Origin of the sequence: Corynebacterium gerontici, from assembly GCF_003813985.1 — a bacterium.
GTDB classification, from domain to species: Bacteria; Actinomycetota; Actinomycetes; order Mycobacteriales; family Mycobacteriaceae; genus Corynebacterium; species Corynebacterium gerontici.
In genome coordinates this window covers 1,667,793-1,897,285 of the sequence record NZ_CP033897.1, presented here as the reverse complement: position 1 = coordinate 1,897,285, position 229,493 = coordinate 1,667,793, and the positions used below count along the sequence as shown (strand labels likewise).

218 protein-coding genes, 6 tRNA genes and 1 CRISPR repeat array (2 of these 225 cut by a window edge) are annotated in these 229,493 nt (G+C 59.1%); of the genes, 156 read left to right on the top strand and 68 right to left on the bottom strand.

Annotated elements, in window-relative coordinates; all coding sequences use genetic code 11:
- The 11 genes from rplF to CGERO_RS08820 all read left to right on the top strand — a co-directional run.
- Positions 1–324: the 3' portion of a 50S ribosomal protein L6 gene (rplF, locus tag CGERO_RS08865; RefSeq protein WP_123935176.1), read on the top strand. Its footprint begins 213 nt before the window's first position; the window shows 324 of its 537 coding nt (coding positions 214–537); its start codon lies beyond the left edge, outside the window; it ends in the stop codon at positions 322–324.
- 3 nt (positions 325–327) lie between these two features.
- Positions 328–735 (top strand): 50S ribosomal protein L18, encoded by a 408-nt coding sequence (rplR, locus tag CGERO_RS08860; protein WP_123935174.1) that lies wholly within the window; start codon positions 328–330, stop codon positions 733–735.
- Positions 736–775: 40 nt separating this feature from the next.
- On the top strand, positions 776–1,405 hold the full coding sequence (rpsE, locus tag CGERO_RS08855) for a 30S ribosomal protein S5 (protein ID WP_123935172.1): 630 nt from the start codon (positions 776–778) through the stop codon (positions 1,403–1,405).
- 3 nt (positions 1,406–1,408) lie between these two features.
- Positions 1,409–1,594 carry a 50S ribosomal protein L30 gene (rpmD, locus tag CGERO_RS08850; RefSeq protein WP_123935170.1) on the top strand — a complete coding sequence of 62 codons (186 nt, stop codon included), beginning with the start codon at positions 1,409–1,411 and terminating at the stop codon, positions 1,592–1,594.
- 3 nt (positions 1,595–1,597) lie between these two features.
- Positions 1,598–2,047, top strand: a complete 450-nt coding sequence (gene rplO, locus CGERO_RS08845; RefSeq protein WP_123935168.1) for a 50S ribosomal protein L15 — start codon at positions 1,598–1,600, stop codon at positions 2,045–2,047.
- A gap of 143 nt (positions 2,048–2,190) precedes the next feature.
- Positions 2,191–2,826 (top strand): inositol monophosphatase family protein, encoded by a 636-nt coding sequence (locus CGERO_RS08840; RefSeq protein WP_281271039.1) that lies wholly within the window; start codon positions 2,191–2,193, stop codon positions 2,824–2,826.
- The gene (locus CGERO_RS10820) at positions 2,726–2,995 is read left to right on the top strand and encodes an inositol monophosphatase family protein (protein WP_281271021.1); all 270 of its coding nucleotides are present in this window, start codon (positions 2,726–2,728) and stop codon (positions 2,993–2,995) included. Before CGERO_RS08840 ends, CGERO_RS10820 begins: the two co-directional genes overlap by 101 nt.
- 136 nt (positions 2,996–3,131) lie before the next feature.
- Positions 3,132–4,448, top strand: coding sequence for an ABC transporter substrate-binding protein (locus CGERO_RS08835; RefSeq protein WP_123935166.1), 1,317 nt, complete (start codon positions 3,132–3,134; stop codon positions 4,446–4,448).
- A 107-nt stretch (positions 4,449–4,555) separates the two neighbouring features.
- Positions 4,556–5,401, top strand: coding sequence for a carbohydrate ABC transporter permease (locus CGERO_RS08830; protein WP_123935164.1), 846 nt, complete (start codon positions 4,556–4,558; stop codon positions 5,399–5,401).
- A 3-nt stretch (positions 5,402–5,404) separates the two neighbouring features.
- Positions 5,405–6,325 carry a carbohydrate ABC transporter permease gene (locus CGERO_RS08825; RefSeq protein WP_123935162.1) on the top strand — a complete coding sequence of 307 codons (921 nt, stop codon included), beginning with the start codon at positions 5,405–5,407 and terminating at the stop codon, positions 6,323–6,325.
- A gap of 85 nt (positions 6,326–6,410) precedes the next feature.
- Complete coding sequence (locus tag CGERO_RS08820; protein ID WP_164470294.1) at positions 6,411–7,043, top strand: MusI family membrane protein; 633 nt, start codon at positions 6,411–6,413, stop codon at positions 7,041–7,043.
- Between the two features lie 310 nt (positions 7,044–7,353).
- Here CGERO_RS08820 and CGERO_RS08815 read toward each other — a convergent pair whose 3' ends face one another.
- The 6 genes from CGERO_RS08815 to CGERO_RS08790 all read right to left on the bottom strand — a co-directional run bounded on the left by CGERO_RS08815 (position 7,354) and on the right by CGERO_RS08790 (position 14,182).
- Entirely contained in the window at positions 7,354–8,193 is an 840-nt protein-coding gene (locus CGERO_RS08815) for an SDR family oxidoreductase (protein ID WP_123935159.1), read from the bottom strand.
- Between the two features lie 72 nt (positions 8,194–8,265).
- Entirely contained in the window at positions 8,266–9,093 is an 828-nt protein-coding gene (fdhD, locus tag CGERO_RS08810; protein WP_377017595.1) for a formate dehydrogenase accessory sulfurtransferase FdhD, read from the bottom strand.
- Complete coding sequence (locus CGERO_RS08805) at positions 9,090–11,414, bottom strand: FdhF/YdeP family oxidoreductase (RefSeq protein WP_123935155.1); 2,325 nt, start codon at positions 11,412–11,414, stop codon at positions 9,090–9,092. Before CGERO_RS08805 ends, fdhD begins: the two co-directional genes overlap by 4 nt.
- 42 nt (positions 11,415–11,456) lie before the next feature.
- Entirely contained in the window at positions 11,457–11,723 is a 267-nt protein-coding gene (locus tag CGERO_RS08800) for a DUF6457 domain-containing protein (protein WP_206423894.1), read from the bottom strand.
- A 23-nt stretch (positions 11,724–11,746) separates the two neighbouring features.
- Positions 11,747–13,006: a DUF4032 domain-containing protein gene (locus tag CGERO_RS08795; protein ID WP_245998819.1), complete on the bottom strand. Its 1,260-nt coding sequence runs from the start codon at positions 13,004–13,006 to the stop codon at positions 11,747–11,749.
- A gap of 39 nt (positions 13,007–13,045) precedes the next feature.
- Positions 13,046–14,182 (bottom strand): ABC transporter ATP-binding protein, encoded by a 1,137-nt coding sequence (locus CGERO_RS08790; protein WP_123935153.1) that lies wholly within the window; start codon positions 14,180–14,182, stop codon positions 13,046–13,048.
- Positions 14,183–14,539: 357 nt separating this feature from the next.
- On the opposite strand from CGERO_RS08790, the gene secY reads away from it, so the two are divergent.
- The 14 genes from secY (at position 14,540) to CGERO_RS08720 (ending at position 25,463) form a co-directional block, all read left to right on the top strand.
- The gene (gene secY, locus CGERO_RS08785; protein ID WP_123935151.1) at positions 14,540–15,865 is read left to right on the top strand and encodes a preprotein translocase subunit SecY; all 1,326 of its coding nucleotides are present in this window, start codon (positions 14,540–14,542) and stop codon (positions 15,863–15,865) included.
- Positions 15,865–16,410: an adenylate kinase gene (locus CGERO_RS08780; RefSeq protein WP_123935149.1), complete on the top strand. Its 546-nt coding sequence runs from the start codon at positions 15,865–15,867 to the stop codon at positions 16,408–16,410. The genes secY and CGERO_RS08780 overlap by 1 nt, the downstream gene beginning before the upstream one ends.
- Before the next feature lie 82 nt (positions 16,411–16,492).
- Complete coding sequence (gene map / locus CGERO_RS08775; RefSeq protein WP_123935147.1) at positions 16,493–17,290, top strand: type I methionyl aminopeptidase; 798 nt, start codon at positions 16,493–16,495, stop codon at positions 17,288–17,290.
- 105 nt (positions 17,291–17,395) lie between these two features.
- Positions 17,396–18,175, top strand: coding sequence for a L,D-transpeptidase (locus CGERO_RS08770; RefSeq protein ID WP_123935145.1), 780 nt, complete (start codon positions 17,396–17,398; stop codon positions 18,173–18,175).
- Between the two features lie 188 nt (positions 18,176–18,363).
- Positions 18,364–18,582, top strand: coding sequence for a translation initiation factor IF-1 (infA, locus tag CGERO_RS08765; protein WP_013241245.1), 219 nt, complete (start codon positions 18,364–18,366; stop codon positions 18,580–18,582).
- A 187-nt stretch (positions 18,583–18,769) separates the two neighbouring features.
- Positions 18,770–19,138 carry a 30S ribosomal protein S13 gene (gene rpsM, locus CGERO_RS08760; RefSeq protein WP_123935143.1) on the top strand — a complete coding sequence of 123 codons (369 nt, stop codon included), beginning with the start codon at positions 18,770–18,772 and terminating at the stop codon, positions 19,136–19,138.
- Between the two features lie 3 nt (positions 19,139–19,141).
- Positions 19,142–19,546, top strand: a complete 405-nt coding sequence (gene rpsK, locus CGERO_RS08755; RefSeq protein ID WP_123935140.1) for a 30S ribosomal protein S11 — start codon at positions 19,142–19,144, stop codon at positions 19,544–19,546.
- A 20-nt stretch (positions 19,547–19,566) separates the two neighbouring features.
- Entirely contained in the window at positions 19,567–20,172 is a 606-nt protein-coding gene (gene rpsD, locus CGERO_RS08750) for a 30S ribosomal protein S4 (RefSeq protein WP_123935138.1), read from the top strand.
- Between the two features lie 104 nt (positions 20,173–20,276).
- The gene (locus CGERO_RS08745; protein WP_123935136.1) at positions 20,277–21,293 is read left to right on the top strand and encodes a DNA-directed RNA polymerase subunit alpha; all 1,017 of its coding nucleotides are present in this window, start codon (positions 20,277–20,279) and stop codon (positions 21,291–21,293) included.
- Between the two features lie 63 nt (positions 21,294–21,356).
- The gene (rplQ, locus tag CGERO_RS08740) at positions 21,357–21,872 is read left to right on the top strand and encodes a 50S ribosomal protein L17 (protein WP_123935134.1); all 516 of its coding nucleotides are present in this window, start codon (positions 21,357–21,359) and stop codon (positions 21,870–21,872) included.
- Between the two features lie 96 nt (positions 21,873–21,968).
- Positions 21,969–22,670 (top strand): DUF998 domain-containing protein, encoded by a 702-nt coding sequence (locus CGERO_RS08735; RefSeq protein WP_123935132.1) that lies wholly within the window; start codon positions 21,969–21,971, stop codon positions 22,668–22,670.
- Positions 22,670–23,503: a tRNA pseudouridine(38-40) synthase TruA gene (gene truA, locus CGERO_RS08730; protein ID WP_245998914.1), complete on the top strand. Its 834-nt coding sequence runs from the start codon at positions 22,670–22,672 to the stop codon at positions 23,501–23,503. Before CGERO_RS08735 ends, truA begins: the two co-directional genes overlap by 1 nt.
- A 72-nt stretch (positions 23,504–23,575) precedes the next feature.
- On the top strand, positions 23,576–24,886 hold the full coding sequence (gene eccB / locus CGERO_RS08725; protein WP_123935128.1) for a type VII secretion protein EccB: 1,311 nt from the start codon (positions 23,576–23,578) through the stop codon (positions 24,884–24,886).
- A 157-nt stretch (positions 24,887–25,043) separates the two neighbouring features.
- On the top strand, positions 25,044–25,463 hold the full coding sequence (locus tag CGERO_RS08720) for a TIGR02611 family protein (protein ID WP_123935126.1): 420 nt from the start codon (positions 25,044–25,046) through the stop codon (positions 25,461–25,463).
- On the opposite strand, the gene CGERO_RS08715 is transcribed toward CGERO_RS08720, so the two are convergent.
- Both CGERO_RS08715 and eccD read right to left on the bottom strand, forming a co-directional pair.
- Positions 25,460–26,572, bottom strand: a complete 1,113-nt coding sequence (locus CGERO_RS08715) for a S8 family serine peptidase (protein ID WP_164470293.1) — start codon at positions 26,570–26,572, stop codon at positions 25,460–25,462. The genes CGERO_RS08720 and CGERO_RS08715 overlap by 4 nt on opposite strands.
- Positions 26,569–27,999, bottom strand: a complete 1,431-nt coding sequence (gene eccD / locus CGERO_RS08710) for a type VII secretion integral membrane protein EccD (RefSeq protein WP_123935122.1) — start codon at positions 27,997–27,999, stop codon at positions 26,569–26,571. The genes CGERO_RS08715 and eccD overlap by 4 nt, the downstream gene beginning before the upstream one ends.
- Before the next feature lie 200 nt (positions 28,000–28,199).
- Between eccD and eccCb the strand changes: the two genes are divergently transcribed.
- The 4 genes from eccCb to CGERO_RS08690 all read left to right on the top strand — a co-directional run bounded on the left by eccCb (position 28,200) and on the right by CGERO_RS08690 (position 33,498).
- Entirely contained in the window at positions 28,200–31,835 is a 3,636-nt protein-coding gene (gene eccCb, locus CGERO_RS08705) for a type VII secretion protein EccCb (RefSeq protein WP_123935120.1), read from the top strand.
- Complete coding sequence (locus CGERO_RS08700; RefSeq protein WP_123935118.1) at positions 31,832–32,758, top strand: type VII secretion-associated protein; 927 nt, start codon at positions 31,832–31,834, stop codon at positions 32,756–32,758. The genes eccCb and CGERO_RS08700 overlap by 4 nt, the downstream gene beginning before the upstream one ends.
- A gap of 119 nt (positions 32,759–32,877) precedes the next feature.
- Entirely contained in the window at positions 32,878–33,195 is a 318-nt protein-coding gene (locus tag CGERO_RS08695) for a WXG100 family type VII secretion target (RefSeq protein WP_123935116.1), read from the top strand.
- 15 nt (positions 33,196–33,210) lie between these two features.
- Complete coding sequence (locus tag CGERO_RS08690) at positions 33,211–33,498, top strand: WXG100 family type VII secretion target (protein ID WP_123935114.1); 288 nt, start codon at positions 33,211–33,213, stop codon at positions 33,496–33,498.
- Positions 33,499–33,654: 156 nt separating this feature from the next.
- Here CGERO_RS08690 and CGERO_RS08685 read toward each other — a convergent pair whose 3' ends face one another.
- Entirely contained in the window at positions 33,655–34,947 is a 1,293-nt protein-coding gene (locus CGERO_RS08685) for a hypothetical protein (RefSeq protein WP_123935112.1), read from the bottom strand.
- A gap of 352 nt (positions 34,948–35,299) precedes the next feature.
- Between CGERO_RS08685 and rplM the strand changes: the two genes are divergently transcribed.
- The 7 genes from rplM to CGERO_RS08650 all read left to right on the top strand — a co-directional run bounded on the left by rplM (position 35,300) and on the right by CGERO_RS08650 (position 42,025).
- Positions 35,300–35,743: a 50S ribosomal protein L13 gene (rplM, locus tag CGERO_RS08680; RefSeq protein ID WP_123935110.1), complete on the top strand. Its 444-nt coding sequence runs from the start codon at positions 35,300–35,302 to the stop codon at positions 35,741–35,743.
- Positions 35,740–36,276, top strand: coding sequence for a 30S ribosomal protein S9 (gene rpsI, locus CGERO_RS08675; protein WP_123935108.1), 537 nt, complete (start codon positions 35,740–35,742; stop codon positions 36,274–36,276). The genes rplM and rpsI overlap by 4 nt, the downstream gene beginning before the upstream one ends.
- Positions 36,277–36,667: 391 nt before the next feature.
- Complete coding sequence (locus tag CGERO_RS08670) at positions 36,668–38,545, top strand: acyltransferase family protein (protein WP_123935106.1); 1,878 nt, start codon at positions 36,668–36,670, stop codon at positions 38,543–38,545.
- Between the two features lie 136 nt (positions 38,546–38,681).
- Positions 38,682–40,025: a phosphoglucosamine mutase gene (gene glmM / locus CGERO_RS08665; protein WP_123935104.1), complete on the top strand. Its 1,344-nt coding sequence runs from the start codon at positions 38,682–38,684 to the stop codon at positions 40,023–40,025.
- Positions 40,026–40,119: 94 nt separating this feature from the next.
- Positions 40,120–40,410: a hypothetical protein gene (locus CGERO_RS08660; RefSeq protein WP_123935102.1), complete on the top strand. Its 291-nt coding sequence runs from the start codon at positions 40,120–40,122 to the stop codon at positions 40,408–40,410.
- Positions 40,407–41,837: a hypothetical protein gene (locus tag CGERO_RS08655; RefSeq protein ID WP_123935100.1), complete on the top strand. Its 1,431-nt coding sequence runs from the start codon at positions 40,407–40,409 to the stop codon at positions 41,835–41,837. Before CGERO_RS08660 ends, CGERO_RS08655 begins: the two co-directional genes overlap by 4 nt.
- Positions 41,834–42,025, top strand: a complete 192-nt coding sequence (locus tag CGERO_RS08650; RefSeq protein WP_123935098.1) for a hypothetical protein — start codon at positions 41,834–41,836, stop codon at positions 42,023–42,025. Before CGERO_RS08655 ends, CGERO_RS08650 begins: the two co-directional genes overlap by 4 nt.
- Here the strand turns inward: CGERO_RS08650 and CGERO_RS08645 are convergent.
- Complete coding sequence (locus CGERO_RS08645) at positions 42,022–42,858, bottom strand: dienelactone hydrolase family protein (protein ID WP_123935096.1); 837 nt, start codon at positions 42,856–42,858, stop codon at positions 42,022–42,024. The genes CGERO_RS08650 and CGERO_RS08645 overlap by 4 nt on opposite strands.
- Before the next feature lie 92 nt (positions 42,859–42,950).
- Here CGERO_RS08645 and alr point away from each other — a divergent pair, with 92 nt between their 5' ends.
- From alr to groL, 9 genes are all read left to right on the top strand, one after another.
- Positions 42,951–44,048, top strand: a complete 1,098-nt coding sequence (alr, locus tag CGERO_RS08640) for an alanine racemase (RefSeq protein WP_123935094.1) — start codon at positions 42,951–42,953, stop codon at positions 44,046–44,048.
- The gene (tsaE, locus tag CGERO_RS08635; RefSeq protein WP_123935092.1) at positions 44,045–44,542 is read left to right on the top strand and encodes a tRNA (adenosine(37)-N6)-threonylcarbamoyltransferase complex ATPase subunit type 1 TsaE; all 498 of its coding nucleotides are present in this window, start codon (positions 44,045–44,047) and stop codon (positions 44,540–44,542) included. Before alr ends, tsaE begins: the two co-directional genes overlap by 4 nt.
- Before the next feature lie 353 nt (positions 44,543–44,895).
- Positions 44,896–46,500, top strand: a complete 1,605-nt coding sequence (locus tag CGERO_RS08630; RefSeq protein WP_123936090.1) for an aspartate:alanine exchanger family transporter — start codon at positions 44,896–44,898, stop codon at positions 46,498–46,500.
- A 93-nt stretch (positions 46,501–46,593) separates the two neighbouring features.
- Entirely contained in the window at positions 46,594–47,070 is a 477-nt protein-coding gene (locus tag CGERO_RS08625) for a hypothetical protein (RefSeq protein WP_123935090.1), read from the top strand.
- 4 nt (positions 47,071–47,074) lie between these two features.
- On the top strand, positions 47,075–47,722 hold the full coding sequence (gene tsaB, locus CGERO_RS08620) for a tRNA (adenosine(37)-N6)-threonylcarbamoyltransferase complex dimerization subunit type 1 TsaB (protein WP_123935088.1): 648 nt from the start codon (positions 47,075–47,077) through the stop codon (positions 47,720–47,722).
- Positions 47,719–48,207, top strand: coding sequence for a ribosomal protein S18-alanine N-acetyltransferase (gene rimI / locus CGERO_RS08615; RefSeq protein WP_123935086.1), 489 nt, complete (start codon positions 47,719–47,721; stop codon positions 48,205–48,207). Before tsaB ends, rimI begins: the two co-directional genes overlap by 4 nt.
- The gene (tsaD, locus tag CGERO_RS08610; RefSeq protein ID WP_123935084.1) at positions 48,204–49,250 is read left to right on the top strand and encodes a tRNA (adenosine(37)-N6)-threonylcarbamoyltransferase complex transferase subunit TsaD; all 1,047 of its coding nucleotides are present in this window, start codon (positions 48,204–48,206) and stop codon (positions 49,248–49,250) included. The genes rimI and tsaD overlap by 4 nt, the downstream gene beginning before the upstream one ends.
- 152 nt (positions 49,251–49,402) lie before the next feature.
- Positions 49,403–49,699 carry a co-chaperone GroES gene (gene groES, locus CGERO_RS08605; RefSeq protein ID WP_123935082.1) on the top strand — a complete coding sequence of 99 codons (297 nt, stop codon included), beginning with the start codon at positions 49,403–49,405 and terminating at the stop codon, positions 49,697–49,699.
- Between the two features lie 9 nt (positions 49,700–49,708).
- Entirely contained in the window at positions 49,709–51,325 is a 1,617-nt protein-coding gene (gene groL, locus CGERO_RS08600) for a chaperonin GroEL (RefSeq protein WP_123935080.1), read from the top strand.
- A 57-nt stretch (positions 51,326–51,382) separates the two neighbouring features.
- Here groL and CGERO_RS08595 read toward each other — a convergent pair whose 3' ends face one another.
- Positions 51,383–51,664 (bottom strand): WhiB family transcriptional regulator, encoded by a 282-nt coding sequence (locus CGERO_RS08595; RefSeq protein ID WP_123935078.1) that lies wholly within the window; start codon positions 51,662–51,664, stop codon positions 51,383–51,385.
- 318 nt (positions 51,665–51,982) lie between these two features.
- Between CGERO_RS08595 and CGERO_RS08590 the strand changes: the two genes are divergently transcribed.
- Both CGERO_RS08590 and CGERO_RS08585 read left to right on the top strand, forming a co-directional pair.
- The gene (locus tag CGERO_RS08590) at positions 51,983–52,549 is read left to right on the top strand and encodes a sigma-70 family RNA polymerase sigma factor (RefSeq protein WP_123935076.1); all 567 of its coding nucleotides are present in this window, start codon (positions 51,983–51,985) and stop codon (positions 52,547–52,549) included.
- Positions 52,542–53,537: a hypothetical protein gene (locus CGERO_RS08585; protein WP_123935074.1), complete on the top strand. Its 996-nt coding sequence runs from the start codon at positions 52,542–52,544 to the stop codon at positions 53,535–53,537. Before CGERO_RS08590 ends, CGERO_RS08585 begins: the two co-directional genes overlap by 8 nt.
- Before the next feature lie 79 nt (positions 53,538–53,616).
- Here CGERO_RS08585 and CGERO_RS08580 read toward each other — a convergent pair whose 3' ends face one another.
- Positions 53,617–53,991 (bottom strand): DUF5319 family protein, encoded by a 375-nt coding sequence (locus tag CGERO_RS08580; RefSeq protein WP_123935072.1) that lies wholly within the window; start codon positions 53,989–53,991, stop codon positions 53,617–53,619.
- Positions 53,992–54,162: 171 nt separating this feature from the next.
- On the opposite strand from CGERO_RS08580, the gene guaB reads away from it, so the two are divergent.
- Together guaB and CGERO_RS08570 are read left to right on the top strand one after the other, a co-directional pair.
- The gene (gene guaB, locus CGERO_RS08575; protein ID WP_123935070.1) at positions 54,163–55,683 is read left to right on the top strand and encodes an IMP dehydrogenase; all 1,521 of its coding nucleotides are present in this window, start codon (positions 54,163–54,165) and stop codon (positions 55,681–55,683) included.
- 18 nt (positions 55,684–55,701) lie between these two features.
- The gene (locus tag CGERO_RS08570) at positions 55,702–56,829 is read left to right on the top strand and encodes a GuaB3 family IMP dehydrogenase-related protein (RefSeq protein WP_123935068.1); all 1,128 of its coding nucleotides are present in this window, start codon (positions 55,702–55,704) and stop codon (positions 56,827–56,829) included.
- A 35-nt stretch (positions 56,830–56,864) separates the two neighbouring features.
- Here CGERO_RS08570 and CGERO_RS08565 read toward each other — a convergent pair whose 3' ends face one another.
- Entirely contained in the window at positions 56,865–58,784 is a 1,920-nt protein-coding gene (locus CGERO_RS08565; protein ID WP_123935066.1) for a PTS fructose transporter subunit IIABC family protein, read from the bottom strand.
- A gap of 174 nt (positions 58,785–58,958) precedes the next feature.
- Between CGERO_RS08565 and guaA the strand changes: the two genes are divergently transcribed.
- Together guaA and CGERO_RS08555 are read left to right on the top strand one after the other, a co-directional pair.
- Positions 58,959–60,536 (top strand): glutamine-hydrolyzing GMP synthase, encoded by a 1,578-nt coding sequence (gene guaA / locus CGERO_RS08560; RefSeq protein WP_123935064.1) that lies wholly within the window; start codon positions 58,959–58,961, stop codon positions 60,534–60,536.
- A gap of 104 nt (positions 60,537–60,640) precedes the next feature.
- Positions 60,641–61,270, top strand: a complete 630-nt coding sequence (locus tag CGERO_RS08555) for a hypothetical protein (RefSeq protein WP_123935062.1) — start codon at positions 60,641–60,643, stop codon at positions 61,268–61,270.
- Between the two features lie 29 nt (positions 61,271–61,299).
- On the opposite strand, the gene CGERO_RS08550 is transcribed toward CGERO_RS08555, so the two are convergent.
- Positions 61,300–62,562, bottom strand: a complete 1,263-nt coding sequence (locus tag CGERO_RS08550; RefSeq protein WP_123935060.1) for a YkvI family membrane protein — start codon at positions 62,560–62,562, stop codon at positions 61,300–61,302.
- 179 nt (positions 62,563–62,741) lie between these two features.
- Here CGERO_RS08550 and CGERO_RS08545 point away from each other — a divergent pair, with 179 nt between their 5' ends.
- On the top strand, positions 62,742–64,163 hold the full coding sequence (locus CGERO_RS08545; RefSeq protein WP_123935057.1) for a family 1 glycosylhydrolase: 1,422 nt from the start codon (positions 62,742–62,744) through the stop codon (positions 64,161–64,163).
- A gap of 6 nt (positions 64,164–64,169) precedes the next feature.
- Positions 64,170–65,045 carry an esterase/lipase family protein gene (locus CGERO_RS08540; RefSeq protein ID WP_123935055.1) on the top strand — a complete coding sequence of 292 codons (876 nt, stop codon included), beginning with the start codon at positions 64,170–64,172 and terminating at the stop codon, positions 65,043–65,045.
- Between the two features lie 53 nt (positions 65,046–65,098).
- Here CGERO_RS08540 and CGERO_RS08535 read toward each other — a convergent pair whose 3' ends face one another.
- From CGERO_RS08535 to CGERO_RS08525, 4 genes are all read right to left on the bottom strand, one after another.
- A complete protein-coding gene (locus tag CGERO_RS08535) occupies positions 65,099–66,802 on the bottom strand; it encodes an AMP-binding protein (RefSeq protein WP_123935053.1) in 1,704 nt (567 codons plus the stop codon).
- Positions 66,803–67,238: 436 nt separating this feature from the next.
- Positions 67,239–67,388 carry a hypothetical protein gene (locus CGERO_RS10695; protein ID WP_164470292.1) on the bottom strand — a complete coding sequence of 50 codons (150 nt, stop codon included), beginning with the start codon at positions 67,386–67,388 and terminating at the stop codon, positions 67,239–67,241.
- Positions 67,389–67,406: 18 nt separating this feature from the next.
- The gene (locus CGERO_RS08530) at positions 67,407–68,474 is read right to left on the bottom strand and encodes a GDSL-type esterase/lipase family protein (protein ID WP_164470291.1); all 1,068 of its coding nucleotides are present in this window, start codon (positions 68,472–68,474) and stop codon (positions 67,407–67,409) included.
- A 4-nt stretch (positions 68,475–68,478) separates the two neighbouring features.
- Entirely contained in the window at positions 68,479–70,197 is a 1,719-nt protein-coding gene (locus tag CGERO_RS08525; RefSeq protein ID WP_123935049.1) for an AMP-binding protein, read from the bottom strand.
- A gap of 453 nt (positions 70,198–70,650) precedes the next feature.
- Between CGERO_RS08525 and CGERO_RS08520 the strand changes: the two genes are divergently transcribed.
- The 3 genes from CGERO_RS08520 to CGERO_RS08510 all read left to right on the top strand — a co-directional run bounded on the left by CGERO_RS08520 (position 70,651) and on the right by CGERO_RS08510 (position 73,805).
- The gene (locus CGERO_RS08520; RefSeq protein WP_123935047.1) at positions 70,651–72,432 is read left to right on the top strand and encodes an oleate hydratase; all 1,782 of its coding nucleotides are present in this window, start codon (positions 70,651–70,653) and stop codon (positions 72,430–72,432) included.
- Positions 72,433–72,583: 151 nt separating this feature from the next.
- Positions 72,584–73,015, top strand: a complete 432-nt coding sequence (locus CGERO_RS08515) for a pyridoxamine 5'-phosphate oxidase family protein (RefSeq protein ID WP_123935045.1) — start codon at positions 72,584–72,586, stop codon at positions 73,013–73,015.
- A 28-nt stretch (positions 73,016–73,043) separates the two neighbouring features.
- On the top strand, positions 73,044–73,805 hold the full coding sequence (locus tag CGERO_RS08510) for a fructosamine kinase family protein (protein WP_123935043.1): 762 nt from the start codon (positions 73,044–73,046) through the stop codon (positions 73,803–73,805).
- On the opposite strand, the gene nadE is transcribed toward CGERO_RS08510, so the two are convergent.
- On the bottom strand, positions 73,786–74,655 hold the full coding sequence (gene nadE / locus CGERO_RS08505; protein WP_123935041.1) for an NAD(+) synthase: 870 nt from the start codon (positions 74,653–74,655) through the stop codon (positions 73,786–73,788). The two genes, CGERO_RS08510 and nadE, sit on opposite strands and share 20 nt — an antisense overlap.
- A gap of 239 nt (positions 74,656–74,894) precedes the next feature.
- On the opposite strand from nadE, the gene ykgO reads away from it, so the two are divergent.
- The 4 genes from ykgO (at position 74,895) to nrdE (ending at position 78,472) form a co-directional block, all read left to right on the top strand.
- Positions 74,895–75,017 carry a type B 50S ribosomal protein L36 gene (ykgO, locus tag CGERO_RS08500; RefSeq protein WP_003852698.1) on the top strand — a complete coding sequence of 41 codons (123 nt, stop codon included), beginning with the start codon at positions 74,895–74,897 and terminating at the stop codon, positions 75,015–75,017.
- Between the two features lie 470 nt (positions 75,018–75,487).
- Entirely contained in the window at positions 75,488–75,721 is a 234-nt protein-coding gene (gene nrdH, locus CGERO_RS08495) for a glutaredoxin-like protein NrdH (RefSeq protein ID WP_123935039.1), read from the top strand.
- A gap of 89 nt (positions 75,722–75,810) precedes the next feature.
- Positions 75,811–76,251: a class Ib ribonucleoside-diphosphate reductase assembly flavoprotein NrdI gene (gene nrdI / locus CGERO_RS08490; protein WP_123935036.1), complete on the top strand. Its 441-nt coding sequence runs from the start codon at positions 75,811–75,813 to the stop codon at positions 76,249–76,251.
- A gap of 64 nt (positions 76,252–76,315) precedes the next feature.
- Positions 76,316–78,472, top strand: a complete 2,157-nt coding sequence (gene nrdE, locus CGERO_RS08485; protein ID WP_123935034.1) for a class 1b ribonucleoside-diphosphate reductase subunit alpha — start codon at positions 76,316–76,318, stop codon at positions 78,470–78,472.
- Positions 78,473–78,544: 72 nt separating this feature from the next.
- Here nrdE and CGERO_RS08480 read toward each other — a convergent pair whose 3' ends face one another.
- The gene (locus tag CGERO_RS08480; protein ID WP_123935032.1) at positions 78,545–79,030 is read right to left on the bottom strand and encodes a ferritin; all 486 of its coding nucleotides are present in this window, start codon (positions 79,028–79,030) and stop codon (positions 78,545–78,547) included.
- Between the two features lie 206 nt (positions 79,031–79,236).
- On the opposite strand from CGERO_RS08480, the gene nrdF reads away from it, so the two are divergent.
- The 4 genes from nrdF (at position 79,237) to CGERO_RS08460 (ending at position 84,528) form a co-directional block, all read left to right on the top strand.
- The gene (gene nrdF / locus CGERO_RS08475; RefSeq protein ID WP_123935030.1) at positions 79,237–80,223 is read left to right on the top strand and encodes a class 1b ribonucleoside-diphosphate reductase subunit beta; all 987 of its coding nucleotides are present in this window, start codon (positions 79,237–79,239) and stop codon (positions 80,221–80,223) included.
- Between the two features lie 428 nt (positions 80,224–80,651).
- Positions 80,652–82,394, top strand: a complete 1,743-nt coding sequence (gene ctaD, locus CGERO_RS08470) for an aa3-type cytochrome oxidase subunit I (RefSeq protein WP_123935028.1) — start codon at positions 80,652–80,654, stop codon at positions 82,392–82,394.
- 126 nt (positions 82,395–82,520) lie between these two features.
- Complete coding sequence (gene serB, locus CGERO_RS08465) at positions 82,521–83,789, top strand: phosphoserine phosphatase SerB (protein ID WP_123935026.1); 1,269 nt, start codon at positions 82,521–82,523, stop codon at positions 83,787–83,789.
- Entirely contained in the window at positions 83,782–84,528 is a 747-nt protein-coding gene (locus tag CGERO_RS08460; protein WP_123935024.1) for an aminoacyl-tRNA hydrolase, read from the top strand. The genes serB and CGERO_RS08460 overlap by 8 nt, the downstream gene beginning before the upstream one ends.
- A gap of 4 nt (positions 84,529–84,532) precedes the next feature.
- Here CGERO_RS08460 and CGERO_RS08455 read toward each other — a convergent pair whose 3' ends face one another.
- Both CGERO_RS08455 and CGERO_RS08450 read right to left on the bottom strand, forming a co-directional pair.
- A complete protein-coding gene (locus CGERO_RS08455) occupies positions 84,533–86,479 on the bottom strand; it encodes an ATP-dependent DNA helicase (protein ID WP_342768093.1) in 1,947 nt (648 codons plus the stop codon).
- A 9-nt stretch (positions 86,480–86,488) separates the two neighbouring features.
- A complete protein-coding gene (locus CGERO_RS08450) occupies positions 86,489–87,820 on the bottom strand; it encodes a nicotinate phosphoribosyltransferase (RefSeq protein ID WP_123935020.1) in 1,332 nt (443 codons plus the stop codon).
- A gap of 30 nt (positions 87,821–87,850) precedes the next feature.
- Here CGERO_RS08450 and clpS point away from each other — a divergent pair, with 30 nt between their 5' ends.
- The 9 genes from clpS (at position 87,851) to CGERO_RS08405 (ending at position 93,777) form a co-directional block, all read left to right on the top strand.
- A complete protein-coding gene (gene clpS, locus CGERO_RS08445; protein ID WP_377016760.1) occupies positions 87,851–88,207 on the top strand; it encodes an ATP-dependent Clp protease adapter ClpS in 357 nt (118 codons plus the stop codon).
- A gap of 3 nt (positions 88,208–88,210) precedes the next feature.
- A complete protein-coding gene (locus tag CGERO_RS08440) occupies positions 88,211–88,759 on the top strand; it encodes a DUF2017 domain-containing protein (protein ID WP_123935018.1) in 549 nt (182 codons plus the stop codon).
- On the top strand, positions 88,759–89,709 hold the full coding sequence (locus tag CGERO_RS08435) for a P1 family peptidase (RefSeq protein WP_281271020.1): 951 nt from the start codon (positions 88,759–88,761) through the stop codon (positions 89,707–89,709). The genes CGERO_RS08440 and CGERO_RS08435 overlap by 1 nt, the downstream gene beginning before the upstream one ends.
- Positions 89,710–89,807: 98 nt before the next feature.
- Entirely contained in the window at positions 89,808–90,443 is a 636-nt protein-coding gene (locus tag CGERO_RS08430) for a rhomboid family intramembrane serine protease (protein WP_245998912.1), read from the top strand.
- A 66-nt stretch (positions 90,444–90,509) separates the two neighbouring features.
- Positions 90,510–91,313, top strand: coding sequence for a glutamate racemase (murI, locus tag CGERO_RS08425; RefSeq protein ID WP_123935014.1), 804 nt, complete (start codon positions 90,510–90,512; stop codon positions 91,311–91,313).
- Positions 91,314–91,377: 64 nt separating this feature from the next.
- On the top strand, positions 91,378–92,145 hold the full coding sequence (locus CGERO_RS08420; protein WP_123935012.1) for an MBL fold metallo-hydrolase: 768 nt from the start codon (positions 91,378–91,380) through the stop codon (positions 92,143–92,145).
- Between the two features lie 30 nt (positions 92,146–92,175).
- Positions 92,176–92,916: a ribonuclease PH gene (gene rph, locus CGERO_RS08415; RefSeq protein ID WP_123935010.1), complete on the top strand. Its 741-nt coding sequence runs from the start codon at positions 92,176–92,178 to the stop codon at positions 92,914–92,916.
- Complete coding sequence (gene rdgB / locus CGERO_RS08410) at positions 92,917–93,534, top strand: RdgB/HAM1 family non-canonical purine NTP pyrophosphatase (RefSeq protein ID WP_123935008.1); 618 nt, start codon at positions 92,917–92,919, stop codon at positions 93,532–93,534.
- 9 nt (positions 93,535–93,543) lie between these two features.
- Positions 93,544–93,777: a hypothetical protein gene (locus tag CGERO_RS08405; protein WP_123935006.1), complete on the top strand. Its 234-nt coding sequence runs from the start codon at positions 93,544–93,546 to the stop codon at positions 93,775–93,777.
- A 213-nt stretch (positions 93,778–93,990) separates the two neighbouring features.
- Here the strand turns inward: CGERO_RS08405 and CGERO_RS08400 are convergent, their stop codons facing one another.
- Together CGERO_RS08400 and CGERO_RS08395 are read right to left on the bottom strand one after the other, a co-directional pair.
- A complete protein-coding gene (locus CGERO_RS08400; protein ID WP_123935004.1) occupies positions 93,991–94,344 on the bottom strand; it encodes a DUF3817 domain-containing protein in 354 nt (117 codons plus the stop codon).
- 23 nt (positions 94,345–94,367) lie between these two features.
- Complete coding sequence (locus CGERO_RS08395; protein WP_123935002.1) at positions 94,368–94,787, bottom strand: hypothetical protein; 420 nt, start codon at positions 94,785–94,787, stop codon at positions 94,368–94,370.
- Positions 94,788–94,892: 105 nt separating this feature from the next.
- On the opposite strand from CGERO_RS08395, the gene CGERO_RS08390 reads away from it, so the two are divergent.
- The 5 genes from CGERO_RS08390 (at position 94,893) to acpS (ending at position 105,886) form a co-directional block, all read left to right on the top strand.
- A tRNA-Leu gene (locus CGERO_RS08390) sits at positions 94,893–94,977 on the top strand.
- A 59-nt stretch (positions 94,978–95,036) separates the two neighbouring features.
- Entirely contained in the window at positions 95,037–95,921 is an 885-nt protein-coding gene (locus tag CGERO_RS08385; RefSeq protein WP_123935000.1) for a hypothetical protein, read from the top strand.
- A 51-nt stretch (positions 95,922–95,972) separates the two neighbouring features.
- On the top strand, positions 95,973–96,233 hold the full coding sequence (locus tag CGERO_RS08380; RefSeq protein ID WP_123934998.1) for a hypothetical protein: 261 nt from the start codon (positions 95,973–95,975) through the stop codon (positions 96,231–96,233).
- A 123-nt stretch (positions 96,234–96,356) separates the two neighbouring features.
- Positions 96,357–105,395, top strand: a complete 9,039-nt coding sequence (locus tag CGERO_RS08375) for a type I polyketide synthase (protein WP_123934996.1) — start codon at positions 96,357–96,359, stop codon at positions 105,393–105,395.
- A gap of 98 nt (positions 105,396–105,493) precedes the next feature.
- A complete protein-coding gene (gene acpS / locus CGERO_RS08370) occupies positions 105,494–105,886 on the top strand; it encodes a holo-ACP synthase AcpS (protein WP_123934994.1) in 393 nt (130 codons plus the stop codon).
- Here the strand turns inward: acpS and CGERO_RS08365 are convergent.
- Both CGERO_RS08365 and bcp read right to left on the bottom strand, forming a co-directional pair.
- Positions 105,883–106,542 carry a TetR/AcrR family transcriptional regulator gene (locus CGERO_RS08365; protein ID WP_123934992.1) on the bottom strand — a complete coding sequence of 220 codons (660 nt, stop codon included), beginning with the start codon at positions 106,540–106,542 and terminating at the stop codon, positions 105,883–105,885. The genes acpS and CGERO_RS08365 overlap by 4 nt on opposite strands.
- Before the next feature lie 17 nt (positions 106,543–106,559).
- Complete coding sequence (gene bcp, locus CGERO_RS08360) at positions 106,560–107,036, bottom strand: thioredoxin-dependent thiol peroxidase (RefSeq protein ID WP_123934990.1); 477 nt, start codon at positions 107,034–107,036, stop codon at positions 106,560–106,562.
- A gap of 94 nt (positions 107,037–107,130) precedes the next feature.
- Between bcp and CGERO_RS08355 the strand changes: the two genes are divergently transcribed.
- The gene (locus tag CGERO_RS08355; RefSeq protein WP_123934988.1) at positions 107,131–107,406 is read left to right on the top strand and encodes a DUF3618 domain-containing protein; all 276 of its coding nucleotides are present in this window, start codon (positions 107,131–107,133) and stop codon (positions 107,404–107,406) included.
- A 96-nt stretch (positions 107,407–107,502) separates the two neighbouring features.
- Here the strand turns inward: CGERO_RS08355 and CGERO_RS08350 are convergent, their stop codons facing one another.
- From CGERO_RS08350 to CGERO_RS08330, 3 genes are all read right to left on the bottom strand, one after another.
- Entirely contained in the window at positions 107,503–108,066 is a 564-nt protein-coding gene (locus CGERO_RS08350) for a nicotinamidase (RefSeq protein ID WP_123934986.1), read from the bottom strand.
- Positions 108,067–108,233: 167 nt separating this feature from the next.
- Positions 108,234–108,455, bottom strand: a complete 222-nt coding sequence (locus tag CGERO_RS10885) for a tyrosine-type recombinase/integrase (RefSeq protein WP_164470290.1) — start codon at positions 108,453–108,455, stop codon at positions 108,234–108,236.
- Between the two features lie 1,129 nt (positions 108,456–109,584).
- Positions 109,585–109,657, bottom strand: a tRNA-Lys gene (locus CGERO_RS08330).
- Positions 109,658–110,161: 504 nt separating this feature from the next.
- On the opposite strand from CGERO_RS08330, the gene CGERO_RS08325 reads away from it, so the two are divergent.
- Positions 110,162–111,274 carry a L,D-transpeptidase gene (locus CGERO_RS08325; RefSeq protein WP_123934984.1) on the top strand — a complete coding sequence of 371 codons (1,113 nt, stop codon included), beginning with the start codon at positions 110,162–110,164 and terminating at the stop codon, positions 111,272–111,274.
- A 475-nt stretch (positions 111,275–111,749) separates the two neighbouring features.
- Here the strand turns inward: CGERO_RS08325 and CGERO_RS08320 are convergent.
- The 6 genes from CGERO_RS08320 to CGERO_RS08295 all read right to left on the bottom strand — a co-directional run bounded on the left by CGERO_RS08320 (position 111,750) and on the right by CGERO_RS08295 (position 115,974).
- Positions 111,750–111,825, bottom strand: a tRNA-His gene (locus tag CGERO_RS08320).
- Between the two features lie 50 nt (positions 111,826–111,875).
- Positions 111,876–112,505 (bottom strand): oligoribonuclease, encoded by a 630-nt coding sequence (gene orn, locus CGERO_RS08315; RefSeq protein WP_123934982.1) that lies wholly within the window; start codon positions 112,503–112,505, stop codon positions 111,876–111,878.
- Positions 112,506–112,531: 26 nt separating this feature from the next.
- Complete coding sequence (gene cmrA / locus CGERO_RS08310; RefSeq protein WP_123934980.1) at positions 112,532–113,332, bottom strand: mycolate reductase; 801 nt, start codon at positions 113,330–113,332, stop codon at positions 112,532–112,534.
- A 61-nt stretch (positions 113,333–113,393) separates the two neighbouring features.
- Complete coding sequence (locus CGERO_RS08305) at positions 113,394–113,648, bottom strand: helix-turn-helix domain-containing protein (RefSeq protein WP_123934978.1); 255 nt, start codon at positions 113,646–113,648, stop codon at positions 113,394–113,396.
- Positions 113,648–115,594 carry a ferrous iron transport protein B gene (gene feoB, locus CGERO_RS08300; RefSeq protein WP_123934976.1) on the bottom strand — a complete coding sequence of 649 codons (1,947 nt, stop codon included), beginning with the start codon at positions 115,592–115,594 and terminating at the stop codon, positions 113,648–113,650. Before feoB ends, CGERO_RS08305 begins: the two co-directional genes overlap by 1 nt.
- A gap of 38 nt (positions 115,595–115,632) precedes the next feature.
- Positions 115,633–115,974, bottom strand: a complete 342-nt coding sequence (locus CGERO_RS08295) for a FeoA family protein (RefSeq protein ID WP_245998818.1) — start codon at positions 115,972–115,974, stop codon at positions 115,633–115,635.
- A 141-nt stretch (positions 115,975–116,115) separates the two neighbouring features.
- On the opposite strand from CGERO_RS08295, the gene CGERO_RS08290 reads away from it, so the two are divergent.
- Positions 116,116–116,189 (top strand) — tRNA-Arg (locus tag CGERO_RS08290).
- Positions 116,190–116,252: 63 nt separating this feature from the next.
- Here CGERO_RS08290 and CGERO_RS10765 read toward each other — a convergent pair.
- Positions 116,253–116,573: a hypothetical protein gene (locus CGERO_RS10765; RefSeq protein ID WP_123934974.1), complete on the bottom strand. Its 321-nt coding sequence runs from the start codon at positions 116,571–116,573 to the stop codon at positions 116,253–116,255.
- 195 nt (positions 116,574–116,768) lie between these two features.
- On the opposite strand from CGERO_RS10765, the gene CGERO_RS08280 reads away from it, so the two are divergent.
- The 6 genes from CGERO_RS08280 to ald all read left to right on the top strand — a co-directional run bounded on the left by CGERO_RS08280 (position 116,769) and on the right by ald (position 123,595).
- Positions 116,769–118,820 (top strand): bifunctional copper resistance protein CopD/cytochrome c oxidase assembly protein, encoded by a 2,052-nt coding sequence (locus tag CGERO_RS08280; RefSeq protein WP_123934972.1) that lies wholly within the window; start codon positions 116,769–116,771, stop codon positions 118,818–118,820.
- 175 nt (positions 118,821–118,995) lie between these two features.
- Positions 118,996–119,466, top strand: a complete 471-nt coding sequence (locus CGERO_RS08275; protein ID WP_123934970.1) for a single-stranded DNA-binding protein — start codon at positions 118,996–118,998, stop codon at positions 119,464–119,466.
- 134 nt (positions 119,467–119,600) lie between these two features.
- Positions 119,601–121,271 (top strand): energy-dependent translational throttle protein EttA, encoded by a 1,671-nt coding sequence (ettA, locus tag CGERO_RS08270; protein WP_123934968.1) that lies wholly within the window; start codon positions 119,601–119,603, stop codon positions 121,269–121,271.
- 167 nt (positions 121,272–121,438) lie between these two features.
- Entirely contained in the window at positions 121,439–121,861 is a 423-nt protein-coding gene (locus CGERO_RS08265) for an acyl-CoA thioesterase (RefSeq protein ID WP_245998817.1), read from the top strand.
- 20 nt (positions 121,862–121,881) lie between these two features.
- Positions 121,882–122,436 carry a DUF8185 domain-containing protein gene (locus CGERO_RS08260; protein ID WP_123934965.1) on the top strand — a complete coding sequence of 185 codons (555 nt, stop codon included), beginning with the start codon at positions 121,882–121,884 and terminating at the stop codon, positions 122,434–122,436.
- A gap of 85 nt (positions 122,437–122,521) precedes the next feature.
- A complete protein-coding gene (gene ald / locus CGERO_RS08255) occupies positions 122,522–123,595 on the top strand; it encodes an alanine dehydrogenase (RefSeq protein WP_123934963.1) in 1,074 nt (357 codons plus the stop codon).
- On the opposite strand, the gene CGERO_RS08250 is transcribed toward ald, so the two are convergent.
- The gene (locus tag CGERO_RS08250; protein ID WP_123934961.1) at positions 123,592–124,476 is read right to left on the bottom strand and encodes a DMT family transporter; all 885 of its coding nucleotides are present in this window, start codon (positions 124,474–124,476) and stop codon (positions 123,592–123,594) included. The two genes, ald and CGERO_RS08250, sit on opposite strands and share 4 nt — an antisense overlap.
- 1 nt (position 124,477) lies before the next feature.
- Positions 124,478–124,867 (bottom strand): globin, encoded by a 390-nt coding sequence (locus CGERO_RS08245; RefSeq protein ID WP_123934959.1) that lies wholly within the window; start codon positions 124,865–124,867, stop codon positions 124,478–124,480.
- A 107-nt stretch (positions 124,868–124,974) separates the two neighbouring features.
- On the opposite strand from CGERO_RS08245, the gene CGERO_RS08240 reads away from it, so the two are divergent.
- Positions 124,975–126,126, top strand: coding sequence for a cystathionine gamma-synthase (locus CGERO_RS08240; RefSeq protein WP_123934957.1), 1,152 nt, complete (start codon positions 124,975–124,977; stop codon positions 126,124–126,126).
- On the opposite strand, the gene pepN is transcribed toward CGERO_RS08240, so the two are convergent.
- Entirely contained in the window at positions 126,123–128,735 is a 2,613-nt protein-coding gene (gene pepN / locus CGERO_RS08235) for an aminopeptidase N (protein WP_123936078.1), read from the bottom strand. The genes CGERO_RS08240 and pepN overlap by 4 nt on opposite strands.
- A 71-nt stretch (positions 128,736–128,806) precedes the next feature.
- On the opposite strand from pepN, the gene CGERO_RS08230 reads away from it, so the two are divergent.
- Together CGERO_RS08230 and CGERO_RS08225 are read left to right on the top strand one after the other, a co-directional pair.
- Complete coding sequence (locus CGERO_RS08230; RefSeq protein ID WP_123934955.1) at positions 128,807–129,430, top strand: DsbA family protein; 624 nt, start codon at positions 128,807–128,809, stop codon at positions 129,428–129,430.
- 10 nt (positions 129,431–129,440) lie between these two features.
- Positions 129,441–129,905 (top strand): ribose-5-phosphate isomerase, encoded by a 465-nt coding sequence (locus CGERO_RS08225; protein ID WP_123934953.1) that lies wholly within the window; start codon positions 129,441–129,443, stop codon positions 129,903–129,905.
- Positions 129,906–130,020: 115 nt separating this feature from the next.
- Here the strand turns inward: CGERO_RS08225 and CGERO_RS08220 are convergent, their stop codons facing one another.
- Both CGERO_RS08220 and CGERO_RS08215 read right to left on the bottom strand, forming a co-directional pair.
- The gene (locus CGERO_RS08220) at positions 130,021–130,230 is read right to left on the bottom strand and encodes a helix-turn-helix transcriptional regulator (RefSeq protein WP_123934951.1); all 210 of its coding nucleotides are present in this window, start codon (positions 130,228–130,230) and stop codon (positions 130,021–130,023) included.
- A gap of 155 nt (positions 130,231–130,385) precedes the next feature.
- A tRNA-Gly gene (locus CGERO_RS08215) sits at positions 130,386–130,460 on the bottom strand.
- Between the two features lie 167 nt (positions 130,461–130,627).
- Here CGERO_RS08215 and CGERO_RS08210 point away from each other — a divergent pair.
- From CGERO_RS08210 to clpX, 6 genes are all read left to right on the top strand, one after another.
- Positions 130,628–130,701 (top strand) — tRNA-Pro (locus CGERO_RS08210).
- Between the two features lie 70 nt (positions 130,702–130,771).
- Entirely contained in the window at positions 130,772–132,115 is a 1,344-nt protein-coding gene (gene tig, locus CGERO_RS08205; protein ID WP_123934949.1) for a trigger factor, read from the top strand.
- A gap of 161 nt (positions 132,116–132,276) precedes the next feature.
- Positions 132,277–133,536, top strand: coding sequence for an HNH endonuclease (locus CGERO_RS08200; RefSeq protein WP_123934947.1), 1,260 nt, complete (start codon positions 132,277–132,279; stop codon positions 133,534–133,536).
- A 117-nt stretch (positions 133,537–133,653) separates the two neighbouring features.
- Positions 133,654–134,253, top strand: a complete 600-nt coding sequence (locus CGERO_RS08195) for an ATP-dependent Clp protease proteolytic subunit (protein ID WP_123934945.1) — start codon at positions 133,654–133,656, stop codon at positions 134,251–134,253.
- Positions 134,254–134,267: 14 nt separating this feature from the next.
- Positions 134,268–134,897 carry an ATP-dependent Clp protease proteolytic subunit gene (locus CGERO_RS08190; RefSeq protein WP_123934943.1) on the top strand — a complete coding sequence of 210 codons (630 nt, stop codon included), beginning with the start codon at positions 134,268–134,270 and terminating at the stop codon, positions 134,895–134,897.
- Positions 134,898–135,025: 128 nt separating this feature from the next.
- On the top strand, positions 135,026–136,300 hold the full coding sequence (gene clpX, locus CGERO_RS08185) for an ATP-dependent Clp protease ATP-binding subunit ClpX (RefSeq protein WP_123934941.1): 1,275 nt from the start codon (positions 135,026–135,028) through the stop codon (positions 136,298–136,300).
- Positions 136,301–136,367: 67 nt separating this feature from the next.
- Here the strand turns inward: clpX and CGERO_RS08180 are convergent, their stop codons facing one another.
- Complete coding sequence (locus CGERO_RS08180; RefSeq protein ID WP_245998816.1) at positions 136,368–137,093, bottom strand: TetR/AcrR family transcriptional regulator; 726 nt, start codon at positions 137,091–137,093, stop codon at positions 136,368–136,370.
- A 334-nt stretch (positions 137,094–137,427) separates the two neighbouring features.
- Here CGERO_RS08180 and CGERO_RS08175 point away from each other — a divergent pair, with 334 nt between their 5' ends.
- From CGERO_RS08175 to CGERO_RS08155, 5 genes are all read left to right on the top strand, one after another.
- Complete coding sequence (locus CGERO_RS08175; RefSeq protein WP_123934939.1) at positions 137,428–138,402, top strand: malate dehydrogenase; 975 nt, start codon at positions 137,428–137,430, stop codon at positions 138,400–138,402.
- 83 nt (positions 138,403–138,485) lie between these two features.
- Positions 138,486–141,185 (top strand): valine--tRNA ligase, encoded by a 2,700-nt coding sequence (locus CGERO_RS08170; RefSeq protein ID WP_123934937.1) that lies wholly within the window; start codon positions 138,486–138,488, stop codon positions 141,183–141,185.
- Positions 141,182–142,657, top strand: coding sequence for a bifunctional tetrahydrofolate synthase/dihydrofolate synthase (gene folC, locus CGERO_RS08165; protein WP_123934935.1), 1,476 nt, complete (start codon positions 141,182–141,184; stop codon positions 142,655–142,657). Before CGERO_RS08170 ends, folC begins: the two co-directional genes overlap by 4 nt.
- Positions 142,654–143,082 (top strand): DUF4233 domain-containing protein, encoded by a 429-nt coding sequence (locus CGERO_RS08160; protein ID WP_123934933.1) that lies wholly within the window; start codon positions 142,654–142,656, stop codon positions 143,080–143,082. The genes folC and CGERO_RS08160 overlap by 4 nt, the downstream gene beginning before the upstream one ends.
- A 274-nt stretch (positions 143,083–143,356) precedes the next feature.
- Positions 143,357–144,775, top strand: coding sequence for a cation:dicarboxylate symporter family transporter (locus CGERO_RS08155; protein WP_123934931.1), 1,419 nt, complete (start codon positions 143,357–143,359; stop codon positions 144,773–144,775).
- 61 nt (positions 144,776–144,836) lie between these two features.
- Here the strand turns inward: CGERO_RS08155 and CGERO_RS08150 are convergent, their stop codons facing one another.
- Both CGERO_RS08150 and CGERO_RS08145 read right to left on the bottom strand, forming a co-directional pair.
- A complete protein-coding gene (locus tag CGERO_RS08150; RefSeq protein ID WP_245998815.1) occupies positions 144,837–145,739 on the bottom strand; it encodes an ornithine cyclodeaminase family protein in 903 nt (300 codons plus the stop codon).
- Positions 145,740–145,742: 3 nt separating this feature from the next.
- Positions 145,743–146,663 (bottom strand): pirin family protein, encoded by a 921-nt coding sequence (locus CGERO_RS08145; protein WP_123934927.1) that lies wholly within the window; start codon positions 146,661–146,663, stop codon positions 145,743–145,745.
- A gap of 81 nt (positions 146,664–146,744) precedes the next feature.
- Between CGERO_RS08145 and ndk the strand changes: the two genes are divergently transcribed.
- From ndk to obgE, 5 genes are all read left to right on the top strand, one after another.
- A complete protein-coding gene (ndk, locus tag CGERO_RS08140; RefSeq protein WP_123934925.1) occupies positions 146,745–147,155 on the top strand; it encodes a nucleoside-diphosphate kinase in 411 nt (136 codons plus the stop codon).
- A gap of 311 nt (positions 147,156–147,466) precedes the next feature.
- Positions 147,467–150,085, top strand: a complete 2,619-nt coding sequence (locus CGERO_RS08135) for a translation initiation factor IF-2 N-terminal domain-containing protein (RefSeq protein WP_245998911.1) — start codon at positions 147,467–147,469, stop codon at positions 150,083–150,085.
- 167 nt (positions 150,086–150,252) lie between these two features.
- A complete protein-coding gene (gene rplU / locus CGERO_RS08130; protein ID WP_123934923.1) occupies positions 150,253–150,558 on the top strand; it encodes a 50S ribosomal protein L21 in 306 nt (101 codons plus the stop codon).
- A 42-nt stretch (positions 150,559–150,600) separates the two neighbouring features.
- A complete protein-coding gene (gene rpmA, locus CGERO_RS08125) occupies positions 150,601–150,861 on the top strand; it encodes a 50S ribosomal protein L27 (protein ID WP_123934921.1) in 261 nt (86 codons plus the stop codon).
- An 88-nt stretch (positions 150,862–150,949) separates the two neighbouring features.
- A complete protein-coding gene (gene obgE, locus CGERO_RS08120; protein WP_123934919.1) occupies positions 150,950–152,464 on the top strand; it encodes a GTPase ObgE in 1,515 nt (504 codons plus the stop codon).
- A gap of 21 nt (positions 152,465–152,485) precedes the next feature.
- Here the strand turns inward: obgE and CGERO_RS08115 are convergent, their stop codons facing one another.
- Positions 152,486–153,607: an alpha/beta hydrolase gene (locus tag CGERO_RS08115; RefSeq protein ID WP_123934917.1), complete on the bottom strand. Its 1,122-nt coding sequence runs from the start codon at positions 153,605–153,607 to the stop codon at positions 152,486–152,488.
- A gap of 95 nt (positions 153,608–153,702) precedes the next feature.
- Positions 153,703–155,643 carry a YhgE/Pip domain-containing protein gene (locus CGERO_RS08110; RefSeq protein ID WP_123934915.1) on the bottom strand — a complete coding sequence of 647 codons (1,941 nt, stop codon included), beginning with the start codon at positions 155,641–155,643 and terminating at the stop codon, positions 153,703–153,705.
- A 231-nt stretch (positions 155,644–155,874) separates the two neighbouring features.
- Between CGERO_RS08110 and proB the strand changes: the two genes are divergently transcribed.
- The 18 genes from proB (at position 155,875) to cas2e (ending at position 170,945) form a co-directional block, all read left to right on the top strand.
- Positions 155,875–156,972, top strand: a complete 1,098-nt coding sequence (proB, locus tag CGERO_RS08105) for a glutamate 5-kinase (protein WP_123936072.1) — start codon at positions 155,875–155,877, stop codon at positions 156,970–156,972.
- 39 nt (positions 156,973–157,011) lie between these two features.
- Positions 157,012–157,920 carry a D-isomer specific 2-hydroxyacid dehydrogenase family protein gene (locus tag CGERO_RS08100; protein WP_123934913.1) on the top strand — a complete coding sequence of 303 codons (909 nt, stop codon included), beginning with the start codon at positions 157,012–157,014 and terminating at the stop codon, positions 157,918–157,920.
- Between the two features lie 18 nt (positions 157,921–157,938).
- Entirely contained in the window at positions 157,939–159,198 is a 1,260-nt protein-coding gene (locus CGERO_RS08095; RefSeq protein ID WP_123934911.1) for a glutamate-5-semialdehyde dehydrogenase, read from the top strand.
- The gene (gene nadD, locus CGERO_RS08090; RefSeq protein WP_164470289.1) at positions 159,162–159,824 is read left to right on the top strand and encodes a nicotinate-nucleotide adenylyltransferase; all 663 of its coding nucleotides are present in this window, start codon (positions 159,162–159,164) and stop codon (positions 159,822–159,824) included. The genes CGERO_RS08095 and nadD overlap by 37 nt, the downstream gene beginning before the upstream one ends.
- An 87-nt stretch (positions 159,825–159,911) precedes the next feature.
- Positions 159,912–160,367: a ribosome silencing factor gene (rsfS, locus tag CGERO_RS08085; RefSeq protein WP_123934907.1), complete on the top strand. Its 456-nt coding sequence runs from the start codon at positions 159,912–159,914 to the stop codon at positions 160,365–160,367.
- Positions 160,368–160,372: 5 nt separating this feature from the next.
- Positions 160,373–161,026 (top strand): histidine phosphatase family protein, encoded by a 654-nt coding sequence (locus CGERO_RS08080; protein WP_123934905.1) that lies wholly within the window; start codon positions 160,373–160,375, stop codon positions 161,024–161,026.
- Positions 161,027–161,063: 37 nt separating this feature from the next.
- A complete protein-coding gene (locus CGERO_RS08075) occupies positions 161,064–161,849 on the top strand; it encodes a DegV family protein (RefSeq protein ID WP_123934903.1) in 786 nt (261 codons plus the stop codon).
- A 121-nt stretch (positions 161,850–161,970) separates the two neighbouring features.
- Positions 161,971–162,609, top strand: coding sequence for a ComEA family DNA-binding protein (locus tag CGERO_RS08070; protein ID WP_342768087.1), 639 nt, complete (start codon positions 161,971–161,973; stop codon positions 162,607–162,609).
- Positions 162,606–164,003, top strand: a complete 1,398-nt coding sequence (locus CGERO_RS08065; protein WP_123934898.1) for a ComEC/Rec2 family competence protein — start codon at positions 162,606–162,608, stop codon at positions 164,001–164,003. Before CGERO_RS08070 ends, CGERO_RS08065 begins: the two co-directional genes overlap by 4 nt.
- A gap of 37 nt (positions 164,004–164,040) precedes the next feature.
- Complete coding sequence (gene holA, locus CGERO_RS08060; RefSeq protein ID WP_123936070.1) at positions 164,041–164,976, top strand: DNA polymerase III subunit delta; 936 nt, start codon at positions 164,041–164,043, stop codon at positions 164,974–164,976.
- A gap of 10 nt (positions 164,977–164,986) precedes the next feature.
- Entirely contained in the window at positions 164,987–165,388 is a 402-nt protein-coding gene (locus CGERO_RS08055) for an ankyrin repeat domain-containing protein (protein WP_123934896.1), read from the top strand.
- Positions 165,378–166,016: a LysE family translocator gene (locus CGERO_RS08050; RefSeq protein WP_123934894.1), complete on the top strand. Its 639-nt coding sequence runs from the start codon at positions 165,378–165,380 to the stop codon at positions 166,014–166,016. The genes CGERO_RS08055 and CGERO_RS08050 overlap by 11 nt, the downstream gene beginning before the upstream one ends.
- A 26-nt stretch (positions 166,017–166,042) precedes the next feature.
- Positions 166,043–166,690 (top strand): MOSC domain-containing protein, encoded by a 648-nt coding sequence (locus CGERO_RS08045; RefSeq protein ID WP_123934892.1) that lies wholly within the window; start codon positions 166,043–166,045, stop codon positions 166,688–166,690.
- Positions 166,687–168,375 carry a CRISPR-associated endonuclease Cas3'' gene (locus CGERO_RS08040; RefSeq protein ID WP_245998813.1) on the top strand — a complete coding sequence of 563 codons (1,689 nt, stop codon included), beginning with the start codon at positions 166,687–166,689 and terminating at the stop codon, positions 168,373–168,375. Before CGERO_RS08045 ends, CGERO_RS08040 begins: the two co-directional genes overlap by 4 nt.
- Positions 168,290–168,985 carry a type I-E CRISPR-associated protein Cas5/CasD gene (gene cas5e / locus CGERO_RS08035; protein WP_123934890.1) on the top strand — a complete coding sequence of 232 codons (696 nt, stop codon included), beginning with the start codon at positions 168,290–168,292 and terminating at the stop codon, positions 168,983–168,985. Before CGERO_RS08040 ends, cas5e begins: the two co-directional genes overlap by 86 nt.
- Positions 168,982–169,650 carry a type I-E CRISPR-associated protein Cas6/Cse3/CasE gene (cas6e, locus tag CGERO_RS08030; RefSeq protein WP_123934888.1) on the top strand — a complete coding sequence of 223 codons (669 nt, stop codon included), beginning with the start codon at positions 168,982–168,984 and terminating at the stop codon, positions 169,648–169,650. Before cas5e ends, cas6e begins: the two co-directional genes overlap by 4 nt.
- 3 nt (positions 169,651–169,653) lie before the next feature.
- A complete protein-coding gene (gene cas1e, locus CGERO_RS08025; protein WP_123934886.1) occupies positions 169,654–170,598 on the top strand; it encodes a type I-E CRISPR-associated endonuclease Cas1e in 945 nt (314 codons plus the stop codon).
- The gene (gene cas2e, locus CGERO_RS08020; RefSeq protein ID WP_123934884.1) at positions 170,595–170,945 is read left to right on the top strand and encodes a type I-E CRISPR-associated endoribonuclease Cas2e; all 351 of its coding nucleotides are present in this window, start codon (positions 170,595–170,597) and stop codon (positions 170,943–170,945) included. The genes cas1e and cas2e overlap by 4 nt, the downstream gene beginning before the upstream one ends.
- A gap of 180 nt (positions 170,946–171,125) precedes the next feature.
- Positions 171,126–172,986: direct repeats of the CRISPR family, unit length 29 nt; unit sequence GTGTTCCCCGCGAAGGCGGGGATGAGCCC.
- A 280-nt stretch (positions 172,987–173,266) separates the two neighbouring features.
- On the opposite strand, the gene rpsT is transcribed toward cas2e, so the two are convergent.
- Positions 173,267–173,530 carry a 30S ribosomal protein S20 gene (gene rpsT / locus CGERO_RS08015; RefSeq protein WP_123934883.1) on the bottom strand — a complete coding sequence of 88 codons (264 nt, stop codon included), beginning with the start codon at positions 173,528–173,530 and terminating at the stop codon, positions 173,267–173,269.
- A gap of 325 nt (positions 173,531–173,855) precedes the next feature.
- Complete coding sequence (locus tag CGERO_RS08010; RefSeq protein ID WP_123934881.1) at positions 173,856–174,398, bottom strand: type II toxin-antitoxin system PemK/MazF family toxin; 543 nt, start codon at positions 174,396–174,398, stop codon at positions 173,856–173,858.
- Between the two features lie 172 nt (positions 174,399–174,570).
- Here CGERO_RS08010 and lepA point away from each other — a divergent pair, with 172 nt between their 5' ends.
- A complete protein-coding gene (gene lepA, locus CGERO_RS08005; protein ID WP_123934879.1) occupies positions 174,571–176,418 on the top strand; it encodes a translation elongation factor 4 in 1,848 nt (615 codons plus the stop codon).
- Positions 176,419–176,499: 81 nt separating this feature from the next.
- Here the strand turns inward: lepA and CGERO_RS08000 are convergent, their stop codons facing one another.
- From CGERO_RS08000 to CGERO_RS07985, 4 genes are all read right to left on the bottom strand, one after another.
- Positions 176,500–177,510 (bottom strand): NAD(P)H-dependent flavin oxidoreductase, encoded by a 1,011-nt coding sequence (locus CGERO_RS08000; protein ID WP_123934877.1) that lies wholly within the window; start codon positions 177,508–177,510, stop codon positions 176,500–176,502.
- A 164-nt stretch (positions 177,511–177,674) separates the two neighbouring features.
- Complete coding sequence (locus tag CGERO_RS07995) at positions 177,675–178,136, bottom strand: hypothetical protein (RefSeq protein WP_123934875.1); 462 nt, start codon at positions 178,134–178,136, stop codon at positions 177,675–177,677.
- A complete protein-coding gene (locus tag CGERO_RS07990) occupies positions 178,133–178,354 on the bottom strand; it encodes a helix-turn-helix transcriptional regulator (RefSeq protein ID WP_206423892.1) in 222 nt (73 codons plus the stop codon). Before CGERO_RS07990 ends, CGERO_RS07995 begins: the two co-directional genes overlap by 4 nt.
- 42 nt (positions 178,355–178,396) lie before the next feature.
- Complete coding sequence (locus tag CGERO_RS07985; RefSeq protein ID WP_123934871.1) at positions 178,397–179,071, bottom strand: YggS family pyridoxal phosphate-dependent enzyme; 675 nt, start codon at positions 179,069–179,071, stop codon at positions 178,397–178,399.
- 51 nt (positions 179,072–179,122) lie between these two features.
- On the opposite strand from CGERO_RS07985, the gene CGERO_RS07980 reads away from it, so the two are divergent.
- From CGERO_RS07980 to CGERO_RS07965, 4 genes are all read left to right on the top strand, one after another.
- Positions 179,123–180,406 carry an alpha/beta fold hydrolase gene (locus tag CGERO_RS07980; protein ID WP_123934869.1) on the top strand — a complete coding sequence of 428 codons (1,284 nt, stop codon included), beginning with the start codon at positions 179,123–179,125 and terminating at the stop codon, positions 180,404–180,406.
- A 104-nt stretch (positions 180,407–180,510) separates the two neighbouring features.
- Positions 180,511–181,971, top strand: a complete 1,461-nt coding sequence (locus tag CGERO_RS07975; RefSeq protein WP_123934867.1) for a tryptophan-rich sensory protein — start codon at positions 180,511–180,513, stop codon at positions 181,969–181,971.
- Positions 181,972–181,974: 3 nt separating this feature from the next.
- Positions 181,975–182,589: a CPBP family intramembrane glutamic endopeptidase gene (locus tag CGERO_RS07970; RefSeq protein ID WP_123934865.1), complete on the top strand. Its 615-nt coding sequence runs from the start codon at positions 181,975–181,977 to the stop codon at positions 182,587–182,589.
- Between the two features lie 88 nt (positions 182,590–182,677).
- On the top strand, positions 182,678–183,781 hold the full coding sequence (locus CGERO_RS07965; protein ID WP_123934863.1) for an HNH endonuclease signature motif containing protein: 1,104 nt from the start codon (positions 182,678–182,680) through the stop codon (positions 183,779–183,781).
- Here CGERO_RS07965 and CGERO_RS07960 read toward each other — a convergent pair.
- From CGERO_RS07960 to CGERO_RS07945, 4 genes are read right to left on the bottom strand one after another with little or no spacing between them, the layout of a single operon-like run.
- Positions 183,778–185,223, bottom strand: a complete 1,446-nt coding sequence (locus CGERO_RS07960) for an ATP-binding cassette domain-containing protein (protein ID WP_123934861.1) — start codon at positions 185,221–185,223, stop codon at positions 183,778–183,780. The genes CGERO_RS07965 and CGERO_RS07960 overlap by 4 nt on opposite strands.
- The gene (locus tag CGERO_RS07955; protein ID WP_123934859.1) at positions 185,220–186,044 is read right to left on the bottom strand and encodes an ABC transporter permease; all 825 of its coding nucleotides are present in this window, start codon (positions 186,042–186,044) and stop codon (positions 185,220–185,222) included. The genes CGERO_RS07960 and CGERO_RS07955 overlap by 4 nt, the downstream gene beginning before the upstream one ends.
- Positions 186,041–187,003, bottom strand: coding sequence for an ABC transporter permease (locus tag CGERO_RS07950; protein WP_123934857.1), 963 nt, complete (start codon positions 187,001–187,003; stop codon positions 186,041–186,043). Before CGERO_RS07950 ends, CGERO_RS07955 begins: the two co-directional genes overlap by 4 nt.
- Positions 187,003–188,517: an ABC transporter substrate-binding protein gene (locus tag CGERO_RS07945; RefSeq protein WP_123934855.1), complete on the bottom strand. Its 1,515-nt coding sequence runs from the start codon at positions 188,515–188,517 to the stop codon at positions 187,003–187,005. The genes CGERO_RS07950 and CGERO_RS07945 overlap by 1 nt, the downstream gene beginning before the upstream one ends.
- A gap of 131 nt (positions 188,518–188,648) precedes the next feature.
- Here CGERO_RS07945 and CGERO_RS07940 point away from each other — a divergent pair, with 131 nt between their 5' ends.
- Complete coding sequence (locus CGERO_RS07940; RefSeq protein WP_123934853.1) at positions 188,649–190,469, top strand: BCCT family transporter; 1,821 nt, start codon at positions 188,649–188,651, stop codon at positions 190,467–190,469.
- 18 nt (positions 190,470–190,487) lie between these two features.
- On the opposite strand, the gene CGERO_RS07935 is transcribed toward CGERO_RS07940, so the two are convergent.
- The 4 genes from CGERO_RS07935 to CGERO_RS07920 form a co-directional block, all read right to left on the bottom strand.
- Entirely contained in the window at positions 190,488–191,411 is a 924-nt protein-coding gene (locus CGERO_RS07935) for an LLM class flavin-dependent oxidoreductase (protein ID WP_123934851.1), read from the bottom strand.
- Positions 191,401–192,738 (bottom strand): branched-chain amino acid transport system II carrier protein, encoded by a 1,338-nt coding sequence (brnQ, locus tag CGERO_RS07930; protein WP_245998812.1) that lies wholly within the window; start codon positions 192,736–192,738, stop codon positions 191,401–191,403. The genes CGERO_RS07935 and brnQ overlap by 11 nt, the downstream gene beginning before the upstream one ends.
- 81 nt (positions 192,739–192,819) lie before the next feature.
- Positions 192,820–193,950 carry a MalY/PatB family protein gene (locus tag CGERO_RS07925; protein ID WP_123934849.1) on the bottom strand — a complete coding sequence of 377 codons (1,131 nt, stop codon included), beginning with the start codon at positions 193,948–193,950 and terminating at the stop codon, positions 192,820–192,822.
- A gap of 75 nt (positions 193,951–194,025) precedes the next feature.
- The gene (locus CGERO_RS07920) at positions 194,026–195,882 is read right to left on the bottom strand and encodes an ABC transporter ATP-binding protein (RefSeq protein WP_123934847.1); all 1,857 of its coding nucleotides are present in this window, start codon (positions 195,880–195,882) and stop codon (positions 194,026–194,028) included.
- 245 nt (positions 195,883–196,127) lie between these two features.
- On the opposite strand from CGERO_RS07920, the gene CGERO_RS07915 reads away from it, so the two are divergent.
- From CGERO_RS07915 to idi, 4 genes are all read left to right on the top strand, one after another.
- Entirely contained in the window at positions 196,128–196,634 is a 507-nt protein-coding gene (locus tag CGERO_RS07915; RefSeq protein ID WP_123934845.1) for a hypothetical protein, read from the top strand.
- A gap of 456 nt (positions 196,635–197,090) precedes the next feature.
- On the top strand, positions 197,091–197,816 hold the full coding sequence (locus CGERO_RS07910) for a hypothetical protein (protein ID WP_123934843.1): 726 nt from the start codon (positions 197,091–197,093) through the stop codon (positions 197,814–197,816).
- A gap of 67 nt (positions 197,817–197,883) precedes the next feature.
- Complete coding sequence (locus CGERO_RS07905; RefSeq protein WP_123934841.1) at positions 197,884–199,509, top strand: hypothetical protein; 1,626 nt, start codon at positions 197,884–197,886, stop codon at positions 199,507–199,509.
- Positions 199,510–199,538: 29 nt separating this feature from the next.
- Positions 199,539–200,084, top strand: coding sequence for an isopentenyl-diphosphate Delta-isomerase (gene idi, locus CGERO_RS07900; protein ID WP_123934839.1), 546 nt, complete (start codon positions 199,539–199,541; stop codon positions 200,082–200,084).
- On the opposite strand, the gene CGERO_RS07895 is transcribed toward idi, so the two are convergent.
- Positions 200,081–201,106: a phosphotransferase gene (locus CGERO_RS07895; RefSeq protein WP_164470288.1), complete on the bottom strand. Its 1,026-nt coding sequence runs from the start codon at positions 201,104–201,106 to the stop codon at positions 200,081–200,083. The two genes, idi and CGERO_RS07895, sit on opposite strands and share 4 nt — an antisense overlap.
- Positions 201,103–202,407, bottom strand: coding sequence for a carboxylesterase family protein (locus CGERO_RS07890; protein ID WP_123934835.1), 1,305 nt, complete (start codon positions 202,405–202,407; stop codon positions 201,103–201,105). The genes CGERO_RS07895 and CGERO_RS07890 overlap by 4 nt, the downstream gene beginning before the upstream one ends.
- Positions 202,408–202,532: 125 nt before the next feature.
- Here CGERO_RS07890 and CGERO_RS07885 point away from each other — a divergent pair, with 125 nt between their 5' ends.
- Positions 202,533–202,808, top strand: a complete 276-nt coding sequence (locus CGERO_RS07885) for a hypothetical protein (protein WP_123934833.1) — start codon at positions 202,533–202,535, stop codon at positions 202,806–202,808.
- A complete protein-coding gene (locus tag CGERO_RS10690) occupies positions 202,795–202,935 on the top strand; it encodes a hypothetical protein (protein ID WP_164470286.1) in 141 nt (46 codons plus the stop codon). The genes CGERO_RS07885 and CGERO_RS10690 overlap by 14 nt, the downstream gene beginning before the upstream one ends.
- 4 nt (positions 202,936–202,939) lie before the next feature.
- Here CGERO_RS10690 and malQ read toward each other — a convergent pair whose 3' ends face one another.
- Positions 202,940–205,114, bottom strand: coding sequence for a 4-alpha-glucanotransferase (malQ, locus tag CGERO_RS07880; RefSeq protein WP_164470319.1), 2,175 nt, complete (start codon positions 205,112–205,114; stop codon positions 202,940–202,942).
- Positions 205,115–205,303: 189 nt separating this feature from the next.
- Between malQ and CGERO_RS07875 the strand changes: the two genes are divergently transcribed.
- The 14 genes from CGERO_RS07875 (at position 205,304) to CGERO_RS07810 (ending at position 219,781) form a co-directional block, all read left to right on the top strand.
- Positions 205,304–207,133, top strand: coding sequence for an AMP-dependent synthetase/ligase (locus tag CGERO_RS07875; protein ID WP_123934831.1), 1,830 nt, complete (start codon positions 205,304–205,306; stop codon positions 207,131–207,133).
- A 171-nt stretch (positions 207,134–207,304) separates the two neighbouring features.
- Positions 207,305–207,985, top strand: coding sequence for a hypothetical protein (locus CGERO_RS07870; protein ID WP_123934829.1), 681 nt, complete (start codon positions 207,305–207,307; stop codon positions 207,983–207,985).
- Complete coding sequence (gene hemW, locus CGERO_RS07865) at positions 207,978–209,102, top strand: radical SAM family heme chaperone HemW (protein WP_245998811.1); 1,125 nt, start codon at positions 207,978–207,980, stop codon at positions 209,100–209,102. Before CGERO_RS07870 ends, hemW begins: the two co-directional genes overlap by 8 nt.
- A gap of 13 nt (positions 209,103–209,115) precedes the next feature.
- Positions 209,116–210,153, top strand: coding sequence for a heat-inducible transcriptional repressor HrcA (hrcA, locus tag CGERO_RS07860; protein ID WP_123936062.1), 1,038 nt, complete (start codon positions 209,116–209,118; stop codon positions 210,151–210,153).
- 148 nt (positions 210,154–210,301) lie between these two features.
- Entirely contained in the window at positions 210,302–211,438 is a 1,137-nt protein-coding gene (gene dnaJ / locus CGERO_RS07855; RefSeq protein WP_123934825.1) for a molecular chaperone DnaJ, read from the top strand.
- A complete protein-coding gene (locus tag CGERO_RS07850) occupies positions 211,438–212,166 on the top strand; it encodes a 16S rRNA (uracil(1498)-N(3))-methyltransferase (RefSeq protein ID WP_123934823.1) in 729 nt (242 codons plus the stop codon). The genes dnaJ and CGERO_RS07850 overlap by 1 nt, the downstream gene beginning before the upstream one ends.
- 129 nt (positions 212,167–212,295) lie before the next feature.
- The gene (locus CGERO_RS07845; RefSeq protein WP_245998910.1) at positions 212,296–213,198 is read left to right on the top strand and encodes a PhoH family protein; all 903 of its coding nucleotides are present in this window, start codon (positions 212,296–212,298) and stop codon (positions 213,196–213,198) included.
- Positions 213,195–213,776, top strand: a complete 582-nt coding sequence (ybeY, locus tag CGERO_RS07840) for an rRNA maturation RNase YbeY (protein ID WP_123934819.1) — start codon at positions 213,195–213,197, stop codon at positions 213,774–213,776. The genes CGERO_RS07845 and ybeY overlap by 4 nt, the downstream gene beginning before the upstream one ends.
- Positions 213,773–215,095 carry a hemolysin family protein gene (locus CGERO_RS07835; RefSeq protein ID WP_123934817.1) on the top strand — a complete coding sequence of 441 codons (1,323 nt, stop codon included), beginning with the start codon at positions 213,773–213,775 and terminating at the stop codon, positions 215,093–215,095. Before ybeY ends, CGERO_RS07835 begins: the two co-directional genes overlap by 4 nt.
- 329 nt (positions 215,096–215,424) lie before the next feature.
- Positions 215,425–216,276, top strand: coding sequence for a pyridoxal kinase PdxY (gene pdxY, locus CGERO_RS07830; RefSeq protein ID WP_123934815.1), 852 nt, complete (start codon positions 215,425–215,427; stop codon positions 216,274–216,276).
- A gap of 35 nt (positions 216,277–216,311) precedes the next feature.
- Complete coding sequence (gene era, locus CGERO_RS07825; RefSeq protein WP_123934813.1) at positions 216,312–217,232, top strand: GTPase Era; 921 nt, start codon at positions 216,312–216,314, stop codon at positions 217,230–217,232.
- Positions 217,225–217,950, top strand: coding sequence for a DNA repair protein RecO (gene recO / locus CGERO_RS07820; protein ID WP_123934811.1), 726 nt, complete (start codon positions 217,225–217,227; stop codon positions 217,948–217,950). Before era ends, recO begins: the two co-directional genes overlap by 8 nt.
- Positions 217,951–217,982: 32 nt before the next feature.
- Positions 217,983–218,708: an isoprenyl transferase gene (locus tag CGERO_RS07815; RefSeq protein ID WP_377017585.1), complete on the top strand. Its 726-nt coding sequence runs from the start codon at positions 217,983–217,985 to the stop codon at positions 218,706–218,708.
- Positions 218,705–219,781, top strand: coding sequence for a VIT1/CCC1 transporter family protein (locus tag CGERO_RS07810; RefSeq protein ID WP_245998810.1), 1,077 nt, complete (start codon positions 218,705–218,707; stop codon positions 219,779–219,781). The genes CGERO_RS07815 and CGERO_RS07810 overlap by 4 nt, the downstream gene beginning before the upstream one ends.
- On the opposite strand, the gene CGERO_RS07805 is transcribed toward CGERO_RS07810, so the two are convergent.
- Together CGERO_RS07805 and CGERO_RS07800 are read right to left on the bottom strand one after the other, a co-directional pair.
- Positions 219,778–220,203, bottom strand: a complete 426-nt coding sequence (locus tag CGERO_RS07805; RefSeq protein WP_123934807.1) for a Fur family transcriptional regulator — start codon at positions 220,201–220,203, stop codon at positions 219,778–219,780. The two genes, CGERO_RS07810 and CGERO_RS07805, sit on opposite strands and share 4 nt — an antisense overlap.
- Positions 220,204–220,333: 130 nt before the next feature.
- Positions 220,334–220,741 (bottom strand): ArsR/SmtB family transcription factor, encoded by a 408-nt coding sequence (locus CGERO_RS07800; RefSeq protein WP_245998809.1) that lies wholly within the window; start codon positions 220,739–220,741, stop codon positions 220,334–220,336.
- 230 nt (positions 220,742–220,971) lie between these two features.
- Here CGERO_RS07800 and CGERO_RS07795 point away from each other — a divergent pair, with 230 nt between their 5' ends.
- Genes CGERO_RS07795 through CGERO_RS07785 form a run of 3 tightly spaced genes read left to right on the top strand, consistent with a single transcriptional unit; the run spans position 220,972 to position 223,332 of the window.
- Positions 220,972–222,372 carry a glycine--tRNA ligase gene (locus tag CGERO_RS07795; protein ID WP_123934805.1) on the top strand — a complete coding sequence of 467 codons (1,401 nt, stop codon included), beginning with the start codon at positions 220,972–220,974 and terminating at the stop codon, positions 222,370–222,372.
- Between the two features lie 3 nt (positions 222,373–222,375).
- On the top strand, positions 222,376–222,900 hold the full coding sequence (locus tag CGERO_RS07790) for a hypothetical protein (protein ID WP_123934803.1): 525 nt from the start codon (positions 222,376–222,378) through the stop codon (positions 222,898–222,900).
- On the top strand, positions 222,901–223,332 hold the full coding sequence (locus tag CGERO_RS07785) for a hypothetical protein (protein WP_123934801.1): 432 nt from the start codon (positions 222,901–222,903) through the stop codon (positions 223,330–223,332).
- A gap of 15 nt (positions 223,333–223,347) precedes the next feature.
- Here CGERO_RS07785 and CGERO_RS07780 read toward each other — a convergent pair whose 3' ends face one another.
- Positions 223,348–224,016, bottom strand: coding sequence for an NAD(P)H-binding protein (locus tag CGERO_RS07780; RefSeq protein WP_123934799.1), 669 nt, complete (start codon positions 224,014–224,016; stop codon positions 223,348–223,350).
- A 39-nt stretch (positions 224,017–224,055) separates the two neighbouring features.
- Complete coding sequence (locus CGERO_RS10815) at positions 224,056–226,101, bottom strand: TPM domain-containing protein (protein ID WP_164470318.1); 2,046 nt, start codon at positions 226,099–226,101, stop codon at positions 224,056–224,058.
- Between the two features lie 147 nt (positions 226,102–226,248).
- On the opposite strand from CGERO_RS10815, the gene CGERO_RS07765 reads away from it, so the two are divergent.
- Positions 226,249–226,938 (top strand): YdcF family protein, encoded by a 690-nt coding sequence (locus CGERO_RS07765; RefSeq protein ID WP_123934797.1) that lies wholly within the window; start codon positions 226,249–226,251, stop codon positions 226,936–226,938.
- A gap of 110 nt (positions 226,939–227,048) precedes the next feature.
- Positions 227,049–228,317 (top strand): deoxyguanosinetriphosphate triphosphohydrolase, encoded by a 1,269-nt coding sequence (locus CGERO_RS07760; protein WP_123936057.1) that lies wholly within the window; start codon positions 227,049–227,051, stop codon positions 228,315–228,317.
- Here CGERO_RS07760 and CGERO_RS07755 read toward each other — a convergent pair.
- Positions 228,314–228,775 carry a guanyl-specific ribonuclease gene (locus CGERO_RS07755; RefSeq protein ID WP_123934795.1) on the bottom strand — a complete coding sequence of 154 codons (462 nt, stop codon included), beginning with the start codon at positions 228,773–228,775 and terminating at the stop codon, positions 228,314–228,316. The two genes, CGERO_RS07760 and CGERO_RS07755, sit on opposite strands and share 4 nt — an antisense overlap.
- 167 nt (positions 228,776–228,942) lie before the next feature.
- Between CGERO_RS07755 and glmS the strand changes: the two genes are divergently transcribed.
- Positions 228,943–229,493, top strand: the 5' portion of a protein-coding gene (gene glmS / locus CGERO_RS07750; protein ID WP_123934793.1) for a glutamine--fructose-6-phosphate transaminase (isomerizing). It continues 1,321 nt past the right edge of the window; 551 of the gene's 1,872 nt are visible here — the first part of the coding sequence; it begins with the start codon at positions 228,943–228,945; its stop codon lies off the right edge, out of view.

The window sequence follows — 229,493 nt, the reverse complement described above, 5'->3', positions numbered from 1 at the left end:
GTGAACAACATCGTTGTGGGCGTGACTGACGGCTACACCATCAAGATGGAAATCTTCGGTGTTGGTTACCGTGTCCAGCAAAAGGGCCAGGACCTCGAGTTCTCCTTGGGCTACTCCCACCCGGTTCTGATCAAGGCACCGGAAGGCATCACCTTCGCGGTGGACGGCAACACTAAGTTGTCCGTTTCCGGTATCGACAAGCAAAAGGTTGGACAGATCGCCGCCAACATCCGTCGTCTGCGTAAGGATGATCCTTACAAGGGCAAGGGTATTCGCTACGAAGGCGAGCAGATCCGTCGCAAGGTCGGAAAGACGGGTAAGTAAAAGATGAGCAACAACGAGAACAACAACGGCAAGCGCCTGCCGATCGGCAAGGACATTTCCACCCGCCGTCGCCAGGCTCGCGTACGCCGTCACGAACGCATCCGCAAGACCCTGCGTGGCACCGCCGAGGCTCCTCGCCTCGTCGTGCACCGCTCCTCGCGCCACATGCATGTCCAGGTCATCGACGACACCAAGGGTCACACCCTTGCTGCCGCCTCCACCATGGAAGCAGATGTTCGCGCTCTCGAGGGCGACAAGAAGGCCAAGGGTGCCAAGGTTGGCCAACTCATCGCTGAGCGCGCCAAGGCCGCTGGCATCGAGCGGGTCGTCTTCGACCGCGCTGGCTACAAGTACCACGGCCGCGTCGCTGCGCTGGCCGATGCTGCTCGCGAAGGTGGTCTGAAGTTCTAATGACCGCTTTCACCATGAACATCAACGGAAGGATCGCGTAATGCCGGGACGTGAACGGCGTGACGGCGGACGCTCCGCCGACAACAACAACGAAAACCGCAACGAGCGCCGCGGCGGCCGCCGCGACGATCGTCGTAACCAGCAGCAGGACGAGCGCTCCCAGTACATCGAGCGCGTCGTGACCATCAACCGTGTGTCCAAGGTTGTGAAGGGTGGTCGTCGCTTCAGCTTCACCGCCCTCGTGATCGTTGGCGACGGCAAGGGCATGGTCGGCGTTGGCTACGGCAAGGCAAAGGAAGTTCCCGCCGCAATCCAAAAGGGTGCAGAAGAAGCTCGCAAGAACTTCTTCCGCGTGCCCATGATTGCCGGCACTATCACCCACCCCGTGCAGGGCGAAGCCGCTGCCGGTGTCGTGATGATGCGCCCAGCAGCACCGGGTACCGGTGTGATCGCTGGTGGCGCTGCCCGCCCCGTGCTTGAGTGCGCAGGCGTTCAGGACATCCTCTGTAAGTCGCTGGGCTCCGACAACGCCATCAACGTGGTGCACGCCACCGTTGCTGGCCTGAAGCAGCTCGCTCGCCCCGAAGAGGTTGCCGCTCGCCGCGGTAAGACCTTGGAGGAAGTGGCACCGGCTCGTATGCTGCGCCAGCGCGCAGGACAGGAGGCGTAAACCATGGCCCTGAAGATCACCCAGAAGAAGGGACTGGTTGGCGCGAACCCGAAGCAGCGTAAGAACATGGTTGCTCTCGGCCTGAAGCGCATCAACCACTCCGTAGTCCGCGAAGATTCCGCAGCCGTGCGTGGCATGATTCACATCGTGCGCCACATGGTTGAGGTCGAAGAAGTGGCAGGGGAGTAAAACATGAGCGAACCAATCAAGCTCCACGACCTGCGTCCAGCACCGGGCGCACACAAGGACAAGACCCGCGTTGGTCGCGGTGAGGCCTCCAAGGGTAAGACCGCAGGCCGCGGTACCAAGGGCACCAAAGCTCGTAAGCAAGTTTCGGCTGCTTTCGAGGGTGGCCAAATGCCGCTGCACATGCGTCTGCCCAAGCTGAAGGGCTTCAAGTCCCGCAACAAGGTCTACTACCAGGTAGTCAACGTTGCAGACCTGCAGAAGCACTTCGAAAATGGTGGCGACGTCACCGTTGCGGACCTCGTTGCTAAGGGTCTCGTGCGCAAGAACCAGCCCGTCAAGGTGCTGGGTAACGGCGAAATCTCCGCCAAGGTCAACGTGACCGTGGAGAAGTTCTCCAAGTCCGCACAGGAAAAGATCGAAGCCGCTGGTGGCTCGATCACCGCTTCCAAGTAACACTTGCAAGCACGCTAGAACCCCGCTTACCTTCTGGTGAGCGGGGTTTTGCTATGAGCTTTTCAGCGGGCCTGCCAAAACTTGTGGCTTCGCTAGGCTTGGCCTCAACCAAATGGCTCAGAAAGGATCCACTAGTGCACCCCATGAAACACCCGGACGTCCCCAAAGCGTTGGGCGCCGCGCTCAAGGCGGCCCAGTTGATCAAGCAGCGCCGCGTAGAGCTCAACCGAGATTCCCTTCGGGTGGAACTGAAGTCTTCGAACGTGGATCCTGTGACAGTGGTGGATAAGGAGTCGGAAAGGCTCATCGCGGATCTTCTGCGTGCCGGTGAGGCCGAGGTCGCCATCTTGGGTGAGGAGGGGCAGGCGGGAGGTGCGTGTCAGGGTGGGCGCCGCTGGGTGGTCGATCCCATCGACGGCACCGTGAACTTCCTCTACGATTCGCATGCCTATGCTGTTTCCATTGCGCTAGAGGTGGAGGGGCGCGTGGAGCTTGGTGTGGTGGTCGATGTTCCAGCAGGCACCGTATTCGTGGCAGCGCTCGGTGAGGGCGCGTGGCGCATGCGGGAAGGGCAGTGGGAGCGGCTGAAATGCTCGCAGCCGGCCAGCCTCCCAGAATCCCTGGTGGCAACGGGATTTTCCTACAGCGCTGAGCGTAGAAAAGGCGCAGGGACAACTGGTGGCAGGCCTTCTCGAGCAGGTACGCGACATCCGGCGATTTGGCTCCGCAGCTTTGGATTTGTGCCGCGTAGCGGAGGGAAGTGTGGATGCCTTTTATGAGCATGGGCTTCAACCTTGGGACTTTGTCGCCGGCGCTTTGATTGCCGCCGAAGCTGGGGCTGAGGTGAACGCGCCTAGCCTCGAAGTATCAGAGCAAGCGCACCTCCTGTGCGCGGCGGCTCCCTCGGTGTTCGGCGATTTTGCTGGGCTTTTGCCGCAAAAACTATGAAGCATCTCACTCGGCTGGGGTTTTTTGAGATGTGACACTACGCTTTGAGCTAATGAAAAGCCTTCGGCAAGCGCCACGCTTGCTAAGGCCCACGCCAACTTCACCAGCCTATGGTGGATCGTAGAAAGAAGCGCGTATGAACACCCGCAAATTCGTGAGAATCGCGGCGGCATTGATGTTTTCCACCTCTTCGTTGGTGGCATGCTCTACAACCGACGAGACCCCATCGGTGTACTTCCTCAACTTCAAGCCTGAACAGGACGCGGCGTATAAAAAGATCGCCGAAGAATACACCGATGAAACTGGTGTGCCCGTCAAGGTGGTTACCGCAGCCTCCGGCACCTATGAACAAACGTTGAAAGCTGAGGTGGGAAAGAGCGAGAAGCCCACCTTGTTCCAGGTCAACGGCCCGACTGGCATGCACACTTGGGAAGCCTTCATGTCGGACATGTCACAGACAAAGATGGCGAAGAACCTCAACGATGACGTTGAGCCACTCAAGAACGAGGAGGGCAAAACCCTTGGTGTGCCTTTCGCCGTTGAAGGATTCGGCATCCTCTATAACGAGGACATCTTCAATAAATACGCCTCCCTGCCCGGTGCGAAAATTCAAAACCCCAAGGAGATTGATTCCTTTGACAAACTCAAGGCAGTAGCTAAAGACATGCAGGCGAAGAAGGACAAGCTGGGCATAGATGGTGCCTTCGCCTCCACCTCGCTTGCCAGTGGTGAGGACTGGCGCTGGCAAACCCACTTGGCCAATGGCCCGATGCACTTCGAATTCGAAGATGCCGGGACCAAGGACCTGGTAGAAGCCGAGTTCAAGTACAGCGAGCAGTTCAAGAACCTTTTTGATCTCTACCTGGACAATTCCGTGGTAGAGCGCAACCTTGCCCCCGCCAAGAACGTCTCCGATTCCATGGCAGAATTCGCCCAGGGTAAAGCGGCCATGGTGCAAAACGGTAACTGGGCATGGAGTCAGATTTCCGATGTCTCCGGCAACGTGGTGAAGCGCGACAAGATCAAATTCATGCCAATGTACATGGGGCTGCCTGATGAAGCGAAGTACGGGCTCAACATTGGCACAGAGAATTACCTCACCATCAACGCGAAGGCCTCCGAGATTGACCAGAAAGCTACAAAGGACTTTGTAGACTGGCTCTTCTTCTCCGACGCGGGCAAAAAGCATGTAGTTGAAGACCTCGGCTTTATTGCCCCCTTCAAGAACTACAGCGAAGCGGATACGCCCGACGATCCTTTGGCGCAACAGATTGCCCAAGGCATTGCGGACAACAACCGCAAGAGCATTCCCTGGGACTTCCAATACTTCCCTTCACAGCAGTTCAAGAATGACTTCGGACAGGATCTCGCCGCCTATGCATCCGGGACGTTGAGCTGGGAAGACGTCGTAGAAAACTTCAAACAAAGCTGGGAAATTGAAAAGGCCATGTAAGCCTAATCCCCACATTCACCCCGCCAGCTCTAGAGGCGGCGGGGCCATACTTCCACGGTGGTGCGTCGAAAAGCTAGGTGTGCCACCACCTAAAGACAGGAACCTTCATGCAATCTTCATTGAAGAAATACTTCCCGGTCTTCGTGCTCCCCACCCTGATCGCCTTCGCCATCGCCTTCCTGGTGCCGTTCGTGATCGGATTCCTACTGTCCTTCGCAGACTTCACCACCATCAATGATGCAACATTTGTAGGGTTGGCAAACTACGAGGCGGCATTCAGCGCGCGCGAGAAGTTCGTTGGCTCGTTCATCTTCACCGTCATGGTGGTAGTGGTGGCCATGATTACCGTCAATCTCTTCGCCTTCGCCATCGCCTGGGCGCTCACGCGCAAGCTCAAAGGCACGAACTTCTTCCGCACCGTGTTCTTCATGCCCAATCTCATTGGCGGCATCGTGCTGGGCTACACCTGGCAGTCCATGATCAATGCGGTGCTGGTCAAATACGGCACCACCATCGTCACCGACTGGAAATTCGGCTATATCGGCCTGATCTTGCTGATCAACTGGCAGATGGTGGGCTACATGATGATCATTTACATCGCCGGGCTGCAAAACGTGCCACCGGAGCTCATCGAGGCCGCCGAGCTCGACGGCGCGAATAAGTGGGAAGTGCTTCGGCACGTGACCATCCCGATGGTGATGCCTTCGATCACCATCTGCATGTTCCTCACCTTGTCCAATACCTTCAAACTCTTCGATCAAAACCTCGCCCTCACCAACGGCGCACCGCGAAGCCAAACCGAAATGGTGGCGCTCAACATCGTGAACACCATGTTTAATCGAGTTGGCGTTGAGGGCGTAGGTCAAGCAAAAGCAGTGATTTTTGTGGTGGTTGTGGTGGTTATCGCCATGTTCCAACTGCGCGCCACCCGAGGCAAGGAAGTTGAGGCTTAAACCATGAGCACCCCATCAAATACCGCGCAACCGCTCCTTGAAGGCGCTAACCCCATCAACGAAGCCGCAGCCCCCGATGCGCGCCACGGCCATTCCACGGCTTCCAAGGTGCTCATTTACGCCGTGCTGGTGTTCTTGACCCTGGTATTCATCGGCCCACTGCTGTTCATCTTGATGAACTCTTTCAAGGACAAGTTCTCCATTGCAGGCAAAGCCTTCCAACTGCCGCTGGGGGACATGTGGGTTGGATTTGAAAACTACGCGGTTGGTCTGATGCAAGAAGGTTTCGGCTGGGCAATCCTGTGGTCATTCGTGATCACCATCTTGTCCGTTATCGCCATCGTCTTCTTCTCCGCCATGACCGCTTACTACATCACCCGCGTGAAAACCTGGTGGACCTCAGCGCTTTACTATGCCTTCGTGTTCTCCATGGTCATTCCCTTCCAGATGGTGATGTTCCCTACGGTCAAAATTGCGGACATGCTGCACCTGAACAACCCCATCGGCATTGTGTTGCTCTACATGGGCTTTGGTGCTGGGCTTTCGGTGTTCATGTTCGCGGGCTTTATCAAGTCGATCCCCCTAGAGATCGAAGAAGCCGCAATGATCGACGGTTGCGGTCCGCTGCAGAACTACTTCAAGGTGGTGCTGCCCATGCTCAAACCCACCGCCGTGACCGTAGCCATCCTCAATGCCATGTGGGTATGGAACGACTACCTCTTGCCGTACCTGGTTATTGGCTTGTCCACCAAGTACAAGACCATCCCCGTTGTGGTGCAGTCCTTCGTGGGCTCCAACGGTAACCGTGACCTCGGCGCCATGATGGCCATGCTGGTGCTGGCGATCATCCCGATCGTGGTCTTCTACATCTCCGCGCAGAAGTACATCATCGAAGGTGTAGCTGCCGGCGCAGTGAAGGGCTAAGCAACAAAGGCTTTTGTTCATAGCGCATAGACTAAGGGCGCGTCCCCAAGCGGATGCGCCCTTTCGCTGTATAGAGGAGTCACCGTTGGCTAAGAGCAAGTTTTTTGATCCGGAATCGCGTTTTCAAGCGGCATTGGCGCTGTTCGCGGAGCTGGTGATCATCAATATTCTTGCCTTGCTCTGCTCATTGCCCTTGGTCACGATTGGAGCAGCCGCGAAAGCCACCGCCACGATGACGGCCCAGTTAGTGCGCGAGGAAGGCTCCAAAACCATCGGCCCCTTCTTCCAAGCTTTTCGACGCCACGCTGCACCCTCCCTGGCGTGGGGGCTCATCGTGCTCGCGGCCATGCTGTTGGCGCTGTATGAGCTTGCTGTGCTCAACAATGCGGGCATAGAGGGTACTGTCGGCATGCTGCTTCGAGCCGGGCTCTTGTCCGGGCTGCTGGTAATCGCGGCGATCTGTGTTTGGTTCTTCCCCCTTCAAGAAAACGGCCGCCTAGGTTTTGCGCAAGGCGTGTCCCGCGCCACGCAGATGGCAGTGTTGTATCTGCCGCGCACCCTCGGCTCGCTGCTGCTGCCGATAGTTGCCCTGATGGTGTGGATGTTCATGCCAGAGCAACGCGGAATGCTCTTAGGATTTCATCTGATCTGCCTGCCAGCGCTGTGTGCGTACATCGCGAATTTGCTGGTTCAGCCGGTATTGCGCCTGAACGCCTAGATGAAAGTTATAGTGCTTCAATTTGTTGGGGTCACGGTAGCAGCGTAGTTTCCTCCATGCTCGCGAGCTGTTGCTCGCCTATTTCTTATCAAACTTGGAGATCCCATGCTGAAATGTCGAAAATGGATGGCATTGCTCCCCGGCATTTTGTTCATCATCGCCAACCCTGTGCTTAACCTCGCATTCCTGGGTTAGTTTTTCGCCTTCATCGTGCTGGTGGATGGCGTCGTGTCCGTCATCGACTACTTCCAGCGCCCAAAGGCGGCGCGCAAACTGGGTGAGGCTATGCCTTGCCCAGTTTTTTTGATGCTCAATCGTCGATACTGAGTCCGAGCGCAGAATGTTCTTTGGCCTCGTGCAGAACCTCGCCAAGCTTCGTTTCCAACCCTCGCAAAGCACTGCGTCCGCAATATAGGCGTGCCGGGGCATCGTCCATGGAGGCGACGTCGATAATCACCTTGGCCAAAAGCTGTGGATTGCCCGACTGGTTGTGGTTGAGATCGTCCAGCGAATCCATGGTCTGCTGCACCACACGGTAGGCGTTGATGGAGCGCTCGGGGGTGCGCATGGAGCGGTTATCCAAGAAATCGGTACGGACCCCACCGGGGCAGATAGCGGTGACCTGAATGCCGAAGGGGCGAACCTCCTCACGCAGTGCCTCGCTGAGCATAATCACCGAGGCCTTCGTAGCGGAGTAAATGCCCTGGGCAGGGCCTGTGAGGGTGCCGGAAATCGAAGCGAGGTTGATGATGTGCCCGCCGCGTGCCTCGCGCATGATTGGCAGCACAGCCTGGGTGACAGACAAGAGTCCGAAGACGTTGACTTCAAAGTTGGCACGCACTTCTTCGGCGCTGAATTCCTCCACAGCACCCAGCACCGCATAGCCCGCGTTATTGATCAGCACATCGATGCGGCCGAAGCGATCCTTCACCTCAGCTACGGCACGCGCAATGCTCGCCTCATCAAATTCCATAGCCACAGCCGTGAAATGCTCAGCCAATTCCGGCACTGCATTTTCAACGGCTTGGCACAGTGTATCGGAATTTCGCGAAGTGCCCACCACTTGATAACCCGCCCTCAAAGCTGCGAGGACAGTTGCCAAACCAATGCCCTTGCTCGCTCCGGTGACCATGAGTACTTGCTTGCTCATGCGGATGTCCCTTTTGCTTTTCGACGCCACGTACACCCATTCAACGCACTGAGGACGCGGGATGTTCCTGTCTCAGCCAAGCTCCCCGGCATAAAGATTCAAGCGGTCCTCGCGCACAAAGCCAGCCAACAGCATCCCCGATTCGCGGGCGAGATCTACAGCTAGGGACGTTGCTGCAGAAACCGCGACCAGGGCAGGAATACCCGCCAGCGCCGCCTTTTGCACCAGTTCGAAAGAGGCTCGTGAACTCATCACCAGCACCTTGTCATGAGCGGGTAGAGCGTCTTGCATCAGCAACGCACCGATCACTTTGTCAGCGGCATTGTGCCTGCCCACATCCTCGCGCAGCAGCTCGAGTTCACCGTGTGCGTTGAAAATCGCAGCGGCATGGACCCCGCCGGTGCGTCGAAAAAGCTTCTGCTCCTTGCGCATGCGTTGCGGCATTGCCACCACCTGCTCTGCCAGCAGTGGGGGAGGGCTCAACCGGGCGGGCACGCGCCGCAGCACGGCATCCATGGAACTCGAGCCGCACACCCCGCACGCAGAGGTGCCGGGAGTAATGCGAATGTGTTCTAGGCCTGGGGCTCGCACGCCGGGACGTAGATCTACCTCTAGCACGTTGTAGGTGTTCACACCCTCAACGGTGGCACCGGCGCAGTATCGTGCCTCGATAATGTCGGAGGCGGATCGGATGAGGCCTTCGGCAAAGAGAAAGCCGTGCAACCATTCAATATCGTGGCCCGGTGTGCGCATGGTGCTGGCTACAACCTCGCCGCCGACGCGCACCTCCAGGGGTTCCTCCACGGCGATGGCGTCGGCGCGGCGCTCGGAGTGGGAAGCGGGGGCGTCGACAAGCGAAACCCTGGTCACGGCAGTATTGCGGGAGAGGCGGCCCACTATTTCTCCTGGTCCTCCATCACTAGGCCACGCTCGGCGGCCTCCTCGGCGTTCATGCCCACCGGCTCCAGGTTCACGATCACCGACTTCGAAATCGGGGTATTGGACTTCTCCGCAGACTCGGACAGCGGAATCACCGCGTTGGCCTCGGGGAAGTACGCTGTGACGCAATCCTTGGCGCACTGGTATTCCACCACGCGGAAATTCGGTGCGACGCGCCGCACGCCATCGTAATCGGAAACGATATTGACCAAATCACCGTCCACGAGGTTGCGCTCGCGGCAATCCTCGGGGCTCACAAACACCACGCGGCGACCATTGGAAATGCCACGGTAACGATCATTCAAACCGTAGATCGTGGAATTGTACTGATCATGCGAACGCACTGTGGATAGCAGGAATGCGCCACGGGGCAACTCAATCACATTGGTCTCATTCACCGTGAGTTGTGCCTTGCCATTGGAGGTGTTGAAGATGCGCTCGCGCGGACCGTTGGGCAGGAAGAAGCCACCGGGAATATCGATGCGGCGGTTGTAATCCTCAAAGCCCTCGATGGTGGCCTCGATGTGATCGCGGATCACCGAGTAATCGTCGATCATCGGCTGCCAGAATGCATCGCCGAAGGCAGCGATACCCGTCTTGGCAATAATCTCTACTTCGGACTGCAAATCAAGATCATTGTTTGCCGTGCGCTTGCCAATCGAAGCGTGCACCGAGCAGAAAGAATCCTCCACCGTGACGCGCTGCGGGCCTGAAGCCTGCACATCAGTATCCGTGCGGGCCTTCACCGGAAGGATCAGCGAACGCCGGCCCGGGTAGGCGTGGGAACCGTTGGGCTTGGTGGAAAGATGCACCGTGAGCTCCTGGGAACTCATCGCCTGCTCCACCACCGTGGTATCAGGGGAGACTCGCACAAAGTTGCCGCCCAAGGACATGAAGAACTTCGTCTTGCCGTCGCGCATGGCGCGCATCGAATCCACGGAATCATAACCATGCTCGCGTGGCACGTCGAAGCCGAAGCGATCCTCCAACGCCTGCAGGAACTTCTCCGGCATTTTCTCCCAAATGCCCACGGTGCGGTTGCCCTGCACGTTGGAGTGGCCACGCAGGGGAGCAGCGCCCGCGCCGGGCTTGCCAATATTGCCGGTGAGCAGCAAGAAATTCACCATCTCGCGCAGGGTGTACACGGCGTTTTTGTGTTGCGTCACACCCAAGGTCCAGCTCAACACCACCGTCTCTGCGGCCTCCACCATGTCCGCCACGCGCATGACTTGGCGCTTGAGCACACCAGAACCGCGCTCCAGCTCAGTATCGTCCAGGCTGCGTAGGTGCTCGATCGTCTCGTCTACACCGGAGCAGAAGGAGTCTAGGAACTCGTGGTCGATGGCGTCGCGGCGGATCAGCTCCTTGTTCAAGGCTTGGAAGAAGGCCCTGTCGCCATCCAGTCGTACTTGGACGTACTCGTCCGCTAGTTGCTCGGCGATGCCCAAAGCTCCCTTCACGGACTGCGGCTCCATGAAGCTCATCAGGCCAGCCTCCGGCAGCGGGTTCACTGAGATGATCTTTCCGCCATTGTCCTTGCACTTCTTCAGTGCCGTGAGTGAGCGCGGATGGTTCGTGCCGGGGTTTTGACCCACGGAAATAATCAGGTCAGTGTTGTAGAAATCCGACATCACCACCGACCCTTTGCCAAGCCCCAAAGTTTGTGATAGCGCAGAGCCCGTGGATTCGTGGCACAAATTGCCGCAGTCCGGCAGGTTATTGGTTCCCAGCCGGCGAGCAAGAAGCCCGAAAAGGTACGCGGCCTCATTCGATGCGCGCCCCGAGGTGTAGAAGATCGCCTCATTCGGCTCAATCGCCTTCAGTTCCTCAGCGATTACTTCATAAGCGCGCTCCCAGCTCACCGGGCGGTAGTGATCGTCGCCGGAGTCGCGGTCGTAGAGCATGGGGGTGGTCAAACGGCCTTGCTTACCTAGCCAGTGGTCCGTCTTTTCGCGCAATTCACTCACCGAATACTGAGCAAAGAACTCCGGGGTGGCCCGGTGAGGCGTGGTTTCCTCTGCCACGGCTTTCGCTCCGTTTTCGCAGAATTCCACCACATTGAGGTCGCTTTGTGCCGGTTCGGGCCAAGCGCAGCCGGGGCAGTCGATGCCGCCGTCCTTGTTCATTGTCAGCAACGGCAGCAACGCGCGGTTGGGGATGGCGTGTTGCATTGCGTGCAGCACACCGGGTACACCGGCGGCCTTCGTCTTTCGTTTAGCCACCTTGGGGGCATCAAAAAGATTCTGCTCGGAATTGACAGGTGTGGGGGTGTGCTGGCTCATAACTCGCAATTCTAGCGCGCGTTGCCAACGTCACTTTCGCGCTCAGGCTTCAAGGAGTGCCCGTACCTGGGCGATGAGCCGCCGAAGGTGTGCCGCCTGCTCGCTTGCCGACGCCCCCGTGTCCGATTCAAACGCCAACCCCACTAAAAACGCAGTGAGGGGAGCCGCTGGCCGAGCTTGATTGTGCGCCACCTCGCGAGTCAGTTCCAGCAGTTCCGGCACCATCTCGCGTGCCAGATCTTTATCGATGGACAAGGCGGCCGCTGCCTTCTCAACCCACTCGTAGGTGCTGCTTAAATCCTGAGCCATGCCAATAGTTTAAGGCCCCTGGATCAGCGTCGGTCTCGGTTGTCTTCGGAGAGTTCATCATTTGGGTCAGAGTCCAGCCAGACGGCCTCGTCGCGGTGGTGGGGCAGTACATCGCGGATATACGCCTGCACTGCTTCTTCAAGGGGCACCTCGGCTTGACGGGACTCCGCGAGATACCACTGGTGTTCGAGCACTTCATGGAACACTTGGGCTGGTTCCAGCTTCGCAGCAAATGCTGGGGGAATTGCCGCGACCGTCGGTTCAAAGACCTCGGCAAGCCAGGTGTGCGCTACCTGCTCGATTGGGAGGCGCTCCTTGTGATTGAGCACCTGGTATGTGGTGATGGCGTTGAGGATTCGACGAGCCTGGCCTTCTTGCACGTCCATACCCGTGAGCCTCATGAGTGCACGGTGGTGATGGCCCGCATCCACCACCCTAGGCCTGATGCGTAGCTCATCGCCCGAAGAGTCCCGCGTAATTTTGAGCTCGCCTACATCGAACCCCAAATCATTGAGCCGCTCAATTCGCTGCTCAATCTTCCATGGCTCTGAAGTGCTGAGGCGCTGCTCTTCGGTGAGCTCCTGCCAGAGGCGCTCGTATTGCGCGGCGATGGCGTTGCCGATTTCGATGGCGTCGACGTCGGCAGGCAGCAACTGCCCAGCCTGCAAATCCATGAGTTCGCCGATGATATTGACTCGGGCAATTTCCAGGTCATATAGGCGGCGGTGATCACTGAGTTTCGGTTGGAACTCTCCGGTTTCGGCATCCACTAAGTAGCCACTGAATGAATCAGCATCGCGCCTAAAGAGGGTGTTGGAGAGGCTCACGTCTCCCCAGAAGAAGTTCAAAAGATGCAGCCGTACGAGCAGCACCGCGATGGAGTCAATCAGCCGTGTCGCCGTTTCCTCCCGCATCGCTTGGGAAAACACCGCGCGATAGGGCAGAGAGAACTCCAAATGTTCAGTCACCAGCGCCGCGGTGAGCTCCTCTCCTTGAGCATCTTTTCGCCCGGTAATCACCGCCAAAGGCCGCACGGCTTGGGCACCCAGGCGCCCCAGATCGCGCAGCATTTTGTACTCGTGGTAGGCAGAGCGATGCCCAATTTCCTTAATGGCTATTACTCGCCCCGGGAGATTGACAAAGCGCACTTCGTGGCGCGAAATGCCGCGGGGCAGAGCCGCCAACAAATCCTCGGGCCATGCTGCAAGAGGCAAATCCCAAGGCAGAGTGAGCAGCGCGGGTGCTAAAGCCCCGGAGGTGATCTGCATCGATGGCTGTTCCATAAAGCTTCGCAATCCTTCCGGGGCTAAACGCGGTAGCACCTATTCGGGCAAACGCTCGCCCGTTGCCTTCGAGAAGAAGTGGCTGCCACCCTCGCGCACGCGGACATACACGGTGGAGCCGACCTTCGGGGCCGTGTGAGGAGCAGTGCGAACGATAATCTGGTTGCTCGGTGCATCGTCGGGGTTGGCGTCGGTACCAGAGCCAAGCGACCCGCCGCCTTCCAGCGTGCCGTACATGTAGGCATCGGAGCCAAGTTCTTCCACCAAGGTCAATTGAATCGGCAGATGGCCGGCACCGGGGGCGTCGACAAGCTCCAAAGCCTCGGGACGGAAACCAATCACGATCTGGCCCTGATCCTCGGGGCGCACAGCCTTCAAGGTGGCGGTGGACAGCGGGATGCGCGCGTTGCCCAACACGGCCTCGTGTCCTTCAATATTGAAGGTGCCCAAGTTCATGGCGGGGGAGCCGATGAAACCGGCGACGAATTCATTGGCGGGGCGGTCGTAGAGCTCGCGCGGGGTGCCGACCTGCTGCAGCACACCGAACTTCAGCACAGCGATGCGGTCGCCCATGGTGAGCGCCTCAGTTTGATCGTGGGTGACGTACACGGTGGTCACGCCAAGCTCTCGCTGCAGCGAAGCGATCTGTGTGCGGGTTTGCACACGCAGTTTCGCATCGAGGTTGGAAAGCGGCTCGTCCATGAGGAAGACCTGGGGTTTACGCACAATCGCGCGGCCCATCGCCACACGCTGGCGCTGACCGCCCGAAAGGGCCTTTGGCTTGCGGTCGAGGAAATCGGTGAGGTCAAGCGTGCGCGCTGCTTCTTCCACGCGCTGGTCGATCTCCTCCTTGGAGCGACCGTCGATTTTAAGAGCGAAGCCCATGTTCTCACGCACGGTCATGTGCGGGTAGAGCGCATAGTTCTGGAAGACCATGGCGATGTCGCGGTCCTTTGGTGCGACGTTGGTGACGTCGCGATCGCCGATCAGGATTCGCCCCTCATTAACGTCCTCGAGGCCCGCGAGCATGCGCAGGGTGGTGGACTTGCCGCAACCGGAAGGGCCGACGAGAACGAGGAACTCGCCGTCTGTAATTTCTAGGTCGAACTTATCCACCGATGGCTTCGAGGCGCCGGGGTAGATACGGGTGGCTTTTTCAAACGTGACTGACGCCATGAGGCGCTCCTAACTTCATTGGCAGGTACGTGCCAAACGATCCGAGTGAAGAAAATGTGATATGTGCCGAGCTCTAGCTTTTCGACGACTTCCGTCACATTACTCCTTCACGGAGGGAAATGAGAACGTGAAGCCTCAACCTCAGAAAATCTGCCACCTTCATCCCAGCTTCACTCAAGCAGCGACGTTCACTTCTTAGGATTGCTTTGGATGAGGTGGTAGAGTGACTTCGTCTAACCACTGTGAAACCGCCATATCCCAAGCGCATACACCCGTAAGCGTGGAAGATAAGGCCCATAAAACAATGTGAACTCGTCCTCTGTGTTTTCTGCACAGAATGCGAGCCCAGGAGGCTAAGTGTCCGCCATTTTTCAGGCATTCCGGGACGCGGATCTGCGGAAGAAGATTCTGGTCAGCATCGCGTTGATCGTGCTGTATCGCATCGGCGCGCAAATCCCATCGCCCGGCGTGGACTACGCAACGATCAGCGGCCGTTTGCGCGACCTCACCGCTGACTCATCCAGCGTCTACTCGTTGATCAACCTGTTCTCCGGCGGCGCTCTGCTGCAGCTATCGATCTTCGCCATCGGCGTCATGCCATACATTACTGCATCGATCATCGTGCAGTTGCTGACCGTGGTGATCCCTAAGTTCGAGGAACTGAAAAAAGAGGGGCAGTCTGGTCAAGCGAAGATGGACCAGTACACCCGGTACCTCACGCTCGCTCTGGCGCTTCTGCAGTCCGCTGGCATCGTTGCGCTGGCCGACCGGCAGCAGCTTCTTGGATCTGGTATTGATGTGCTGGTGTCGGATCGTAACGTGTGGACGCTCGTGGTGTTGGTGACCACCATGACCGCCGGCGCCATGCTTGTGATGTGGCTCGGTGAGATCATCACCGAACGCGGCGTGGGCAACGGTATGTCCCTGCTCATTTTCGCTGGTATCGCTACCCGCTTGCCTTCGGACGGCGCCAACATTTTGAAGAGCTCCGGCGGCGTTGTTTTCGGCGTTGTGCTCGCAGCAGTGATCCTGCTGGTGATCGGTGTGGTCTTCGTTGAGCAGGGGCAGCGCCGTATCCCAGTGCAGTACGCAAAGCGCATGGTTGGACGCCGCCAGTACGGTGGCTCTTCTACCTATCTGCCCTTGAAGGTGAACCAGGCCGGTGTGATCCCGGTGATCTTCGCCTCATCCTTGATCTACATGCCGGTGCTGATCACCCAGATCATCAACTCTGGCAAGACCGAGCCTTCCGACGGTTGGTGGCAGCGTAACGTGATCGCGCATCTCCAGCAGCCCAGCTCCTGGCAGTACATTCTGTTGTACTTCGTGCTCATCATCTTCTTCTCCTACTTCTACGTTTCGGTGCAGTATGACCCGAACGAGCAAGCAGAAAATATGAAGAAATACGGTGGCTTCATCCCCGGAATCCGCCCGGGGCGCCCCACAGCCGAGTACCTTGGATATGTGATGAACCGTTTGCTGTTCGTTGGTGCGCTTTACCTCGGCTTCATCGCGGTCCTTCCTAATATCGCGTTGGATCTCGGTGTGAGTGGTGGTGGCGCCACCGGCGCAACGCCGTTCGGTGGTACGGCAATCCTAATTATGGTTTCCGTTGCCCTGACCACCGTGAAGCAGATCGAATCACAACTTTTGCAAAGCAACTACGAAGGATTGTTGAAATAATGCGTCTCGTTCTCCTCGGCCCTCCCGGTGCTGGCAAAGGCACCCAAGCAGTGATCTTGAGCGAAAAGCTTGGCATTCCTCACATCTCTACCGGCGACCTTTTCCGCGCCAACATCGGCGAAGGTACCGACCTCGGTAAAGAGGCTCAGGAATACATTGACGCCGGCAAGCTGGTGCCCACTGAGCTCACTGCTCGCATGGTGAAGGCACGTCTGCAAGAAGATGACGCCAAGGACGGCTTCCTCCTTGACGGTTTCCCACGCACCGTGGAACAGGCCGACATTCTCAACGGTTTCTTGGAGGAATTCGGCACCAAGCTCGACGGTGTGATCAACTACCAGGTTTCCGAAGACGTAGTGGTTGAGCGCATGCTCGGCCGCGGTCGCGCAGACGACAATGAAGACACCATCCGCACCCGCCTGGAGGTATATCGCTCCGAGACGGCTCCGCTGATCGACTACTACGGTGATCAGATCATTAACATCACCGCAGAAGGCACGGTTGAAGACATCAACGCTCGCACGCTTGAGGCATTGCAACACTAAGACGTGCCATCGTTGACACCGAGGTAAGGCTCCATGCTGACCTCGGTGTTTTGCGTATTGCACCAACATTAGAAGGACCGAAATGGCATTTAGGAAAAAACACAAAGCTATTGCTGCGAAAACACTGGCCGAACTCGAAGCGATGGAAGCCGCCGGCAGAGTAGTGGGGGAGGCACTGCTTGCGGTGCGAAAGGCCGCCGAGCCAGGTATGAGCACCCTGGACCTTGATCGGATCGCCGAGGAAGTGATCCGATCTCATGGAGCAACCCCGACATTCTTGGGGTATCAGGGTTTCCCAGCGTCGGTGTGCGCTTCTGTAAATGAAGAAATCGTGCATGGTATTCCCAATAGCCGGAAAATTTTGCGCCCCGGTGATCTTGTGTCGATCGATTGCGGTGCCACTCTGGACGGATGGGTGGGTGACTCCGCCATCAGCTTTGGCATTGGCGAGCTCGAAGCAGATGTGGAGGCACTGAACAAAGCAACGGAATTTGTGCTCTATGAAGGCATGAAAGCCATGATTCCGGGCAATCGCCTCACCGACGTTTCGCACGCGCTTGAACAGGCTACTCGTACCGCCGAGCAACGATTCGGCGTAAGCCTAGGGATCGTGGACGGTTACGGTGGCCATGGAATTGGACGCACCATGCACGAGGATCCTTATTTGGAAAATGAAGGCAAGCCAGGCAAGGGGCCTCGGATCCAGGAAGGGTCGGTGCTCGCGATCGAACCGATGCTCACGCTCGGTTCCGTTGATTCCTACGTGTTGGAGGACGACTGGACGGTGGTGAGCGACGATGATTCTTGCGCTGCGCACTGGGAACACACCGTTGCTGCCACCGCTGATGGCCCGCGGATCTTGACGCCGCGAGCTGAATAGCGAGCGAAGTATTCACCATCCGTGCTACGTTTGGTGACCAAAAAGACAGCTCACCCCGGGCGTGAAATGCGGGGATCGGAAATGAAAGGGTCTATAGTAGCTGCCATGTCTTATAAGCCACGCCATGCAAAGCCTTCGAAGACGCGTCGCCGCGCCGCCGCCGTTCTTGGCACTGCGGCTACCAGCGCCGCGTTGATCGCGTCCCAGCAGCCCACCGCTTCCGCATTGGAACTTGCTCTGCCGAAGGTTCCCGGCCTGGATCAGGTAATCCAGTTGCCGGCAGGCGTTTCCCAGTCTTCCGCTGATCTGAACCAACAGATCAATGATCAGCTTGCCCAGTTCGGCAACGTCTCCCGTGATGCTGCTTGGCAGCTCCGCGATGCGTTGCGCACCCAGGCACAGGCTCTTCCTCCGCAGCTTCGCGAGCAGGCATTGATTGCCATTGATTCTACGGTTGAAGCCTTCTTCCCGGGTCTCATTGCCCAGCGCACGCAGCCGGCTCCGCAGCCGCGCGTTGTTGAGCCGGTTACGCCGAATAATCCTTGCCCTGCTTATGCCGACGCTTGCATTGATCTGGGCAAACAAGAGTCTTGGTTGCAAAAGGACGGCAAGATTACCTACGGTCCTGTGCCGATTTCTTCCGGCCGCGCAGGTTATGAGACGCCAAAGGGCAAGCATGTCGTGAACCGTAAGGTGAAAGACGAAGTCTCTCGCGAGTTCAACAACGCCCCTATGCCCAACGCGGTGTACTTCACCGATAACGGCATTGCGTTCCACGAGGGTGACCCGAATATCGCTTCTCACGGCTGCATCCACCTGCGTCATGACGATTCGGTGAAGTACTTCGATACACTCCAAAACGGCGACATCGTTTACGTCTTCTAAGCTTTTCGACGCCTCCCGCGCCCCATCCCTCCGAATGTGAGGGAGGGGGCGTTTGGCATTTTCGCAGCTTAAGTGTACTGTTGATCGTTGGTGTGCGTGCAGATGCGCGTGCGCTAGGTAAACAAACTAAACTTTGAACCCCTTGAGCTGGGCTTTTGTCCGGTTCCGGGTTCGCGAAAGTGGAGGCTATGGCTAAGGAAGGCGCAATCGAGGTTGAGGGTCGAATTATCGAACCCTTGCCCAACGCAATGTTCCGCGTCGAGCTCGATAATGGGCACAAGGTGCTTGCTCACATCAGTGGCAAAATGCGCCAGCACTACATCCGCATCCTTCCTGAGGATCGCGTGGTAGTAGAGCTTTCGCCCTACGACCTCAACCGTGGCCGAATCGTTTACCGCTACAAGTAAGCAAACTTTTCAGCCTTCATGCTCTCAAGCCCGCGATTTTCGTGGGTGATGGATACCTCCAGCGACGGTGGCTGGAGCCTCGCATACACCACATGCCCATCGTCCGGCACCGACCGGGCAAAGCGTATGTCCCGTGCGAGGGTGAGCATGGAGAAAACCATCGTAACAACCGGAAAGGTACTGCCACATGGCACGTCTAGCTGGAGTCGACCTCCCGCGCAATAAGCGCATGGAAGTCGCACTCACCTACATCTACGGCATCGGCCCCGCCCGTGCCGCCACTCTGCTCGAAGAGACCGGCATCTCCCCGGATCTGCGCACCGACAACTTGAGCGACGAGCAGCTTTCTGCTCTTCGTGACGTTATCGAAGCAAGCTGGAAGGTCGAAGGTGACCTCCGCCGCCAGGTGCAGGCTGATATTCGTCGCAAGATTGAGATTGGCTCCTACCAGGGCCTGCGCCACCGTCGTGGCCTGCCCGTTCGTGGTCAGCGCACCAAGACCAACGCTCGTACGCGTAAGGGTCCGAAGAAGACGATCGCCGGAAAGAAGAAGTAATTCATGCCTCCAAAAGCACGTAGTGGCGCACGCCGTACCGGCCGTCGCGTCGTAAAGAAGAATGTGGCCCAGGGCCACGCATACATCAAGTCCACCTTCAACAACACCATCGTGTCCATCACGGACCCCTCCGGTGCTGTGATCGCTTGGGCGTCCTCCGGCCACGTTGGCTTCAAGGGCTCCCGTAAGTCCACCCCGTTCGCTGCGCAGCTCGCTGCAGAAAACGCTGCCCGCAAGGCAATGGACCACGGCATGAAGAAGGTTGACGTGTTCGTCAAGGGCCCCGGTTCGGGCCGCGAAACCGCAATTCGTTCTCTGCAGGCTGCCGGCCTTGAGGTTTCGTCGATCACCGACGTCACCCCTCAGCCCTTCAATGGCTGCCGTCCACCGAAGCGTCGTCGCGTTTAAGAAAGGAAAGGTAACTTACTATGGCTCGTTATACCGGCCCTGTAACCCGTAAGTCCCGCCGCCTCCGCGTCGACCTCGTCGGCGGAGACATGGCGTTCGAGCGTCGTCCCTACCCTCCGGGGCAGGCTGGGCGCGCCCGCATCAAAGAGTCTGAGTACCTCCTGCAGCTCCAGGAGAAGCAGAAGGCTCGTTTTACCTACGGCGTGCTGGAAAAGCAGTTCCGTCGTTACTACGCAGAAGCTAACCGCCTGCCCGGCAAGACCGGTGACAACCTGGTTATCCTGCTCGAGTCCCGCCTGGACAACGTCGTGTACCGCGCAGGTCTCGCGCGCACCCGCCGTCAGGCTCGCCAGCTCGTGTCCCACGGGCACTTCCTGGTGAACGGTAAGAAGGTCAACGTTCCTTCCTTCCGTGTCTCCCAGTACGACATCATCGATGTGCGCGAAAAGTCGCAGAAGATGGTGTGGTTCGAAGAGGCTCAGGAGAACCTGGTCGACGCAGTCGTTCCTGCATGGCTGCAGGTTGTGCCTGCTACCCTGCGCATCCTCGTGCACCAGCTGCCCGAGCGCGCTCAGATCGACGTGCCGCTGCAAGAGCAGCTCATCGTCGAGCTTTACTCGAAGTAATAGCGCCGTGTGGCGTGCAAGCGCCACAGCTTTACTTCAACTCGAAATTCCTTTCCGTCCACAGACGTCAAATAGCGGTCGTCACCTCAAGGAGAGTCCTCTTCATGCTCATTTCTCAACGCCCTACTCTCACCGAAGAGTATGTGGATTCCGCTCGTTCGCGCTTCATCATTGAGCCGCTCGAGCCGGGCTTCGGCTACACCCTCGGCAACTCGCTGCGTCGCACCCTGCTGTCCTCCATTCCTGGTGCTGCTGTCACCAGCGTGAAGATCGACGGCGTGCTGCACGAGTTCACCACCATTAACGGTGTCAAGGAAGATGTCTCTGACATCATCCTGAACATCAAGGGTCTGGTGCTGTCTTCCGACTCCGATGAGCCGGTCGTCATGTACCTGCGCGCCGAAGGCCCGGGCGAGGTAACCGCTGGCACCATTGAGCCGCCCGCCGGTGTTGAGATCCACAATCCTGATCTTCACATCGCTTCCCTCAATGAGCAGGGCAGCCTTGAAATCGAGATGATTGTTGAGCGTGGCCGCGGCTACGTCCCCGCGACCCTGTACTCAGGTTCCGCTGAAATCGGCCGTATCCCGGTGGATCAGATTTACTCGCCAGTGCTGAAGGTGAGCTACAAAGTGGAAGCTACTCGTGTTGAGCAGCGCACCGACTTTGACAAGCTCATCATCGACGTAGAGACCAAGAACTCCATGGCTCCCCGCGACGCCCTGGCGTCGGCAGGCAAGACTCTGGTTGAGCTCTTTGGCCTTGCTCGCGAGCTCAACACCGCCGCGGAGGGTATCGAGATCGGCCCCTCCCCACAGGAGACCGAGTACATTGCCGCCTACAGCACCCCGATCGAGGACCTGAACTTCTCCGTTCGGTCCTACAACTGCCTGAAGCGCCAGGACATCCACACCGTCGGTGAACTCGCAGAGTGCACCGAGTCGGATTTGCTGGACATCCGCAACTTCGGCCAGAAGTCGATCAACGAGGTCAAGATCAAGCTTTCCGGTTTGGGACTGACCTTGAAGGACGCTCCTGAGGACTTCGATCCCACGCAGCTCGAGGGCTACGACGCCGCCACCGGCGACTACGTGGACACGGATCCGGAAGATTCCGAGTAAAAGCCCCCGGCCGATCAACGTCGGCCACTAGCGCTCACATCACCCGTAAACGAGGAGAACACTATGCCTACCCCTAAGAAGGGCGCCCGCCTCGGCGGTTCCGCGAGCCACCAGAAGCACATTCTGTCCAACCTCGCGGCACAGCTGTTTGAGCACGGTGCCATCAAGACCACCGATGCCAAGGCAAAAATGCTGCGTCCCTACGCAGAGAAGCTGATCACCAAGGCTAAGTCCGGCACCATCGCCGACCGCCGCAACGTGCTGAAGTTCGTCAACAACAAGGACGTTGTCAAGCACCTCTTTGACAACCTCGCACCTCAATTCGAGGGCCGCGAAGGCGGTTATACCCGCATCGTGAAGCTCGAGAACCGCAAGGGCGACAACGCTCCCATGAGCCAGATCTCCCTGGTGCTTGAAGAAACCGTCTCCAACGAGGCCACCCGTGCAGCACGCGCAGCGGCCTCCAAGGAAGCCGAAGCTAAGGAAGAAGCTCCCGCAGAGGAGACTAAGGCCGAGGAAAACACCGAGGTTACTGAAGCAGAAGCAACCGAAGCTCAGGCTGAGGAAGCAGAAGAGTAGTAATTCCTTCGCATAAAAGCAGGGTCGGGGTCAGCGATGACTCCGACCCCTTTTTGTATTCTTGAGCTACACATAAGTGCAACAAGGGATAATCTCATGAAAAAGCTTCGCAGCGCATCGATGATGCTCTTTGCCGCAACCATCTTGCTGTGGCTAGGCCAGATCATCACCATGTTCATGTGGGACGGCGTATACCAGGCCAGCACCATGTACATATCAGACTTGGGCGCACGAGAATGCCAGGTGCTTTCCGAAGCAACCATGCCTCGCGTAGTCTGCAGCCCAGGTCACGTCTTTTACATCATCGGTATGGTCTCGGCGGGATTCCTGCTGCTTGGTGCCGCAACCCTGCTGCGCAGCGTAGGGGTGGATAGACGAGGTGCGGCATCGAAGCGCGCCCCAATCAAAGGAGTAATCACCAACGCTTTCGCCTTGGCTCTTATGGGCATAGCGTTTGTTCTCAACGGCATGGTGGATGTGAATGATGGCGAAGTACTGCACCAGGTGCTCTTCGCCGGCGGGTGCATTGCACTGTGGGTGCTCATGGCACGCAACGCGTGGGCTGGAATAAAGTATCAGCCTTTGCTCAATGAGCCTTCGGTACCGTTGTTGAACAAGGCACAGAGCATCATTACGCTGCTATTTTTGCTTGCGTCCATCGCGGGCTACCTACTATTTATCTTGAGTCCGCCGCCGTCAAGCTACGGGCTGTTCCAGCACATCGCGATCGATAGCGGTGCGCTATGGATGCTCATGTTCGCGACGGTACTGCGCACGAAGGCGAAGGCGGAGCTGTGATTCGACTCCGACTTGACCTCGCATACGACGGCAGTAATTTCCACGGATGGGCGAGGCAAGGCAACCAGGATATCCGCACGGTGCAAAAAGTCGTGGAAGATAACCTTTCGCTCATCTTGCGTCATCCCATCGAGTTGAGTGTCGCAGGGCGTACAGACGCGGGAGTCCATGCCACGGGGCAGGTGGCGCACTTCGATATTCCTGAAGAGGCACTTCAAACCCGAAGCATCAACGGTGATCCTCGTCGGCTGGTGCGTCGACTAGCAAGACTCATGCCAGAAGACGTGCGCATTCATGCATGTGAGCGCGCACCCGAAGGATTCGACGCCCGCTTCTCCGCACTCGCGAGGCATTATCGCTACCGGATCACCACTCACCCGCGCGGAGCGCTACCTACCCGCACCACTGACACCGCAACGTGGGCGAAGCCCGTAGATGCGCAACGAATGAACGATGCGGCTCAGGCGCTGATCGGCCTGCATGACTTCGCTGCCTTCTGCAAACACCGCGAGGGCGCCACCACCATTCGTGAACTGCAGGTGTTCACTTGGCACGACATTTCCACCCCGGAGGAGCCGCAGCTCTACGAGGCGAGGGTGCAAGCCGATGCCTTCTGCTGGTCCATGGTGCGCTCGCTGGTCGGCGCGTGCCTCGTGGTGGGGGAGGGGCGCCGTAGCGATGACTTCACGGCCAAGCTCTTAGATGAATCGCGGCGTTCTAACAACGTCCCCGTCGCTCCAGCAAAGGGGCTCAGCCTCGTGCAGGTGGACTATCCCGCGGACGAAGAACTTGCCGCACGCGCAGCGCAAACGAGGGCGATCCGAGAGATATAGGAAATTCGGGAACCTCCGCAACGGTTTTTGCGTCCAATTCCTAAAGAGAGGACTCAAAAACGAGGAGGAACCATGCGCCAACTCCCGGTGCGCCCCACTACCAAGGCTCAGGTATCAGGATTCAAATTTCTGCAACGGCGATTGGAGTTGGGCTTAGCGCTTGGCGACGAACGCATGCTCCACGATCCACTAGGCAGAAGGCGCAAAGCGTTTCAGGTTGGAGTGGCGATCAGTGTATTGATGTGCGTTGGGGCGAGCGCCCTCGCGTGGCTCAAGCCAGAACCCGATCCCGGTGACGCGCCGATCATCAAAGCGGCGAGTGGACAGTTATTGGTGCGCCGCGGGGAAGTGTTGCATCCGGTGAGCAATCTGGCCTCTGCCCGCTTGATCGTAGGAGAAGCAGCGCAGCCCGTGAGGGCAGGCGAACAGGCGCTTTCTGAGGCGAAGTTTGGTGCTCAGGTTGGCATCAGCGACGCGCCAGGTTTGCTCAACGAGACTCAAGTTGAAGAAGCGCCTTGGAGCGTGTGCACCCATCAGAGCGAGGACATTCCGGATAGCAGCGCTCCGCGTGTACCCGGCAGCGTAGACGAAGTAGTGCTTGGGCATCAAGCCTTGCCGGCGCTTGGCAAAGAGCAGGGAGTACTGGCTGAAGCTGGCCAAAGTGAGTGGATCATCCGCAGCGATGAGCGTTTCCAATTACCACCGGCGGACACTCCAGAGGGGCGCGCTCTGCGCAGGCATATGAACATCGACTTTTCCACGCCGCGGTGGCGTGTACCGGCAGACGTGTTAAGTGCCATTCCCGAGGTAGCTCCGTTGGGACGTTGGGAAGGCGAAGTGCTGCGCACCGAGCAGTCAGCGTGGTTGAGCCTGCCGCAGGGCATTGTGCCGATCAGCGAGACACAGCGCGATATCCTGTTGGATTTGGGTAATCCTGAGGTTCAGCTTGGCCGCACTGAATTGACTCAACGTGCCGATGCCGGTGTTCGCCTCGACATCCCCAAGCGCGCCTTGGAATGGATCGATCCTGCTCAACACCCAATCTGCGTGATTGCTCGCAAAGAGAGCGGGGATTTCCATGTGTACGTCGCCGCAGCGCCTCAGCAAGCAAAGATTACGCAGGGCGCGATGGCGTTATCGGGAGTATCGATCGCAACTCATGCGGTCAGTCAGGCTCGAGCACTAGGTGTTCATACTGCGAATGGTACTCACGTGATTGGCGAGTCGGGGCGGCGACACCGGATCAGTGAAGATCACTACCCTTTCCTCGGATTGCCCAATCCAGTGGATATTCCCTGGGTTATGTTGCGCCTGCTGCCAGAAGGAAGCGAGCTTTCGCCTGAACATGCCGCGAATCCTTTAGTGGCAGAAGATAAGAGTTAGCTGGGAGCTTTCCTCAGGGGAGTGTGGTTGAGTCGCCCGAACGCTAGACTGGGCGGAGTTAGAAGTGAACGTCCCTGGTTGGAAAATCAGGTTGAAGAAGCTATAGCACCGAAAATCAGTTGCGGTGATTGGTGGCTCAAGGAGGCGATGCTCAAGCATGGGATCGATGCGTGACGCAGTAGCCGAAAAAGTAGAGCGACTCGAACGCAACCACGAAATGCTCAAGCAGCGTCGCTATGGATTTCTGGTTCGGCCGTTAGTACTCGGTCTCGGCGGACTGGTGGTCATCCTCGGGCTGATCACCATTCCTTTCCCTGGGCCGGGTTGGCTCACTGTTTTCATCGGTGTGGGCATTTTGTCATTAGAGGTGCACTGGGCGCAGCGGCTGTTGGGGTGGGGAGTGAACTCCTACGATCGCTTCAGCACGTGGTATCAACCGCAACCGAAGAAAGTGCGCTATTCACTCATCTCGGGCACCATTGTGGCCGCGTGGATTACGGTGCTGGGGCTGACCTGGGTTGGTTGGAAGCTCGGAATGATTCCAGCTCTCGATGAGGTCATGGCAACGTTTGGCTAGCCACGGCGCGGGCCAAAAATCACACAAGACAACAAAATCGCTCCGGATCCCAGCAGTACCCACAACAGGTGCCCTCTGGCAGGCGATCCGTGAGGCCGGTCAGCTTGAATATGCGCTTCGCGGTGCGTCGCCGCCGTGTGTTGGAAGCTAATCGCGGTGTCGGGATGAATTGTCCCGGTGTTTGGATCAACGCTGTTCCACAGCAACTCCCGGATCTCGCCAGGGGTTGCCTCTGGGTATCGTTGACGCAGGAGCGCAACGGTCCCGCTGACCACCGGCGCAGCAAAGCTCGTACCCTCAAATGCTTCTACGTTGTGGTGTTGGTCGAGACCACCAACAAGACCCGGGCCACGGGGATTCAGAGCAGCAGCAACGTGTCCGGGCGCACTCAACTTCTCACCGAGGGCAGGCATGGAATAGTCGGCGAGCTGGCGCGGGTTTACTAATGCACCAACGCCCAACACTGTGGGCATGGCAGCGGGCAATACTTTCGCTTGTGCGTCACAGGTGCCGCCGGCGTTGCCTGCTGCAGCCACCACAACAACACCTTCCGCTTCGGCGCGTGCAAGCACCTGCTCTAGGGGCGTTAAATCGAGTTCTGCATCGGCGGGCACGCACGCGGCCAAGGAAATGTTTATGACGTCAACTTTGTGGTCGATCGCCCGTTGAATGGCGTCAACCAGTGTGGATAAACTGCCGGTGGTGTCGTCTTGCTGATCTTGACCTTCGTTGTGTTGACGAATCCCTAGTATGCGAGCACCCGGTGCCACGCCAACAACACCATCGCCTTGGTCGCGTGCGCCGATGATTCCGGCGACGATGGTGCCGTGCGCCTGGCAATCCCCAGCCTCGTTATCCTCGTGGAGTAACAGGCGAGGATGAGGCTCAACCCCGGTATCGATGACAGCAACGGTAACCCCGGCACCATCGGCAAAACGATGGGCTGGGCGGTAAGTATCTGCCTGCATCGCTTGGGCACGAATCGCTGCATCACTCGCCCCCAAGGTGGCGGGGCACTGCTGTGCCACGGCCGAGGGAGCCAATATTTGGGTTCCGCCCGCAAACATCAGCGTCAGGGCCGTCAGTGCGGAGAGCCTGAGGTGCTTCATCCTGCGTACCCGCGCAGCATGCCAAACAGTCCGAGAACCTGCAGCGTCAATGGCACCGCGAGGCATACGCTCGCTGTCTCGAACCTTTCGAGCCACACCACCGTCGTGGGCGATAGAGCCCGCAGCCGATTGCTCCAAGCAGGAGCCAGTGCTGCTGCGCCGCACATTATCCCAGCAAGCACGAGTACCGCCCAGTGCCCGCTGTTGGCACCGGCGATGGCGAGGGAAAGCAAAGCTGCCATACCAACCAGCCATGTGCACCACACCGTGGTGGGGGACTGGTGGCGATGTGCATGCAAGATCATCGCCAAACTCACCGCCGCGCCTAAACATGCGGTACTGATCGGGTGTGCGTTGAAGGCAATCGCCGGAGAGGAACTCAGCGCCAACCATGCGAAGGCCGGTACACAAAAACTGAGTATGCCCAAGTGAATGCCGTCGAAGAACACTCTCGCTGCTTGTGCCTGAGCCTGCAGCACGTCGGGGGCTGTGTCCTGGTCTTCGGTGGCGAGGTCTTCGCCAGCGGTGGGGACGTGTGGCACGCTCAATCCGCCAAGTTTCGCGGCCAACAATGGTGCGGTAATGCCCAACACGACGGCAGCTAGTGTTCCCAGCGCGCTTGCTCCAACCCACCAGCCGTGCGGGGCGCTTTCGTAGCGTTGATACATCCAACCTGCCGGAGTTCCTGCCATGAACAGCAGCAGCACTGTTGCGCACGCGGTGATGCTCCTGCGCATGACAGGCGTTACGTGCCATCCTTGTTTGGCTTCCAAGGTGGTGGCGGGGGAACGTCGACAAGCAATAAACCAGCACAACAGCACTGCAATGAACCCAGAGCACACCCCCGCCAGAACACCGAGGACCGCGTCATGAGCGCGTCCTCCAGTAACCACAATCGCGGAGGAGAAAGCAACGAAGGCCACGATCATTGGCAATAGCAGCGCATTCGGGGCAAAAACGTATGCAGCCAGCAACATTAGCCCGGCAATACCTAGCGAAGCAGCTAGAGGCAAAGGCGTGGGGCTGAGCAGCAACAATGCGCAGCAGCCGATGGCTCCGCTGAAACTCGCCGCCAACGCAGTCCACCGAACCGCCGTCAGGTGACCACCAAGCGCCGAGACTGCCTCAGCAGAATCACGCAGCACCGGCACGGGCGTTGGGCGTCTGGGGCGAAGCATCACAATCGAGCCGTGCTCCAGATCGGTTTGTGCGATGGCAATGTTGGTGTCGAGCTCCACGCCCGCGGCGGTGGTCATCTGCCACGGCACGCTGATCGAAGGTGCATGAGCCAGTTCCAACACCTCAGCGAGCACCTCATGAAGGCTCGCCGAATTAGGAATTGACATGTCGATGGCGCGGGCGGAATCCTCGCTGCGTCCGGAATGGATGCGAAAATGTAGCCGAATATCTTGGTCGACAACATTCATAGACAATCGTCCCCCTCTAACAAAGCTGATTGTTGCGTGAGCTTGCCGCGATCCCCAATCGCGCCTTTGGGCCTAGCCCTTTTGCTCCCCACAATCTTCACCTATGCTGAGGTTCGTGTCCACCGCTAAGCGGTTCGGCGCAAAAAGTTGGCGCGTACGGGGGTGCGCGCCGAAGGGGAATTGTTTTTGAGGGGGATCCAATGGGGAACACAAAACTGCTGGCAAAAAAGCTTTTCGACGCCCCACCGCCAGCACAGCACTCAACGCAAACCAACTGGGACGTTGATGAGCACCACCACTCACAGCCACCCGAACTCCCTACCGGTGAGCTCAAAGCCCAACCGGTGCCAAAGGCGCCAAAACCAGAACCTGTTCCACTGACCAGGCTGCTCATGCCGGTGATCATGGTGCTAGTGATGGGCGCGATGGTGGCGTTCATGGTGTTATCGGGGAGCAAACTCAACCCGATGACCATGATGTTTCCGCTGTTCATGATGGTGTCCATGGTCGCAATGTTTCAGCCAAAAGCGGCCGATGAGGTCAATGAGACGCGCCGGGGATACCTCCGGCACTTGATGCTGCTGCGCGATCAGGCCATCGGTAATGCGCAGCGCCAACGCGAATACGAAACTTCGCTGCATCCAGCCGGTGATTCCCTCACGCCGCTGCTTGAGCATGGTGAACTGTGGCAGCGAGGATCAGATGAACCACTGTTTTCTGCAGTCCGCATCGGGCTGGGACGCACGCCGCTGTGCACTCCTATAAAGGTGGAAGATCCAGGTGCTTCAGAGGAATTGGATCCAGTGTGCGCGATTGCACTTCGCCGCGTGGTGCGCTCGGTGGGGACAGTGGCATCCATGCCCGTGGTGCTGCAATTGCAGGCGTTTCGCGCGGTGACCATAGTGGGCGAGGATGCCGCCGCGATGCTGCGTTCCATCGTGTGTCAACTGGCATTTCACCACCGTCCGGGCGTGATCCACGTTGAGGTTGAGGCTTCGCTGCGCCAGGACGAACAGTGGCAGTGGACCAAGTGGCTTCCGCATACCACCTCTGAAGGCGCTTTCAATGTTGTGCTTGTCGACGCCACCCGTTGCCCAGTCGAAATTGCACGCAACACCGCCGATGAACGCACAGTGATATTGGCATATTTTGAGGGCGACCTGGCCGGAGCCGAGCACAACGAGATGGTGGCGATGGCAGAAGATGAGGGAGTGGTGCTGCGAAGCCAGGAGCAGCGCGTTGCGGTATTCAGCGAGGTGGGTGAAGAAGACCTCGGTGAGGCGGATCTGCTGAGTGTCCAAGGTGCTGCTCATTTTGCACGCCAATTAGCGGCTTTTGGGCAGGAGCAGGAGATCCGACAGGATGAACGCCGCCCACTGCAGGGGATGTCCCCGGTTGTGGAAGAGATTGAACGTCGGTGGGTGGCGCGCGGAAAACGACGGCTCGCGGTGCCGATTGGTAAACGAGCCGACGGTGCAGCGTTGGTGCTGGACTTAAAAGAGTCTGCACACGGAGGCATGGGGCCGCATGGATTGTGCGTGGGCGCTACCGGCAGCGGCAAGTCGGAGCTGCTGCGAACGCTGGTGGTTTCACTGGCGGCGGAGCATGACCCTGACACATTAAATTTCGTGTTGGTGGACTTCAAGGGTGGCGCAACCTTCTTGGGTTTAGAGCGCCTGCCCCACACTTCAGCGGTGATCACTAACCTCGCGGAAGAGGCGGTGCTGGTGGAGCGTATGCACGATGCTATTGCCGGAGAAATGCATCGCAGGCAGGAATTGCTGCGTTCAGCCGGCAATTTTGCCAATGTTGGTGAATACCTCAAGGCTCGGGAAACTCGCCCTGACCTAGAGCCCATGCCCGCGTTGGTGATTGTGCTTGACGAGTTCTCTGAATTGCTTGGCCAGCACCCGGACTTCGCTGATCTCTTCGTTGCTGTGGGACGTTTGGGCAGGTCGCTCCATATGCACCTGTTGCTTGCGTCGCAGCGTCTCGAGGAAGGCAAGTTGAGAGGCCTAGATTCCCACCTGAGCTACCGAATTGGGTTAAAAACTTTTTCTTCCGCTGAATCGAGGCAGGTACTCGGCGTGCCAGATGCCTACGAGCTGCCGAACAACCCAGGCGCGGGTTTGTTAAAAACTGCCGACGGTGAGCTGGTGCGCTTTCACACCGACTACGTTTCCGGTTCGCTCATGGTCGCCTCAACACAGTCGCAAGAGGGGCGTCGGGCGCGGGCATGGTTCGGGTGGGACGAACAAGCGCTTACGCTCCAAAAAGATCCGCAGGGCCGCACCTTCCTGGGCGCCACGGTTGATGCCGCCATCGAGGTCGCTGAACTTCGCGGACAGCGCGCACGCAGCATTTGGCTGCCACCGCTTCCGGATGCGGTGCCATTGGCCGAACTTGAGCACAGTGGTGCTGCCTTGCACGCGAGTATTGGCTTGATTGATCGCCCCTTTGAGCAGCGCCAGGATCCACTGGTGTTGAACTTCGAGGGACAGCGAGGACACCTCGCAATCTGTGGTGGACCGCAGTCTGGTAAGACCACTGCGTTGAAGAGCACTGTATTGGCACTAGCGCACACCCACAGCCCGGATGCCGCGCGTTTTTACGTGCTTGACCTGGCGGGAAGGGATCTAGCCTCACTGGTGCGCTTGCCGCATGTATCAGCCGTGGTCCACCGCGACGAAGCTGAAAAAGTTGCGCGAGTGGTGGACGAAGTCACCGGCTTGATCGATACACCTGAGCAGCGCCACACCTTCTTGATCGTGGATGGTTGGCACGTGTTGAGGGCGGAGTTTGAAGAGCATTTGGAGGCCCTGAACCGTATCGCTGCTGATGGTCTAGCGGCGCGCGTGCACCTTATTGTGAGTACTCCCCGGTGGACGGCACTACGCCCGGCAGTGCGTGATCTGATCGCTCAGCGCCTTGAACTCAAACTCGGTGAGTCGCTGGATTCGCTGATTGATCGCAAGGCACAAGAACGTCTGCCAGATTCGCCAGGCATTGGTCTCAGTGGCGAGAAGGAACTCATGCGTATCGCGTGTAGCAGCCAGCAAGACATTGGCCATATCTTGCAGCAACACAGCAACACCACGCCAGTTCCAGCGCTCAAGCTGTTGCCAGAAAGCATCACGGTGACGGAACTTCAGGGCGAAGCACCGCTCAAGATCGGCATCGGCGGGGCTCGGTTGCAGACGGTGGCGTGGGATGCCGATACCCAACCGCACTTGCTGTGCCTTGGCGGGCAGGCTTCCGGTAAGAGCACCCTGCTGGCGTGTTTGCTTCAGCAGATTGCAGCACTCGGACCGGAACAGGCCCGAATCGTTTTGCTGGATCACCGTCGAAGCCACCTCGGCACCGTGCCAGAAGACATGTTGGCGGGCTATGCCGGATCCAAACAAGCATCCCAACAATTGCTGCGCGACGCACTCATCACGCTCCAACAACGCCTACCGGGACCCGACATTAGCCCTCAAGCTCTGCGCGCGCGCAGTTGGTGGGACGGACCCGAAATCTTCCTGGTCATTGACGATCTTGATCTCATTGACGCAGCAGTACTCCAGCCCTTGCTCGAAGTAATGGCGCATGCCCGGGATATTGGACTCCATCTGGTGGTCGCACGAAAAATTGGTGGCGCGATGCGGGCACTGTTCCAGCCCTTCCTTTCAGAGCTCAAGGATCAACACCCCGTGGTGGTGATGCTGTCTGGCGAGCGCGATGACGGCCCGCTGTTTGGTGTACGGCCAGAGCCGCGAATCCCCGGGCGAGGTGTGCTGATTGAGCGGGGCGCGCAGCAAGGCATGGTGCAGATTGCCCAGGCGGGGCAGTCATGACCCAACTGGAAATCAGCGTGCTGGATACCTGCACCATATTCGAAGGGCCAGACACTCTCTTCCGCTACGACCTACCGGGAACGGGCATAGTTGAAGGATGGGCCACGGAGGCGGTGGTACAGCAAGCGGAGGAGCTTCTGGGGACGTGGGAAGCCGGTGAAGTGGCGCTCAGCGGGGAATCCCAAGCCGTGGAGATACTCACAGCTGCACTTGAAAGCGCTGGTGCACAGATGACACCCGAACCCAAGGTGCCTGATCCAATGCCCAAGGCGCGAAAACCGCTAGCTTTAAACCGGAGGACGGAGCCCAAAACGGCACCAGCGAAGAAACTGGTGTGGGCAAGCATTGCAGCCATTGCGATGCTCACCGGGGTCGTCTCTTGGCGCTGGCTCAGTGGTTCACCTACGGCGCAGGTAGAGACGCCGGAGATGGTAGCGGAGGGGTCGAAAAGCGAAGAAAGGACCACCCCGCCACTTAAACCTCTGCCACCGCCGCCGGTGGAGCCAAGCGTGCGCACCATGGAACTTGGCGGACTGCGCGTGGCGCTTCCGGTGGACTTCGGATTAGAGCAACGCGGTGAGGACGTGATGGCGAGGGGGAAAGATCCGCGACTTCGGGTGCTGCTTTCTTCGAGCAAGAGCGGGCACAGCATCGCGGGAACGCTGGCTTCAATTCAGGAGGATCCGTCCTTGGAGTTGCTGCAAGATGATGGCCAAGACGGGTCGCATCAAGTGGTGTACTTGGAGCGAGCCGAAGATGGTTCCCAAACGCGCTGGACGCAATGGGAACAAGGAGACAGCAACTTTTTTGTTGGTTGCCAAACCAAGGTGAAAGCCACACATGAGCAATTGGCGGTATGTGACCAGGCGGTGCAGAGCTTGGAGAAGTCGGGCGAAATTTTTTCCGGAACCCAGGGAACCTGACGCACCAAAACTGCGTCTAACAATAGTGAGTGGGAACAACACTCCGCCGATTTCAAGCAGGGGGCTTGGAAGGCGCAGCACACTGCGACAGCAGAAACAACAATAAGGGGGATATAGAGGTGACGAACGCGTTTCGCACTGAATCCGACGTCATGGTGAGCACCGCCGGACGTGTAGATGACACCAATAATGAGGTGCAGGGGGAACTCACCAGGCTGCGTGGCGTGGTTGATGCCGTGCGCGGATCCTGGGCGGGTAGTGCTCAGCACAGCTTCGATGGGCTGATGGAGCGCTGGAACACATCGGCACGCGACCTGCAGCAGGCGCTGCAGTCCATCGCCGACAACATCCGCTCCAATGCAGGATCCTTCGACCACACCGAAGCCGACAACGTCGCCGCCTTCAACGCCGTTGGCGGCCAGGGCCTGGCACTCTAAACCAAAGGGGGAAATATGGACATGATCAAGTACGGGTTCGGTGAAATCGAAGCCGCAGCGGGGGACATCCAATCCACGTCCGGGCGTATCAACGCGCTGCTGGAATCTCTGCGCGCACAAATCCAACCGATGGTGAGCACCTGGGAAGGCGAATCCGCCACCGCCTACCAGCAGGCCCAGGCGCAGTGGGATCGAGCAGCCGCTGAGCTCAACACGATCCTTTCCACCATCGCCAACACTGTCCGCCAGGGCAACGAGCGCATGAGCGAGGTGAACCGTTTGGCAGCAGCTTCTTGGGGCTAGAAAGCTTTTCGACGCCCCGCGCTCATCAACCACCAGGCCCCGTTGAATGGCAACGAATGCGAGGCCTGCTGCGTTGATTGGCGCCACACAACCCTCCATAACGAACGCGCAACCTGGGCGGGTTGCGCGTTTCGTGTCTCGATAGTCTTGGCTGCTCTAAGGGCTCAAAAGTTTCCTGAGGGCAGCCTTGTTAGTGGGTTTATCTGTGGCTCGGTTCTTAAGTACATCACTGATTTTTAGATATAAGGTTTGGTGATCACGGTAGAAGCATCTTTCTTTTGCAGATTCGCTCGACTTGATAGTGTTGTCCAGCCACTTGACGCCATTATCGCCGAAGAGCGAACCTCGGAATACAACGATGGCGTTTCTCTCCTCAGCCGTTTCCATGAAGGTGCGCACGTACTCCAAAATGGGCCGTTGAGAAGGCAAGAAACACCCGAAATCTGCATTTTGGTCTGAGACGTTGAGCTCGAAATCTTCGGAATGCAGCAACTTTTTTAGGTTCGCACCAGTTTTAGACGCGTAGGGATGCAATTCGACTTGTGCTACCAAGTCTGAGGTTGATGTCTCCCTCTCTTCATCTGGAAAGAGAGATCGCAGATATGTTTCGTCTCGGGGCGCGCCAAAGTAGGTGGTGTGCCAGTTGTATTCTCCCGAGGTCCACTCTTCGGGATCCTGTGGAAATAGTTCTCCCCCGCCCCAAAAGCTGGCACCATCGCCATGGCAATTTAATGGAGGGCAGAAGGCAAAGTCCGGGCTCCTGCCGTCCATAGACCAAGGGACTAAGACTTCTTCGCCTCTGATGTGTCGCAGCAGCTTTTCTTGTTCTTGTTTCCATTGCTCTCGTGCTAGTTTGCGAACACGTTGCGCCTTCTCATCAGTGCTATCGCTTGGATCAAAGCCTAACCGTTTTCCGAGTTGATTCCGCAGCCTGCCAGGTGTCGAACCCAGCAAATCAGAGAAGGGGCGACCCATGACCCAGTCGGAGTACTCATGAAAACCAGGGTTCATGCTCACTACTAACAAGCGAGGGGCAGAGAGATCCCCCATGAAGGGTTGCGGAACCGCCGGGTAGAGCGGAAGCCCCGTTGCATCATCGGCTTGGAACTCTTTGATCTTCTTTCCTTCATAACCGTTCACCCAGGAACGAAGCCTTGCTAGGCACTTGTCCTTAGGATCAGTTTCGTTCTTTAAGAATGCAACATCTTGGGGGTGTATAAAGGTGTCCGGCGTCAATTCAGTTTGTTTGAACTTGTCACTCTCGTCTAGGAAGAAACCTAGGTTCTCTCCTTTCAGAAAACCCTTTTCGTGGTTCTGTGCATCCTTTTCGTTATCCACCGAGCCTTCGCGATTCTCTTGGTCATCCTCGGAACCCGTGCGCCAAAACTTCGTTACCCTATTTGCTGCCGTGCCTACGGGATCGGTGTTGTCCTTCTCATTGATAGTCATACCTATTAATCAACCCCCAAATTCGGTCCCAAGACAACCGCCCAAACGGGTTTGGACTGAACCTGACACCCATAGCCGGATCCTGAGACGCCCCCAACGCGCACCTGGATCCGGGCAGATCGCCTTTCCCGTCATGATCGCCACCAACGCTGCCACGCAGCCGTCGAAAAGCTAAAAGCCCCTAAGCAATTTTGGCTGTTCAGCCCTCATGGGGTAGGGTAGAGCGCCTGTGTGGAGTGCGCCTTTTTGGGGCGCGCAGCAGGTCACCTCGGGTCTCCACCGGCCGCCGTGTGTGATCTTCCATTCGATACTTTTGGCTGGCAGTTCTAGACAGACTTAAAGGAGTCATTCAGTGTCTACTTACCACCCGAAGAGCGGTGACATCACCCGCAAGTGGTACGTCGTTGACGCGACTGACGTTGTGCTTGGTCGTCTTGCAACCCACGTAGCTGATCTGCTGCGCGGTAAGGGCAAGCCCCAGTTCGCACCTAACGTTGATTGCGGCGACCACGTGATCGTCATTAACGCTGACAAGGTTCACGTTTCCTCCAACAAGCGCGAGCGTGAGATGCGCTACCGCCACTCCGGTTACCCGGGTGGTTTGAAGAGCATGACCCTTGGTCGTTCGCTCGACCTGCATCCCGAGCGCGTTATCGAGGAATCCGTGCGTGGCATGATGCCGCACAACCGTCTTTCCCGTGCTGCTGTGAAGAAGCTGCATGTGTTCGCCGGTTCCGAGCATCCCTACGCAGGCCAGAAGCCCGAAACCTACGAGATCAAGCAGGTGTCCCAGTGAGCGAACAGAACGTAACCGAAAACTTCGAAGCCGACGCAGCCGACATCGCCGCTGCTACCGCTGCTTCTGAGGAGTTCACCAACACCATTGGTGACGTCGTTGCACCCGAGGCAGAGGCCGAGCAGACCGAAGCTGCTCCGCTGCACGAAGGCCCCATCCAGACCGTTGGTCGTCGTAAGCGCGCCATCGTGCGTGTTCGCATGGTTGAAGGCTCCGGCCAGTTCACCTGCAACGGCCGCACTCTGGAGGAGTACTTCCCCAACAAGCTGCACCAGCAGTTGATCAAGGCGCCTTTGGCCCTGATCGACCGCGAGGGTCAGTTCGACATCGTGGCAAACCTCACCGGTGGCGGCCCTACCGGCCAGGCTGGCGCATTCCGCCTCGCCATTGCCCGTGCACTGAACCTGTACAACCCGGCTGATCGTGCCGCCCTGAAGAAGGCCGGCTTCCTCACCCGTGACGCTCGTGCCGTCGAGCGTAAGAAGGCTGGTCTGCACAAGGCACGTCGTGCCCCGCAGTACTCCAAGCGTTAAGCTTGCGCCTCAAGGTTTACAGCGCCACTTTCATCCTGGTACACCAGGTTGGGGGTGGCGCTTCGCTTATCTCGTCTGCTTTGCGCTTTTCGACGACCCCGCCCCCCAACTTAGACGTGAGCAACACCGCCACAAGCAGGCAATCAAAAGCGCCAAGTCCACGGCAGGAGCCTGTTAGGATAACCTGGTTCCCTTCATTGCCTTTCACCACGTATCGCAGTTGTGGTCGGCCGATTCCCCCGGGATTGGCAACGCCGAATCCTTCTCCTGCGCGCACCGGTGGAGGAGCTGAAAACTACCAATGCGAGCGCGAGCAATGGCCACACTTTCACATAACGGACAGGTCCCCGGTACCCGGCGGTTCGGACGATTCCGCCGTCCCCGCCTCCCCATGACGGTGGAACCCCAGGACCTCGGCGGCCGACCCATTGGCAAGAAGATCCGCCGCGTGCCGGGCATCGATGGTCTGCGTGGCATCGCGGTGCTATCGGTAGTGATCTACCACTTTGCCAAGCCGATCTTGCCGGGCGGTTACCTAGGCGTGGACGTGTTCTTCGTGCTCTCCGGCTTTCTCATCACCTCCTTGCTTTTGCGCGAGTACGCGGCAACGCTACGCATCAGTTTGAAAGACTTCTGGATTCGCCGCCTGCGCCGAATCCTGCCCGCAGCCACGATGGTGTTGCTCATAGTGGTGCCCATTGCCCGCTGGTTTGGGGGCAACTTGGCCGTGGGCATTGACAAACAATTCTGGGGGTCGCTCTTCTTTGTCAATAACTGGGTGCAAATCGCCAACGGCAACACCTACTTTGGCCAAGACCAAGTACAGATCTTTGCCCACTATTGGTCGCTGGCAGTAGAGGAGCAGTTCTACATCATCTTCCCGCCACTGGTGGTTGGCCTACTGTGGCTCATCCGCTACAGAGGATTGAAAATCCGACCAGTGTTCGGCGCGGTCTTTGTCATGCTCGCGCTGCTGAGCGCCTGGCGAATGGTGGCGCTCTTTGTCCCGGGTGAAGATCCAACCCGGGTCTACTACGGCACTGATACCCACGCGTTCGGGTTGCTCATCGGGGCGACCTTGGCAACGCTTCTGACCTCAACGAACGCTCGAGCGCACGATTCCTGGCCAATGCCGACGCGAAATTCGAGAAGATCCATCGGTTTTTTCGGCCTGCTGGCTTTCATCGCTCTAATGTGGCTCATGGTGACGATGGGCGATGACCTCGCTGTCACCTACCGTGGCGGATTGTTGGGGGCAAGCCTGCTCACGGCAGTAGTGCTGGGCACTGTAGTCTTCGAGGCCGGGCCAATTTCCACGCTTATGCGTACTCTGCCACTGCGCTGGCTTGGAGAACGCTCCTTTTCGCTCTACCTGTGGCACTGGCCGGTCATCCAGCTCTTGCACCACTGGTTTCCGGAAAAGTCGTGGCAGCTTTTGGCGCTCTTTGCCCTGAGCCTCTCGCTACCGGTATCCGCGTGGTCCTATCGTCACATCGAAACGCCGATTCGTCGCGGCGGATATGTTAAGGCGGCGCGTCGACAAGCCAAAACTTTGGTTTCACCTGATCTCAACCCCGTGCGGGCTTGGATCAGCACCATCGCCGCCGTGCTGGTGATCCCCGTAGCTGCCACCGCTGCGTTGGCCACGGCCCCTGATAAAACGGACATTGAGCAATTCCTCAATTCCGCGGCCGCGAAAAAGGATGCACCCGCGCAAGCTGCAGACACAGCACCGCCCAAGCCGGTGCGCGAAATGCCGAAGGGGGAGCAGATCTCGGCGATAGGTGATTCCGTCATGCTCGCCAGCTCGGACGGTTTGAGGGCAAAATTCCCGGGTATCTATGTCGACGGTGAAGTCTCCCGAGCACTCGTCACAGGCAAAGGCATCCTGCAATACATGATCGATAACGGAACCCTGGACCGTTTTGTTGTCCTGGGCTTTGGCACCAACTCCCAGGTTGATGATGAACTCATGGACGAAGTAATGGACGTCCTTGGGCCGGATCGTGTTGTGGTGATTACCGACCCTTATGGCGACCGCCCCTGGATTCCATATTCGAGGGAAGCCATCCTTGCCGCGGCCAAACGCTACGACAATCTCTATGTGGCTCCCTGGTGTCAGGCGGCAGCCACTGATCCCCTGGTGCTACGCGACGACGGGATCCACCCCACTGTCGAGGGCGCAAGCGTATATGCCGACACCATCTATGACGCTTTCCTGCAGTGGAAAAAAGACGATAAGAAGATCCCCGCCCAGTGCGGTGCCTAACGTTGGTTGCTGCTTTGGCCGCACCGCTTCGACGGGGGCTGCGAGGGCCTGAAGTGGGAAAATGTAAAGGTGCTGCTGAGCTGCAGAAACCTTAGGCAATCGGAGGATTCGGGGGTGTGCGGGCATAATAAAAGCCATGACTCGACTTTTCGGAACTGATGGTGTTCGCGGCCTTGCCAACAAAGTACTCACCGCCCAACTCGCCCTGCGCTTAGGTGCTGCTGCGGCCGAAGTGCTCACGCGCGATAACCGCAGTGGCAGCAGAAGGCCGGTGGCAGTCATTGGCCGCGATCCCCGAGTTTCCGGCGAGATGCTCGCCGCGGCCCTGGCCGCTGGCATGTCGAGCCGCGGCGTTGATGTCCTGCGCGTTGGCGTGCTGCCCACGCCAGCGGTTGCCTACCTCACCGATTTCTACGGCGCGGACATGGGCGTAATGATTTCCGCGAGCCACAACCCAATGCCGGACAATGGCATCAAGTTCTTCTCCAAAGGCGGCCACAAACTTCCAGACCATGTGGAGGACGAAATTGAGCAAGTGATGGAAGATCTTGCAGATTCCGGCCCCACCGGCCACGGTGTTGGCCGCGTCATTGAGGAAGCCACCGACGCCCGCGAGCACTACCTCAAGCACCTGAAGTCAGCCATGCCGCAGGACCTCGACGGGATCACCGTGGTGGTGGACTGTGCCAACGGAGCTGCCAGCGAAGTTGCTCCGATGGCCTATGAGGCCGCTGGTGCCAAAGTAGTCGCCATCCACAACAAGCCCAACGCCTACAACATCAACGACAATTGCGGTTCTACCCACATTGACCAGGTACGTCAGGCAGTGCTGGAACACGGGGCGGATCTTGGCCTCGCTCACGACGGCGACGCCGATCGCTGCCTCGCAGTCGACGCTGAGGGAACGATCGTCGATGGTGATCAGATTATGGCGATTTTAGCCCTGGCTATGCAGGACAATGGAGAGCTGCGAAAGAACACGCTCGTTGCCACCGTCATGAGCAACCTCGGTTTGCACATCGCTATGCGCGAGGCTGGCATTAAGCTGCTCACCACCAAAGTGGGGGATCGTTACGTGCTTGAACAGATCAACGAGGGCGGGTTCAGCCTCGGCGGCGAGCAGTCTGGCCACATTGTCATGCCCGATTTTGGCACCACCGGCGACGGCACGCTCACTGGCCTTGCCATTATGTCGCGCATGGCGCACACCGGCGTGTCCCTTAAGTCTCTGGCCGGCGCGATGAAGGTGCTGCCGCAGGTGCTCATCAACGTCCCGGTTTCTGATAAGTCGCGTATCCAGTCGCACCCTGAAGTGGTGGCGGCGATGGAGTTCGCAAACGATGAGCTCGGCGATACTGGCCGCGTCCTGCTTCGCCCCTCCGGCACCGAAGAATTGTTCCGCGTCATGGTGGAGGCCGAGGCAGAAGAAAAGGCGCGGCGCATCGCAGGTGCGTTGGCGGCGGTAGTTTCCAAAGTTTAGGGAACCGCTCAGTGGTTTTTTACGTCCAATAGTTGTAGAGCCGGTGTTTTCATCCAACCGGTCACAACAATTGTTGGGGGGAACAATGAACCACATGGCACTCGATGTTGCCGAAGCTTTAAACAAACTTCGCGCGCTGGAGTCCGAGGCTGCTCAGCAGCTCCAGCATCACCACGAGGGTGAGCCGACCCTAGCGCCGAGCGCATTTGGCCGCGATTTCCAAGCCAAAGGCCATGCATTAATCAAGCTCTTTGCCCGCTTGCACCGAGCCAATCTTGAGCGTTATCAGCACCTTGAGCGAGCCACGGGGCTCGCGCACGCTGAAGTCGATAACGCTCAGCAGGCCGAAGAACAGAATGCCGAAGTACTCAGGGGTGTGCGGTGAACATAGAGCTTTTCGACGCCGCCGTTGCACAACTGAAAGCCGCATCAAATGGCTTGTACCCGGGGCCAAAAACCTCGAGTGCAACTCTCAGTAATGCCTTTAACTCCACCGCAGGTCTGGATACCAGCATGATCGAGCAGGCCGCGAGCCAAGTGGGAGGGCGAAGTCACCCAGGCAAACTGCGTCCGATGGGGCCGCTGCTCGAAACCGTTCTGCGTGAATTTGCAGAGGCCGCCATCGGCGTTGGTTTGGAAAAGCTCCTGCGAGGCGTTGTACGTGGTCACGAGCGCAACGTTTGCGTTGGCCAAGCAACCGCCCGCGCAGGCAGCGTCATCAGCACGATCGATCAGGAGTCTGCGCTCACCTGTGACGCTGCCCTCGCCACGCTCAGTACCGCAATGCAGCCGCTGCTTGCAGCGATCATGGCAGCGAACCCGGTGCTCAACCCGATTGTCGGAACGACCGTTTTCCCAAGTTTGATCAAGACCGCCGGTGGTTTGATTGACGCCGCAGCCTCGCTCATCATGGGCACGTGCAGCGCCCGAGATCAGGCCATCAATGATTGCTTTGACACCCTCATCGGCGAGTGTGAGCAGGCGGCAACCGAACCGGAGGCATGCGTCAATCCCAGTGAAAGCCCACAAGCGCCCGAAGCACAGGCGCCGCCTCAGTCGTGCCCAACACAACCCCAGGCTGCTCCAGCATCTCAGGCAACACCGGTGCCCAAAGCCGATCCGGCACCGCCGACAACCCCAACTTCAGCGTCATCAGAGCCCAGGGCGATGGGATCACCGCCAGTGCAACCTGCAAGCCTGGGCTCAGCACTGCCCACGCCGCCACTTGGAGCGGAAGGCGTCAATGCCGCGCTTGGGGCAGTCGGGGAGTTCATTCAGAGCGCGGGCAAGGGGGTGGTGTCCGCAGCGCAAAGCGGGCTTGCACCCGCGATGACTCCACCTGCCATGAGCACACCAACCATGGCCGCGCCGCCGAATGGTCCAGGCATGTTCGGTGAGATCATTTCAGGGGGACTCACGCCCGATGTGGAGACGCAACAAAGTAGCAGCGGCTTTGGCATCAACATTGATATCAAGGCCGATATCGACATTGAGGCCTGCGGACAAGCCGCAGAGCAGTGCGCGCAGCAATCCAGCGCTGAGACTCCAGCGCCGCCGAAAGAAACTAAACCCGAACACATTGAACCTGAAGCGGCAGTGCCGCCCGAGGCACCAGCCGAACCAGCCCCGGCTCCTGAATCGCCGCCAACAATCGCTGCTGAGCCTGAGGCTCCGACGCCACCGGAAGCAGCAGCGCCCGAACCAGCAGCGCCTGAACCAGCAGCGCCACCCGCACCTGAGGTGGTGTGCGAGCCACAGCCTGAGGCGGCGCCACCCGCCGAACACGCCAAGAAAGCCGGAGGATGGTCATGAGTTACGAGGCCTACTTAGAGGAGTTCCGTAGGCAGACCGCTCAGCGGGTTGCCGAATTTGAAAGGGCGGTAAAGGCCGCCGAGGCTAGTGTGCAGCAAACGAAGAAACACCAGGTGAAGCACAACAAAAACGCTCCCCGGCGCCGTGGGCGCGTTCGGGGAGTGCTCAGAACTGCCTCGCAGTATTAAGGCTTGAAAGTTCCCATGTCTGCCTTGGCCTCAAGTGCTTCACCCGAGTAAACGTCGCTGTGCTTCAGTTCCGCTTCTGGATCTGAGAACACCGAGTACTTCTTTTCGTCAGCTAGTTGGTGCAGAAGGAAGCCGGTGGTCAAGCCGCGAACCTGCTCGCGCACCCGGGTTTTGATACCGCCGGTGCCGGTTGCGAGCTTGAACAAAATGTCCTCGCTGAGGACGTGGGCGCCACCCTTGATCATTTCGCGGTACACCACGTCGCCACCCCAGTTGTGGGCGATTTTGGCGGCGTTGCCGAAGTCAAAGATGGGCTCTTCGTTTGTGGAGATTACGAGGCCTGCAGCGCTCACTCGGGAGGCGACGTCCTCGGGCTTGGGGTGACTTTTCGCTGGGTACAGCGCTGCAACGGCGCGAAGGTTATCGCGCTGGGCTGCCGCAAGCACCGCCGCCGAGGCGCCCATTCCGTGGCCAACCAAGCCCAGGCGGCCGGGGGAGACGGTGATGTTGCCGGTTCCGAGTTTCACTCCGGTGAGGATTTGCAGTCCGCTTTCCAGGTCTGCTGCGAACCCGCGCGCGTCGGGGATCCACCCCGTCTCTGTGTTGGGGGCTACGACGGCGAAACCCCAACTAGCGAGGTGGCGCAATGTGCCGTGGTACTTTTCTATGTCTTTCTTCCAGTCGTGGGCGAACACCACTCCGGGAATGCCATTGCCTTCTGCGGGGGTGTAGACACGCCCGGGAAGGCCAGCGTATGCAAGGTCGCCAACGAGGACGCGGTGCGGGCCGCGCTTGGATACTTTGGAAAGTTGCTTGGACAGTTTTGTAGCCACGAAACCCAAGGATAGTGCATGTAACTTCAGAGTTGTGGCAGGGCTTCGTTGTGCCAAGACTTTCGTGGAAGATGGTGGCACAATGGTTCGCTATGAACTTGCTGGAATCGCGGATCAATTTGGACGCTATCGCCCACAACACGGCAACCTTGAAACGCCTTGTGGCTCCAGCGAAACTCATGTGCGTACTCAAGGCCGATGCTTACAATCACGGCGCTGTAGCCGTGGCCCCCGTCATGGAAGCTGCAGGAGCTGATGCCTTCGGTGTTGCCACCATGGAGGAGGCTCACGCATTGCTCGATGCGGGCGTGCAGGTGCCGATCACGTGTTGGTTATGGAGCCCAACCCAGGATCCCGCGGCTGTGTTGGATGCGGGGATAACGCTGGCGGTGGCGTCGAAAAGCCAAGCGGAGCGTGTCATTGCCCATGGGCGCGGCCGTGTAGTGATCAAAGTTGATACAGGAATGCACCGTTCGGGTCTCATCGAGGATGATTGGCACGAAGTGATGACGGATCTCCACAACAGCAATGTGGACGTGCAGGGATTAATGAGCCATTTTGCGCTTGCCGACGATCCCGCGCAACCGCTGACCGGCGCGCAAGTTCGCAAGTTTGAGCAGGCCATTGCGCTGGGCAGAAGCATTGGGCTTGAGCTTGCCTGCAACCATATTGCTAATTCACCGGCGGCGCTCAATATTCCCGAGGCCCGCTTTGACATGGTTCGCGCGGGACTATCATTGTTTGGCGAGGAACCGGTGGTGGGCGAAGATCATGGCCTGCAACCCGCCCTGCGATGGGTAGGAACGGTCACGATGACCAAGCCCGTGAGTAAGGGGGCCGGGGTGAGTTACGGACACACCTGGCACGCGCCGGAAGAAGGCGTGATAGCCGTGGTATCGGCGGGCTACGCCGATGGGCTACCAAGAAGCGCCCAGGGCCACCTGGAAGTGGCGATCAACGGGCAGCGCTACCCGCAGGTTGGTCGGGTCTGCATGGATCAGTTCCTGATTTACCTGGGAGATAATCCCAAAGACGTGCGTGCGGGGGAAGAAGTCGAAATCCTCGGCGGCCAAGCCACGGCCGTCAGCGAGCTTGCGGCGTCAATGGGCACGATCAATTACGAAGTGATGTGCATGCTGGGTGGGCGCACCCGCCGGGTGTATAGCGGCGGAGTAAAAGGAGAAAAATGATGATCGACGAGCAACACCGCAGTATTCGGTGCGAAACTGCCGCAGAAACCCAAGCGTGCGCGCAGCAATTGGCAAAGGAACTCGGTGCTGGTGACGTGGTGATCTTGGAAGGCCCACTAGGCGCCGGCAAAACAACCTTCACCCAAGGGCTCGCCCGGGGGCTTGACGTGCAAGGCCGTGTAACCTCGCCAACGTTTCAAATCGCCAGAGAACATCACCCCAACGGGGCTGGCCCAACGCTGATTCACGTCGATGCTTATCGCCTGCTAGAGGCAGGGGAGGATCCCCTCGACGCGCTTGAGTCCCTGGACCTCATCACCGAGATGGATCGAGCCGTCGTTGTTGCGGAATGGGGCGGCGGCATGATGGAACAGCTTGCAGAGAGCTACATTCACGTCATCATCGACCGCACCACGGCTGTTGATGAAACCCCCGAATCCGAGGCGCGGATCATCTCCTGGCGCCGGGTCGATGCAGCACGCTCAAGGGGCTAAGGGCGCAAGATGCCTTGAGGAAGGTCCGGCCCTTCGGCGTCGCAGTTAGGGTTTTTCTCACAAACGCAAAGGATTTCAGACACACTTTGCATCTGTAGCTTGAAGCCGGTGGCGAAAGGGCGCAACAATTGAAAGAAACATTCCCTAAGTACATACGAGCTGTGCGCGCAGTGCTCGAGCGATGCGAAGCTGCACCTGGTAGGGGGCCATCCACGCCAGGGGCGTTTCGGCGCAGCGTTTGATGACCTCGCGATGATTCCGTGGCGGCGTGGATTTCTTTACGACGCTGTCGAATCAGCATCGGCGGCAGTGTTGAACAGTTCCTGGGTACTGGAAATAATGAGGTATTGGTCGTGCTCGACTACTTGGCAACACAGCCGCTTTTGACACTGGTCTTGATCCTCGCGCTGGGTTTAGCGCTTGGGAAGATTAGGATCCTTGGCATTTCTCTTGGTGCCGCAGCCGTGCTCTTCGTGGCACTGGGATTGTCCACGCTGAATCCTGATCTGCAGCTTCCACCGCTGTTGTACCAGCTTGGGCTCGCACTATTTGTGTATGCCATTGGCTTGGAGGCCGGTGGGGATTTCTTTGCGCAATTCAAATCGCGAGGCTGGAAACTCAATGTCTTTCTTGCGTTGCTGTTAGTTTTCCTTAGCGGGGTTGCCATAGTAGTTGTGCGCGCGCTTGGTCTAGATCATGAGATCGGCGCCGGCATGTTTGCGGGCTCCCTAACATCGACTCCGGGTATGGCTGCGATGGTGAACATGCTGAATAGCAGCGATCCTGCCCAATCTTCGCAACCAGTGGTTGGTTACTCGCTGGCGTATCCCGGTGCGGTGATCGGTTCCATTGTGGTGGCCGCAGTAGGTGCCAAGCTGCTGAAGGTAAACCATCATCGGGATGCGAAATCTGAGGGCATGATTTTGGATCCGCTGATGTGGGAAGCGGTGCGTTTGCGTCCTGGTATCGACGGAACTGTTGGCGATCTTCGAGACATCACAGGCCAACAGATTATCGCCTCTCGTGTCATTCATGGCGATACTGATCATCAATTGGCGCTCAGCGAGCACCCGCTGGAAGAGGGCATGATCTTGGTGCTCAATGGTACTGCAGAAGCACTTGAGGCCGCCATTGATATATTGGGCGAAAAAGTGCATGTAACCCTCGACAGTAACTTCCTTAGGTATACCCGCGTTACTGTATCCAATAAGGCTGTCGTGGGGCGTACCATTGAAGAGCTGAACACCGCGTCGAAAGGCTTTCTCATTGTGCGCGCCAGGCGTGGCGACCGCGACGAGGTTCCTTTGCCAACAGATGTAGTGCACTACTCTGACAGGTTGCGTGTCGTTACCACGCATGATCGTCTACCTGAGGTTCGTAAGTTTTTGGGAGATTCGGAGCGTTCGCTTGCGGATGTAGACCTGCTGCCATTTTTTATCGGTCTTTTCTTAGGCTTGTTCATCGGCATTATCCCGATCCCGCTGCCCGGCGGTAATGTTCTGACGTTGGGTTTCGGCGGTGGTCCGATCGTAGCTGGCTTGGTGCTGGGCGCTTTGGAACGCACCAGCTCAGTACGTTGGCAAATCCCTTATCACGCCAATCGAACCATCAGCACTCTCGGTTTGAGCCTTTTCTTGGCCGGAGTGGGCACCAAAGCGGGAGTGGGGTTCCGCGACGCGTTGACAGACCCGTCCTCGTTCAAGGTGATAGGAGCAGGGCTCATCATCTCTCTGCTCAACGCGGTAATAAGCGCAGCCATTTGTATGCCTCTGCTTAAACTGAAATGGGATGAAGCGATGGGCGTTGCCGCAGGTATGACCACTAATCCTGCTGTAATCTCCTATATCAATGGTCAGAGTGGCACGGAGTTGGCTACTCGCGGCTACGCGACGGTATACCCGACGGCCATGATCGGCAAGATTATTGCCTGCCAGGTTGTGCTCATATTGCTGCTTTAGGTACACGCGTTACATGCCATCGCTCTATCCGTAGTAGCGTTTCTTACAGAGCATCACTGTGCTGCGCTGCCGCAGAATGAAAGGAATCCCACTATGAGCCTTCCCAAACCACTTAAGGCCTTGGCTGCCATTTTGATCGTCCTCTTCCTGCTGTTGGTCGCTGGCATGATTGTCGCGGCGAACCGCAACGCGGACACCCCGGTAGAGGGCAAGCGCCTGGAGTCAACGTTGTCGGACATGGAAAGCAAGAATATCTCCGCCGTGGGCCTTGCGATGGCAGATCTCTACGGCACCGAGTGGACCCAGGGCATCAGCATTTGCGCAGGCATGACTTTCGAGCAGATTGAAAAGGTCGGAGCCGATACCAACCTTTTCGTGCTGAAGGAGCGCAAGATCCCGGAAGACACGAACTACATTGTGCTGGCTGATCGCGAAGGCCAGTTTAAGGCCATTAAGTTGGATACCGCCAAGGTGGATCTATGCAGGTTCCCGGGTCGTCCCACCCGCGTTGATCCGATGAGCTTGGCCCCGTTCTTCCTCCAGGATCACACCTGGTACCTCGCAGGTTAAGCCATTGCTAGTTCTTGCTATTGATAGTGCGACCCCAACCTTGGTGTTGGGGTTAGTTCGTAATCAAGAGCTTCTCGCTCAGAAGCTTTTCGACGAACCACGTCGCCACAACGAGGTGCTCGTGCCCGCTGTTCAGGTGCTGTTGGAAGATCAAGGCCTCAGCTTCGCAGACCTCGATGGTGTGGTCGTGGGGTGTGGTCCTGGGCCTTTCACGGGGTTGCGCGTCGGCATGGTGAGCGCTATGGCGTTTGCCGATGCGCTGAACCTACCCATCGATGGCGTGAGCACCCACCAAGCTATGGCGCACGGCGTGGAAGGCGAAGTACTTGTGCTCAGCGACGCTCGGCGCAAAGAAGTGTATTTCACCTTGATCCGCAATGGCGAAGTGATTGATGGCCCCGGCGTGTGCAAGCCTGCAGAATTGCCATTTGATTCCGCATCGAAACTCATCGTGCCCGAGCATCTGATTGAACAACTGCCAGGTTCCTTACGCGGTGCACAGCATATGCCCTCTGCTCTGGGAGCCCGATCGTTGGTGGCGGTTGCTGATTTCAGCGCCCCCCAGCCGCCGGAGCCGCTGTATCTGCGCAGACCCGATGCCAAGGAGCCTGTGGTTCGTATTTCACCCGCGCTGGTGCACCCAGCGTCATGATTCGGGGACTCACAGGCGACGACGCTCCACGCCTCGCTGAGCTGGAGCTATTACTGTTTTCGGGGGACAACCCCTGGAGCGCCGCGGATTTTCGCGCCGAAATTTCGCAGCCTTATTGCATCTATCTGGGCATCGAGCACGAAGGTGCGCTGGTGGCGTACGCGGGACTGGCCAAGATGGGGCCTGCTACTGATCCAGAGTTTGAGATCCACACCATTGGCGTTGATCCGAAGATGCAGCGCCGAGGCTTCGCCCGTGTGCTCATGGAGCACCTGTGCGCTGAAGCTGACCGCTTTGCCGGGCCGATATTCCTGGAAGTTCGCACGGATAACGTGCCGGCGATCAATTTGTACGAGCGCTTTGGTTTTCAGACGATCGGTGTGAGAAAGCGCTACTATCAGCCCTCCGGTGCCGATGCTTTCACCATGGTGCGCCCCGCGCGCTTGCTGGAGCAGGCTCAACAACACGAAGGTGATGAACTGTGATCATTCTCGGAATTGAATCTTCCTGCGATGAAACTGGTGTGGGCGTGGTTCGTCTCCACCATGACGGCACCCTGGAGGTGCTCGCGAATGCTGTGGCCAGTTCGATGGAGGAGCACGCCCGTTTCGGTGGGGTGGTGCCCGAGATCGCCTCGCGCGCGCATTTGGAGCAAATGGTTCCGGTCATGCGCGCAGCGCTGGAAGAAGCGGGAGTAGAACGCCCCGATGCTGTTGCAGCTACTGTAGGGCCTGGCTTGGCGGGTGCGCTTCTCGTGGGGGCATCTGCAGCTAAGGCCTATGCAGCTGCCTGGAACGTGCCTTTTTATGGGGTGAACCACCTGGGCGGCCACGTTGCAGTTGCTCATTTGGATGGCGAGGAGCTTGGGCACAGTGTGGCGCTGCTCGTTTCGGGCGGACACACACAGTTGCTTGAAATTGATGCCGTGGGCAAGCCCATGCGCGAGCTTGGTGCCACGCTTGACGACGCCGCGGGCGAGGCCTACGACAAAGTCGCTCGCCTGCTTGGGCTCGGGTATCCGGGCGGGCCGGTGATTGATCGTATGGCGGCAAAAGGCAACCGTAAAGCCATTCATTTCCCCCGGGGGCTGATGCGTGCTGACGAAATGCGCGGCGAGCATCGCTTCGATTTCTCTTTCTCTGGGCTCAAAACCTCCGTGGCTCGCTACGTCGAAAACGCCGAGAGGGAAGGTTGCAGCGTTAATGTTGCTGACGTGTGCGCCAGCTTCCAAGAAGCGGTGTGCGACGTGCTGTCTGCGAAGGCAATTGCCGCGTGCAAGGAAACCGGTGCCAAGGTGTTGTTATTAGGCGGTGGGGTGGCAGCCAACGCCCGACTACGGAGTCTGCTGGCGGCGCGTTGCGCTTCCGCTGGCGTGCAGCTCAAGGTTCCCGAACTGCGATATTGCACGGATAATGGGGTGATGATTGCGGCCTTGGCTGCGGAACTGATTCACGCTGGTGCATCGCCTTCCTCGCTGACTGCGGGCACCAATACGGGCCTCGATGTGAGCCTCCCAATCGTGAGTTAGCTCAGAGCAATCACGCTTGAAGGGTTAGCACTTTAGCGGGTAGAGTGCCAAGAGGTTGTCTCAAACACACAGTTGTTCACCCGCGACGACGGCTGTGCTGGCACATGCAACCGGCGCACATCCGAAAATGCTTCATCAATGGAGGAAACATCGTGGCAAACGTCAATATCAAACCGCTGGAAGATCGTGTTCTTGTCAAGATCAGCGAAGCTGAGACCACCACTGCTTCTGGTCTGGTGATCCCGGATTCCGCCAAGGAGAAGCCACAGGAAGGCACCGTCGTTGCTGCTGGCCCCGGCCGTTTCGCCGACGATAAGCGCGTTCCTATGGACGTGCAAGAGGGCGACACCGTGGTGTTCTCCAAGTACGGTGGCACCGAACTGAAGTACAACGGCGAAGAATACTTGCTGCTCAACGCGCGCGACATCCTCGCGATCATCGAAAAGTAAAGGCCAACCATGGCAAAGCTGATTGCATTTGATCAAGAAGCTCGCGAAGGGCTGCTCAAAGGCGTCGATACCTTGGCAAATGCCGTCAAAGTGACGCTCGGGCCACGCGGACGCAATGTTGTGCTGGACAAGAGCTTCGGTAGCCCCACCGTCACCAACGATGGAGTGACCATCGCCCGTGAAATCGATGTGGAAGATCCCTTCGAGAATCTCGGCGCTCAACTGGTGAAGTCTGTGGCGGTCAAGACTAATGACATTGCTGGCGACGGCACCACCACCGCCACCCTTTTGGCGCAGGCGCTCATCACCGAAGGTCTGCGCAACGTGGCAGCGGGGGCGAACCCCATCGAGCTCAACCGCGGCATTCAGGCTGGTGCTGAAAAGGTCATCGACGAGCTTCTCGCGCGTGCGCAGGAAGTATCTTCGGCCGCCGATATCGCCAACGTTGCAACCGTGTCTTCCCGCGACACCGAGGTTGGCGATATGGTCGCGGCCGCAATGGAAAAGGTGGGCAAAGACGGCGTAGTGACTGTCGAGGAGTCCCAATCCATCGATTCCTACCTGGATGTCACCGAAGGCGTGTCCTTTGACAAAGGCTTCCTTTCGCCGTACTTCATCACGGATACGGATTCCCAGCAGGCAGTCCTGGACAATCCTGCGGTGTTGTTGGTGCGCAACAAGATTTCCTCCCTGCCGGATTTCCTTCCGCTGCTGGAGAAAGTTGTGGAATCCAACAAGCCACTGCTCATCGTCGCTGAGGACGTTGAAGGCGAGCCGCTGCAGACCCTCGTGGTGAACTCGATCCGTAAAACCATCAAGGCCGTGGCCGTCAAGGCACCGTACTTCGGTGAGCGCCGTAAGGCGTTCATGGATGACCTAGCTGTGGTGACTGCTGCAACTGTGGTGGATCCGGAAGTTGGCGTGACGCTCAACGAGGCCACCCCCGAGATTCTCGGTTCCGCTCGTCGCGTGACGGTGAGCAAGGACGAAACCATCATCGTCGATGGTGCCGGAACGGCAGAGGCTGTGGAACGCCGTCGCGAGCAGATTCGTCGTGAAATCGCCAACACCGATTCTTCTTGGGATCGCGAGAAGGCTGAAGAGCGCTTGGCCAAGCTTTCCGGTGGCGTGGCCGTCATCAAGGTTGGCGCTGCTACGGAAACTGAAGTGTCGGAGCGAAAGCTGCGCGTCGAAGATGCCATCAATGCCGCTCGCGCCGCTGCGCAAGAGGGCGTTATTGCTGGTGGCGGTTCCGTGCTGGTGCAGATTGCCGCAGAGCTTTCAAACTTTGCTGAAGATTTCGAAGGCGATGCCAAGGTTGGTGTGCTTGCGCTAGGCCGTGCCCTGGTTAAGCCCGCCTATTGGATTGCGGACAACGCCGGCAAGGACGGTGCCGTTATCGTTTCCCGCATCTCCGAGCTGCCGAATGGTGAAGGCTTCAATGCCGCCACCATGGAATACGGCAACCTCATCGAACAAGGCATCATCGATCCTGTAAAGGTTACGCACTCTGCGGTGGTCAACGCGACCTCCGTCGCTCGCATGGTGCTCACAACCGAAGCATCGGTCGTGGAAAAGCCTGCTGCCCCCGCGCCGCAGGCGGGTGGCCATCACCACCATCACTAGCGCGTTGCGTATTTGAAGGCCCGAGGATGGAGAATCCCCGGGCCTTCCTTCGTGTATCTACATGCGGACAGTTCTGAGGTAGCGCTGGCGTTCACCTTCAGTCATGCCACCCCAAATGCCGTAGATCTCACCCGCGTTCAGCGCGTGGTTGCGGCATTCAACAAGCACGGGACATTGCGCACATATTTCTTTGGCCTGGCGTTCCCGATTGGCGCGTGCCCGTCCACGTTCCCCTTCGGGGTGATAGAAAGTATCGGAAGGTACGTCTCGGCAGGCTCCTTCGAGCCGCCAATCCCATTGCACCGTGTATGGTCCAGGAAGAATGGTGGTGCTTGCCATTGCGTTACTGACTCCTCGTTTTCCTTCAACATGGCGTGGAGGTTTCCAACTGCAACCTCGCGCACCAGCATGCGTTCCCAAGGTGAACATCATGTGATGAATAGGTGGCGTTTAGGCGATGTTTCGAAGGACTTGCGATGAAGTTCAGGGTATGCCGGCCCATGCATTGGAGCATGAGCAGGGATGATTCCAATGCGCAGAGTTTGATTTACCCCCATGTATGAACCCAACACCTGGGCGTTGGGGAAAACCCTGCCAGAGGGATTAGAATTTTCAGAACAAACAATTGCGTCTGAATGCTGTTAAAGGAGCAAACGCGTGAGTGACCAGGACGAGCTCCAGCGATTAGTGCCGCTGGCTCAAGCTGGGAATCGCCACGCGCTTGAGAATGTAATTCAGATTTGTTATCCCGTTATCCTTCGCTATTGTCGTGCCCGGATGTCGGGTGGACGCCATCCTACTGCTGAGGACGTGGCGCAAGAAACCTGCCTCGCGTTGGCAAATTCCATTGAGCGTTACGTTGATCGTGGGCGACCCTTTATGGCGTTCGTGTACGGTATCGCCTCGAATAAAGTGGCGGATGCGATGCGCTACTACAAGCGGGATCTGTCCAATCCAACGGAGGACGTTCCCGACACTGAAATTGAGCACGAGTCGCCAGAGTATTTGACTATGGTGCAAGCTGGAAGTAACAGGATCTGTGATCTTCTCGATGTACTCAGTGACAAAGCTCGAGAAGTTGTAATTCTCAGAGTGTTTAATGGTTTCAGTGCAGACGAAACTGCTGCCATCCTCGGAAGTACCCCTGGTGCTGTCCGTGTTGCGCAGCATCGAGCCCTAGCAACGTTGAGAAAGGCTCTGGATCAGGAGCGTGGGAATGAATAAGCGGCAGCCGGATCAGGGAAACGTCACTCGCCGGCATCTTGAAATGCTGCGCGCAGATGACGAATTTCTGTCTGCGCTCGCACGGGGTGAGGATCCGAGCAACGGTGGAGATGAACTCGCACACCTGCTATTGCTCGCACGCCAAGACGTAATGAGTGATCTTCCTCCAGCCCCCACCCTGAGAGAACTTGGCTTCGCGGGTTTTTCTGAAGCGGTAACTGGTGAACTGCCAGTGGTGGATGCGGTGGAAGCGCGCTCCAGCCGGGGTGGCTATTTCGCATCGCGAGAAACCGAATATGCGGCGGCCGGAGAGCATCCCGTAGCCGAAGCGGAAAAGTCAAACGTTGTGGAGCTGCGCCCCCGTCGTAGCCGAGCCTTCCTGCATGGCTTGGTTGGCGCTGCCGCAGCGACCCTGGTGATCGCCGGCAGTGGGGTCGTCATTCACAACGCCGAACCGGGTTCCCCGCTGTACTCGCTGAACCAGCAGATCTTCGGTGGCCACGATGTGGAGGTGGTGCAGCTTGCATCCACGCTCCAAGAGGCGAATGAGCTCAAAGCTCGTGGAGACATTGAGGGCGCCAAGCAAAAATTGGCTGAGGCGCAGGCTCTGGTGAATCGCATGAAGCCACAGGGGCGTGAAAAGGGGCAGTCGTTGGTGAATAAAGCCTCAGCCAACATTGTCACCCCGGAGCCCGAGCAGAAGCCGTTGCCTGTTCCGACCACAACAGTGGCACCTCCACGAGACTTGCCAACCACTACGGAGACCCCGGCTGAGTCTTCGTCCAAGACGCCAAGCACCACTCAGGAGGTGCCCGTCGCGGAATCTCCAGAGCCTTCGCCGGAGGCTCCCGCTGAGGAAACTGCCCCGAGAACTCCTTCGCCAGTAGAGGAGACTTCCCAGGAGAAACCGGCCGAGGACAAAGGACCTAGCATTCCCCAGGCGATCAATGACGTGGTGCAGGGCATCTCCCCGGAGGCTGCCGGTTAATCTTCCGGCTGAAGCCACCCACGGTAGCTACAAAAAGAACGCCCGGATACGTGGTCCGGGCGTTTTCTTGTGGCCAAAATTATCGTCTGTTCATACCGTCGATGTAACCGAGGCAGTAGTCCCACGGCACGTAGGCGTTGGGATCCGGGTTCATGCTCGGTTCATGCGCTGGGCTGAGTTCTCCAGCGAGGGTGGCTTTCATGTTGTTAATCATGATGTCCCAGTCGTAGTAGTGCTCTTCCTGGCATTCTTCGCAGATTGCCAGAACACCGAGCACGCCGCGGGGCAATAGTGCGTCGCGGAATTGATAGACGAATCGCAGTTCTTGTTTGATCTGCTCGCGATCCTGATCGCTCAATGGAGGCAGTTGCTCTTCTTCGTCGTCGAAAAGCGAAGCAGGATCAAAGTCGTCGTCTGCGAAGGGATCTTTGGGCATTTGCCAATCGAAGCTCACCCAAGCCAGCCTAAATGGGGGCAACACCGAACTTCAAGTGCTGCGGCTGAGGAATGAAAGCTGCAGGAAAGTTCTTGAGTACTTAGCGTGGCTTTACACACGCGGTAGGCTAGATGCACCAGTGTGCAGACCGGCCTGTGCGAGAGATGATGGTGTGAGGAGATCTTTTCCATGACGAATACGCAAGTATCCACCGGCGGCGACGACCCAAATAAGGTCGCCTTGGTTGGTCTTACTTTTGACGATGTTTTGCTGCTTCCCGACGCTTCCGATGTGATCCCCAGCGAAGTGTCCACGGCCACGCAATTGACCCGCAATATCCGTTTGAATATCCCTATCATCTCGGCTGCCATGGATACCGTCACTGAGTCACGCATGGCCATCGCGATGGCGCGTGAGGGGGGCATGGGCATTTTGCACCGCAACCTCTCCGTTGAGGAGCAGGCGCAGCACGTTGAGGTGGTCAAGCGTTCGGAATCCGGCATGGTGACCGATCCGGTGACTTGCACCCCGGAGATGAGCATCGCTGAGGTGGATGCGCTGTGCGCCCGTTATCGCATCTCTGGCCTGCCGGTGGTGGATGAGGACGGCACGCTGCTTGGCATCTGCACCAACCGCGATATGCGTTTTGAGCGAGACTTCGAACGCAAGGTTTCCGAAGTAATGACGCGGATGCCGCTAGTGGTTGCCGAAGAAAGCGTGAGCAAGGAAAAAGCCCTTGAACTGCTGAGCCAGAACAAGGTTGAGAAACTGCCGATCGTCGATAAGCAAGGCAAGCTCACTGGCCTGATCACGGTGAAGGACTTTGTCAAGACGGAGCAACACCCAAACGCGTCCAAGGATGCATCTGGCCGCCTGCTGGTGGGCGCGGGCATCGGTGTTGGCGAGGAATCTTGGCAGCGTGCTGGTTCACTTGTCGACGCCGGCGTGGACGTCCTCGTCGTGGACTCCGCCCACGCACACTCTTCAGGGGTTCTGGACATGGTGTCGCGTGTGAAGAAGGAATTTGGTGATCGCGTTGATGTTATCGGCGGCAATCTCGCCACCCGCAGCGCGGCCAAGGCCATGATTGAGGCCGGCGCAGACGCGATCAAGGTGGGCATTGGCCCGGGTTCGATCTGCACGACCCGTGTGGTGGCGGGCGTTGGTGCGCCCCAGATCACCGCCATCATGGAGGCGTCCGTGCCTGCGCACGCAGCGGGCGTTCCGATCATTGCCGACGGTGGCATGCAATTCTCCGGTGATATTTCCAAGGCACTGGCTGCCGGCGCTTCATCGGTAATGCTGGGATCGATGCTGGCTGGTACGGCCGAAGCTCCCGGCGATATCGTCGTGGTGCAGGGCAAGCAGTACAAGCGCTACCGCGGTATGGGCTCCATGGGGGCAATGCAGGGTCGCGGTTTGTCTGGCGAAAAGCGCTCCTTCTCCAAGGACCGCTACTTCCAGGCGGACGTGAAGAGCGAAGATAAGCTCGTGCCCGAGGGCATCGAGGGTCGCGTGCCTTTCCGTGGATCGATCGAGGCAATCACCCACCAGCTCGTCGGTGGTCTACGTGCCTCAATGGGATACACGGGGTCGGCCACCATCGAGGATCTCCAAAAGGCAAAGTTCGTTCAGATCACCTCTGCTGGCCTGAAGGAATCGCACCCGCACCACATCCAGCAAACGGTCGAAGCACCGAATTACCGCTAACAAGGGAAGAGAACATCTATGCGTGAATACGTAGAAATCGGCCAAGGTCGTGAGGCACGTCGATCCTTCGACCTCGACCAGATCTCCCTGGTGCCGGCGCGACGCACCCGCTCATCAAAGGACGTGGACACCACCTGGAATATCGACGCCTACAGCTTCGACATCCCTTTCTTGTCGCATCCCACCGATGCATTGGCCTCGCCTGAATTTGTCATCGAAATGGACAAACAAGGCGGCATGGGTGTGCTGAACGCCGAAGGACTGCTCGCACGCCACGCGGACTTTGACGGCGCCATTGAGCAGGTGCTGAACGCTCGTGGAGATTGGCTGATGGATGAGCAGGGCGAAGCCATCCGCGTGCTTCAAGAGCTCCACCAGGCGCCACTGGATCAAGACCTGTTGGCCGAGCGGGTGGCGCAGGTACGAGATTCCGGTGCTACCGTCGCCGTGCGTGTGTCGCCCCAGCGCTGCCGCGAATTGGCGCCAGCTCTGATCAAGGCGGGCGTGGAGCTGCTCATCGTGCAAGGCACCATCATCTCCGCTGAGCACGTGGAGCAGGGTGGCGAGCCACTAAACCTCAAAGAGTTCATCGGCAGCGTTGATGTTCCCGTCATTGCCGGTGGCGTGAACGACTACACCACCGCGCTGCACCTGATGCGTGCCGGTGCCGTGGGCGTGATCGTTGGTGGCGGTTTCAACACCAACGATGAGGCGCTGGGAATCAGCACGCCGTTGGCCACGGCCATCCCCGATGTGGCTGCGGCCCGTCGTGATTACCTGGATGAAACCGGTGGACGCTATGTGCACGTGATTGCCGATGGTGATCTTCGCTTCTCCGGCCAGGCCGTGAAGGCCATCGCCTGCGGTGCAGACGCGGTGGTGCTGGGTGCCCCGCTATCGGCGGCCAGCGAGGCAGCGGCCAACGGAATGTATTGGCCTTCCGCTGCGGCGCACCCCCGCTTCCCCCGTGGAGAGATCAACGGCGGAGCAGAAGAGTCCGGCTCATTGGAAGTCATCCTGCACGGGCCGTCCACCAGCGTGTATGGTGAGCAAAACTTCGTTGGTGCCCTCAAGCGCGCAATGGCGAAGTGTGGATACACAGACCTGAAGAAGTTCCAGAAGGTCGACCTCACGGTGCGCTATTAGCACCAGGAAAAAGGCGCCCCGCGGGGCGCCTTTTGTTATGAACGCGCAGGTTGCGCTGCGGACAGTGCGGCACGGACCTCCGCCGCAGAAGTGGCAGCGTTGAGCGCATCGCGTACCGGCTGCTTCATCAAGGAGCGCGAGAGTTGCGCCAGCACCTTCAAATGCTGATTCCCCGCATTCGCCGCGGGCACGCCCAGCAGGAACACCAGATTCACCGGCTGATTATCTGGCGCATCCCATTCCAGCCCTTCCACCACTCTGGCAAAGGCAATGAATGGTTCTTGGACGGTGTCGTCTTTGAGGTGGGGGATAGCGATGCCATTGCCCACAGCAGTGCTGAATTTCGCTTCGCGCACCAAGGCTGCCTGAACCGCTGCAGCGACGTCCTCTATCTTCCCCGCGCACATCACGTCACTGGCGAGCAAGTGGATGGCGTCTTCCTTGCTGGCAACGAGGGTGTCGAGGATGACGGCGTCGTCGACAAGCAAATCCTCAATGCCCTGATCCTTTTGCACCTGCGGCGTGGTTGCGGCTGGCTCCGTGGATTGTTTACGCTGCAGCCCAATGAGCACCAGGGCGATGACGGCCGTGACAACAGCGCCAATGAGGATGGCGAGGAAGTAACCAAAAACGTTGTCCACCGCGCCGAGCACCGCCACGATCGGGCCGCCGTGCATCACATGATCTTGGACAGAGAAGACACCGCCGAGGCCGCCTGCCACCGCACCACCGATCACGTTGGCTGGAATGACCTGCAAAGGACGAGCCGCAGCGAATGGAATCGCGCCCTCAGTAATACCGAAGAAGCCCATGAACAGTGCCGCGATGCCGGATTCGGCTTCCTGTTTGGTGAACCATTTGCGGCGCAAGAGCGTGGCAAGCCCCATGCCAAGGGGAGGAGTGGCAATAGCGGCTGCCATCATGCCCATCGGGAAGGCATTACCGGAGCCGATGAGCCCACCCGAGAACAAAAAAGCCGTCTTATTCACGGGGCCACCCATGTCGAAGCCGGCCATTGCGCCCAGGATTGCGCCGAGCAGGATCACGCTGGAGCCTTGCATCCCCGCCAGCCAATCGGTGAGGAACTCAAATACTGCCGAAACCGGGGCGCCAACGATATAGATGAAGCCCAGGCCAACGATCAGGGTGGTGACAATGGGGATGATGATGATGGGCATGATCGGCTGGATATAGCGGTGCACGGGGATCTTCTTCAAGCCCAGTGCCACATAGCCCGCGGCAAAACCGGTGATGATGCCGCCGATGAACCCGGCACCGGCTTCCGAGTGGTACAGCGAACCTGTCACGGCAATATAGCCGCCGATCATGCCGGGGGCGAGACCGGGACGGTCGGCGATGGCCATAGCGATGTAGCCGGACAAGATCGGCACCATCAGCGTGAACGCCAGCCCACCCACAGCGGCGATGGTGGACCAGAAGGAGTCTTCCGGGATGACCAAGCCTTCCGCTGTGGGCTCGCCACCGAGGGACAGTGCGATAGCGATGAGCAAACCGCCGGTGACCACGAAGGGGATCATGTGTGAGACACCGTTCATGAGCGCCTTGTACACCACGCTGCCCGCGCTGCCTGCGGAAGATTCGCCTGATTCGCGTGCCTCGGCGTTGCCCGTGGAAGCGATGGGGGTTGCTCCCTCAGTTCTTTGGAGAAGCTCCTGTGGCCTGCGGATACCGTCGCTGACTGAGGAGACCACCGCTGGCAGCCCTTGGAATCTGCTGAGGTCAATCTGTTTATCAGCGGCCACGATGATGGCGTCCGCAGTGGCTATATCTTCCTCGGTGAAGGGGTGTTCAACGCCGACAGACCCGTGGGTTTCAATCCGGATGTCGTAGCCAAGAGCATCGGCTGCTTGCTGCAGGTTTTCCGCAGCCATGTAGGTGTGGGCGATGCCGGTTGGGCACGCTGTGATCGCAAGGATGCGTCGTTTTTGAGGCATAAAATTCCACTTTGCTGTAGAGGGAACAGTATTGCACCTCAGTGTAAATTGCCCTGGACTTTCTCAGAAGCGCGACTCGTGGTTCTCGGCGGTGATTGGCTATGTGATCTTGTGCGTGAGTGCAGTTGCAGGTGCAGTTCGAAGCTGGCGAGGCTCTGGGTTAGACTTCAAGCTGTGACACAGCAGACCCCACAACATCATGATCCGGTACTGGTGGTTGATTTCGGCGCCCAGTACGCCCAGCTCATCGCGCGTCGTGTGCGCGAGGCGAACCTGTATTCAGAGGTTGTGCCCCACACGATGTCTGCGGCGCAGATTCGCGAGAAGCACCCCGCAGCCCTCGTGCTCTCAGGCGGGCCGAGCTCCGTGTATGCCGATGGTGCGCCTTCGCTGGATCCTGAGCTGCTGGAATTGGGCATTCCCGTCTTCGGTATCTGCTACGGCTTCCAGGCCATGACCCACGCTTTGGGTGGCACCGTCGCCAATACCGGCAATCGCGAGTATGGCCGCACCGATATGCGGGTATGCGGCGGTGTACTGCACCAAGGCTTCGAGGACGAGCACAAGGTGTGGATGAGCCACGGCGACGCCGTTTCGAAGGCGCCCGAAGGCTTCAGCGTCACCGCCACCACTGAGGGGGCGCCGGTTGCTGCATTCGAGAACTTGGACAAGCGCATGGCTGGCGTGCAGTATCACCCCGAGGTACTGCACTCCCCGCACGGCCAGGAAGTGCTGACCCGCTTCCTCACCGAGGTAGCAGGCCTTGAGCAGAACTGGACGGCTGCGAATATCGCGGAAGAGCTTATCGACGCCGTGCGTGAGCAAGTTGGGCCCGAAGGGCGCGCAATCTGTGGTTTGTCCGGCGGCGTGGACTCCGCTGTGGCGGCAGCCCTGGTGCAGCGCGCCATCGGTGATCGTCTGACCTGTGTGTTCGTGGATCACGGCCTGCTGCGTGCCGGGGAACGTGAGCAAGTTCAGCAGGACTTCGTTGCCGCGACCGGTGCGAAGCTGGTGACGGTGGACGAGCGCGAAGCCTTCTTGGCAAAGCTGGCTGGCGTAAGCGAGCCCGAAGCGAAGCGCAAGGCGATTGGCGCGGAATTCATCCGCTCGTTCGAGCGAGCAGTTGCTGGCGTTCTTGAGTCCGCTCCCGAAGGGTCGACTGTGGACTTTTTGGTGCAGGGCACGCTGTACCCGGACGTTGTGGAATCGGGTGGGGGCTCTGGCACCGCGAACATCAAGAGCCACCACAACGTGGGCGGGCTTCCCGACGACGTGGAGTTCAAGCTGGTGGAGCCATTGCGCCTGCTGTTCAAGGACGAGGTTCGCGCGGTGGGGCGCGAACTTGGACTGCCCGAGGAAATTGTGAACCGCCAGCCCTTCCCAGGACCAGGCCTCGGCATCCGCATCATCGGTGAGGTGACCGAGGAGCGCCTGGAAACACTGCGCGCCGCCGATCTCATTGCTCGCACCGAACTCACCAACGCCGGTCTGGATTCGGAAATCTGGCAGTGCCCGGTGGTGCTGCTTGCCGACGTCCGCTCCGTGGGCGTTCAAGGCGACGGCCGCACCTACGGTCACCCCATCGTGCTGCGCCCAGTGTCCTCAGAGGACGCCATGACCGCCGACTGGACCCGCCTGCCTTACGAGGTGCTGGAGAAGATCTCCACACGCATCACCAACGAGGTTGCAGACGTCAACCGAGTGGTGCTCGATTGCACCTCCAAGCCCCCAGGAACCATCGAGTGGGAATAGCCCACGCATAGCCATGATGCCCTCTGCCATGCCGAAGATTCACAGCATGCAGGGGGCATCGCTGCAATGAATTACCCAATTACTAGCGATAGGAAGAAAACGAGATGAAAAACGTTCAACAATTCGCCGCTATGGGTGTGTGCTCGGCGTTGCTAGTGGCATGCGGCGGCACAGAGGAAGTCAGTGCGCCGCAGACCACCGCCACCCTCACAAGCACTACCAGCAGCCAGGCACCGGCAAGTTCCGAGGCTTCAAGTGCGCCGGAAACCAGCCCTGAAGAAAGCTCTGAGCCTGCACCGCAAGAAACTGAAGTGCCCAGCGGTGAAGTCACCGAAGTGGATCCCGCAGCCTATGCTCAGGGCGAGAATTACATCTTCGGCTATAACGTGGGTGGAGAAAAAGGTGAGTGCTTCATCAGCAACCGGGGCGTATCCTGTACCGGCAACGCCCCGGAAAACGCGCCGGAGATTCAGATGCCCCCGTTTGCGAGGCAACAGCCGAAGGCGATTGCTGCTGGCCCGCAGGGGCTCTACTACACCGTCTTTGAGGGTGTTCCGCCGGCGCAGGCTGAGTTGGCGGTGGGACAGAAGATTCAGGCGGGTGCGGGTTCCTGCGTAGCAGAAACCCCCGAGCTTTTGCGTTGTGAAGCTCAGGGGCATGCCTTCAGTATCCAGGCACCTAATCGCTTGATTGTTCCTGAAGGGGAACTCACCCCAGTGTACGAGGTGCAGTAGCGATCTTCTTTGGGGCGTCCGGCTGGTTGTTATGACTGGCCGGGCTCTTTGTATTCCTCTGCATCTAAGTCGAGGTTCGGGCGCTCCTCATCCGCCACCGTTGCCAGCAGCTTATCGTTGTCCGCCTCGGAAGCCTCTAGCTCGTGGGTGAGCTCCAGTGAATTGTCCACGTAGATGTCTGGGTGGATGTGCGCGCGTGTGAGCTGGCGAATGCGGTTGCGGCGAGCTTTTTCGCCGGAGATAAGTCCGGACCAGCGAATGCGCCAGACCACAAAGACCACGCCGATGATCATGCCGATGTAGCCCAGGATAGGGAAGATGATTTGGATGAGGGAGCCGAAGCCCACCAGGGAAATTACCCAACTAATGAAAAGGATGACAAAGAGGTTGAATTTGGGGCGTTTCGGAACGAGCACGTTCACGCGGCGCGAGAATGCGTAAACGTCGCCAAGCGCAGTATTGAAGATCATCACAAGAATGAGTGCAGAAATTACAACTCCTGCGAGCGGGTGGATGTCTCCGACGATCGCGGCCATGGGGATGTCGGTACCTGCTGCGATATCGACGTTGAGGAATAGCACGACGGTTTCAAATGCCAGCATGATGGTCAAGATGATGCCGCCGAGCATGCCGCCCACGGCGACGTCGCGAAGCTTGGTATAAGAACCGCCAATCACTAGTGACATTCCGACGGCGCAGATGAGGTTCATGCCGGAGTAATTCACTGCCGACCACCACCACGGCTGCACGGGAGAGGGCTCTTGGCGTGCGATTTCATCGGTGGCGGCGATAGAGAATTCGCTTGGAATGTGCGTGAGCGAATAGAAGAACACAGCAATGATCGCCACGATCATCAATGGCGTCACAGCGCCGATGACTTTCGAGACCTTGTCGGGGTTTAGGAAGCACACGAAGTACACCACCACCGCCATGAGGAGGGAACCTAGCCAAGCTGGCACCCCGAAGGACTGTTGAAATGTGGAGCCGGCACCGGCGAGCATCATCATGCCCATAGCGGCCATGGTGATGGATACGGCGGCGTCGAGAAGCCACGACAGTCTGGGGTGAGCGACGTTTTTGAGCACTGCGCCGTGTTCGTCGGCCAAGAAGTAGCTGCCGATCTGTAGCACGACGGCGCCGAAGATCACCATGATGACGCCGGTGACCACCAAGCCCCAAATGCCGGTGGAACCGAAGGAGACGAAATACTGCATCATCTCTTTGCCGGTGGCGAAGCCTGCGCCAATCAGCAGGCCTACGAATGCCATGGCGATGGACATGCTTTGTTTCATGAATAGATCCTCGTCTAGAAAATGCTGTAGCCCGCGATTTTATCAGTGGTTCGTTATGAAACGAATTGTGCGGCTGATCGCCGCGTTCAAGGTTTCCGTTACATATTTTCCGGAAAATAAGTTTGTTACATATGGGGGCATAGTGTTAAAAATGCGAGCTAGGGCAATAAAATGGCCACATGAACAGCGTGAAGAATACCCCCCTTGACGAGGGGGACACGATGAACAGCCGTGGTCGAATTCTCTGTCACCAGGCGTGGCACTCACTCAAACGGAGCCTCGGTGTCTTGCTTGCAATGATGCTTTCTTTGAGCTTTGGATGCACGAGTGTTGGAAGCGTTCAGGCACAGGAGGTTTCGCAACCATTCCACTGGGGAGTTGCAACTGCGGGATTCCAGATTGAGGGATCGAATCGAGACTCGAACTGGTATCGCTATGCCGCTGAAGACCGTCAAGACGGTGACGATCATATCGACGGGGTGCGCGATGCTGTGGACTTTCGGCACCGCTATGCCGAAGATATTGCAAATGCAGCATCCCTTGGGGTGAATACCTTCCGCCTCAGCATTGAATGGTCGAGGATCGAGCCGACTCCGGGCGAGTTCGACATGGAAGAAGTGGCCTATTATGACGACGTAATCCGGCTGATCCGCGAACATGGCATGACGCCGATGATTACGATGATCCATTACGTCTATCCCGGGTGGATCATCGATAATGGCGGTATTCTGAGCCCCTTTGCGCAGAACGCTTTTGAGCGATACGCCAAGTTCATCACCGAACGTTGGGGCGGCAACGGCACCATGTGGGTAACGCTCAATGAACCATTCGTGTGGTTCGGTCATGAAGTAGAAATTCACTTGGCGCAGCGCCACCAACTGCCGCAGTACTTGGAGATGATCGTGAACTTCAACCGTATCGGGTTTGAGGCTGCTCATGCCAAGGATCCGGACGCGCTCTCTGGTACGAACTTCGCATTCCTTCCAAGCGTCGCCGCCGTGCAAAATCTTGTGCTTTTTCAGCGGCTGGCGCCACACATGGATTACGTAGGCATCGACTACTACTATTCTGTTTCTGCCTCGAACCTCAGCGCGATCCACGCTGCTTTCGGCGATTTCGCTGCAGTGACGCCGGAAGCTGAAGGCATTTATTACGCCACGCGCCAATACAGTGAACTCTTCCCGGGCAAGCCCGTGTATGTGGTGGAAAACGGCGAACCGACCGATAATGCCCAGCAACGAGGAGACGGCTACCCCAGGGAGGCATTTCTGCACGATACGGTGTACTGGATGCAGCGGGCCGTGGCCGATGGCATTCCGATTATTGGGTATAACCACTGGTCTTTGGTTGATAACTACGAATGGGGTGACTATAGCCCTCGCTTTGGACTGTGGACGGTGGACGTGATGCACGATCCAAGCCTCACGCGTACCCCCACGCCGGCGGTGGACACCTACCGCTCGATCGTGGCTGCCGGTGGGGTGGATGAACAATCCGGGTTATATCGCCAACCGGCGTTATGTAGCTTTGTGGACATGCCGCGTAGTTGCTTACGTCCCGCCCCTGTGGATGGCCCTCTCGCTCAGCTACCAAGTCGGTGAATCAGTATGAAAACAGCACTTTCTCTGCTGTGCGCCTTGGCTATCGCTGTGACGGTGCCTCATGCTGCCGCTCGGGACCTTGAGCCTCTCACCTTTGGCAGCGACGCATCCTGCGTGTCTTCTCTTGAGTATCCCGAACCGATACTGCTCTTGCCCGGTACCTGGGACGGCGCTCAGGCAATGGCGCCACTTGGTCAAGATCTTCGCAACGCCGGGGCGTGCGTGTTCGCGCTCACCTACGGGCGTGATGAATCCTTATTGGTGAGCAAGCTTGTCGACGCCCACGCGGCCTACACCAAGGGCGCCGTCGGTGACATGCGTGCCTCCGCCGTAGAAGTAGCGGATGCGATTGAAGAAATTGCACTGCATACAGATGCTGGGCGCGCCGCGGGAGGAAAGGTTGATCTAGTTGGCCACTCACAGGCCGGAGCGTTGATCCGTATGGCGTTAGCAGGCGGTGCCGCAGATTATGTCGATCAAGTCATCACCCTCGGCGGAACGAACCACGGCATCCTGCCGCTGGCGTCGCAGATAGCGGAGCCAAATCACCACCGAGCCTCGCGTGCTGTGGGCGAGCAATTGCTCAGCACAGCCGCCATGCAGCAGTTGGGTGATTCGGATGTGGTGGCGGAACTGAATGCGATCCCGGATACGCAAGCGGGGATTCGCTATACCGTGGTGACTTCTCAAGGCGATCTGGTATCGGTGCCGTATCGCCGAGGCTTCCTCGCGGCGGTGGATGGAGCTGAGGTAGACAACGTTGTGATTCAGGAGCGCTGCGGCGTGCAGCCTTGGTATAGCCACGATGACCTCAGAGATGGGCAGCCATCGCGGAATTTGGTACGCAATGTTTTAGCGGGGCGCGCTGCCTTTTGTGAATAACAACAGCGGTGCTGCACCCTTGAGGTTTGGCAGCACCGCTGTTAAGTCCATGATTAAACGTTGAGGTGTTCGCGCTGGTTTTCCTCGTCCGGTTCGGGGAGGAAGCGGGCAAGGACCTTGCCGGTAGGACCGCGCTGGAAGTCCTGCACGTACACCACGTCGCGGGGAACGTGGGCGTCGGAAAGGTGCGAGCGGACGTGTTCGCGAATCTCGTTGGGTGAGATTTCTGACTTTGCGATCACATAGGCACGCAGCGCTTGGCCGGTGTGCTCGTCCGGTACGCCGTGAACGAAGCAATCGCGGATCGGATCCAGGCGCATAACTTCGTCCATGATCTCGACCGGATAAATCTTTTCGGCGTACTGGGTGATGACGAGATCATCGTCACGGCCAAGGATGTACAGGCGGTTGTCCTTCTTGTAGCCGCGATCGCCCATGTAATAGTAGCCGTTGATCATGCGAGGCTCGATGGCTGGGTCGGTGTAGCCTGCGAAGAGGTCGTAGCTGGAAATCGCGACCACACCTTCTTCGCCGTCCGGAAGTTCATTGCCGTGGTCGTCGAAAATCTTGACAATGCAGCCGGGATAGATGTGGCCGGAGAGGTGCGGATCGTCGATGAGGTCCTGGGGGCCTGCGGTTGCAATCGCGGTGGTTTCCGATGAGCCGTACATGGAGCACAACACGGCGCCGAACTTCTCATAGGCCTTCTTGATCTCGATGGGCAGCAAGATGGAACCGGAGTTCGTGATGGCCTTGAGCCCTTCGTAGTGATCGATGTTGTTGTCATCCATGTACGCGACGACGCCACGGATACGGGTGGCCGCGGCAACCCACAGGTTGATGTCGTACTGAGCGAAGTCATCCAACACCTTGGAAGGGTCGAAATGGCGGTGAGTGACCACGGTGGACTGCGTAATGTAGGCCATGCCCAGGTATGCCCAACCATAAGCGTGGAAAAGTACGGCAGAGAGCAGCACGCGCATGTTGCGCTCGAAGGGGACCACGGCGGCAATATTCGCTGAGGACTGGGGCGACTTGAGGTGACGTCGTACCACAGCCTTGGGCATGCCGGTAGTTCCGGAAGTCATCAGAACATGGTGGCTGTGCGCAGGCTTCTTGGGCAGTTCGAAGCTCATGTCCGCGTGATCCATGGCGTGCTGCATGGATTCGAATACACGGCCTTGGTGCTCGCCGGTTTCCACGGGCTCATCTTCGAGGTGTGCCAAGAGCACTTCTCGGTTACGGGCGACGTCGGTGATGCGGTCGAGGAATTCTTCGTCGACGATCAGCGCCTTGATGTCGTGGAATTCGAGGTACTCCTCGATCTGCACGGCGGAGGAGTTGCCATTGATGAGGAAGATGTTGAAGCCAGCCATTTGGCGGGCGATCAGAGGCAAAATCACGCCACGGCCATTGAGTGCCATGACGGCAACGTTGGCACCTGAATGGCAGCCCTTCTGGTGCAGAACGCGAGCCAGGCGCTCGGCGGCCTCAATGAGCTCCTTGTAGTTGTACTGGCCGTCATCGTCGATCAGTGCGAGGCGGTCTGGCACCTGGCGCGCACCGCGGCTGACGATGGTGGCGTCCAGGCCACCCCAGCGGCGGATGTTCTTCAAGTCGGCGAGGATGTCTTTGGGGCCGCCAAAGGAGATGATCTTTCGTTGGCTCATTCGCTGCAAAAAGTGCAGGAACTGGTGAGCCACCTGCGTTTGCGGAATATTGGTTTCCACGCGGGGGCTCAGTGTGTACTTGGGCATCGATTCTCCTTATGTAGCTCCAACATGGGCCTGAGGTTCCCAGGCGTTCCCGATCCTCCCTGCCTGTTCCTGAATAGTCGGCAAGGTGAGCGAGAACTCAGTTCGATACAGCGAGAACAGTAGTGCACCGCCGAGTGAACAATAGTTTAGTAAATAAAACTATTTCTTCAACGGTGATCGCTGAGTAATCGTCTGAACATCCTATCGCTAAGTAAATGTCAAGAGTTACTTCGAAGTTGTTATCGACCCGTGATTGTTCCGCGTCCTGGATTTTTCACTCTGATACCAATAACCACACCCAGCGCTTTTTATCACTTGCGCAACATGTGTATTGAAGGTTGTTCCTGCCCCCTCGGATGGGGGAGTGGCCATCGCTTCAAGAAAAGTGCGCGCCCATCCCAAGGGGAAGGACGCGCTATCGCAGCTTAATTGAGCGTTAGTGAGGCAACATGCTCAGAAGCTGTGCCCATTGCTCAGGGAAGCTTACGGCGATTTGGTCGATACGACCCATGAGGTCGAAAACCAAGTCATTCCACGGCTGTGCGAACTGCTCGAAGCCGGCGGGGATGTTGTCGAAGAATAGCATGTGGGAACCTTTCAGGGGTTAGCGGATTTTCTGGGCGATATCGTTGCCGATAGCCTCGACGCCCTCATCGGTGAGGTGCAGTGCGAGATTGTGCTCGCCGGTGGTGGTATCAACCAGGATTCCTGCAACCCAGCGATCGGCCGCGGGTGCGCATTCACCGTGTCCGGCGGAGAAAGCGCGTTCATCAGCAAACATGACGCCGTGACGCTGAGCCGCCTCGGCCATCCACTTTTGCACGTTCATCTCGCCTTGGGTGTCAAAGAAGATAGGGAATGCAGCGCTGGCTCCCCAGGTATTGTCCTTGCCGTATCCTTCACCGATGTGGAAAAGGCACTGCCATCCAGCGGGCGTGTCTTCGGTGATTTCGTGATAGCCCACTAACGCGATCTTTGCGTTCGGTGCCGCCGCCTTGATTTTAGCTACGGCTTGATCAATCGCTGCTGCAAACATTGCCTTCTGGGTAGGGCGATTGGTCTGTGCCGCGATTTGCTCGTCGTTGGCCCCTTCGCCGGTCAAAGTGAAGTAGTTGTTGTAGACATCGTTGTAGCCTCCCTGGAGGGTGACATAGCGAGTCTGTGGGTTCAATGCGCCGTCGGCGACTGCTGCATCAACTTGTTCCGGAATGGTCAGCGCAGCAGCGGTGGGGGTGTACATTGTGGCGCCGGGGCAGGAATAGTCATTGAGCGGTACCCCAAGTTCGGCGGCCATCTTCTTTGGCAGACTCGGCGTGCCCTGCGCGCAGCCGTGAAGGTTGATGTTGGGATTCACCTTGGAAATGGGTCCGGCGAGATCAGGATTTGCCTGACGGGCGCCCTTCGTGGCTACGGAGAAGGTCGCATCACCGGCAGTCATATTCGCCATGATCGAGTCACCGAACGTGACCAGATTGCCCGGCTCGACCTTCTGGGCGACGCTGGGATCGGTCCAGGTCGCCTGATCGAGCGCTGCCTCCATATTGATGGTGGGGAGCTCGCGCCCTTGGCTCGCCATAGGGTTGTTCATGCTGATCCCTTGAGCGTGTGCAGGTGCAATGATCGTGGCGGAAAGGGCAAGCGCTGCTAGTGCGCCGAGGTGGCGGTGCTTCATCGATTTACTCATTTCTGGTGGTGGTTGATGATTCGCGTTGGTTATCTTGATCCGGTTCTGGCAATTCGCGGCTGATCACCTTGCCAGTTGGTCCACGTGGGAAGTCTTCTACGTAGACAATATCTCTCGGCACGTGGGCGTCGGAAAGCTGACTACGCACACGCTCACGGATCTCTTCTGACGTGATCGTGGAATCTGCAACCACGTAGGCGCGAAGCGCTTGACCAGTATGCTCGTCGGCTACGCCGTGCACGAAGGCGTCTTCGATCCTCTCGTCACGCAAGATCTCATCTTCGATTTCGATGGGGTAGATCTTTTCCGCGAACTGTGTGATCACAAGATCGTCGGCGCGTCCAAGGATGTAAAGGCGGTCGCCTTTGCGATAACCGCGATCGCCCATGTAGTAGAGATCGCCGATCATCGGTGCGTCGATGTTCGGATCGGTGTATCCGGCAAAAAGGTCGAAACAGGAAATACCCACCACGCCCTCTTGGCCCTCCGGGACTTCGTTGCCGTCATCGTCGAGGATTTTGACAATGCAACCAGGGTAGATCTTGCCAGTGAGGTGGGGGTCGTCGACGAGATCCTGCGCACCTGCTACTGCCACTGCCGAAGTTTCGGATGATCCGTACATGGAGCACAGGACGGGGCCGAATTTTTCATTGGCGCGCTGAATTTCAACTGGTAGCAGTGGGCTGCCGGAGTTGGTGATGACCTTCAAGCCCTGATGGGATTCAACGCCGGCTTCATCCATGTGTGCAATGACCGTACGAATACGGGTGGCTGCTGAAATCCATGTGGTGATGTCGTAATCGCGGAAATCTGCCAGCACCTGTTCCGGGTGGAAGTGGCGCCGCGTGACCACGCGGGACTGGGCGAGGAATGAAAACCCCATGTATGCCCAGCCGTAGGCATGGAACAGCACCGCGGTTAACAGCACATTCATGTTGCGCTCCAGCGGAATGGCGGCGGCAACAGAGGCGAAGCCTTGCGGGGAGTTGAGCTGACGACGAACTACGCCCTTGGGCATGCCGGTGGTGCCGGAGGTCATAACGACGTGCATGCTCTTCTGTGGCTTTTCTGGCAACGCGTGGCTGGCATTTGCGGTATGAATGACGTGCTCGAGGCTTTCGAACGCGCGTCCTTCGTGGGGGCCGTGCTCCACTGGCTCGGGTTCCAGGTGACCCAAGATTACTTCGCGCTGGCGAGCCAGCTCGGTGATGCGGGGAAGGAATTCTTCATCCACAATGAGTACCTGCACGTCGTGGAAATCCAAATATTCTTCGATTTGGGCGGCTGACGCATTGCCGTTGATCATGAAGATGTTGTACCCGGCCATGGAGCGCGCGGTGAGCGGCAGAATTGCGGCTCGACCATTCAGCGCCATGACAGCAACATTGGCTCCCGAGTGGTAGCCACGTTCATGAAGTGCCTTTGCTAGACGCTCGGCCTTTTGGAAGAACTCTCCGTACGTGAGCTCCCCGTCGTCGTCGACAAGTGCAACTTTGTGTGGAACCTGACGTGCACCGCGTGCCATGATGGTGGCTTCGAGGCCGCCCCAGCGACGAATATTTTTCAGATCTTTGACCAGTTCGGCCCGGCCACCTGATTCGATCATGTTTCTCTCGCGCATCTTTTTCAGAAAGAAGCGCAGTTGGCGGAATACTTCTCGTCGAGGAACGCTGCGATCCACTCGAGTTTCGAGCGTGTATGGATTGGACATCCTGCTCCCTAATCGCTTTTGCTACGGATATAGTTCACGAGCCAAAGCTTTCTTATCAAAAATTTAAAAAGTGTTAAGCTGATGGAGGTTTGAGAAATCACTGTAGATATCGCACCTGATCGCTGTCACGTTGCACTTGATTTCCAAAAAGAGGTGAATGTCACCCAGATGGTTGATGTGTACGCTTCGGGCAGCCGTTTTACCTGCGGAAAAGTCAATGTTTGGAGTCGAGCTGTGCCTCATACGCAAGCACCCGCTTGCGGGGGTAGGTATCGACCATCGGCTCAGCACATTGGTACTGCTCGAGGCACGTTCTTCAGCAGCGTGCTGGACACCATTCGGCCGATCAGTTCATTGATGAATGTCGGCCACGCGAGCTTCTGCGTATCTGCGGCAAACCGCAACAGCCTCACATGACGCTGTGGGAGGCACGTATCAGAAAGGAATGGGACGATGCAGTCCTATCAGAAGTCATATCCCACCGATCAGTTCGGCAATAAGTTTGTCCAAAATGACATGGGGCGCTATTTGGAAATTCGCCCACAGGTTCCGGAGGGGATTGAGCAGCGCAAAGCGTATTTCGTTGGCGGAGGCATTGCTAACCTCATCGCCGCTGGCTTCTTGCTTCGCGACGGCCACATGCCCGGCGAGAACATCACGGTCATCGAGCAGATGAACGTCTCCGGCGGCTCCTTCGATGGCGCCGGCAACAACGAGGACGGTTTCATTGCGCGCGGCGGGCGCGAAATGGGACAACACTTCGAATGTTTCTGGGACATCATGAAAGACGTTCCCGCCGTCGACCTGCCTGCGCCACACACGGTGTTGGACGAGTTCCGTATGTATAACGAGTCGGATCCCAACATCTCCAATTGCCGTTTGATCAATGATCAAGCCCGGAATCGGCTCAGCACCCCAGAAATGGGTCTGAGCAAGCGATCACAGTTGAAGATGATCAAACTCTTGGCGGTGCGTGAAGAAAAAACCTACTACAAAACCATCGAGGATTGGTTTGATCAGGACTTCTTTGAGTCTAACTTCTACACGCTTTGGCGGTCGATGTTTGCGTTCCAGGACTATCAATCGCTCACTGAAATGAAGCGCTACATGCACCGCTTCTTGCAGTACCTGCCCGGGTTCCCCGACTTTTCTTGCTTGCGTTTTTCTCGCTACAACCAGTACACCAGCTTCATTGAGCCTTTGGTGAAGCATCTGAAGTCCCAGGGGGTGCAGTTCCAGTACAACACTGTGGTGAACGACCTCGACATCAAGGTGGCTGGCAACGCCTTTGAGGTCACCGGTATTCGCTGTACTCGTGAGGGCAAGGATGAGCTCATCGAGGTGCGCCCAGACGATGTCGTTATCGTGACCAACGGCTCGTTGACGGAGTCTACAGGCTACGGCGATAACAACACCCCAGCACCGTTTAAGAAGCAAGCTGGTCCGGCGTGGGATTTGTGGAAGCGCATTGCTAAGAAGGCGCCGAACTGCGGACGGCCCGAGGTGTTCTGCAGTGACGCGGAGAAGACCGTGTGGCAGTCTGTGAGCTTCAACTTCTACGGCGGCTACGACAATCCCTTCAACGCAAAGCTCCGCGAGCTTTCCCAAAATGACCTGTTCAGCGGCAAGACCGTGACCGCAGGCATCATTACTGCTGATGATTCACCGTGGCTGTGCTCGCTGACCGTTCACCGTCAGCCTCAGTTCATTGGTCAAGAAGATGGATTGTGCGTGGCTTGGGCCTATGGTCTTCACTGGTGGAATGAGGGCACCGTGGCGCGTAAGCCAATGCTCGAATGCGCGGGCGAGGAAGTGCTGCGCGAGTTCTGCCATCACTTCGGCGTCGAGGATGTGGAAAAGACCATAGAGATGACGAAGGTTCGTTTGGCTACGATGCCTTGGATCACTGCGGAATTCATGCCTCGCGGCGCAGGCGACCGCCCCTGGCCCGTCCCGGAGGGGTCGAGGAATCTCGGCTTCACCGGGCAATTCGTGGAGACACCTGACGATTGCGTGTTCACCACCGAGGGATCCGCGCGCACCGGTCAGATGGCGGTCTACGGTTTGCTAGGCATAGAGCGCGACATCCAGCCGATTTGGCCAACTCAGTACGACATCCGTTCAATGCTGCACTCCGCATCGGCGATGAATGATGGCAAGCTGCCGGGAGGCAAGCTTTTGAGGCGACTGCTTAAGGGCACCTATTACGAAGACATCCTTCCCAAGGGGCGCTAAGCTCTTGAACGCCCACGCCCCGGCCTTACCCGTACTTTTTGGGGAAGGCTGGGGCGTTCGGATGTTCTTCGCTGAGAATTTCAGCACTGCGTACCCCCATAATGAGGTGTGCCTACGGCCACCGGTGCCTTGACGGGGGAAGAATGGATGCATGAGTAATGATGCAATCAAAATCCTCAGCAACGACGCTTGCCTAGAGAAGCTCCGTGGTGAGCAGCTCGGTCGCCTCGTGGTTCGCCGCAAAGACGACATGGATATTTTCCCAGTTAACTTTGTGCTGGACACATCCGCAGAAGCGCCTTGCCTCTACTTCCGCTCGGCGGAAGGGTCCAAGTTGTTTAGCGTGAATCTCAATCACGACGTGCTTTTCGAAATCGATCACCTCGATGGCCAAGAGCATGCATGGTCTGTGGTGGTGAAAGGAACCGCGGAAGTAGTGGACACCTTCGCGGAAACCCGTCACGCCGATTCCTTGGATCTCAAGCCCTGGGTACCCACATTGAAGTACAACTATGTGCGCATCAACATCGATTCGCTCTCTGGGCGTGAGTTTGACCTTGGTGAAGAGCCGGAGCGCTACTAACGTATCTTCAGTGTGCTGAGGTTGCACGATGAATGTGTTTGAAAAGCGCCCCCTTGAACCCCAAAGTGCGCTGGCAGAAGCCGCAGGTTTGCGCTGGCTCAGGCAAGCAAGCAGCGCCGTTGTGCAGGTGATTGACGCCGATAGTCGTCGCATCTGCACCGAGGCGGTAACGCTTGTCGCGCCAAGCGCAGATGCTGCTTTCAGGGCGGGTGTGGAACTAGCACGTATTCACGCTGCTAGTGCGCCTTCCTTTGGCAGCCCTCCCCAAGGGTGGGAGGGGCCGAACTATATCGGTACTCAGCGCCAGGAATGTCGCCCTAGCGAACATTGGGCTGAGTTTTATGTTGAGCAGCGAGTGTTGCCCTTCGCGCGAGAAGCCGACAGGGTTGGGAACCTCTCGCGTCTTGGCGTTGTCGAGCGCGCGTGCGAGGCGATACTCGGTAACTCGCAGGCTCTAAGCTGGCCGAGTCCAGCGCGCATTCATGGCGATCTGTGGGCTGGCAACCTTTTATTCGGCGCTGAAGGTCCGCGTTTCATCGATCCGGCAGCCCACGGCGGGCACCCTTATACGGATCTCGCGATGCTCGAGTTGTTTGGTGCTCCTCATCTGCGTTCCATCTGGGAAGGCTATGCGCATCAAGCAGGGTGGGATTCGGATCGGGTTTCCGAAGCTCGAGCGCTCATCCCGCTTCACCAACTGCACCCGGTTGCCGTTCATGCTGTGACACACGGGCCGAGCTATGGCTCGCATCTGGAAGAGCTGGCGCGTACTACTTTGCGGATGCTGTAGCGGTGTCCTTCCACCAAGTGTCGCGGGGCGTAACGGGAAGGTGGCGCTTGTGCTGTCCTACCCGCCATAGATGTTCAATGCGGTCTTTGGCATCGGAGGGAACCTCAGCAATGCCTTCGATGTAATCGTCAATATCCTCGTACGTCACACCGAGTGCTTGTTCGTCGGGCAGCATCGGTTTGTCATCTTCTAAGTCGGCGGTGGGGATTTTCTTCCAGGTCGAATCGGGGGCACCGAGGTGTTCAAGCAGTGCTGCGCCTTGGCGTTTACTCAGTCCGAAGAGGGGCAATAGATCCGCCGCGCCATCGCCGAACTTGGTAAAGAATCCTGTGACGTTTTCTGCTGCGTGATCAGTGCCAATGACGAGCAAGCCCAGCTCTCCTGCGAGGGCATATTGGGCGATCATGCGCTGACGCGCTTTGACGTTGCCTCTGTTGAAGTCGCCGAGGTCATCGCGCCCTAATGCTTGGGCGACGGCGTCGTCAGTGGCATCAGTCGCGGCTTTGATATTGACCGTGATCGAGTGATCTGGCTGGATAAACTGCAGTGCGGTCTGCGCGTCGTCCTCGTCTGCTTGCACGCCGTAGGGCAGGCGCATCGCCCAAAATTGTGCATCCACTCCCTGGCTGCGTAAGCGCTCAACGCTCAATTGAGCCAGCCTGCCGGCAAGTGTGGAATCTTGGCCGCCGGAAATGCCGAGCACGAAGCCTTTGGCGTTTGCTGCTATGAGATATTCGCAGAGGAACTGGACTCGATCCTCAATCTCTGTGGCTACATCAATGTTGGCGCTGGTTCCTAGTGCCTGCTGAATTGCTTGGCGCTGGGCTTGTGATTGTGCTTGGGAGCTCATGCTCGCAAGCTTAGGCAATTCTTGGGTGTGCACGCCGATGTTTGGTGTTTGTTTGGCAGGTGCGATAACATAACTCCTCGTGTCATGACTGCTCCCGCGTCTATGACTGCACCGTGTAAGGCGATGTGCTTTCCACAGTGCCGGTAAGCTGCGGTTTTTCGCCGCGTGGGGTGGGAGCGTCGTTGTTAATCAAAGCAAAGTCACAACTTGGCTTTCGTGGAAAAGAAAGGAGCGCCCGAATGAAGGTCCGTAAGTCCCTTCGGTCGCTGAAGAACAAGCCGGGCGCCCAGGTTGTCCGCCGCCGCGGCAAGGTCTACGTCATTAACAAGAAGGACCCCCGCTTCAAGGCTCGCCAGGGCTAATTCCTGCGCAGCGATCAGAAACCCACCCCCACGTTTGTGGAGGTGGGTTTCATTATTTTCGGTGGGTGCCCCCGAGTGTGGAGGGGATAAAAATTTTTTGCTCCAATATTTTTCCGCTTATTTTTGTGCCTGCCGGGTCGTTCTCGCCGGTAGCGTGAGAGAAGTGCTTTATGCACGGGCGCTGGTGTGACTTACATGGCTGTGAGCTTCAAACCTGACAGTTTGAGGCATGGGCGCTACATCTAGTGCGTTTCATTGTTGTAATCCTGGGAATTCCCACGGTGTAACTACTACATATAGTGTAGTTGCGCTCAGTTTGCCCTAGGTATAGTGTTTCTTCATGTCGCCGGAACGGGCAATCACATCGTTCGCGGCAGAAGGGTTGCCGTGGAAAGCGCCCTTGAAACTCAAAGCCCCAACCGCACCAGGTGAATGCCTGGGAGCCTCAATCGCAGCAGGAGAATTAGACCATGTCGATCACCGTGTACACCAAGCCAGCCTGCATGCAGTGCAACGCCACCAAAAAGGCACTGGATCGCGCAGGCCTGGAATATGAGTTGATTGACATCAGCCTGGATGACGAGGCTCGCGACTACGTCATGGCTCTCGGTTATCTCCAAGCCCCCGTCGTGGAAGCAGGCGGTGACCACTGGTCCGGTTTCCGCCCGGAGCGCATCCGCTCCCTGGCGGCTCAGGTGGCCTAGGGCATTCATTCCGCAGTGCCGGTATCGGATACGAGCAACCTCCGAACCGGCGCTTTCTTTTTATCCAGTGTGATGGAGAAAGGCACAGCGTGCTCATCGTCTACTTCTCATCCGCAACGGAAAACACCAAGCGTTTTGTGGAAAAGCTCGGTTTTCCTTCCGCCAGAATTCCTCTACATAAACACGACCCCCAACTCGAAGTCCGCGAACCCTATGTGCTCGTGTGTCCCACCTACGGGGGAGGGGCATCCATTAGTGGAGGCAACACCAGGCCCGTTCCGGTGCAGGTGATCCGCTTCCTCAATAATCCGCACAATCGCTCGCTGATCCGAGCCGTCATTGCGGGAGGCAACTCGAATTTCGGAAGCGACTTTGGAAAAGCGGGCGATGTCATTTCGCAGAAATGCAAGGTGCCATACGTCTATCGCTATGAGTTGCTCGGCACCGAAGAAGATGTGAAGATCGTCCAAAGTGGACTGATCAACAACGCCGAAGCACTTGGCTTAGAATTGCCAGCGAAAAGCGCGTGACGTCGAAAAGCTTGATCTTTGAACAATTAGAAAACATCCCACGACTGTAAGGACACTGACCCCTGTGGCTCCCTTAGGAAAAAACGTTGCTGAACCGGTTTCTCGCGAGGAACAACTGGATTATCACGCGCTGAATGCGCTGCTGAATCTCTACGATGACAACGGCAATATTCAGTTTGAAAAAGACCGCGAAGCCGCGAATCAATTCTTCCTGCAGCACGTCAACCAAAACACCGTGTTCTTCCATGACCTGGAAGAAAAGATTGACTACCTGGTCAGCAACAATTACTACGAAGCGGAAGTGATCGAGCAATACAGCTTCCCCTTTATTAAGGCGCTGTTCAAGCAGGCGTACGCGCACAAGTTCCGCTTCAAGACCTTCCTCGGCGCCTATAAGTACTACACCTCTTATACGCTCAAGACCTTCGACGGACGCCGCTACCTTGAGCGTTTCGAAGATCGTGTGTGCATGGTGGCGCTTACCCTTGCCGCAGGCGACGAGGCTCTGGCCAAGCACCTGGTAGATGAAATTATTTCCGGCCGCTTCCAGCCCGCAACGCCCACCTTCCTGAACTCAGCCAAGGCGCAGCGCGGCGAGCCCGTGTCCTGCTTCCTGCTGCGCATCGAAGACAACATGGAGTCCATTGGCCGTTCCATTAACTCCGCGCTGCAGCTTTCCAAGCGCGGTGGCGGCGTAGCGCTGTTGCTCTCGAACCTGCGCGAGGCCGGTGCGCCGATTAAGAAGATCGAGAACCAGTCCTCCGGCGTGATTCCCGTGATGAAGCTGCTGGAAGATTCCTTCTCCTATGCCAACCAGCTTGGCGCACGCCAAGGCGCGGGTGCCGTGTACCTGAACGCGCACCACCCGGATATCTTGAGCTTCCTGGACACTAAGCGCGAAAACGCTGACGAGAAGATCCGCATCAAGACCCTTTCGCTGGGCGTTGTCATCCCGGACGTCACCTTTGAGCTGGCCAAGCGCAATGACGACATGTACCTGTTCAGCCCCTACGACGTTGAACGCGTCTACGGCAAGGCATTCGCAGACATCTCCGTGACTGAGCACTATGAGGAGATGGTGGAGGATCCGCGCATCCGCAAAACCAAGATTAAGGCGCGCGAGTTCTTCCAGACCATCGCCGAGATTCAATTCGAGTCCGGTTACCCCTACATCATGTTCGAAGACACGGTAAATAAGGCCAATCCCATCGCCGGCCGTGTGAACATGAGTAACCTGTGCTCCGAGATTCTGCAGGTGAACACTCCCTCGGTGCTGAACGAGGATCTCACCTACGCAGAGGTGGGCGAGGATATTTCTTGCAACTTGGGCTCGCTCAACATCGCCATGACCATGGATTCCCCGGATTTCGCCCGCACGATTGAGACGGCGATTCGCGGCCTCACCGCCGTGTCCGAGCAGACCTCCATTGATTCGGTACCAAGCATCCGCAAGGGCAACGACGCCGCGCACGCGATTGGCCTTGGCCAGATGAATCTCCACGGCTACCTCGGCCGCGAGCACATCTATTACGGCAGCGAGGAAGCGCTGGACTTCACCAACGCTTACTTTGCGGCGGTGCTGTATCAGTGCCTGCGCGCCTCCAACAAGATCGCCCGCGAGCGTGGCACCACTTTCGAAGGCTTCGAGGACTCCAAGTATGCCAGTGGCGAATACTTCGACGAGTTTGATCCCGCGGATTTTGCGCCCAAGACTGAAAAGGTCAAGCAGCTTTTCGACGCCTCCTCGATCTACACCCCAAACGCGGATGATTGGGAGGAACTGAAAGCATCCGTTGCTGAGCACGGTCTGTATAACCGCAACCTTCAAGCAGTGCCGCCAACCGGCTCGATCTCCTACATCAACAACTCCACGTCCTCGATCCACCCGATCGCCTCCAAGATTGAGATCCGCAAGGAAGGCAAGATCGGACGTGTGTACTACCCAGCACCGCACATGGATAACTCCAACCTGGACTACTACCAGGACGCCTACGAGGTGGGCTACGAAAAGGTGATCGACACCTACGCCGTGGCCACCAAGTACGTGGACCAGGGGCTTTCGCTAACATTATTCTTCAAGGATTCGGTCACCACCCGTGACATCAACCGAGCTCAGATCTACGCATGGCGCAAGGGCATCAAGACCCTCTACTACATTCGCCTGCGCCAGGTTGCACTCATGGGCACCGAAGTGGAAGGTTGCGTGAGCTGCATGCTCTAAGCCTCGCGGCTGACACAATCGAAAAGGAGCAGGAAGTGTTATCTTCCTGCTCCTTATTTATATGGGGGAGTGTTAGCGCTGGCCGAGTTCTGCGTCGATGGACAGCAGGCCGGTTCCGGTATCAGCGAGCTTCAGGCGGTCGATGATGCCCTTGACGGATGCTTCTTCCTCGATCTGCTCCTCCAGGAAGCGGTCTAGCATGGGGCGCGAATCGAAGTCCTTGACGGAATCAGAGATCGCGGCGAGGTCGCGGATCAAACCAGAGACCTTCTTTTCGTGTGCGAGAGATGCCTCGAAGGCGTCGATCGGGGCGTTGACGCGAACCTTAGGTGCCTCAATCTTCGCAATCTGCGGGGTGTAGTCGCGCTGCAACAGGTGATCGGCGAAGAGCTGAGCGTGCTCGAGTTCCTCAGCGTGCTGCATCTTCATCCAGTGCGCCATGCCGCTCAGGCCAAGTTCCTCCAGCTGGTAGGAAAGCTGCAGGTAAATCAGCGCCGCTTCGAGTTCGGCAGTTACTTGCTTGTCCAATGCTTCTGCGAGTTTCTTGTGAATCGTCATAGATCGAGAGTTTAGGTGAAATCGCCTGCAAAGGCACTTACTTGGGCAAAATTGGGGGCGTGGGGCGTCGAAAAGCAAGCAAAAATTCCATGTGACCAGCTTTACGCTGCGAAGTGCTGATCCTCGGGTAAGCTCTGCAAGGAAATCTGCGCGGAATATTGACTCTGCGTGCAACGATAAGAAGCATTCCTGGAGGCAAGGCGTTCGTGAGCACCTACGAAACCTACATTGACCAGCATCCAAAGCCTGTCGCGGCCATCAACTGGAACACCATCCCGGATGAGAAAGACCAGGAAGTTTGGGATCGTCTCACGGGTAATTTCTGGTTGCCCGAAAAGGTGCCGGTGTCCAACGACATCAAGAGCTGGAAAACGCTCAACGAGCTTGAGCAACAAACCACCATGCGAGTCTTTACTGGCTTGACCATGCTCGACACTATTCAGGGCACCGTCGGCGCCGTGTCGATGATCCCCGATGCACTCACCCCTCATGAGGAGGCGGTGTACACCAACATCGCGTTCATGGAGAGCGTGCACGCGAAGAGTTACTCCAATATCTTCATGACGCTCGCCTCCACCAAGGAAATCAACGAGGCTTTCCGCTGGTCAGAGGAAAACGAGAACCTGCAGAAGAAGGCAAAGATCATTCTGTCCTACTACGAGGGCAACGATCCGCTGAAGCGCAAGGTGGCTTCCACGTTGCTGGAGTCCTTCTTGTTCTATTCGGGCTTCTATCTTCCCATGTACTGGTCTAGCCATGCCAAGCTCACCAACACCGCAGACATTATTCGCCTCATCATCCGCGACGAGGCCGTCCACGGCTATTACATCGGCTACAAGTATCAGCAGGGTCTGGCTCGAGAGAGCGCCGAGCGTCAAGAGGAGCTCAAGGAGTACACCTTCGATCTGCTCTACGATCTCTACGACAACGAGACGCAGTACACCGAGGATCTCTACGATGACCTCGGCTGGACCGAGGACGTCAAGCGTTTCCTGCGCTATAACGCGAACAAGGCACTGAACAACTTGGGTTATGAAGGTCTGTTCCCCGCGGATGAAACGAAGGTATCGCCTGCCATTCTTTCCGCGCTTTCGCCGAACGCCGACGAGAACCACGACTTCTTCTCCGGATCAGGTTCTTCCTATGTGATTGGCAAGGCTGAAAACACCACCGACGACGACTGGGATTTCTAGCTTTTCGACGTCCCACCTAGCCGCCCGCTTCCTCCACCGAGGGGACGGGCGGTGTCGTTTTGGGTGCAGTGCTGGGCTGGGCGGGAAGGTAGCACCTGGACCATCATCCTTAAGAATGACACCCGCCGGGGGTGAAGCGTAAGGCGTTCGCGCTGCAGAGGGAGCGGCACGCCGGAGGAAAATGTGTGGTGGTGATCACGAATGTTGAGTCATTTCGGCACGCTGCGGGCATGAACTCGTGGGGCGGAAGTGAAACCGCAGCTCACACGCTTACATTTTTATTCACACCCAAGTAGAGTGCGAAGCATACCCAACCAGAGGTGGTTGGAAGAAGACTTACGCTCTCTTAAGATGGAGCAGTGTAATTTCGGTGGCTTTTCTGTACGCGCTCGCGGACAGGGGAGCAACCTACAAGTCAGGAGGAACGTATGACCGCTGTGGAGCCACGGCTGGAGAATTACTCCGAGCCAACCAGGCCCGCACCAACCGGCGGGGCCCGCAAGGGATCGCTGGCTTGGAATATGCTGACCACCACCGACCACAAGCTCCTGGGCATCATGTACATCATCATGTCCTTCGTGTGGTTCTTCGTTGGTGGTTTGATGGCCCTGCTGATCCGCGCCGAGCTCTTCTCGCCGGGTCTGCAATTCTTGTCTAACGAGCAGTTCAACCAGCTGTTCACCATGCACGGCACGATCATGCTGCTGGCATTCGGTACCCCAATCGTGTGGGGCTTCGCTAACTACGTGCTGCCGCTGCAGATCGGCGCTCCCGACGTGGCATTCCCGCGTCTGAACGCATTTGGTTTCTGGATCACCCAGATCGGTATCGTCTGCATGCTCGCCGGCTTCCTTACCCCCGGTGGTGCCGCTGACTACGGCTGGACCATGTACCTGCCGCTGGCAGACTCCGTGCACTCGCCCGGCGTTGGCACCGACTTCTGGATCGTCGGCGTTGGCGCAACCGGTGTTGGCACCATCGCCTCCGCGATCAACATGATCACCACCCTGATCTGCCTCCGCGCACCGGGTATGACCATGTTCCGTATGCCGATCTTCTGCTGGAACATCTTTGTCGCTTCCGTGATCGTGCTGATGATCTTCCCGCTGCTGACCTCCGCAGCGCTCGGTGTGCTCTACGACCGTAAGCTCGGCGGCCACATCTACGACTCCGGCAACGGTGGCGCAGTCCTGTGGCAGCACCTGTTCTGGTTCTTCGGCCACCCCGAGGTGTACGTGCTGGCTCTGCCGTTCTTCGGCATCGTCTCCGAGATCCTCCCGGTCTTCGCACGCAAGCCAATGTTCGGTTACATCGGCCTGGTATTCGCTACCTTGTCCATCGGTACCCTGTCCATGGCCGTGTGGGCGCACCACATGTTCGTGACCGGCGCTATCCTGCTGCCGTTCTTCTCCTTCATGACCTTCCTGATCTCCGTGCCAACCGGCGTGAAGTTCTTCAACTGGCTGGGCACCCTGTGGCGCGGCCACATCTCTTGGGAGACCCCGATGCTGTGGAGCATGGGCTTCCTGGTGACCTTCCTCTTCGGTGGCCTGACCGGTATTATGCTGGCCTCCCCGCCGCTGGACTTCCACCTCGCTGAGTCCTACTTCCTCATCGCTCACTTCCACTACACGCTGTTCGGCACCCTGGTGTTCTCCTCCTGTGCCGGTGTGTACTTCTGGTTCCCCAAGATGACTGGTCGTATGCTCGACGAGACCCTGGGCAAGGTGCACTTCTGGCTCACCTTCGTGGGCTTCCACGGCACCTTCCTGATCCAGCACTGGGTTGGCAACATGGGCATGTCCCGTCGTTACGCCGACTACCTGGAGTCTGACGGATTCACAATCTACAACCAGATCTCCACCGTCTTCTCCTTCCTGCTGGGCATGTCCGTCCTGCCGTTCATCTGGAACGTTGTGAAGTCTTGGCGCTATGGCGAGATCGTCACCGTCGACGATCCTTGGGGCTACGGCAACTCCCTGGAGTGGGCAACCTCCTGCCCGCCTCCTCGCCACAACTTCACCTCCATGCCTCGCATCCGCTCCGAGCGTCCCGCGTTCGAGCTGCACTACCCGCACATGGTGGAGCGCATGCGCGCAGAGGCACACGTTGGCCACGACAAGCACAAGCAGCACCCGCTTGAGGAAAATAAGTCGCCAGCGCACGCCTAAGCCGCTGAGCTGAGGAACGCAATAATCCTGGCTTGAAACCGCGATCGTGAAAGCGATCGCGGTTTTTGCTGTGCTGAGTCCCTCCTTACCCCACAAAGAGGGCAACGCCGTGGCACACATGAGACAATGCAACGCGTGCAAACGCAACCAACAGTCGGCCTTCGGGAAGGCCTCAGCCCCGCCGTCATCACCGTCTCTGGTGAAGATCGCCCCGGTCTCACCGCATCGATCTTCCGTGTTCTCGCAGCCAGGGAGGTGCAGGTGCTCGACGTGGAGCAATCCCAATTCCGCGGGTACCTCAACCTCGCAGGCTTTGTGGGCATCAAGGCGGAAGACCGAGAGAACATTCTCCAAGGGTTGCGGGATTCCCTCAACACCGCGCACCTCAAGGTGACGGTGGAGCTGCCCGAGCAGCCCGAGTATTCACGTCCGCGCTCCACCCACGTTTTGGTGGTGCTGGGTAACCCGGTGTCGGCCACCGCCATTTCACGCATTGGTCAGACGCTCGCGGATTATGGTGCGAATATCGACACGATCCGGGGCATCGCCGACTATCCCGTCACCGGCCTTGAATTGAAACTGACGGTGCCGAATCCCAAGCCGGGCGGGGCAATCCCATTGCGAAAGGCATTGGCGGCGCTTACCCAAGAGTTAGGAGTCGACATCGCCATCGAGCGTGACGGACTCCAGCGACGCTCCAAGCGCCTGATCTGCTTCGATTGCGATTCCACGCTCATCACCGGTGAAGTTATTGAGATGCTGGCGGCCCACGCCGGCCGCGAGGCAGAGGTAGCCGAGGTCACCGAACGCGCGATGCGCGGCGAGTTGGACTTCGAGGAGTCCCTTCGCGAGCGAGTGAAGGCGTTGGCCGGTTTGGATGCATCCGTGATTGATGAGGTCGCCCGCGACATTGTGCTCACCCCCGGCGCACGCACGACGATCCGCACCTTGCAGCAAGTGGGTTATAGAACGGCTGTGGTGTCCGGCGGTTTCATTCAGGTGCTCGAAGGCCTCGCCGAAGAGTTGGGCTTGGACTATGTGCGCGCTAACACCCTGGAGATTGAAGAAGGAAAGCTCACCGGCCGCGTGATCGGCAAGGTGGTGGACCGTGCCGCCAAGGAAGAGTTCTTGCGCGAGTTCGCCGCAGATTCGGGGCTGGAATTGTCTCAGACAGTGGCCGTGGGTGATGGAGCGAATGACATTGACATGATCTCCGCCGCTGGCTTGGGCATCGCGTTCAATGCGAAACCCGCTCTGCGCAATGTGGCGGACGCTTCTGTGAATTCGCCCTTCCTCGATGAGGTCGTGCACATGCTCGGCATTCCCCGCACCGAAATCGACGCGCTCCAAGAAGCCGCACATGGCCAGACGCACAGGAAACCCCTGGATGACTGACTTGTTCGCCATAGCGCACGAGCGTCTTGCTCAGGCGGTGGAGGGGCGCTCCTGGGAACGCGATCCGGAGGATGCCGCGGATCCTTCGACGATTCAGGCGATGCAGATTGCTCTACACATCCCGAAGCAGCAGCCACCGCAACGCCACCACCTTTTGGAAGCCGCAGCTCGTGCAGCGGTGGCGGTGTGCTTGGATGAACGTGCCGGAGCCGACTTTGAGGATCCAGAGCACGGCTACTTCGCTCGCGCCATCGATACCTGGTATCGCCATCGCATCCGCAAAGTCACTCGCCGCGCCCGCAATGCTGCCTGGGATCAAGTGCAGGCTTTGCCTGGCGTGACTATCGACGACACAGCGCGCGCCTTCATCCCCAGTGCCGTGCACGAGGTCCCGCGCGAGCTATCCAAGCTGCAAATCGCCGGAACGGACCTTCCGCTCGAAGAACCTGGGCCAATGCGCCCGGGCGTGGTGCTCTTTGTGAACGCCTCCCTTGGCATGAGCGCCGGCAAAGTTGCCGCGCAGGTGGGGCATGCCTCGATGTTGTTCGCCGGGCACCAGAGCGTGGAATGGGCGCGCGGGTGGGCGTCGAAAAGCTTCCCACTGCAGGTACGGGAGGTGGAAAAGGGGCTTTTCGACGAACACCGCAAACACCCCAACGCGATTACCGTCGTTGATGCTGGGTTCACCGAGGTAGAGCCGGACACCGCCACCGTGTGCGTATTACTGCGTAGCGTGTGAGCACTTAGGCCTCGGCCACCAGGCGTTTAAGTGCCCCTCGCACTGTCGCGGGATCGGATGTGCGCCAGAACTGCGGCAGGGAGGAGTGCAGGAAGCCTCCGTAGCGTTTTTCCACCATGCGCTTGTCCAGCACCGCCACCACACCGCGATCGTCCACGCTGCGCAGCAGGCGCCCAGCACCCTGCGCCATGAGCAGCGCGGCGTGGGTTGCTGCTACTTCCATGAAGCCATTGCGGCCTTCGGCGTCGGCGGCGATCTTGCGGGCCTGGAGTAGGGGATCGTCGGGGCGGGGGAAGGGGATGCGGTCGATGATCACCAGGGAGCACGAGGGGCCTGGAACGTCCACGCCTTGCCAGAGTGTGAGCGTGCCAAAAAGGCAGGCGTTGTGGTTGTTGGCGAAATTCTGGATCAAGGTGCTGGTGGAGTCATCGCCCTGGCAGAACACCTCGAAGGGCAGGCGGGTGCGCATGGCCTCGGCGGCTTGCACAGCGGCGCGCTTGGAGGAAAACAACCCAAGAGTGCGTCCGCCCGTAGCCAAGATCAGCTCGGCGATCTCATCCAGCCACGTTTCATCCAAACCGTCACGACCAGGTTCCGGTAGGTGCGTGGGTGTGTAGAGGATGCCCTTCTTGGCTGGATCGAAAGGCGAGCCCACATCCATGGCGTCGAAGCTTCCCGTTGGCATGCCCCAGGCAGCGGCCATAGCCTTGAAGTTGCCGCCAATGGCCAAGGTGGCGGAAGTGAGTACGCAGGTGTTCTCGCCAAAGAGGCGGGTATGTAAGAGTCCCGCCACGGACAGTGGTGCGACCTTGATATGGGTGCCGCGGCGATCGTCGTGATGCACCCACACCACGTCCTCGTGCTTGGAGGGATCTGATTCCTCAAAAACCTCGAGGATGCGCACCACGGAATCGTGCTGGTCAACCAGGTGATTGTTGAGCGCCAGGCGCTCGGCAAAACGTTCGGGGGCGTTCGTCTGTTCACCGTCGGGGCTTTGCGCGATGGCCTCCTTCAGGCGCCACAGTGCATTGCGGACGGCCTCAAGTTGAGATTTCAGCGCTTCGGGGAGTTCAGTGATGCGACCTGCTTCAATGTCGAGCATCTCCTGTTCCCACTCATTGGCCACTTGCTTCAGCTCCTTGGAGCGCTGCTCCGCGCCGAGCTTGGTGGCGCGATTGGCGGAAAGCGTCAGCGTGGTCACGCCGATCTCGTTGGTGGCAACGGCGGTGATGCGCCCGTCGAGCTCGTGCGCCTCGTCGATGATCACCACCTCATGCTCAGGCAAGATTTGCGCCTCGGATAGTGCGTCGATGGCCAGCAAGGCATGGTTGGTGACGATCACGTCAGCGTCGTGCGCCTTCTTGCGGGCAGCCTCGGCAAAGCAGGTATCACCGTGCGGGCAGCGGGAGGCCCCAACGCATTCGCGAGCGGTTACGCTCACTGCTCGCCACGCCAGGTCAGGCACGCCGGGTTCTAAGTCATCGCGGTCGCCAGTCTCCGTGTCGTTGGCCCATTCGTGCAGGCGCGCAACATGGCGTCCCATCCACGTCAGATCGCCCTCATCCATGAGGGTGTCTTCAGGTTCCTCAACGCCGATCTTGTTCTGGCAGAGGTAATTCGAGCGGCCCTTCATGATGGCGAAGGTCGGGCGGCGTTCCAGCAGCGGCTCAAGGGCGTCGGCGAGCCGTGGAAGATCGCGGCCCACCAACTGGCGTTGCAGAGCGATCGTGGCGGTGGAAACAATCACCGTGGTGTCCGTGGCCTGGGCATGGCGAATCGCCGGAACCAGGTAGGCCAAGGACTTACCGGTGCCGGTTCCGGCCTGCACCGCCAAGTGGCGTTGCGTCTCCAGCGCCTTGGTGACCGCCTGTGCCATGCGCGCTTGATTCTCGCGCCGGGCACCGCCGAGGGCGTCCACGGCGGCGTCGAGAAGCTTTGACGTTGCCGGCACCGCCTCCATTTACTCGAAGCCCACGAAGCGAGTAGACAGCACCGGCTCGTCCTTCGACAATGCCAACCCCTCCCACGGCAGGGTGACCAATTGGCGTGCCAGATATGCGCGCGATTCCTCAAGCGTGGGCAGGCCCTCGACTACTTCGCCGGAGCGCATGAGCGGGACGGTGAGTTCATAAGAAGTGAGCTGGCCGATCTTCGGGGCGTCGTGATCAAACGGAAAGACGATTTCCTCCACGGCGGTGCCGGTGGCGCGGTGTGTGCGCACGGCCTTCTTTGTACCGCCGGTCATTTGCTTGCCCCGCGAGCGCTTGGCCACGGGGTGACCTTCAACCTCCACCAACTTGTACACCATGCCGGCAGTCGGGGCGCCGGAACCGGTGACCACGGAGGTGCCAACGCCGAAAGCGTCCACGGGGTTACCGCGCAACCCGGCGATGGCGTATTCATCCAAGTCAGAGCTCACCACGATGCGGGTGTTGTGGGCGCCTAAATCATCGAGTTCCTGGCGAACCTTTGTGGTCATCACGCCAAGATCGCCGGAATCAATGCGCACAGCCCCGAGTTCCGGGCCTGCTACATCGATGGCATTACGAACGCCCTGGGAGATGTCATAGGTATCCACCAGCAGGGTGGTACCGATACCTAAGGTGTCGATCTGGCTGCGAAACGCTGCGTCCTCGTTGGGGGTGCCGTCGTCATTGATGTGCAGCAGGGTCCAAGCGTGGGCGGCGGTGCCGGTGCCGGGAATGCCGTAGCGATACACGGCCTCCAAGTTTGAGGTGGAGACAAAGCCAGCCAGGTAGGCTGCGCGGGCGGCGGTGACGGCTGCCTGCTCATGCGTGCGGCGCGAGCCCATTTCGAAAATCGGGCGACCATCAGCGGCGGTGACCATGCGGGCTGCCGCCGAAGCGATGGCGGAGTCGGCGTTCATGATCGAAAGGATCACGGTTTCTAAGATAACGCACTCCGCGAAGGTGCCGCGCACCGTGAGCAGGGGAGAATGCGGGAAATAGAGCTCTCCCTCGCGGTAGCCATCGATATTGCCGCGGAACTCATAGTTTCGCAGGAAATCGATGGTTCGCTCGTCTAAGAAGCTCAGCGAGGCAAGCTGTTCCTCGCTGAAACGGAAGGCGCGAACCGCATCGAGTACGCGCGCCGTGCCCGCAACCACTCCGTAGCGGCGTTCATTGGGAAGGCGCCTGGAAAATACTTCAAACGTGCATTGCTTGGAGGCGGTGCCGTCGGCAAGCGCCGATTGCAGCATCGTCAGCTCGTACATGTCGGTGAGCAGTGCGGTGGATTGTTGAGAAGTCACGGCATCCAAGTGTAGCCCCATGACCCGAGGCCGGGTGGGTAGGCTAGTGGCATGATGTCTGCACCACTTGCATCTCACGATGCGCTCGAACGCGCCGAAATCCGCGCGATGAGTTCACCAATGGCAACACCGGAATTAGATGAGGCTTTGGCTGTCGATGTCGCCGCCAAAGAAAACCTGCCGTGGATGTGCATTGTGTGGGACGATCCGGTGAACCTCATGAGCTACGTGGTGTACGTTTTCCAGACCATCCTGGGCTTTTCCAAAAAACGCGCGATCGAGCTGATGCAGCAGGTGCACACGGAAGGCAAAGCGGTGGTGTCTTCTGGTGAAAAAGACAAGGTCGAAGCTGATGTGAAGAAGCTGCACACAGCCGGCCTTTGGGCGACCATGCAGCAAGGGGGTTAATGGATGCAACCGTGGAAGAAAAAGAAGGCCCTACTGCGCGGTACCCGCTACGAAACCGTGTTGGAGCCCATCGAACGCGAAGTGCTGGGCGATCTGGCCGCAACGGTGAGCGAGGCGCTGATAGGCCGGGCGCAATCCGCCCCCAAAGACGAGCTTGCCGAGCTCACCGGCATGGCCCAGGGGCACACAGACGCCCCCGAGGATCCTTCGCTGGCCCGACTTCTGCCGGACTTTGAGCGCGAAGGCGATGAGGAATACGAAGGCGATAATTCGCTCCTGCGATCCCTGCACGAGCAGGACATTACCCGCGCCAAACTGGAAAACCTCCGCGCAATCGGTGACGTTCTGGGCCCGGATGGCTCCGTGATGGTGAGCATCAGTGAGGCCGATGCTCACAAGTGGCTTGCGGGACTGAATGATCTGCGCCTCTACCTCTTTTCGGCGGAGCCGGAGAACCCCGATGCTGACCGTGACCGCCTCAACTTGGTGGAATGGCTCGCCTATAACCAGGAATCGCTGCTCAGCGCCATGATGGGTCCCCTGGAGCAGTAGTGAGCTTGTCGACGATCCCCGGTATCTCCATCGGCCACGCCAGCATGGAATCGTCCGGATGCACTGTGGTGCTGGCCCGTGATGCCGCCGTGGCTGCCGTCGATGTGCGCGGCGGAGGCCCCGGCACCCGCGAGACTGACCTGCTGAAGGCTCACAACACCGTAGAGCGCGTGCAGGCCATCTGCTTATGCGGCGGATCCGCCTACGGGCTGGCGGCTGCTGACGGAGCGATGCGAGAACTGGAAGCGCAAGGCATTGGCTTTGCCGTGCTCGGCCCCGAGCGAGAAGGCCCCATCGTGCCCATCGTGCCAGGTGCAGTAATTTTCGATCTGCTGGTGGGCGATCCCGCTTGCCGCCCCGGAGCCGCCGAGGGTGCCGCTGCAACACTCAAGGCACTGAGCGGGAAGCCAGAACATAGAGCGCACAGCAATGTTGGCGCTGGTGTGGCAGCCACCGCGGGAAAACTCCGCGGAGGATTCGGTGAGGCGGCGCTGCAGGTTGGTCGGTGGCGGATAGCTGCAGGCGTGGTGGCAAACCCAGTTGGGCATGTGGTGGATCCAGCCAGCGGCAAGCTCTACGGCGATCCAACCGCGCCGGGCATTGATCCCGGGCAATACGCACAGCTTGAGGGTTTGGAATCGAAACTCAACACCACCATCGGCGTGATTGCCACCGACGCGCCCGTCACCCAAGCCCAGGCGAAGCGCCTCGCAATGGTGGGACACGACGGTCTGGCCCGAGGCGTCCAGCCTGCGCACTCGCCACTTGATGGAGACACGCTTTTTAGCCTTTCCACCGGCGACGCCAGCGGAGTGAGCACCCAAGAATTGCAGCAATTATGCATCGCCGCCGCTGATGTGGTGCAGGCTGCGATCGTGGACGCCGTGCGTCGCGCACGGCCAGGCTTTGGGTTACCCGCTTACGAGTCACTACGTTTGGAAGCACTATGAGTATGAATCCCGGGTACCCGCAACCCAACCAACGCCCCAATATGCAGCGCGTTGCGCAGCCGAATCCCTATGGTGGACAGCACCTTCCGCCGCAGCGCATGCCACAGCAGGCTCCTGTGAAAACTTCCGGGAACGTCGGTGCAGGGTTCCTGTACGCCTTTGGCTACCTGGTGGTGATTTGGAGCGTGCACCTGGTCAACGTTTTCGTGTTCCGGGGAACGCTGACGTACTTCGGTGTGCACCCGCTGGATCTCTCATCAATCTGGCACATTTTCACTGCCCCGTTGATTCATGGCTCCTCGGCGCATATCGCTGCCAATTCCATCCCCGGTGCAATCTTCTGCTTCCTCATCGGCTTAAGCGGACATCGCGCTTACTGGGAAGTTACCGGCATAGTGTGCGTTGTTAGTGGCCTGGGCACCTGGCTTGTGGGTGGCATTGGCACCTCCCACATCGGTGCTTCGGGTTTGATTTATGGGTGGTTGGCCTACCTGGTGGTTCGCGGCATTTTTAACCGCAGCGCAGGGCAAGTGGTGCTCGGGATCGTACTGGCCTTTGCGTACTCCGGTTTGATTTGGGGCGTGCTGCCAACCGATGAAGGCGTGTCCTGGCAGGCGCACCTCTTTGGAGCCATCGGTGGCTTCATCGCCGGTGCCACGATTACCAGCGATGATCCTCCTGCGCTGCAGGCGAAGCGTGCACGCGAGGCGCAGATGCGTCAAGCACGCCGCTAAGTGATGCGCTCAGTGATGAAGGCTTGAGGGCAAGCAGATTGGACACCCTTGGGTACACTCGAGCGCATGCCTGAGCCCTCATCACCCATTGGAATCTTCGACTCTGGCCTTGGCGGACTCACCGTGGCGCGCACCATCATGGAACAACTGCCACACGAATCCGTGCATTACATCGGCGACACCGCCCACGCCCCTTATGGCCCAAAATCCATCGCTGAGGTGCGGGAGCGTTCCATCGTGATCGGGGATCAGCTCATGGAGCGCGGGGTCAAAATGATCGTCATTGCTTGCAATACGGCTACCTCGGCGGCATTGCGAGACCTCCGAGAACGCTACGACGTGCCCGTACTCGGGGTGATTCTTCCAGCGGTTCGCAGGGCAGTAGCCACCACCCGCAATGGAAAAATTGGTGTGATTGGCACCGAAGGCACCATCAATTCGGGTGCATATCAAGAACTCTTTGCCGCTAGCCCTTCGGTGGAAATCGCAGCCGCTGCATGCCCTAGCTTTGTAAGCTTTGTGGAGCGCGGTATTACCGCTGGTAGGCAGATCCTCGGCGTGGCGCAGGGGTACCTTGAGCCTTTGCAAGCGGCCGGGGTAGACACCTTGGTGCTTGGGTGTACGCATTATCCATTGCTCACTGGCGTGATCCAATTGGCGATGGGGGATCACGTCACGCTCGTTTCTTCTGCAGAGGAGACGGCCAAGGATGTGATCCGTGAGCTTTCCGCCAGCGATATGTTGGCGGATGAGGCGCATCAGCCTCGGCACCATTTCCATTCCACGGGTGATCCAGAAGTTTTCGCGCAGTTAGCTACGCGATTCCTCGGCCCTCATGTGAGCAACGTGGAACACATCACCGCAACGTGATTCCTTCAACTTCAAGCGCGCACGGGTTTCATATTTCAGTGCATGCCGTGGCAAAGTTGCCAGTATGAAGGTGATTGTTCTTGGCAGTTCCGGAAGCGTCGGTGCTCCCGATAATCCGGCCTCTGGCTACCTCATCCTTCCCGATCGTGGCACGGGCGTGCTCATGGACATAGGTCCGGGGGTGCTCGCGCAGCTCCAGCGCTTCCACGGCCCCAATGAAGCACATGTGGTGTTCTCACATCTCCACGCAGATCATTGCCTCGATTTCCCATCGCTGATGGTGTGGCGGCGCTATCACCCAGAATCACCCGCATCGGGGCGCAACCTCTGTTTCGGTCCCGCTGCCACTTTTGAGCATCTTGGGCGTTTGAGTTCTGATGTGGCTGGTGAAGTAGACGACATGTCCGATACCTTCGCTTTCAGCCCCTGGCAGGCCCACCGTGAAGAAATTGTAGGTTCGCTGAACATCACACCTTTCCCCGTGATTCATCCAGTTGAAACCTATGCGCTGCGCGTGCAGGATCCCAGAAGCGGCAAGGTGATCGCGTACTCGGGGGATTCCTCTTTTACTTCCGAACTGGTGGCGTGCGCCCGCGATGCGGACCTCTTCCTCTGTGAGGCAACGTGGGGCGTGAGCAGCGAAGGCAAAGCGCCCAACATGCACCTATCAGGGGCAGAGGCCGGCCGTATCGCGCAAGAAGCTGGGGCAAAACGCCTGCTGCTGGTGCATATTCCGCCGTGGGGTGATCCGCAGGGTGCGTTGGAGGCGGCCCGCGCAGAATTCGATGGCCCAGTTGAGGTTTCCGCGGCTGGCATGGAGATCCACGTTTAAACTTGTTGGGTGCCAGGTAACGTTGTTGGCATGACTGAAACTTTTTCGCGCGCCGACGGCCGCGCCCGTGACCAAATGCGCCCTGTGAAGATCACCCGCGGTTTCACCACCAATCCCGCAGGTAGTGTCCTCATTGAGTACGGAAATACCCGCGTGATGTGCACCGCAAGCGTTGAACTCGGTGTCCCTCGATTCAAAAAGGATTCCGGCGAAGGTTGGCTTACCGCTGAGTACTCGATGCTACCTGCCGCCACTCACGACCGTATGCGTCGCGAATCCATGGCCGGCAAAGTCAAGGGGCGCACGCACGAAATCTCTCGCCTCGTTGGCCGTTCCCTCCGCGCGGCCGTGGATTTGGGAGAGCTTGGCGAAAACACCATCAACATTGACTGCGATGTGCTGCAGGCCGACGGTGGCACCCGCACCGCCTCCATTACTGGTGCCTATGTTGCGCTTGCCGACGCGATCGCGCACCTCAAAGCCGAAGGCGTGGTTCCCGGCGAGCCGCTGCTGCCCCCAGTAGCTGCGGTTTCGGTTGGGCTTATCGACGGCCACGTCTGCCTCGATCTGCCCTATGAAGAAGACTCCCGCGCCGACGTAGACATGAACGTCATTATGACCGAGTCGGGCAAGTTCGTGGAGATTCAGGGCACGGGCGAGCACAACACCTTCGACCGTGATCAATTGAACGCCATGCTCGACTACGCGGAGAAGGGCTGCCGCGAGCTGATTGCCGCCCAAAAGGCGGCTCTGGAAGGGGAGCTGCGCTAAATGCAGATCCTGCTTGCATCCAATAACGCCAAGAAGTTGCGCGAGCTGCAAACCATCCTCGATTCTGCCGGGATCGATGGGGTAGAGGTACTGCCGCTCAGTGCAGTGGATGCCTACGAAGAACCAGTGGAGGACGGCCGGACCTTCGCCGATAACGCGCTGATCAAGGCGCGCGCCGGGGCGAAGCATGCGGGCCTGGTCACCGTCGCCGATGATTCCGGCATCGCCGTGGATGAGCTCAACGGCATGCCCGGCGTGCTTTCTGCACGCTGGAGTGGTGCCCACGGCAATGACGAGGCCAATAACGAGCTGCTGCTCGGCCAAATGGCACACGTGCCCGATGAGCGCCGTGCCGCGGCCTTCGTGTCCGTCTGCGCACTGGTTACCCCCGAAGGCGAGGAGCACGTGGTGGAAGGCCGTTGGCCTGGCCGCCTGCTGCGCGCCTCGCAGGGCGAGGGAGGATTTGGTTATGATCCGCTCTTCGTTCCCACCGAAGAAGATGAGGCTGGCACCGGCCGCAGCGCCGGTGAACTGAGCCCCGAGGAAAAGAATGCGATCTCGCACCGCGGGCGTGCGCTTTCGCAACTCGTCCCCGTGATCAAGGATTTGGCTGGCTAGGTGCTGTCGGTGGAGGACTCACAGGAGCAGCCGCATCGTGCTTCGGGTAAACGGTTTCTTTTGACCTCGGCATTGATGCTGGTTACAGCCGCAATTTCGGTGCTGTTCTTTTCATGGCTCGATGCCGGTGATCGACTCGTCTACTTCAATCCAATCTCGGCCTCAGCTTTGCTTTCAGCGATCATTTTCTTTGTGCTTGGCATCAAGAAACTCAAGCTGCAAGAAGATCAAGGCATCGGATGAACGCAGATGTCATGGCGGCCGTGAGGCGTGTGGTTCTGAAGGCCTCGTGCTTTCACCCCTTTGAGTTTTAGGTGGTTCACGCTTCAATGAAAAGGGAGACGGGAACTGGGAGGATTGTAAAGTTCCCGAATTTCGCTTGGGTGATCCAGCGATAATGACACAACGGCCAACCTCAATACATTGCGAGGTTGGCCGTTGTGCTGCGCGAAAAAGTTAGGAGAGCTGGAACTGCGCTTCCACTTCCTTGCGGCGCCAGTGCTCCACGAAGAAGGAGAGGAAGGGGATGGTGCCCGCCAGCGCGGTGACCAGCCACTTGGTAGGCTCCCAGCGTGCCTTGGTGCCAAGGTTCAAGGTGGCCACCAGGTACAGCATGTAAAAAATGCCGTGCACTTGGCCGATGTACTTCGCCCAGGTGGGGATGTCCACACCTACGATGTAATCAAGCACCATGCGGGTGCATAGAATGAGCAACCACACGCCAGTGACCCACGCTGAAATGGAGAAAAGCTTCAGTGCTTTACGAACTCGGGCTTGGCGCTCGGGGTGAATTTTTGGCGTATTCGTCATGTTTGGGTTCCTTGCAATGAATGTTAAGCGCCCTCGCCGCGGTGGCGACGTTGCGGTTGTTGAAGCTGATTGAATTCCTCCACGCTGAGTTGCTCGCGCTGCGGGAGGAAGGATTCGTCAATTTCGGTGATCGTGTTGTGTTTGCTGGTGTTGTTTGGCTGCGCGGTGGCGTCGAAAAGCTCCTGGTCGGAGGCGAGTCTTTGGTTTTCGTACTCCACGAACTTCCGGTACGCGTACACGAAGAAGGCGCCGAAGAATGGCCACTGCAAAGCGTAACCGAGGTTTTGGAAGGTTCCGGAGCCGGATTGAAAGCGCGTCCACTGCCACCAAGCAAGCAAGAGCGTGGCGATCACGGCAATGATGAGAAACACGATGTGCCAAAGACGCACGCGGAAGCGACGTGGCTGTTGGGGCGCGTGATCGCTGTGTTTCTCGGTGCTCACGGGTGGAAAGTCTACCCTTTTGGCGGGTCCAACAAAGGTTGGTTGGACCGGTTGGTGTGATGGGGGCTGTGACGTGTACTATGCAACAAGCAACTTCGTTGCGATGCGCCCGTGGCGGAATTGGCAGACGCGCTGGATTTAGGTTCCAGTGTCTTAGGACGTGAGAGTTCAAGTCTCTCCGGGCGCACCACGTACCGCAAGTGGAGCCTCACGCTCAACGCTTGCGGTTTTTCTTTACACTGCGGAAGTATGGCAAAAGTAAAGAACCCATGGGAAACACTGTTTGAGCACGAAGGCCAGCAAGATCCGAACTGGCATGTTCGGGAGCACTTCGTCCTCGATTGTGATGCTGCAGTAGTCCAGAGTTTCAATGCGGAGCTACCCGAGGCATCAAGTGCCAGGGTTGAAATTGGCCTTCCTCCAGAACCGTTTATCGGCAATATCAATGCCGCTTCAGTGATCCTTCTGGCCTCCCATCCAATGATCGGCGGAAATGAGGCGCTGGACAACGAGGTATGGCGGAAGGCGTACCGAAAGAATCTTCGCTCGGGCGGCAATAAGGGCGGTTTCTACTACGCCAAGGATCTCAGCACGATGGAATTGCCAGGTGCTCAAGGGTTGTTTGGAGTTCGTCGAATAGAGGCGGAGGATTCGCCCACCGGTGAGGTGCAGCAGGCGCAGGCGGGTGTGCTGACTCCGCTCCTGAATGATTTGAGTGAAAAATTGGGAGGGGAGGGATTCAACCACGCCGACGATGATCTTCGGGCTGAAGTTGCTCGCAAGCTGTACAAGAATCTCATGGTGATCAATCTTTTCCCTTATGCGGTGGACTATTCGCGCGATGTGTTTGCGCAGCAAGAGGGAAATTGGCTGCCGAGTCAGCGCTATCAGCGCGCACTTGTAAAAAAGGCGCTCAAGCGCGCCAAGGAGGAAAAGTATCCGCCTCTGGTGATCGTGAGTAGGAGGCAGCAGGAGTGGTATTCGGCCGTTCCTAAGTTGCAGCACAAATTTGGAAAGCGCCCGAAGTCACTGGCACTCATGCAAAACCCGGGCATGGTGGTGACGCAAAACGCCTTGGATAGCGTGCACGGTAGAGGGGCGTACAAGCAGGTGTTGAAGCGCTTGCGTGCCTAAAGTTTTTGCAGTTCAGAGGTGATTCGGGGGTGGGTGGCTAGAGTGATGGGCATGAGTATTTCGAGGGTCTTCGACGCCTACCTTTCCAACAGCGATGTGCCGGCGGTGGAAAGCACCTTTGGGGAACTGCATTTTGAGTATGCCTGTGAGGCAGTTGCTGAGGGCCGTGCGGCAGAGGCGCTGGCTCGCGCCGTCGATATTGCGGCTGCGGAGCTTGGCTCCAGTGACTCAGATTGCTGGCAAGAGCGTTCTAGGGAGCCCGCTCGATGGCTTCGACCGCCTGGCGAACACGCAGACGGGGGCGAAAAATGACAAAACCCTCACCTTTTGTGGCATATTTGTATTCCTAACAAATGTACTTGCGGTGCGTGGCTTCTTCCGCCTTCGGGCGGGCAAGTGGCCATCACCTTTTTTCCGAAACAGGAGTATTTGCTGGTGACCGACCATAAACTCGCAGCCAACACCACCCACGACGCCCCTCGTTTGGTCTCTACGCTAAGCGATACCCCATTCGCGCTCATTTTCCCAGGCCAGGGTGTGAGCTGGTTGCCCGCTCTGCGCGAGGCGCTGGCTCAGGGTGCCACGCGCACCATCGAGCCGATTGTGGCTGAGGCGCGCACGAAGCTCAGTGGCATCGAAGAAAAGATCATCGGCACCCGCCCCTTCGGATTCGATCCCATCGTTTGGGCGCAGAACGAAGAGCTCGCCCCGGCCAATCCCCAAGCCGCCGCACTCAGCGTACCCGGCATCTTGGTTTCCCAATTGGCCACCCTCGATGTGTTGGAGCGCCAGGGCCTCGATATCGACTCCGCCACCACTGCCCTCGGCCATTCCCAGGGCGTGTTGGGGGAGTACGCCCTCAAGGATCTCTCCAGCGCCGCCGATGTTTTGGCCATAGCCGAATTGATCGGCGTCGCCATTACGCGCCGGGCCAAGATCACCGGGCTTGTTGCCCAAGGAGATGCTGCGCCGATGGTCTCCATCACCGGCATCAGCCGCGAACAGTTGCAAGGCGCCATTGACCATGCGTGTGGGGACGTTGATCAGGACATTCGCCCTGTGATCGGCCTGCGCAATACCCGCGACAGCTTCGTGCTCGTTGGCCGCCCTGCGGATAATCAGAAGGTTCTCGATTTTTTGAGCGCGCAATCGAAGCGCTCCCAATCCGAGGTGGAAAAGAAGCTGCGTGGCGGCTCTGCCTTCGCGCCGAAGTTTAACCCCCTTCCCATCGAGGTTGGCTTCCACCACCCGCAGATGAACAAGGCCGCAGACAATGTCGAACACTGGGCGAAGCAACTCGGCTTGGATGCCGAGCTGGCGCGCAAGGCCGCTGAAGTCGTGATGGTCACCCCCGTCGACTGGCCCGCACAGGTCAATGAGGCACTCGAAACCGGGGCTCGTTGGCTTCTCGACGTCGGACCTGCCGAAGGGGTTACCGCGCTCACCCGCCCAGTGTTGCAGGGTAGTGGTGCTGCCACCTTGGCTGTTGCTATCCAAGCTGGTCAGGCAAAGCTTTTCGACGCAGGCCGGGCACCTTCCCTTCCCGCCGCCTTTGAACAATTCGCCCCGAAGCTCAAGCGCGCCGCCGATGGCAGCGTGCGCGTTGCCACCAAGTTCACCGAGACCACCGGACGCAGCCCCATGCTGCTCGCCGGTATGACACCCACTACCGTTGACCCCGAGATAGTCGCTGCCGCCGCAAATGCAGGCCACTGGGCAGAGCTCGCCGGTGGTGGCCAAGTAACGCCAGAGATTCTTGAACAGCACCTAGATCAGCTAGCTGAGCTGCTTGAACCTGGCGTCAATGCCCAATTCAACTCCATGTTCCTGGATCCCTACCTGTGGAAGATGCAGATCGGCGGTAAGCGCCTGGTGCCCAAAGCCCGTGAAAACGGCGCGCCCATCGACGGCATCGTCATCACCGCCGGCATCCCCGAGCACGATGAAGCCGTGGCATTGGTGCGCGACCTCCGCGCTGACGGCTTCCCCTGGATCGCTTTCAAACCCGGTGCCGTAGCGCAGATCCGCAAAGTATTGGCCATCGCGGCAGACGTGCCCGAGGTGCCAATCATCTTGCACGTTGAAGGCGGCAAAGCCGGTGGGCACCACTCTTGGGAAGACCTCGATGAGCTACTCATTGCGACCTACGCCGATATTCGCGCCGCCGAGAACGCGATCCTGTGCGTAGGCGGCGGCATTGGCACGCCCGAGCGCGCAGCCGACTACCTCACCGGCGAGTGGTCCACGCGCTATGAACTGCCGGCGATGCCCGTCGACGGCATCCTCATCGGTACCGCAGCCATGGCCACCAAGGAGGCCAAAACCTCCGAGGCTGTCAAACAACTGCTGGTGGAAACCCCCGGCTCCGCCGAATGGGTGCCCGCAGGTGGGGCCACATCCGGCATGGCATCGGGACGCTCTCAGCTTGGCGCAGATATCCACGAGATCGACAACTCCTTTGCCAAGGCCGGACGCCTGCTCGACGAAGTTGCCGGTGACGCGGAGGCTGTGGCAGCTCGCCGCGAGGAAATCATTGAGGCCATCGGCAAGACGGCAAAGCCATATTTTGGCGACGTCAATGCCATGACCTACGAGCAGTGGCTCAACCGCTACCTGGAACTTTCTGGCCCGGAAGGAACAAGCGACGGGAAGTGGACCGACCAGAGCTGGTTCAACCGTTTCACACAAATGCTGGAGCGCGCCGAAGCACGTCTGCACCCCCAGGACCACGGTGACATCGAACCCCAAATCGAGGTCAGTGAAGTTGATCCACGCGGGAGCGTCGAAAAGCTCTTGCAGCTCTACACCCAGGCGAAGAGCCAAAAACTTCACCCAGCCGACGTGGTGTGGTTCATGCAGCTTGCGCGCACACCGGGTAAGCCCGTCAACTTCGTGCCCGTGATTGACAAGGATGTTCGCCGCTGGTGGCGTTCAGACTCCCTCTGGCAATCGCACGATCCGCGCTATAGCGCCGATCAGGTGGCCATCATCCCCGGCATCGAGGCCGTTGCCGGCATCACCAAAGCCAACGAGCCCGTGGCTGAGCTGCTGGAACGCTTCGTTGAGGCAACCAAGCAGCGTCTTGGGCAGTCCGAGGTTCACGATGCCAACGACTCCGTGCTCGAGCGCATCCTGAAGGCACCCGGTGTTGCTTGGGCTGGCCGGATGAGCATCAACCCCGTACATCGCCTGGGGCAGCCCGAGCAATGGGAGGTTGTAGGCGAGCAAGCCACCCATGCCGACACCGGTGCGACACTGAGCGCAGTGGATGATCAGCACGCAGAACTTTCCGTGCCGCTGCGCGCGGGCGTGGATCTAAAGATCAAGCTCAGCGCATCGCAAACCCCCGGTGCTGCACCGCAGGTGACCGCCAAGGACGCAGAGGCCGCTATGGATGAGCTCTGCCGCGTTGCTGCCGGTGGCACCCTGGGTGAGGTTCGCGAATCCGAGGGCGTTGCCACCGTGCATTGGGAGGCCACCCTCACCGAGGAAGACCTGGCGGACTATGCCACCGTGACCGCCGGACACCTGCCCTCATTCCTGAGCGTCGATAGCGTTGCAGCCGACGTGCTGGTGGGCAAGGCATGGCCTGCCATCTTCGCCGCCGTTGCCTCCGCCCGCGTGCCCGGCAACGACGCCGCCCGAGTGGTAGAAGGCATGCTCAATCTGGTCCACCTCGAACACCACATCACCGTGCTTGACCGCGCCATTTTGCGCCCCGGTGTATCCATCGAGGTGCAGGCGCGCGCCGAAGAAGTCAACGACACCACCATCGGCCGCATCGTCGTGATCCGCGCGGAACTTTCCGTCGATGGCACCGTGTGCGCCAAGCTCTCCGAGCGCATGGCCATCCGCGGACGTCGCGGCAATGCAGTGGCACGAACCAATACTTCCGCGCTGCCAAGCGTTGCTGATGCGCCGCGTTCGTTCCGCAGCCACGCCAAGGTGCGCGCACCGCGCTCCATGAAGGCATTTGCTGCCGTCTCTGGTGATCACAACCCCATCCACACCTCCGATACCGCCGCCACCTTGGCAGGACTCCCAGGCGTGATCGTGCATGGCATGTGGACGTCCGCCATTGCGCAACTCGTGGCGTCGGCAAGCTATAGCGGCGAAACGGTGAACACCTCAGCCGCAGAGGTGAAGGAATTTACCGCCACCATGCTCGCGCCGGTGCTTCCCGGCCAAGAAATTGAATTCGTGGTGGAGCGCTCCGGTATTGATACCCGCGCTGGCCACGGTGAGGTGCGTGAAGTCACCGCCACCGTTGAGGGCAATCTCGTGCTCAGCGCCACCGTCGTGCTGGCAGAACCGCGCACCTTCTACGCTTTCCCCGGCCAGGGCATTCAGCACCAGGGCATGGGCATGGACTCGCGTTCCAAGAGTGCTGCCGCGCGCAAGGTGTGGGATCGAGCAGACGAACATACGCGGAACAAGCTGGGCTTCTCCGTATTGCACATCGTTCAAGACAATCCCACTGAAGTGCGCGTTCATGGCGAAACCTTCACCCATCCCAAGGGTGTGCTCTTCCTCACCCAATTCACGCAGGTGGCTATGGCTACCCTCGGCGTGGCACAAATTGCAGAAATGCGCGAGGCAGGCGTGCTGCAGGAGCGCGCATATTTTGCCGGACACTCCGTTGGCGAATACAACGCGCTAGCCGCCTTCGCCGGGGTTTTGAGCTTGGAAAACGTCCTCGAAATCGTGTATCGCCGCGGGCTCACCATGCACCGCCTGGTGGAACGCGATGAGGACGGGAACTCCAACTACGGCCTGGCCGCCCTGCGTCCTCACAAGATGGGTCTGAGCGCCGACAGCGTCTTTGAGTACGTGCAAAACTTGAGCCAGCAGTCCGGCGAATTCCTCGAAATTGTGAACTTCAACCTCGAAGGCAAGCAATACGCGGTCGCCGGTACCTCCAAGGGCCTTCGTGCCTTGGCTGCAGACGCAGAGCAGCGCGCGCCGGGTGCTCGTGCCTTCATCCAGATCCCGGGCATCGACGTGCCGTTCCACTCCACCCACTTGCTTGACGGTGTGGATGACTTCCGTTCGCACCTTGATTCACTTATCCCCGAGAACGTGGACCTGGACGTGCTGGTGGATCACTACGTGCCCAACCTCGTGGCGCGTCCCTTCGAGCTCTCCGAAGAGTTTGTGGAATCCATGCTTGATGTCGTGGACGCCCCCGTGCTGCACGAGATTGTCCGCGACTTCGATCAGTGGAGCTCCCAACCAGTGAAGCTGGCGCGCACCCTGTTGGTGGAACTGCTTGCCTGGCAGTTCGCCTCCCCAGTGCGTTGGATTGAGACCCAAGACCTCCTGCTTCGTCCTGAATCCGCAGGTGGGCTGGGTATTGAGCGCTTCGTGGAGGTGGGTGTGGCAAATGCCCCAACCCTTGCCAACCTGCTGGCCCAGACCCAGGCATTGCCCCAGCACCGTGACGCGCACGTGGAGATCCTCAATGCTGAGCGCGACCGCACCGTGGTCTTCGCTGCGGATGCCCTCCAACGAGAAGTACCCGAAACCCCGGAGGAAGAAGAGCAGAGCACCGAACAGGAAGCACCGCAAGGTGTCACACAGCAGCCCACCGAGGTTGCTCCCGCAGCGCCTACCGGCGGCCCGCGCCCCGAGGACATCGCATTCACCCCCGCGGATGCCACCGAGATGCTCATTGCGCAGTGGACCAAGGTTCGCCCCGACCAGATGGCGGCAAGCGACTCCATCGAAGCCCTGGTGGAAGGCGTTTCCTCGCGCCGAAACCAGCTCCTGCTTGACCTCGGTGTGGAATTTGGGCTGGGTGCTATCGACGGCGCTGCCGATGCCGAACTGTCCAGCCTGAAGCAGACCGTGAGCAAGATGGCCAAAGGCTACACGCCTTTCGGCCCCGTGCTTGGCGACGCCATCAGCGACGCCCTCCGCCGCATAACCGGCCCCACCGGCAAGCGCCCGGGATACATCGCAGAGCGCGTCAGGGGCACCTGGGAGCTCGGCCAAGGATGGGCTGATCACGTTACCGCTGCACTTGTGCTGGGTGCCCGCGAGGGAGCGTCGCTGCGCGGCGGCGATTTGGCCACCCTCACCCCCGCATCTCCGGCTTCTTCGGCTGAGCTGGATCAGCTTATCGACGCCACCGTGCAAGCCGTAGCCGCTGCCCACGGGGTGAGCGTGTCACTGCCAGGCGGTGGAGCCTCCGGCGGCGGCGTGGTTGATTCCGCCGCTCTGGGCGCATTCGCAGAGCAGGTTACCGGTGACAAGGGCGTGCTGGCAGCAACCGCCCGCACGATCTTGGAAAACCTCGGTCTAAGCGATGGCGGTGCATACGACTTTGAGGCCGATAATGCCGATGCCGCCGTCGTCGAATTGGTCACTGAGGAGCTTGGCTCCGATTGGATCCGCCAGGTCACCCCCGCCTTCGACGCCAACAAGGCAGTGCTCATCGACGACCGCTGGGCAAGCGCACGCGAAGATCTCTCACGAATCGCCGCTGGCGAAGAGCTCGATGTTCGCTTCGACGGCGCTGGTGAAACCGTTGCCGCTCATGCCGAATACCTCGGTGTGGACTGGGCCGCCGTGCAGGCTCGCGATGACGCTGAGCTTGAATACGCCGATGATGTAGCCGTAGTGACCGGTGCATCGCCTGATTCGATTGCTGCGGCGGTCGTCGAAAAGCTTCTCGCAGGCGGTGCCACGGTGGTGCTGACCACTTCCTCTTTGGGTCACAAGCGTTTGGAGTTCTACAAGGATCTCTACCGCCGTTCCGCTCGCGGCCAGGCCGCTGTGTGGATCGTGCCCGCGAACCTGTCATCGTTCAGCGATCTTGATAATCTGATCAACTGGATCGGAACAGAGCAGGTCACCACCGTAAATGGCGCATCGAAGGTGCTCAAACCGTCGCTGGTTCCCACTCTGCTCTTCCCCTTCGCAGCACCTCGTGTTTCCGGCTCCTTGATGCAAGCTGGAGCGCAATCCGAGCTGCAGATGCGTCTGCTGCTGTGGTCCGTAGAACGCCTCATCGCTGGGCTTTCCACCATCGGGGCGGATACTCACGTGGGCGAACGCCTGCACGTTGTACTCCCCGGCTCCCCGAACCGTGGTCGTTTCGGCGGAGACGGCGCCTATGGTGAGTCCAAGGCAGCGCTCGATGCGCTGGTGACCCGTTGGCATGCCGAAACGTCCTGGCAGCCCAACACCTCACTGGTGCACATGCTCATTGGCTGGGTGCGTGGCACCGGCCTTATGGGTGGCAATGATCCGCTCGTAGAAGCCGTTGAGGCAGCAGGCGTCACTACCTATTCAACCGAGGAAATGGCCGCCAAGCTGGTGGAGCAGATCACCCCTGCGGTGCGTGAACAAGCAGCGCGCGGCCCCGTAGAAGTGGATGCCACCGGCGGACTAGGCGAATCTGACATCAATCTGGCAGAGCTCGCGCAGCAGGCGCGCACGAGCCAAGACAAACACGAGGAAGCCGAAGATCGCAGCCTGAAGGCGCTACCAAACCTCCCAGAGGTACTGTCTGGCAACGCGCCCGACTTCGCAGGCCAGGTGCAGCAATCCCTCGAAGACATGGTTGTGATCGTTGGCGCGGCCGAACTCGGGCCGTGGGGCTCGGCTCGTACCCGCTTCGAGGCGGAGCTCAGTGGCGATCTCTCCGCCGCCGGCGTGATGGAGCTGGCGTGGACGATGGGGCTCATTCACTGGAATGAGGACCCCACCCCAGGCTGGTACGACGCTGAAGACCAAGCCGTAGACGAGGCCGACATCTTTGAACGCTTCCACGATGAGGTGCTCGCGCGGGTGGGCGTGCGTCGCTATCACGATGACTTCGGCATGCTGGACAACCTCGCACCGGAGCTGACTACCGTGTACCTGGATCGAGATCTGAGCTTCACCGTTGCGGACGAAGCGGCAGCACGCAGCTTCGTTGAATCAAAGCCAGAGACCACCTCCGCAGCCTTTGATGAGGCGGCAGGGGAGTGGACGGTCACCCGTTACGCAGGATCGGCGGTGCGTGTACCGCGCCGGATGACGATGAGCCGCTTCGTCGGCGGACAAATTCCCGAGGGCTTCGACCCCTCCGTCTACGGCATCCCCGCGGACATGGTGGACAATCTTGACCGTGTGGCGCTGTGGAACCTCGTCTGCACCGTCGATGCGTTCCTTTCTGCGGGCTTTAGCCCAGCGGAACTGCTGGCTACTTTGCACCCGGCGCGAGTGTCTTCAACGCAGGGCACAGGTCTGGGCGGCATGCAGTCCATGCGCTCGCTCTACATCGACGGCATGCTCGCCGAGCCGCGCCAAAACGATATTTTGCAAGAAGCACTGCCGAACGTGATGGCAGCGCACGTCATGCAGTCCTACGTCGGTGGCTATGGCCAGATGATTCACCCAGTGGCCGCCTGCGCCACCGCGGCGGTATCCGTGGAAGAAGGCGTGGACAAGATCAAGCTGGGCAAGTCCGACTTCGTGGTTGCTGGTGGCTACGATGACCTCTCCATCGAAGGCATCACCGGCTTCGGCGACATGGCCGCCACGGCGGACTCGAAGGAATTGGAGTCCAAGGGCATCGAGCATCGCTACTTCTCGCGTGCGAATGACCGCCGCCGCGCCGGCTTCGTGGAATCCGCCGGTGGTGGCACCCTACTGCTGGCCCGCGGTTCCGTGGCCGCCGACCTCGGGCTGCCGGTGCTTGGCGTCATCGGCTTTGCTGAGTCCTTCGCCGATGGTGCCCACCAGTCCATTCCGGCTCCCGGCCTGGGAGCCTTGGGCGCCGCTCGCGGTGGGGAACATTCCCGTCTGGCGCGCAGTCTGCAGGCAGTGGGCGTTGCTGCCGATGACGTGGCGATCGTAAGCAAGCACGACACCTCTACCAATGCGAACGACCCCAACGAGTCTGATCTGCACGAGCGCATTGCCCGTTCCATCGGCCGCAGCGAAGGCAACCCGCTGTACGTGATCTCGCAGAAAACGCTCACTGGTCATGCCAAGGGTGGCGCAGCCGCATTCCAGCTCGTTGGCCTCACACAGGTGCTCGCCACCGGTGTGATTCCGGCGAATATGAGCCTAGACTGCGTGGATCCAGTGCTCGCCGCTAATGAACACCTGGTGTGGGTACGCAAGCCACTGGATATTTCCAGCAGGGCACCCAAGGCAGGTTTTGTCACCTCCCTCGGCTTCGGCCACGTTTCTGCCCTCGTGGCAGTGGTGCACGCCGGTGCCTTCGAAGAAGCGCTGCGCCAGCAGCGCGGCCAGGACGCCCTGCGCCAGTGGCAGGAGCGCGCCGCTCAACGCCGGGAGGAAGGTGCTCGCCGGATCCTCGACGGCATGCACCATGCCGCCAGCTTGTATGAGCGCCCCAAGGATCGAAATCTCGGCGAGGGTGGAGCGAAAGTGCAGAAGGAACGCGAAGCCGCAATCCTGCTTGACGATGGTGCCCGCCTGATCAACGGGGTCCTCGGAACCAGCGCCGAAGGCTAGGCCGCACGCGCCCCGAAGCCCCGCCTTTTCGATGCTCTTAGCAAAGTTCAAGAGGCGGGGTTTTCCTTTCGGCTGAAAAGCTATGCAACACTGACACCATGTTCATCGGCACAGACATCGTGGCCATTGAGGCATTTCGCCAACAACTTGCAATGCCAGGCAGTAGCTTCTTGGAGGTGTTCACCGCACAGGAGCTCCGCGTAGCCAACGCGCGCACCGATCGTGCCCAACACTTGGCGGGGCGATGGGCCGCCAAAGAGGCGCTGGTGAAAGCCTGGGGGCAGTCACTCTATGGCCGGCCGCCGGTGCTCGCAGATACGCCCGAGTTGTGGGCGCTGATTGAGGTGGTGCCCGATACCCATGGGCGCGTTGCGTATCGGCTGCATGGGGACGTCGAAAAGCTTCTGCGTGAGGCCACGACGGCGCTGAGCATTTCCCATGACGGCGACTACGCCATCGCCCAATGCCTGCTCAAAGTAGGGGATAGTTAGGAGGGCTGAGCTGCGTCGAAGAGGTAGGCGAGGATCATCCGCTTGATTTCGCGGACCGTGACGTCAAAGCGTGCGTCCTCGGTGACGGCAAAGTTCAACAGGGACGTCATGGTGTGGACGAGAATGCGGGCGAGGTCGCCGCGTTCTTGATCGCTGCGCTGGGGTGCGAGTGGTTTGAGCACCGAGCCTAAGAGTTCGATCAGCGGAAGTTCGGTGGCTGCGGCGGTGGCGCGTGTGGCGGGGGTGGATTGCACCGCGTGCCAGACCGCTCGACGCGAGGGATCGGCGCGCCACATGAGTGCGAGGTGGTCGATGAGTTCGTCGAGCACCATCGGCCACTGAATGCCCGGCATTTGTTCAGCGAAGCGTTGCATCTCGGCGATCGCGCTGGCGGTGTCCTGGCGGTCAAGTTCGCAGATCAACACATATTTGTTGGCGAAAAAGCGGTAGATGGTGCCGATTGGTAGTGTCGCGCGCTTGGATACTTCGTCGAAGGTGAAGGACTCGAATCCGCATTCCACTAACACTGTCCGCGCGGACGTCAGAATCTTTTCAAAGGTTTCCCGGCTGCGTTGTTGCGCAGGCCTGCGCCGGGGTAGCAGAATGTCGCCCCGGTTTTGGTTGGTCGTCTCACCAACGGTTGGATCCTTCGCCATCGCCGCCGCCTAGAAAGTTAGGAGGAGGGGAGGTCGCGGATCAGGCGCGCGACGTGGCCCGTTGCTTTGACGTTGTATTGCGCCACGCCGATGGTGCCGTCGGATTCGATGAGGAAGGTGGAGCGGATGACGCCCTGGACGATTTTTCCGTAGTTCTTCTTCTCGCCGAAGGCGCCGTAGGCCTGCATGACGTCCTTAGTTTCGTCGGAAAGCAAGGGGAAGGTGAGCTCGTGATCCTCGCGGAACTTGGCGAGTTTGTCGACCTTGTCCGGCGAGATACCCACCACAGCAATGTCTTGGTCATTGAGCTGAGTGAGCGAATCGCGGAAGTCGCACGCCTCTTTGGTGCAGCCTGGGGTGTTGGCGCGCGGGTAGAAGTAGACGATGACGCGCTGCCCGCGGAAGTCTTCAAGGCTGGTGGTGCCACCCTGGTCATTGGGCAAGCTGAAGGCTGGGGCTTGGTCGCCGGGCTGGAGGCGGATTTGTTCAGTCATGGCTTCAAAGGATACCGGCTTCTTGGTTTTTGCTGTGGTGGTATTAAGGTATAAGAAGATTTCAATTAACGAACTCAGCTAGGGAGTCCCTCACGTGGCACGCAACATTGATGATATCCAGCGCGACATCGAGCGCACCCGCCGTCAGCTCGCCAGCACCCTGGACGAAATTGCTGATCGCTCCAAGCCCGCCAACTTGGTTGACGACGCCAAAACTCAGGCCACCGCAAAGCTGAAGGATCCGCAGGTGCAAAAGACCCTCATGGGCATCGGTGCCGCTGTGGCTGGCCTGGTGCTTCTGGGTGTAGTTCGCGGACGTAAGAAGAACAAGGACCTCAAGGAATTGCAGCGTCTGCTGGCAAACCGCTAAGCGCATTCTTGGCAGCACTGAGCTTTTCGACGATAAAAGCCCACGTGCTGCTTTTTGCCGCCCCCACACGGGGGCGGGCGTGCGCGATGGGGAGGTTTAGGCCAGTTGGGCGCCCGAGCCCACCATCTCCTGTAAAGCAGCTTCGCCGGATTCCTCACTCACCGGGGCGCATAGCTCGGTGAGCACGCGCACCTCAAAGCCTTCCTTGAGTCCGTCCAAGACGGTCGCTCTGACGCAATGATCCGTGGCGATACCGACAACGTCGATGATGTCCGCGTCGTGAGCACGCAGCCATTCCGCAAGCGGCGTGCCCTTATCCTTGGGCTCGTTCGTGCCCTCAAATCCTGAATAGGCCGCTGCATACTGGCCTTTATAAAAAATTTCCTCAATCGGCGCGGTATCGAGATTCTGGTGAAATTCGGCGCCTAGAGAATCCGCCTTGCAATGGACAGGCCAAGAATCCTTGAAATCCGGCGAATCGGAAAAATGATCGCCCGGGTCGATATGCCAATCCTTCGTGGCGACGATCGCCCCATAACGATCGCTGTGCTCGTGCATATGCTGCGTAATTGCCTGTGCCACCTCGGCTCCACGCTCAGTGGCGAGCGAGCCGCCGGGGCAGAAATCATTTTGGACGTCGACGATGACGAGAGCGCGCACGTCCCCTCCTCACTGTTGGTTCTGATGTGGTGAACAGCTTGGCACAAGTGGGCGGGCGTGTGAAGGGGTGTGTGAAATTACGGTGTTGTTTTTTGGGTCGCATCTGGCGGATCAGTCCCACCTGAGCAGTCAACGGCGAAAAGCGGGAGCTGACGGCCAGCACAGAGTCAGAGGAACTCCGAAAACGCCGCTTCCATTCGCCACCGCAGCTGACCCAAGTCTGCGTCAAACAGGCTCGCGTAGGTATCCAGAGTCATTGCCGCCGAAGCGTGCCCCAGTTGGCGTTGTACAAGCTTCACATTCGCCCCAGAAGAAACCATCAATGACGCGGCGGTATGCCCCAGATCGTGCAACGTTACTCGAGAAATGATCAGTCCGGCCCTTCGCACCGTGCGACCGCCTGCTGGAACCAGTGATTTTTCGAATATGGCCGTTTAATTGGTTCGCTTGTCGACGAAAAAACCCCGCCATTGGTTTTTCCTCGCGCACTGCTCACGGAGCATGTCAAATACGAAAGCGGGTGCTGTGATTGAGCGGACCTGTTCAGTCTTTGGGGTGCCCACAACGGTTTCGCCATCAATCCACACGGCGTTTCGTGCCACTCGAATCCGGTACTTTTCAAAATCCACATCTCGCACCTGGAGTCCTGCCAGCTCGCCGAATCGCATGCCAGTTGTGCCGAGTGTCCACAACACCTCCGGATATTTGAAAGCCCTAGCTAACGCCGAAAGCTCAGATTCGGTGAGAAATCGTGGGGGGCTGATCCTTCTTCGGTAGTGGGAAGCCGCGTGCCGGATTCCTTTTGATTATTTGTTCAGTCACGGCAAGAGATCCAGCGTGCTTGCTAGGAGCGTGAGGCAGTGACGTTTCGAGTATCCGCCATCGGCTCCGTAGCTCCATCCCATCGCCGCGCGCTGTTCCGGCTTGCATAGTCCGGCACTTCAATGTTTGCCAGCCAGATACGCACATCGATCTGGCGGACATCGGTGGCCTTCGTTCGCCCCCACCGTGGGAGGACATGGCCATTGGAGACAGTTGCTAGGCGAGCGCGCCAAGAGGGTTTCCACTCCGCGATTGTGAAGAGCTGCTCAACCAAATCACCAACGGTGAGGTTGGCCTGCTCTGGGGAGAGCTTATGCCCCTCACGCGTATTGACGGCGTTGCAATCCGCCCATGCCGTAGCTGCGGTCTTGGTGGGGAATCCTTGTTTGGTGCGCGAACGCCCATCCGGTGTTCGAAACTGGACGCGCCATGCAATTCCTTTGGCGGTTGTGTATTTCCTAATTGAAGCCGCGAAAAGCTCTCCTCCACTATGCGATGGTGGTTGTGCAGTAATCCCTTGATTAGTAGCGGGGACTGCCGGTGCATCGCCACTGAAGAGAGAATGAGGCGCGCGTTCTCACGACACAGCTACGATAATCTTGAACAGATCAGTGCAACGTGGCAGGTGAAAAATGGCTTGTAAAAACGAAGCACCCCCAGCAACCAGACGAGACCTGAATACTGGGGGTGAAAAAGTGCGCCATCAGGGACTCGAACCCCGAACCCACTGATTAAGAGTCAGTTGCTCTACCAATTGAGCTAATGGCGCATCATGTACAGCTTGAACTCTTGTTCCTGCTGTGCAACGAAGAAAAATATAACAACGTGAACTACAGATTGCAAAATCGCCTGGTGATCGCCCCTTTTAATCCGCGTTTGAATGCTTGCTCGTGATGGATGGGTTTCGTGGCGTCGAAAAGCTATTGCCGAACCAAATACGGGGAAAATGTGTTCGAAATCAACGGGGTAGGCTTGGAGGTGTTCGTGCATAGTGTCAATCAGCCGTAAACCCCCGGTTTGGCCCGGGATCCGCCTCCCTAAAAATTCTGAATGGCGGGGTAGGTCTCGGAGGTCTTTCTGGAACATAACAATGTGCTAACGCTTAGCGTTCTGAGTGCAATGTTTGAAGCTATGAGGTTTACGATTGGAAACGCTGCGGCGAAAGTCGCGCGAAGTGACAGCGATAGTGAAGGCTAGTGAAGTTGTGAAATTGCCAAAGGCAAATGTTGGACGTGCTCGATTTTCGAAGGTTATTGGTGCCTTCGGGCCTGCCATGTTACTAGCGTCCTGCACCATTGGTGGTGGCGGATCCAGCGACGGTCAGGAGCAACAAGCTGAAGAGAAGAATCCTCCAGCGGTAAACGTGAAGGATGATGCTGATTCGGTCAGTCCAATTAAGCCTGTTGAGGTTGAGTCGAAGGGCGATGGCCTGGACGAGGTCACCATGACCAACGAAGAAGGCAATGAAGTTGACGGCAAGATGGCCGACGACGGAAAAAGCTGGACCAACGATGAGGTCCTAGGTTATGGACGGACCTACACCATTGTCGCTAAGGATAAGAATGGTGAAACCACCAAGAGTAGCTTCACCACGCTCGCACCGGACTACACCGCCTACGGTGCACTTTCCCCGGCTGAAAACGCCGAAGTCGGGGTGGGGCAGACTATCGCTGTGCGCTTCCCGTACGCCATTGAAGATCGCAAAGCCGCTCAGGATGCCGTAAAAGTAAAGACCGAACCGGCCGTGGAAGGCGCCTGGTATTGGTTGAGTCCTTATGAAATGCGCTGGCGTCCGGAAAACTACTGGGAGCCCGGAACAAAGGTGAAGGTCAACGCAGATCTCTACGGCAAGGACCTCGGTGGCGGAGTTTATGGCGAAGCGGACAACTCCACAGAATTCACCATCGGTGACCGAGTCGAGGCCGTGGCGGACGACAACACCAAGACCATGACGGTCTACAACAATGGCGAGGTCGTGAAGTCGATGCCCATCTCAATGGGATCGAATCAATGGCCAACTCCCAACGGCGTCTACATCATTGGTGACAAGAATCCCTCGATGATCATGGATTCAGAAACTTATGGTTTGTCGCATGAAAACGGCGGATACCGTCTGACCGTGAATTACGCAACGCAAATGTCCTATTCCGGCATCTACGTTCACGCCGCACCGTGGTCGGTTTGGGCACAAGGCAGCCAAAACACTTCCCATGGCTGCATCAACGTCACGACCGAATATGCGAAGTGGTTCCAGGATTACGTCAAGCGCGGCGACATTGTCACGGTGAAGAACACCATCGGCGGCGTTCTCGATGGCGCAGATGGCCTAGGTGACTGGAACATTGACTGGGAGACCTGGAAGAAGGGCAACGCGGACCAAAACTAACCTCGCGGCTTCACGGTACGAGTTGAGGAGCGGATCACTGCTGATCTGCTCCTTTTTCGTTGCTGTGAGCGAGCGTATCGGTGCGGGAGAGCTTGGAGGGCGCTGCAGCTTTTGGCCTTCGGTCGGTGAGACGAACCGGTTGAAGAGTTCAAGATTCTTGAACGCTCAATAATAGTAAACGTTTAATTTTGCTAAGGGCTCCTTCAAACTGCGAGTCCGAAAATGCAGTCGAACTATCCTCCCCCCCCCAAAAAAAACCGTTCAAGTGGGAACAGCGCACTTTCATGATTGGTCATTTAGGCGGGATGCAGCTTCAGAAGAGCCCCAGTGAATGGGAGGTCGTGTGAAATCAACTAGCCCGATTTCGATAATGAACCAAACCTCCCGGGACGACGAAAGAAATCACTCCAACCATTCCGAGGATTTGCCGCATGAAAAAGAGGGCCGAAAGTAAAAACTTTCGACCCTCCACTCTTGGGGTGGCTGACGGGGCTCGAACCCGCGACACCCAGGATCACAACCTGGTGCTCTACCAACTGAACTACAGCCACCATCACCGCTTGAAAAGCAGCGATAGCAATACTAACTCATGCCTCCAACATTACAAAAACTGCTGGTAAACCCGGGTGCTTTCCTGTGCTGCCTGCTCTGCTTCCTCGCTGGTGGTATCGGCGCGGAATAGGCTGCGGCGGTAGTAGTCCAGCTCGCGGACAGATTCCACGATGTCAGCGAGCGCGCGGTGCGCCATGCCTTTTTCGGGCTGGCGATAATACACGCGGGGAGCCCAGCGCTTGGCCAGTTCTTTGATGGAGGACACATCGATCATCCTGTAGTGCAGGGCATCATCGAGCCGCGGCATGTGTTCGCGGATGAAGGAGCGGTCGGTGGCGATTGAATTGCCGGCCAAGGGTGCTGGTTGATCGGCGGGGCAGTGCTGCGCGACCAGTTCGAGTACCGCGTCCTCGGCTTGGGAGAGCGTCACGGGCGAGTTGCGGATTTCGTCGATAAGCCCTGAGGAGGTGTGCATATTGGTGACAAAGTCGTCCATCTGTGCCAACTCTTCTTCGCTGGCGTGCACCACCAAGTCCACGCCCTCGCCCAAAATGTTGAGCTCGGCGTCGGTGACCAGTGCCGCCACTTCTACGATGACGTGCCGATCGGGGTCTAGACCCGTCATTTCGAGGTCGATCCACACCAGGCGGTTATCTTTGGGCGAAAGCGTTTCAGACATACCCCCATCCTAACTTTGCTCGAAAGTTAGGAGAGGTTGGAGTAGAACTTGCCCATCACCGGCGCAAGCACGGCGGTCGGCGCAACGGCTGAAATGGCATTCATGGCTTTGGAAAGGGGGCCTGGAACGACGCGTCGCTTGTTTTTCGCCATCGCTTCGAGGGTTTCGCGTGAGCAGGATTCGTAGGTAGTCCAGAGGAAATCGGGCACCACTTTGTCCACGATGGATTGTTCGGCTTCTGGGATTTCTGCTTCTCGCACGGGACCGGGCGCAAGCAGGGTGCAGGTGACGCCGGTGCCTTTGAGCTCGTAGTGCAAAGCCTCGGTGAAGGCGTTGACGCCAGCTTTGGTGAAGACGTAGGTGGCGTTGTTGGGGATGGGCACGTTGCCGGCTGCGGAGCCCACGTTGCAGATGGCGCCTTCTTTGCGCTCGAGCATGCCGGGCAGTACGGCGTGGGTGAGTTCGAAAACGGCGGTGGCGTTGAGCTCGAATTGGGTGGTCTCGTAGTCCCAGTCCTGGTCTTTAAATGGCCCGAAGCTGGCGATGCCGGCAGAGTTGATCAGGATATTGACCCGCGTTTGTTCAAGCTTTTCGACGAGCCCCCGGCGATCATCCTCATCCGCCAAGTCGCAGGGGCAGGCGATGGCGTTCACGCCGTGTTGTTGGCGAAGCGTTGCTGCTATCTGTTCGAGCAGTTCAGCTCTGCGTGCTACGAGCACCACGTTGTACCCCATGCGAGCGAGGTCTGTTGCCATTGCTTTGCCGATGCCTTGGCTTGCGCCGGTGATGACGGCGTAGGCGTCGATGTCTTGTTTGGGCAGTGCCATGAATGCTCCTTGCAGGATCAGTGTGGTGCCGGTTGAACCCGGTTAGGCAGTACCCATCATCTTATCGCTTGGGCGGCGGTGCCTTGAGCGTGAGTGTGGTGAGCCCGCGCCCGCAGGTGGCCCCGCTGCCGGAGCATGACATGGCGCAACCTGCGCACGCTGATTGATCCCTGCTGCTGCTCAGGTAGCCGGTGGAGACGAGGTGTTCTAGGGCCGCGTCGACGGTGCTTCGGCTGAGTCCGGTTGCGCGCTCGATGTCGGTGGCGGTGCGTGCGCCTTCTCGCATGGCGTGGGTGATGGCGGTCAGTGGGCGCATCAGAACCAGATCTTCAAAACATTGAATACGATCACGGCGAGGATCCACGCGGATGTGAGCTGAATGCCTACTCCTGCGAGCATCCATTTCACGCCGATTTCTCTGCGCTGGGCGGCGAGCGTGGCTACGCATGGGGTGTATGCCAGGAGGAACACCATGAATGCCCACACCGCCGCGATCGTGTGCCCACCGGATGCTTGGGTAAAGTCCTGGCGCACCGCGTTGGCAAGGGGCGAAGATGCCTGGTCTTCTGGGGCGGCGTCGGTGACGTCGTCAAGCTGATAGGTCTGAGCCCATGAGGAAATCACCGCTTCCTTGGCCACGAAGCCGGTGAGCAAGGTGCCACTGATGGACCAGGAACCAAAACCGGCCGGTTCAAACACAGGCGAGATGCCTTCGGCCACGGCGCCGTAGACGCTGTTTTGGGTGGGGAGAGCCTCGTCGGCGAAACTGTAGCCCGAAACCACCGGCGTCGATTGCAGCAGGAACACCACAGTAACGGTGGCGACGATGATGCCGCCCGCAGTGTGCAGGAAGCCTTTGAGGCGAACCCACATTACTGAAAGCGCGAGTCTGAACCCCGGCAACTGGTAGACAGGCAGGTCAATCACCAGCGGTTCTGCGCCCATGCGGCGCCACAGCGTGTGCTTCATGCCAAGGCCCACGAGCACCACCAGCGCGATGGAGATGCAGTACATGGCAAACACCACGCTGCCTGCGTGATCCGGGAAGAACGTGCTGGCCAGCATCACATACACCGTCAGGCGTGCGGAACATGAAGTGAACGGGATGAGCAGGGCGGTGAGCAAACGCTGGCGCGGTTGTCCTAGCACTCGCGTTGCAGAAATCGCCGGCACGTTGCAGCCGAAACCAACGATGAGTGGGATAAATGCCTTGCCCGGCAGCCCGATGGATTTCATGAGTCGGTCGGTGACGACCGCAGCGCGCGCCATGTAGCCGGAATCTTCAAGTACCGCCAAGATGAGGAACATCAGGGCCATGAGCGGGGCGAAAGTGAGCACCATGCCCACGCCGCCGATGAGCCCGTCCACGATCAAGCCGCTGAAGAAGGGATGCGTGAGCCCGAGCGCCTCGAGCGCCGAGCGTGCTAGATCGCTGACCGGGCCGCTGAAAAACGCATCCAGCGCATCCTGCAGCGGCGCGGCAACGGTGGTAGTGATCTGGAAAACGAGCCACATACACGCCAGGAACATCAGCGGGCCAGCTACCGGGTGCAGCGCCACGGCGTCGATCTTTTCGCTGGCAGTTTTCTCCTGCTGCTCTTTACTGCTCAGCGCGGCCGCTACTGCCTGTTCCACCCATTCGAAGCGATCATCGGCGAGCTCGAAGGCGTCCTCAGTGTGCACCTGCCGCAGTGTGCGCTTTGGCCGTTGCAGTTCCGCCGACACCACTGTTTCAATTGCGGCGAGATTGCCTCGGCGACGCGGATCGACGGCAACAACGGGTACGCCTAAGACTTGTCCTAGCTTTTCGACGTCCACCTCGCTGCCATAGCGACTGCCCACATCGGATTTGGTGATGATCACCACGATGCGGTGGGCTTGTTCGGCGAGCTGCGCCACCATGTAAAGACTCCGGCTGAGCGCGGTCGCATCAACCGCCACCATCACGAGATCCGGACGATCATCCTCGGCGCACTCCACCACGAGATCCCTGGTCAGCTCCTCGTCTGGACTGATGGGGTCCAGGGAGTAGGCGCCGGGAAAGTCAATCACGTCATAAGTTCCGGCGTTGGTTTTCCATGCGCCGCGGCTGACCTCAACGGTGGTGCCCGGCCAGTTGCCCATCTTCGCCTTAGCTCCTGTGAGCCCATTAAACAGCGTGGACTTTCCGGCGTTCGGCGCTCCCACCAGCGCAATGACTGGCGCGCCCTTGGGTGCAAGGTTGGAGCCGTGGCTTTCGCTGTGGCAAGTAGATCCGGACATAGGAAAAATGCCCCTTTGACTGGAGGAGGTGTTGGGTCTTATGCCGCAGTGACGAGCAATTCGCTGGCAGTATTGCCGTCGATTGCATAACGAGTCGTGCCGATCTTCAGCACCCGGCCCCCGGAGCTAATCTTTTGGGTGACGGTGACTTTCATGCCCGCACGTAACCCCAGTTCGGCGAGACGCCGCTGTGTGGTGGGGGAGAGGTTGATCTCGGAAATACGAGAAATCTTGCAGCTATTGCCGCATGGCACGTTGCAGAGTGCAAAAGTTTCGGGCTCACCGTGGCATTCTTGGCAGGTTTTGGAGCCGGGGGCGCATGTGGGCGCGGGATCGGTGAGACGTCGCTGGATGCTGTTCGCGAGTGCTCCGAACATCATGGCTCCTAATTCTGCTGTTGTTGTGACACCCTAAGCCTACATTGGCTTACCTTAGTTGAGTAAGCCTTGCCTATATGTGATTGCTCACGGGGCTTTGCGTGTTTGGGATGCTTGAAAATGGTGCGTTAGAATTCTCGACATGCCTCCATAGCTCAGTGGATTAGAGCAGTCGGCTTCTACCCGATTGGTCGCGGGTTCGAATCCTGCTGGGGGCGCAAAATGGGGCCGGAAACTTGGAGAAAGCTTCCGGCCCCTTCGGTTTTTAGAACATGGCGATTTCAGGCACAGTTGTCGGTGCACTCATCCCAGTGATCCTCGTGCTTGTGGTGCAGGTGGCCGTCGTGCAGGTAATCGATGTGGTCGCCGTGGGGGATGGCGACGTGGCCGCAGCCTTCGCCGTGGGTGTGCTCATGATCCTGGTGGATCTCGTGTTCGGCGGAGCAATCAGTGTGGCCACACTCATCCCAGTGATCCTCGTGCTTGTGGTGCAGGTGGCCGTCGTGCAGGTAATCGATGTGGTCGCCGTGGGGGATGGCGACGTGACCGCAGCCTTCGCCGTGGGTGTGCTGATGATCCTGGTGGATGGTGTGGTTGTTCATGAATGGATCCTTTCGTTGTGTTGCTGTGCAGTTGCCGAGCCGCAGGTTCAGCGTTGCAAGAATCACTTATGCTAGCGCTATTGATAATCAAATGAAAACACCAGGGGTGTCCATTTCCTCGCTGATACCTCCTGCCACCAAGCGGTAGCTACAGGGGAGGTGAGGGGTTCGAACTCTCGCGATAGGGTAAGAGTCATGCCTTCGACACAATCGGCCCCATCCTTTCGCTCTACCTGGCCGCTGTACATCATGTTCACCGTGGTGGCCGGCATCGTTGGGGCCATCATCTCTTGGGTATTTCTCGCCGAATCGCTCGCCGCACTCGGCGTGCCGGACCCGGGGCCGTTCACCACCGCCGGCCTGCCATTTTTCCGCGCCGCCGGGTGGATGCTTGCGGCACTGTCGGCCGGATCCTTCATGGCATCGACCTTCTTCTTCGCCCCGCAGCCCGCGCCCAACCTGCTGAAAGCCCGGTTATCCGTCGATGGGGCACTGGCTACGAAAACGGGTGCGGTAGCAGCTCTGTGCTTTGGGCTTATCGCTTTGTTGATGATTCCGATGGTGCTTTCCGACGTCTCCGGCCAGCCATTGGGCGAGGCGATCCGACCGGCCATGTGGCCCACCGCACTATCGCGCGTTTCCGCGGCGTTGGCGTGGATGTGGTCCGCCGTTATCGCATTCGTGTTGGCGGGTGTGTCACAGTTTTCGCGCCATTGGCGCACACAGTTCTTCTGGTTCTTGGGTGCTATCTCGATGGTGGTGCCGCTCGGCCTCGAAGGGCATTCCGCTGCCGGAGGTGACCACGACTACGGCACAAATTCTTTGCTGTGGCACCTCATTTTCATGCTCTTGTGGGTCGGCGGCTTGATGGCGCTGATTGCGCACGGACGTCGTTTGGGACCCGGGTTGCCAATAGCCGTTTCGCGATACTCCACGGTGGCGCTGTGGGCGGTAGTGGTCATGGCGGCCTCGGGCGTGATCAACGCGGCGATTCGCGTTCGTTTCGAGGATCTTTTCAGCACTGGTTATGGACGGTTGATCGTCGCAAAGTTTGTCCTGACTATGGTGCTGGCGCTGGTTGGTTTGGCGCACCGCCGATGGTCCATTCCCAAGCTGAAAGCGGCCGATACCCGGGGCAGGGCTTTCGTGCGGCTCTCGATCGTAGAAGTGATCATCATGGCCGCTACCAGCGGAGTCGCGGTTTCTTTGGGGAGGACGCCACCGCCACCGCCGCGCGTAATCGATTTGACGCCCATGGCTCTCGAAATGGGTTACAACTTGCAAAAAGCCCCCACTTTTTGGGGCGTGTGGACGGTCTGGCGCTTTGACATCATGTTCACCACCCTCGGTCTTATCATGGCCGCAGCCTATGCCTACGGTTTATACAAGCTGAAGTCGCAGGGAAAGACGTGGAAGTGGCAACGCACGTTCTGGTTCATGCTCGGATCGCTGGGCCTTGCCGTTGCGATGAGCTCCGGTGTGGGCCTCTACATGCCGGCGATGTTCTCCATGCACATGGTTGCCCACATGGTGCTTTCTATGGTGATCCCAGTGTTCCTGGTGCTCGGTGCGCCAATGACGCTGGCGCTGGAAGTGCTGCCCGAAGGTAGCGAAGAGCAGCCGGGAGCTCGTGAGTGGCTCCGAGCGTTCCTAAACTCGAAAACGTTGCGTTTCTTCATGCATCCCGCAGTGAACACCATTCAGTTCATCACTATCTTCTACCTGCTGTACGTAACGCCTTGGTACGACGTCATGGTGTCAGAACACGCCGGGCACCTGTCCATGAACTGGGTGTTCCTTATTTCCGGCTACCTCTATTACTGGGAAATGATCAGTCCGGATCCTCGTCCGGTGAAGAACTCAGTGCTCAGCCGATTGGGGTGGCTGGTGTTCTCCATGCCCTTCCACCTGTATTTCGGCGTGTATCTCATGCAGCTCTCCACGGTCCTCGCGGGCGATTTCTATGAGACCCTCGATCTTCCGTGGCCGGTAGACCTCATGCATGATCAGAACGTCGGCGGCGGTATAGCGTGGGCCTCCGGTGCATTCCCGCTCATGGTCGTCTTCGGCGCGCTCTTTTTGGAGTGGCTGCGCGAGGACAAGAAAGAAGAGGCGGCCTATGAGCAGCACGTTGAAGATGAAGGCGAGGATGAGCTCGCGGCGTACAACGCTATGTTGGCGCGTATGGAATCAGGCGAATCTGACGCGGTGAGCCAATACCACGAACAGGAGTTTCGCGCCCCTTAGTCCCAAAAATTTCTCCCCGCTGTTGATGGCCGCGCCAGGTTCAAATGATTGCACCCGAAGTTGTCCACAGCCACCAGAGCAAAATTCGCCGTTGGTGGCGGTGTGCATCGAAGCCGCGTGATGATAGGTGCACCGGGGCACGAGCCTCGGAACTTCACTTATCGAGGGGGAAACCATGCACACTCAAACCACGATCATCGGCAACCTCGTTGATGATCCCAGGTATTTTCAATTCAATAACGGCGAAAATGAGCCGGGCCACAAGGTCACGTTCAGGGTAGCTTCGAGCCGTCGCCGCCTGCGCCACGTCGGCGGGCAGGAGGAGTGGTATGACGCCGATCAGCTCTTCATCAATGTGGAATGCTGGGGTGAGCTGGCGATCAATGCCAAGCGTTCTTTGCGCAAGGGACACCCCGTGATCTGCTTGGGTCAATTGGTCACCAATTCATGGGGCGAGGGTGATGCGAAACGTTCCGACATTGTGCTGCGCTCGAACCACGTTGCCTTCGAGTTGAGCCGTTATGTCGTTGGCTCCAAGCGCACCGACGCCCAGGAGCACGTTCCGGACAAGGATCTCAACTTCGCAGATCTCGGCGAGCCAGACAAGATCATCGAAGGCAAGAAGGAGGAGGTTGCCCCGTTCTAGCAAGCTTTTCGACGCACCACCGTCACCTCGGTGCGCCGGGTTGCTTCGCCCCGCCGGGGGAGTTCGCTTCGATGCGGTAGCCTGAGAGATCGAACGAAAATCTCTCAACGAATCACGAAGGGGCGAAGCTCTCCATGGGTGAATTCATCTACACGATGAAAAACGTGCGCAAAGCCATCGGTGACAAGGTCATTCTCGACAACGTCACCATGGCTTTTTATCCGGGCGCCAAGATTGGTGTTGTAGGCCCAAACGGTGCAGGTAAGTCTTCAATTCTGAAGATTATGGCCGGTTTGGATCAGCCCTCAAACGGCGAAGCTTTCCTTGATCCTGGTGCTACCGTCGGCATTCTTCTGCAGGAACCGCCGCTGAATGAGGAAAAGACCGTTCGCGAGAACGTGGAAGAGGGGCTCGGCGAGATCTTCCAAAAGAAGCAGCGCTACGAGGAAATCGCCGAGCTCATGGCCACCGACTACTCGGACGAGCTCATGGAGGAATTCGGACGCCTGCAAGAAGAGCTCGACCACGCCGATGCTTGGGAAGTGGACTCCAAGATTGAACAGGCAATGGAAGCGTTGCGCTGCCCGCCTTCCGACGAGCCGGTAACTCACCTTTCCGGTGGTGAGCGCCGCCGCGTCGCGCTGGCAAAGCTACTGCTCTCTGAGCCTGATCTGCTACTGCTCGACGAGCCAACCAACCACCTGGACGCCGAAAGCGTGCTTTGGCTGGAGAAGCACCTTGCCGATTACAAGGGTGCTGTGCTGGCCGTTACCCACGACCGCTACTTCCTCGACCACGTTGCTGGCTGGATCTGCGAAGTTGACCGCGGCAAGCTGTACCCATACGAGGGTAATTACTCCACCTACCTGGAGAAGAAAGCAGAACGCCTCGAAGTCGCAGGCAAGAAGGACCAAAAGCTGCAGCGTCGCCTCAAAGAGGAACTCGCTTGGGTTCGCTCTGGTGCGAAGGCTCGCCAAGCGAAAAACAAGGCCCGTTTGCAGCGCTACGAGGAGATGGCTGCGGAGGCTGAGCAGTACAAGAAGCTCGACTTCGAAGAAATCCAGATCCCGACCCCGCCCCGCCTGGGTAACCAGGTGGTTGAGGTGAATAACCTCACCAAGGGCTTCGACGGCCGCGTGCTGATTAAGGATCTGAGCTTCACCCTTCCGCGCAACGGCATCGTCGGCGTGATCGGCCCCAATGGCGTGGGTAAGTCCACGCTGTTCAAGACGATTGTTGGTTTGGAAGAGCCGGACTCTGGTGAAGTCAAAGTTGGCCAAACGGTGCAACTGTCCTACGTGGATCAGGGACGCGAAAACATCGATCCCGAAAAGACAGTGTGGGAAGTGGTTTCCGACGGTCTGGACTACATCCACGTCGGCCAAAACGAAATGCCATCACGCGCCTACCTCTCCGCTTTCGGTTTCAAAGGCCCCGACCAGCAGAAGCCATCCAAGGTGCTCTCCGGCGGTGAGCGCAACCGCTTGAACTTGGCGCTTACCCTCAAACAGGGCGGCAACTTGATCCTGCTCGACGAGCCAACCAACGACCTCGACGTCGAAACCCTCAGCTCGCTGGAAAACGCGCTGCAAAAATTCCCCGGCTGCGCCGTGGTGATCTCCCACGACCGCTGGTTCCTTGACCGCACCTGTACCCACATCCTGGCCTGGGAAGGCAACATCGCCGAAGGTCAATGGTTCTGGTACGAAGGCAACTTCGAAGACTATGAGAAGAACAAGGTCGAGCGCCTCGGTGCCGAGGCTGCGCGCCCAAGCCGCGTGACGCACCGCAAGCTCAGCCGCTAGCGCAAGCTGCGAACCAACCCCTCCTAACTTTGCTCGATTGTCAGGAGGGTTTTGTGTTGCCGAAGTGGACACGCGGAATGTTTTGCTAAGCAAACAATATGGCGGTTAGGGTAACTGAGTTCTACTGTTGGGAAACGACGAAACGTCGAGTAAAGAAAGCTGACTACATGTCCACAACCGCACAACCGTTCATCCATGAATCCCGTATTCCACTGCGGTGGGGAGACTATGACCGCTACGGTCACATCAACAACGCCGCCTATATTGAACTGGCCCAGGAAGCTCGGATTCGTTGGTCCAATGATGAATTCGGCGCGGAGGGTCACGAGATTCCGCCGGTGTTTGTTCGCAAAATTGAGGTGGATTATCTTCGCCCGCTCACCCCAGGTGCGATTGAGGTGCGCATCGACACGGTTGTCACCAATATCGGCCGCTCGTCGTTTACCACCCGTCAAAATGTGTATGACCAACAAGGGCATGTGTGTGCCACGGTGCACACGGTGCAGGTGGCTATCGACTTGCCCACCGCGAGGCCGCGTCAGATCACTGAGCGCGAGTTGAAAGTGCTCACTCGCGGCCACACCTCCTAACTTTGAGCCATACTGGGGAGGTGTTTATTCCTCAGGGTAATGTTGCGGCGATTCTTCGCCGCGCGCTTCGCTTTGATCAGCAGGCGCTGGCGCGTATCCGGCCGGTGGGGCAGGGGGCTGAGCTCTTCGTCACTACTCCTTTTGATCCCTTGATAGCGTTGCGGGTGCCCGAGGCGCCTGCGGGGGTAATGGCTGTTGCTGATGTGCTCACGGGAACCGGCGGCGCGGATCGGCAGGCAAGTTGGCCGGGTGCCTTGCCGCCTGAAAATTTTGAGCTTATCGACGAAATTCCTGGCGTGGTCGTCGAAAAGCTTGTGCAGGCCGGCCGTGACGAGGCGAAAGCGCACAGTGGGCCGTTGGGTGTGCCGCGGAATTTGCTTGATCAGGCGGTACTCACGGTTGAGGGGCGTGCATTGCCGCTGCGGCTGCTGTTTGCTTGCGATGCTTTCGGGCTGATTCCACCCTCAGAGTCTGCGGTTTCGCGGGTGCTTCGAGTGAGTGCGGCGGGCCGGTGGGTGCGTCTCGATTCTGTCATTGCGAGCGCCTACTACAGCCCGGGGTTACCCCTGTTGTAGTTGATCTGATTCACATGCTTCAATGGTGGTGTCCTGAATCACTTGCGCTACACCCAGGGCGCACAGACAACTGCGGAGAAAACATATGCGCATTGGTATTCCAAAAGAAGTAATGAATCGTGAAGGGCGCGTCGCCCTCGGCCCACAGGGGGTTCGCTCCCTGATCGCTGACGGGCACAACGTGCTGGTTCAAGAAGGAGCCGGCCTCGGCGCCGCTATGCCCGACAAGGAATTCGAAGCTGCGGGCGCCACCATCGTCAGCGTCGAAGAAGCTTGGGATACCGATCTCGTACTAAAAGTGAAAGAGCCTCAGGAGCAGGAGTTCCCATACCTGCGCAACCAAACCCTCTTCACCTACCTGCACCTCGCGGCCTGCCCAGCCGTCGCCGACGCGCTGCAAAAAGCCGGCACCACCTCCGTCGCCTACGAGACCGTTACCGATGCCCAAGGTGGCCTGCCGCTGCTCGCACCGATGAGCCAAGTTGCCGGACGCCTCGCCGTCATCGAGGGTGCGCACCACCTGCTCAGCCCGCAAGGCGGACGCGGCGTGCTCCTTTCCGGCGTGCCCGGCACAAGCCCCGCCAAAGTGGTAGTCATCGGCGGTGGGCAGGTCGGCGCCAGCGCCGTCGCCATGGCACACGGCCTGCGCGCACAAGTGACCGTCCTCGACGTCAACGCCCGCACACTCAGCTACTTCGACGACCTCTACCACGGCCAAGTGCGCACCATCATCTCCGACCCCGGCTCAATCCGCGAAGAACTCCTCGACGCCGACCTCGTCATCGGCGCAGTCCTCGTCGCCGGAGCCAAAGCCCCGGTCCTCGTGCCCGACAGCCTCGTCGAAGAAATGAAACCCGGCAGCGTGCTTGTCGACGTCGCCATTGACCAAGGCGGCTGCTTCGAATCCTCACGCAAAACCAGCCACGAAGAACCCACCTTCAAAGTCGCCGACTCCCTGATGTACTGCGTCCCCAACATGCCAGGCGCCGTCGCCAACACCTCCACCCGCGCCCTCGCCTCCGCCACCCTACCCTACGTCCGCGCCCTCGCCGAAGGCGGACTCGACCACGCGATCAAGCGCTACCCAGGGCTCGCCGAGGGGGTAATGACCCGCGAGGGGACTCTCGTCAACGAAACGGTGGCAGCCGCCCTCTCCTAACTATTGCCCAAAGTTAGGAGGGAGACGCCAGCAATCACCGTCGCTAGCCCGGCGATCTGCCGGGCATTCACCTTTGCCCCGCGCGCTCTGTCGATGAGCACGCTGGCGAGCATCATGCCGCTGAGTGTGGCCAGTACGGTGAGGCCGGTGCCGATGCGTGGTGCAAGGAGGGCGTTGGTGCTGACGAAGATGGCGCCGAGGAGGCCGCCGGTCCACATCCACAAAGGTTGAGTATTTTGAGTTATCCACAGATTTGGGCGCCATCGCAGTCCGATGTTGATAACTAGGAGGGTGGCGGTTCCCACGGCGAAGGAAATGAGCGCGGCACTGATTGGTGTGTCGAGGCTCATTCCTAGTTGTCCATTGATGGCTGATTGTGCGGCGAGGCACATCCCGAATCCAATGCCGGCGATTTGGAGGGGCAGGTGGCGTTCTTGGCCGCTGCTTTTCGGACGCCAGACGCAGGCGAGCACCCCAAGCATCACGACGCTGGCTCCTAGGATGCGGGTGGGGTCCGCGGGGAGGACGGGGGCGTCGAAAAGCCCGAAATTGTCGATGATCATGCCGGCTATGATCTGCCCGCTGATGGGCAGGATGACGGTTTGCACAGCGCCGAGCTTGGGAAAGAGGAGGATATTGCCGCTGAGCGCGATCACGCCGAGTGCCCCACCGGTGAGCATCCACGGTGGCTGGGCGCTCACTTCGCTGAGGTTCGGAAGTGCGCCCATCATGAGCGTCACGATGAACAGCGCCACTGTGCCGACGCTGAAACTGACCAGCGAAGCGGATAGTGCGGTGCCCGTCGATCGACTGAGGCGGGAATTTGCGATGGTCTGCAGCGGCACGAGCGCGCCGGCGATCACCCCGATGAGCAGCAGCATCTCAGCCTGCCGCGTTGATGAGCATGTACGCGACCCGCTGCATGTGTTCGCGCATGGCAGCTCGCTGTGCTTCTCCTAACTTTTCGACGTCCACGTCATCAATCGCGGCGTCCATCAGCTCCAACCAGCGCTGCGCAGCCTTGGAGTCAATGTGAAAGTGTGCGTGGCGCATCCGGAGGCGAGGGTGCCCGCGCTGCTCCGAATAATCGGTAGGGCCGCCCCAGTATTGGGTGAGGAACATTCGAAGGCGCGCCTCGGCGCCCTCCCAATCATCTGCCGGGTACATAGGTCCGAGGATGTCGTCTTCGCGCACACGCAGATAAAAGCGGTGCACCACTTCATCGAAGGTCGCTTGGCCTCCGACGGTGTCAAATAGCGTTGCTTGGCTCATGGCGTCAAGCTTAGAGCGGATTTTTATTCACCCCACACACGCCTACTGAACCGCTTGGTCTAGTATGTGGTGTCACACCCGACAACGACTAAACAAAGGATGACGCCATGACTCAGGGCTTTTCCACCGCCGCCATCCACGCAGGCTACGACCCAGATTCCCTCTACGGGCCGGTTAATACACCCATCTACGCGTCCACCACCTTTGCCCAAAACGGCATTAACGAGCTTCGCGGAGGCTTTGAATACTCCCGGGTGGGCAACCCCACCATCGCCGCACTTGAACGGACCATCGCCGCACTTGAGCGCGCCCAATACTGTCGCGTCTTCGCTTCTGGCATGGCCGCTACCGACGTCGCGTTGCGCGTCCTGTTGCGCCCCGGTAAGCACATGATCCTCGGGCATGACGCCTATGGCGGTACCTTCAGGCTCATCGACAAAGTCTTCGGCGAGTGGGGCGTGGAATGCAGCGTCGTCGACACCACACAACCCAATGCCGTCCACGACGCGCTCCAGGACAACACGGCCGTAGTGTGGCTGGAAACGCCCACCAACCCGGCGCTTGGCATTAGCGACATTGCGGACGTCGCAAAGCAAATCGAAGGGCACGCCGCCAAACTCGTGGTCGACAACACCTTCGCCACCCCCTACCTCCAGCGCCCCCTCGAACTTGGAGCCGACGTCGTGTTGCACTCCGCTACCAAATACTTAGGAGGGCACTCGGACGTCGTCGGCGGCGCGCTGCTCACCAACGACGAACAATTCGACGAACTCGCCTACGGTTTCCAAGGCGACGCCGGCGCCATCAGCTCGCCCTTCGACGCCTACCTCACTGCCCGCGGCATCAAAACGCTCGCCGTCCGTATGGAACGCCACTGCGACAACGCACAAGCCATCGCCGAACACCTCGAAGCCGACCCCCGCGTGGCCAAAGTCTATTACCCCGGCCTGGCTTCCAACCCCGGCTACGAGGTAGCCAAGAAGCAGATGCGACGCCCCGGCGCCATGATCTCCGTCCTCTTCCACAACGAAGAAGCCGCCAGAAGCTTCTGCCTCAACACCAAGCTCATCCTCTTGGCGGAATCCCTCGGCGGCGTCGAATCGCTCGTCGAGCACCCCGCCAGCATGACCCACCAATCCGTCAACGGCTCCGCGTTGGAAGTTCCGCGTGAGCTCGTGAGGATTTCGGTGGGGATCGAGGACCTGGAGGATCTGTTGGAAGACATCTCCTCCTCCCTCCTAACTATTGAGGACAGTTAGGAGAGGTCTGCTGCGCGATTCCGCAGCGCGCGCTGCTGATCGGCGAGTCCTTCGGCGATAACGCGGCGCAGGCCGGCGGGCAGTTCGCGTTCGAGGAAGGTTTCGGCGCGTTGAGTGGCCTTTTCGCTGATGTCCCAGCCGGGGTATAGGCCGGTGACGGTGACAAGGGCGACTTCCGAAGACATGTCGCGCCACAGGGATTCGGCGGATTCGAAGATGGCGTCGTTGAGCCCTTGCAGCGCGTGCGTGGAGGCTGGGGCGCGGAGGCCTTCGATCTTGTGGCGGCGATACAGGTTCGACATCGTATTCGCCGGGTCCGCAAGTTCATCGAACACGGCGCGCTTGACCTCCGGGTCTGGCTGCGCCGCGTGGGCCTTCAGCGCAAAGAGTTTCGCCGCAGAGGTTGGATCCTTGGCCAGCAGCTCTTCAATTCGCTTTTCGACGTCCGCGCCTTCAACCCGACCGTTCGCAATCAGTGCGCTCAGCAGTTGCCAGCGCAGATCCGTGTCGACGACCACGCCGGGGATGCCGGAGGTGTCGTCGACAAGCAATTGCTCGAACAGGCTTGCCGTGGAATCGGAAATTTCGAGGTTGGCCAAAGTGAGGAGGAAGGAGAGTTGCTTGTCGCTGCCCGGCTCGGCATGCCTCGCTCCCTCGAAGCAAATGCGTTCGAGCAGCTCACGGCCCTCGTTGCGCGCCCACGTCGGGTCGGCGTAGAAGTGCAGGGCGCGCCGAGCCTGCAGCAGGACGCGCTCGAGCACAGCAATTTGATCCTCCCCGCGAGCCCCGCGTTCGACGAGCGCCAGGAAATCGCGGGATCGCATCGCCCCGGCGCGCGTCGCCTCCCACGCTGCTGACCAGCACAGGGTGCGGGGCATCGCGTCGCTGATCTTATCGATGTTGTTCAGGACAAAATCGCGCGAGCCCTCATCGAGCTGCATGAGGCAGTAGGTGAGGTCGTCATCATTGACGAGCACCAGATCCGCGACCTCGCATCCAACGAGTTCGGGCACGGGGGTCACAGCGCCCTCGACATCGATCTCGACGCGCTTGAACCTGCGCACCTGATCGCCTTCGAGGCGGTAGAGACCGACGGCCACGCGGTGGGTGCGCAGCTCGCCAGCGCCGGGGGCTGCGGGGCCTTGGTGGATTTCAAACTTCGTATACTCTCCTAACTTTTGCTCAAAGTTAGGAGAGAGGGGGTTGACGCCCGTGGTCTTGAGCCATTGCCCAGCCCACCCGCTAAGGTCCCTGCCCGAGGCGCTTTCGAGCGCTTCGAGGAGATCGCCGAATGTGGCGTTGCCGTAGGCGTGCGTGGCAAAGTGTGTGCGCACCCCGGCGAAGAAGGCATCGCGCCCGACGTATGCTTGGAGTTGTTTGAGTACGGAGGCGCCTTTGGCGTAGGTGATGCCGTCGAAGTTTTGCTCGACGGTTTCGATGTCGCTGGCGTCGGCGGTGATGGGGTGTGTGGTGGGGAGTTGGTCTTGTTGGAGTGCCCAGGACTTTTCGACGTTGGCGAAGGTGACCCAGGCGTTGGTGAATTCGGTGGCTTCGGCTTGGCTCGTGGCTGCGGCCCAGGTGGCGAAGGATTCGTTGAGCCAGAGGTCGCCCCACCACTGCATGGTGACGAGGTCGCCGAACCACATGTGTGCCATTTCGTGGAGGATGGTGTCGCAGCGGCGTTCGTAGCGGTAGTCGGTGACTTTGGAGGTGAAAATGTATTCGTCGCGGAAGGTCACGGCGCCGGCGTTTTCCATGGCACCCATGTTGAATTCGGGTACGAAGAGCTGGTCGTATTTGCCGAAGGGGTAGGCCATGCCGAAGTTGGCATGGTAGAAGTCGAAGCCTTGTTTGGTTTGTTCGAAAAGCTTGTCGACGTCTAAATGTTTCGCCAGCGAGGCGCGGCAGTAGATGGACATTGGGATGCTCAGCTCGTGTGGCTGTTCGGCCGGCGTTTCTTCATGGTGCGTCAGCGTGCCGGTCCACTCATCTGATACCTCGTGGTATTCGCCCGCGCACACTGCCACCAGGTAGGTGGACAGGGGATAGTCGATGCGTGAGCGGTGGACTTTGGCCTCGCCTGCATCGGTGACTTCGCTGGCCGCGTTGGTGACGACTTTCCAATGCTTCGGCGCGGTGATTTCAAAGTCGTAGGTGGCCTTGAGGTCGGGCTGGTCGAAGCACGCGAACATGCGCTTCGCGTCGGCGGTCTCGAACTGGGTGTAGAGGTACACCTTGTCGTCTTCCGGGTCGACGAAGCGGTGCAAGCCTTGGCCGGAGTTGGAGTAAGGGATCGTGGCTTCAACGACGAGCTCGTGCTCGCCCGCAGCGAGATCGAGGGCAATTCCCTGAGATTCTTCGTAGACGCCACCGCGCACGGGGACGGCGGTGTCGGTCACGTCGACGTCGTCAAGCACCACTTTGTGCACCACGCGCGCGCGGAGATCGATGAACGTCTGCCCCTCCGCCAATGCTTCGAAGGACACCAACGTCCGGGATTCAAACGTTCCCTGCGAACTCGTGAGATCCAAGACAATGCGGTAATTGCGCACGTGCAGCAACTCCGCGCGGCGCTGCGCCTCCTCGCGGGTCAAGTTGATTGACGACACGATCTTCATTTCCTCCTACAATCGGGGTCACATTCCCCTCCTAACTTACGCAAGGAATTCCGAGAGAGACGATGAGTGAAAAAGTAACGTTCTGGTTCGACGCCACCTGCCCCTTCTGCTGGATAACTTCGCGATGGATGAAGCAGGTAGAGCAGGTTCGCGACGTCGAGGTGCACTGGGTGCCGATGAGCCTCGGTGTGCTCAACGAGGGCCGCGAGGAACTTTCCGACGACTACAAGGAACACATCAAAGCAGCGTGGGGCCCTGCACGCGTTGCCACGAAGGTGGCGCTCGAAGCCCCGGAGCGCCTCGACGATTTCTACACCGCCATCGGCACCAAACTGCACAATGAGGGCCAGGGCGGCCGCCACGGGTTCGGAGCCTACGACGACGTGATCGCACAAACCCTCGATGAGCTCGACCTGAATCCTGCGATAGCGGAAGTGGCGAACACGGAGGACGTCGACAAGCAAATGCGCGAATTCCATCAGCAAGCCATGGACGCGGTCGGCAACGACGTCGGCACCCCCGTGCTCAAACTCGGAGACGCCGCCTTCTTCGGCCCCGTCCTCACCCGCATCCCCAAAGGCGAGGAAGCGGGCAAGCTTTTCGACGCCTCCGTCACCCTCGGCAACTACCCCCACTTCTTCGAACTGAAGCGCTCGCGCACCGAAAACCCACAATTCGACGCGTAGAATAACCCCCATGCGTGTATACCTCGGAGCGGACCATGCAGGGTTCGACACAAAAAATGCCATCGCCAAGCACCTAGAAGCTCAAGGCCACGAAGTTATCGATTGCGGCGCCCACGAATACGACGCCAACGACGACTACCCAGCCTTCTGCATCGACGCCGCCACCCGTGTCGTCGCCGACCCCGGCTCCCTCGGCATCGTTCTCGGCGGCTCCGGCAACGGCGAACAAATCGCCGCTAACAAAGTCAAAGGCGCCCGCTGCGCTCTGGCCTGGTCCGTCGAAACCGCCAAACTCGCCCGCGAACACAACAACGCACAGCTCATCGGGATCGGCGGGCGGATGCACTCCGAGGAAGAAGCTCTGGCGATCGTCGACTCCTTCCTAACTAGCGCATGGAGTCAGGAGGAGAGGCACCAGCGCCGCATCGACATCCTCGCGAAGTACGAGGACGACAGAGTCCAGCCAGAAGCCTAAAATCGCAAAGTTAAACTTTCGGCCACTTATCCACAGTTTGGGTAAGTGGCCGAAGTGTATGTGGATAACTTTGGGGGCAGTCGATTGCAATCCCCCTCCTAACTATTGGCGCAAGTTAGGATTTGCGGGCACGTTGCTCAACCCACGCTTTGATTTCCTCAGAGTTCCAGAGTGTAAGCCCGTGGAGTTTGGCGGCTGGGGCTGGGGCGCGTCCGCGTCCTGCGTAGCTTGTGAAGGTGCCGCGTGCGGTTCCTGAGTATTCTGCGCAATCCACCGCTGTCCAAAGCTCGGTGCCGGTGTCCGCATCAATGATCTTCGGTGTCATGGGATATATAGTAGGTCGCTTATTGAAAAAATGGAACTCCCCCTGCTCAGTGCCATTATTCCCCTGAACTGCACTTTTGCAGCTTTTTGGCGTTCTCGCGGAACCGATTAGAACGAGAAAACCTCCGAACGCTTGGTGTTGCGTCGGAGGTTTTTTGGAGGGAATGACGGGAATCGAACCCGCGTCTTCAGCTTGGAAGGCTGAGGTATTAGCCACTATACGACATTCCCACTGGCTTGCCGCCTGCTTAAGTAATCTAAGTCTTTCATGGTTGAAAGGCAAACTCCCTCCTAGCTTCGTGGCATTGTCCTGCGGTTTTGAGGAGTTAGGAGGGGGCGATATCGTAGTTTTGGCTTCGGCAATGTACACTGCATAATCACGCCTTCAAATGAGGTCGCGGGACGTGGCGCAGCTTGGTAGCGCACCTGCTTTGGGAGCAGGGGGTCGCAGGTTCAAATCCTGTCGTCCCGACATGAATCCCTCCATCGCTTTGGGTGGAGGGATTTTTTCAATGAAATCAATGTGACCAGGAGAGTGACTCGTGAAGAGTTCCGTCGAAAAGCTGAGCGAGACTCGTGTCAAGCTCACCGTTGAGGTTCCTTTCGAGGAACTGAAGTCGGAAGTTGATCAGGCGTATAGCGCCTTGGCTCAGCAGATCAATATTCCGGGTTTCCGTCGCGGCAAGGCTCCACGCCAGCTTATCGACGCCCGCGTTGGCCGTGGCCCGCTGCTGGAGCAGGTGGTTAACGACATGCTTCCGTCTCGCTATCAGCAGGCTTGCGAAGAGCATGAGCTGGCCGTGATCGGTCAGCCCAACATCGACATCACCAAGATCGAAGACAACGAGCTGGTTGAATTCACCGCCGAGGTGGACGTGCGCCCAGAAATCACCGTGCCCGATTTCTCGAAGATCAGCGTGACCGTGCCGGCGTTGAAGGTGGACGACGAGGCCGTCGAAAAGCAAATTGATCAACTCCGTGAGCGTTTCGGTGAGCTCAAAGACACCAAGCGCAAGCTCAAGACCGACGATTTCGCCGTCATCGACCTCAAAGCAACCGTCGACGGCGAAGAAATCGAAGAAGCCGCCACCGAGGGCATGTCCTACCAGGTCGGCTCCGGTGACCTCATCAAGGGGCTCGACACCGCGCTTCGTGGCATGAAGACCGGCGAATCCGGCGACTTCACCACCACCCTGGAAAACGGCGAGCACGAAGGCAAAGAAGCCACCGTCACCGTCACCGTGCAGCAAACCAAAGAACGCAAGCTGCCCGAACTCGACGAAGAATTCGTCCAAATGGCCTCCGAATTCGACACCGTCGAAGAGCTCCGCGACTCCACTAAGGAGCAGGTCGAGCAACAAGCCAAGACCACCCAAGCCGGCGCCATTCGCGACGAAGTGCTCAAGGCAGCCCTCGCAGAAACCGACTTCGAACTGCCCCAGGGCGTCGTCGACGAGCAGGTACACGCACAACTGCACCAAATCCTCGGCCAATTCGGCGGCGACGAAAAAATGCTCAACTCGATCCTCGAGTCCCAGGGCATGGACCGCGAAGAGTTCGACGCCAACAACCGCAAGAACTCCGAAGAAGCAGTGCGCACCCAACTCTTCCTCGACGCAGTCGCCGAAGAAGAACAGCCGGAGGTCAGCCAGCAAGAGCTCACCGACCACATCTTGTTCACTGCGCAAAGCTACGGCATGGACCCCAACGAGTTCGTCATGCAACTCCAACAGTCCGGCCAAATCGCAAACCTCTTCGCCGACGTCCGCCGTGGCAAAGCCCTCGCAGCAGCCATCTGCCGCACCACCGTCACAGACGAAGATGGCAACAACGTCGATCCCGCCGAGTACTACGGTGAAGAAGAAGTAGAAGAGGGCGCGGAGTAAAACCTCCTTCCCCAAACCCCTCCTAACTTTCGCAGAAAGTTAGGAGGGGTTTTCCACAGCCACGGGGCGAAAACGCGCCATTTCAGCCAAAGTTATCCACAGCCAAAAATTTCTTCCCGTATTCCTTGCCCCGCGTTTGCTCGAATTTGCACTATGGCTGCATGGAGATTTCGGGGGCATTAGAAATTTTCGCCTCGCGGGGCGTTGAACTTGTAGAACACTTTCACCGACTACATCTTGAAGGCCACGATCGCAACGAGATCGCTAAGCGCACCGGTTTGGGTGAGAGTTGGGTGGGCAGCGTTCTAGCGTTGGGCAAGGTACTGTTTGGTCCGGCCGAAGCGTCCGTGCTGCGCGAGCGTTCCATCGCGACGGCTCAGCGCAACCTCCTAGGAATTGAGGTGCTACGGGCTATTAATGCGGCGGTGCGGTCCCTGTCCAAGCACGCGGAAGTGGGCCGTGAGGAGCTCCGTCTCGAGCTATATGACTGGGCGGAGGGGAGAAGCGTTGCCGAGGTCAAGGCGCACGCCACGTCACGAGTGCGCGAACTCAACGGCAATGAACACACCCCATGGCGCCGTTCCGTGCGTATCTCCGCCACCGCCGATGCTGGAGGCCAACGGCATCTCCACCTTTCGCTTGCGGACACCCATATGGCCAACGTCGAATCCTCCCTCCATCGGCAGGCCAGACGCCTCAGGCGAAAGGATGGGGCACTGTCGCACAGCCAAGCCATGGCGGACGCTGCCTTCTCCCTCCTAACTTCCGATCACAATAAGGAGGAGGGGAAACGTGGGGCGATGGTAATTGTTCCGTTGACAGGCGCGCGGCACGTCGGCAGTGGGATGCTCGCCACCACAGATGGTGCGCAGATCCACTTTTCTAAGCTTGCCGACGCGATCCTCCGCGACCAAGGAATAGCGCTTTGCTACGGGGAAAACGCCGAAACTGGCGCCCCGGAACCCGTGGGAATCCTTCCGATCGAACCAATACACGACAATTCCGGACGTTTTGCAAACAATACTCAGCGGCTCGTGGCTCAGGCGGATCAAGTGTTGTGCGCGCACCCCGAATGCCACCGGCGTGCGATCAACTGCGAAATGCATCATGTGCAGGCGGCGTCGAAAAGCGGAGAATCCAGCCAAGAAAATCTCGTGGCCGTGTGCGCCACACACCACGCACGCAACGACGATGACCCCACGAAACCAAAAAACGGGCGCTACGAACGCGAACCCCACACCGGCCGAGTGGGGCACAAACCGCTTGGGAGCGACGAAATCATCACCAATGACCTCCCGCCGACCCAAAACTCTGGAAGAGTCATCGCCAATCGCATGTTTGAAGAATTTCGCCACCATAAAGAATGGCAAAGCCTCGCGAAACGAAGAATTCAGCAGCTCATCACGAGCAGTACACGCTAATAGCGAACAGGGGGCGCCCTGCGGGGGCGGGGAAGGTAACGTAGGTGCCATTCAAACACCCTCCTAACTTTCGACAAGGGTTAGGAGGCGGGAACAAACTTGAAGGAGCATCTCGTCATGAGTGGCAACAACCCGGTACTGCAAAGCGGATCAGGTATGAACCTGAGTGACTCCGTCTACGAGCGACTGTTGCGTGAACGCATCATCTTCCTAGGGACGGACGTTAACGACGAGATCGCGAATAAGCTCTGCGCGCAAATTTTGCTGCTTTCGGCTGAGGATCCGACGCGCGATATTTCGCTCTACATCAACTCGCCGGGTGGCTCGGTCACGGCCGGCATGGCGATTTACGACACCATGACGTACTCGCCTTGCGATATCGCCACGTACGGCATGGGGCTGGCGGCGTCGATGGGCCAATTTTTGCTTTCAGGCGGCACAAAAGGAAAGCGTTACGCCCTTCCGCACGCACGGATCATGATGCACCAGCCATCGGCAGGCGTAGGCGGCACTGCTGCCGACATCGCTATTCAAGCGGAACAATTTGCCCAAACCAAGCGCGAAATGGCAGAACTTATCGCCGAGCACACTGGGCAAAGCTTCGAGCAGATCACCAAGGACTCGGACCGCGACCGCTGGTTCACCGCCGAGCAGGCCAAAGAGTATGGACTGGTGGATCACGTCATCACCGCAGCACAAGGGCCACTAGCAAACTAAGGCAGGAGAAAACAATGAACAACAACGGTATGCATTTGCCAGAATCACGCTACGTCCTGCCTTCCTTCATCGAGCAATCGGCGTACGGAACTAAGGAGACGAATCCTTATGCGAAACTCTTTGAAGAGCGCATCATCTTCCTAGGAACGCAGGTCGATGACACTTCAGCCAACGACGTCATGGCGCAGCTACTGGTGCTCGAAGGCCTAGACCCGGACCGCGAAATCACCATGTATATTAACTCGCCAGGTGGATCCTTCACCTCGCTGATGGCGATCTACGACACGATGCAGTACGTTCGCCCCGATGTGCGCACAGTGTGCCTTGGGCAAGCTGCTTCGGCGGCAGCTGTATTGTTGGCTGCCGGGGCACCGGGAAAGCGCGCCTGCCTTCCAAACTCGCGAGTGTTGATTCACCAGCCAGCAACCGAAGGAACTCGTGGCCAGGTTTCTGATCTGGAAATCCAGGCGAAAGAGATCGAGCGTATGCGTGTGCTGATGGAAGAGACGCTGGCTCGTCATACCGGTCGCAGCGCGGAGCAGATCCGCGAAGACACTGACCGTGACAAGATCCTGACTGCGCAGGAAGCTGTGGAGTACGGGATCGTGGATCAGGTGTTTGATTATCGAAAGATGAACGGCTAATTTTCCACCCTTTCATCCCCCTCCTAACTTTCTAAGAAAGTTAGGAGGGGGATTTGACGTACGCACTAGAGTGTTGAGTACTAACGACCCACGCGTCTTCTACTTCAGATTGGGAGTTTTTTCTTTTTATGGCACGGATGCAGGAAAGCGCTGACCTTTTGAAATGCTCCTTTTGTGGCAAGAGCCAAAAGCAGGTGAAGAAGCTTATCGCTGGTGGTGGGGTGTATATCTGCGATGAGTGTATTGAGTTGTGCAATGAGATTATTGAGGAGGAGCTCGCGAGTGGTCATGTTGAGGAGCAGTCTTCGGATGACCGTTTGCCGCGTCCGTCTGAGATAGCTGCGTTTTTGGATAAGTATGTGGTGGGCCAGGATGAGGCGAAGCGTGTGCTTGCTGTGGCTGTCTACAACCATTACAAGCGTGTGCGTGTGCTCGAGTCTGGCATTAAGCCGAAGGACGACGATGCGGAGTTGCAGAAGTCGAATATTTTGATGTTGGGCCCGACGGGTACGGGTAAGACGTATTTGGCGCAGACGTTGGCGAAGCTTCTCGACGTCCCCTTTACCATCGCTGACGCTACCTCTCTAACGGAGGCCGGCTACGTGGGTGAGGATGTTGAGAACATTGTGTTGAAGCTGCTCCAGGCCGCTGATTTTGACGTTCAGCGTGCTCAGCGGGGCATCATTTACATCGACGAAGTGGATAAGATTTCCCGTAAGTCTGACAATCCTTCGATTACTCGCGACGTTTCGGGCGAGGGCGTTCAGCAGGCGTTGCTGAAAATCCTTGAGGGCACGGTCGCCTCAATTCCTCCGCAGGGTGGTCGTAAGCACCCGAATCAGGATTTTATCCAGGTGGATACCTCGAACGTTTTGTTCATCGTCGCCGGTGCTTTCGCGGGTCTTGAGAAGGTGATCGCGGAGCGCCGCGGCAAGCGCGGTCTGGGGTTTGGGGCAGAGTTAGGAGAGGGGCTTGTCGACGGCCACGCCGTCGATTTCCAGGACGTCCGCCCTGAGGATCTGGTGAAGTTCGGTCTGATCCCCGAATTTATTGGCCGTTTGCCTGTCGTGGCGACGGTACGTGATCTCGACGAGGCTGCTCTCGTCAGGGTGCTGACTGAACCGAAGAATTCGCTTGTGAAACAGTACCAGCGCCTCTTTGAACTGGACGGCGTCACTCTTGAGTTTGAGGACGAGGCGTTGGAAGTGATCGCGCATCGGGCCGTCGAACGGGGCACAGGTGCTCGCGGTCTGCGCGCCATCATGGAGGAAATCCTGGTGCCAATCATGTACGACATTCCCGATCGCGAGGATATCGAGTCGGTGACGATTCTCGCCGACACCGTCCGCGGCACCGCAGGCCCGAAGTTAGGAGAGCGGGCGGCGGAGGAAAAAACCGCCTAATCGCAGGAACGACTGAGCCGCCACAGCCTCGAGCTGTGGCGGCTTTTCTCCTAACTTTCTTAGAAAGTTAGGAGAAGAGGTCGGAGGAAATTTCGTAATCCCCGGATTTCTCGTTGCTGTCGTCTTCGCGCTGCCCGGGGTTGGTGAGGTAGCTGGTGGCTTTGGCTGCTTTGAGGTTGGAGGTGAGGAAGGCGAGGACGCTGTCGCTGGCGAGTCGTGCCATGCCTTCTGTGTTGTCTTCGTCCATCATGTCGATGCCGTAGAGGTTGATGGTGGTGGATCGGGAGTTGATGCGGAAGACGGCGAGTGAGGCGATGAGGGTGAAGACGTCTTGGGCTGAGATGCCGGGGCGGAAGGCGCCGGAGTCTTGGCCGAGCATGAGGAGTTTGTCGAGTTGGAGGGTGATGGCGGATTGGTCGGAGAGGGGGCTGGCTTCTGCGATTTTGCCGTAGTGGTGCAGGTTTTCCATTTGGAGCATGCGTACGGCTTCGGGGTTGTCGACGTAGGTTTGGAATACGGCTTGGACGACTTTTTTGACGCCTTCGACGGGGACTGCGCTTTGGAGTTGCATTTCTTCGGGGCTGGGGCGGAGTCTTTGGACGGCTGTTTCGAGGCAGCGTCGGTAGAGGCCTTTTTTGTCGCCGAAGTGGTAGTGGATCATGCGCTTGGACATGCCGGAGTGTTTTGCGATGGCTTCGAGTTTTGCGTCTGAGAAGCCTTTGGTGGAGAACATGCGTAGTGCGATGTTGAGGACGTCTTCGGGGGTGCTGGTGTCGTGTTCCAGTGCCGTCACTTGTTTCCTCCTTTTCGATTGTGTGCAGCGGTTGCAATCGATGTCTGTAGGAATGGTTCTTAGCACTGATCCTAAGGATATGGGTTGCAATTGTCTGCAATTGAGACATCACTGTGATTTCCACCTTGGGTTTTCGGTACTTTTGGGGGTGATTTCACCCTGAGCTTCGGTTGTGGGGTCACTCACGTGTGAGAAATCCCGCACTCCATTGACCTGCGTCATTAGCTTTTCGACGTCCCACGTCCGCGTTATGCGCGTTACCCTGGGGGCAATGCTTGTCGCAGTTCACAACGGCTGTGGCAAACGAACGTGAACTTCGAAGGAGTCGCTTCAAATGACTGACGTGAAAAAGATTGCCGTCACTGGCGCCGCAGGCCAGATCGCCTATTCCTTGCTCTGGCGCATCGCCAACGGTGACGTCTACGGCAAGGACACCCCGATCCACCTCCAGCTTCTGGAAATCCCAGAGGCAGCCACCGCTGCCGAAGGTGTTGCAATGGAGCTGCTGGATTCCGCTTTCCCGCTGCTGCGCGGCATCACCGTTACCGACGATGCCAACAAGGCCTTCGACGGCACCTCGGCGGCGTTTCTCGTCGGCGCGAAGCCCCGTGGCAAGGGCATGGAGCGTTCTGATCTGCTGGCTGCCAATGGCAAGATTTTCGGCCCGCAGGGCAAGGCTCTGAACGACAACGCTGCGGATGACATTCGCGTGCTCGTGGTGGGCAACCCCGCCAACACCAACGCGCTGATTGCTCAGCACGCCGCACAGGATATTCCGGCAGACCGCTTCAACGCCATGATGCGCCTGGATCACAACCGCGCTCTTTCTCAGCTCGGTGAAAAGCTAGGAAGGGAGACCACCGAACTCGAGCGCCTCGTGGTGTGGGGCAATCACTCGGCAACGCAGTTCCCGGACATTTCTTACGCCACCGTTGGGGGCGAGAAGATCGTCGAAAAGCTTGATCACGATTGGTATGTGGACGAGTTCATCCCGCGTGTGGCCAAGCGTGGCGCGGAGATCATCGAGGTGCGAGGCAAGTCTTCGGCTGCTTCGGCGGCTTCGGCGGCTGTGGACCACATGCACGACTGGATCAACGGCACGCAGCGTTGGTCCTCGGCGGCCATTCCTTCCGATGGCTCCTATGGTGTGCCCGAAGGCCTCATTTTCGGCCTGCCCACCATTTCGCGCGGCGGTGCGTGGGAGGTTGTTGAAGGACTCGAAATCAACGACTTCCAGCGTGAGCGCATCGACGCCAACGTGAGGGAACTCCAGGAGGAGCGCGACGCTGTCGCGGATCTGCTGAAGTAGGTCGTTGCGTTTTTCAAAGCGCTCGTGGGCATTTGTCTGCGGGCGCTTTTCTCCTAACTATTGCCCAAAGTTAGGATGGGGGTGTGAGTGCCAATAATGATGCCCAAACCCCCGACGCTTCTAACCGCCTGCCCAAGTCTTGGGCCCCTCAGGACCACGAGGCTGATCTGTACCAGCGGTGGGTGGAGGCTGGCTATTTCACTGCGGATGCGGCAAGTGAGAAGCCGGCGTTTTCGATTGTGTTGCCCCCGCCGAATGTGACGGGCCAGTTGCATATGGGCCATGCGTTGGATCACGCGTTGATGGATTCGATGGTGCGCCGGAAGCGTATGCAGGGCTTTGAGGTGTTGTGGCTGCCGGGCATGGACCATGCGGGTATTGCTACGCAGTCCAAGGTTGAGGCGATGCTCAAGGAGCGTGAGGGGAAGTCCCGTTGGGATTATTCTCGCGAGGAGTTCATTGAGCATGTGTGGGAGTGGAAGCGCGAGTATGGCGGCACCATTGGGGAGCAGATGCGTGCGATTGGTGACTCGGTGGATTGGTCTCGAGAGCGTTTCACCTTGGATGAGGGGCTTTCGCGTGCGGTGCAGACCATCTTCAAGCAGATGTTTGATCAGGGGCTGATTTACCGCGATTATCGTTTGATCAATTGGTCGCCGGTGTTGGAGACGGCTGTGTCCGACATTGAGGTGGTGCATAAGGATGTTGAGGGCGAGCTCGTTTCGATCCGTTATGGTTCGCTCAGCGACGACGAGCCCCACGTCATTGTGGCAACGACCCGTGTGGAAACCATGCTTGGCGACGTCGCCGTGGCCGTCCACCCGGACGATGAGCGTTACACGGATCTGGTTGGCACCAGCTTGCCGCACCCCTTCATTGAGGGGCGCGAGCTAAAGATTATTGCTGATGATTACGTCGACCCCGAGTTCGGCACTGGTGCCGTGAAGATCACCCCCGCGCATGATCCGAATGACTACGCCATGGGCCAACGCCACGATCTGGACATGCCGATCGTGATGGACGCAAAAGGCCGCATCGCCGATACCGGCACCGAATTTGACGGTATGGATCGCTTTGAGGCGCGCGTGAAAATTCGCGAGGCTTTGGCCGAGCAGGGGCGCATCGTCAAGGAAGTGCGGCCCTACATGCACTCTGTCGGACACTCCGAGCGTTCGGGAGAACCCATCGAGCCGCGCTTGAGCTTGCAATGGTTTGTGAAGGTGGAGAAGCTGGCGAAGATGGCCGGCGATGCCGTGCGCGAGGGCGATACCACCATTCACCCGGCAAGCTCCGAGCCGCGCTACTTCGACTGGGTGGACGACATGCACGACTGGACCATTTCGCGCCAGTTGTGGTGGGGGCACCGCATCCCGATCTGGTACGGCCCCGATGGGGAAGTGGTGTGCTGCGGCCCCGATGACGAGCCCCCGGCGGGCTATGAGCAGGATCCGGACGTGTTGGACACCTGGTTCTCCTCCGCGCTATGGCCGTTTAGCACCATGGGCTGGCCAGACAAGACCCCCGAGCTGGAGAAGTTCTACCCAACCTCCGTGCTGGTCACCGCCTACGACATTCTGTTCTTCTGGGTGGCGCGCATGATGATGTTCGGTACCTTCGCAGGCCTGCAAACTCCGGAGCTGCTGGGCGAAGGTACGCAGGGGCGCCCACAGATCCCCTTCGATGACCTCTTCCTCCACGGTCTGGTCCGCGATGAGCATGGCAGGAAGATGAGTAAGTCGCTGGGCAACGGCATCAACCCCATGGACTGGGTGCGCGACTACGGCGCCGACGCGCTGCGCTTCACCCTCGTGCGCGGCGCAAACCCCGGTGTGGACCTCCCGGTGGGCGAGGATAGTGCTCAGAGTTCTCGAAACTTCGCCACCAAGCTCTTCAACGCCACCAAGTTCGCCCTGATGAACGGTGCACGCACCGGAATGCTGCCCAAACGCGAGGAGCTAAGCGACGCTGACCGTTGGATCCTTGACCGCCTCGAGCAGGTGCGAGTGCAGGTGGATGACTACCTGGATCGCTATCAATTTGCCAAGGCCAATGAGCTGCTCTTCCAGTTCACCTGGGGTGAGTTCTGCGACTGGTACCTGGAAATCGCTAAGGTGCAGATCCCTCGCGAGGGGGAAACGACGCAAGGGGAGAACACCAAGATTGTGCTGGGCAACTGCCTGGACGCAATCCTGCGCCTATTGCATCCCTCGATGCCATTCGTGACCGAGGTGCTCTGGACCGCGCTCACCGATGAAGAATCCCTGGTAGTGGCAAGCTGGCCTACGGCTGAGCTTACTAACGGTGGAGCCACCACCGATGAGCGCGCCGCAAAGCGCATGGAAGACGTGCAGAAGCTTGTGACTGAGCTGCGTCGTTTCCGCTCCGACCAGGGTGTGAAGCCCTCCCAGCGCGTGCCCGCTCGCATTGACTTCGCCGCCGCAGATTTGGCGGAGCAGGAGGCGTTGGTGCGTTCCCTGGCTCGCGTGGACGCCCCCGAGGACGGCTTCGAGTCGAGCGCCAGCATTGAGGTGCGCCTGTCCGAACGGCCACTGGAAGTGGCGTTGGATACGTCGGGGACCGTCGACAAGCAAGCTGAGCGCAAGCGTCTGGAAAAGGATCTCGCTGCGGCACAAAAGGAAGTTGAGACCACCGGCAAGAAGCTGGGAAATGAAAACTTCCTGGCCAAGGCGCCCGAGGCTGTGGTGGCCAAGATTCGCGAGCGTGCGCAGGTGGCTCACGATGAAGTCGAACGTATTTCGGCTCGCCTGAAGGAGCTTGCATGAGCGAAGTCGAGCTCGACGCCACGGGACTCTCTTTGCCTATCGACGTCAACGACAAGCACGTAGAAGCGCCTTCAGAGGAGATCACCCGCGAGGACTTGGCAGCGCTGGCCGAAGTTGAAGCGCAACTGGATCAGCGCTGGTCTGAAGTGAAAATCGACCCCACCCTGGAGCGCATCCAAGCACTGATGGATCTGCTGGGCAACCCCGAGCGCGCCTACCCGGCGATTCACGTGGCAGGAACCAACGGCAAGACCTCGACGGTGCGCATGATCGAATCGTTGCTGCGCGCCTTCCACCGCCGAACCGGGCGCACCACCAGCCCGCACCTGCAATTCGTGACTGAGCGCATCGCCATCGACGGCAAGCCGATCCACCCCCGCGATTATGTGCGCACCTGGGAAGAGATCAAGCCCTATGTGGAGATGATCGATGCCAAATCGGAGGCCGAAGGCGGTCCGAGGATGAGCAAATTCGAAGTGCTCACCGCCATGGCTTACGCGGCGTTTGCCGACGCCCCCGTGGACGTCGCCGTGGTGGAAGTTGGCATGGGTGGGCGCTGGGACGCCACCAACGTGATCTCGGCTGACGTTGCCGTGGTCACACCGATCGGTCTTGACCACACCGAATACTTAGGAGAGACGATCGAGGAGATCGCCTCCGAAAAAGCCGGAATTATTAAGTCGCGCTGGGACGCCGAGGATTTGCTAACCCCACCCGAAAATATCGCGGTTGTGGCAAACCAGGATCCGGCCGCAATGCGCGTGATTCTGGAGCAGGCGGTCTCGGTGGATGCTGCTGTGGCGCGCCTCGATCAGGAATTCGGGGTGGCGCAGTCCCAGGTGGCCGTCGGTGGCCAGCAGCTCACTCTGCGTGGGTTAGCCGGCGACTATGAAGACATCTTCCTGCCACTCTCGGGCGCGCACCAGGCGCGCAATGCCGCGTTGGCCTTGGCTGCGGTAGAAGCATTCTTCGGGGCGGCGCCGGGCAAGCCGCTCGACCTCAACACCGTGCAAGAGGGATTCGGCACGGTGGCGTCACCAGGCAGGCTCGAGCGAGTGCGTACCACGCCGAGTGTGTTCGTCGATGCCACCCATAATCCTCACGGTGCCAAGGCTTTAGGAGAGGCACTTGACCGCGACTTCGAGTTCTCCAGACTCGTGGGTGTGGTGGGCGTGTTAGGAGACAAGGATGCCCGCGGGGTGCTCGCGGCGCTCGAGCCACACCTGGCAGAAGTGGTGTGTACACAGACGAACTCGCCGCGCGCCCTCGAAGCGGACGTGCTTGCGGACTACGCCCGCGAAATCTTCGGCGAAGAACGCGTCCATGTTGAGCCCTACCTGCCAGGGGCTGTGGAGCTGGCCGTAGAACTTGCCGAGGATACCGACATCCAATCTGGCGCAGGCGTGATCATCACCGGCTCCGTGGTGACTGCTGGTGAAGCCCGCACGCTCTTTGGAAAGGACCCCGCATGAGCAAGCGCAAGAACGAAACCATCGAATACGGCCCCCTCGGCCCAGGTCACGCTCCTGAAAAGGATCCAATGAAGGGGCTGCGTGGCGTCATGGCTGGCACGATGATGATGGAGGCCATTTCTTTCTACCTCGTGCTCACGGTGATCCTGCGCGTCGACGGTGGTGCCTATTGGACCACCTTCAACTGGGTGTATGTGACTGCGGTGGCCACTGTGATGCTGTTGCTGAGCTTTGTTCAGGGCAAAAAATGGGCCATCCCGGCAGACATCGGGATCCAGGTCTCCGCCCTCCTAGGTGTCTTCGTGCACGTATCGATGGGCATCATGGCGATCATTTTTATCGCTGTTTGGTGGTACTTGCTATATCTGCGCAGGAATCTCATCGAGCGTATGAAGCGCGGTTTGCTCACTACGCAACACATGTAACAACCTTTCGGCCACCCCCAAAAGTGCAAATGGAGGTGGCCGTTTCTTTTTGCTTTCCCGCGTGGTGGCTCGATAAAATTCCACGTCATAGGGGGCGAAAGGTGTTGTTGTGCAAACAATTGCCTATTTGTGCCATGAGCAACGATTTCGTGCCGCACACTGGTTTTTTCCTGAAATATTCAAGCCCTAATCTAAACGGTGTGGAGATAACCCGTCGATACGTAGCACGGGTGTAACCGCGTGCTCCACGGCATGAAAGAAAAAGGGTAAAAGCATGGCAACAAGCTCCAGTTCCCCAAAAATCCCTGAGCCAAAAGGCGGGCACAAAGACCGCTCGCACTGGCTCTACATCGGCGTCATCATCGCCGTGATCGCAGGCATCATCTTCGGCCTGGTAGCACCAGAAGCTGCCAAAGGATTTAAAGTGCTCGGTACCGCATTCGTGCACCTGATCGTCATGATGATCCCAGCCGTCATCTTCTGCACCATCGTGCTGGGTATCGGTTCGGTGCGCGCGGCGGCAACCGTCGGTAAGGCAGGTGGCCTCGCCCTGGCGTACTTCATCACCATGTCCACTTTTGCCCTCGGCGTGGGCCTGCTCGTGGGCAACCTCATTCAGCCCGGCTCGGGACTCAACATTGAGGCATCCAAGGGTGCCGCTGATTCCCTCGTGGCGAAGAACGCCGCCGAAAGCCACGGCACCATCGACTTCCTCCTAGGCATTATCCCCACCACGATCTTCTCGTCCTTCACCAGCGGCAATATTCTTCAGGTGCTCTTCGTGGCGCTGCTCACCGGCTTTGCTGTGCAGTCCATGGGCAAGCGTGGCGAGCCCATCCTCGGTGCCATCGCGCACCTGCAGCGGCTTTCCTTCAAGATCCTCAACATGATCCTCTGGCTCGCCCCCATCGGTGCCTTCGGCGCCATCGCCGGCGTAGTGGGACAAACGGGCATCGAATCTGTGAAGCAGATGGCCATCCTCATGCTGGCCTTCTACATCACTTGCTTCCTCTTCGTCTTCGTGATCCTCGGCTTGATCTTGAAGATCTTCGCCGGTTTCAACATCTTCAAACTGGTGAAGTACCTGGCGCGCGAGTTCCTGCTCATCGTCGCAACATCGTCCTCGGAATCCGCCCTTCCTAACTTGATGCGAAAGATGGAACACGTGGGCGTCGACAAGTCCACCGTCGGCATCGTCGTGCCCACTGGCTACTCCTTCAATCTGGACGGCACCGCCATTTACCTCACCATGGCGTCCATCTTCATCGCCGACGCCATGAACAAACCCATGGACATGGGCGAACAGATCGCACTGCTGCTGTTTATGATTATCGCCTCGAAGGGGGCGGCAGGCGTCACCGGCGGCGGCCTCGCAGCGCTCACCGCTGGTCTGCAGTCGCATCGCCCCGAGCTTCTCGACGGCGTGGGCATCATCGTCGGCATCGACCGCTTCATGTCCGAAGCCCGTGCGCTCACCAACTTCTCCGGCAACGCTGTCGCCACCCTGCTCGTGGGCAAGTGGACTAGCACCGTCGACCGCCAGCGCGTCCACGACGTACTCGACGGCAAGATTCCTTATGAGGAGCTTCCCGACGACACCCACGTGGACATGCACAACCCCACCGTCAGCAACAACCCTGCTGCCGAACTGCAGCCCACCCCGCAGGTGGACCTGGATCGCTACAGTCACTAGTGGCGATCACAAATAAAACCCTGTCGCGAATGTTTCCGCGGCAGGGTTTCACTTTGCCTGACTACTCCATCATCCCCACAGCAACGGCGAGGTCTTCCCAGCTCATGCCGGTGCCCTTGAACACGCGCGGCTTGGTGTAGTCCACCTCGACCTCTTCCAGTACCAAGCCTTTCAACGTGTGCAAATCCGATTCAGCTATCGAGCCGTCTTCGATCGCCATCACCACATCGCCGGCTTCGCGCAGAGCTGTCGAAACGTCTTCCACCACGACGAGCGCCCGCGACATCAATGCGCTTGGTACCTCGCGGCGGTCGGTTTCGTGGGAGCCGATTGCCAGTACGCAGACGTCATCGCGCACATCTGCCGCCTCGAAGAGGGGAGAGCCGGCGGAAGTGGCGCATACGATCACGTCGGCGTCCTTGGCATCAGGGGCCGAGCCAACTCGCGCGGTAATCCCCATCGATGCTAATTCGGCCACGGCGGCCTCTGCCTTTTCCGTGTCGCGGCCAACGAGTACGCAATCGCGCACCGAGCGTAGATCAGCCAGAGCGCGGGCGTGCCCCACGCCTTGAGGGCCGGTGCCAAACACCACCATCTTGTCCACCACGCCGGGTGCGAGCAGTTTGGTTGCTGCGAGGGCGCTCACAGCGGGGGTGCGAATATTGGTCAGTGCTACCCCGTCGATGACGGCTTTGAGCTGGAGCGTGGGGCCGTCGAAAAGCACGTAGGTGCCGTCGATGCGCGGCAGATCCGTGTTCCCAGGTGCCAGGCCGATAATTTTGGCGCCTGCCCATCCGGGGATCGCGGCGGGCATGGAGAGAATCTGGCCGGCGGGTACGGGGGTGATGCTGCGCGCGGGGTCGTCGGCAGGTTCAAAGCCTGATTTCAGGGCAGAAGTTAGGAGGGAGAGGGCGCGCGCTGGCGAAATGCGGGCTTGCACTTCCGCGTAGTCAAAAACTTTCACGATTTACCTTTCTTGTGCGTGCGGTTCGCGCGGCTTGCGTGGGCGCATGGCAGCGTTGGGTAGTGCGGGGGCGGGAAGCCAAGCGGGGCCTGTGCCTTCATAGCCTTCGAAGGAGCCGAAGCGTTCGTCTTGGCTTTGCCATTGTTGGCGGAATCGTTCGATTTCTTCGTGGCTGCGCCCGATGAAGTTCCACCACATGACGAACTCCTCCTGGAAAGGTTCGCCGCCGAGCACCACGACGCGCGCCGTCGTCTTAGAGGTGTTGCGAACCTGGAGTGAGTGCTCGCCGATGCCCGCATATACAATTTCGCTGGGTTCGATGCGCACCCCCTCGACTTCAACTTGGCCGTTGTCGAGCAGCACACCGTGCTCAAATTCGGGGTTGAGTTCTAGGCGAAGCGTGGTGCCGGGATTGAGCACAATCTCCGCACCGAGCAGGGGAGTAAACGTCTTGACCGGCGAGACCTGCCCTAGTAGTGAGCCTAGGTAGACGTAGGCGTAGCCGCAGTCCAGTTCGGTGCGCGGTACTTGGTAGACGTCAAGGCGGCGCTCAGTATCGCGGTGTTCCAAGGGCAGTACCGTCCACAATTGCACACCGTGCAGGCGTTTCGATACCGAGACTTCTGAGTGCGAGATGCCGTGGCCAGCCGTCATGATGACGAGATCACCTGGGTGTACCAGCGCGTGGTTGTCGCCGGCGTCGTCGTGTTTGATTTCGCCTTCAAAGAGCCAGCTCACCGTCTGCAGGCCGGTGTGTGGGTGCGGTGGCACGTCCATGCGTAGCTCATCGGGCCCATAGTGATCGGCAAAGCACCAGGCACCGATGGTGGGGCGCTGCTTGTGTGGCAGCGTGCGCATCACCCTCATTGCGCGCGGTCCACCCAGCGGCACTTCGCGGGAGGAAATGGTCTCGATTGCAGTCATGGCAACCAGTATGCTGCTTTTCGACGCCCGGGGGTAGCCGCCGCAGGTTTGTTCCGGGTTGTTTCGCTAGAGTATCTAGGCATGACTGAACGTACTCTGATTCTGATCAAGCCCGACGGCGTTGAACGTGGACTCGTGGGCGAAATCCTTGCCCGCATCGAGCGCAAGGGCCTCAAGCTCGCCGCCCTTGACCTGCGCGTTGCTGATCGCGAAACTGCCGAGAAGCACTACGCGGAGCACTCCGACAAGCCCTTCTTTGGTGAGCTGGTGGATTTCATCACCTCCGCACCGCTGATCGCTGGCGTTGTTGAAGGTCCCCGTGCTATCGAGGCCTGGCGTCAGCTCGCCGGAGGCACCGATCCCGTAGCGAAGGCAACGCCCGGCACGATTCGTGGCGACTTCGCCTTGGAGGTTGCATCCAACGTTGTGCACGGCTCCGATTCCGAGGAGTCTGCTGCTCGCGAGATCAGCATCTGGTTCCCGAACCTCTGATCGCCTTAGCATTACTGGGCACCGTCGTGTTTCTCGATGGTGCCCTTTGGCCTTTTTGCCCCAGGGGTGTGAAAGAATGTTGGCAGGCTTGATGCTTCGCTCCGCCCGGAGGAACACGCAATAGTATGGGCGAGATCGCTGAACATCGACCTACCACCTTTTACAACTACACGGCATCTGTGCGGCGGCGGCGAGAACATTTCATCGACCAGCGCCCGGATGCAACAACAATGGAAGTAGGCACCACTATGTCGAAAAGGAGCCCCGGGCGGCCGCGGAAGTATCCAAAGGCAGAGCCTTTGGATTTAAAAATGATCGCCAAGCAAGCTCGCGAATACGATCGTTCGAATATCCCGGAAAAGACTCGCGTGTACACGCTGACGCGCGAATTGAAGGCGAACTCGAAGTTCATGATCGAAGCCTTGCAAACTATCGGCATTGTCAAGGTGGCGCAGTCTGTGCTTTCTCCTGCGGAAGTCAATGCTGTGCTCGATCATTTGGCTCGCGGGGAGCAGCAGCCCGCTGACGAAAGCAAACTGCGCCACCGCGTGGAAAAGAACGTCGAAAACGAAATCGAGCAGATCAAGCAGAAGGTTGATCAGGAGCTCGATGCGGGTATCGCAACTCCCGCGGATGAGGCTCCCAAGGTTGAGGCAGTGGACGTCGAAAAGCCTGCCCCCGTTGCTGCGGCGATCCCAGTGTTCATCCCCCCGAAGCCAGTGGAAGCGGTGGCCGCGCAACCTGAAGATGATGAAGAGGAAGACGCCGCCGCGAAGAAGCGTCGTCGTGGTCGTCGGGGCACCGGTCGCGGGCGCAAGCATGAGGAACCCACCGAGCAGCAGGCGGAGGTAGCCGAGTCTACTGAGGTCATCGAGGAGCCGAAGGCCATCTCCGGTTCCACCCGCCTGGAAGCACAACGGCGACGCCGCGCGGAAATGCGCGATGAACAACGCAAGAAGCGCCATATCGTGTCCGAAGCGGAGTTCCTCGCACGCCGCGAATCCGTGGAACGCACCATGGTGGTGCGCGAACGTGAGCGCGAAGATCATCCGGGCACTGTCACACAAGTTGGCGTGCTCGAAGACGGCATGCTGGTGGAGCACTTCGTCACCAGCGAAACCCAATCCTCGATGGTGGGCAATATCTACCTCGGACGTGTGCAAAACGTGTTGCCAAGCATGGAGGCTGCCTTCATTGATATCGGGCAAGGCCGCAACGCCGTGCTATACGCCGGCGAGGTGAATTGGCGTTCCCTCGGGCTGGGCGGGCGAAGCCGACGCATCGAGCAGGCATTCCGCCCTGGCGACCCGGTGCTCGTGCAGGTGTCCAAGGACCCCGTGGGGCACAAGGGCGCACGTTTGACCATGCAAGTTTCACTGGCCGGCCGCTACCTGGTGTACGTGCCTAACGGCCGATCCGCCGGCATTTCCAGGAAGCTGCCAGCCGGTGAGCGTCAGCGTCTGAAGAAGATCCTCAAAGACGTCATGCCAGAACACGGTGGTGCCATTATCCGCACAGCTGCCGAGGGCGTGCACGAGGACCAGATCAATGCGGACGTCCGCCGCCTCGATACGTTGTGGAATCAACTCTCCGAGCGTGCCGAAAAACAGCGCGAGGCGAAGTCCTCGCAGCCCGTCACGCTCTATGAAGAGCCGAACATGCTGGTCAAGGTGGTTCGCGACCTCTTCAACGAGGATTTCCACCGCCTCGTAGTGGACGGTTCGCGTTCCTGGAACACCGTCAAGGCGTACGTACAGTCGGTGGCCCCGGAGCTCATGGAGCGTCTGGAGCGCTTCGACCGTGATGCGCACGATGGCCATGACGCCTTCGAGGAATACCGCATCGACGAGCAGATTAAGAAGGCACTTTCGCGCAAGGTGTGGCTGCCCTCTGGCGGCACGTTGGTTATCGACCGCACCGAAGCCATGACCGTCATTGACGTCAATACCGGCAAGTTCACTGGCTCGGGTGGAAACCTGGAAGAAACGGTGACGCGCAACAACCTGGAGGCTGCCGAGGAAATCGTCCGCCAAATGCGCCTGCGGGATCTGGGTGGCATGATCGTGGTGGACTTCATCGATATGGTGTTGCCTGAAAATCAGGATTTGGTGTTGCGTCGCCTGACTGAGGCGCTGGGGCGCGACCGCACCCGACACCAGATTTCCGAGGTCACCTCCCTTGGCCTGGTGCAGATGACGCGAAAGCGCCTGGGCACCGGCTTGTTGGAGACGTTCACCACCGAGTGCGAGCACTGCGAAGGCCGGGGCGTGATCATCCACGATGATCCCATCGAGGAACCCGAGGTACCCAAGAAGTTCCGCCGCAAGCAGGACCACGGCGTGCGCCATCAGGATCCCGCCGCGCACCCAGCGGCGGTTGCGATGCACAAGGATGAGGAAAAGCCCTCCCTTGAAGAGCTTGCCGACGCTGTCGTGATCGACAACGACGAGCCCACCCCGCCGAAGCGCAAGCGTCGCAATAAGCGCAGCAACCGCAAGGAAAGCAGCACCGCCGACATCGCCATCGCCGCCCTCGAACGCGCCGAGGCCGAAGAACCCGATGAGCCCTCCGGTCGCGATCACATGCCCGCGCGCAGCTACGAAGAGGCGAAGGAGCTTTTCGACGCCTCCCCGCGCCGCCGCCGCAAAGTGCGTGGCAACTCCCGCTCCGATCATGAGCCAAAGCGCGAGGATTTCGAGCAGCCCCAGCAACCAGAGCCCGCACCCGCCGAGCAGAGTGCGCCTGAGGTGAAGGTGGTGTCCCGCAAGGGGCGTCGCCGCGCGGTTCGTCGCAGCACACCTGCTCCGGCGAAGAAGTCGCCTGCGAAGCAGCATGAAGCCAAAGCGAATGCGCCGGTGAAGTCCGAGGCTGCAAAGTCTGGTGGGCAGCGCAGGGGACGTCGTCGAGCGACTCGCCGAACCCATAAGTAGCCCAAGTTTGGCAATTGGCCATGCTAAAGGGTAGTCTTTGACAGTCGCTGTTTTGCACGGCCTTGCGCCGTGCTCGCAAACAGCTTGAGTAAACGAAAATAAAACCATTCAGGCGGCCGGGATCACCGGATGCCTGAGCCGAGTAGAGATTAAGGGGTAGCCCTCGTATGTACGCGATCGTCAAGACCGGCGGCAAGCAGTACAAGGTTGCCGAAGGTGACCTCGTCAAGGTCGAGAAGATCGAGGGTGAGCAGGGTTCGACCGTTGCACTCACCCCGATCATGCTCGTCGACGGCGCCGATGTGACCACCAAGGCCGATGAGCTCGCTAAGGTGAGCGTCAACGCTGAGATCGTCGAGCAGGTCAAAGGCCCGAAGATCAAGATCCTGAAGTACAAGAACAAGACCGGTTACAAGAAGCGCCAGGGTCACCGCCAAAAGCTGACCCTGCTGAAGATCACCGGTATCAAGTAAGCCTCACGGCCTTACGCAACACCTTTTTAGGAGGGAAACCACATGGCACACAAGAAGGGTGCATCCAGCTCCAGCAACGGCCGTGACTCCGAGGCAAAGCGCCTAGGCGTCAAGCGCTTCGGTGGTCAGCGTGTGAACGCAGGCGAGATCCTCGTCCGTCAGCGCGGCACCAAGTTCCACCCAGGTGAGAACGTCGGCCGTGGCGGCGACGATACGCTGTTCGCGCTCAAGGCAGGCAATGTGCAGTTCGCCACCAAGCGCAACCGTCGCACCGTGAACATCGTTGAGGCCGTCGAGGTCTAAACGAGCAACACTTTTAGGAGAGCACCGCACCTTCACACAAGGGGCAGGTGCTCTCCTTACTTTTAGCGAAAGTTAGGAAGATATCACCATGGCGCGTTTCATCGACCGCGTAGTTCTCCACCTCGAAGCCGGCGATGGCGGCCATGGCTGTGCTTCGATCCATCGCGAAAAATTCAAACCGCTCGGTGGCCCCGACGGTGGCAACGGTGGTCACGGGGGTGACATCGTCTTCGAAGTCACCGACCAAGTACATACCCTGCTCGAATTGCATTACCGCCCGCACCTGCGCGCGAAGCGGGGTGCCAACGGCGCCGGTGACCACCGCAACGGTGCCCGTGGCGAGGATCTGGTGCTCGAAGTGCCCGCCGGTACCGTGGTGCTGGATACCGACGGTAATGTTCTGGCAGATATGACCTCTTTGGGCATGCAATTCATCGCAGCCAAAGGCGGCTACGGTGGCCTTGGCAATGCGGCTTTGGCCTCTGCTGCACGAAAGGCTCCAGGTTTCGCGCTCAAAGGCGAGCCGGGTGAGGCACATGACGTAGTGCTCGAGCTGAAATCGATGGCGGATGTTGGCCTGGTGGGCTTCCCATCGGCAGGCAAGTCCTCGCTCATTTCCGTGATGTCTGCAGCGAAACCGAAGATCGGCGACTACCCCTTCACCACCTTGCAACCCAACCTGGGCGTGGTGGACGTCGGGCATGAATCCTTCACCATCGCCGATGTGCCAGGCCTCATCCCTGGCGCCTCCGAGGGCAAAGGCCTCGGTCTGGACTTCCTCCGCCACATTGAGCGGACCGCTGTGCTTGCGCACGTCGTCGACGCGGCCACGTTGGAGCCGGGCCGTGATCCTGCTGCTGATATTGAGGCGCTCGAAGCCGAGCTCGCCGCCTATCAATCCGACCTCGATGCTGATGCTGGTCTCGGGGATCTTCGCGAGCGCCCGCGCATCATCATCTTGAATAAGGCAGACATTCCTGACGCTCGCGAACTCGCTGAGTTTGTCAAGGCCGATCTTGAGGAACAATTCGGCTGGCCGGTTTTCATCATCTCCGCTGTGGCGCAGCAAGGCCTGGACCCGCTGCGCTACAAGCTCATGGAGCTCGTGCGCGAAGCACGCGCGGCAAGGCCTGCCCCCGAGCGCGCACCGAAGCAGATCATTCGCCCCGATGCGGTGGACAAGCGCTCGAAGCAACGCCAAGACTTCGAAATCGTCGAAGATCCCGAGATCGAAGGTGGCTACATTGTGTTGGGTGAGCGCCCCGCCCGGTGGATCATCCAGACCGACTTCGAAAATGACGAAGCAGTTGGCTACCTCGCCGACCGTCTCGCCCGCATGGGCGTCGAAGACGCGCTTTTCAAAGCGGGCGCACGCCCCGGCTGCACCGTGACCATTGGCGAGGTCTCCTTCGAATGGGAGCCCACCATGAGCGCCGGCGCCGATACGCCACTTACCGGTCGCGGTACAGACCCGCGCCTAGCGCCCAACACCCGCGTATCCGCCGCAGAACGCAAACGAGCATCCCAAGCGCGTCGCGGTCTGATCGACGAGTTCGATTTTGGCGATGGCCAAGAAGCCGACCGCGAGCGCTGGCAGGGCTAACCGCCTAACTTTCATCGAAAGTTATGAGGTGGTGACGTTCATCAACTCCGAATCCGTCTTCAACAGCATGTCCTGTCCCTGGTATACCCTCGCGGCCTGCTCGGAGCCGCGAAGGGTGTAGTCGGCGAAAGAGATGACCAGCGAGTCATAGACGGTGAGCTCGCTGGCATCTAGGTACACGCCGTGTTCGGCACCGCGTACCACCGCCCACCATTTGGGGCCGGTGGCGCGGTCGTAGGCGAGTTTGGATAGTGGCCACGGCACGAGGGATTCGTGTTCGGCGGCGAGCACCAAGGTTGGCACGGGGGAAGGTGGTGAGGCGACGCCGAAGTCGGCGGGGCCTGGGTTGATGCCGACGGTGCCTTCAATGCGTGCGTCTTCACGCCCAACGGACTGCAGCAGTTTGTCCAAGAGGCCGGCTTCGCGGATTGCTGCGCCGCCACCTGCGGAATGGCCTACGAGGAGGATTTTGGAAAAGTCCACGCGCTGATAGAGCGGGCTTGCTGGGTCGAGGTCTGTTTGGTTGGCTGCCAGGGCAGCGATGTCCATCTGCGCACCGAACCAGTTGGCGACGCTGTAGCCGAGGGCTACGACGTAGCCGTGGGAGGCGTAGAACTCGGCGTGGTGGTGGACCATGCCGGGTTCGGCCCCGATGCCAGGTGAAAGGACGATCAGCGGGGCGCGCTGCCCGGCCTCAAGGTCGGTGGGGTAGATGAATTGATAGCCGATTGCTGGGTTCGGCCCTTCGGGGGTGACGCCGTAGCATTCGGGTGGGACGTTGTTGCCGTGGTTGAAGCGCAATATTTGGTTATAGAGCGCATAAATTGGGGTGCAGTCGATCGTCGGCAAGCTTGAAGCCACGGGGTGGGTGCCGGGGGCACCGAATTCTGTTCGAATGGCTCCGGGGTCCGAGTGGAAGGGGGCGGTGATTCGAGTGCCTGTCAGGCCCATGTCCGCCAGCGGTTGGGGAACCTTGGGCGCGATGTCTTCGGCGGGTTGGGGAATTGTCTGTAGCGCATCTGCGATGGGGATGAGCCCGTCGGTGATACCTAGAGCGTGTGCCTGCGTGGCTGGGGTTGCAGTGCTGATGAGCGCCGTGGCGAGGGCTGCTGTGGCAATACGTTTGGTGCGTGAGGGAATCACCGTTTCTCCTAACTTTTGAGTTTTCTCAGGAAAAATTGTACCCGCCGTACTAGCGAATTCTTGCTAGTGGCGGGTGCGGGAAGTGCAGGTTATCGCTATGCGTTCACCAGCTCTGGGGTGCGCTGTTCTTGGGCGATTTTTTGGATCTTGCGTTTGCGAGTGAAGATTGAAAGGCCGAGGAAGATCAGGGTAGTGAGCACGAGCACGGCGACGCCGATGTAGTAGGTGGAGTCGAAGTTGCCATCGACGGTGCGCACAAAGACGTTCTTTGCGTAGGTCATGGGGTGGATGTCGTGCAGGGCGCGCATCGGTGCGGGGGTCAGGTCGATCGGCCATACGCCACCGAAGGCGAAGACGCCGTAGGCGAAGAATCCCAGCGCAAGGGCTCCGCCGGCGAGCTTGCCAAAGGCGACGCGGAGGAACTGGAAGATGCTGGTGCCGTGCGCGGCGATCAGGACGAGGGCGAAGGCGTAGGCGCCGGCGTGGAGGATTTCGAAGCCTGCCGCCATGCCTGCTGCAGTTAGCAGTGCCAGGAGTGCAACGTTGCCCAGTCCAACTACGGCGAAGCCTGCCAGTACGGCGCCTGCGGCGGAGGCGTGCTTGCGGGCGCCGAGGATGTGCGGTGCCAGCATGCTGACCAGCGCCATCATGAGGTAGCCGAAGACGAGGATGAGGATCATCGTCACGCCGCCGGAGAGCACCTTGGAGGTGGGGTCGTGTTCGTCAGTGAGTTCTTGCACGGCGTGCCGGTAGTCCTCTTCATAGGACACTGGGACCGAGATCTGGTGGGAGGAGGCGGGGATGTCCTTGATTTCGGGCGCCTGCTTGGCGCCTTCGCTCAGTCCGGTGTTGAGCTGGCTGGTGCCGTCTTTGAGTTGGCCCACGCCGTCGTTGAGCTGGTGGGTGCCGTCGAGCATCTGGCCCATGCCTTCGTCAAGGCGCGCGGCACCGGAGGAAAGCTGTGTGGTGCCGTCTTTGAGCTGGAGTACGCCTGAGAGGTACGGGGCGCTTGGGTCATTGAGGTTGTAGCTCATTTGGGCGGTTCCGTCTTTGAGCTTGGCCAGTTGATTGGCGAGTGCCTCGGGGTTGGAGGTGTCCAGCACGGCGATGCGGTCGCGAAGCTGCTGTGCTTCGGCGTGTAGGCCGAGCGCGTCGAGGTTTTCGGCGATGGGCTTGATGGTGGCTACCACCTGGCCTGCCTGCTGGAGCAGCGGGATCACTTTGCCGGTGAGCTGTCCTACGCCTGCGTCGATTTGGGCTGCGCCGTCGCCGAGCTGGCCGGTGCCGTCGACAAGCTGGCTCATGCCGTTGTCGAGCTGAGCGGAGCCTGAGGCGAGTTGGCTAGTGCCGTCCTTGAGCTGTGTTGCCCCGTCTACACCTTTTTCGGTGCCGGCTTTGAGCTGCGAAGCGCCGTCGTCGAGTTGCTTGGCGCCATCGGCGGCTTGCTTGAGCCCCGCGCCGAGCTTATTCATGCCACCGAGGATCTCCTGGCTGTAGCCTTCTGCGATGCCGGTGGCGATGCCTTTCTGGATGTTGGGAATCAAACCGGAGGTGAGCAAGGGCGTGTTGGTGCCGTACTGGTCGTCGTAGGAAATCACGACGGTGGGCTGCACAGGCTTGTCGTCGATGACGGTGGTGACCTGCTTGGAGAAGTCCCTGGGTATCGACAGCACCACCATGTAGTCGCCGTTGCGCAGGCCCTGGTTGGCGTCCTCGGCGGACATTTCGGTGAAGTTCATGTACTCGGTGTCCACCAGCCCCTGGGCGACGTCTTCACCGAAGTTCACCTCTTTGCCGTCTTTTTGGGTACCGGCGTCCTCGTTGACCACGGCCATCTTGACGTTGTCCAGGTAGTGGGAGGGATCCCAGAGTGACCACATGAACGCTGCGGTAACCAACAGTGGGGCGACGAGAACAGTGACGATGATGGAGCGGATGAGCAGTTCGCGTTTGCGTGAACGCTTCGGCTCCTGCGTTACGGCGAGCTCTTCGCCTTCTGTGTGCTCAGTGGGGGTGGTGTCGATGGGGTCGGCCATTTCGAAACTCCGTTGCAAGGGGGCGCGGGGGCGCGAGGGAAAAGCTTTGTTTTTGCGATACTAGTGTTTAGGTGTGCTAAAGCATAGTAATTTCATGCGTGTTCGGGCCAAAATTTTTGTTCAATGAGCTTTTCGACGCACCACGTTGCGCCCATACACGCTCCGATAGAATTGCATGTTATGAACTTTGCTGCCCCTACGCACGGAGCCCAAGAAGCTGAGCACGCCGCCATGCGGGCGCGTATTCGCCGAGCAAAACGAGTGGTAGTCAAGATCGGTTCCAGCTCGCTCACGGGGGCTGATTTTGCTGTTGCGCCCGAGCGCATTGACGCGATCGTCGATGCGCTCGAGGCACGCATGGAGCGCGGATCTGATGTGATTGTGGTGTCCTCCGGGGCGATTGCAGCCGGGATGAAGCCCCTCGGCTTGCGCCGCCGCCCCACAGATCTGGCAACGAAGCAGGCGGCAGCCAGCGTGGGTCAGGTTCACTTAGCAAACGCCTGGGGTGCTTCTTTTGCCCGTTACCACCGCACCCCCGGCCAGGTGCTGCTCACCGCATCCGACGCTGGGGTGCGCGAACGCGCGCGCAATGCGCAGCGCACCATTGATCGGCTGCGCCAGCTCGGGTGCGTGCCCATCATCAATGAAAACGACACTGTCGCCACCTCAGAGATGCACTTCGGTGATAATGACCGCCTCGCGGCCATCGCCGCGAACCTCATCTCCGCCGATGCCCTGATCCTGCTCTCAGACGTCGACGGACTGTACGACAAAAACCCGGCAGATCCCACAGCCCGCTTTATCAGCGCGGTGCGTGGCGCGGAGGATCTGCGCGGGGTTGTTGCAGGCGATGGGGGAGTGGTGGGTACCGGTGGCATGGCCTCGAAGGTGTCCGCAGCGCGGCTGGCCGCCCGCGGCGGGATCCCCGTACTCCTGACGTCGACCGAGCGCATTGACGATGCGCTCGAGAATGCCGAGGTGGGTACCGTCTTCCACCCGGAGGAAAATAAGCTTTCTGCTTGGAAGTTTTGGGCGCTCTACGCGGCGGACGTGGGCGGGGGACTGCGCATTGATGCGGGCGCGGCCAAGGCGATCGCCCGCGGCGGACATTCCTTGCTGGCCGTTGGCATCACGGATGTGATCGGCGATTTCCGTTCAGGAGAAATCGTCGAGATCACCGGCCCGGATGGTCAGATTATTGGGCGCGGCGAAGTTGCGTATGATTCCGATACCCTCGTGGGCATGGTGGGCAAGCAGTCAAGTGATCTGCCCGAAGGCATGCAGCGCCCCGTGGTGCACGCGGATTATCTTTCGGGCTCCAGGGCTTGATCCACTTTTCCGTACAGCACAACTCGAGGAGGAGCACTGATGAAATTCGCCATGCTGCCGAGCCGCTGGCAACGCCCGATCCAAGAGCTTGAGGCCGCAGGACACGTGGAATCGCCTTTGGAGGAGGCGGATTTCCTGGTGTTCAACGGCACCGGTGATTTCCCTGAGCTGCCGGATTCGGTCCGCTATGTGCAGGTGGCATTCGCTGGCATGGATGCGCTGCGTGAACAGGGCGTGCTTAAAGATTCAGTGCGCTGGGCCAACGCCGCTGGGCTGTATGCGGACACGGTGGCGGAGTCCACCGTCGCCATGCTCTTGGCGGTAGCCCATAAGCTCCCCGCCGTCATCGACGCGAAGTCTTGGGCCGTGCGAGGGCTTCCAGACAAGCACACCAATTGGCTTTACGACGACAAAACTCTCGCCATCATCGGCGCCGGCGGCATTGCCAAGCGCTTGCTGAAATTCCTGAGCGGTTTCAACCTTTACACCATCGCCGTGAATACCTCGGGTAACAAGGTCGAGGGCGCGGATGAAACCGTGAGTATTGAGCATGTAGAAGGCGTGTGGCCGCGAGCCCATTACATTGTGCTTCTTGCCCCTTTGACCCCGGAGACGGAGCACATGGTCAATGCGAGCGTCTTTGAGCAAATGCGCGACGATGCCATCGTGGTCAATGTTGGACGCGGTGGGCTGATCAATACTGAGGATCTGGTGGCTGCGCTCGATTCCGGGCAGATCGGCGGGGCTGCGCTGGACGTGACGGAACCCGAGCCCCTTCCAGATGGACACCCGCTGTGGCGCATGGACAACGTGCTCATCACCCCGCACGTGGCAAATACCAGTGAGCGAATGCAGGTGCTGCTTGGCCCACTGTTTGTAGAAAATGCCCGCGCCTTTGAGGCCGGCGAGGAAATGCCCACCGAGGTTCAACCCGCGAAGGGCTACTAGCTGCTAGTTTTAGGCGGTATGAACGCCTCACAAGTCCTCGACCAAGCCAAGGCCGCCAAGGCGGTTGCCGCCCGCGTGGCGGCGATGAGCACCGATGAGAAGAACGCTCTGCTGCGCGGCGCCGCAGATCGTTTGGAAGCGTCTAACGACGCGATCCTCCAGGCCAACGCCCGCGACGTTGAAGCGGGCAGTACCGCCGGTTTGAGCGAGGGGCTCCTTGATCGGCTGCGCCTCGATGCCCAACGCATCCACGGCATTGCCGAGGGGCTGCGCTTAGTGGCGGGGCTGCCGGACCCGGTGGGGGCGGTGCTCGGCGGCGGCCGGATGTACAACGGCATCGCCATGCGCCAGGTGCGCGTCCCCCTCGGCGTGGTGGGCATCGTTTATGAGGCTCGCCCCAACGTCACTGTGGATGCCTTTGGGCTCACGCTGAAGTCCGGGAACGCCGTGTTGTTGCGCGGTTCGAAGTCGGCGGCGCACACCAATGCCGCGTTGGTCACGCTGCTGCAAGCAGAGCTGGAGGCCCAGGGTCTGCCCAAAGACATTGTGCAGCTTTTGCCCAGCGATAGTCACGACAGCGTGAAGGAACTCATCACCGCCCGCGGCTTGGTAGACGTGGTCATTCCACGCGGTGGAGCCAAGTTGATTGAGGCCGTTGTGCTAGGGGCCACCGTGCCCGCCATCGAAACGGGCACCGGCAACTGTCACTTTTATATTGATCGGGATGCGGACATCGAGCAGGCGATTGCCATGCTGCTCAACGGAAAAACCCGCCGCTGCTCGGTGTGCAACGCCACAGAAACGGTGCTCATTGACGAACGCCTTGAAGCTGCGACTCAACTGAAGATCATTCAGGCCCTGCAGGACGCCGGGGTTGTGGTGCATGGGGACGTCGAAAAGCTTGAAGCTATCGGCGCAGAAAACATCGTGCAGGCCGAGGCGCAGGATTGGGAAGACGAGTACTTGAGCATGGACATCGCTGCCCAGCTTGTCGACGGAGTCGGCGGCGCCATCGAACACATCAGGCGCTATAGCTCCGGGCATACCGAAGGCATCGCCACGCACAACATCGAAACCGCGCGCATCTTTGCAGAAGAAGTGGACGCGGCAGCAGTGATGATCAACGCCTCCACCGCATTTACCGACGGCGAACAATACGGCATGGGCGCAGAAATCGGCATCTCCACCCAAAAACTTCACGCCCGAGGCCCCATGGGATTGCCGGAACTCACCACCAGCAAATGGATCCTCGAAGGCCAGGGACACACCCGCGCATGAGCAAGAGAATCGGCATCATGGGTGGAACCTTCGACCCCATCCATCACGGGCACCTGGTCGCCGCCAGCGAAGTGGCCGCTCGCTTCGACCTCGAACTCGTCGTGTTCGTGCCCACCGGGCAACCCTGGCAAAAGGCAGACCGTGAGGTCAGCGAGGCCGAGGACCGCTACCTCATGACCGTGATCGCCACCGCCAGCAACCCACAATTCACCGTCTCGCGCGTGGACATCGACCGAGACGGCGCCACTTACACCATCGACACGCTCACCGACCTGCGCGCACAATTCCCCGACGCCGAACTATTCTTCATCACCGGTGCTGATGCCCTCGCCAAAATCCTTTCATGGCGCGACTGGGAAAAAATGTTTGACCTCGCCACCTTCGTCGGTGTGACCCGGCCCGGCTACGTGCTGGAAGAATCCAACATTCCCGAAAAATTCCAGCACCGCGTGGAACTCATCGAAGTACCAGCCATGGCCATCTCATCCACCGACTGTCGCGCACGCGCCCACGAAGACATGCCCGTGTGGTACCTCGTGCCCGACGGGGTAGTGCAGTACATCAATAAGCGGCGGCTGTATTCGCCCTGCGGCGCAGACGAGGATCGTGACCCCACCCCCTCCTAACTTTGCTCGATAGTTAGGAGTAGTGCGAGACTGCATGTAGCGAAGAAACTTTCAGCCCACAGAACACCAAGAGGAAAAGAACCCTTTATGACAGCAACCCAAGACACCATCCGTCTCGCAACGATCGCGGCGAAGGCAGCCGACGAGAAGCTCGCCACCAACATTGCCGTCCTGGATGTCTCCGACGTCATGGCGATTAGCGAGATTTTTGTGCTGGCTTCCGCCGATAATGAGCGCCAGGTGCGCGCCATCGTTGAGGAAATCGAAGACCAACTGACCAAGGAAGGTGAGGAGCCGAAGCGACGCGAAGGCAACCGAGAAAATCGTTGGGTGTTGCTGGACTACGGCATGTTCGTGGTGCACGTGCAGCGCAATACCGAGCGTGATTTCTATGGTTTGGATCGCCTGTACCGCGACTGCCCTCTGCTGGAGATCGATGGCATCGAAACGCCTGAGCGCCCGGATATGGACGATGTGGATACGCGCACCGTGGAGTCCCTCGACGATATACCTCTGGCGGCCCAGCCCGAAGAAGAGTTCTAAGCCGCATGTCCAGACGCCTCCTGCTGCTACGCCACGGCCAAACTGAATTCAACGCCACGCGGCGCATGCAAGGCCATTTGGATACAGAGCTTTCCGACGTCGGCGTTGCCCAAGCTCAACGCGCCGCCGAGAACATGGCCGAGCTGCATGTTGGGAAAATCATCAGCTCCGACCTCAAGCGCGCGCACGACACGGCACTGGTAGCGGCCGAAAAATTCGGCCTGCCAGTGACGACCGATCCACGCCTTCGCGAAACTGACCTGGGCGACTGGCAGGGCAAAACCCACACGGAAGTGGATGAAGATTTTCCTGGCGCCCGTGCACGCTGGCGCTTCGACGCTCACTGGGCCCCGCCGAATGCCGAAACACGCCAACAAGTAGCTCTACGCGCCAGGGAAGTGGTTGACGAACTGCTAGCCGAACACCAAGCCTGGGAAGATCATGCCGTGTTAATCGTTGCCCACGGCGGCACGATCTCCGCACTGAGCGCCTCGCTGCTTGGGCTCGCTGAATCCAAGCACCCCATCTTCAGCAACCTCGGCAACACGCGCTGGGCGCAGCTCGTCGGAAGACCCGTGGTTGAAGAAGTCCGCCAGCACACCGACACCCACATGCAGTGGTACTTGGAAGGCTGGAACTTAAGCAGCTCCCTGTCCTAACTTTTGCACATTCTGAAGAAAGCGAAGCCCCACCCCCATGCCCGTTCGCATCGTGACCGACTCCTCTGCCGGATTGCCCGCAGAGATTGCGCGCGAACTCGGCATCACCGTGGTGCCCATGCATGTTCTGAACGACAGTGGGGATCAAAGCACTGCTGGTCTCGGAGCGCTCGAATTGACGGCGGCATACGCCCGACAACTGGAACGCGGTGAAGATGCAGGCGTTGTTGCGCTGCACTTATCCAAAGAGCTGTCCTCCACATGGGCGGCGGCAACGCAGGCAGCGGCGATTTTTGATGGGCTTGTCCATGTGGTGGATACCCAAACGGTGGGCATGGCCATCGGTGCGGCCGCGATGGCGGCGGCGCGCTTGGCTGCAGAGGGTGCGTCCTTGGATGAGTGCGTTGCGGTGGCGCGGGACGTGCTGGATCGTTCGGAGACGTGGCTGTATCTGCACCGGCTGGATGCAATCCGAAAATCGGGACGTATTTCGGCTGCGACGGCGGTAGTTTCTTCTGCCTTGGCCACCCGGCCGCTGATGCGAGTGGAGCACGGGCGCTTGGAGTTGGCGGTGAAATCTCGCACGCAATCGAAGGCGTTTGCCCGGCTCGTGGAATCGATTAGGCAGCGAGCCGAGGGCGAAAAAGTGTTCGTCATGCTGCAGCAACACGACGCCGCGGCAGAGGCATCGGAACTCCAGCGTCAAATGGAGCGTCAATTACCGGGAGGCTCCACCTTTCTCATCTGCCCCCTGGAAGCAACTTCGGCAGTGCATGCCGGCCCGGGGGCCATCGGTGTGTCAGTTGTTTACTCCCGTGACTAGTTATCCACAGCGGGGCGTCGCAAAGCTGAAATTCCACAGGCAGAAGTGGGCTGCGTTTGCGGGGGCGGCGGCCCGATTTTAGTTTGAGGCCATGGGGCGGGCTTCTCAAAGACTGGAACAGATGCTGGCGGTGACCAGCGAAGATCAACGGCTGAAGGTGCAATATCCCAAGCCGCGCTTTGCGCTGAGCAAACCGCAATTGTTGGCAGGGGCGGTGGTGATGGCGGTGATTGCGGCGGTGCTTTTGCTTCAACCCCGCGAGGATCCGCTGCAAGCACCTGCGGAGGTAGACACGCAGCCCTATGCCTCGGAGGAGGCGGAAAGCGAGATCGTCGTCTCGATAGTGGGCGCGGTGGAACAGCCCGGCCTTGCAACCCTAGCGCCGGGAGCGCGGGTCGCGGATGCGTTGGCGCTGGCAAAACCGCAGGCTGACGCGGAGCTTGCTGCCGTGAATTTGGCGCAAAAGCTTGTCGACGCCCAGCAGCTCACCATCCCGCGCGTCGGAGAAGCTCCCGTCGTGCCACCCGGCCCCGCCGCGCCGGTGGGAGACCCCGCCGCCGTGACGCACGGGAAAATTTCCATCAACAGCGCCACTAGTGCAGAGCTGGAGCAACTCAGCGGCGTGGGCGCAAAGACGGCAGCGGCAATCATTGCGTACCGCCAGGCCAACGGGGGCTTCCGCAGCATTGACGAACTCCAACAAGTCAAAGGCATCGGCCCCGCCAAATTTGAACAACTCCGCGCCGAGGTGACATTGTGAACGATCTTCGGCTCATCCCCGCCGCCATCACTCTGTGGCTGTGCGCCGCCGCGGTCATCTTGACGCGCAACGCCCTTGCTGGCCTGCTCACCGCGCTGCTGTGTGCTGGGCTGTTGCCGCTTTGGGATCGTCGGCAGGCAGTGCTCAGCCTGATCTTCGGGTGGTGCATCACGCTACTGACCTGGGTTAAAGTGCGCGCAGCGGACGAGTTCGATTTCAATGCGCGCGTCCAGGCGCAAGTCGTGACCACCCCGCAGCAGGGAGAACACAGTTGGTTCTTCCGTGCGCGGGTGCCCGGATTCCCCAGCGATATCCCGGTGCTCAGCCGTGAGCCGCCTCCGGTAGGGCAGTTCGATACCGTCACGCTCTATGGACAAGCTCGGCCCTCCAGTGGGCTCGGCGGGGTGTTGTTTATCGCTCAGGACGTTGAGCTTCTCGCCGCACCGGGCGGTTATCAGGCGTGGGTGCGTGGACTCAAGGATCATTTCCGCCAGGCAGTGATTGAGCACAGCAGCGGGGAAGCGGCGGGACTGATCCCCGCGATGACATTGGGTGATACCTCTTTGCAAACCCTGGGAGATCGGGAACGCTACGCTCTAACGGGTCTTGCGCATCTCAGCGCGGTGAGCGGCGGCAACGTTGCCATGATCACAACGGCGGTGCTCAGCATTTGTTTGCTGCTGCGATGTCACCGCAGCGTCGCGATCTGCGCCGCCTTTGCTTCATTAGTGCTGTTTGTGGTCGTGGTTGGATTGGAACCTTCGGTGATGCGCGCAGGCGTCATGGGATCATTGGGACTCGTTGCTATGCTCACGCACACCAGAGCACCGCCGGCGCACGCGCTGAGCTTGGCGATCATCATCGTGATCACCCTCGACCCCGCCATGGCCACCTCCCTTGGATTGAGCCTGTCCGCCTTCGCAACAGCGGGCATCATTGCGGCGTACCCCTTGCTTTACCGCGCCATCGCCAGCGAGCACTGGCCGGACGCCTTGAGCCGCGCCGTGGCCATCGCTTTGTCTGCCGAACTCGCGACGCTGCCGCTAGTGGTGGTGATGAGCAACCGGGTATCCACCACCTCGGTGCTCGCCAATGTGCTGGTAGCTCCCGTGGTTCCCCTGATCACCGTGCTTGGCATGGCGGCTGTGATCCTCAGTGGCACGATCATTGGTGGTTGGCTGGTGTGGGCCATCACCCCGTTGTGCAATTGGATCGCCCTCGTTTCACGTGCGTGCTCGCGGGGCGCACGCATTGACATTGCCAGCGACCCAATCAGTATCGCATGGGTGGTGCTCGCATCGGCATGGTTGGTGTGGGCCCTTGCTTGTCGACGCCCCACGCCCCTCATCACCGTTTGCAGCCTCATCCTCGCCGCCGCCTGGTTCGCGGCATGAATATGGCACGATATTGGGCGTGAGCAACAAACAACCAATCGCACCGGTACACCTGATCCTTGGCGATGATGAATTTCTCCGCGAGCGGGTCCGCCTGCAGCTCACCAGCGAGATTCGCGAACAAGCGGAGGTGACGGTCAGCCGCGTCAAAGCGGGCGAAGTAACGCAATCGGAACTACTTGAATTGCTCAGCCCCTCGTTGTTTGCCGAGCGGCGAGTCATCGTGCTCGAACACTTCGAAGACGCCGGCAAAGAACCAGCGACACTCATCGCCGAAGCAGCACGCGAGCCCATCGAAGGGATGTACCTCCTCATCTGCCACGCCGGTGGTGGGCGCCAAAAATCCATGGTGCCCAAGCTGAAAAAACTCGCCCAAGTCCACGAGGTGTTCAAACTCAAAGCGAATGAGCGACCCGGCTGGGTCACCGCGGAATTCCGCTCCCACGGTGTGAACACCACCCCCGACGTCATACACGCGCTTCTCGACGGCGTCGGCTCCGATCTGCGCGAACTCGCCAGCGCCGTTTCGCAACTCGTGGCGGATAATCCCGATGGCATTGACGCTTCGACCGTACGCAAGTTCTACGACGGCATCGCCGAAGTCTCCGGCTTCGACATCGCAGACCTCGCAGTCAGCGGACAAACGGCGCGAGCCGTCGCCAGCACCCGCCGGGCGCTGCAGCTCGGAACCTCACCAGTGGCCCTCGCTACCGCTCTCAGCATGAAAGTCGGTGCGATTGCTCGACTCTATGGTTCTCTTCGCGTCAATTCGCGCGAACTCGCCGGCGAGCTTGGCATGGCTCCCTTCATCGTTGAAAAGACTTCCAAGGTAGCCAGAAAATGGTCCGGCGACGCCGTGAGCAAAGCAGTGATCCTGATGGCCGACTTGGATGCCAGCGTTAAAGGCCAAGGTGGCGACGCCGAATTCGCCATCGAGGACGCGGTGAGAAAGGTTGCGCAATTAGCTGGCTAGACTAGCTCGCATGTTTTCATCCGAACCAGACGAAGAGACGCAGGCATTCGCCTCTAAAATCTTCGACCTCGCCCGTGGCGGTGACGCGCACACCCTCGCGCAGTACATCGACGCTGGCGTGGACGCGAACCTCAGCAACCACGAGGGCAACACGCTGCTCATGCTCGCGGCCTACAGCGGCAATGAACCGGCGCTCGACGTGCTCATCGCGCGCGGTGCCAATGTTGATGCGCTCAACGATCGAGGGCAGTCGCCCCTAGCCGGGGCGATATTCAAGAAGGAACAGGGGATCGTCGAAAAGCTGATCGCCGCAGGCGCCGACCCGAACCTCGGGCACCCCAGCGCGCTCGACACCGCGCGAATGTTTGGGCAAACCGAGCTAGCGGAGCGTTTGGGCGGTCATGGATCTTAGTCAATTTGCCACGCTGATCACGCTGTATGTCGTCGGAATGTTCACGCCAGGGCCCGATCTGTTCCTGGTAATGCGCCTTGCTACAAAATCCCGCAAACACGGGATCGCCGCAGTTGGCGGAATCGTGCTCGGCCTCTCGCTGTGGGTGACACTTACCGTCACCGGCGCCGCAGCCATCCTGTCTGCGTACCCGCAACTGCTCAGCGGCATCCAAATAGTCGGCGGGCTGTGGCTCGGATACATGGGCGTGCGTATGCTGCTCGATGCGAAAGAACAATTCCAAGCTGACGCACGCATTGACCTTCGGGTCGCCGGGAAACTCGGATCGCCCTGGAAATCCTTCCGCCAAGGCCTACTCACCAACCTGTCCAACCCCAAAGCTTTGCTGTATTTCGCCGCAGTCATCGCGCCCTTCCTCCCGCCGAATCCCAGCGTGTGGCTCTCGATCGTGCTCATCTTCGCGCTCCTGCTCACCGCATTGACCGGCTTCTCCGGCATTGCGCTCGGCATCGGTTCCAAAGCAGTGCGCAAACGCATGGTCAAAGCCGGGCCGTGGATCGACGCGATCGCTGGTGGGTTCTTTGTGTTCGCCTGCATCGGGCTCGTCACCGCTGGCATCACCTCCTAACTTTCTATCAAAGTTAGGATTGGGGAATGCGCATCCTCAGCACCAATATCGCCGCACCCCAGCAAGACCCTGGCGGGGCCGATCGCGTCAGCGGCATCGATAAGAAGCCGCACGAATTAATTCAAGTATTCGCGCCGGGCCCGTCGTATGGTGATGGCTCCGGGGTTCGGGGCGACGTGATCGGCGATACGAAGCACCACGGCGGTGCCGAAAAAGCGGTCTATGCGTTCGCCCGTGAAGAATTGGACTACTGGCAGCAACTGCTTGGCCGCGAATTGCCCCCTGGGGTGTTCGGCGAAAACCTCACCACCACGGGCGTGGACTGGTCCGCGCAACTGATCAACCAGCGCATGAGCATTGGCACCGCGGTGCTTGAGGTATCCATTTCGCGCCAGCCCTGTCGAACCTTCGCCGCCTGGCTGGATGAGCGCGGCTGGGTCAAACGCTTCGCTCAACACGGCGATTGCGGCGCCTACCTCCGCGTCATCGAGCCGGGCGACATTCGCCCCGGCGATAGCATTAAGCTTTTCGACGCCCCCACGCACCCCATCACCATGCGCACCCTCTTCGCCGCCAACATGGGCGACCGCGATGCCGCTGCAGCCGTGCTCGAAGCCGACTGCGTGCCGTCGACGTACAGGGAGCGCTTTGAGAAGATGCTGCGCTCGCAATGACGATGGGACCGTCCGGGGAAGAGGCACATGTGATTGTCCAGCGGGTTGATGCGTGGAAGCAAGAGCGCAGTGCTCAAGCGTGCGCACTGTGGGCCAAATCCGGACGCGAGGATGCATACCTCACCCTGGTGCAGCACTTAGCCGATGCCGTGTCAGTTGCAGAATGGCTGTGGGAGCACTGGGTATCCGATGCGCTGAAATCTCAACTAAGCCGGCTGTGGGGCTTAGAAGAAGATGAAGTAGCCAGGCTCTACTGTTTTCTGGCTGGAATCCACGATGTGGGCAAAGCTTCAGCGTCATTTCAACGCTTAGTCGAGCACCGAAGCGGATCTGAATATTTGCTTGGCCCGCTTATCGATGCCGGCATTTCGCTGGAATGGCCGCAGGGCGAAAGTGCAGAAACCAAGTTTCCGCACGGCACGGCCTCGGCCTTGCTATTGCGAAGGTGGCTTGAAAAAACGGAGCTGGATTTACTCAGAAGAAGTGCCCTGGCCTCAATTGTCGATGCGCACCACGGATTCACCAGCGATCCAATGATGGTGAAAAACCTCATCGATGCGACCGAGGGCAGGACATCGATCTTCGATGATATTGCCTACGAATTATTGGACTCGATGGCAGAACTGACCGAGGTTCACGAGGTCTTGGAGGAACTCGCTTGGAACGATTCGCCTAATGCTGATGCTCTCCAAATCACCACTGGTTTAGTCATCATGGCTGACTGGATTGCTTCAAATGAGGATGCTTTTGGCTACCATCTGATACAGCAAGCATCCGAGCGTCTGGTGAAGGCGATGGAATACATCGATCTGCCAAAACCCTGGGTACCTGTGGAAATTCCTGAAGGAGCACACGACTTATTCCAACAGACCTTCGGCTGGCCGGATGACTTTTCCGTGCGCCCCGTTCAACGCGCCGCGGCTGAGGTCGCCCGCGCAGCTACTGGCGCCACATTGATGATCATCGAGGCTCCAACGGGTGAGGGAAAGACAGAAGCTGGGTTAGCAGCAGCACACATCCTCGGTGCCAAAGCTGGTGCCCAGGGCGTATTTCTGGCTGCACCCACAATGGCAACGGCCAATGGTCTTTTCGAACGTGCATCACAGTGGGCTCGTCGAAGCTCCCGCGGCGGGGAAGTTGCCTCGATGTACTTGGCTCATTCGAAAAACAAGCTTTCAAAGCAGTATCAAGCGCTGCGGTATTCCTCAATTGCAGAAGACGAACACGCATCGGGTTCTGATTCGCGCACAGCAAGGGGAGAGGTGGTGGCTACCCAATGGTTATCGAGCCGCAACCGAGGCATCTTGTCGGATTTCGTGGTCGGCACCGTAGACCAAGTATTGATGATGGCGCTTCAAACTCGCTTTTCCATGCTGCGACATACCGGCTTGGCGGGCAAGATCATCATCATTGACGAGGTGCACGCGTATGACGCCTACATGTCTCAATACCTGTACCTCACGCTGGAATGGCTGGCGCGATACAGGGCGAGCGTGATCCTCATGTCTGCAACACTGCCGCCCCAGCAGCGAAAGCGCTTGGCTGCAGCCTATGCCTCGCAGTTGATCAATAAGCCGGAGCAAGCAGCAGAGGCCATCGATCTTGCTGGATACCCCTTGGTCAGCGTGGTGGACGCCAGCGGTATCGCGCTATCTAACCCGAGCGACAGGAAGTACTCCAAGTAAATCAGGCGTGATTGGCATTTTGGCCGCGGCACAGGGACGTCGGCGTAGCGATCCCGTTGAGGATCTGGTGGATCTTGAGTTTGCTGTTCGTGTGGATCAGGCTGGATCTTTGTTACGTGATTATCAGACTGCGCAACCGTGGCAGAAGAATCCTCACGCAGATGCGAAGCTAGTAACACGGTATTTTCTTGAAGATGCCGCCTTTGTGGCCGCCATCGGCTCGGATGACCGTGGACTTTTAGAAGAGCTCCAACGCAACCTCCGGACCCCGGCGTATCCACTGTTTTTGGGTCGGCGTTCTTGTCCCGCACCTGCCAATCTCGACCTCGGAATTTTCGATGCTCCAGTGGTGGAAGCACTTCTTGGTTATGACACTTGGCATGCCACCACGGTGCACAAAAAAGAACGCGCCCGAAACGTCGAGTTGCCGATTTATCGGGATGGAAAACCTGGCGAATACGGAAATCGGCGCCAAGACGTTCCCATTTCTTATGACCAGAAGCATAGGAAATATGGGTGGAGAACCGTCGTGTACGCAGGTTCTAAGACGATCGAAAACGACTTGGGAACCAACAACGATCCCTTCTTCGAGGCGGTGATTTCTTCATGACCACATTTACAAAAGTGCTCATCAACCCTGAGCGCCGCAAAGGTCGCAAGTATCTGTTGAATCCAAATGCGCTCCATGCAGCGGTTCGTTACTGTTTTCCAGATGACGTGGACCAAAGCGATCAGCGGATTCTCTGGCGCCTCGACCAGCGCGGACATGAGCATGCGTTATACATAGTCGGGCCAGAAAAGCCTACGGCCGCGCACATTGTTGAAGAAGCCGGCTGGGATACAAGGCCACAACAAACCGCTGACTATGGCCGCTTTTTATCCCAACTGAAAAAAGGCCAAAGGTGGAACTTTGAGCTGCTGGCCAACCCAACGAAAACCCTCAACCAAGGCCGAGACAAACGAGGCAAGGTGGTGGCTCACCTCAGTAACGCAGAGCAAATGAAGTGGTTGCATAAGAAGGCCGAAACAATGGGCGTGAGTTTTGGTGAGCTTGGCGATAGCACTGCCAGGATCATCGAGCGTAAAACGCTAGATTTTCGCAAAACCCGTGCAGACGGCAGTGAAGGAGCCCGAGTCCACATCGTTACAGCCCGCTACGCAGGAACGCTGGAGGTTGTGGATGCGGAACAACTCCAAGCGACGCTAATAAAAGGGGTAGGGCGAGCAAAAGGCTACGGTTGCGGTTTGCTCACATTGGCGCAAAACAAGGGCTAGACAATGGCTGAGACTCCATCGGGTGCACCACTTGACCGGCTGTTATTGCCACGCTTAGAGGATCGCCTTTCGTTTCTTTATGTAGAGCGGGCGGTGGTGCATCGTGATGGCAATGCTTTGACCATCCAAGACCTTCGCGGAATCGCCCATGTCCCTGCCACACAGTTGGCTGTGCTGCTTTTTGGACCTGGAACCAAAGTCACCTATGCGGCTATGGCATTGCTTGGCGACGCAGGCGCATCGGTAGTCTGGGTGGGCGAAAAAGGAGTACGGTACTACGCTCATGGCCGCCCACCAGCCAAAACGTCCCGCTTTGCCGAGGCGCATGCCAAAATCTGGTCCAATCAACGTTCCCGCCTAGCGTGCGCCCGGAAAATGTACGCGCTGCGCTTTCCTGGTGAAGATGTATCCAGTCTTTCCATGTCACAACTGCGCGGCAGGGAGGGTGCCAGGATGAAGCGAGTGTATAGCCAACAAGCGCAACGAACTGGTGTTGTGTGGAGTAGGCGCAGTTATGATCCGAATGATTTCGAGTCTGGAGATCCAATTAACCGGGCACTCACCGAAGGATCGGCCGCTCTCTACGGCATCGCCCATGCCGTCATCGTTGGGCTGGGCTTTATTCCATCACTTGGCATAATCCACAGCGGCACCGACAGGGCATTCGTCTATGATGTGGCGGATTTGTATAAAGCTGAGATCTCAATTCCCGCGGCTTTTGACGCCGTTGCAGCACTGCCAAGTGGCGATGACCTCAATGTTCGGAAGCGGATCCGTGACCGAGTCGTGAGCACAAAACTCATGCAAAGGATGGTTCGGGATCTGCAGAATCTCATGGAGATTCCTGATGAAGACGCCTACACGGATGGTGATTTGCTCTTATGGAGTGAGCTGGAAGTCTTTGCAGCCGGCATGAACTGGGCGGATGGGGACAGTGTTGCCCAATGATGGTTTTAAATGTCACCGCAGTGCCAGCCGGATTGCGCGGCGACCTTGGGAAGTGGCTGACCGAGATTTCGCCAGGGGTTTTCGTCGGGAATCCCTCCGCGCGGATCCGCGACTTGCTATGGCAACGCACCACCGAACTATGCAAGGACGGGCGTGCGCTGCTCATTTTTTCATCGAACAATGAGCAAGGAATGGAATTTCGAACCCACCGCCATGACTGGGAACCGGTCGACTTTGACGGGATAACACTGATGACGCGGCCCGATAAAAGCTCCAAGCATGAAAAGAATCCGCGAAGAACAGGCTGGTCCACAGCACGTAACCTACGAAGAAAACAGCGACGGTGAGGAACGGCCATTGGATGATGGGCAGTATGGGAACCGAGCCCGATTCCCCCCTTGCAAGTGTTACCGAAGAGCTTAGTAAAAAGCCAGTAGACCGCACTAGAGTCCATTGGAGGCGTGATTAGTGAAACCAAGCTGTATGTAAAATGGACCTGGCTCAACCTAACGTGCTGGTAGTGAAGTGTGTTCCCCGCGAAGGCGGGGATGAGCCCTGATAAGCCGAATGGCACCAAGTGCTCCGTTGGTGTTCCCCGCGAAGGCGGGGATGAGCCCAGACAGCACCGGGTTGAACGCGCTTGGCAGCGGTGTTCCCCGCGAAGGCGGGGATGAGCCCATCGGGCCCCGGAGACCGCGCCCACGGAGAACGTGTTCCCCGCGAAGGCGGGGATGAGCCCGGCGCGAGCCCGCGCTGGTGCGCTTGTGGGAAGTGTTCCCCGCGAAGGCGGGGATGAGCCGTAGGAGGCGATGACTGGAACTGGCCAGCCTCAGTGTTCCCCGCGAAGGCGGGGATGAGCCCGTCACAATGCCACCACTCGACAACCCCACCAGGTGTTCCCCGCGAAGGCGGGGATGAGCCCCCTGCCAAATGGTGTGAACGTCGAAATGGGCGGTGTTCCCCGCGAAGGCGGGGATGAGCCCAGGGCTGCGTAGCGTTGCCATTGACGACAATCGTGTTCCCCGCGAAGGCGGGGATGAGCCCCCGGCGCCAAGCTGATCCCACTTCGACTTGACGTGTTCCCCGCGAAGGCGGGGATGAGCCGTCGCTGGCAAGTATTACAGCAACCAGAAAAGCGTGTTCCCCGCGAAGGCGGGGATGAGCCCCCGCATCGTCCGTCGCCTAGTCACAGAACCGGGTGTTTCCCGCGAAGGCGGGGATGAGCCGTTGGCGACGTCGATGACTTCGTAGTGGATGCCGTGTTCCCCGCGAAGGCGGGGATGAGCCCATGATTGCACACAACCAACTACCGTAGCCCAGGTGTTCCCCGCGAAGGCGGGGATGAGCCCACGAGCCCTATAGGTGGTCGACAGCGGGGCATGTGTTCCCCGCGAAGGCGGGGATGAGCCGCATAATGACACTGGCTCTGGGGAGTTGGTGTTGTGTTCCCCGCGAAGGCGGGGATGAGCCCATCATCGGGGTTGTCGTGAACACGCTGATCGTGTGTTCCCCGCGAAGGCGGGGATGAGCCCGGCCTGTGGGAGGGCATGAAGTCCGCGTGGTCGTGTTCCCCGCGAAGGCGGGGATGAGCCCGTTCCAATGTTCACGCTGCTATCTATGCCTGCGTGTTCCCCGCGAAGGCGGGGATGAGCCCTTTTGCTAGTAGTGGTTGGAATTGATGAGGTCGTGTTCCCCGCGAAGGCGGGGATGAGCCCAGGAAATACCCCCGTCGGTGATCCGAACGGGGGTGTTCCCCGCGAAGGCGGGGATGAGCCCAAAGGCTCACTTCACCCGGCGCGCCCAGTCCTGTGTTCCCCCGCGAAGGCGGGGATGAGCCCCCACCAATAGCGATGTTGTCCTGGTCTTTCGTGTGTTCCCCGCGAAGGCGGGGATGAGCCCGGTTGAGCTGAATGATCCGTTGGCTGCTGCGAGTGTTCCCCGCGAAGGCGGGGATGAGCCGTATGCAGCGAAGCCTCGACCCCGGAGGATCTGGTGTTCCCCGCGAAGGCGGGGATGAGCCCCAATTTTACCGCTCTAGCGAGACGCACGCAGAGTGTTCCCCGCGAAGGCGGGGATGAGCCCCAATTTTACCGCTCTAGCGAGACGCACGCAGAGTGTTCCCCGCGAAGGCGGGGATGAGCCCGGTGCTTCGGTTCATTCCGAGACGATCAGCCAGTGTTCCCCGCGAAGGCGGGGATGAGCCCAGATGGGGGCACCCGATCGGAGGTCGATGATTAGTGTTCCCCGCGAAGGCGGGGATGAGCCCCCGCATTGACGCTTTGCAAACCAGGGTGGATGGTGTTCCCCGCGAAGGCGGGGATGAGCCCGCGCAAACGATCATGCTATCGACGGCCGGCACGTGTTCCCCGCGAACGCGGGGATGAGCCCCACGGCGTGACTAGCCGCGGAACCTACCTCGAGTGTTCCCCGCGTAGGCGGGATCAGCCTCTTGTAGTGGTGGTACGTATGCGTGATGATGTTTGCTCCGCGCGGACGCGGGCGATACAACTGGAACAAGAGTGGGCATTGCCTTCAGCTCGCCCTTAGTGCAGCGACGGGACAAATTTGAGCTCAGCTGTCAATTGAAAATGTTGAAGTCACTAAATTTGCACCGCGCAACGCAAAACGCCACGCCGATGAGGGCGTGGCGTCGAAAAGCTAAGAAGGCTTAGGCCATCTTGTGCAGGGCGCGAGCCATGTTGGACTTCTTGTTGGCTGCGTTGTTGCGGTGCAGCACGCCCTTGGACACAGACTTGTCCAGCTTGCGGGAAGCGACGCGGAGCTGGGTCTCGGCAGCGGCCTTGTCGCCGGCCTCAACGAGCTCGTTGAACTTGCGGATCTCGGTGCGAACAGCGGAACGCACGGACTTGTTGCGCATGCGAGCCTTCTCGTTGGTAAGGATGCGCTTCTTCTTGGACTTGATGTTTGCCATTGGAGTACCTCTTGGTTCTCGATCGTTTTCGAATGATCATTGTGTGCTCGTTTCCGCTCGCTTTGACGCTGAGGCCGGAGGTGGTGTTTGGTTGCGAACCCAAGGTCTTGCCCGCCATGAAACGCCACCAGCACACGCTGATCGACAGCAGCTATCCACCTTAGCAGTTGGCGCCCGCCTGCCCTAATTGTCCTTATCGAGTCCGATCGGCGCAGGCTTGGGTGCGGGCGTGCTTGAAGGGGTGGGCTTGGGGATGCGGGGCGTGGGCGTCGAAAAGCTTTGGGTGCAACCGCTCCCTTTGACGCTTCACTCCGAGAGCAAGCGGCTAATGCCAGCCGAAGTCTTGGCGGAGGCGGTTGGCGATCCGCTCGAAACGCTGCTGGGGCATGACCACGCCCTGGCGGCGAATGTGCGATTGGGGAACGCTGACCAATTTGTCGATGCGCACCCAAGACTGGCGGCCGCTCGCATCCCACGGGCCCGATCCGATGTCGAGCCAATGTTCATCCCGCTCGTGGTCCGGGTTCGGTGAGGTGAGCAGGCCGGAAATCATGTCCGCTGAACGAGCAACCACCACCAGTGAGCGTTCGTTGAGCAGTTGATCGCCGTGGTCGGAGGGAGCCCAAAACCACACCACCTCGCCGGGGTCGATCTGGCCGTCCATGTCGGGCGCGTACACGATGCTGTGGGGCCTGTCCGCACTGTGGTGTACTTCGCAGTGTAGTTGTTCGGGTTTAGTGTCCTGGTGTTCCCGGAATCCTAGGCGTTCGCTCAGCGCGCCGAGGCCATCGTCGATGGTGTCACGCGCGCGCATTGAATCGCCCATCCGCCGAAAAATGGAACGCTTCTTCTTCGCTGCGTGCCTCATGATTGTTAGCCTAGTCGTTTTCCAACACGTGTCATCCTGCCTATCGCGGCGGGCGGGCGTGACGTTTCGGACGCTCGCATTGAATGCAGGCTCGACGTTTCGGACGCTCGCATTGAATGGTGCGTCGGGTAGTGTGATTGAGACGCATATAGAAAGGTGTGGAGCACGAACGATGGTCGAGAAATTCGCGGAGAAGACGTTTACGAACCCGAAGCAGATTCGTAACTTCTGCATTATTGCGCACATTGACCACGGCAAGTCCACGCTCGCTGACCGTATTCTGCAACTTTCCAACGTGGTGGACGCCCGCGACATGCGCGATCAGTACCTAGACAACATGGACATTGAGCGCGAACGTGGCATCACCATCAAGGCGCAGAACGTTCGTCTGCCTTGGATTCCGCGCTCGGGGCCTTTCGAGGGTGAGCAGATCGTCATGCAGATGATCGACACGCCCGGCCACGTCGACTTCACCTACGAAGTTTCCCGTGCTCTCGAAGCCTGTGAGGGTGCCATTTTGCTTGTCGACGCCGCGCAAGGCATCGAAGCGCAAACTCTGGCCAACCTGTACCTGGCCATGGAAAACGACCTCGAGATCATCCCGGTGCTCAACAAGATCGACCTGCCCGCGGCCGATCCGGAGAAGTATTCGGAGGAAATCGCGCACATCATCGGCTGCGAGCCCGAGGAAGTGCTGCGCGTGTCCGGTAAGACCGGCGAGGGCGTGGCCGAACTTCTGGACAAAGTAGTCGAGCTCGTGCCCGCCCCCAACACCGAGCACCCCGACGAGGCGCCCGCCCGCGCCATGATTTTTGACTCCGTCTACGACACCTACCGTGGCGTGGTCACCTACATCCGCATGATCGACGGCAAGCTCACCCCGCGCCAAAAGATCAAGATGATGTCCACCGGTGCAGTGCACGAGCTGTTGGAAATCGGCATTGTCTCACCGACCCCAAAGAAGTGCTCCGGCCTCGGCCCGGGCGAAGTGGGATACCTGATTACTGGTGTGAAAGACGTGCGCCAGTCCAAGGTGGGCGACACCGTCACTTGGGCGCACCACGGCGCCGAGGAACCACTGCAGGGTTACGAGGAGCCGAAGCCGATGGTGTACTCGGGCTTGTTCCCAATTTCGCAGGCCGACTTCCCGGACCTTCGCGACGCCCTGGAGAAACTCCAGCTTAACGACGCTTCCCTCACCTACGAGCCCGAGACCTCCGTGGCTTTGGGCTTCGGCTTCCGCTGCGGCTTCCTGGGGCTGCTCCACATGGAGATCACCCGCGATCGCCTGCAGCGCGAATTCGATCTCGACCTCATTTCGACCGCCCCGAGCGTGAACTACAGAGTGATCGCTGAAGATGGCACGGAAACGCGCGTGCACAATCCTTCCGACTGGCCCGGTGGCAAACTTCGCGAGGTATACGAGCCGATCGTCAAAACGACCGTCATCGTGCCAAGCGAATTCGTGGGCACCACCATGGAACTCTGCCAGTCCAAGCGCGGCCAAATGGGCGGCATGGACTACCTCTCCGAGGATCGCGTGGAGCTGCGCTACACCATGCCGCTTGGCGAGATCATTTTTGACTTCTTCGACCAACTGAAATCGCGCACCAAGGGCTATGCCTCCCTCAACTACGAGGAAGCCGGCGAACAGCTCGCTGATCTGGTGAAGGTGGACATCTTGCTCCAGGGCGATCCCGTCGATGCTTTCAGTGCGATCGTCCACCGCGACAACGCCCAGTGGTACGGCAACAAGATGACCAAGAAGCTCAAGGAGCTTATTCCCCGCCAGCAGTTCGAGGTTCCCGTCCAGGCGGCCATCGGCGCGAAGATCATCTCCCGCGAGAACATCCGCGCGCTGCGCAAGGACGTGTTGGCTAAGTGCTACGGCGGCGACATTTCCCGCAAGCGCAAGCTGCTGGAAAAGCAGAAGGAAGGCAAAAAGCGCATGAAGTCCATCGGTTCTGTGGCAGTGCCGCAAGAGGCTTTCGTTGCTGCCTTGTCTACCGACGAGGACTAGCCCAAGCTTTTCGACGCCCACCGTTTCACCACCGCGGGCGTCTTCGTCAATGCGTGCGTACTGCCGCTAGGACGAGATTGCTTAGAGTGCCTGACAGAGCTCCTCGATAATCTCCGCCGCCGATGCCGCCCGGCAGTGGCGATATCCGGTGCCTGCCCACAGGTTGATGAATTCAGCGTCGCCGCGTTCATAGGCCGCCTTCCTTGCGGGCGAGGTTAAATAGTGCACCTCCGGATACATCCGAGGCGAACATTTCGTCAATTCGACCGTCCATGTGTTGCTGATGGCTCGCGCTGTGCGCCCTGAAAATGCTCGTGTGAGAACGGTTTCCCGGTCCATGGTGAGTAGCGCTTCCCGGTGGAGGGGCTTCGTCCCTGCCTCGTGTGCGGTGAGGAAACGAGTGCCCACCTGCACTGCTGTGGCGCCGCGGTCGAGTAGATCCCGTACATCCTGCGCACAGCCGACACCTCCTGCGGCGATCACCGGGAGGTGGTGGGCGGCGGCGTCGACAAGCAATGCGCGTGTCGTGTAGTTCGCACCGTTGTCCTCATCGATCGGCGAGGCTCGATGTCCACCCGCTTCGTTGCCTTGCACCGTGATCACGTCGGCAAGCTCGGCGGCCGCGGAGACCTCACCGGGCGTAGTGGCGTGGAGCACGATGCTTTTGCCCGCCGCACGCAATCGATCAGCGACCTCGCGGGTGGGATTGCCGAAGGTAAACGACACCACTGGAACGCTCGAATTGACGATTCGCTCGAGCTTTTCCACGTAGTAATCGTCGGACCACGTGGGTGCTTCGGGCAGGGGAGCGCCCGTGAGCTGGGCGAGTCGTGCGCGGAACTCCTGCCAGGCGGCGGTGTCGGTATGGCGCGGGCCGGGGACGAAGAGGTTGACGCCGAAGGGACGGCTTGTGAGTTCGAGCGTGGCGTCAATGCGCTCGTCCAGTTCTTCGGGGGAGAGGTAGCCGGCGGCGAGGAAGCCGAGGCCACCCGCATTAGAGACGGCGGCACACAGTTCGGGTGTGGATGGGCCACCGGCCATTGGGGCGAGGACGATGGGGCGCTCAATTTTGCTGATCACGTCGACCGTCATGGTGCCTCCTTCGATGAGATGCTTGATTGTGATCCTGAATATGGCTTCTTGTGCCGAGGCTATGCGAAAACCGCAACCATTTGGCTGCGGCTGGTGCTCGCCGGATTGGCTGGGGGCTGCGGCTGAAGCTCAGCGGATGGCCTGTGCATGCCGGCCCAGACGACTTAATCCTCGAGCTGAGCGTCAATTCGAGCGGTATCGCGCTTGTGTTGTTTCCGAGCCAGCGCGGGCGTCAGCAGCCAGACCGCTGCTACTCCTGCTACACCACCGACTATGAACGAGGCTTCCAAGTCCATTTTCCACGTGAACACGCCAAGCCAAATGATGGTGAGCACTGTGATGGTGATCGTCTGTTTGATCATCGTTGAGCTAAATGGTTTCGGCATCACAGGCACCGGAACCTCCTTGCGTAGGCGTTGACTGCCGACGAAGCCCGCGATTCCAATGGCTGCCAAGGGGATGAACGACAGCCATGGATTCTCCGCCAGCGCCGCGATCGCGATGCATGAGATCAGTACAAGATACATGCTTATGAGCCAGGTAAACGTGTTGGCCTCGTGGTATTTGCGGATGTAGAACTCGTCGCCGAGGGCGCGTTCGGTCATTTGAATTGTTTGGTCAATCATTGCGGGTCTCCTTCTGTTGCGTCGATGGGGAAGAGCGACTCGACTGTCATTTCGAGCGTCCGCGCGATCCGGAGCGCAAGGTATACGGACGGCGCGTAGCTGCCGCGTTCGATGTTGGCGACGGTTTGGCGGGATACGCCGGCTGCGTCGGCGAGTGTTTGTTGGCTCATGCCGCACGCCCGTCGTGAAGCTTTGACGTTGTTGCCTGTTGCGCTCATACCCGAAATGTAAAAGACCTTTTACAAAATGTCAAGTAAATTTTACAAAGCTTTTCGACGTCCAAACAGCGCACTCCCCACCCGCACCGTGGTCGCGCCCTCTGCGATCGCCCATTCAAAATCGCCAGACATCCCCATCGAGAGCTCCCGTACTTGAGGAAAGTCGGGCAAGAGTGCATCGCGAAGCTCGCGAAGATCGGCGAAGTTCTTCCTCACGACGGCTTCATTGTCATTGCGTGCGATCGTCATGAGCCCACGCACGTTCAAATGCTCGTGCGTGATCGCCGCCAAAAACTCCGCGGTTTCATTCGGCGCGACGCCCGACTTCTGTTCTTCCCCCGAAATATTCACCTGAACGAACACATCAAGTGAGCGATCCAATCGGCGCTCCAGCGCGTCTGCAACCTTCAGCGAATCAAGCGCGTGGAATTCGTTAGCGTGGGCAGCAACGTCCTTGGCCTTGTTCCTTTGCAACTGGCCGATGGCGCACCACGTGGCGTCGACAAGCTGAGGAGCCTTGGCAGCCAATTCCTGCGGACGGTTCTCGCCGAACGTGCGCATGCCCGCCTGATGTGCCAACTGGACGACTTCGATCGGGTGCGTCTTCGTTACCGCGATGAGGCGAACCTCGTCCCTGTGCTCGGCGCGCTCGGTCGCACGTTCAATGCGAGCGCACACATCCTCATAATTCCTGCGGATTTCATCGAAAGTGATCACCTCTGCAAGTCTATGACCCTTCCGCAGCGCTTCAACCTACACTGAAGCCTTATGACCCTTCTCACTTCCACCTCCAAACATTTTGGACTCACCATCAAAGAACATCGCCTCCCCGTGCCATGGGATCACGAGCAACCGGGTGAAACCTTCGAACTCTTCGCTCGTGAACTTGTACCTACGGGCGGCGAGGATCTGCCCGTCCTGGTGTATCTGCAGGGAGGCCCAGGTTTTCCATCGCCCCGTCCGCTCGGGGACAACGGGCTCATTGGAGAAGCGCTTAAGCACTTTCGCGTGTTGCTGCTCGATCAGCGTGGCACCGGGCGTTCCGCACGCATTGACGATCGCAACCTCCGCACCGACCTGCTGCACCTACTACGCCAGGAACACATCGTCCGCGACGCCGAGTTGCTGCGCGAAGCGCTCGAATTGAAGACGTGGTCGTTGTTCGGCCAGAGCTTCGGCGGCTTCTGCATCACCACCTACCAATCAATGTTCCCCGAATCGATCGACCGCGCTTTCCTCACCGGCGGACTACCCGGCCTCTACGAGCACGTTGACGACATTTACCGCACCACCTTCGACAAGTTACGTCGCCGCCACGAACTCTTCTACCGCGAATACCCTTGGGCCGACGATCGCATCCGAGAAATCTGCCACCACCTCGACAACTCCGCAGAAAGCTTGCCGACGGGCGAACGCCTCTCATCCCGACGTTTCCGCACCATCGGCATGAACCTAGGACGAGGGGTGGGGTTCCACTCGCTCGCATACCTACTCGAGGATCCATTCACTGCAGCAAAGGGCGAAAAGCGGCTCAAGACCGACTTTCTCAACAATGTTGGCCAGCAAGTGTCCTTTGCCGGTGCACCGCTATACGCAGCGATCCACGAATCGATTTACGGCGGTCTCGGTGTCAATGCGTCCGTACCCACGGGATGGGCGGCTCACCGCGTTCGCGAAGAAATTCCCGGATTCGAGGAGCTCGCTGACCCAAGCGGTGACGCCCCCTTCTACCTCACTGGCGAACATATCTTCCCGTGGCAATTTGACGAAGACCCATCGCTCCACGGTTTCAAGGAGGCGGCGGATACACTCGCTGAGCGCGCTTGGGATGCCTCGCCCTACGATCCGAGCGCATTGAAAGAACGCTCCTCACTTTCGGCGGCGGCGATTTACCTCGATGACATCTTCGTGCCATTTGAGCAGTCTCGACAGACCGCCGAAACCTATCGTGATCTGCGTCCGTTTGTCACGAATCTTCATCAGCATGACGGCATTGGCGCCGGTGGCGCAGCGATCTTTGCGCAACTACTTGACCTCGCTAACGATCATTAAGCACCTTTGAGATTCTTTGCCGCGTTGTCAGTGGCCAGCGAAGGCGAGTTTTCGGCTACGCTGGCAGTAAACATTCATACTTTCTAATGATTGCGAGGTAGATCGTGGAGCCAACAGCTCGACGAGCAATGGTGACCGGAGCCACCGGTTACGTCGGTGGTCAACTCGTGGAAAAGCTTACCCAGGACGGTTGGGCTATTACTGCGTTGGTACGTTCGCCCGAGAAAGCGCGGGCGGCTTCATGGGCGGACCGTATAGTCGAGACCGAGCGCATTGAAGATGTGCCAGAGGGGCACATTCGCTTGGTGCAAGGCGACGCCAACAATCCCGAGGACGTTGCGAAAGCGCTCCAGGGTGCGGACGTAACCTACTATCTGCTGCATTCCATGGGTGCGGGCGAAAATTTCCATGAGCAAGAATTGGAGACCGCTCGCAGTTTTGCTGAGGCTGTCAATAAATCCGGCGTTCCGCGCGTCGTGTTCCTCGGTGGATTGCACCCTGAAGGCGAACTCTCTGATCACTTGGAGTCGCGCAAGCAGGTCGGCGAGATTTTGCTAGGTACGAACGCATTGACGCTGTGCTTGCAAGCGGGCGTTGTTCTGGGCTCGGGCTCCGCGTCCTTCGCGATGCTCAGGCACTTGTCCGAACGTCTCCCAGGGGTTGTCGCGCCAAAATGGATCCGCAATCGGATCACTCCCATTTCCTTGAGAAATCTGCTTTTTTATCTACAGCAGGCAGCGCTTGTCGACGTGCCCCGCTCGCGCACTTTCGACATTGGGGGACCAGAAGACGTCTCTTATATCGAAATGTTGCAACGTTATGCACGTCATTTTCGTCTTGGTCCACGACCGGCCATCGTTGCGCCGGTGACAACGCCAGAGCTCGGGGCTCACTGGATCGGGTTCGTCACGCCGGTGCACACAAAAATGGCGAAGCCCCTCATCGGAAGTTTGTTGCACGACACCGTGGTCAAGGAACGCGACCTTCAAGAAATCGCCGGGCTACCACCACAGGGCCTGGACACGCTCGAAGATGCCTTCGATGCGGCCCGTCCAGATTTTGATCCGTGCCGCTGGTTGCGTGTACTTGGCGGCACGTCGGTCGCGGTCGTCACTGCTGCTGGCTTGGCAACAGCGGCGACGAGACCTTCTTCTTTATGGCTTAAATCCCTGCGCAAGCCCAGCTTCTATCCACCTCAGTGGGCTTTCCCGGTGATCTGGAATCTCATCTATAGCACTTTCACTGCGTCGAGCGCCTTGACAATTGGAGACCTTGGCGACGATGCGAACGGAAAAGATGCCCCTCAAGAGCGCCGCTCCTTCACCGCCTTGGTGGCTGCGAACCTTGGCCTGAACGCCGCCTGGTCGTGGGTCTTTTTCCGACGTAAGAATTTGCCAGCGAGTACCGCTGTGGCTGCTGGGCTTTGCGCCACCACCGTGTCACTGACGAAGCGCCAAGCCGCGCGAGACGTCGTTAGAGCTTCGCTGACAGGCGGTTATGCCGCTTGGGCAGGCTTTGCGACGCTCTTGAGTGCAACCTTATGGCGCAAGAATCGGAGGCGCTGAGCCTTGACAGGCAAAAATATTGCAGCGCACATCGTCACGATGACCGTGGGCGCGTCATTACTGGCTGTTTCCATGCGCTTGGATCCTGGTTCGACGCTGTTTTACGTTCTCACAATCTGTCTGGCGCTCGTCTGGTTCCTCGGATCAACGATCGCGGAGATGGGTCGTCGAGTGTTCAAACTGAACGCACGTGTGCTGGCGCTGCATTTGCTCGTAGGCTTTGGGTTAGCACTGGTCTTTGTGATTGGTGCGTTCGCGTTGACGCAAATCCCTGAATTGCGTGATCCCGTTCGTCAACTTCTACGCAACGCCAATGGTGACGCATTAGCCCTTGTTGCGGTGATTACTGCGGTTGCTGGTGCTGGAGAGGAGTTGTATTTCAGGGGGGCTTTTTTCCAAGAGTTCCGAGGTCGCAGAGCTATCTGGTTGTCGACGCTGGCCTACACGGCGGTGACTGCGGCAACGGGAATAGTCTTGCTCACTGTCGCGGCGGCGACGTTGGGGGCGATCTGCGCTTCAATGCGAGCGCATTTCGACAATTTGCTTGGTTGCATTCTGCTGCACTTGAGCTGGTCGTTATCCATGTTGTTCGTCCTGCCAGTCATCCTGCACGTTTGATTTTCTGCTCGAATCTATTGCGTGGGTCGAATTCCTGTTCTAAGCTCTTGAAGTGAACTAATGTTCGGGGTTACAAGGGGGAACTAACGTGCAGGAAGGCAACTTTATTCACTCACGCAGCGATGAATTCGCTGACTTTCAACGATCGATCAATCGGCAGATGATTGAGTTCTGGGTGCGGCAGGAGCCCAGTCCTCAGAGCGATTTCCACACGCAACTTGCAGATATTGCCACCTCGATGAATATCAGCAGAGGGGAAGCGAGACAGGCAATGAGGGTCGGTGCAATGCTGCGCCAGCTCCCCAAATTCTTGAATTGCTTGCGATCTTCCTACCATGTAAATCTGCAGCGTTTGGTGGTGGTTGAGCGCATCATCATGGCAGTTTCGCCCGAGCTAATGAGCAAGGTGGATGACTTCTTATGCAATTATTTCACTCCTAAACACCCTGATGAGGTGCTTGTTCAAGCGCAAACAGTGGCGAAGCACGTTCGGGCATTCGTCGTGGCGCTTCAGCCTGATGCGGCTCCCGCATCACCAACGGCAGCAAGGAAGGCGCGGTTTACTCGATGTCACAACGGTTTGACCCGGTTTAGTGCCACGATCAGCGACTTTGAGGCTAAGCAGCTCGATCTTGCTATTCGTAAACATCAGCAATCGGATGATACTTCCAGCGCGGATGCATTCGTTCGCCTCCTCAATTCCAAGACGAAAACAAAGATCACGTTGAACACCTTTGCCGATCCCGCGGGCGTCGTCCACATGATTTCAGGAGGTATTTCTGAATCCTCGGATGCGCATCAGCAACGTACGCTTGATCATCGCGCCGAGGTAAGCAATTACCAACCAACCTCGGAGATCCGAACCGCCGTCCAGCTTCTCGACGGCACCTGTCGCTATCCAGGATGCTCAACCCCGGCCGATCGGTGCGATCTTGACCATATAGTCAATTTTGATGAAGGCGGCAAAACCGCCGCCGAAAACCTAGCCTGCCTTTGCCGCTTCCATCACAATCAGAAGACGTCGGGACGCGTGCACTACACCATGGATCAGCACCGAGTCGCCCATTGGATATTCCCTAACGGCAATATCAAAGTCACCCGCCCATCTGGTGAAGCAACACATGCCGCGATGTTTGGTCAAACCTGGGAACAACACGAGCGGAAGCGTAAGCAGAAACGCCGGGCGGCCTAGGTTATCTGGGGAATTGCGGCGAGGAGTTTGCGCGTGTATTCGTGCTGCGGCCGCGTGAAGATGGCTTCGGTGCTTGCCTTTTCGACGATCTTCCCGTCGTGCATCACCGCTACCGTGTCACATACTGAGCGAATGACCGCCAAGTCGTGGGAAACGAACACCATGCTGAGTGAGTGTTGTTCAACTAATGTGTCGAGCATCTTGAGCACTTTTGCGCGTACCGAAACGTCGAGGGCGGACACGGGCTCGTCGGCAAGCAAGATTCGAGGCTGAGCCACGACCGCTCTCGCTATCGAGATTCGTTGACGCTGTCCACCAGAAAATTGGTGAGGATATTTGAGTAAAGCATCGCCTGGAATGCCCACTTCGCTCAAGGCGTGTTCCATGTCTTCCGTATTTGCGAGCGGATTTGATTCTCGTAAAATCTCGCGAATCCGCATTTTTGGATCCAAGGACCCAAGGGGGTCTTGGAAGACCATTCTGGTTGATCCGTCGCTTCGGACATGCCCTTGAGTCGGTTGATCGAGGCCTGCAAGAATCCGAAGAAGCGTCGTTTTTCCGGAGCCGGATCCTCCAACAAGTCCGAGTCGCTCCCCACGGTGAAGTTGCAGGTCGATATCCTTCAGGATCGCCCTAGGCCCCAGCTTCTTGTGAAGATGGGAAGCAGTGATGATTGGCCGGCCGTGTTCCGAAGGTCTTGCTACGGGTAGGTTCGTCGCGTTTATCAAGGACTTTGTGTACTCATGCTTCGGATGGCTAATGATGCTTTGACTATCGCCTTTTTCAACAATTCGGCCGGCTTTCATCACCAAAATGGTTTCACAAGTTTGGGCTACTAGCGCTAAGTCGTGAGAAATGAAGAGTAAACCGGTGTTGCGTTCTTGGGTGAGCTTTAAAATCAGTCGCACAATACTTCGTTGTGCCGTCGCATCGAGAGCAGTTGTGGGCTCATCGCAGATCAATAATCGAGGATCGTTTGCCAAGGCCATCGCGATGAGAATGCGCTGCCGCTGGCCCCCAGACAGCTCGTGTGGGAATCTTGAAGCTAGATCTGGGTCCAGTTCCACTTCTTTCAAGGCGCCCGACACTTGCCGCATCGCGTCCCGGCGAGATCGCTTCTGATGGATTCGGATAGCTTCGCGGATTTGTTTGCCGACGGTCATGAGCGGGTCCAGCGCGGACATGGGCTCCTGAAACACCATTGCAATGTCTTTGCCCCGAATGCCGCATAGCTGCCGTTCACTGAGTTTCTGGAGATCTCGTTCGCGAAAGTGTACTGTGCCGCGAGTGGTTTTGATCAGGCGCATGATTGAAAGCGCAGTGAGGGTCTTTCCCGATCCAGATTCGCCGATGATTCCAACTCTTTCGCCGGCGGACATGCTGAACGTGACGTCGGAAAGCAGGTCGTCTTTTTCCAGGTTATTTACGTGAAGAAGTGTCATGGGCGTACATCCACTTCGTGTCGGGGATCGATTTGGTCTCGCAAACTATCTCCGAACAAATTGAAGCCGAGGACAGTCAGCGCGATTGCAGCTCCGGGCCAAATCGCCAACCAGGGCGCGGTGGATAGTGACGTTTGCGCCGCTTGAAGCATGCGTCCCCACGATGGATCAGGTGGTGGAGTGCCTAAACCGAGGAAACTCAAGCCGGCTTCAGCAAGGATTGCTAGTCCAAATACGACTGATCCCTGAACCACGACGAGTCCAATGATGTTGGGCAGTACGTGCTTGAAGACGATATAAGTTTCAGTCCGTTCGGCGTCGCGGGCTGCCAGAATGAAGTCTTCTGCCATCACTTTCATCGTGGAGGCTCTTGCCATTCGAGCAAAAGTCGGAACATATGCGATGCCTATGGCGCTCATTGCAGTGAGCGTGCTGCTGCCAATCGTCGCGGTTGCGACGATCGCCATGAGCAGCGCAGGAAATGCCAGGAGAACGTCGGAGATCCGCATGATGATGATGTCCCATATTCCTCGTCTGGCGCCTGCGATGATACCGAGAGGCACACCAATTGCTGCGGCGATGAACACGGCAACAAGGCCTACTGCCAGGGATATCCGTGCCCCGACCATAATTTGAGACAAGACGTCGCGACCGTATTTATCCGTTCCGAAAAGGTGGTGAGCGCTGGAGCTTTCGAGGCGTTCGTTTGGAATTGCATGCAGGGGATCGTAGGGGGTCCACACAAACGACAAGGCTGCAAGGAGCAAGACGCTCGCAATGACGACGAGACCGAGCTTTCCGGTGAGGCTGAGCTTTTTCATGCGTGGCGACTCCTGTTCGCTTCGGTGCGTGGATCGATCAGTCGGTAGGCAATATCGACGATCGCATTGACGATGATGGTGAGTACAACCAGCATCATGACGGTGGTTTGCACGGTGGGCAGATCTCGGTTGTTCACGGCGCTCAGCAGCATGCTGCCCAGCCCCGGAATGGCGAAGACTTTTTCGATCACCACAGCACCGATGAGCAGCGAGGTGAGCTGCATGCCTGCGATGGTGATGATGGGGAGCGCGGCGTTGCGGAGGCCGTGGCGTCGCAAAGCTTGAGCCGGGCTGAGCCCGATGGCGCGTGCGGTGCGCATGAAGTCGTGGTGGAGGATATCGAGTACGGCCGTGCGGATGTAGCGGGTGAGTATTGCGCCTTGAACGAGTGCGAGAGACACGCACGGCAAGATGATGTGGGTGAGGAAATCTCCGAAGTTGTCGTTCGGCACCGTCCACCCGTTCGGCGGCACCCATCCAAGGCGGAGGGCGAAGACACTGATGAGCAGGATGGCGCTGAGAAAGCTCGGGATGGCGATACCGATTTGGCTGAGCACACTGACGACCATGCCTTCAATGCGCTCGGACCGTCGCGCGGCAAATGTGCCAAGTGGCACGGCCATGATGAGCGCGAGGACCATGGCGATAGTCACTAAAATGAGACTGACTTGCAGGCGATCCAGCAGCATCGTGGAAATGTTCGTCCCGGAGACGATTGACGTGCCGAAGTCGCCCCGAAGCATTCCGGCCACCCATTCGAGGTATTGGCGCCACAAGGGCTGGTCGAGCCCCATTTGTTGCTCAAGCTTTTCGACGTTCTCCGGCGTCGCCGTCACTCCGAGCGCAATTTCGGCGGGGTTGCCGGGAATGACGCGCAGCGCAACGAAGATGGCGACGCTAGCCATCACAAGGGTGGTGGCGTAACGCGTGAGCTGACGGGGCAGACTGAGTGCGCTCATCAGTGCTCCTTCTTCACGGGCGCGAGGAGGAGACCGTCGCTAATCGAGTTCACCGGGATCCCAGTGACGTCATCGCTGACGATGATGCTGGGAAGGTTGTAGAGCGTATCGGCTGCCGCTTGTTCCATGATTCTTTTGACGGCTGCTCGCATCGTGGATACGTATTCCTCTGGCGGTACGGTGTCGGCTTGGTCGAGTATCGCTTCAGTTCGCGCGTCCTCGTACCCCAAGTAGTAACCGGGGGTGCCAAAGAGTGTGGGAATGTCTCGAGCTTCCACGTGCGCAATGAGGGAGAGGTCGTAGTCTTGCCCTTTCAGGACCTTCGAAAGCCAGACGGCGGGAAACTCGGTTGATTCGAGGGTGACGTTGAAGCCAATGTCGCTGAGTTGTGAGTACAGCAGCTCAGATGCGGCCGTTGCATACGGCAATGTAGGCACGGAAATGGTGACGTTGGTGCCAACGGCGCCCGCCTCTTCCATCAAAGCGCGCGCACGCTGTGGATCGAAGGGATAGCGATCGGATTGGTAAAACCAGGGGTCGGTTGGTGGGGCGGGCACGCCGCCGGTGTCGACGCCGAAGCCCTCCCACGTGGTGTCGATGATGGCTTGTCGATCAACGCCGTACATCACGGCTTGGCGCACACGAATGTCGCTAAAGGGGGCGCGCTGATTGTTCATGCTCAGCAGTACTTCGCCGTTGGTAGTGCCGACCTCAACGTCAAGGTTCGGATCGGCGCGGAGGGAGTCGAGAAGCTCGGGAGACTGCAGCCCGACGACCGCATTGACTTGGTGTGAACGCACCGCATTGCTGAGCGTAGTGGGGTCGGAAAAGTATCGAAGCACTGCTCGTTCATTGGAAGGATGTGACCCCCAGTAGTCCGAGCGCGCCTTCAATGCGAGCGACTCACCGACGGCCCAACGTTCCACTTGGTACGGTCCGGTGCCGACGGGTTGAGTGTCGAGCAAATCAACTGCGCTGGGGTGCATCATGGCGCCCACCAGTGTGCCCATGTCCCACAGCCAACTATTGGAGCGGCGTTTTAGGGTCACGCGTAGCGTGTGATCGTCCAGCGCTTCGGTGGATCGCACGACGTCCATGTGCTTTTTCAAGCCGTTCGTCCAGGCGTCGGATTGCACGCGATCGATGGAGAATTTGGCGCTGGAGGCGTCGAAAAGCTTGCCGTTGGAGAAGCGCACTCCTTCGCGGAGGTGAAAGGTGTACTGGGTGCCATCGGGTGAGATGTCCCAGCTTTGTGCGAGCGAAGCTTCAATGCGGCCGGCCTGATTGATGCGGACGAGGCCTTCGTAGACGTTGCCCATGAGTGCCTGGGGGATGGCGGCGCCTGCTGTGGTGGTGAAGTCGAGGGAGGCGGGGGCGGTGCTGAGCCCGATGACGACGGTGCCGGGTTCGTCGGCGGAGTATTCGGAGGATTGGGTCGCGGTGTGTCCGGCGCTGCAGGCGGTGATTGTGCTGCTCAGTAGCAATGCTACGAGGGTGCGTCGGGTTTTGGGCATGGGGAAAAGGATAACTGTTCGCGAGGTGATGAATGAAACTGAAGTGACATTGGGGCGGGATGAAAGTGGAGGCTGAGCTTCGGTGTGAGGAGTGGGTGAGAAGAAAATATGCGACTTTTCCACTACTGTTTATGAGTGCCCTCTGCTCACTATTGTTCTACGAGTTGATTACTTTGTCTGGAAATAATGATTTATCTGCGCCTTCGGCGGCTTCGCAAAAGAAGAAGCGTTGGGGTGTGCAGTCTGATCCCTTCATTTTTTACGCTTCGTTAGGTTTTATCGGCGTTTTTGTGTTGCTGACCATTCTGCTTGGCACCACCGCCCGCGACGCGTTCAGTGCCGTTGCGCAGGGGCTTCTGCGCACCACCGGCTGGCTCTACATCGCTGGTGTGAGTGTAATTTTCATCTTCCTGGTGGCCATTTTCGTCTCACGCTATGGCCGCTTGCGTCTCGGCGACGACGATGGGGAGCCCGAATACAGCCTTCCCGCCTGGTTCTCCATGCTTTTCGCCGGTGGCGTGGGCGCGGTACTGATGTTCTGGGGTGTGGCGGAGCCGCTCAACCACGCTGTGAATGTGCCGCGCCAGGATGTCGATCCCTTGAGTGAGCCGGCGATCCGCGAGGCCTTCGCCTACACCTTCTATCACTTCGGCATCCACATGTGGGCGATTTTGGCGTTACCCGGCTTGGCCCTCGGCTACTTCATTTATAAGCGCAAGCTGCCGCCCCGCGTGAGCTCGGTGTTCGCCCCAATTCTGGGTTCCAAAATCTACGACGCTCCAGGCAAGCTTATCGACGTCCTGTCCATCATCGCCACCACCTTCGGCATCGCAGTGTCGGTGGGCTTAGGTGTGCTGCAGATCAACGCGGGCCTGAATATGCTATGGGGTGTGCCCGAGGTGAGCTGGGCTCAGCTGCTCATCATCGTGGTCATCACTGGTGTCGCGTGCATTTCGGTTGCGATGGGTTTGGACCGTGGCATTAAAACGCTGTCCAATATCAATATCGGGCTCGCGGTATTGCTGATGTTCTTCGTACTCTTCACCGGCCCCACGCTTACCCTGGTTCGTTTTGCTACGGAATCCTTCGGCATCTATGCAAATGAACTGCCGCAGATCATGTTCTGGGCCGATTCCTTCGGTGACAACCCCGGCTGGCAGGGCAAGTGGACCGTATTTTACTGGGCCTGGACCATCTGTTGGTCGCCTTTCGTGGGCATGTTCGTTGCACGCATTTCCCGCGGTCGCACGGTCCGCGAATACATCGGTGGGGTGCTTGCGCTGCCCGCTATCTTCTCTGTGATCTGGTTCGCCATTTTCGGGCGTGCGGGCATCGAAATTGAGCAGGCGAACCCTGGAATGCTCTCCAAGCCCGTCGTGGAGGAGGGCAATGTACCTTTCGCCCTCTTCGGCTTCCTGCAGGAGTATCCCTGGACGGGCGCCGTGAGTGTCTTGGCGCTTGCTGTGGTGATCATTTTCTTCGTCACCTCAATGGACTCCGCCGGCATGATCAACGACATGTTCGCCACTGGCGAGGAAGCGGTCACACCCACGTGGTATCGGGTCCTGTGGGTCGTTGCCATCGGCGCGGTGGCTGGCGCGCTGCTCATCATTTCGCCCGGCGTTGGCATCACCACCCTTCAGGAAGTGGTGATCATCGTGGCGTTCCCCTTCTTCATCACGCAATTCATCATGATGTACTCCCTGGTCAAGGGGATGATGGACGATTCCGCCGCCGAGCGCGCAATCAAGACTCGTCAGTGGAAGAAGACGGACACCGCCGAGAAACTTGAAGCGCACGAGGCGATGCCAGCCCCCGGCTACGACGAAGAAGGCAATGAGCTGCCCGTGGTTGCGCTGGAGCACGACGCCGACGGCAATATCGTGATCCCCGGCAACGTCGTGATCGAGGGTGATTTGGGCGTGCAGGGGGACGTCGAAAAGCAAAGCTAGTCGACGTCCAGCGCCCGCCTATCCCAGCGCCTCTGCTGACGCACGAATTGAAGATTCGCTCGTGCGTGCATCGGGGGCGCGGCTGACGAGCATCAGCTCATTGGCTTGGGTACGCCCCATGAACGTATCCACCTTTTCGCTGACTTCGGCGCGATTGCCGAATGCGGAGTGTGTGAGCATCGTCAATGCCAGTGCCCGCGAGTTCGGGTGAGGCCCGGCGAACGCTTTGACGTGTTGTTCATGAACCTGTTCGATGTGCTCGGGTTGATTGGTGCACAGCACGTTCATCGCTGCCATGACGTAAGGGGCGTCGATGGCGCCGGGTTGGAATTGGGCGCGGTAGCAAGCGAGCGCAGCGTCAAGATGCTCGGGCGCGAAGTGTGACGCGAATACGTAAGGGAGTCCAAGCCGGGCAGCGAGTTGCGCACTGTACATCGAGGAGCCGAGGAGATACACGGGAACTTTCGATCCGGCGGCGGGGACGCATCGCACCCCGGGGATCGGCGAACGCCCGTCCATGAAGTCCATGAGCGCCTGGAGGTCTTCGTCGAAGTTGGGGGCGCCGGGGGAGCGTCGCAAAGCTCTGCCCAACGTCAGGGGGTCGGTTCCCGGAGCGCGGCCGACCCCGAGGTCAATACGGCCGGGATGCAGTGCCTCGAGCGTGCCGAAATTTTCGGCAACTGTGTACGGCGCGTGATTCGGCAACATCACCCCACCCGATCCAAGGCGGATCTGTTCGGTGTGCGCGGCGGCGTGCGCGATCAGTACGGCCGGTGAGGCGGCGGCTACCCGAGCGATGTTGTGGTGCTCGGTGAACCACAGGCGGTGGAAGCCAAGTTCTTCAGCCAACTGCGCCGTCTTCGCTATTCGACGCAACGCCTCGCGTGAAGAATCGCCCTCATACACGGTGGCGAATTCCAGTAGGGAAGTTTTATAACGCACGATGCTCTCCTAACTCTTTGCGATACCGTACGCCGTCGATTACCAAACCAACGGCGTAGGCCACAATCGCGGGCGCCACCCACGTTAGCTGTTGTTGTGCCAGCGGCAACCACTGGATGGAAACGCCCGGCACACCGAGTGTCTCAAGCGCGGCGAACGCCGAGCACGCCGCAGCCGTCCACGCCGCGAAGCGGAACGACCACAGCGTGGGGTCGTGTGATCCGCGTACGCACGCATTGAAGATTCTCCCGGCAATCGTGGCGATGACGAGGGTGATCGCGATGGGATAGATGAAGGAAATCAAGGGCGCTGCAATGCTGAGCATCGTGGACAACCCAAGGCTGGCGATCGCGAAAGAGACGAGCGTAAACGTGATCAGCCAGCTCCGGTAGGACACACCCGGGATGAGTCGGTGGAAAAATTCGCTCGTGGCGGCAAGCAGCCCGACGGCTGTGGTCATGCAGGCAAGCAGTACCGTGAGCCCGAAGACGAGTTGCCCCCACGGGCCGAAGACTTCGTGTGCGGATTGGGCAAGCAGCACGGCCCCGTCGTCAAAGCGGCCGTCGAAGTGCAGTCCGATGAGACCGAGGCCGACATAGATGGCGCCGAGTAGCCCTCCGGCAATGAGGCTCACAGCAATGGCTGGTTTGAGCACAGAGGTTGCAGCGCGGGTGCGTAACGCTGAAACCACCAGGATCCCGAAGGCGAGTGCGGCGATGGAATCCATGGTGAGATACCCCTCGAGGAAACCGGCGGTCAGCGGACTGTTTTCGTAGGGTGCTTGCGCCGCTGCGACGGGCGTATCCCCAAACCACCACAAGACCATCCCAACGAGGAGCACCAACAGCACCAGCAATATGGGGGTGAGGACTTTGCCGAGGGCGCTCACGATGCCTTCCGGGTGCACCGCCAGCAGCAGTGCCACGGCAAAGAACAGTGCATTGAAGCCGGCGTGCGCGACTACCGCGTTGGCGCCGTCTACCGGCTGGAGCACTGGATCTACCACCGCCGAGTAACTCACGGCACCGGTGCGAGGAATCGCGTACATGGCTCCCACCGCCAGGTACGCCACCACGCAGAAGGCGATGTTGAAGATGTTGCCTGCGCGCGCACCGAGGCTGCGAACATCGGCGCCCGTCATTGCCATGGTGATGACCGTGAGCACAGGGAGGCCGATGCCGCCGAGCAGGAATCCGATCATGGCCGGGGCGAAATGATCGCCAGCGAGTTGTCCGAGCATCGGGGGAAAAATTAGGTTTCCTGCTCCGAAGAACATGGAGAATAACGTGAGTGCGGTTGGGATGATCACACCGGCGGGCTTGCGCAAGTTCGGACCTTTCTCGGGGATGCAGGACGCTCGCAATGACGATGTGTTCAATGCGAGCGGCAATGAGCAGCCCGAGAGACTTTACTCCCCGTTGTGTGCGGCGAGGGCGTTGGCCATGCGCTGCAAGGCTTCGTCGAGAAGCTCACGGGACGTGGCAAAGTTGAGGCGGGCGAAGCCTCGGCCGTTGTCGCCGAACATGGTGCCTTCGTTGAGTGCGACGCGGGCGTTGTTGAGGAAGAATTCGCCTGGCAGATCCAGGCCGCAGTCGCGGAAGTCGATCCACAGCAGGTAGGTGGCGTCGATGTTGCGCACCTTGGCGCCGGGAAGCATGCGGGGGATGGCTTCCATAAGGTAGTCGCGGTTGGAACGCAGATAGTCCAGCTCCTCATCGAGGAACTCCACGCCCTTAGCGTAAGCAGTTTCAGCGGCCAGCAGGCCAAGGGTGGACACACCATCTTTGGTTACGGGGCTTAAAGATTCCCAGTGGCGCACGTCTTCGGCGTTAGAGAAGATAATTTGCGCGCACTTCAGACCTGCGGTGTTCCATGCTTTCGAGGTGGCTGTGATGGTGATGCAGCGATTGGCGGCGGCCTCGGAGATGCTGGCGGCGGCCACGTGGGTGCCTTCGTAGACGAGGGGCGCGTGGATTTCGTCGACAAGCAAACGCACATTGTGGCGTTGCGCCAGCTCAACAATGCGCTCGAGCTGCTCGCGTGACCACGCAAATCCGAGGGGGTTGTGAGGATTGCACAGCAGCATCGCACCGGCCGCATTGAAGGCGCGGTCGAGCGCGTCGAAGTCGAGCCCCTCGGAGACGTCGATGAAGATGCCCTCGCGGCCGCACGCCTGGAGCACTTGATAGAAGGGCGGGTACGCGGGGGTGAGTACCACCACGGGCGAGCCGGGTTCGGTGAATTCGTTGATCCCCACGTAAAGGCCGCGCACCACGTCGGGCAGTGGGAAGATCCATTCGGGGCGGGCATCAAAGCTGTAGCGTTCGCGGTGGAAGTTCGCGCATGCTTGCTGAAGTCCCTCGGGCGAGGGCGGGTATCCGAAGCGTTCTTCCTCAACTGCGCGGCGCATCGCCTCGTGGATGGGCGGGCACGTGGAAAAATCGGACTCCGCAACCCACAGCGGAATCACGTCGCTGGAGTGTCTGCTCCACTTCATCGTGCCGCGCTTGCTCAACTGCTCATAACTCGGAAAATCCATAACCTCCAAGCGTAGCGAAGATCACCTTCTGCGGGCACAGCCAGCTTTTCGACGCCCACGCCCTCCCCAACACCGCTACGCCTGGAAGCCGAACGCCTTCAAGCGTTCGCGGCTGGTCTCGTTGGCGTTGGCGGTGAGTTCGAGCAGTTCCGCGTAGATGCCACCGGAGGCAGCGAGTTCGGATGGTGCGCCAATTTCGTCAATGCGGCCGTCCCTGAGGGTGACGATGGTGTCCACGTCGGCGATGGTGGAGAGGCGGTGGGCGATGATGATGGTGGTGCGTCCGACCATGAGTTCTTCAAGCCCGGCCTGCACCGCGATTTCGCTTTTCGTGTCGAGGGCGGAGGTGGCTTCGTCGAGCACGAGGATAGGGGCGTCTTTGAGCATGGCGCGTGCTACGGCTACGCGTTGCTTTTGTCCGCCGGAGAGACGCAGGCCGCGTTCGCCGATGACGGTGTCGTAGCCGTCGGGGAAGGTGGATATGAAGTCGTGGGCGTTGGCGCGTTTGGCTACGGCGATGATTTCTTCGTCGCTGGCGTCGGGGCGGGCGTAGGCGATGTTTTCGCGCACTGTGCCGGAGAAGAGGCTCGATTCCTGGAACACCACGCCGACGGAGGCTCGCAGTTCTTCGGCACTGATCTCAGCAATGTCGTGTCCGCACAGTTGCAGGCGGCCGCTGGTGGGGCGGTAGAGGCCGAGTAGGAGGTTGATCATGGTGGATTTGCCACCGCCGGATTCGCCCACGAGCGCGATTTTCTCGCCAGCGGACGCACGCATTGACACGTCTTTCAGCACAGGCTCGCCTTCGGAGTATTCGAAGTCGACGTGATCGAACACTACCGCGGGGGTTGCGCCTGCGGTGTCGGGGGCGCTGAGGGGAGCGACGTGGGCGTCGACAAGCTTTGGCACATCATTGGTGCCGGTGGCCGCGGCGATAGCGGGATTGACGGTGGCTTCGAGCTCGCGGTCCATCACCTTGAAATAGTCCTTGGACCCGGCGATGGCGCGTTGCGTGGTATCGACCACCCAGCTCATCATCGTCATAGGCATGCGTGCCATGTTCACTAGTTGGATGAGCAGCACCATGTCGCCGATGCTGAACTGGCCTTCGAGGGTGCGTATGAACAGCATGAGGTAGATGCCGAAGAAGATCACGTTCATAGACGCCCCGCGTAAGGTATCCATGAGGTGCCACCAGGAGGACTGTCGCTTGGTCAATTCGACCGTCGAGCGGAAGCGTCCGGCAAAGGTGGCGAGCTCGCGAACCTCGGCGACGAAGCTCTTTACCACTTTGACTTGGCTCACCACTTCTGCGAAGCGCCCGCCGGCGAGGTCGATTTCCTTATTCTTCTTGCCTTCAATTTTTTGCCAGCGCTTGGAGGTCAGCGACGTCAGCCACATATAGATAGGGATGATCACCGCGAGGAGCACCGCGAGCGGCCAGTAGTAACTCGCGGAAATGCCGAGCACCGCGACCATGGTGATGATCATGGGGAAGAAATTGTTCGCGATCGCCTGCAGCGCCTGCGTGATGGAAGTGATGGAGCGGTCAAGGCGCGCGATGATCGTGCCGGTAACTTGATCGTCGAAGTAGCGCTGCGGCATGCCCAGCAGTTTGGCGAAGTACCGGACCGATAGGATTTGTCGCAGCCGCGCGGCCATCACATCGCCGAAGTATCCGCCGACATTTGTGAAGAGCGTGTTCGCAAATTGTGCTGCCAGCAGCGCGACAGCAAGCCAGATGATGTGCGTGCGCACGTCCGCCGCCTGCACTTCGCCGGTGGTGGCGGCCACGATGGTGTCGGTGGCGTTCTTAATAATGAAAGGCGTGAGCAGCGCGAGCACCGACACCAGCACCGCATTGAACACCACGCCCAGGTAGTAGGGCCACAGCACCCAGGCTGAGCTGAGAATCTTGCCAATGGATCGCATTGCACTTCGCTTTCTGTTGCAGCTTGTCGACGTCCCACGCTCTCACCACCAGCGTCACCGAAGGGAGGGTGCGCGTGGGCGTCGAAAAGCGAACGTCGCTGGCGCCCCAAGGGTGGGCGTGAAATCAAAACCGGCTTATCTTTGCACACATCTCAACAAATGTCTTATCGAGATTGACGTCAATTCGAGCGTACGGGCTAGAGTTGCAGGTGTTGATGCACTCAAGGATCTGCGAGGGAAACGATTTGAACGCCACACGTTGGATGAAAGCCACATCCGCAGCAACGATGCTCGCACTCGCCCTGGCGGCGTGCGGCAACTCAGAATCGAGTGAACAGGCCGCCTCGATCAGCGCCAGCGCACACGCCACCCCCACCTTTGAGGCAAAAGAGGTTGATACCAAGCAGGTGGACGTCACCACCGACGCTCAACACGACGACGGTCTCAACATGACCGTGCGCCTGCAAAACGTCACGTACAACAATCAGGGCGGTGGCACCGTGATCTATGTGCTCGTCACCAACGACAATGACGCCGCCATGCCCGCCGGCGCCTTCGCCGATCCCACCCTCACCGTGGACGGCGAGAAAATTGACCGCATCGAGAACGGCACCGAGGACCTGGAACTGCCGCTGGAATCCCACGCCTCCACCAACCTTGCCTACGCCTTCGATGTTGCTTACGGCAACTTGAGCGACGCCGAATTCCAGATTGGCAACCTGAAGTACAAGGGCAACTTCAATAATCTCTGATTGCCCCTCGAATATGCGGGTCGTTTCCTCCTAAGGGACGACCCGCTTTTCAATGCGTGCGTCCGCTGAACCCTCCGGTTCAAGGAGAGTAACCGCGCGCCGAACAAAGTGTGAACACCAACGCAACTGTGCGGAAACGAAAATTGAATAGATCGTGAGCATTGCGGAAACTACTACCCCCAAAAGTAAGTTTCGGCGCTTGAGGGGAAGCGTTTTGGTCTACATCAATGAGGACAGGTTGCCAAACCGTCACTGATTGACAACCGGATTTCGGACAAGGATCAACTCCACATGGACTCATTGCAGACGCTGAATCACCGGCTGGGCGGGAGCACCCGGTTACCCCCGCCAAAAAAAGTCGGAACCTGCCATCCCCCGTATTACGTCTAATTCAAATAGCAGGGTTTCCGACCTTGCTGGCATTGAATCCGCCGACCCACGAAGGACCACCGCAACGTGAACAACCTTCAAGCTTTTCGACGTCCACCGTTCCCACAAGCAAACCGCCCCGGACGGGTGTTCGCGCTGTGCATCGCTTTGGCTGCAGCGCTCCTGCTGGCCGGGTGCAGGGCTGCCGGGAGTGTGGTGGGTGAGGGGGCGCTCGTTGCACAGGAGACAAAGGCGGTCAGGGGGGAATCCGAGCTGGACGCGTCTGGTTCGGATTCCGACCAACTATTCACATCGGATGGTACAAGGGTCTATCTCGGGGAAATCTTTGAACCCGATGTGAATAAGACTGACTTCTTTGACGTGTGCGGCCAGGTGCCCGAAGAGTTATTGAGGAAGTACGAATTGACGCCATCACCAGAGGAATGGTTGGGGAGTACCTCAAATCCCGGTGGTGGAGTGTCTGTCTGTGGTTATTTTGTTGGGGAAAAAGACGGCGACGGTGGGGTAGTGACTCTTATGTCCACACTGCAATCGAATGATGTCAAAGCATCGATGGCGCCAGAGGAAATTCATGGTGAATTTTTTCCTCTGTTGCCGGACGCTCGATACTTCGGAGCTCCCGGTTTTAGTTCATTATGCGAAGTTTCCATGGACACTTCGAGAGGACGAATTGCGGTAGGCGGTGGGTTTGGCATCGATAGTGAAGACAAATCCGGACAATGCCGGCGAAATGCGGAAATTCTGTATCAACTCATCGCTATTTCGAAAGGGGAATCAGTTGCTCAGTTTTAGTCGTTCGATAATAGACGCCGTGATATCGGAGCTGAAGAGCGTTTCGGTATCTGCGAATTCTGCTATTTTGACTTTTCAGTCTTCGCCAGCCCTAGCTACCTTTTCCACGGTTTCTGGCCTGGATCAACTGGGCGCGCAGCATGCGGGGGTGCTTGCGGGCGGTCCGGGTTCGGCTGCCAGCGTGGTGCGCTCTTTGATGGAGCAGGTGTCGTGGCTACAGAAGGCCTTGAGTGCTACGGTTTCGAGCCTGGATACTCAAAATAGTTTTGTGCAGCGTGCGATGGATGTGGCGGATGAGGGCGGTTATGTGGGGGATATGATCGCGCCGTTTCCGATGCGTCCGTTGCCAACCATTCCGGGTTTTTCCTTTGCGCCACCTGCGATGATCCCAGCGACGAGTGTTGCGCAGCTTGCTGCGCAGTTTTCGGCGACCAACGAGGCCGTCGGTCTAGATGGTGCGCGGCAGTGGACTCAGTTGGCGGGGATGGCAACGAGTGTGGCTTCGTCTTTAGAGTCGGTGGCTGCGCAAGTGGCGAGCAGTGCGCGCGGCGTTGCGTTTGATCGCGCTACGGCCAATATTTCGGAAGTCGCTGCAACAGCCGCGAATTTCGCGGCCAACTGTGAGGTGATGGCGACGAGCGTGACTCAGATGGTGGGGATTCACCAGCGGCACCTCCCGCAGGTTATGGCGGCGGAGGCGCAGGTGCAGGCGGCCCCTGATCCGCGTGCGAAGGTTGCGGCGGAGCAGGCAGCGTTGTCGCAGCTCAATGCGGCAATCGCCGCTGATCTCCCAACTGGCATTCCACCTATTCGAAGTCTGGTTTCTGCTTTGCCTGGTGGATTGTCCGGTGGAGCCGCAAGAACTGGCATGGGGTTGATCCCCGGAAAGGGGCGCCTGTCGACTGCCGGTTTGGGTGCCACTGGCGCACCAGTGCAAGCTCCTTCGGCGATGGGGGCGGGGGCTCAGTCGCCGGGTGGCAGCTTCGAGTCTGTGGCTGTTTCTGCTCAGGAGGCGGCACCGCAGGCAATGTCACAAGTGGCTACTCAGCAGGCGTCTCTTGCGCAGGGGCCGGGCCAGTTTGCTCAAACGGCCACGCAGGGTCCTGCAGGTGGCTCACCTGCTGGGTTCGGTGGATCGCAGGCAGGTGCGGGTGGATCGCAGCCGTCCTTCGCATCGCCGATCGGTGCGCAGCCGCTAGGTTCCGGTCTGGGGTCGCAATCAACTTCGGTCGCCTCAAATGCGCAGTCTGGCAGCACAACCACCAAAAATCCGGGATCACTTGGTGCGCTATCCGGCCTCAAAACTCCAAAATCAGCCCGTGAGTTTGGCGGTTCTTCGGCTGCGATGACTGGGGCACTCGCCGCTGGTGGCGCTGCTTTGGGGATGGGTGGCTTGGGTGGTGCTTCAGGCGCGGGATCGCCCGGGGCGCTAGGCTCGAAAGCCTCCGGTTTGGTTGCCGCCACGGGGGTTTCCGGCGGCGCGAATGCGGGCGGTGGGGCGTCGACAAGTGCAATGCGCGGAACCACCGGGGGCGTGGCACCGATGATGGGCGCGCATCCGCGGCAGGAGCGTCGCAGCAGCAAGGTGAAGAGCGTGACCAGCACATTAGAGAAGAACCACAACTTGCGCGAATTACTCGGCGAACAAGAACCGGTGGTGCCACGCATGATCGGTGCGTGGGTGAGGCAATAGCCACCAAGGTGCAGTGTTAGGATCCTCGCATGCAAGCAGAGGAAATGGTCGTACTCGCCGATGAACGCGGCAACCGCATCGGAACCGCTGAAAAGGCGAGCGTCCACACAAAATCCACGCCACTGCACCTGGCGTTTTCTTGCTACCTGCTCAACGACGCGGGCGAGTTGCTGATTACTCGTCGCGCGCTGTCCAAAGTTGCCTGGCCTGGCGTGTGGACGAATTCCGCTTGCGGACACCTCGCGCCGGGCGAAACCCATGTCCAAGCCCTTCAGCGCAGAGTGCCGTTCGAACTCGGCCTGTGCCCCAGCGAGCTTTTCGACGTCACCTGCGTCCTTCCCGACTTCCGCTACCGCGCGGTAGACGCGAGTGGCATCGTCGAGTGGGAAATCTGCCCCGTCTTCGTGGCGCGCACCAGCGCTGATGTTCAACCGGAGGCTGATGAGGTGGCCGAGTTTTCCTGGGTCGTGCCCGAGCAACTCGTCAATGCGGTCGACCAAGCGCCATTTGCATTCAGCCCCTGGATGGTTGAGCAACTCAGCCACCAGGACCTTCGCGCGGCGCTCATGAACTAGAACAGATCATCCGCACCACGCAGCGGCACCTTAACCCAATCGGGGCGGTGCCGCTTTTCGTATGCCACCTCGTAGCAGAAGCGGTCAATCAAGCAGGCGCGGAGGACCACATCGTCAATGCGTCCGTACGCACGTACTAGTTGCTCTGGATAGTCCAGGCCCGCGTAGTGGTAGGAGCGGATCAACCCGGCCACGTCATAAGCGGCAGGCATGAGTTTGGTGCGGGATTGGATGTCGACGTCGGGTTCGCCTTCGAAATCTACGAAGTACCACTGATCTGACCACAACACCTGGCCCAGATGGAGGTCGCCGTGAATGCGTTGGGTGCCGATCTCGCCGCTGAGCTGATCGTAGATGTGGTCAATGCGTTCGGCGAACGGCTGCAGTTCTTCTGCTTGCTGAATGAACCCGTGGGCGCGTGAGCGCAAGTGCGCTGCGAATTCCTCAGCCGCCATCGTGCCGGTGCTGAGGCCGCTGGCAAGATCCTGGTGGACGTCGGCGAGTGCGGAGCCCATCGCCCCGGCTTGCTCCTCCACGAGGCGATGATCTTCGGAGGTGGCGATTTTCCAGGCGTCGATTGCATTGGGGATGAGTTGGCTTGCGGCGGCGAGGGTGTATTCGTGGCCGTCGATAAGCATGCTGGCGTGTCCGCGGTATTCGGCAACGTGGGAATGCACCACTCGTGGCACTTCAACATCTGGGTGGGTGCCAGGGGCGATGGTGCGGTAGAACTTCCATACGGTGGCGTTCGGCTCGGTGGTGCGAAGTGAGGCGTTAGTTTGTTCACCGCGCAGTGGCTCCAGTTGGACGCTCGCATTGACGATTTTCTCGTTCACGCCGTGCAGCTCGACGCGGTGATCCTCCGCCCAAAGAGCAAGGAGCGCGGCGGCGTACTCGGGCTCTTTGAGCACGTCGCGTCCTGCTGTCTTGAGCGTTTGCTGGAAGGTGGCGTTGTGGGCGTCGCTGGTGGATAGTTCCCACTGTGCATCGGCGATGCTGGCGGAAAGTTGGGGAGGGGTCACGAGTAAAAGCCTTCTCGGAGGTGCGCGAATGGATCGTGCACAATTTGGGATTGTCCGGTGGTGATGTTGAGTTCTAGCACCTCGCGACTGCTTCGATAGGGCCGCCAGGTGGGGAGATTTCCTTGAAGGAAGGCATCGGTGATGCCTCGAACCTGCTGCACGGTGGCATCGGCGCGTTCGGCAATATATTCCCGAGCGTGATGGTCAGTTTGGGCTTCGGAGTTCAATACCCATGGAATGTCACTGCAATGCACGGCGGGCACGGCCTCGCTGCCTATGTAGTGCATGACCCAAGTGTTGCCGGGAGTGGAGGATGCGATGCGGTCTACCCAGCGTCGAATAGCTGAATCGCCGATGAGTTGGGCAAAGAATCGCGTGGTGTTCGTGGTTGCGTCGAGGTAGCGGGCGTTCGCATTGAAGTGGTTGGCAAGCAGCGGTCGAAGTGATCGGGGGAGCCAATGGTCAATGCGTGCGGTGGTGGTGGATGCGTACCATTCTTCGCGTGTGCAGGAAATGATGATGGGGATGTCGGCGAGCTCTTGGCCGTCGAGTCCCACGGGGCCGAGTGCTAGGTCCGTTTGAATGAATTTTCGGTATTTACGGTAGCCGCGCGCAAGTTTTTGTGGAGAAAGATTCTTGAGTGATGACCGCGTGATGCCGCGCCCCAATGCGAAGCGGGCGAGGCCTTTGCGTTGGTAGAAGTCGGTGCGGGCGAAGGCGGGGGAGAGCGCCATGACGCGCCGGAAGGTGCCTTTGAAATGGTCGCGGCGGGCAAGCCATAGTGCGATGGTTGCGCCGGCGGATTGGCCTATGAGGGTGACGTTGGTTGGGTCGCCGCCGAAGTCTTCGATGTTGCGTTGGATCCAATCCAGGGCGACTTGGCAGTCGCTAATGCCCCGATAGAAGTCGGGTTGTTCGTCGTGAAATCGTACAAAGCCGGGGAATTGCAGCCGGTAGTCGATGCTCACCATTATCACGCGTTGCTTCGCTAGCCCATCGCCACCAAACCAATGCTCGTTTCTGCTGCCGTTTTCGAAGCCTCCGCCGTGGATGAGCGCCACGACGGGCATGTCTTCACCCTGGGTGGTGTCGGCTGGCGTGGTGACGCGGAGCAATAGCGGGGATTGTTCCGGATTGCCGATGTGCTGCGATGGTTGTGTGCGCAGTGCTGATTCGGCAAAGAGGTCACTGGCGCTGGCGTACACGATGTGGTCGAATGTGGCCACATCCCCCGCGCTTTTGCCGTGGAATTGGCCACTTAAGCTAGTGCAGGGCGAAGTTGGGGTGCTCACCTGCTTCATGCTACCGCTCCACGGTGGACGCGATAGACTGGCGCCACTGGAAGAGTTCTCAAGCACTAAAACCCCAAAACAGCAAACAGCAAAACGACAACGCAGTACGCCCAAGGAAAGAAAGGGAGGCGCGCATGGCCGATTGGTTCACGGACCTCGGTGATGCGGTGGCGCAATTTCTCACCACCTCTCCGCTGTGGCTGCAGGCCCCCTTGGTGATCATTGTGGCCGTACCCATGTGTGCGCTGCTGGCGATGTTGTGGTTGCGCGCTGTGGATCGCTGTGGCGCGCTGCTTGCCCGGGGTGGTGCGCGGGCGCGCCAGCGGGCACAGGCTAAGGTATCTCTGGAGCGAATGACGAGCCCGAAGCCCGAGGAAGAAAGAGCGTCTGCGAATAATGGCAAACCCTGAAGATCTGCGGAAGCAGGATCAGCAACGCGCGAAGAGCCAACGCAAGTACCCGCAGTCGCGTGTGCGTCAGGCTTTGTACCTGCTGCTCGCGCTGATGGTGCTCGCGTGGCTCATTTCCACCATGTAGTGGGCTAGCCCCGCTTCGAAGCCTCCGCTACCCGCTTGTATAGATCAAGCTCGCGGAGCTGTTCAATCAAAACGGGTGTTCCTTCACCATCGCACAGCGGGATGCACCAGTTCGGGTATTGATCTTTGGTGGTTCCTGGCTGATTTTGGGCGCGCACGTCGCCAGTCATATCCACAAGCGATACGCATGTCAGCACCGATGGTGTGTGCGCAATGAATCGGCAGAGCGCCGGAATGAGCTGATCCACGCTGCCGCGTTCTTCACGCGCCACGCCGTGGAAGTGTTCCACGGGCTTGCCTTCAGGAAAACCGCCTTGTTCTGCAACGCGTTCCAGGACGTCTGCTTGCCACTGAAGGTCTGCGGCATGTTCTTCCTCAACGTCGCTTTCGAGTAGTCCAAGGCGTTCGCGCAGATCGATGTGCTCGCCTTGAAGGTATCCAGCGGTGGGTGGCAGGTCGTGAGTATTGACGGAAGTGAGCGCCAGTTGCCGGTAGTGCTCTTGACGCAGCGGCTTGTCCTCCCAGTCGTGCTCGAACCACACGATGGTGGTTCCCATGACGCCTCGTTCGGCGAGGTACTCCTGCACCCATGGTTCGAATGTTCCTAGATCCTCGCCGATCACGATGGCACCGGCACGCTGGGCTTCGAGTGCCAAGATGCCGATGAGCGCCTCATGGTCATAGCGGACGTAGGTGCCGGTTGAAGGCGATTGTCCGCGTGGAATCCAGAACAGGCGGAACAGCCCGAGGATGTGGTCGATGCGGATGCCGCCGGAGTGGCGCAATACGGTGCGCAGCAGGTCGCGCCAGGGAATGTACCCGGCTTCTGCCAAGCGTTCGGGGTGCCACGGCGGTTGCGCCCAGTCCTGGCCCTGTTGGTTATATGCGTCTGGTGGTGCCCCAACGGATGCTTTCTGCACCAGCGTCTCGCGGAGGTTTTGGGCATCGGCACCGCCTGGATGAATGCCCACGGCGAGGTCGGCCATGATGCCGATACGCATGCCAGCGTCGGTTGCGGCGGATTGCGCGGCGGCGAGCTGCTGGTCGCAGATCCATTGCAGCCACATGTAGAACTCGGCAAGTTCATCCACGTCGGGTTCGATGGCGTGGTGTCCATCAACGCCGAGTTCGGAAATTTCCTGTGCCGCGCACCACTGGGCAAAGTTGTGCAGCCCTTCACCTTCGCCGGCGATGAAGTCGCGGAAGTCTTGTTCACGGGCTTGATCGCGCCCGGCGGCAAAGATTTCACGCAATACCTGCAACTTGGTGGCGTAGGTGTCATTGCGTTGGATTTGCTCACCGCTGTGGTTGCGCTGCTGGAAGTCGGCTGCGATCGCATCGATTTCGCTGCGGGTGTCGTCGTCAAGCAAAAGCAATTCTGGGATTGCGGCAATGTCGATGTAGAGGGGGTGAGTGAAGCGACGTGAGGTGGGCAAATAGGGGGAGTCCTCGGTGGGAGGGAAGGGCTCGGCGGCGTGGAGCGGGTTGATGAGCAGGAAATCGAAATCGTCTTGTGCCACGGTATGGGCGAGCGCGCCGAGATCGCTGAAGTCGCCCATACCCCAGGAGTTGTTGCTGCGCACCGAATACAGTTGCGCCATCACGCCAGCCGCCGGCTGCTCCAAGAAGGCGTCCGCTGTGTTGATGCGGTGCGGTGTCACAATCAGGAAACAACTGGCGGTGAGGTTATCGGATTCTAGGGTGAGGGTGTGCCAGCCGAGCGGCAGATCGCCAGGGAGTTCGAAGGACGCCTCGCCCCAGCGTACCCCGTCGATTTCGCGGGGTTGGGTCCAGTTTTCCACTTGGGCAGGCTCGCGTACTTGGCCGTCTTCCAAGGTGATGGACATTGTTGCCGAAGCCCCATCGTGGACGTGGACGTGCACCACATACGGGTAGCCTTCTGTTGCAACTACGCAGGGTGGTAGGGGGCGCGCGAATAATTCGTCCTGCCGTTGTTGTAGCGCGGCTTCCAATGCCTCAAAGCTTGGGTTTTCCGCGTGCACAGGCAGTTCGCCTTCCAAGGATTCTTGCGGTTCGTTGCCGAAGCGCACACCGAGAGATCGAAGTGTTTTGAGCAGGGTGTCTTCGCTGACTTCTACTCGTTGATCAGCGGAATCCTGGTACCACCAGGCCACGTTGTAGGCATCGGCGAGGGCTCGTAGCGCGTCCATGTAACTCACAACGCACCATTGTGCCACGTCCTTGCATGAATCAAGCTTTTCGACGCCCACGCCACCCAACCCCAGTGTGTCCGCCGACACAAAACCGAAAAAGCGGTACGCTCGAATTGAAAACGCCATCCCCCTCGCAGTGCTTGTGCAGGCGGGGCGTGGGACGTCGATAAGCGAAAAATCATCAAAGGAGACCCCGTGCAGGAAGTGAGCACCAAAGCCGAGTACACGGTAGGCGAGCATGACACGTGCCTGACCGCCCTCATGACCACCGCCAAGGCGCGTCCCTATGGCGTGATATTCACTCGGCCCAAGAACTATGAGTGGGTCAATGTCACTGCCGCTGAATTCATCAACGAGGTCTTCGAGGTTGCCAAGGGCTTCATTAACGCAGGCGTGCAGCAGGGCGACAGGATCGCGCTGTTGTCCTCCACCCGTTATGAATGGGCGCTGTTAGACTTCGCCATCTGGGCCGCAGGTGCGGTGAGCGTGCCAATCTACGATTCCTCCTCCCTCAAGCAGATCGAGTGGATCATCGAGGACTCCGGTGCGGTGTTCGCCATTACCGAAACCCGCGATCACACCGAGCTCATGAGCCACCTGGTGCTGCAAGAAGATGGCGAGCCCGCCCTGAAGGGATCCCCCTCCCAACTGCGTCGCATCCTCGAAATCAATGCATCCGCTATTGAGACGCTCAAGTTTGAAGGCCGCACCGTAGACTCCACGGAGGTAGACGCGCGCATTGCAAACACACGCTCCAGCGATCTCGCCTCATTGGTCTACACCTCGGGAACCACCGGCCGGCCCAAGGGCTGCCGCCTGACCCACGCCAACTGGCTTTCAGAGGCGCAAGCGCTGCTCACCAACTCTATTGGTCACATCGCGGTGCCCGGCACCCGAGTGCTCACATTCCTGCCCATGGCGCACGTGTTGGCGCGTGCCGTGGCGCTCGCGGTGGCCATCGGCGGGGCTACGCAGTCGCACTGGTCCGACTTTTCCACCATCGCCATGGAATTCCAACGTGCGCGTCCCAACATGATCCTGGGCGTGCCGCGCGTGTTTGAGAAGGTGCGCAACTCCGCGGCCGCCAACGCGAACTCCGCCGGGCCGCTCAAGGCGGCGATGTTCAAGCAGGCAGAGCAGGTGGCGCAGGAATACTCGCGCGCCCTCGATACCGCCGAGGGGCCCTCGCGGGCACTGCAGCTCAAGCACAAGACCTTTGACAAGTTGGTGTATTCCAAGATCCGCGCCGCCATGGGCTCCGCGGTGAAATACTGCATCTCCGGTGGCTCCGCCATGAGCACCGACCTCTTGCACTTTTACCGAGGCATCGGCGTGCCCGTGTACGAAGGCTACGGCCTCACCGAAACCTGCGCCGCCGCCACCGTCTCCTACGACGATCAGAAGATCGGCACCGTGGGCCTGCCCGTTGGCGGCACCAGCATCAAGATCAACGATGTGGGCGAGATCCTTGTGAAGGGCAACATCCTCTTCGATGGCTACTGGAAGAACGAGGAGGCCACCAAGGAATCAATGGAAGGTGAATGGTTCAACACCGGCGACTTGGGCGAACTGCTCGATTCCGGCCACCTGATGATCACCGGCCGCAAGAAGGAGCTCATCGTCACCGCCGGCGGCAAGAATGTGTCCCCGGCGCCGATGGAAGACGCCATCCGCGCGCACCCGCTCATTTCCCAGGCGATGGTGGTGGGCGACGGGAAGCCCTTCATTGGCCTGTTGGTCACTTTGGACGAAGAAGCGCTGCGCCGCTGGAAGCTCAACCGGAACATCCCCGATTCCAAGACGGTGCGCGATCTCAGCGACGATCCTTTCCTGCGCGCCGAGGTTCAAGACGCGGTGAACTCCGCGAACTCCATGGTCTCGCACGCTGAGTCCATCAAGAAGTTCGTGATCCTCGACCGTGATCTCACCGAGGAAGACGACGAGCTCACCCCGACGATGAAGGTCAAGCGCAACGTTGTGACCCGTCGCTACTCAGACGCCATCGACCGTCTCTACCAGCGCTAATATTGTTTCCGCCGCGCCTGCTCGCCTGCTTCCTCACCCTTGAGGCGGGCGAGTTTTCGCGTTGCTGGGCGTGGCGCACGCGCTCGGCTCGATCCAAGCTTTAAGGTTGCTTGCAGCGCTTCCCTCGCGCTCAATTTTTTGATGATCTTCTCTATTGAAAGGGCCACGCGGATGCAGGTTAACGATGCCACCTTGCGGCACCGTGAGCTCACGCAAGAACTTTTCAACATCGGCGATGAGATGGCCACCTACATTGAGAACATCATCGAATCCATCCGCGACTGGGATCTTGAGCTTGTCGACGACTGCGTGGCCGAATTTGAACAGATCGCTGCGGACGCACGCAATGACGCTCGGACCGTCACCGCAGAACTGCTGGGGCTGCGGCAGGCGCTGGTGTCCGGTGTGGCCTCGGGGCATGTTTCGCAGCCACAGCCTCAGCAACAGCAGGTCTCAACACCTACGGCTCTGAGCGCGAAAGCACTTCGATCTGCCTACCCCATCCAGCAATCCCCGGTAGTGGTGCGCGAACTCACCTCGTCCCTGGACGCGAGGGCAGAGGAGACGCTGATCAATCTTGAGCACACTGTGGAATGGGTGCTTGCCGAAACTGAACGCGGGGCTCGTGATTTGCAAGCACTGAACCTTTCGCGCCTGTATGTCCGAGCGCACGCGGTGGTGTCGCAGACGGTGGAGGCGTGGCGTGAGGCCGTCGCCCTCGAACACCCCGGCTATGCCCGCACTATGCGCGGTGCGCACCCGCCACAATTCCTTTCCGAGCGCGCTCGCATTGACGCTGTGCTCGCACGCGTTGCTGCCAAATTGAATGGCGCGGGTGCGTCGGTTGGCTAGTCAGCCCTTCGGCCTGTACGTGCATGTGCCTTTTTGTGCCTCGCGTTGTGGCTACTGCGATTTCAACACCTATACGCCCGGCGAATTGGGCACGAGTTCTTCGCCTGCTGAATACCTCGATGCTCTGGAGCGTGAGCTCGCCTTGGCTGAAACCGAGCCGGTGAGCAGCATCTTTATCGGCGGCGGCACGCCTTCTATGCTGGGTGCCCAAGGCTTGATCCGGATTTTACGCGCCATTGAGCGCGAAGTGGGGATCCAGACGGGGGCGGAAATCACCACCGAATCTAACCCGGAGTCCACCTCCCCGGAGTTTTTTGCGCAACTGCGCGACGCCGGGTACACAAGGATCTCCTTAGGCATGCAATCTGCAAGCTCGAAGGTATTGCAGATTTTGGGCCGCCAGCACACTCCGGGGCGCGCGTTCGACGCCGCCCGCGAGGCCCTTGCGGCGGGTTTCGAACACGTCAATCTGGACATGATCTACGGGACGCCCTTCGAACGCGATGCTGACGTGGACCGCACGCTGGACGAGGTTCTCGCAACGGGCGTGGATCACGTGAGTGCGTATTCGCTCATCGTCGAAGACGGCACCGCGATGGCGAGGAAAGTTCGCAAAGGTGAATTGCCAGAGCCCGACGAGGACACCTACGCCAACCGCTACCAGATGATTGATGAGCGCCTCCGCAGCGAGGGCTTTGACTGGTACGAGGTATCCAATTGGGCAAAGCCCGGAGGTCAGTGCGAACACAACTTGCTGTATTGGCGCGACGGCAACTGGTGGGGCGCGGGCCCCGGTGCGCATTCGCACATCGACGACCAGCGATTCTTCAACGTCAAGCATCCGGCCAAATACGCCACCATGCTTCAAGGCGGGCACCTGCCCGTTCAGGAACGCGAGCAGCTATCAGCACAGCAGCGCCACGAGGAGCGAGTAATGCTGGGGCTGCGCATCGCAGAAGGATTGCCCCTGGGAGAGTTTTCGGTTCAAGAGCGTGAAGTTGTGGAGCGCTACCGGGGGATGGGGCTCGTGGTCGTGGGCGAGCAAGTGCGCATCAGCGAGTCTGGGCGGCTGTTGGCAGACGGGATCATCGCGGATATCCTCGCAGCAGGAGCATAAAAGGAGGGCAATGATGAGCAGTAGCACCGCGCAAAGACGCACCAAAGTGCTGCACGCAATCGTCGCCGACTACATTGCACGCCAAGATCCCGTCGGCTCGAAAGCACTGCTTGAGCGACACAACCTCAAGGTGTCCTCGGCTACTATCCGCAACGATATGGCCGCGCTGGAAGCCGAGGGCTACATCGTGCAGCAGCACGCGAGTTCCGGGCGGATTCCCACCGAGCGTGCCTACCGCGAGTTCGTGGACTCCATTCACACTGTCAAGCCACTGTCCCAAGCAGAGCGCACCGCCATCGTGAGTTTTCTTGAAGGGGGAGTGGACCTTGAAGATGTGCTGCACCGCAGTGTGCGCCTGCTGTCCCAGCTCACCCGCCAGGCAGCGGTGGTGCAATTGCCGAATCTGGCGGTGGCGCACGTGAAGCATCTCGAGGTGGTGGCGCTCAGCCCGCTGCGTCTGTTGCTGGTGCTCATCACGGATACGGGGCGGGTGGATCAACGCAACGTTGAGCTGGATCATCCCTGCAACGAAGAACATGTGGCGAAGCTGCGTGATGTGCTGAACCAAGCCCTTGCTGGGCGCACGCTTGCCGACGCCTCCGTGGCGCTTTCCCAGCTCGCGGACCCACAAGGGCAACAGCAACGCCTCGACCCCGAGATCCATATGTTTGCGCTGCGCTGCATCACCGTGCTCATCGAGACGCTGCTGGAACAACCGAACGACAAGATCATCGTCGCCGGTGCCTCTCAATTGGCAAAGGCCACGCAGCACCTCTCGCATGAACTGCTGGAGGCGTTGGAGGAACAGGTGGTGGTGCTCCGTCTGCTGGCGAACGCTCAGGAACTGGGGCAGGTGCAGGTTCATATTGGGCAGGAAGATTCCGATGCCGGCTTGCCGGGAGCGTCGGTGGTGAGCACTGGTTATGGTGCCCAGGGCGCCACCTTTGGTGGCATGGCGGTGGTGGGGCCAACCTTTATGGACTATTCGGGAACAATGTCGAAGGTCCATGCTGTTGCTCAGTACGTATCGCGCGTGATCGGTGGCGAATAGTTCCTCCCACTTGGCGTGCAGGGGACCGTGGCGGAATGCGCTCAGGAAGCGGGTAGTATGATCATCTCGCTTTCAATTTGTCCCGAGCGTTGCCAAGCGCTTTACATTGCGAAAACACCAACACAAATCGAAGGATCGTTTTTAACTCATGAACCGTGACTACTACGGCATTCTTGGCGTCGAACGCGACGCCAGCGACAACGAGATTAAAAAGGCGTACCGCAAATTAGCCCGCAAGTACCACCCGGATGTCAATGACACCGAGGAGGCTGCGGAGAAATTTAGCGAGATTTCCATAGCCCAAGAGGTGTTGCTCGATCCTGAGAAGCGCCGGATCGTCGATATGGGCGGCGATCCAATGTCCCAAGGTGGCGCGGGCGGTCATGGCGGAGCTAACTTTGGCGGTGGCCTGGGCGATATTTTTGAGGCCTTCTTCGGCCAGGGTGCAGGCGGCAGCCGTCAGCCGCGCTCGCGTGTGCAACCGGGCAACGACGCGCTGCTGCGCACCCAGCTCACCCTGGAGGAAGCATTCACCGGGATAAAGAAGCCGGTGACCATTGATACGGCTGTGTTGTGCGACCGCTGCGAAGGCACCGGCTCGCAAAGCAAGGCAAAGGCACACACCTGCGATAACTGCGGTGGCGCCGGCGAGGTGCAGCAAGTACAGCAGTCCTTCCTGGGCAACGTGCTCACCACCTCCACCTGCCCGAAGTGTCGGGGCGTCGGTGAGATCGTGCCCGATCCCTGTGAGAAGTGCGCCGGTGAAGGCCGCGTCAAGGCCCGCCGCGATCTGACGGTGAATATCCCCGCCGGTATCGCCGACGGCATGCGCGTGCGTATGGCCGGCCAAGGCGAAGTTGGTCATGGCGGTGGGCCAGCGGGCGACCTCTACGTTGAGGTTCGCATCGCACCTCATGAGGTATTCCAGCGCGACGGCCACGATCTTCACGTGCAGATCGATGCCCCATTCACCGACGCCGCACTCGGCGCGAAGGTACATGTCGAAGGCCTTGATGGGGAGGCAGTTGCGGTTGAAATTCCTGAAGGGGCTCAGTCCGGCCAACGTGTGATTGTTCACGGCGAGGGTATGCCATTGATTCAAAAAGATGGCCGCGGCGATTTGATCGCCACGATTCATGTGCACACTCCGGTGGACTTGGATCACAAGGCGCGCAAGCTCATGGAGCAACTGCGCGAACATCAAAGCGAACGCGCCGAGGTTCGAGTGGCCGGCAGGCAGAGCAACTCCTTCTTCGGCCGCTTCCGGAATAAGTTCCGCCGCTAATGTCGCTGCCAGTTTTCATCACCGAGGACCTCGAAGGCGACACGCTCACGCTTTCAGGATCCGAAGGCAAACACGCCGTGACCGTCAAACGCATCACGGTGGGCGAGCGGATTCAGCTTGTCGACGCCCACGGGGCCTTCGCCATCTGCGAAGTCACTGGCACATCCGGCAAGGATCGCCTGCAGGCCCGTGTGCTTGAGCGCGGCACCACGCCAGCGCCCACACCCGCAGTGACCGTGTTTCAGGCGCTACCGAAATCAGAGCGTTCGGAACTCACCGTGGATCTGCTCACCCAAGCCGGAGTGGACCGCATCGTGCCCTGGGAGGCATCGCGTTGCATCGCCAAGTGGCAGGGTGCCAAGCGTGACAAAGGGCAGGCCAAGTGGATGCAAGCGGCTGTGGCCGCAGCGAAGCAGTCCAGGCGGGCGCGCGTGCCGAACGTCGAAAAGCTTGCGAGCACGAAAGAAGTGGCGGCGATGCTCGCGGGCTTTGAACAGGTGATGGTGCTGCACGAGTCCGCCACTCAGAGCATCAAAGAAGTGGAACTGGCACAGGCGGATTCGCTGGCTCTCATCATTGGACCCGAAGGCGGGATTAGTGACGAGGAATTGGCGGCTTTTCAGGCCGCTGGTGCGCACGCAATGAAGCTGGGGCCGGAAGTTTTGCGCACCGCCACGGCAGGCATGGTGGCGCTCGCAGCGATCGGCGTGAAGACTTCCCGCTGGTAAGGTATGGCGCGAACGCGCAGCAGCCTGCGCACCGAGACTCAAACGAACACACAAAGGTTGATCAATTTGGCAAAGCACGCCTCCATCACCCGCACTGTCGGGGTGGATGCCCAGCATGTGCAAACGATCATGGGGATTCACGACGAAAACCTCAAGGTCTTAGAAAACCAACTCGATGTCGATATTTTTGCCCGCGGCGATGAAATCACCGTGATCGGCGCTGAACATGAAGTGGCGCGAAGCATGCGGGTGCTCAAAGAACTCCAGTCTGTGGCGAGGCGCGGGCACGTGATTACCCCGGACACGGTCAAGCACACCGTGTCGATGGTCAGCTTTGAAGCGCCGCAATCCATGGCAAATGTGGTGGGAAGCGACATTTTGGCGCGCCGGGGCAAGGTGATCCGCCCCAAAACCTATGGCCAAAAGCAGTACGTGGATGCCATCGACGACAACACGGTGGTGTTCGGGCTCGGCCCCGCTGGTTCCGGCAAGACGTACCTTGCTATGGCCAAAGCGGTGCAAGCACTGCATGCGAAGCAGGTCTCGCGGATTATCCTGACCCGCCCCGCGGTGGAGGCAGGGGAGAAGCTCGGTTTTCTGCCCGGCACCTTGAATGACAAGATCGACCCCTACTTGCGTCCGCTGCACGATGCGCTGCGAGACATGGTGGAGCCCGAGGTGATCCCGAAGCTCATGGAGGCGGGCATCGTGGAAGTGGCACCGTTGGCGTACATGCGCGGGCGCACCCTCAACGACGCCTTCGTGATCTTGGACGAAGCGCAAAACACCACGCCTGCGCAGATGAAAATGTTCCTCACCCGCCTGGGCTTCGGCTCCAAGATGGTGGTCACCGGTGACATCACGCAGGTGGATTTACCCGGTGGGCAGCGATCGGGCTTGCGCGTCGTGCGAGAAATTTTGCGCGGAGTAGAAGACATTCATTTTGCAGAACTGGGCGCAGAAGACGTGGTGCGCCACCAACTCGTTGGCCGCATCGTGGAGGCCTATGACCATTTTGAGGAGCAGCAATGAGCATCGAGGTAGTCAACGAATCCGCCTTCGATGGCGTAAATGAGGAGATGCTTATCGACGTCGCCTCCTTCGTCCTCTCCGCCATGGACATCCACAGCGATGCCGAAGCCACCATCTCACTGGTGGACATCCCTACCATGAGCGACCTACACATGCGCTGGATGGACCTCGATGGACCCACCGACGTCATGAGCTTTCCCATGGATGAGCTGACCCCAGGCCAAGGACGTCCCGATGCACAGCCCTTCGGCCCGGAGATGCTCGGCGACATCATCATCTGCCCCGAATTCGCCGCGAAGCAAGCGATCAAGGCTGGCCACGATCTCGGCCACGAACTCGCGCTGCTCACCACCCACGGCTGCCTGCATCTGCTGGGCTACGACCATATTGAACCTGCCGAAGAGCAGCGCATGTTCTCCCTGCAAAACGCCTTGCTGAAAGACTGGTATGAGCAGCTCACCGTGGAGTATCAGCCCAAGCCATCCAACGCTGGGGCGTTCCCCACACCAAAGCAGCGCGCTGATCTGGACCGAGAAGTGCCAGGTGGCGGCATTCCCGCTATCGGGGAACCTTCATGAGCGTCGCATTAGCCGCATTCATTACCGTTGCGGCTCTGTTGCTCTCTGGCTTGATCGGTACGGTCGAGGCTGCGGTGACCACGATTTCCCGCGCCCGCGTGGAACACATGATCAAGGAAGAAGAGCAGCGCAATGCCCGCGGTTTGCTGCGCGTGCTGGATCACCGCGCCGAGTACATCAACCTGTTGGTGCTCCTCAAAACGCTGTTAGACGCGACCGCCGCGGTGTTCGCCAGCCTGGTCAGCCTGCAGCTCATCCACAGTGTTGGCTGGGCGCTTACCGCCGCGATCATAGGCACCTCTTTGGTTACGTATGCCGTGGTTGGCGTGTTCGGCCGCACGGTGGGCAAGAAGAATCCCTATAGCGTGTCGCTCGGCAGCGCACTGTTGCTGAACATCGTGGCAAAGATCCTGGGGCCTATTTCCAGCTTGCTCATCCGCTTGGGCAATCTTTTCGCACCCGGCCTTGGGTTCCGCGACGGCCCGTATTCCACCGAAGTGGAGCTGCGCGAAATGGTGGACATCGCCCAGGAACGCGGCGTGGTGGAAATCGAAGAGCGCCGCATGATTCAGTCCGTATTCGACTTGGCATCCACTACCGCGCGTTCGGTGATGGTGCCGCGCCCCGAAATGGTGTGGATCGAATCCGGAAAAACCGCCGGCCAGGCCACCAGCCTGTGCGTGCGATCGGGTTTTTCGCGCATCCCCGTGATCGGTGAAACCGTCGACGACATCATCGGCGTCGTCTACCTTAAAGACCTGGTCCAACAGACCTACTACAGCACTGATGGCGGCCGCAGTGTGGCCGTCGATGACGTGATGCGCCCCGCCACCTTCGTGCCGGACTCCAAGAACCTTGATGCGCTGCTTCATGAAATGCAACGCGACCGCAACCACATCGCCATGCTTGTCGACGAATACGGCGGCATCGCCGGCCTCATTTCCATCGAGGACATCCTGGAAGAGATCGTCGGTGAAATTGCCGACGAGTATGACGAGCGAGAGGTCGCGCCGATTGAAAAGCTGGAACAAGATCAACCCGCCTACCGCGTGGTCGCGCGCCTGAGCCTGGACGATCTGGCCGAACGCGTTGAAGAAGACCTCGGCATCACCCTCGATTTTTCTGAAGAGGTGGAAAACCAGGTGGATACCGTGGGCGGCTTGCTCGCCTTCGAAATTGGCCGTGTCCCCCTCCCGGGCTCCACGGTGGACGTGGGCCGCTTGCGTCTCCGCGCTGAGGGCGGACGTGATCGTCGTGGGCGCGTGCGCGTTGGCTCCGTGATCGTTGAGGTGCGGGCGAACGCAGAGCCTGAGGAATAGACACAGAGGCTAAAGCACTGCTCCGGAGCTGCGCGGGGCGATTGGGCTAAGGGGTCGAAGAACCGGCCCCTTTTGCTTGTCCCGCCGGACATAACACCAACACACAACTCAACACACTCCTGTTGTGTGTTTGGAGTGTGTTTGGAGTGTGTCGAGTGATATGTGAGGAGTGTGTGCAGCCCGGACAGTAAAAATCGCCAAAACTTAAGGCACTAGCGTTGAATCGCGAACACAGCCGAGCCGATCACACCACCTCAATATGCTCGTTTTAATCAAATTGCGTGGGGCAATAGCAACGGTCCGGTACACCAACAGGCACAATGGGAGCCATGAGTATCCTCTCCATCCAGTCGCATGTGAGCTACGGCCACGTTGGTAATTCCGCCGCAGTCTTTCCACTGCAGCGCATCGGGCACGACGTGTGGCCTGTCCACACCGTGAATTTTTCCAACCACACTGGCTACGGCGATTGGGGCGGTGACCTCATCCCCGCCGATCAGGTTCGCAGCGTCATCGACGGCATTGCTCGGCGCGGTGGCTTTGAGCTTATCGACGCCATCGTCTCCGGCTACCAGGGTGGTGCAGCGATCGCCGAGGTGATTATCGATGCCGTGGCGAGGATTAAGGAGGCGAATCCTGACGCCATGTACGTGTGCGATCCGGTGATGGGATCGAAGACCACCGGCTGCTTCGTCGACGCGGCGATTCCACCGCTGCTGCGAGATCGCGTGGTGCCGGTGGCCGACGTGATTACTCCAAACCAATTCGAGCTGGGCTACCTCACGGGCGTGGAAGCCAGCGATATTGAGTCCACGCTTGAAGCAGTGGACGCTGCCCGCGCCATGGGGCCCGAAACGGTGCTCGTCACCTCCGTTCGCCGCCCCGACGCGCCGGAAAACACCATAGAGATGATCGCCGCTAACGGCGATGAGGCCTTCATTGTGCAGACCCCGTGGGTCGGCACAAAACTCACCGGCACTGGTGACGTCACCACCGCGCTGTTTGCTGGGCATCTTGTGAAAAGCGGGTCTGTGCAGGTGGCTCTGGAAAATACGGCCGCGAGCGTGTTCAATTTGATCGAGCACACCTTCAATGCGAGCGCACCGGAGCTCGACGTCATCGGCGGCCAAGAGGCATTCGTGGCACCGGCTCGCACGTTCAACGCCGAGCAGATCCGCTAGGCCGCAACCCCAACCCCGAAACATTTAGGAGACGCGTGAGCTTCCAAGACACACCAGAGGGCTTCCGATCCGGATTCATTAGCTTTGTGGGCAGGCCAAATACGGGCAAGTCCACGCTCACCAATGCGTTGGTGGGCCAGAAGATCGCCATCACGGCGGATCAGCCAGAGACAACCCGTCACCCCATCCGTGGCATTGTGCATCGCGAGGATGCGCAGGTGATCGTGGTGGATACCCCCGGTCTGCACCGCCCCCGCACGCTGTTGGGCGAACGCCTCAACGACGTGGTGAAAGACACTTACCAGGACATGGATCTCATCGGCTTGTGCATTCCGGCGGATGAAAAGATTGGCCCCGGTGATCGTTGGATTCTGGATGCAGTGCGCAAGTTGGCGCCTAAGACTCCGATCCTCGGCATCGTGACCAAGGCAGATAAGGCCTCCCGCGATCAGGTTGGTGCCCAACTGCTGGCGCTGCACGAGCTGCTCGGCGGCGAGTCTGAAGTGGTCCCCGTTTCTGCGGTGACTGGTGAGCAGCGCGAGGTGCTTCTCGACGTGATCGTGGGGTTGTTGCCTGAAGGTCCGAAGTTCTACCCAGATGATCACGTCACTGACGATGACACCAACACCCGCATCGCCGAGTTGATTCGGGAGGCCGCCCTTCAAGGTTTGCGCGACGAGCTGCCGCACTCTGTGGCGGTTGAGGTTGACGAAATCTTGCCGGACGAGGAGCGCGAAGGTGTGCTCAACGTCCACGCGGTGCTGTACCTGGAGCGTGAGGGCCAAAAGCGCATTATTGCTGGCCCTGGTGGCCGGCGTATGGGGCGAATTGTGCATGCTGCACGGCCTCAGATCATTGAGTTGCTCGGCCAAAATGTGTACTTGGACATCCGCATGAAGGTGTTGAAGAACTGGCAGCAGGATCCGAAGTCTCTGGGGCGTTTGGGTTTTGCCTAGACAGAATCAGCGGGTGCGTGCTTTGGTGGTGCGTACTTATGATTTTGGCGAGGCGGATCGCATCGTCGTGTTGCTCAGCCGCGAGGAGGGGCTGATTCGAGCGGTGGCCAAAGGGGTCCGTCGAGCGAAGAGCCGCTTTGGCTCGCGTTTGCAGCCGTTCGTGGAGTTGGATGTGCAGCTCTACCCGGGACGCAACTTGGCGCTGATTACCCAGGCTGACACGGTGGCCTACTTTGCTTCAGGGCTTATCGACGACCCCCGTCGCTTCACCTCCGCCTGTGCCGTGTTGGAGACAGCGGAGGCGTTAGCACAAGCCCACGAGGAGCCAGCGCTGTTTGATCTAGCCAAGCGGTCACTCACCCAATTGCGTGAGGCTGAAGATCCGTATGCACCGCTCGATACGTTTTTGTTGCAGGCAATGGAGTTAGCGGGCTGGGGTATGAGCTTGTTTGAGTGCGCTCAGTGTTCGTCGAAAGGCCCTCACCACGCTTTTCACGCCGCAGCCGGTGGGGCAGTCTGCGTGCATTGCCGTCCGCCGGGGTCGCGCGATGTGGATCCCGAGGTGCTGCATGTGATGTGGCTGCTTGCCAATGGAGCCGATGCTTCGCAACTCAATACTCCCCAACGCGCCGCCATGGTGCACCAGCTCACTCGCAGTTATCTGCAATGGCACTTGGAACGCAAGTTGAAAAGCCTGCAAGTGTTGGAAGAAGTGTGAAGATGGCACAATAACATTTCGTGAGTGAAGCCATGAATGTCCCAGACATCCCCAAGCAGTTCCTGCCGCAACACATTGCGCTCGTGATGGACGGCAATGGCCGTTGGGCGCAACAGCGGGGTCTCAAGCGTACCGAGGGGCACAAGCGCGGCGAGGCCGTCTTGTTGTCCATGGTGGACGCATGCTTGGCCATGGGCGTTCCGTACCTCTCCGCCTATGCCTTTTCGACGGAGAATTGGCGACGCTCTCGGGACGAAGTCCGTTTCCTCATGGGCTTCAACCGTGACGTGCTGCGTCGTCAGCGCGAATATCTCCATTCCCGCAACGTGCGGATCCGCTGGGTAGGTCGGCGGCCCCGCCTGTGGCGCAGCGTAATCCGGGAGCTGGAAACAGCCGAAGAGCTCACCCAAAACAACACGGCCATGACCTTGGGCATGTGTGTGAATTACGGCGGGCGCGCGGAAATTGTGGATGCCGCTCGCGCAATCGCCGAACAAGCCGCCGCAGGAAAGCTTCGGCCCGAGCAGATCACCGAGGCTAGTTTCGCTCAATACCTGGACGAACCAGACATGCCCGATGTTGACTTGTTCCTGCGCCCTTCAGGAGAACAACGCACCTCGAACTTCCTGCTGTGGCAGTCGGCGTATGCGGAAATGGTGTACCAGGACAAACTCTTCCCCGACTACACTCCGGATGATCTTTTTGCAGCCGTAGAAGAATATGCCCGCCGCGATCGTCGTTTCGGAGGGACTAAGTGACGCAATCACCAACTTCGGAACAGATCAAACGCTGGCGGCAATACCTGGCCAATGAGCGCGCCGAGGCGGCAGTGTACCGCGAGCTCGCCAAACGTAAACGTGGCGAGGAGCGGGAAATTCTCTTAGCGATCGCCGATGCAGAGTCGCGCCACGAAGCTCACTGGCGGGACCTTTTGGGCGAGGAGGTTGGCTTGCCCAAACAGCCTGACCTCTCAACGCGAATGATGGCGTTTTTGGCCAAGAATTTCGGCTCCGTGTTCACGCTCGCGCTCATGCAGACGGCAGAACAGCGCAGTCCTTATGCTCAAGATGATGACGCCACCGAACAAATGAAAGCCGACGAGGCCATCCATGCCGAGGTGGTGAGGGGCTTGGCTGCTCGCGGGCGCGAGCAAATGAGTGGCAGCTTCCGCGCTGCAGTATTCGGTGCCAACGACGGGTTGGTGTCGAACTTGGCGCTCGTGCTGGGCGTGATGGCCTCGGGTGTGAGTTCCAGCGTGGTGTTGCTGACCGGCGTTTCGGGATTGCTTGCGGGCGCGCTGTCGATGGGCGCCGGTGAATATATTTCGGTGAAGAGCCAAGATGAGCTATTGGAGGCGTCTACGCCACACCCGGAGGCCGATCAGGCAATTCCCAAGTTAGACGTGAACGCCAACGAACTCGCCCTGGTGTATCGGGCGCGTGGTATGAGCGAGCATGAGGCGGAGCAAAAAGCGCGACAAGTGTTTCAGCGTATGCAGCACCCAAGCGCCAAGTCCTTCGTGAGTGGCATTGAGCAGGCGGATCACACCGCCATCGGTGGGGCGTGGCAGGCAGCCATTTCGAGCTTCTGCTTCTTTGCCACGGGTGCGCTGATACCGATTATCCCCTTCATGCTTGGCATAGCCACCTTCAAGGCTTCAGTGATTGCTCTGGTAGCTGTGGGGATCACATTGATGATGACCGGTGCTATTACCGGCGTGCTCAGTGGAAAGCCACCACTGAAACGAGCGCTGCGCCAGCTCGCGATTGGGCTTGGCGCAGCGGGAGTGACCTTTGGGCTTGGCCACCTTTTCGGAGTTGCGGTGGGTTAGTTGTCCTCTGAGCACTCGGCGCAGGTGCCGTAGATTTCGGCATCGTGCCCAGTGAGCGCGAATCCGTGCTCCTTAGCAACCTTGGCGGCCCATTCCTCAACGGGGCCGCCCTCAATTTCTTCGGTCTTGCCACACTTCATGCACACCAAATGGTGGTGGTGGGCTTCGGTGGAGCAGTGGCGATACAGAGCTTCGCCGTTGGTCATCTGGAGCACGTCCACTGCACCGATCTCGGCAAGTGACTGCAAGGTGCGGTACACGGTGGTGAGGCCGACGTTGAGGTCGCGGTCAGTGATCTCGCGGTGAATATTTTTTGCGGAGGCAAAGGTGTCGAGCTCTTGCAGGACGTTAACTACTGCGGTGCGCTGGCGGGTATTGCGCACCCCAAGCTTGGGCACGTTTTGGTCAACGACAGGTGACATAACGAATGTGCTTCCTATAGGCGTATCAGTGTTCGTGTGGCATATCGGAACGATTGTCGGAAATGGTACGCGTCACCGAAAAAAGCGCACACACCTTGCCTAAACGGGGGTGATCAAGGGATTGACGCCACTAGTTGTGTATGGCGACGACGCGCCGATCAAGTCGGTTGATGAGCAATTCCGTCATGTCTGCAAGATCGGAAATGGCGGTATCCACCAGGTGGTATGTCATCTGACGCCCCTTGCGCTCTGCAGAAACCAATCCCGCCTCCTTCAGCACGCGCAGGTGCTGGCTCACCAGCGGCTGGCTCGCTTCAAGAAGATCAACAATTTCATGCACGAAATGGTCGCGATCGTGCAGCAGGTGCAGGATCCGAAGTCGGATCGGGGAGTCGAGAGCCCCGAAAACCTGCGCCATGCGTGAGAAGTCGCGTGCCTGCGCCAACGCTTCGGCGCTCTGGACACCTGGGTTTTGTTGCAGCTCAACCGGATCCAGCGCATGCGAAGTGAATGAAGCGATCTGGGGTTGGCTATCCATTCGGTATCAAACCACCTTTGTCTCAAAAGGGATATTTATAAGGCAGACTCTATGTGTAAATAATAATCCATGCTACCCAGATGTAGAACTTTTGCGGTAATAATGCTGGCAAGCTTTCGAACGTTGGCGGTTTAGGGTGCGCGCGTGGGGCGTCGAAAAGCTAGCAAGGCGCGGGTTAGACTGTATCGAAGCAAATTTTGACCTCTACGTATAAGGAGTCGAGCGCGACCGTGTCTGGAAACGCAAAACCAAACACCAACCTGGTGGAAACCGTCGTCAACCTGTGTAAGCGCCGCGGTTTGGTGTACCCTTCCGGCGAGATTTACGGCGGCACTCGCTCCGCATGGGACTACGGTCCGCTCGGCACTGAGTTGAAGGAAAACATTAAGAAGCAGTGGTGGCGCACCTTTGTCCAGTCCCGTGCTGACGTGGTTGGCCTCGATTCTTCCATCATTTTGCCCCGCCAGGTGTGGCATGCATCAGGGCACGTCGCCACCTTCACCGACCCGCTGGTGGAGTCGCTGCACACCCACAAGCGCTACCGTGCCGATCATCTCATCGAGGCCTACGAGGCCAAGCATGGACACAAGCCCGAAAATGGATTGGCGGACATTCCCGATCCGGAAACCGGCCAGCCGGGCAACTGGACCGAACCGCAAATGTTCTCCGGGTTGATGAAGACGTACCTAGGCCCCGTAGACAATGAGCAGGGCTTGCACTACCTGCGCCCCGAAACGGCCCAGGGCATCTTCGTGAACTTCAAAAACGTGATGACCACCGCGCGCATGAAACCCCCGTTCGGCATTGCGCAGGTGGGTAAGTCCTTCCGCAACGAGATCACCCCCGGCAACTTCATCTTCCGAACCCGCGAGTTCGAGCAAATGGAAATCGAATACTTCGTGGCTCCCGAAGACGCCAAGCAGAAGTTCGACGAATGGGTAGATGCCTGCTGGGAATGGTTCATTGACCTGGGCATTAACCCCGATAATATGCGCAAGTTCGATGTGCCCGAGGACGAGCGTGCGCACTACTCCGACGGCACAATCGACATGGAATACCGCTTCGGTTTCCAAGGCTCCGAATGGGGCGAACTCATGGGCGTGGCCAACCGCACCGACTATGACCTCGGCTGCCACATCAAGGAATCCGGCGAGGATCTCTCTTATTTCGACCAATCAAGCGGCGAGCGCTACGTGCCGTGGGTGATTGAGCCCTCCTTCGGCCTGACCCGAGCTCTCATGGCCTTCCTGGTGGACGCCTACCACGAGGACGAGGCGCCGAACTCCAAGGGCGGGGTGGACAAGCGCGTGGTGCTCAAGCTCGATCCGCGCCTGTCCCCGGTGAAGGTGGCTGTGCTGCCACTGTCCAAGAAAGACACGCTCACTCCTACCGCCGAAGCCGTCGCCGACAAGCTGCGTAAGCACTGGAATATCGACTACGACACCTCCGGTGCCATCGGCCGCCGTTACCGCCGTCAGGACGAGATCGGCACCCCGTATTGCGTGACCGTGGACTTCGACACCCTCGAAGATCAGGCCGTGACCGTGCGCGATCGCGACACCATGGAGCAAACCCGCGTCAAGATTGACGAGCTCGAGGGCTACTTCGCCCAACGTCTGATTGGTTGCTAAGCCATGGCATGGAATTACACCGGCTGGGGTCGGCGCAACCGTTCGGAAAAGACGGTTGAATTAATTGCAGAGGGCTCGCAAACCTTGGGTACTTTCCCCGCACAGTTGCAGGGCATCACCCAGGTGGAGGTGCAAGGGCAGCCTTGGAAGTTTTCTCAGGGGCACACCACCCTCGGAGCCGAGGTGGGCGAGCGCCGGTTCGATGCGAGCGCTGAAAAGAAGTTCTCCTCGGCAAAGGAAATTGAACTCAACCTGAATGGCCGCAAGGCTCGTGCGGTGTGCGAAAAGCGCTCCGATTGGGTGTACGAGGATGCCGACGGCACCAAACTTGGCCAGTTCTCCGGCGGTAATAACGGCGTGCGGAACTCCTACACGGAGTTTGAAGTGGGCAACACAAATGCCGATGAGCAGGTGTTTCTCTCGCTGCTGTCGCGCACCGTGTTGGAGTCGAAGTTGAGCTCGATGAGCGTGGCGCTCATTGCTTCGTTGCTGTTGATTTCGGTGTTTTTGGTGTTGGTGTTTTTGTAAATGTTGTTTCGATGGGGGGACAACCAGCTCCTTGACCCGGACGGTCGCGTTATCGCCTCAGTGACTGCAGAGGTGCTGAAAATCGGCAAGGATCGTCTGCTCATCGAATCGTCACAGGGTACCCTCGTGGGTTTCCGCGCTCGTGCCACGAGCACCAGCGGGGCGGTCTATACGATGGGCAAGCGCGGTGTGACGGTGCAGATTCTGGAAGCCAACTGCGATGGTCGCCTGTATGTTCTCCAGCGCACCAACCCGTGGCGTCGCACCAGGAAGCTTCTCGACGCCGAGGGCAACCTGCTGGCGCGCATCAAGGCGAAGGTATCGGGGGAGCTCGAAATTGAGCTTTTCGACGCAGCCCTGAACCCCATCGACACCGCCTTCATCACCTATGCCTGCGCGCTTGTAGATACGCCGACGCGGCTCATGATCTAAACGCCGGGGCGTTGCTTAGGCGATTCCGAACGCCTCCGGGATAGCGTCCTCACCATCGCAGAAGGGCAAAATGGCATTTGGTAGATGCTCTGATTGCGCCTGGAATGCTGCCACGCGAGCGACGAGCTCTCGGGAGGTGTCCCTCTCTGGCGCTGCTTGAGAATCTTCAAGGCTGTGGAGCGCAATCCCCGTTGCGTCTTCTTCACTCAACGCAGTGGGCGCGAGGATCGCGAACTCTAGCTTGGAGTCCAAGAGCGCTTCATCCGCCGCCTTTTTTGCCAACCCATAGTGGTGCAGCGGATGATCTTCGGGAATGGCTCGGGTGGTTGCTCCCCAGAAACTGACCATGATGTAGCGAATGCCTGCGCGCTCGGTGGCTCCGATTGAGGCGATCGCGGCGTCGCGATCGACGGCGTAGGTGTTTTCCGTGCCGCCTTTGCCTCCAGCGCCTGCGGACCAAATGAGGGTGTCAACGCCCTGGAGCAGTTCGTCCCAATCCTTGGCGCTCAGGTTGCGCACGTCTGCGATTACTGGCTCTGCGCCAGTGGCCTGAATATCTTCGGCTTGCTCACTGCTGCGAATCATAGAGGAGACGTGCATCCCCCGCTCGGTGAGGAGGGGAGCGAGTTTGAGTGCCACTTTGCCGTGGCCGCCGACGATCAAAACTGTGTGTTGCTGAGTCATGCGGCCATCCTAGGCAAAGCTGCGCATCCTTGCAGTGGGCTAAAAACTGCCGCCGCCGGAGTAACCTCCGCCGAAGCTACCTCCACCGGAGTAGCCGCCTCCGCCGCCAAAGCCCCCGCCGAAGCCGCCACCAAAGCCGCCGTGACCTCCGCCGAGCAATTGTCCCAACACCATGCCGGTGATGAAGTCTCCGCCACCACCGCGGTTGTTCCGATTCTGGTAGCGCCGCATGTCCTCGTTGGCGAGTCGTTGGGCTTCATCTGCCTGTGCGCGGGCTTGACGCGCCAGCTCGACGGCACCTCGAGCGTTGTCACGCAACGTTTGCTGGGCTAATGCCCTTGACCGTTCTGCCTCGGCCAGCCGTGCGCGTGCTTCGGGTCCGACAACTCTGCCGCGGGCCTGTATAAATCCGGCTGCACCTTGGATTGCGGCGTCGGCGGCTGCGAATTGTTGCTGCGCTACTTGAAGGACGCGAGCTTGGTCAGTGTTGGAAAGCCGCAGGGCGTCGAGCTGCTCGTCCAGGATAGCGTCGGCTTCGGATAACTGTGTCCACGCCCCGAGCGGGTCATTCGGATTGTTCCGGTGGTAGTCCAGAGCGTTTTGTGCTTGCTCGACGCTCGCGCGAAAAGCTCCCCAGTCCGCGCTGGTGCCTTGTTGTTTTGCTTGGTTTTCCAGTTGAGCCGCCTCCGCCAGTTCTTCTTCCACCTCGTTTACGAGTGCAGGAAGCTGGGTGTTCGCTGCCTGAAGGTTTTGATCAGCGTTCTCGATCGCCTGCAGCTGTTTTTCTGCTTGATTAAGAGCATCTTCGCTGGCGCGGATGGCTTCGACGGCGGGGCCTTGCTTTCCGGCGGGACGTTGCGCGGCGGCGCGGCCTTCGTCGATAAGCTTGTCCGCCTGGTCCAAGGCCTCGGTGCCGAGGGGGATATTGTCCTCGAGCGACTGCAGCACCCCAGAGTCGTATCGGGAACGCAGCGCTTCCAGAGTGTGTGCCGCTTGTTCTTTGCGAGCCCGGAGCGCCACTGAGCGGCGGGTAAGCTCATCAAGACGTTCTTGAGAGTTGATGAGCAAGTTTCGCATCGCAGCAAAGTCTGTAGCTTCTTTGTCCAAAGCTTCATCGGCTTTGCGGCATTCGGCGATGATCTGGAGCAGCAACGTTCGGCGTTCAGCGGACGAAACCTGCCCTTGCACCAATTGCTGCTTCCAGCGGAAGGCGCGCTGCAGGGTTGTCGTGGATGTGTTCATGGCCCGGGTAAAGCTTCGGGTTCGTTCGGCGCCAAACTCCGCTACTGCGATGCTGAGCTCTTCTTTGCCCTTTCGGATGGACTCATCGGTGCTCACCAGTTCCTCATCGGCAAGCGTCTGGAGCACTTCGATGGGTTGATTGCTGAGTTCCTGTGCCTGGGATGCAGGGAGAGCACGCCCATGCTCAAGCGCGGCTTGTGTATCTTGCTTCTTTTTCCTCGAAGAACGCGCCTTGGCAATGCCTCCTGCACCAACGAGAGCTGCGCCGCCGAGCCCCAGCCACAACAGGCCGCTACCGTCGCCCGCATTATTGGATCCACCGCTGGAGCCGCCGCCGGAAAAACGCGCGGCTTCTTCGACGAAAACCATGCCTGCTCCGGCGTAGTCCTTTTGACGTAGTTGAGCTTGAGCGGAAGCATCCATTTCGCGAACCCACGAAGGCTCCCAGGCCTGCGCAGCCTCAACGCCGTACAGTCGCTCTTGTGTTGAGACCGCGAGAATAGCGGTGTTGGAACCGGTTTGTGCCAATGCCTGTTTTGCCCACTGTTGGCCGCTGAGGCCATCGAAGCTGTTGACGTACATCACGGCAATTTTGAGGTTGCTGGATGCCTCAAAGTTGCGGATAGCATCTTCTAACTCTTTAGTCTCGTCAGCGCTCAGCACGCCAGCACTGTCCGTGACCGGAGAAGTCGCGGCTTGAGGGGCTTCTGCGTGGAGCTGCTGGACGGGAGTCGCAATTGCCAAGCTGCTCGATAAGGGGGAAGCAACGGTGCTGAACATAAATCCAGTGGCGATGACCGCTGGGACGAGAGCGAGCCGACGAGACAATGAAGATGCATGCATGATTCAAAGCGTAGCGAAGTACCTCCGATCAGGGGTCTGCTCTGGGCGAACATCATTGGAAAGGGAGCAGTCAGACTGGGCACATCGCAAAGTTTTCTGGGTAGTGACCTAGCGCACTCAACGCTAGTGCTGGCACACTAAGGAAGTATGAATCCTCGCAAGTTGCTCTTCGTGCTCCCGCTGCTTCCCAGTGCCGCCATTATCCTGCGTGGAATGGTTCGTCCCACGCTTGGGTCGAAGAAATACCGCAGTGTTCTGGTGCTCGGTACTGCGCAGTACAACGGTGTTCCCTCGCGCCAATTCGCGGCGCGCTTGCAATGGACTGAGCGTCTTTGGAGGGCGCGAAGGACAATGAGCGTTATCACCGTCGGCGGCAAGTTGCCTGCTGATGCCCAATACGAAGCCGAGGTTGGCCGCGAATATTTGGTCAAGGCCCACGTTGATCCAGACGTTATCACCATGGTGGCCGCGGGCGTCGACACGTGGGAATCCTTTGAACAAGCCCACCCCTTCCTTAAAGAACCGGTGTTGGTGGTGACCGATCCGAACCATGCGTTGCGCAGTGAGCTGATGGCAAGGATGCATGGGATCAAGGCAGTGGCGTCTCCCACGCCGTATAGCCCAAGCAAGTTCCCCAGCAAGTCCTGGTGGCTGAGCTTGGCACATGAGCACGGAGGGCTTGCTGTCGTGGCTTTGACCGCGGTTGCAGGACGCCCAGTGAGCCTGAAATTGGAAGGCTTCTTGCGTAACCTCGAAGGCAAGATCCGCCCCAATAGGCGCGCACGCCACGAATTTTTAGCGCAGCGCTCCGCCCGGCTTGCGCAATCACACCGCTGAGATCGCGCACAATAGAGGTATTCCGGCACGCCAAGTACAGTGCCGGGCCAAAAACTCATCGTGTTGTTTGCGTCGTTCCAAGCGCGCCGTTGTAAAGGATGCATCGAAGCTTGTACCTCTATACCGAAGCTGATCAAGCCCGCAGATTTCTTGAAGGGGAAAAGGGCGCGCAATTGGTCAGTGGTGCGGAAACTCGCGACGCCTTCTCCCGCGACCGCGCCCGCGTGCTGCACTCCGCCGCGCTGCGCAGGCTGGCAGATAAGACCCAGGTGGTCGGCCCTCGCGACGGGGACACGCCGCGTACTCGCTTGACCCACTCTCTTGAAGTGGCTCAGATTGCCCGCGGTATTGGCGCAGCCCTTGGCTTAGACCCGGATCTGTGCGAGATGGCTGGGCTGACCCACGACATCGGCCACCCGCCCTATGGACACAATGGTGAGACGGCCCTGAATGAAGCCGCCTACGCCTGTGGTGGATTTGAGGGCAACGCCCAAACGTTGCGCATCCTCACCCGGCTGGAGCCGAAAGTTCTCGGGCCTCGGAGCGAATCCTTTGGTCTGAATCTGACGCGCGCGGCTTTGGACGCGGCGTGTAAGTATCCGCGCACCCAAAGCAATCCAGACGGCACGAAGAACAAAAAATACGGCTGCTACGACGAAGACGCGCACATTCTCCGCTGGCTGCGGGAGGGGCATGAGGACGCCACGCCAAGCATGGAAGCGCAGGTGATGGACTTCTCCGACGATATCGCCTACTCGGTACACGATGTTGAGGATGGCATCATCGCCGGCCGCGTGCGCCTGGACGTGCTGTGGGACATCGTCGAGCTCGCCGAACTCGCGCAGAAAGGCGCACGGGCATTCGGTGGGGATCCAGAAGACCTGCTGGCGGCAGCGGATCAATTGAGGGAGCTGCCGATCATTGCCGCCGCCGCGGATTTCGACGCCTCCCTTCAAGGATTTGTCACGCTCAAGGCAATGACGTCCCAATTGGTGGGTAGATTTGTTGGAGCAGTGGTGGCCGCTACCCAGGCGGCGCACCAAGGGCAGGTGGGTCGAACCCATGGCCGCCTCGTCGTGCCGCCGCAGGTGCTCGCTGAAGTCACCCTGCTAAAGACCATCGCTGTGCTGTACGTGATGGACGAACCACGCCATATTGCCCGCCAAGATCGTCAACGCGAGCGCATTTTCACCGTGGTGGATTACTTCGCCGCTGGCGCGCCGGGGACCCTAGATCCTATGTTTCGTAGTTGGTGGTTGCAGGCAGGCAACGACGCTGCGCGTATGCGCGTGGTGATTGACCAGGTAGCTTCCATGACGGAGGCCCGCTTGGAGCGCGTAGCAAAAGCCGCAGCCGGCATGGTCGGCTTCATGGACTAGCTTTCTGCATCGGGGATGGCGCAAAAGCTTTCGTAGTGATTGTCGGTGTAATACCAAGTATGGGGGTCAGTTTTGGTGCCCCCACCAACCACAATGCGGCGCTCGCCGCGATGGCGCAGTCCGGGCGTATCAACGGTGAATTCCCGGTAGTAGTTGCTCGATTGCTCCGGTAGCAGATGCTCATAATTGCCAAAGTGCGAGCCGTCATCGCCCGGGTGCTCATAAGGCCCGCCGCTCAAGATCGAGTCGATGACCTCATCGGCTTCTTTTGGCAGCGAGTCTACGGGGCATACGTCGGAGCTTTTCGACGTCGCATCGTGCTCAGATTCAACGTGCTCGCCCGAGCTGATGCCAAGGTATGCCGCCACCGCCACGGAAGCTGCACCGGCGATCGCTGCTGCTAAATGGGTGCTGCGCTTAGGTTTGTTCCCGCCATCAGAAGAAGCCATGGCACTCATTTTCGCATAAGGAATGAAAAAGTGTGCGCGTGAGGTTGTACCTAGCAAGCAGCGGTGGCGCACCGCAGGAAAATGGATAACAGACTCGGCACCGTGGCGCGGTACGATGGGCGAAACGGTGGCGTCGAAAAGCCAATTGACATGAAGTGAAAGGACCGCCAACAAGTATGTGTGGAATCGTCGGGTACGTAGGAAACCCCAGCGTGCAGCGCGAGCACGGAGCGCTCGAGGTAGTGCTTGAAGGACTGCGAAGGCTGGAGTACCGCGGCTATGATTCCGCCGGTGTTGCGGTGTATGCCGAGGGCAACATCGCGGCGCGCAAGAAGGCCGGTAAGGTCGCGGCTTTAGAGGCAGAAATTGAGCGCAGCCCGCTGCCTGCTTCCCAACTCGGCATTGGCCATACGCGCTGGGCCACCCACGGCGCACCCAGCGATGTGAACTCGCACCCGCACGTGGTAGCCGGCGGGAAGCTGGCAGTGGTGCACAACGGCATTATTGAAAACTTTGTGGAGCTGCGCACCGAGCTGCAAGCCAAGGGCTATACCTTTATCTCTGAAACCGACACCGAGGTCGCCGCAACACTGCTGGCCGACACCCTCGCAGGCGAGGCAGCAGGCGATCTGACCAAGGCCATGCAGATAACGTGCCAGCGCCTCGAAGGTGCCTTTACCATCCTGGCCATCAGCGTTGATGCGCCCGATCGCATCGTCGCAGCGCG

What these genes read in the sequence shown, in the direction of transcription:
- rplR (WP_123935174.1), top strand. Translation starts at nt 328, where the DNA reads ATGAGCAACAACGAGAACAACAACGGCAAGCGCCTGCCGATCGGCAAG.
- rpsE (WP_123935172.1), top strand. Translation starts at nt 776, where the DNA reads ATGCCGGGACGTGAACGGCGTGACGGCGGACGCTCCGCCGACAACAAC.
- rpmD (WP_123935170.1), top strand. Translation starts at nt 1,409, where the DNA reads ATGGCCCTGAAGATCACCCAGAAGAAGGGACTGGTTGGCGCGAACCCG.
- rplO (WP_123935168.1), top strand. Translation starts at nt 1,598, where the DNA reads ATGAGCGAACCAATCAAGCTCCACGACCTGCGTCCAGCACCGGGCGCA.
- CGERO_RS08840 (WP_281271039.1), top strand. Translation starts at nt 2,191, where the DNA reads ATGAAACACCCGGACGTCCCCAAAGCGTTGGGCGCCGCGCTCAAGGCG.
- CGERO_RS08835 (WP_123935166.1), top strand. Translation starts at nt 3,132, where the DNA reads ATGAACACCCGCAAATTCGTGAGAATCGCGGCGGCATTGATGTTTTCC.
- CGERO_RS08830 (WP_123935164.1), top strand. Translation starts at nt 4,556, where the DNA reads ATGCAATCTTCATTGAAGAAATACTTCCCGGTCTTCGTGCTCCCCACC.
- CGERO_RS08825 (WP_123935162.1), top strand. Translation starts at nt 5,405, where the DNA reads ATGAGCACCCCATCAAATACCGCGCAACCGCTCCTTGAAGGCGCTAAC.
- CGERO_RS08815 (WP_123935159.1), bottom strand. Translation starts at nt 8,193, where the DNA reads ATGAGCAAGCAAGTACTCATGGTCACCGGAGCGAGCAAGGGCATTGGT.
- CGERO_RS08805 (WP_123935155.1), bottom strand. Translation starts at nt 11,414, where the DNA reads ATGAGCCAGCACACCCCCACACCTGTCAATTCCGAGCAGAATCTTTTT.
- CGERO_RS08800 (WP_206423894.1), bottom strand. Translation starts at nt 11,723, where the DNA reads ATGGCTCAGGATTTAAGCAGCACCTACGAGTGGGTTGAGAAGGCAGCG.
- CGERO_RS08795 (WP_245998819.1), bottom strand. Translation starts at nt 13,006, where the DNA reads ATGGAACAGCCATCGATGCAGATCACCTCCGGGGCTTTAGCACCCGCG.
- CGERO_RS08790 (WP_123935153.1), bottom strand. Translation starts at nt 14,182, where the DNA reads ATGGCGTCAGTCACGTTTGAAAAAGCCACCCGTATCTACCCCGGCGCC.
- CGERO_RS08780 (WP_123935149.1), top strand. Translation starts at nt 15,865, where the DNA reads ATGCGTCTCGTTCTCCTCGGCCCTCCCGGTGCTGGCAAAGGCACCCAA.
- map (WP_123935147.1), top strand. Translation starts at nt 16,493, where the DNA reads ATGGCATTTAGGAAAAAACACAAAGCTATTGCTGCGAAAACACTGGCC.
- CGERO_RS08770 (WP_123935145.1), top strand. Translation starts at nt 17,396, where the DNA reads ATGTCTTATAAGCCACGCCATGCAAAGCCTTCGAAGACGCGTCGCCGC.
- infA (WP_013241245.1), top strand. Translation starts at nt 18,364, where the DNA reads ATGGCTAAGGAAGGCGCAATCGAGGTTGAGGGTCGAATTATCGAACCC.
- rpsM (WP_123935143.1), top strand. Translation starts at nt 18,770, where the DNA reads ATGGCACGTCTAGCTGGAGTCGACCTCCCGCGCAATAAGCGCATGGAA.
- rpsK (WP_123935140.1), top strand. Translation starts at nt 19,142, where the DNA reads ATGCCTCCAAAAGCACGTAGTGGCGCACGCCGTACCGGCCGTCGCGTC.
- rpsD (WP_123935138.1), top strand. Translation starts at nt 19,567, where the DNA reads ATGGCTCGTTATACCGGCCCTGTAACCCGTAAGTCCCGCCGCCTCCGC.
- CGERO_RS08745 (WP_123935136.1), top strand. Translation starts at nt 20,277, where the DNA reads ATGCTCATTTCTCAACGCCCTACTCTCACCGAAGAGTATGTGGATTCC.
- rplQ (WP_123935134.1), top strand. Translation starts at nt 21,357, where the DNA reads ATGCCTACCCCTAAGAAGGGCGCCCGCCTCGGCGGTTCCGCGAGCCAC.
- CGERO_RS08735 (WP_123935132.1), top strand. Translation starts at nt 21,969, where the DNA reads ATGAAAAAGCTTCGCAGCGCATCGATGATGCTCTTTGCCGCAACCATC.
- eccB (WP_123935128.1), top strand. Translation starts at nt 23,576, where the DNA reads ATGCGCCAACTCCCGGTGCGCCCCACTACCAAGGCTCAGGTATCAGGA.
- CGERO_RS08720 (WP_123935126.1), top strand. Translation starts at nt 25,044, where the DNA reads ATGGGATCGATGCGTGACGCAGTAGCCGAAAAAGTAGAGCGACTCGAA.
- CGERO_RS08715 (WP_164470293.1), bottom strand. Translation starts at nt 26,572, where the DNA reads ATGAAGCACCTCAGGCTCTCCGCACTGACGGCCCTGACGCTGATGTTT.
- eccD (WP_123935122.1), bottom strand. Translation starts at nt 27,999, where the DNA reads ATGAATGTTGTCGACCAAGATATTCGGCTACATTTTCGCATCCATTCC.
- eccCb (WP_123935120.1), top strand. Translation starts at nt 28,200, where the DNA reads ATGGGGAACACAAAACTGCTGGCAAAAAAGCTTTTCGACGCCCCACCG.
- CGERO_RS08700 (WP_123935118.1), top strand. Translation starts at nt 31,832, where the DNA reads ATGACCCAACTGGAAATCAGCGTGCTGGATACCTGCACCATATTCGAA.
- CGERO_RS08690 (WP_123935114.1), top strand. Translation starts at nt 33,211, where the DNA reads ATGGACATGATCAAGTACGGGTTCGGTGAAATCGAAGCCGCAGCGGGG.
- CGERO_RS08685 (WP_123935112.1), bottom strand. Translation starts at nt 34,947, where the DNA reads ATGACTATCAATGAGAAGGACAACACCGATCCCGTAGGCACGGCAGCA.
- CGERO_RS08670 (WP_123935106.1), top strand. Translation starts at nt 36,668, where the DNA reads ATGACGGTGGAACCCCAGGACCTCGGCGGCCGACCCATTGGCAAGAAG.
- glmM (WP_123935104.1), top strand. Translation starts at nt 38,682, where the DNA reads ATGACTCGACTTTTCGGAACTGATGGTGTTCGCGGCCTTGCCAACAAA.
- CGERO_RS08660 (WP_123935102.1), top strand. Translation starts at nt 40,120, where the DNA reads ATGGCACTCGATGTTGCCGAAGCTTTAAACAAACTTCGCGCGCTGGAG.
- CGERO_RS08650 (WP_123935098.1), top strand. Translation starts at nt 41,834, where the DNA reads ATGAGTTACGAGGCCTACTTAGAGGAGTTCCGTAGGCAGACCGCTCAG.
- alr (WP_123935094.1), top strand. Translation starts at nt 42,951, where the DNA reads ATGAACTTGCTGGAATCGCGGATCAATTTGGACGCTATCGCCCACAAC.
- tsaE (WP_123935092.1), top strand. Translation starts at nt 44,045, where the DNA reads ATGATGATCGACGAGCAACACCGCAGTATTCGGTGCGAAACTGCCGCA.
- CGERO_RS08625 (WP_123935090.1), top strand. Translation starts at nt 46,594, where the DNA reads ATGAGCCTTCCCAAACCACTTAAGGCCTTGGCTGCCATTTTGATCGTC.
- rimI (WP_123935086.1), top strand. Translation starts at nt 47,719, where the DNA reads ATGATTCGGGGACTCACAGGCGACGACGCTCCACGCCTCGCTGAGCTG.
- groL (WP_123935080.1), top strand. Translation starts at nt 49,709, where the DNA reads ATGGCAAAGCTGATTGCATTTGATCAAGAAGCTCGCGAAGGGCTGCTC.
- CGERO_RS08595 (WP_123935078.1), bottom strand. Translation starts at nt 51,664, where the DNA reads ATGGCAAGCACCACCATTCTTCCTGGACCATACACGGTGCAATGGGAT.
- CGERO_RS08585 (WP_123935074.1), top strand. Translation starts at nt 52,542, where the DNA reads ATGAATAAGCGGCAGCCGGATCAGGGAAACGTCACTCGCCGGCATCTT.
- guaB (WP_123935070.1), top strand. Translation starts at nt 54,163, where the DNA reads ATGACGAATACGCAAGTATCCACCGGCGGCGACGACCCAAATAAGGTC.
- CGERO_RS08570 (WP_123935068.1), top strand. Translation starts at nt 55,702, where the DNA reads ATGCGTGAATACGTAGAAATCGGCCAAGGTCGTGAGGCACGTCGATCC.
- CGERO_RS08565 (WP_123935066.1), bottom strand. Translation starts at nt 58,784, where the DNA reads ATGCCTCAAAAACGACGCATCCTTGCGATCACAGCGTGCCCAACCGGC.
- CGERO_RS08555 (WP_123935062.1), top strand. Translation starts at nt 60,641, where the DNA reads ATGAAAAACGTTCAACAATTCGCCGCTATGGGTGTGTGCTCGGCGTTG.
- CGERO_RS08550 (WP_123935060.1), bottom strand. Translation starts at nt 62,562, where the DNA reads ATGAAACAAAGCATGTCCATCGCCATGGCATTCGTAGGCCTGCTGATT.
- CGERO_RS08545 (WP_123935057.1), top strand. Translation starts at nt 62,742, where the DNA reads ATGAACAGCGTGAAGAATACCCCCCTTGACGAGGGGGACACGATGAAC.
- CGERO_RS08540 (WP_123935055.1), top strand. Translation starts at nt 64,170, where the DNA reads ATGAAAACAGCACTTTCTCTGCTGTGCGCCTTGGCTATCGCTGTGACG.
- CGERO_RS08535 (WP_123935053.1), bottom strand. Translation starts at nt 66,802, where the DNA reads ATGCCCAAGTACACACTGAGCCCCCGCGTGGAAACCAATATTCCGCAA.
- CGERO_RS10695 (WP_164470292.1), bottom strand. Translation starts at nt 67,388, where the DNA reads ATGCTATTCTTCGACAACATCCCCGCCGGCTTCGAGCAGTTCGCACAG.
- CGERO_RS08530 (WP_164470291.1), bottom strand. Translation starts at nt 68,474, where the DNA reads ATGAAGCACCGCCACCTCGGCGCACTAGCAGCGCTTGCCCTTTCCGCC.
- CGERO_RS08525 (WP_123935049.1), bottom strand. Translation starts at nt 70,197, where the DNA reads ATGTCCAATCCATACACGCTCGAAACTCGAGTGGATCGCAGCGTTCCT.
- CGERO_RS08520 (WP_123935047.1), top strand. Translation starts at nt 70,651, where the DNA reads ATGCAGTCCTATCAGAAGTCATATCCCACCGATCAGTTCGGCAATAAG.
- CGERO_RS08515 (WP_123935045.1), top strand. Translation starts at nt 72,584, where the DNA reads ATGAGTAATGATGCAATCAAAATCCTCAGCAACGACGCTTGCCTAGAG.
- CGERO_RS08510 (WP_123935043.1), top strand. Translation starts at nt 73,044, where the DNA reads ATGAATGTGTTTGAAAAGCGCCCCCTTGAACCCCAAAGTGCGCTGGCA.
- nadE (WP_123935041.1), bottom strand. Translation starts at nt 74,655, where the DNA reads ATGAGCTCCCAAGCACAATCACAAGCCCAGCGCCAAGCAATTCAGCAG.
- ykgO (WP_003852698.1), top strand. Translation starts at nt 74,895, where the DNA reads ATGAAGGTCCGTAAGTCCCTTCGGTCGCTGAAGAACAAGCCGGGCGCC.
- nrdH (WP_123935039.1), top strand. Translation starts at nt 75,488, where the DNA reads ATGTCGATCACCGTGTACACCAAGCCAGCCTGCATGCAGTGCAACGCC.
- CGERO_RS08480 (WP_123935032.1), bottom strand. Translation starts at nt 79,030, where the DNA reads ATGACGATTCACAAGAAACTCGCAGAAGCATTGGACAAGCAAGTAACT.
- ctaD (WP_123935028.1), top strand. Translation starts at nt 80,652, where the DNA reads ATGACCGCTGTGGAGCCACGGCTGGAGAATTACTCCGAGCCAACCAGG.
- serB (WP_123935026.1), top strand. Translation starts at nt 82,521, where the DNA reads ATGCAACGCGTGCAAACGCAACCAACAGTCGGCCTTCGGGAAGGCCTC.
- CGERO_RS08460 (WP_123935024.1), top strand. Translation starts at nt 83,782, where the DNA reads ATGACTGACTTGTTCGCCATAGCGCACGAGCGTCTTGCTCAGGCGGTG.
- CGERO_RS08450 (WP_123935020.1), bottom strand. Translation starts at nt 87,820, where the DNA reads ATGGGGCTACACTTGGATGCCGTGACTTCTCAACAATCCACCGCACTG.
- clpS (WP_377016760.1), top strand. Translation starts at nt 87,851, where the DNA reads ATGATGTCTGCACCACTTGCATCTCACGATGCGCTCGAACGCGCCGAA.
- CGERO_RS08440 (WP_123935018.1), top strand. Translation starts at nt 88,211, where the DNA reads ATGCAACCGTGGAAGAAAAAGAAGGCCCTACTGCGCGGTACCCGCTAC.
- CGERO_RS08430 (WP_245998912.1), top strand. Translation starts at nt 89,808, where the DNA reads ATGCCACAGCAGGCTCCTGTGAAAACTTCCGGGAACGTCGGTGCAGGG.
- murI (WP_123935014.1), top strand. Translation starts at nt 90,510, where the DNA reads ATGCCTGAGCCCTCATCACCCATTGGAATCTTCGACTCTGGCCTTGGC.
- CGERO_RS08420 (WP_123935012.1), top strand. Translation starts at nt 91,378, where the DNA reads ATGAAGGTGATTGTTCTTGGCAGTTCCGGAAGCGTCGGTGCTCCCGAT.
- rph (WP_123935010.1), top strand. Translation starts at nt 92,176, where the DNA reads ATGACTGAAACTTTTTCGCGCGCCGACGGCCGCGCCCGTGACCAAATG.
- rdgB (WP_123935008.1), top strand. Translation starts at nt 92,917, where the DNA reads ATGCAGATCCTGCTTGCATCCAATAACGCCAAGAAGTTGCGCGAGCTG.
- CGERO_RS08400 (WP_123935004.1), bottom strand. Translation starts at nt 94,344, where the DNA reads ATGACGAATACGCCAAAAATTCACCCCGAGCGCCAAGCCCGAGTTCGT.
- CGERO_RS08385 (WP_123935000.1), top strand. Translation starts at nt 95,037, where the DNA reads ATGGCAAAAGTAAAGAACCCATGGGAAACACTGTTTGAGCACGAAGGC.
- CGERO_RS08380 (WP_123934998.1), top strand. Translation starts at nt 95,973, where the DNA reads ATGAGTATTTCGAGGGTCTTCGACGCCTACCTTTCCAACAGCGATGTG.
- acpS (WP_123934994.1), top strand. Translation starts at nt 105,494, where the DNA reads ATGTTCATCGGCACAGACATCGTGGCCATTGAGGCATTTCGCCAACAA.
- CGERO_RS08365 (WP_123934992.1), bottom strand. Translation starts at nt 106,542, where the DNA reads ATGGCGAAGGATCCAACCGTTGGTGAGACGACCAACCAAAACCGGGGC.
- bcp (WP_123934990.1), bottom strand. Translation starts at nt 107,036, where the DNA reads ATGACTGAACAAATCCGCCTCCAGCCCGGCGACCAAGCCCCAGCCTTC.
- CGERO_RS08325 (WP_123934984.1), top strand. Translation starts at nt 110,162, where the DNA reads ATGTTACTAGCGTCCTGCACCATTGGTGGTGGCGGATCCAGCGACGGT.
- orn (WP_123934982.1), bottom strand. Translation starts at nt 112,505, where the DNA reads ATGTCTGAAACGCTTTCGCCCAAAGATAACCGCCTGGTGTGGATCGAC.
- cmrA (WP_123934980.1), bottom strand. Translation starts at nt 113,332, where the DNA reads ATGGCACTGCCCAAACAAGACATCGACGCCTACGCCGTCATCACCGGC.
- CGERO_RS08305 (WP_123934978.1), bottom strand. Translation starts at nt 113,648, where the DNA reads ATGCGCCCACTGACCGCCATCACCCACGCCATGCGAGAAGGCGCACGC.
- feoB (WP_123934976.1), bottom strand. Translation starts at nt 115,594, where the DNA reads ATGTCCGGATCTACTTGCCACAGCGAAAGCCACGGCTCCAACCTTGCA.
- CGERO_RS08295 (WP_245998818.1), bottom strand. Translation starts at nt 115,974, where the DNA reads ATGATGTTCGGAGCACTCGCGAACAGCATCCAGCGACGTCTCACCGAT.
- CGERO_RS10765 (WP_123934974.1), bottom strand. Translation starts at nt 116,573, where the DNA reads ATGAACAACCACACCATCCACCAGGATCATCAGCACACCCACGGCGAA.
- CGERO_RS08280 (WP_123934972.1), top strand. Translation starts at nt 116,769, where the DNA reads ATGCCTTCGACACAATCGGCCCCATCCTTTCGCTCTACCTGGCCGCTG.
- CGERO_RS08275 (WP_123934970.1), top strand. Translation starts at nt 118,996, where the DNA reads ATGCACACTCAAACCACGATCATCGGCAACCTCGTTGATGATCCCAGG.
- ettA (WP_123934968.1), top strand. Translation starts at nt 119,601, where the DNA reads ATGGGTGAATTCATCTACACGATGAAAAACGTGCGCAAAGCCATCGGT.
- CGERO_RS08265 (WP_245998817.1), top strand. Translation starts at nt 121,439, where the DNA reads ATGTCCACAACCGCACAACCGTTCATCCATGAATCCCGTATTCCACTG.
- ald (WP_123934963.1), top strand. Translation starts at nt 122,522, where the DNA reads ATGCGCATTGGTATTCCAAAAGAAGTAATGAATCGTGAAGGGCGCGTC.
- CGERO_RS08250 (WP_123934961.1), bottom strand. Translation starts at nt 124,476, where the DNA reads ATGCTGCTGCTCATCGGGGTGATCGCCGGCGCGCTCGTGCCGCTGCAG.
- CGERO_RS08245 (WP_123934959.1), bottom strand. Translation starts at nt 124,867, where the DNA reads ATGAGCCAAGCAACGCTATTTGACACCGTCGGAGGCCAAGCGACCTTC.
- CGERO_RS08240 (WP_123934957.1), top strand. Translation starts at nt 124,975, where the DNA reads ATGACTCAGGGCTTTTCCACCGCCGCCATCCACGCAGGCTACGACCCA.
- CGERO_RS08230 (WP_123934955.1), top strand. Translation starts at nt 128,807, where the DNA reads ATGAGTGAAAAAGTAACGTTCTGGTTCGACGCCACCTGCCCCTTCTGC.
- CGERO_RS08225 (WP_123934953.1), top strand. Translation starts at nt 129,441, where the DNA reads ATGCGTGTATACCTCGGAGCGGACCATGCAGGGTTCGACACAAAAAAT.
- CGERO_RS08220 (WP_123934951.1), bottom strand. Translation starts at nt 130,230, where the DNA reads ATGACACCGAAGATCATTGATGCGGACACCGGCACCGAGCTTTGGACA.
- CGERO_RS08200 (WP_123934947.1), top strand. Translation starts at nt 132,277, where the DNA reads ATGGAGATTTCGGGGGCATTAGAAATTTTCGCCTCGCGGGGCGTTGAA.
- CGERO_RS08195 (WP_123934945.1), top strand. Translation starts at nt 133,654, where the DNA reads ATGAGTGGCAACAACCCGGTACTGCAAAGCGGATCAGGTATGAACCTG.
- CGERO_RS08190 (WP_123934943.1), top strand. Translation starts at nt 134,268, where the DNA reads ATGAACAACAACGGTATGCATTTGCCAGAATCACGCTACGTCCTGCCT.
- clpX (WP_123934941.1), top strand. Translation starts at nt 135,026, where the DNA reads ATGGCACGGATGCAGGAAAGCGCTGACCTTTTGAAATGCTCCTTTTGT.
- CGERO_RS08175 (WP_123934939.1), top strand. Translation starts at nt 137,428, where the DNA reads ATGACTGACGTGAAAAAGATTGCCGTCACTGGCGCCGCAGGCCAGATC.
- folC (WP_123934935.1), top strand. Translation starts at nt 141,182, where the DNA reads ATGAGCGAAGTCGAGCTCGACGCCACGGGACTCTCTTTGCCTATCGAC.
- CGERO_RS08160 (WP_123934933.1), top strand. Translation starts at nt 142,654, where the DNA reads ATGAGCAAGCGCAAGAACGAAACCATCGAATACGGCCCCCTCGGCCCA.
- CGERO_RS08155 (WP_123934931.1), top strand. Translation starts at nt 143,357, where the DNA reads ATGGCAACAAGCTCCAGTTCCCCAAAAATCCCTGAGCCAAAAGGCGGG.
- CGERO_RS08145 (WP_123934927.1), bottom strand. Translation starts at nt 146,663, where the DNA reads ATGACTGCAATCGAGACCATTTCCTCCCGCGAAGTGCCGCTGGGTGGA.
- ndk (WP_123934925.1), top strand. Translation starts at nt 146,745, where the DNA reads ATGACTGAACGTACTCTGATTCTGATCAAGCCCGACGGCGTTGAACGT.
- CGERO_RS08135 (WP_245998911.1), top strand. Translation starts at nt 147,467, where the DNA reads ATGATCGCCAAGCAAGCTCGCGAATACGATCGTTCGAATATCCCGGAA.
- rplU (WP_123934923.1), top strand. Translation starts at nt 150,253, where the DNA reads ATGTACGCGATCGTCAAGACCGGCGGCAAGCAGTACAAGGTTGCCGAA.
- rpmA (WP_123934921.1), top strand. Translation starts at nt 150,601, where the DNA reads ATGGCACACAAGAAGGGTGCATCCAGCTCCAGCAACGGCCGTGACTCC.
- obgE (WP_123934919.1), top strand. Translation starts at nt 150,950, where the DNA reads ATGGCGCGTTTCATCGACCGCGTAGTTCTCCACCTCGAAGCCGGCGAT.
- CGERO_RS08110 (WP_123934915.1), bottom strand. Translation starts at nt 155,643, where the DNA reads ATGGCCGACCCCATCGACACCACCCCCACTGAGCACACAGAAGGCGAA.
- proB (WP_123936072.1), top strand. Translation starts at nt 155,875, where the DNA reads ATGCGGGCGCGTATTCGCCGAGCAAAACGAGTGGTAGTCAAGATCGGT.
- CGERO_RS08100 (WP_123934913.1), top strand. Translation starts at nt 157,012, where the DNA reads ATGAAATTCGCCATGCTGCCGAGCCGCTGGCAACGCCCGATCCAAGAG.
- CGERO_RS08095 (WP_123934911.1), top strand. Translation starts at nt 157,939, where the DNA reads ATGAACGCCTCACAAGTCCTCGACCAAGCCAAGGCCGCCAAGGCGGTT.
- nadD (WP_164470289.1), top strand. Translation starts at nt 159,162, where the DNA reads ATGGATCCTCGAAGGCCAGGGACACACCCGCGCATGAGCAAGAGAATC.
- rsfS (WP_123934907.1), top strand. Translation starts at nt 159,912, where the DNA reads ATGACAGCAACCCAAGACACCATCCGTCTCGCAACGATCGCGGCGAAG.
- CGERO_RS08080 (WP_123934905.1), top strand. Translation starts at nt 160,373, where the DNA reads ATGTCCAGACGCCTCCTGCTGCTACGCCACGGCCAAACTGAATTCAAC.
- CGERO_RS08075 (WP_123934903.1), top strand. Translation starts at nt 161,064, where the DNA reads ATGCCCGTTCGCATCGTGACCGACTCCTCTGCCGGATTGCCCGCAGAG.
- CGERO_RS08070 (WP_342768087.1), top strand. Translation starts at nt 161,971, where the DNA reads ATGCTGGCGGTGACCAGCGAAGATCAACGGCTGAAGGTGCAATATCCC.
- CGERO_RS08055 (WP_123934896.1), top strand. Translation starts at nt 164,987, where the DNA reads ATGTTTTCATCCGAACCAGACGAAGAGACGCAGGCATTCGCCTCTAAA.
- CGERO_RS08050 (WP_123934894.1), top strand. Translation starts at nt 165,378, where the DNA reads ATGGATCTTAGTCAATTTGCCACGCTGATCACGCTGTATGTCGTCGGA.
- CGERO_RS08045 (WP_123934892.1), top strand. Translation starts at nt 166,043, where the DNA reads ATGCGCATCCTCAGCACCAATATCGCCGCACCCCAGCAAGACCCTGGC.
- CGERO_RS08040 (WP_245998813.1), top strand. Translation starts at nt 166,687, where the DNA reads ATGACGATGGGACCGTCCGGGGAAGAGGCACATGTGATTGTCCAGCGG.
- cas6e (WP_123934888.1), top strand. Translation starts at nt 168,982, where the DNA reads ATGACCACATTTACAAAAGTGCTCATCAACCCTGAGCGCCGCAAAGGT.
- cas1e (WP_123934886.1), top strand. Translation starts at nt 169,654, where the DNA reads ATGGCTGAGACTCCATCGGGTGCACCACTTGACCGGCTGTTATTGCCA.
- cas2e (WP_123934884.1), top strand. Translation starts at nt 170,595, where the DNA reads ATGATGGTTTTAAATGTCACCGCAGTGCCAGCCGGATTGCGCGGCGAC.
- rpsT (WP_123934883.1), bottom strand. Translation starts at nt 173,530, where the DNA reads ATGGCAAACATCAAGTCCAAGAAGAAGCGCATCCTTACCAACGAGAAG.
- CGERO_RS08010 (WP_123934881.1), bottom strand. Translation starts at nt 174,398, where the DNA reads ATGAGGCACGCAGCGAAGAAGAAGCGTTCCATTTTTCGGCGGATGGGC.
- lepA (WP_123934879.1), top strand. Translation starts at nt 174,571, where the DNA reads ATGGTCGAGAAATTCGCGGAGAAGACGTTTACGAACCCGAAGCAGATT.
- CGERO_RS08000 (WP_123934877.1), bottom strand. Translation starts at nt 177,510, where the DNA reads ATGACGGTCGACGTGATCAGCAAAATTGAGCGCCCCATCGTCCTCGCC.
- CGERO_RS07995 (WP_123934875.1), bottom strand. Translation starts at nt 178,136, where the DNA reads ATGATTGACCAAACAATTCAAATGACCGAACGCGCCCTCGGCGACGAG.
- CGERO_RS07990 (WP_206423892.1), bottom strand. Translation starts at nt 178,354, where the DNA reads ATGAGCGCAACAGGCAACAACGTCAAAGCTTCACGACGGGCGTGCGGC.
- CGERO_RS07980 (WP_123934869.1), top strand. Translation starts at nt 179,123, where the DNA reads ATGACCCTTCTCACTTCCACCTCCAAACATTTTGGACTCACCATCAAA.
- CGERO_RS07960 (WP_123934861.1), bottom strand. Translation starts at nt 185,223, where the DNA reads ATGACACTTCTTCACGTAAATAACCTGGAAAAAGACGACCTGCTTTCC.
- CGERO_RS07955 (WP_123934859.1), bottom strand. Translation starts at nt 186,044, where the DNA reads ATGAAAAAGCTCAGCCTCACCGGAAAGCTCGGTCTCGTCGTCATTGCG.
- CGERO_RS07950 (WP_123934857.1), bottom strand. Translation starts at nt 187,003, where the DNA reads ATGAGCGCACTCAGTCTGCCCCGTCAGCTCACGCGTTACGCCACCACC.
- CGERO_RS07945 (WP_123934855.1), bottom strand. Translation starts at nt 188,517, where the DNA reads ATGCCCAAAACCCGACGCACCCTCGTAGCATTGCTACTGAGCAGCACA.
- CGERO_RS07940 (WP_123934853.1), top strand. Translation starts at nt 188,649, where the DNA reads ATGAGTGCCCTCTGCTCACTATTGTTCTACGAGTTGATTACTTTGTCT.
- CGERO_RS07925 (WP_123934849.1), bottom strand. Translation starts at nt 193,950, where the DNA reads ATGGATTTTCCGAGTTATGAGCAGTTGAGCAAGCGCGGCACGATGAAG.
- CGERO_RS07920 (WP_123934847.1), bottom strand. Translation starts at nt 195,882, where the DNA reads ATGCGATCCATTGGCAAGATTCTCAGCTCAGCCTGGGTGCTGTGGCCC.
- idi (WP_123934839.1), top strand. Translation starts at nt 199,539, where the DNA reads ATGCAAGCAGAGGAAATGGTCGTACTCGCCGATGAACGCGGCAACCGC.
- CGERO_RS07890 (WP_123934835.1), bottom strand. Translation starts at nt 202,407, where the DNA reads ATGAAGCAGGTGAGCACCCCAACTTCGCCCTGCACTAGCTTAAGTGGC.
- CGERO_RS07885 (WP_123934833.1), top strand. Translation starts at nt 202,533, where the DNA reads ATGGCCGATTGGTTCACGGACCTCGGTGATGCGGTGGCGCAATTTCTC.
- CGERO_RS10690 (WP_164470286.1), top strand. Translation starts at nt 202,795, where the DNA reads ATGGCAAACCCTGAAGATCTGCGGAAGCAGGATCAGCAACGCGCGAAG.
- CGERO_RS07870 (WP_123934829.1), top strand. Translation starts at nt 207,305, where the DNA reads ATGCAGGTTAACGATGCCACCTTGCGGCACCGTGAGCTCACGCAAGAA.
- hrcA (WP_123936062.1), top strand. Translation starts at nt 209,116, where the DNA reads ATGAGCAGTAGCACCGCGCAAAGACGCACCAAAGTGCTGCACGCAATC.
- dnaJ (WP_123934825.1), top strand. Translation starts at nt 210,302, where the DNA reads ATGAACCGTGACTACTACGGCATTCTTGGCGTCGAACGCGACGCCAGC.
- CGERO_RS07850 (WP_123934823.1), top strand. Translation starts at nt 211,438, where the DNA reads ATGTCGCTGCCAGTTTTCATCACCGAGGACCTCGAAGGCGACACGCTC.
- CGERO_RS07845 (WP_245998910.1), top strand. Translation starts at nt 212,296, where the DNA reads ATGGGGATTCACGACGAAAACCTCAAGGTCTTAGAAAACCAACTCGAT.
- ybeY (WP_123934819.1), top strand. Translation starts at nt 213,195, where the DNA reads ATGAGCATCGAGGTAGTCAACGAATCCGCCTTCGATGGCGTAAATGAG.
- CGERO_RS07835 (WP_123934817.1), top strand. Translation starts at nt 213,773, where the DNA reads ATGAGCGTCGCATTAGCCGCATTCATTACCGTTGCGGCTCTGTTGCTC.
- pdxY (WP_123934815.1), top strand. Translation starts at nt 215,425, where the DNA reads ATGAGTATCCTCTCCATCCAGTCGCATGTGAGCTACGGCCACGTTGGT.
- CGERO_RS07815 (WP_377017585.1), top strand. Translation starts at nt 217,983, where the DNA reads ATGAATGTCCCAGACATCCCCAAGCAGTTCCTGCCGCAACACATTGCG.
- CGERO_RS07805 (WP_123934807.1), bottom strand. Translation starts at nt 220,203, where the DNA reads ATGTCACCTGTCGTTGACCAAAACGTGCCCAAGCTTGGGGTGCGCAAT.
- CGERO_RS07800 (WP_245998809.1), bottom strand. Translation starts at nt 220,741, where the DNA reads ATGGATAGCCAACCCCAGATCGCTTCATTCACTTCGCATGCGCTGGAT.
- CGERO_RS07790 (WP_123934803.1), top strand. Translation starts at nt 222,376, where the DNA reads ATGGCATGGAATTACACCGGCTGGGGTCGGCGCAACCGTTCGGAAAAG.
- CGERO_RS07785 (WP_123934801.1), top strand. Translation starts at nt 222,901, where the DNA reads ATGTTGTTTCGATGGGGGGACAACCAGCTCCTTGACCCGGACGGTCGC.
- CGERO_RS07780 (WP_123934799.1), bottom strand. Translation starts at nt 224,016, where the DNA reads ATGACTCAGCAACACACAGTTTTGATCGTCGGCGGCCACGGCAAAGTG.
- CGERO_RS10815 (WP_164470318.1), bottom strand. Translation starts at nt 226,101, where the DNA reads ATGCATGCATCTTCATTGTCTCGTCGGCTCGCTCTCGTCCCAGCGGTC.
- CGERO_RS07765 (WP_123934797.1), top strand. Translation starts at nt 226,249, where the DNA reads ATGAATCCTCGCAAGTTGCTCTTCGTGCTCCCGCTGCTTCCCAGTGCC.
- CGERO_RS07755 (WP_123934795.1), bottom strand. Translation starts at nt 228,775, where the DNA reads ATGAGTGCCATGGCTTCTTCTGATGGCGGGAACAAACCTAAGCGCAGC.